The sequence below is a fragment of the Grimontia sp. NTOU-MAR1 genome (assembly GCF_035758505.1).
In the GTDB taxonomy this organism is placed as follows: domain Bacteria; phylum Pseudomonadota; class Gammaproteobacteria; order Enterobacterales; family Vibrionaceae; genus Enterovibrio; species Enterovibrio marinus.
In genome coordinates, this window is record NZ_CP142108.1 from 3223580 (window position 1) to 3454265 (window position 230686).

Sequence of the window (230686 nt, forward strand, 5' to 3'; positions counted from 1 at the left end):
TCTCCTGATAAAAAAGGTGTTTACATCACGCTGAATATCAATGAAGGCGAACCGTATACCGTTGCAGATGTTAGCTTCCGTGGGGGTAAAGAAACGGTAGGCTTTGCGGCTTTGGTTCCTTTCGAAGACGGTGAGACTTATAGCGGCCAGAAAGTGACTCGGTTGGAAGATGAAATTAAACGTAAGCTCGGTGAGCAAGGTTATGCCTATCCTCAGGTTTCCACCATTCCTGAATTTGATGATGAAGCCAAAACGGTTGCCCTAAACGTCAACGTTGATCCGGGTAAACGTATCTATGTTCGCAACATCAAATTCTCTGGTAACCAAATTACCAAAGACGAAGTGCTGCGCCGCGAAATGCGACAGATGGAAGGCTCTTGGCTGAATTCTAAATCGGTTGAGACCAGTAAAGATCGTTTGAACCGTCTGGGCTTTTTCGAAACCGTGGATGTTCGGACTTCCCGGGTACCGGGTACTGATGATCAGGTAGATGTCGAGTATGTCGTTAAAGAAACCAACTCTGGCAGTGTGAATTTTGGTATCGGTTTCGGTACCGAGTCAGGGATCAGTTTTCAGGCAGGTCTCCAGCAAGATAACTTTGCCGGTTCAGGTAACCGTTTTGGTGTCAATGCGATGATCAATGATTACCAAAAGAATCTGACGCTGGATTATCGTGACCCTTACTTTACTCTGGATGGCATTAGCCTTGGTGGGCGTATTTTCTTCAATGAGTTTGAAGCCTCTGATGCAAACATCGTTGACTACACGGATAAAAGCTACGGAACCAGCCTGACCTGGGGTTTCCCGTTTGACGAAATCAACTATTTTGATTTCTCTGTGGGCTACACCCACCGTCAGATTGAAAACTTGGGTGGCTATTACCAGATTCAAAAATTCCTCGACTCTATGGGCGACAGCGTGACAGATGATGGCAGTCTCGTCGTCGATGATTTTGACTGGTCGGTAAGTTGGACACGAAACAACTTGAATCGCGGCTTCTTCCCAACAGCGGGTAACTATCAGCGCGCATCATTCCGAATGACAGTGCCGGGTTCTGATACCCAGTATTTCAAAGCGCAGTATGATGTTCGCCAATACTTCCCTCTGGATGACGCACATAACTTTTCGTTCTTAATGCGCGGACGCTTAGGATACGGAAATGGTTATGGTAGCAATGACGAAAATGATTACCTGCTGCCATTTTATGAAAATTTCTATGCAGGTGGTTATTCAACGCTACGTGGTTTCCGTTCAAATACGGCGGGCCCCAAAGCGGTATATGACCAAGGTGCGGGGAACAACCCTGCACTGGTAGGTAGTAACGATTCTGTAGGTGGTAACGCGATTGCTTTAGCCAGCGCAGAGCTGATCTTCCCAATGCCATTTGTCTCAGAGGAGGCGAGAAGTGCTATCCGAACCAGTGTGTTTGTCGATGCTGCTTCAGTGTGGGATACCGAATATGACCTGAATGATGCGCGCGTCATCAGTGGTCAGGAATATATTTACGATTACAGCGATCCATCGAACTACCGTGCTTCTTACGGTGCAGCGATTCAGTGGAGATCCCCGATGGGACCACTGGTATTTTCGCTGGCAAAACCAATCAAGAAATACGAGGGTGATGATGAAGAATTCTTCACCTTTACGATCGGCCGTACGTTCTGATTTCAACGTTAGGAGAAAAGTTTGAAACCTATTATCAAAGCTGCAGGCCTGAGCCTCGCTATTATTACTGCATCTTTCTACACTACTGCTGCAGAAGCAGCTCAAAAAGTGGGCTATGTGGCGACTGGGCCTGTGCTGGCGCAAATGGCGAAAAAAAGTAATGTTAGCGAGAAACTTCGCAAAGAATTCAAAGACCGCATTGCAGAAGTCGATCGTTTGAGAAGTAAGCTGGAAAAAGGTGTTGAGAAGCTGCAGCGCAATGGTGAACTGATGAGCGACGCAGAGCGCACTAAGCTTCAGCGTGAGCTGCAGGCTTTGGACGCAGATTTTAAACTGAAAGCGAAAAACCTTCAGGAAGACCAGCGTAAACGTGGTGCAGAAGAAGAGCGTAAGCTTGTTCAGAAGCTACAGAAAACCATTGAAACAATTGCCAAGAAAGAAGGCTATGACATGGTTATCAATAGTCAGGCTGTGATGTACGCAAGCCCGAAAGACGACCTGTCAGAAAAAGTCCTCAAAGCAGTGAAATAAGTAAGGTAGAAAATGGCTTCTATTACGCTCGCTGAATTAGCGGAAAAACTGGGTGCAGAACTGCACGGTGATGGCAGTGTGCAAATCAGTGCCATCGCAGGTATGGATAAAGCTGGCGAAGGGCAGATTACATTTCTTTCGAGCAGCAAATACCGCAAACACCTTGCCGAAAGTCAGGCAAGTGCTGTGATGGTCAAGGAAGCCGACCTAACATACTGCACCGGAAATGCGTTAGTGTTGAAAGACCCGTATCTGGGATATGCATTAACTGCACAATTGCTTGATACCACACCTGCCTGTGCAGTTGATATCGCACCTAGTGCGTATGTTTCCCCAGCTGCGAAACTAGGTAATGGTGTGTCTGTTGGTCACAATGCAGTGATTGAAGACGGCGTAGAGCTCAGCGACAACGTGCAAGTCGGCGCCGGCTGCTTCGTAGGTAAAGATACCAAGTTAGGTGCCAATACCCGTCTTTGGGCAAACGTGACGGTTTACCACAATGTAGTGATAGGCGAGTCCTGTCTTGTGCAATCGGGTGCAGTCATTGGTTCTGATGGCTTCGGTTACGCGAATGACAAAGGTCGCTGGGTGAAAATCCCTCAGGTCGGTCGTGTGGTGATCGGTGATCGTGTTGAGATTGGTGCTTGTACCACCATCGACCGTGGTGCGATTGAGGACACGGTGATCGCAGATGGTGTGATTATCGACAACCAGTGTCAGATCGCTCATAATGTTTCGATCGGTGAAAATACAGCCATTGCAGGAGCAACCACAATGGCTGGTAGCCTTAAGATCGGCAAGCACTGCATTATTGGTGGTGCGACCGTCATTAATGGCCATATGGAAATTACAGATGGTGTCACGATCACTGGCATGGCGATGGTGATGCGACCTATCACTGAACCTGGTATGTATTCTTCAGGTATTCCACTCCAGACCAACAGAGAGTGGCGTAAAACTGCTGCTCGCGTTCTGAAAATTGAAGACATGCATAAACGATTGAAAGCCGTTGAAAAACAGCTAGAAGACAGCGAGTAATAGCCGCCCGCGATGGCCTACCCTGATGGTTTTTGTCGATAAATAATCGAATGAACCTGCAGTGTGGGCCATTTGTGTTATCAGCCAATTCAACGACAAATAATAAGTATTTCATACGGGAATAAAACTTTGAGTCGCGAAAATAAAATCCTGACAGTTAACGAAATTAAAGAACTGCTGCCACACCGCTATCCATTTCTGCTGATTGACCGTGTTACTGATTTCGAAGAAGGTAAATACCTTCACGCGATCAAGAATGTCTCTGTTAATGAGCCTCAGTTCACAGGCCATTTTCCACAATTGCCAGTATTTCCGGGTGTATTGATCCTGGAGGCTATGGCACAGGCAACGGGTCTTTTGGCTTTTAAGACCTTCGGCCAGCCAAAAGAAAACGAACTGTACTACTTTGCCAGTGTCGATAATGCAAAATTCCGTGCACCGGTAACACCGGGTGATCAGATGGTTCTGGAAGTGGAATTTATTAAAGAACGTCGTGGTATCGCAGCATTCACAGGCGTTGCTAAAGTTGATGGAAAGGTTGTTTGTTCAGCTGAGCTGAAGTGTGCCAGAAGAGAGTTCTAATCGTGATTCATGAAACCGCGCAAATCCACCCAACGGCTGTTGTGGAAGAAGGTGTAACCCTTGGCGCAAACGTCAAAATTGGTGCCTTTTCTTTCATTGGCACTGATGTTGAAATCGGTGAAGGTACCGAAGTCAAAACACATGTTGTGATCAAAGGGCCAACAAAAATTGGCTGTAACAACAAAATTTATCAATTCGCTTCTATTGGCGAAGAGTGTCAGGATCTGAAGTATGCGGGTGAACCCACTACGCTGATCATCGGTGATCGCAACACCATTCGTGAAAGCGTGACCATGCACCGTGGCACCATTCAGGATCAAGGTATTACTAAAGTAGGTAGTGACAACCTGTTCATGATCAATGCACACGTTGCACATGACTGCGTGATTGGCGATCGCTGTATCTTCGCGAACAATGCAACGCTGGCTGGCCACGTAACAGTGGGTGATTATGCGATTGTTGGCGGCATGACCGCGATTCACCAATTCTGCACTATCGGCAGTCATTGCATGCTGGGTGGTGGTTCGATTGTGGTTCAGGATGTTCCTCCTTATGTGATGGCTCAAGGTAACCACTGCGCACCATTCGGTATCAATGTGGAAGGCCTGAAGCGCCGTGGCTTTGAGAAGAGTGCGATTAAAGCCATCCGCGCTGTTTACAAAGAGCTTTACCGCTCAGGTAAAACATTGGAAGAAGCCAAGAAGCAGATCCTTGACATGTCCAATAACGAACAGGCTTTGCAGCTGTTCGTAGAGTTTTTCGAGAACTCAAGACGAGGCATTATTCGCTAATGGCTAAGCCACTTCGAATTGGAATTGTCGCCGGGGAAATCTCCGGCGATATTTTAGGTGCCGGTTTTATCAAGGCAATCAAAGCCAAACATCCTGACGCCGAATTTGTGGGCATCGGAGGCCCTCGCATGAAGGCATTGGGCTGCGAAACACTGTTTGACATGGAAGAGTTAGCCGTGATGGGCATTGTTGAAGTGCTCGGCCGACTGTCGCGATTACTCAAAGTGAAGCGCGAACTTGTTGACAATTTCACCGCCAATCCCCCTGATGTATTTGTCGGTATCGATGCGCCAGATTTCAATCTGCGGCTCGAAAAAGACCTCAAAGACAATGGAATCAAAACCGTTCAATACGTGAGCCCAAGTGTTTGGGCGTGGCGTCAGAAACGCATCTTTAAAATCGCCGCAGCCACCGATTTGGTGCTGGCACTCCTGCCTTTCGAAAAAGCTTTTTACGACAAGTTTGACGTTCCTTGTGCGTTTGTGGGTCATACCATGGCGGATGATATCCCGATGGTGAGTGACAAAACTGCGGCCAAAACCCTTTTGGGACTACAGCAGGATAAGCGCTATCTCGGTGTGTTGCCGGGAAGTCGTGGCGGTGAAATGAAGCTACTTGCGCCGACCTTTATTGAGACATGCAAGTTGCTTAAAGAGAAATATCCTGATCTTGGTTTTGTTGTAGCGCTGGTCAATGAAAAGCGCCGTGTGCAATTTGAAGAGGCGTGGCAGGAAACTGCTCCAGATTTGGATTTTGTCCTGGTGGACGATACGGCGCGCAATGCCATTACAGCTTCCGATACGGTGCTGCTGGCTTCTGGCACGGTCGCACTTGAGTGTATGCTGGTGAAGCGTCCCATGGTCGTCGGGTACGAAGTCAATGCGATCACCGCTTGGATAGCTAAGCGCATGGTTAAGACTGAGTTCGTTTCCCTGCCGAATATCCTTGCTGGTCGCGAACTGGTGCCGGAGCGACTTCAGGAAGCATGTATACCGGATACTTTGGCGGCTGACGTTTCACGCTTTCTCGACAGTAACAATGAAGCTTTGATGGCAGAATTCACCCACTTGCATGAAGTTATCCGCTGTAATGCTGATAAAACATCCGCTGATGCAGTACTGAACTTAATAGGACGGTAGTCGATGGACTTCGAACCCTTTGTGTATCCTGACGCTAAGCTAATCGCTGGCGTTGATGAAGTCGGCCGTGGCCCACTGGTGGGCGCTGTTGTGACGGCTGCTGTCATTCTCGATCCCAACAAGCCAATTGAAGGGTTGACCGACTCCAAAAAACTGACCGAAAAGAAACGTGCTGTGCTTTTTGAACAAATCAAAGAAAAAGCATTGGCGTGGTCATTGGGCCGAGCTGAGCCAGAAGAGATTGATGACATCAATATTCTCTCCGCCACCATGCTCGCTATGGAGCGCGCGGTAGCAGGCTTGAGCATCAAACCTGACTTTGTGTTGATTGATGGCAACAGAGTACCAAAGGGGCTCAATATCCCTGCAGAGGCGGTCGTGAAAGGTGATCTTCGTGTGGCTGAAATCAGCGCAGCTTCTATTCTGGCCAAGGTTGTTCGCGACCGGGAGATGGAAGAGTTAGACGCTCAGTACCCGCAATACGGCTTTGCCAAGCATAAAGGCTACCCAACCAAGACGCATTTTGAAGCGCTTGCTGAACATGGTGCTATCCCTGCGCATCGAAAGAGCTTTAAACCTGTTAAGAACGCGCTCGGCATTGCATAATGTTTCCAGGGAGGGTGCTAACTCTCCCTAAACCTACAAAATAAATCAGTAACGTAAGAGTACTATGTCAGACCCACGCTTTATTCACCTTCGTGTTCACAGTGACTTTTCCATGGTCGATGGCCTCGGCAAGGTACCGCCATTGGTCAAAAAAGTCGCCGAGTTAGGTATGCCTGCTATGGCATTAACTGACTTTACTAACCTTTGTGGCTTAGTGAAGTTCTACAACACGGCGCAAAGTACGGGTGTGAAGCCGATTATAGGCGCTGACTTTAAAATGCAGACAGACACTTTTGGTGATGAACTTTGCCAAATTACGGTGCTGGCTGCAAACAACGTCGGTTATAAAAACCTTACATTACTGATTTCAAAAGCCTATCTTCGTGGTCATATCCAGCACCAGCCGGTGATTGATTACCAATGGTTGGCTGAGCTGAAAGACGGTTTGATTATCCTCTCCGGTGGTAGGAACGGGGATGTGGGTAAGTCGTTGTTGAAGGGGAATATGGCAATGGCGGCAGAATGTGCCGCGTTTTATCAGGAGCACTTTCCTGATGCCTACTACATTGAGCTGATGCGAACGGGTCGCCCAGATGAAGAGGCTTACCTTCACTTCGCGCTCGACTTTGCAGCTGAACAAGATCTTCCTGTCGTCGCGACCAATGAAGTCTGCTTCCTGACTGCGGATCTGTTTGATGCCCATGAAATCCGAGTCGCGATCCATGATGGTTACACACTTGAAGATCCCCGCCGCCCGAAAAACTACAGCCCGCAGCAGCATCTCCGCTCAGAAGACGAGATGTGCGAGCTGTTCCATGATATTCCTGAAGCGCTAGCCAACACAGTAGAAATTGCTAAGCGCTGTAACGTCACCGTTCGCCTCAACGAGTACTTCCTGCCCGCCTTCCCAACCGAAGGTATGGAAGAAACCGAATTTTTGGTGATGAAGTCTCGGGAAGGTTTGGAAGAGCGTCTGGAATTCTTATTCCCGGATGAAGAAGAGCGTTTAAAGCGTCGACCTGAGTACGATGAGCGTCTTGAAGTCGAACTGGAAGTGATCAACAACATGGGGTTCCCTGGTTACTTCCTCATCGTTATGGAGTTCATCCAGTGGTCGAAAGACAACGCGATTCCTGTTGGTCCGGGCCGTGGTTCCGGTGCTGGCTCCCTGGTGGCCTATGCGCTTAAAATCACCGACCTTGACCCACTGGAATACGATCTGCTGTTCGAAAGATTCCTTAACCCTGAACGTGTTTCCATGCCTGACTTTGACGTTGACTTCTGTATGGATAAACGCGATCAGGTGATTGATCACGTCGCCGAAATGTATGGGCGTGATGCGGTATCCCAGATCATTACCTTTGGTACCATGGCTGCCAAAGCAGTAATCCGTGATGTGGGTCGTGTACTCGGTCACCCGTATGGTTTTGTCGACCGTATTTCTAAATTGGTACCGCCCGATCCGGGGATGACCTTGGAAAAAGCCTTTGTAGCTGAGCCGCAGCTGGGTGAAATCTACGAAGCGGATGAAGAAGTCCGCGAGCTTATCGACACCTGCCGTATTCTCGAAGGCTGTACACGAAACGCCGGTAAGCACGCAGGTGGTGTGGTTATCTCACCAACCACCATTACTGATTTCGCACCGATCTATGCCGATGCGGAAGGGTATTTTCCGGTTACCCAGTTTGATAAGAACGACGTAGAAACGGCGGGTCTCGTGAAGTTTGACTTCTTGGGCCTTCGTACCCTGACTATCATCGACTGGGCATTGGGACTGATCAACCCACGTTTGGAGCGCAGCGGACAAGAGCCTGTGCGCATCGAGTCGATTCCCCTTGATGATATGGCTTCATTCCGCGTATTGCAGAATTCAGAAACTACGGCAGTATTCCAGCTCGAATCACGGGGCATGAAAGAGCTGATCAAGCGCCTTCAACCTGACTGTTTCGAGGATATCATCGCACTGGTCGCCCTGTTCCGGCCTGGCCCACTTCAATCTGGTATGGTGGATAATTTTATCGACCGTAAGCACGGTCGCGAAGAGATCTCTTACCCTGATGCGACCTGGCAGCATGAGTCACTGAAAGAAATTCTGGATCCAACCTACGGCATCATTCTTTACCAAGAGCAGGTGATGCAGATTGCTCAGGTGCTGTCTGGCTATACCCTTGGTGGTGCAGACATGCTCCGCCGTGCAATGGGTAAGAAAAAGCCAGAAGAGATGGCGAAGCAGCGCGCAACGTTTGAGAGCGGTGCAATCGCTAATGGTGTAGACGGCGAGCTGTCGATGAAGATCTTCGACCTGGTGGAGAAGTTTGCGGGTTACGGCTTCAACAAATCGCACTCCGCAGCTTACGCGCTGGTTTCTTATCAAACGCTTTGGCTGAAAACACACTATCCGGCGGAATTCATGGCAGCGGTAATGACCGCGGATATGGATAACACTGACAAGATTGTTGGTCTGGTGGAAGAGTGTCGTCGCATGAAACTGACCATGTTGCCACCGGATGTGAACGCGGGTTTATATCGCTTTAACGTCAACGAAAAAGGCGAGATTGTTTACGGCATCGGTGCGATCAAAGGTGTGGGTGAAGCGCCAATTGAAAATATCATCAAAGCGCGTCAAGAAGGCGGTTACTTCCGCGACCTGTTCGACTTCTGCGCTCGCATCGACACCAAGAAGGTGAATAAGCGTGTCATTGAAAAACTGATTCAATCAGGCGCCATGGACCGACTAGGCCCTCACAGAGCGGCGATGACGGCTTCTTTGGATGATGCGCTGAAATCAGCAAGCCAACACCACCAGGCAGAAGCTTTTGGTCAAACTGATATGTTCGGTGTACTGACGGATGCACCGGAAGAAGTTGAGCACAAATACGCGAAAGTGCCACCTTGGCCAGATAAAGTTTGGCTGGAAGGTGAGCGCGAAACTTTGGGGCTTTACCTTACAGGGCACCCCATCAACAGCTATGTGAAAGAGCTTAAGCATTACATTACCTGGCGCCTTGAAGATGCCCATGCGACCAAACGAGATGTGATCTCGACGGTGGCGGGTCTTGTGATTGCAGCGCGTGTGATGACAACCAAACGTGGCACACGTATCGGTATCCTGACACTGGACGATAGATCGGGTCGCATGGAAGTGATGCTGTTCTCAGATGCGCTGGAAAAGTATCTGGATCTTATAGAAAAAGATAGAATTTTAGTGGTATCGGGACAGGTCAGCTTTGATGACTTCAACGGTGGCCTTAAAATGTCGGCACGAGAAGTGCTTGATATATCCCAAGCGCGTGAAAAGTACCTACGTGGTCTTGCTATCTCAGTGACCGACAGGCAAATTGATAACAAATTTTTTGAAAAATTCAGCGATATACTGGAACCACACCGGGCAGGAACGGTTCCGGTAAACCTTTACTACCAGCGTGACGATGCTCGCGCCAAGTTGGTCTTAGGTACGGAGTGGCGAATTACGCCAGATGACAAGCTGATCGATGATCTAAAAACGCTGCTCGGCGATAAACAGGTCGAGCTGGAATTTGATTGATACTTCGGCCCCGGCAGGAATGCGCGGGGCTATGTTATTACTTAACAGGATTTTTTCTCTATGAGTCTTAATTTCCTTGAATTTGAACAGCCAATTGCGGAATTGGAAGCAAAAATCGAAGCCCTGCGTGTAGTGTCCAAGCGTGGCGACGAAGCTGAGGCTGTCAACCTGGACAAAGAAATCGAGCAATTGGAGACCAAAAGCATCGAGTTGACGAAGAAAATCTTCAGCGATCTAGGTGCTTGGCAGGTTGCACAGCTGGCACGTCATCCACGCCGTCCATATACACTGGACTACGCGGATCTGATCTTCACTGAGTTTGAAGAGCTAGCAGGCGACCGCGCATACGCCGATGACAAAGCAATCGTTGGTGGCATGGCACGCATTGATGGCCGTCCAGTGATGATTATCGGCCACCAGAAAGGTCGTGAAACCCGTGAGAAAGTGATTCGTAACTTCGGTATGCCAAAACCAGAAGGCTACCGCAAAGCACTGCGTCTGATGAAGATGGCTGAGCGTTTCAATATGCCAATCGTCACTTTCATTGATACAGCAGGCGCATACCCTGGCGTAGGTGCAGAAGAGCGTGGCCAGTCTGAAGCGATTGCTCGTAACCTGAAAGAAATGGCAGGTCTGACTGTGCCAGTCATCGTTAACGTGGTTGGCGAAGGTGGCTCTGGTGGTGCGCTGGCGATTGGCGTGGGCGATTACGTGAACATGCTTCAGTACTCTACTTACTCAGTCATTTCGCCAGAAGGGTGTGCGTCTATCTTGTGGCGTGATTCAGACAAAGCACCACAAGCAGCAGAAGCGATGGGTATGACTGCGCCTCGTCTGAAAGAGCTGGGCCTTATTGATAACATCATCGAAGAGCCGATGGGCGGTGCACATCGGGATTTTGCGAAAACTGCAGAAAACATCAAAGCATTGCTGGTGGGCCAGTTGGAAGAACTCTCGCAACTTGACTCAGATAACCTCCGTGAGCGTCGTTACCAGCGTCTGCTGAGCTACGGTTATTGCTAAGCGCAAACTGTTTGATTAAAAAGGGCCGAATGGCCCTTTTTTCGTATCTGATGCTATGATTCGAAAAATTCGTCTTTTTCGAAGTGTCTATGTTGTTCTCTCTGTTTGAATCTGTCCTTGATAAACACACGCCTGAACCACGCCAGATAGTGCTGGCTTTCAGTGGTGGCATGGACTCACGTGTAATGCTTGATTTGCTCGCCACTTATCGGGATATCCACCCTCAGCATCACTATCTGGTTATTCATGTCCATCATGGTTTAAGTCCAAAGGCTGATACTTGGCTGGCTCAATGCGAGCGATGGGCTGGAGAGGCTGATTTTGCATTCAAGGGTATTCGAGTGTCACTATCCCTTCAGGGAGAGAGCCTCGAAAAAGCAGCGAGGGATGCGCGGTATCAGGCCATTTTGAACTCAGTAGATGATAATGCACTGGTATTGACCGGCCAGCATGCCGACGATCAGGCAGAAACTTTTTTACTAGCGCTTAAGCGTGGTAGTGGCCCAGCGGGGTTGGCTGCCATGCCTGAAATCCGTCCGATGGAACATGCTGTGTTATGTCGTCCTTTACTTGAGGCAAACAGAAAGACAATTGAGGAATATGCTGAATCTCAGGGGCTTAACTGGGTAGAAGATGAAAGCAATCTGGATAACCGTTTTGACCGTAACTTTATCAGGCAAGAATGGCTACCTAAGGCGACCCAGCGTTGGGTAGGGTTGGTGAAAGCGATTAATCGCTCTGCTACGCACTGTGCTGAACAAGAGCAGCTTCTAGATGAATTATTGGTTCCCTACGATGCTGATGTGATAAGTGAAGACGCCACACTGAGTATCAACAACATAAGCAATTACTCTGCGGCATTACAAACGGCTCTGGTTCGGCGTTGGTTAAAAAAAGTGGGTGGGGTTTCTCTGTCGAAAGTACAGTTAGATCAGGTTTTTTCGTCTGTCATAAACGCAGCACAGGATGCCAATCCAGCACTGAAGATCTCTCAAGGGGAAGTTCGTAGGTATCAGGGAAAGCTTTGGTTTGTTGCGCCTAACCATGATGTTTCTGATTGGTGGTCGATGGTGACTTTTGATCAAATGGTTCAATTGCCGGACAAACTAGGGAAGCTGCAACTGGTGTTGGGAAAAAACTGTGGTGTTGGGATTAAACTCCGTGCCCCAATGGCAGACGAGCCAGTAAGGGTCAGTTTTGATCCGGAAGGCTTATCAGCGCACCCGGAAGGGCGGCAAGGTAAAAGAAAGCTGAAAAAGCTGTTTCAGGAGTATGGTGTCCCGAGTTGGCTTCGCCGCAGAACACCGATTTTATTTTATGGTGACACGGTAGCAGCCGTTGGAGATTTGTTTGTTTGTAAAGATTATGTGGGGGATGAGTGTGAGCTTGTCTGGCACAAATTCCATGCATTGAATGCGTGAATACCTTTTACGTGCAACAATTTAACAAAACTGAAAAACAATAAAGCGAGGAAGCAATGAAACAACTCTTACCTATAGGTCTGGCTGCCATGATGATGGCTGCGCCCTCATTTGCTGCAGGAGATGCAGAAGCTGGTAAAGCAAAAGCGGCAATTTGTGCGGCTTGCCATGGTGCTAACGGCATTGCGATGATCCCAGGATATCCCAATCTTGCAGGTCAGAATGAGCAATATATTGTGTCCGCATTGAAAGCTTATAAAAACGGTGAGCGTACCGGCGCGCAGGCGATGGTCATGAAGCCTCAGGCAGATATGCTGAGTGATGCGGATATGGCAAATCTGGCTGCATACTTTGCAAAAATGAAATAGTCGCCAAAACGAATGAAAGTGAAAACCACGGTAGCAGCCGTGGTTTTTTTATATCTGTTCACTGGCTGAAATGTTAAAGAAGATAATTGATAACACCCTGATCGCAATATTTTATTTTGTCTGAGTGTTTTTTGCTCGATCAAACTTTCTGCTATTGCAGGTAAATCTAGGTTTTACTATTGTACTAGCTCACTGATACGCTGTGAGAGGTAAAACAATGGCAGTAGGACGCGAACATTTTAGTTCCAGACTCGGTTTCGTTCTGGCAGCAGCAGGTGCTGCGGTCGGTCTGGGTAATATCTGGGGATTCCCAACGCAAGCAGCAAGTAACGGTGGTGGTGCCTTTCTTATTGTCTACCTCTTGATGATCCTCATTGTTGCGTACCCAATGCTGGTAGTTGAAATGGCGATTGGCCGCCATGGTCAGGCCAACCCTATCGACAGTATGAGAAAATTGGGGCGGTCTCCGTTATCTAAAATACTCGGTGGAGGTGTAGGCCTTATCGGCCTGTTGGTGCCTTGTCTTGTTTTGGCTTTCTATAGCATCGTCGGTGGCTGGCTAATTTCTTACTTGCTTGCCGCAGGTGCAGAGCTTATGTGGCTTCATGACACTGCAATCTGGTTGAAGGGCTTCTCGGTTGAACGAAATCTTTTGGGCGCGGGTCTTTTCTATCTGCTAACTATCCTGATTGTTCAGGCTGGTGTGAAAGAAGGTATCGAGAAATGGTCAACACGCCTGATGCCAGCACTCTTTATTCTGTTCGCTGTGCTTTTCATTTACGTGATGACATTGCCTGGTGCCACCGATGGTTTGGCGCACTATCTCATCCCTGACTTTTCCAAAGTGATGGATAGCGATCTGATTCTAGCCGCAATGGGGCAGGGCTTCTTCTCTTTGACCATTGGTGGATGTTCTATGTTGATTTACGGCTCGTACCTCAGCCGGAAAGAGAATCTGCCCAAAATGGCGTTGAATGTCACATTGGTAGATACAGCAGTCGCTGTCATTGCAGGCTTGGTTATCCTACCTGCTATGTTTGCTGCCATGCATCAGGGCGTTGAGATTTATGACACAAACGGCGCGCTGCTGAGCTCATCAACACTGGTTTTTGATGTTCTGCCAATGCTATTTGAAGGGCTTGGCGTGGTTGGTACTTTCGTTGCTCTCGTCTTCTTCCTGTTGATGACGATTGCTGCACTGACATCATCGATTTCTATGCTCGAATGCCCTGTTGCGCTAATGAGTGAGCGCCTTGGCACAAAACGTTCCGTTGCAAGCTGGTTGTTGGGGGGGGTTATCGCTGCTTTCAGTGTGGTGATCGTGTTTAACTTTGGCGAGCTGTTTGGCTTAGTAGCGACGATCGCAACACAGTACTTCCAGCCAATTGCCGCACTTCTTTTCTGTCTATACGGTGGTTGGGTATGGAAACGCACCCAGAAACTGGAGGAACTTAGACAGGGCTATGACGATATTGAGCAAAGTTTGTTCTGGAAAGTCTGGCCTCTGTACGTGAAGTTTGCCTGTCCGGTTTTGGTCATTGCCGTGATTTGGATGTCATTGGTTTAAATCAACCCAAAGAAAACAAAAACGGAAGCCCAAGGCTTCCGTTTTTCATTGTTATTATTCTACGATTAACGGAATTGGTTTTGATCGGCCATGTATTCAAAACCTGCAGAGGCGAGTTTTGTTTTCAGTGCTTCGGCATCAACATCAAAATACTTCGCTAATTCTTCCAAGGAAGAGAAATCATCACGTAACTTCATGTTCACGATACTCATCAACATAATGGTGTCCATGGTTTCAAAGTTCTTCAGATCCATCATGCATCCTCATGGTCACTGATCAGAAGGTTAGCTGCTGCGAATGCCGCCTGTTCGCGGAGAGCTTCTGGCGCTTGCTCGTCAGAAGCGACTGCGTTCAATGCACGTACAGCACAAGCAATCGCTTTAGGAATAAAGCCTTGTTCTCCACTGCCAATTTCTGAATAACGTTGACGGATTAGGTCGCAACAATCGTAGACTTTCATAGCCACTCCTTGAATAAAACTGGAGCCAATATAACGCAAAAAGGCTCCAGAAAGGAGCCTTGAAAGCAGTAGTCTATAACTAAACAAACTGAACTTTGCATCTTCAGTTTGTTCGACCTGAAAGGGTTAGCGACGTTTATGCTTATTGCGGTACATGCCGCGGTCAGCCCGCTCAAACATCGACACGTTACTGTCACCCTGACGATATGCAGAGCAACCAACAGAGCTAGAGATATAGTGTGCCGTCAGCAGAGGATCTTTTGCGATGAGAGCTTTGAGTCGATCATTCACCAATTGCGCTGATTCGCGGGTTGCCGGGGTCAGAATGACCGCAAATTCATCACCGCCTAGACGGTAGCAACGGTCAGAGGCGCGGATGGCTTCTTTAAGTAGCAGTGAGAAGCGGCGCAGTACTTTATCACCATCGAGGTGGCCATAAGTGTCATTCACTTGCTTGAAGTTATCCATGTCGAAAATCATCAGGATCAAACCGTGGTCATTACGCTCAGTCATTGCTATAGACTGGCGGAGGTCTTGCTCAAAGCTGGTTCGGTTATTTAAACCGGTCAGGCTATCAAGCAGCGCGAGGTTGCGAACGCGGTTGTATTCGATCGCATTGCTTAAAGGGCCTGCAAGCAGCTTGTGATAGGTATGGATGAGCGCAATTTCGTCATCATCAAGTTTATATGGTGTGCTGTATTGCAGCATGCCGAGTGAGGTGTTGGCGAACTTGAGTGAGAAGGTTTGTCGATACTCTGAAGCACCACCACGGCGGACGATATGGGAGATCTCTTCGTGCTCCCAGATCAGTCGGGTGATGTCGATTTGCTTTTCTAACTCTCTGGTAAAAACTTCAAACAGAGGATCGATATCCAATCTTCCTTGAAGTTTCTGCAGCACCATAAGACGCTGATCCGCACCCAGAGGAACACGACGAGATTGAATCGCCGCTTTTTTTACTTGTTCCAGTTGCGTACTCATCGAAATTGCCTCAGAAGCCAAAAACTATCACTGTTTATGCTTTAATCAACAAAAGCAAAAAGCGTTCCAGTTCTACTGAGCTTATGTGCTTCATCCGGTGCGCAGGGGTTACTCGTCAGAGAGAAAGGCTGCTAAATCGGACCGACGATTCTGAGCGTCTTGATATCCCATGTCAATTAAGTGGTTGATATATTTCGGCTCAAATAGCAGATAGCTGGTTATCGCTGCATCTTCAATAGGGCTAATGCCCAGAATTCTCATCAGACCTCTTACTGCGATAGGCATATGACAGTAGTAGCGCTCAACCAATGACTCAAAGGGTTCAGAAGGGTAAAGGTGAAAGGCATCGACTTGCCGTAGCGCCAATTTTTCCGCTTTTGCCTTTGCCATGTTACCAACCAGCGTGTTCATCCTATCCAAATGCTCAAGGTCCGCAGAAAGTGTGTCTGCAAAGATAGCATCCATCAAATGACCACCAAGAGTTGCCAGCCCAGGAGCATGCGCAAGTCCATGATTTTTAGATGGCTGTTTAGGGTTCAAGTCGATAATTAACACCTGATCTGCCCCCATTTTCAAAGCTGGGCGAAGTGGGGCAATTTGGTGAACAGAGCCATCTCCATAATAGCTATGCCCGATCTGCGAAGCTGGAAAAACGATTGGAATGGCAGAAGATGCCAGGAGATGTTCTGTCGTGATCTGACAAGGAACCCCTATCGCACGGGATCGTGTCCAAGGCTCAATACAAGATTGCCCCTGATAGAAAGTGACGGACTTACTGGTTTGATAATTCGATGCTGTAATTGCCAGCCCTCGCAAATTCCCTGCGAGGATTTGATGTTCTATCTTACTGAAATTCAGCACGTTATTCAGTAAAGCACGCAGTGGCCGGTTATCGAGAAGGCCAAAGGGCGGTGCGCAGTGATACTGGGCTTGCATACGGGCAAAACCCTGACGACCGATATGATGGAACATGCCTGACAAAGAACTGCTAAACACATCTTTGGTTGTCAGGTTTGTCCAAAGCCAAGACAGTTTTTTGACGCCAAGTCGGAAACATGACGTATGGCAAGCAAGGGAGGTGGCATTCAGTGCACCTGCTGAAGTTCCACAGTAGATAGTAAATGGACTGTGGTGCACGCGGGGGTACCATTCCGCAATCGCTTTCAACACGCCAATTTGATAGGCCGCACGCGCACCACCACCTGTTAACAACAGGGCGATATTCTTTCGGGGAAAGCTTGAACGCGCGGAAGACGACATAGTCTATACCTATCTGATTTTGCTTATCTTAAGTATGAACCAGAAGCGATTCTTCTGAGAGGCTGATGCTTTTGAACTACTCAAAGTTGCTGGCTGACTGTGATCTACAGCTAAAAGAAACTGACGATTTTGTTATTGCCTCTTAGTAGGAGAACGTCGGATGGTATATTTCTATTCAATAGCACTCATAAAGAATATGAAATGGCATTTTCAGTACGCGCTTTGATCGCTGATGACGACAAAGCTTCTGCCAAATTGGTGGAAGTATTACTAAAAAAATGGGGAATCGAAGCGGTGGTCGCACATGATGGTTGGGAGGCACTGGAGTATATCATGCAATTTGATCCACCTTCATTACTGCTTCTCGATTGGGAAATGCCAGGTTATAACGGTATCGAGCTTTGTCAGAAAGTTCGCAAGATCGATATGAAAAATCCCCCATACATTATTATATGTACTGCACGGGACAGCGCAGAGCACATTGCAGAAGGTCTTAACCAAGGGGCGAATGACTTTGTTACTAAGCCATTTAATACTCAGGTATTAAAAGCAAGGGTAGAGGTAGGGTGCAGAACACTAAAGCTTCAGGCAAGACTGGTAGAAGCCATGACCAGACTGGATCGCCTTGCAAGCTTTGATGAACTGACAGGACTATTGAACCGCCGTGCTTTATTCGAAAGAGTTCATGAGGATCTCTCCCGTGCAATGAGAACGGAAAGCCGACTGTGTTTTGCTGTATGTGATATCGATTGGTTTAAACGTATTAATGATAAGTATGGTCATCCGGCAGGAGATGCGATTCTGCGTCAATTAGGAGCGCTGTTGAGCCAACAACTCAGGTTGTATGACAGGGTTGGGCGTATTGGTGGTGAGGAGTTTCTGTTGCTGTTCAGTGTGAAAGACGTAGTTCGTGCTAATAAGGTACTGGAACGCATTAGGCAGGAAATCGAAAAGTGCCGCTTTGAATTCGAAGGCAAGGTGATTCCGGTCACCATGAGCTTTGGTGCCACTTTTGTGACACCGGACGATAAAGTCGAGCGAGTTGAAGTTTACTTCAGCCATGCGGACAAGGCGCTATACAAGTCAAAAGAACGAGGACGGAACCTCGTTACATTCTTTGATGATTGCATATAAAAAACGCCTCCAAATGGAAGCGTTTTTCGATTCAGTCAGTGGAATTAGGCCAGTTTCGTTTTCACAAACTCAACCATGTTTTCCATCTCAACTGGCACTTTCTCGCCGTCACGGCGGTGCTTATATTCAAACACGCCATTATCCATACTGCGCTCACCGATAATGATAGTGTGTGGTACACCCATCAGTTCCATATCTGAGAACATGACACCAGGACGTTCTTTACGGTCATCGAACAGAACTTCAACGCCCGATGCAGTAAGGTCCGCGTACAGCTTTTCTGCTGCTTCTTTAACGCGCTCAGATTTATGCATGTTCATTGGGACAATAACAACGGTAAACGGTGCAATCGCGTCAGGCCAGATGATGCCGTTGTTGTCGTGGTTCTGCTCAATTGCAGCGGCGAGAACACGTGAAACGCCGATGCCGTAACAACCCATTTCAAGAATGGTATTCTTACCGTCAGCACCCAGCACGCCACAGTTCATCTTCTCAGAGTAGTTAGTACCTAACTGGAAAATGTGACCCACTTCGATGCCACGTTTCAGAAGGATAGTACCTTGACCACATGGGCTTGGGTCACCTTCAACCACGTTACGGATATCAGCCACTTCACCTAGCTCAACGTCACGACCCCAGTTAATGCCGAAGTAGTGTTTGTCATCGATATTTGCGCCCGCGCCGAAATCACTCATTGCTGCAACACTGCGGTCAACAATGAAAGGAACGGTCAGGTTAACTGGACCCAGTGAGCCAGGACCCGCATTCACAATCGCACGAATTTCTTCTTCTGTCGCGAATTGCAGCGGCATATCAACCTGTGGAAGCTTCTCGGCTTTGATTTCGTTTAATTCGTGGTCGCCACGAACCAACAGCGCAACCAGATCAGCTTCAATAGCGTCAGACGCTTTCACAAACAGTGTCTTAACGGTTTTCTCGATTGGTAGGTCAAACTGCTCAACCAGTTGTGCGATGGTTTTCGCATCTGGTGTATCTACCAGCGTCATTTCCTGAGTTGGTGCAACGCGCTCACCGGAAGGTGCAACGGCTTCTGCCATTTCAACGTTCGCGGCATAATCTGACTCTGTTGAGAATGCGATAGTATCTTCACCGCTGTTTGCCAGAACGTGGAATTCGTGTGATGCAGAACCACCAATCGCGCCTGTGTCAGCCAGCACTGGACGGTAATCCAGACCCATACGATCAAATGCCGCACAGTAAGCAACGTGCATTGCTTCGTATGACTGCTGCAAGCCTTCTTTGTCGATATCGAAGCTGTATGCATCCATCATTGAGAATTCACGCGCGCGCATCACGCCGAAACGTGGACGTACTTCATCACGGAACTTGGTCTGGATCTGATACAGATTCAAAGGCAGTTGCTTGTATGAGTTCACTTCATTACGAACAAGAGAGGTGATCACTTCTTCTGCCGTCGGGCTCAGAACAAACGGACGCTCGTGGCGATCAGTGAAGCGAAGTAATTCAGGCCCCATTTTTTCAGAGCGGCCTGTCTCTTCCCATAGCTCAAACGGCTGAACTACGGGCATCAGAGTTTCAATCGCACCTGCGTTGTTGATTTCCTGACGAACGATGTTTTCAACCTTTTGCAGTACGCGCAAACCGGTTGGCAGCCAGGTGTACAGACCTGAAGCCAGTTTGCGGATCATACCGGCACGCAGCATCAGCTGGTGGCTGATCACTTCTGCGTCGTTTGGCGTTTCCTTCAAAGTAGAAAGAAGGTATTTACTGGTACGCATCTAAGCTATCCGTTTATCTAATTACAGTATGGAGGGTATAAGGGCGTCATATTAACAGCGAGAACCCTATTCGCCAAAGGCTTCTATTGCTGTCACCTTGATTACAGGTTCAGCGACAGTAAACTTCACATTTAGGTCAAAGAGGTGAACTGCATACTCCTTGGTATCAGCTTTTCCCTTTTTATAGGCAGGGCGTGGATCTTGAGCGAGTACTTCACTAATCACCTGTTGCTTATTTTTGGCTTCTTTATCTTTGGCTAAGAAGGCCAAAGGTTGAGGGTCAAACTGGACATCGAGTGTTTGAGGCGCTTCTGCAGCATATCCACCCGCAGCATCTTCTATTGAATCCGAGTAAGGAATGTAAGGCTTGATATCGATGACTGGCGTGCCATCAACAAGATCGCAACTCCCAATATCAACGATTATCTTGCCGCCTTCTTTACGGACCCCTTTCAAAGGCACGACCGACATACCGATACCATTAGGTCTGAATGTAGCGCGGCTGGCAAACACGCCAATACGTTCATTGCCACCAAGGCGGGGTGGACGGACTGTTGGTGTCCAACCTTGCTCGAGGTTTTGGTCAAACAAGAAAAGAATCCAAAGGTGCGAGAATTGTTCAATACCACGCACTGTGTCTTCATTGCATGCTTCACCCTCTAAAACGACAGATGCCAAAGCACTTGGCGCAAGTCCTGGTTGACGAGGGACGGCGAATTTCTCTTTATAAGGAGATTCAATATGACCGACAGGCGTCAGGGAATATTTCATGCTGGTTTTACTCATTAGGCAATCAATGGAACTTTACCACACTCGTCAAGATGGCCTAACAATCGTGGATGCTTGCGTTGGCAATGCGTGTCATAATCGCAGCGTAATAATGTATAGAGGGTAGCGCTTTGGCTAGACCAGCGGTTTTTGTCGATAGAGATGGTGTGATCAACGTTGATCACGGTTATGTCAGTACAACAGATGACTTTGAATATATAGATGGCGTTTTCGATGCCTGCCGAGCATTGAAAGAAATGGGCTATCTCCTTGTGCTGGTGACTAATCAGTCTGGTATCGCCCGTGGCTACTATACGGAAGATGAATTTCTCAACCTGACTGAATGGATGGATTGGAACTTCGCTGATAAAGGCGTGGACTTTGACGGTATCTACTACTGCCCGCACCACCCTGAATATGGTGATGACAAATACAAGCAAGATTGTGATTGCCGTAAACCTAAACCCGGTATGTTTTTCTCTGCGCGAGACTTCCTCAAGATCGACATGGAAAGTTCTGTGATGATTGGGGACAAGGCGGACGACATGCGTGCAGCTGAAGCGGCAGGTATTTCAACCAAGATTCTGGTTCGTACTGGAAAGACGGTCTCAGAGGAAGGTGAAAAACTCGCAACTGCAGTACTGGATAGCATTACAGATGTGCCTGAATACCTGAAAAAGTGATATCTGAAATTAAAATCGGATTAAATGAAACAGAAAAAGCAGCCCAAATTGGCTGCTTTTTTGTCTCTTTGGTTGCCTTTTGAGCGCTTGAGCGTTTTTTTAGAAAAAAAGCTACTTTTTCCTAAGAAAGGTATTGCCAACAAAAAATCTCTCCCTATAATGCGCTCCTCGTTGGCACGGCAAAGTTCGCAGCTAACACGAGGAAAGCAAAAGTGCTTGACTCGAAAAAAGAGTTGAGTTTAAATCTCACTCCGCTCAGCAAGGCTGAGCGAGTTCTTTAACAATTTGACCTATGCAATCTGTGTGGGCACTCGTGATTGATAGACAAAAGATTTATCGATGTTTACTGAGTGACCAAACGAAAACTCTACGGAGTTATCGGCACAGTCAATTCGTTCTGCTCTTTCTTTACTTTGTAGAGAGGGGGTAGAACACAACAGTATTTCATCGAGCCAAAAACTTTAATTGAAGAGTTTGATCATGGCTCAGATTGAACGCTGGCGGCAGGCCTAACACATGCAAGTCGAGCGGCAGCGACAATAAAGATTCTTCGGATGATTTATTGGGCGGCGAGCGGCGGACGGGTGAGTAATGGCTGGGAACCTGCCTGGTAGAGGGGGATAACCACTGGAAACGGTGGCTAATACCGCATGATGTCTTTGGACCAAAGAGGGGGACCTTATGGCCTCTCGCTACCGGATGGGCCCAGTTGGGATTAGCTAGTTGGTGAGGTAAAGGCTCACCAAGGCGACGATCCCTAGCTGGTTTGAGAGGATGATCAGCCACACTGGAACTGAGACACGGTCCAGACTCCTACGGGAGGCAGCAGTGGGGAATATTGCACAATGGGCGCAAGCCTGATGCAGCCATGCCGCGTGTGTGAAGAAGGCCTTCGGGTTGTAAAGCACTTTCAGCCGTGAGGAAGGCATTGTACTTAATACGTGCAGTGTTTGACGTTAGCGGCAGAAGAAGCACCGGCTAACTCCGTGCCAGCAGCCGCGGTAATACGGAGGGTGCGAGCGTTAATCGGAATTACTGGGCGTAAAGCGCATGCAGGCGGTCTGTTAAGCAAGATGTGAAAGCCCCGGGCTTAACCTGGGAAAGTCATTTTGAACTGGCAGGCTAGAGTCTTGTAGAGGGGGGTAGAATTTCAGGTGTAGCGGTGAAATGCGTAGAGATCTGAAGGAATACCGGTGGCGAAGGCGGCCCCCTGGACAAAGACTGACGCTCAGATGCGAAAGCGTGGGGAGCAAACAGGATTAGATACCCTGGTAGTCCACGCCGTAAACGATGTCTACTTGGAGGCTGTAGTCTAGAACTGTGGCTTTCGGAGCTAACGCGTTAAGTAGACCGCCTGGGGAGTACGGTCGCAAGATTAAAACTCAAATGAATTGACGGGGGCCCGCACAAGCGGTGGAGCATGTGGTTTAATTCGATGCAACGCGAAGAACCTTACCTACTCTTGACATCCACAGAAGCCGGAAGAGATTCTGGTGTGCCTTCGGGAACTGTGAGACAGGTGCTGCATGGCTGTCGTCAGCTCGTGTTGTGAAATGTTGGGTTAAGTCCCGCAACGAGCGCAACCCTTATCCTTGTTTGCCAGCACTTCGGGTGGGAACTCCAGGGAGACTGCCGGTGATAAACCGGAGGAAGGTGGGGACGACGTCAAGTCATCATGGCCCTTACGAGTAGGGCTACACACGTGCTACAATGGCATATACAGAGGGCAGCGAGACAGCGATGTGAAGCGAATCCCAGAAAGTATGTCGTAGTCCGGATTGGAGTCTGCAACTCGACTCCATGAAGTCGGAATCGCTAGTAATCGTGGATCAGAATGCCACGGTGAATACGTTCCCGGGCCTTGTACACACCGCCCGTCACACCATGGGAGTGGGCTGCACCAGAAGTAGATAGCTTAACCTTCGGGAGGGCGTTTACCACGGTGTGGTTCATGACTGGGGTGAAGTCGTAACAAGGTAGCCCTAGGGGAACCTGGGGCTGGATCACCTCCTTAACGATACTATTAATGCCAGTGTCCACACAGATTGTATAGGTTGAAAAAGTAAAGAGTGGTCGAGGTTCCCAAACCTCGATATTGTGTTTTTCGGTATGATGTTGCTTCTCGCAAGCTCGTCACTCCACTAACACAACGTTAGCGAAACATGTTTCGCTGACAACCGTTGCGTCCCATTCGTCTAGAGGCCTAGGACACCGCCCTTTCACGGCGGTAACAGGGGTTCGACTCCCCTATGGGACGCCACTGGGTCGTTAGCTCAGTTGGTAGAGCAGTTGACTTTTAATCAATTGGTCGCAGGTTCGAATCCTGCACGACCCACCATCTTCTTCCACAGAGGATGTAAAACTCAGTTTGGGTTTTGCCTTTTCGAAGGTGAACGCAAACGTATGTGGGCGATTAGCTCAGTTGGGAGAGCACCTCCCTTACAAGGAGGGGGTCACTGGTTCGAGCCCGGTATCGCCCACCACTTTCGGGGCTATAGCTCAGCTGGGAGAGCGCTTGCATGGCATGCAAGAGGTCGACGGTTCGATCCCGTCTAGCTCCACCACTCTTTAAGTGTTCTTGTGAGAATATTTAAAAAGTGGTTTTAACATCACTTTGCTCTTTAAAAATCTGGAAAGCTGACTAAACAAACTGATTCAGTTTGTTTGTAAAAGTTCTCAAATGTTGATTCTTCGGAATTAACACCAAACACATTCAAGTGTTCTTGGTTTCATCACTTCTCCAGAGGTGATGAACAATATTTGAGTCCGGCGAAATCGTTCATCGCTTTATGTTTCCGCTTTTTAAGAAAAAGCAGAGGCAAAAAGGGTGAACATTGTTCTTAAGAACAACCTTGGTTGTTTAAACCTGCGAAACCTCTTGGGGTTGTATGGTTAAGTGACTAAGCGTACACGGTGGATGCCTTGGCAGTCAGAGGCGATGAAGGACGTAGTAACTTGCGATAAGCCCAGATAAGGCAGTAACAGCCATTTGAATCTGGGATGTCCGAATGGGGAAACCCACTGGCATAAGCCAGTATCCCACACTGAATACATAGGTGTGTGGAGGCGAACTCGGGGAACTGAAACATCTAAGTACCCGAAGGAAAAGAAATCAATTGAGATTCCGGCAGTAGTGGCGAGCGACCCCGGATTAGCCCTTAAGCGTTTTATGAGTTAGTGGAAGCCTCTGGAAAGTGGCGCGATACAGGGTGATAGCCCCGTACACGACGGCTTATTTAACGTGAAAACGAGTAGGACGGGACACGTGTTATCTTGTCTGAAGATGGGGGGACCATCCTCCAAGGCTAAATACTCCTGACTGACCGATAGTGAACCAGTACCGTGAGGGAAAGGCGAAAAGAACCCCTGTGAGGGGAGTGAAACAGAACCTGAAACCGTGTACGTACAAGCAGTGGGAGCCTACGTGTTAGGTGACTGCGTACCTTTTGTATAATGGGTCAGCGACTTACGTTATGTAGCAAGGTTAACCGCATAGGGGAGCCGTAGGGAAACCGAGTCTTAACTGGGCGATGAGTTGCATGACGTAGACCCGAAACCGAGTGATCTAGCCATGGGCAGGTTGAAGATTGAGTAACATCAATTGGAGGACCGAACCGACTAATGTTGAAAAATTAGCGGATGACTTGTGGCTAGGGGTGAAAGGCCAATCAAACTCGGAGATAGCTGGTTCTCCCCGAAAGCTATTTAGGTAGCGCCTCGGACGAATACTACTGGGGGTAGAGCACTGTTAAGGCTAGGGGGTCATCCCGACTTACCAACCCTTTGCAAACTCCGAATACCAGTAAGTACTATCCGGGAGACACACGGCGGGTGCTAACGTCCGTCGTGGAGAGGGAAACAACCCAGACCGCCAGCTAAGGTCCCCAAGTTATCGCTAAGTGGGAAACGATGTGGGAAGGCTCAGACAGCCAGGATGTTGGCTTAGAAGCAGCCATCATTTAAAGAAAGCGTAATAGCTCACTGGTCGAGTCGGCCTGCGCGGAAGATGTAACGGGGCTAAGCGATACACCGAAGCTGCGGCAGATATTTATATCTGGGTAGGGGAGCGTTCTGTAAGCCGTAGAAGGTGGTCTGTAAGGGCTGCTGGAGGTATCAGAAGTGCGAATGCTGACATGAGTAACGACAAAGGGGGTGAAAAACCTCCTCGCCGGAAGACCAAGGGTTCCTGTCCAACGTTAATCGGGGCAGGGTAAGTCGGCCCCTAAGGCGAGGCCGAAAGGCGTAGTCGATGGGAAACGGGTTAATATTCCCGTACTGCTGATAACTGCGATGGGGGGACGGAGAAGGCTAGGTGGGCCTCGCGACGGTTGTCGAGGTTCAAGTGCGTAGGTGGGTGTCTTAGGCAAATCCGGGACGCCATACACTGAGACACGATGTCGAGTCACTACGGTGATGAAGTCATTGATGCCATGCTTCCGGGAAAAGCCTCTAAGCTTCAGGTTATCAGGAACCGTACCCCAAACCGACACAGGTGGTCGGGTAGAGAATACCAAGGCGCTTGAGAGAACTCGGGTGAAGGAACTAGGCAAAATGGTACCGTAACTTCGGGAGAAGGTACGCTGCCCATGGTGAAGTCCCTTGCGGATGGAGCTGAGGGCAGTCGCAGATACCAGGTGGCTGCAACTGTTTATTAAAAACATAGCACTGTGCAAAATCGAAAGATGACGTATACGGTGTGACGCCTGCCCGGTGCCGGAAGGTTAATTGATGGGGTTAGACTTCGGTCGAAGCTCTTGATCGAAGCCCCGGTAAACGGCGGCCGTAACTATAACGGTCCTAAGGTAGCGAAATTCCTTGTCGGGTAAGTTCCGACCTGCACGAATGGCGTAATGATGGCCACGCTGTCTCCACCCGAGACTCAGTGAAATTGAAATCGCAGTGAAGATGCTGTGTACCCGCGGCTAGACGGAAAGACCCCGTGAACCTTTACTACAGCTTGGCACTGAACATTGAGCCTACATGTGTAGGATAGGTGGGAGGCTTTGAAACACAGACGCCAGTTTGTGTGGAGCCGACCTTGAAATACCACCCTTGTATGTTTGATGTTCTAACTTAGGTCCCTCATCGGGATTGAGGACAGTGCCTGGTGGGTAGTTTGACTGGGGCGGTCTCCTCCCAAAGCGTAACGGAGGAGCACGAAGGTGGGCTAATCACGGTCGGACATCGTGAGGTTAGTGCAATGGCATAAGCCCGCTTGACTGCGAGAATGACGGTTCGAGCAGGTGCGAAAGCAGGTCATAGTGATCCGGTGGTTCTGAATGGAAGGGCCATCGCTCAACGGATAAAAGGTACTCCGGGGATAACAGGCTGATACCGCCCAAGAGTTCATATCGACGGCGGTGTTTGGCACCTCGATGTCGGCTCATCACATCCTGGGGCTGAAGTCGGTCCCAAGGGTATGGCTGTTCGCCATTTAAAGTGGTACGCGAGCTGGGTTTAGAACGTCGTGAGACAGTTCGGTCCCTATCTGCCGTGGGCGTTGGATGATTGAGAGGGGCTGCTCCTAGTACGAGAGGACCGGAGTGGACGAACCTCTGGTGTTCGGGTTGTCACGCCAGTGGCATTGCCCGGTAGCTAAGTTCGGCATCGATAACCGCTGAAAGCATCTAAGCGGGAAGCGAGCCTCAAGATGAGTCATCCCTGATACTTTAAGTATCCTAAAGGGTTGTTGGAGACGACGACGTAGATAGGTCAGGTGTGTAAGCGCTGTGAGGCGTTGAGCTAACTGATACTAATTGCCCGTGAGGCTTAACCATACAACACCCAAGGGGTTTTGACGGACTCATATAGAACCTTGAATGTGTAGAGAATACAGAAACAGCTTTCCAGGATTTTGGTTTTTACCTTTTTTAAAGGTAAAGACTTAGCAGAATTTGCTTGGCGACCATAGCGTTATGGACCCACCTGACTCCATGCCGAACTCAGTAGTGAAACGTAACAGCGCCGATGGTAGTGTGGGGTCTCCCCATGTGAGAGTAGGACATCGCCAGGCTTCCAATTTAAGTGTGGAGCGGTAGTTCAGTTGGTTAGAATACCGGCCTGTCACGCCGGGGGTCGCGGGTTCGAGTCCCGTCCGCTCCGCCACTTCTTAAAGAGAAGCTAACTCTTAAAAACAGCAACAGGGGTGTAGCTCCAATTGGCAGAGCAGCGGATTCCAAATCCGCGTGTTGGGGGTTCGAATCCCTCCACCCCTGCCATATTCAAGCCTCAGCAGTAATGCTGAGGCTTTTTCATATATAGAATTTGGCTCTATGAGCCAATTGTTGGGGCTGGAGCGCCAATCCGTTTGATGGCAAGCCTCCGTCGAATTCCTCCACCCCTACCATCTTCAAGCCTCAGACTACGCGTCCCAGCAGCAATACTGGGGCTTTTCGCGCTTTGGGGTTTGGATTTGCTCTTTAATCCCTGTGCGGGAGTGGTGGTTTATGTGTATCCTTCAGGCTGGTTTAGTTCTTAAACGCTAATCGGCACTATGAATCAACTTCGAAGCCTTTGGGTTATTCTCTCTACCGCATTTCTTGTACTAGGCATTGCTCTCGTCTACTTTCTCGTTGATGTCCCTGACTCACCTCAGCTTGCTTCTGGTCAAGGTGCTGTGAAATGCCGCGAGTATAAAAATCCTTCGGAGATTGATGTCTCGAAGCCTTTGAACATTGCTGTATGGAATATCTATAAACAGCAGTTGGAAGGTTGGGATACTGAACTTAAGTCGCTGGCGGTGGATAACACCATCATTTTGCTTCAGGAAGCACAAACCAAACCACAAATGCTCAACTATTTGGAAGAGAGCGGTTGGCATAGTAATCAGGCCTATGCATTTGCGATTAATGGAGAGATCGCAGGTGTAATGACTTTGTCTGAAGCAGTACCAGAGACAGTGTGTGCCTACACCAAAGTTGAGCCTTATCTCCGATTACCAAAGAGTGCGTTGTACAGTGCTTTCTCGCTTTCCAATGGGGAGGTGTTGTCTGTGATTAACCTTCACAGTATCAATTTTACTTATGGTGTGACTGATTATTCTGAGCAATTGGATGTGTTGGTTGAAGCGGTAGAGCCACTTAATGGGCCTTTGATTATTGCAGGAGACTTAAACACCTGGAGTAATGAACGACTATCTGTCGTGAAAGATAAGTTAAGTGCGATTGGGCTAAAGGAAACGAATTTCCAGCCAGATGAAAGGCTACGGGTTTTCAGTCATCCGCTGGACCACGTATTTTACCGTGGGGTGGCGTTACAACACGCTAAATCTATTGATACTAACGCCTCTGACCATGCGAAGCTTGAAGCAAGTTTTGTGTTTGAAGACGCACAAGAAAAAGACAGCGACTAACGCTGCCTCTCTTCTTCAGATTGCCTGTGACATTTGGCCAACTGTTTCATTCGCATTGTAGAGTGGGCGCATCGCCTTCAATACATCCGAGCGGGAGATAACACCAACCAGACGATTATTTTCCAGTACTGGTAGGATATGAGGTTTACTCATTTTCGCTTCACGAACGCGGTCTTTAAGCGGTTTGCAGCTCAAGCTGGTTGCAATACCCATACCCGAAACAGGAAAGGCTTTTTCTTTGTCGACGACTAAAAACTCAGCGACATCAATCAGGCTTTCGTTGGCGCTAAGAGCCGTCACATCATCATTCATCAGGTCGCCTACGCATTGATCTGCATCTGGTAGGTAGTCCTCACACCATAGGTTGACCATCACATCGTGCACTGAGAAGAAACCGACCACGTGCAACTGATTGTTGCAAACCGGCGCACCAGTCAGTTGGTTAGAAAGCAGCACATCGATAGCATCTGCAGTGCGATCAGTGGCTTTAAAAACGATAGGGCTGGTATTCATCAGATCTTTAACTTTCATTTCGTTCATCATGGCAGAATCCTTACTGGCTTTATTGAGTGTCACTGGCGAGTTGACGGCCAGCATTTCAGGTTGTTGCATTTGCTTTGTATAAATACCCCAGTTGGCAAGGCCAACCAGTACAGCGCCACCGACAATGTTGCCAAGTGTCACTGGAATAAGGTTATTAACGACAAAATGGGAAACAGTTAAGTCAGCGTAACTTGATGCTGATACACCTAATTGAATCCAGAAAGCGTCCGGTGAAAAATGAGAAATGACGATACCCAGCGGAACCATAAACATATTGGCGATGCTGTGTTCGAAACCGCTGGACACGAACATGGCAACAGGCAACATCGTCATCACAGCTTTGACGACAGGATTTGCAGAGCAAAAGGTTAGCCAAATCGCTGTGCAGACAAGAATGTTACAGAGCACGCCGAGTGTGAAAGCTTCAAGCCAAGTGTGGTGGAGCTTATGCTGTGCGATATTGAGTGCATTCAACCCCCATTGACCGCCATCCAGTTGGTATAGCCCTGCTGCTGTTACCAACGCTAGCAAAATCATCGCCCCGATAAAGTTGCCGAGGTAGACCTTGCCCCAGGTGCTGAACAGCTTTCCGATGCCTACCTGATTGTTGGCCCAGGAGATACTCGAAAGCACTGTGCTGGTGAAGAGCTCCCCTTCAAAGATCACTATAAGTATCAGACCCATACTGAATGCGAGCCCGCCAATCAGCCTAGTCATTCCCCAACTTGCGCTGTCATTGCCTGTGGTGACTGTGATGTAGAAAAGAAACGCGAGGCTGATAAAGGCGCCAGCCAGCACTGCAAGACTGACGGTAGCTCCACTTCTTTTGCTGATTTTCTTCAGTGCATAGCGCTCTGCCTCGGACATCATTTCAGCCGCAGAGAAGCCTTTCACTGAGACGAAGTCGTGATCAGAATACGCAGTTGTCATTTCTTCCCCTCCTTTGTTGTTTCATATTGTTTTCCTTTTCCTTTTCCTTTTTCCTCGAGTCGGGCGGTGTACCTGACTTCCCTTTCAGACTAAGTGTGATTGAGTGGTCAAGTACAATTGATAATCCTTTGTTTTGTATTCAATTTTATTGATGAATTTTTTTAGGGTGTGTACAATAAATCCATAAAAATAAAGGGGTTTAACGTTCGCTGCTTTTCTGGGGGGGGAAGTCATGCGCTATTCACTTAAACAACTGGCAGTTTTCGATGCCGTTGCGGATTGCGGCAGCGTCAGTCAGGCGGCAGATATACTGGCTCTGACCCAGTCTGCGACCAGTATGTCGCTGTCACAGCTTGAGAAGATGTTAGGCAGACCGCTTTTTGAGCGAAAAGGGAAGCGCCTAATCCTGACGCATTGGGGAGCATGGCTTCGACCAAAGGCCAAGCGGTTGTTGAGAGACGCCAAGCAGATTGAAATGGGCTTCTATGACCAGCACCTGTTGAGCGGCGAAATCCGCCTTGGGGCAAGTCAAACTCCAGCAGAACACCTGGTTCCGGACCTTATCAGTATTATTGATTATGACTTTCCAGAAATTCGAATTTCCTTAGGCGTGCGAAGTACCAGCTCTATTATTCAGGGTGTATTGGATTACCGCTATGATCTGGGGATTATTGAAGGGCGGGTTGATGACAACCGGCTGCATCAGGAACCTTGGTGTACTGATCACCTAACGATCGTGGCAGCGGCCCACCACCCTTTTGCTAAAAGGGATCGGGTGAGTATGGCTCAGTTGGAGCAGGCTCAGTGGATTTTGCGCGAGCATGGTTCCGGGACAAGAATGGCATTTGAGAGTGCCATTTCTCGCCATATCGCTGACCTTGATGTTTGGCGCGAGTATGAACATATTCCAGTTATCCGAAGTCTTGTTGCCAATGGACTTTATGTCACCTGTTTACCTTACTTAGATGTTGAGCAGTATATAGAAGATGGAAAGTTGGTGGCGTTGAATGTACCGGAACTGGATATTTCACGCTCACTCTCTTTTGTTTGGCGAGCCGATATGGCGGAAAACCCGGTGGTGGATTGCTTTAAGCGGGAGGGTATCAGGATGATGAAGCGACACCCTATGGTGATGTAATCAATTTTGTTGATACAAAAAAGCCCGCAGCTAAAACGCTGCGCGCTTTTTTATTAACTAGAAGCTAAGCACTCACTTTGGTGACATCGATATATAGCTTTAGTTTTTGTCCTGGCTGAATATATGCGTTCTTTCTCAGTGAGTTCCATTTCACCAAATCTGACACTGACACCTTGTAGCGTGCGGCAATGCCGCTCAGTGAATCACCTTCACGGATTTGGTAGAAGATAGTGCGAATACGTGCGCCTTCATCGGCTTTTTTCCAGATCACCAAGTCCTGACCAATACGCAGCGGATCTTTCGGTGCCATGCCATTCCAGCGCGCCAGCGAAGTATGGGACACGCCGTGTTTGCGTGCGATTGTCCAGAAACTATCACCTTTTTTAACGGTATGAGTAAGTTTGATATCACCACGTTTCTTACTGGTTAGCTTGGCCAGGCGCTGTGGTGCACTTAGCGTGTACTGCCCCTCATCTTTTAGGGATACAGGAATCAGCAGGTGCTCGCCTACGCGGATATTGGTCCCTTTTAAGCTATTGGCACGTTGTATCACTTTTACTGTTGTATTGTGGCGCTTTGCAATCAGACCCAGAGAGTCACCGCTTTTCACTTTGTAGCGGGTGACTTTGATGCCCTGATTGTTGTTTTCTGTCAGGTTACTATTAAAGCGAGCCACATTTTCTTTTGGCAGCAGTAGGTGATTTGTACCGTCTGGCGCTGTCGCCCAGTGGTTATAAGCAGGGTTCAGGCTTTGAAGCTCAGACAGAGATAGACCAGCGTAGTTAGCTGCCAACGCCAAGTCCATCTGCATACCGGGCTCTACTTGTTCAACCACAGGTTTATTGGCAATCGCTGGCAGATCCAAACCATAACGTTCTTTGTTTTTTACCACATCTGCAACGGCGATCAGCTTAGGTACATAGCCGCTGGTCTCCTTTGGTAAAGACAGATGCCAGAAGTCAGTTGGTTGCCCCTTGGCCTTGTTCTTTTTGATTGCTCTGAACACGCGACCTTCACCGGTGTTATAAGCAGCCAGCGCATGCAGCCAGTCACCATCAAATTTCTTGTGTAGGTACTCCAACAAATCCAATGCAGCATCTGTTGATGCGACCACATCACGACGGCCGTCATACCACCAGTTTTGCTCAAGGCCAAAACGGCGGCCTGTGTCCGGCACAAACTGCCAAAGACCTGCTGCGCGACCATGTGAGTATGCAAATTGATCAAATGAGCTTTCTACAACAGGCAGAAGCGCGATTTCAAGAGGAATACCGCGCTCTTCTACTTTTTCAGTAATGAGGTAAAGGAAAGGTTCAGCGCGTTCAGCTACGGTTTTTAGATGCTGCGGATGTTTTAGGTACCAGTTGCGATAATAGTTAACACGCTTATTTTCCGGTACAGGCATCTCTAGCTGCATGGCAATCCGTTCCCAGACATCATCCTGCGTTTGTGGCGTGATGACAGGCTCGCGCTCCCCGACCTTTTCAGTTTCGACTGCCGTCTGAGCGACGTCAGTGTTTACGAGGGCTTCTTCCTGTTGCTCTGGCGTGTTAGTCGTGGTTCCAACATCACTCTGGCCGGTAATTTGGCATCCTGCGAGGAACATCGATCCAACTAGCACATAACGGAACTTCATTAATCTCTGACCTTTCAAAAAATGGCCGATGATGATACTCGGCCGGAACTCCTGCTTACAAGTGACTTGTGTCAAAATTCATCTTTCCAGCGTCGGAGCGCCGCAAAAGTTTCGGTATCCGTAGAGTCAGTCGCACCTTGACTCACGGCGGCTTTAACACTGTCTACATGGGCGCGGAGGAAGGGGTTAATACGCTTCTCTCGACCAATCGAACTGGGTAACGTCGGTATATTTTGGGCACGAACTGCCTGTGCTTCAACAACATACTCGTTAAGCGCAGTATTGTTCGGTTCTACCGCTTGAGCAAATTTCAGGTTCGAAAGCGTGTATTCATGCGCACAAAACACCAGTGTATTGTCGGGTAAAGATGCTAGGTGCGTCAGAGATTGGTGCATTTGTTTAGGTGTACCTTCGAACAATCTGCCACATCCACCTGAAAAGAGAGTGTCACCGCAGAACAGCATGCCTTCAGCGTAATAAGCAATGTGGTCCAACGTATGTCCCGGAACTTGGAAAGCTGTAAACTCAACATTGAACAGTGTAAAACTGTCACCATGTTTGAGCTTTTTATTGACCATGGGGAAGCGCTCGGTCGTTGGGCCATAAATTGTGAGATTTGGAAAGTGCTCCAGCAATGTACGGATACCACCGATGTGGTCATTGTGATGGTGGGTAACCAGTATCCCATCTAGCGCCAGCCCTTCGTTTTTCAGGGTTTCAAGCACGGGCGCAGCATCACCTGGATCGACGACAACGCAATGATTGTCATCATTTTTTAGCAGCCAGATGTAATTATCAGAGAATGCGGGTATGCTTGTTACAGATAGCATTGAATCTCTCCAGCTATAACTCAAAAACACTATGAAACCAGCACGCAGCCAACGTCCACTGGAATACCCATATACTTGGGATCAATTCGCACATGGTGAATGGGCTTGCACGCACGTACAAACGCGGCTGGACGAGTGGTTACCCAGACTGTTTGGTTATCACATGCTGAAGCTTGGTGGCCTGAGTTGCGAGATGGCGACAGGTCATTGTAACATTCAGCATCAGGTCTGTATTGATAAGCTCAATCCACTGAGAAACATGGAGGCTGAGAGCTACGACCTGCCTTTCCTCGATAAAGCCTTCGACGTTTGTATTCTGGCCAATCAGCTTGATTACACCGATGACCCTCACCGGCTGTTGCGCGAAATTGACCGTGTCATGATAGACGATGGTTACCTGATCCTCTCAGGAGTAAATCCCAGTAGTTTGATGGGGATCGGTCGATTAATTCCTTGGCGTAAGAATCAACTGCCTTGGAGTGGACGGATGTTTACACCATTAAGGGTGAGGGACTGGTTGGGAGTGCTGAATTACGAAATTGTGGAAATGTCATGTTTCGGACTGATTCCGGCGACGCGTCACCGTACATGTGGCGTATGGTTTGAGAATGCCTGCTCAGGACTGTTACCAGCAATTGGCTCGCTCTATTTTATTGTTGCCCGCAAGCGAACTTATCCCCTTAAGCCAATCAAACCGAAATGGAAGCTCAAAAAGTCGCTATCGCCGGTGAGTATGAATTACCGCACCGGCGGTTGAGATATTTACTCGGAAGGGATGTAACCTTCATCTGGCCCTGTCGGGTTTTCTGCCGCTGTTCTTGCTAATTCATCACAGCGTTCGTTTTCCGGGTGCCCCGCATGGCCTTTCACCCATTGCCAGTCTACAGTATGACGCTGGGTTTCAGTATCCAGACGTTGCCAAAGATCAGCATTTTTTACAGGTTTCTTGTCTGCTGTTTTCCAGCCGCGCTTCTTCCAGTTATGTATCCATTGAGTGATGCCTTGACGCACATATTGACTGTCTGTCGTCAGTGTCACGCTGCAGGATTCTTTCAGGCTTGCCAGACCAACAATGGCAGCCAGCAGTTCCATGCGGTTGTTGGTGGTGAGATTGAAGCCCTCGCTCATCTCTTTTTCATGCTGTTTATAGCGCATGACCACGCCATAACCACCTGGTCCCGGATTGCCGAGACAAGAACCGTCCGTGAAAATTTCTACCTGCTTGACCATATTTGTTAGTATCTGAGGAAATCAATCGCCAAGTCTGACACAAGTGCCGCTATGAAAGCCAGTTACGACAGAATTATCGTTCTCGATACCGAAACCACGGGTATGAACCGTGAAGGTGGTCCGCATTATGAAGGACACCGCATCATTGAAATTGGTGCAGTGGAAATCATCAACCGCAAGCTGACCGGTCGCCATTTCCATGTGTACATCAAACCTGATCGCGACATCGATCCGGAAGCGATCTCCGTACACGGTATTACTGATGAGTTTTTGCGTGATAAGCCGGAATACGGTGACATTCACGCTGAGTTTATCGAGTTCATTAAAGGCGCGGAGCTTGTTGCTCATAACGCGTCCTTCGATACCGGCTTCATGGACTATGAATTCCTGATGCTGGATCCATCGATCGGCAAAACCGACGACTTCTGCAAGGTGACTGATACGCTTGCCATGGCGAAGAAAATCTTTCCGGGCAAACGAAACAATCTTGATATTCTCTGTGAACGCTACGGCATAGATAACTCGCACCGCACCCTTCATGGCGCTTTGCTCGATGCCGAGATTTTGGCTGACGTTTACCTGTTAATGACAGGTGGCCAGACCACGTTGAAATTCAGTGGCAGTGAGTCAAACGATGATGGCGGCGGTGGTGAAGCCATCCGGCGTGTCGAAGCGGGTACGAAAAAGCTAAAGATTATCAGTGCCTCTGCCGATGAACTAAGTGAACATGAAAAGCAGTTGGATATCATCGAAAAGAATGGCAGCTGTTTGTGGAGGCAACAGGAGAGTGTATGAAAACAAGGTGGGCTGGATTGCTGCTCACTCTGCTGATGGCGTTCAATGTCGCAGCGGAGCAGACATCGGATCGTGATATACGGTTGCTTAATAACCGCTTTCGTATCGATTCCACCATCACTCAGGTTGCTTTTGTTATCTATCGCCAAAATCCAAGTCGTCCGGTTGTGCTTGTGCAGCCGGATGGTTCCAAGCTTTACGAGTTTCGCCATCCCGATAATGTCTCCTGGCACAAAGAGCCGGATATGGACATTATCTCGATTCAAAACCCGATGCCGGGTCCTTGGCAGGCCATTGGTAAGGTGACTCCCAAAAACAAAATCCGCATTCTTTCAGAGCTCAGTATGAAGGTGGATACCTTCCCTGATCGGCTATACCAAGGTGAAACCCTTAAGTTTACCGCCCGTTTGATGCAAGGCGATGTACCTTTGAACCTGAGGGATTTTCTTGATCGGGTTGAGCTGACCGTCACCTTCACTGAATTTCTGGTAAGTGTGGATGATATTCCCGTCGATCAACGACCACAGGCTATGTCGCTTGGACGCTTCAAAGATGATGGGGCAGGATTGGATGAATACGCAGGTGATGGTGTATTTACTGTTGAATTGCCTATCAACGTCCACCCTGGCAAGTATCGTGCGCGGGTCACCTCTGGTAACGGCGTTTTTTTCCGAACCTTAGAGCAGGAAGTGTTGGTGTATCCGACTCCTTTGATGGCAACCTTCAAACAAAGCCGCAAAAAAGCCTTACCGCACCACTTGCTGGTAGAGTCGGACACCGCAAGTATTGAACCTGGTTCAATCGCTGCGCATTCCGAATTTACTGACCCTAATGGTAAGCCATCTGTATATCAAGGTGTTGCTGAGGGAGACTATACGGTACTGACGGTAGATATTGATAACTTCGAAGAGCCGGGGCGCCACAAGTGGCATGCTTGGCTCTATGGAACGGACAAGCTCTCTGGTCGTCCACTGGTGTTCCAATTGCCTGAGCAGACTTTTGCGGTAGCGGATTACGAAGCTATCGAGCAAGCGAAACGTGAGCGTGAAGAACGAGAGGCTGAGCGCCAACGTATTGAAGATGAGCGCATTGCGGCCGAGAAGCGCGAAGCAGACAGAAAGACGGCGATGACTACGATCATCGGTGGCAATATTTTGTTGCTTATTCTGGCTGTTGGCGGCTGGTTTGTAGTACGCATCATCAAGCGTAAGAAGCTGGCAGCAGAGACGGAAGAAGAGTTGGAAGCGCCTCCATCGGAAGAGCCGGATAAAGCGGCTTAACGGGAATTTACGTAAAAAGAAAAGGAGAAGCCAGGCTTCTCCTTTTGTCGTTATTAAGCGGCGTGTACCACTTTATCAAGCATTTTGCTTGCTGCAGCTAACTCAGTAGGGTCAAAGTCATCAACATTGATGGTTTCGAGACGTCCTTCCTCCGCAATGCGCAGGGTTTCCGCTTCTTTTTCTGAGATGACACCTTCTCGAAGACCCATTTCGGCCACTTTATCTAGGAACATGAATGGCAGTTTCTGACCAGTCGAATCGCACACTTTCTGGTAGATAGGCTCTGCTGCAAGAATATCCAGTAAGGCTTTCTCAATCTTACCTACCGCATTGTGTTCAGACGCTTCCAAGAACTGGCCACGGCCAATGCGACTTCGGGTTTCCCCAGGTGTTTGCAAAATCGCAGCTACTTTGCCATCCAGTATATCACTTGGTTTGGTGCGGCGGGTGCCAAATGGGAACAGCAGAACACGCAGCGGAGTTGCTACCCAGCGGGCAGGGAAGTTTGCCAGGAAATCATCCAGCGCTTCCTCCGCCTGATATAAGGCGTCTTGCATTCCCCAGTGAACCAGAGGTAAATCGGCTTTCTGGTAACCTTCATCCGAGTAACGCTTCATGGTTGCCGAAGCGAGATACAGTTGGCTCAATACATCACCCAGACGCGCAGAAAGACGTTCTTTGCGTTTCAGGTTGCCGCCCAGCACTGCCATTGAAATATCAGACAACAAAGCCAGATTAGACGCGTAGCGGTTCATTTGTTGGTAGTAACGTGCCGTTTCGTCTTTGCGAGGTACACTGGAAGTGCGGCCATCAGTCAGGCCCAGCCAGACAGAGCGAACCAGATTGCTGATCACAAAGCCAACATGGCCAAACAATGCCTGGTCAAAACCAGCCAAAGCTTCACGCTCGTCTTCTTTGTAGGCAGCATTCATTTCTTCCAGAACGAATGGATGGCAGCGGATAGCGCCCTGACCGAAGATGATCATCGAACGGGTAAGAATGTTCGCACCTTCTACGGTGATGGCAATAGGGGCACTTTGATAGCCACGGGCCAAGAAGTTTTTCGAGCCCATACAGATACCCTTACCACCAACCACGTCCATAGCGTCAATCACACTACGCTGGCCTCGGTGGGTACAATGGTATTTTACAATGGCAGAGATCACCGACGGTTTCTCGCCCAAGTCGATACCAGCCACAGTCAGTGCACTTGCAGCATCCATGACATAAGCATTACCACCGATGCGCGCCAAAGGCTCTTCAATGCCTTCCATTTTACCAATAGGCAGTTTGAACTGACGGCGGATACGTGCATATGCACCAGTTGCCAGCGCAGCAGTTTTGACACCGCCCGTAGAGTTTGAAGGTAGCGTAATGCCGCGGCCAACCGACAGACATTCAACCAGCATACGCCAACCCTGACCTGCCATTTCCGGACCGCCAATGATGAAATCAAGTGGAACGAAGATGTCCTCTCCGCGGGTAGGGCCATTTTGGAACGGCAGGTTCAATGGGAAATGACGGCGACCAATGTCGACGCCTTCAATATCAGTAGGGATTAGCGCACAGGTGATACCCATATCTTCCTGATCGCCTAGCAGGCCTTCTGGATCTTTCAGTTTAAATGCAAGACCGAGCACTGTCGCCACCGGTGCCAGCGTGATATAGCGCTTGTTCCAGGTGATTGACATACCCAGTACTTCTTTGCCTTGCCAAATGCCTTTAGTGACCACACCTTCATCCGGGATAGAACCTGCATCAGAGCCTGCTTCAGGGCTAGTCAGTGCGAAACATGGAATTTCAAGACCGCTTGCCAGACGTGGCAGGTAGTAATCTTTTTGATCTGTGGTGCCATAGTGTTGCAACAGCTCGCCAGGCCCCAGGCTATTAGGCACACCGACTGTTGAAGAAAGCACGCCGGAAACACCGGTCAACTTTTGTAAAACCAGCGATTGCGCGTAAGCAGAAAACTCCAGACCACCGTATTCCTTTTTGATGATCATGGCAAAGAACTTGTTGTCCTTCAGGTATTGCCAGACTTCTGGTGGTAGATCCGCCAGTTCATGGGTGACTTGGTAGTCATTGACCATACGGCACACTTCATTGACTGGGCCGTCCAAGAATGCGCGCTCTTCTGCACTGAGGCGCGGCGCTGGGATATCATGTAATTTGTTCCAATCCGGTGCACCGCGGAATAGATCAGCTTCCCACCAGACCGTACCTGCGTCGATTGCTTCTTTTTCGGTCTGGGACATTTCCGGCATCACGCCTTTAAACATCTTCAGTGCAGGTTTACTCAGCCAAGATTCACGGAATGAGCGAACGTTCAAAGGAATGGCAATCGCAATGAACACCAGCCAGCTGATTTGGCCAACAATGCCCATCACTGAGCCAACAATTAACATTACCGCGGCAGCGGCGGTGAAGAGTTTCAAGCCGGCGCGGTGATACGCGAGTATTGCTAATAGGGCAAGAAACGTTATTAGGTACAGGGTTGTTGCCATTTTCGGTTCTCCTTATCCTTCAACCCAATCTTATAATGGTAAGAGGTCATACCACTTAATTGTAAGCAGGTTTTTAAGAGAATGTAAAACAGTGACTGGTAAAAATGTGCGCACAACTTAACAGAGAATTTTAATGAAACAGTGTTCATTTTTCAGTCGATTGTTTTTGCAGGGTAATCATAAGGTGAGGCGGATTATCGACAGCTTCATCTTTTTGCGGGTACACTGCTCCTATTATTTTTGGGCGCTTGCCCTGTTACTAAATCCTCCTGATCGTCATAAGTGGTGCGGTTGGGAATGGACGACTCAACAAAAAATAGAGAATTGCCCATGTACCAAGATCTTATTCGTTCAGAGCTCAATGAAGCGGCTCAGGTGCTCAACGCTTTTCTAAGTGACGAGAAAAACATTGCAGACATTGAAGCCGCAGCAAAACTGCTGGCAGACTCGTTTAAAGCCGGTGGTAAAGTGCTGTCTTGCGGCAATGGTGGTTCGCACTGTGATGCGATGCACTTTGCTGAAGAGCTGACCGGTCGTTACCGTGAAAACCGCCCAGGCTATCCCGCAATTGCAATTTCTGACCCAAGCCACCTTTCTTGTGTGTCGAACGACTTTGGCTACGAGTACGTTTTCTCTCGCTATGTTCAGGCGGTGGGCGCAAAAGGTGATGTGCTGTTTGGTCTATCGACCTCTGGCAATTCTGGTAACGTGTTGAAAGCAATCGATGCAGCAAAAGAGAAAGGCATGAAAAGCATCATGCTAACTGGTAAAGACGGTGGCAAGATGGCAGGTCTGGCGGACATCGAAATTCGTGTCCCACACTTTGGTTATGCGGATCGTATCCAGGAAGTGCATATCAAGATTATTCACATTCTGATCCAGCTTGTTGAAAAAGAAATGGAAAAATAAGGATAACGTAAAGGAATGTGTGAACTGCTTGGCATGAGTGCCAATGTACCAACGGACATTTGTTTTAGCTTTACTGGCTTAATCCAGCGCGGAGGCAATACTGGGCCTCACCGCGATGGCTGGGGTATCGTCTTTTATGAAGGTAAAGGGTTTAGAACTTTTAAAGACCCGAACCCAAGCTGCGACTCTAAAATTGCTGAGCTTGTTCAGAGCTATCCGATCAAAAGCTGCGCCGTGATCAGTCATATTCGTCAGGCTAATCGCGGTGAAGTGAGTCTTGTGAATACCCATCCGTTTACCCGTGAGAACTGGGGACGGTACTGGACCTATGCCCACAATGGGCAATTGTCAGACTATGAAAATTTACCGACAGGACACTTTAAACCTGTGGGTGAAACAGATAGTGAAAAAGCCTTCTGCTATTTGCTGCATGAGATTGAAAAACACTACCCTGATAAACCAGATGATATGACGGAAGTGTTCCGTTTTATCGCCAGTCGTTGTGACAAACTTCGTGAACTGGGCGTGTTTAACATGCTGTTCAGTGATGGTGACTATGTGATGGCGTATTGCACTAATAACCTTCACTGGATTACCCGTCGTGCACCATTTGGTAAGGCTAGCCTTATAGATGAAGAAGTGACGGTCGACTTTCAGGAGGAGACGACACCGAATGACGTGGTGACAGTGATTGCGACACAGCCTCTGACCAACAATGAAACCTGGCACAAGATGCAGCCGGGTGAGTATTGCGTGTTCCATTTAGGTGAAGTGATCACCTGCAATCGCGCTGATATTGCAGCGAAGTCAGTGGAGGAAGCAAACGAATCTGGCTCGTAACGCTGACTTTCAGACAATGAAAAAACGCGCCATGATGGCGCGTTTTTGTATCTGGTAAAAGGAATTAGTCGGCAGCGTAGCCAGACAGTCCCAGCACTTCACCATCCATGACGGCGTTCTCATCCGCCATGTTAAGTCTGCCCTGACAGAACCATTCCACCACTAATGGGTAGATACGATGCTCTTGCTCCTGAACACGGGCGAAGACACTGTCTGCGTCGTCATCTTCAAAAATCGGCACTCTGGCCTGAAGAATGACGGGGCCACCGTCGAGCTCTTCTGTCACAAAATGCACTGAAGTGCCGTGCTCGTCATCACCTGCGTCAATCGCACGTTGGTGGGTGTTGAGGCCAGTGTATTTCGGCAATAGGGAAGGGTGAATGTTCAGCATCTTGCCCTGATAGTGACGGACAAACTCTGGCGTCAGGATACGCATGAAACCCGCCAACACGATGAGGTCTGGCGAGTATTCATCGATAGTAGCCATGAGCTGACTGTCATATTGGCTTCGGTCTGAAATCCCTTGGCTGGCAATCACAACTGCCTCAATCCCGGCATCCCTCGCACGGGTAAGGCCGTATGCGTCTTCTTTGTTTGCAATGACAGCCGAAATTTCAATGCCGTTATTGCCATGGCAGCGATCAATGATCGCCTGAAGATTTGAGCCGTTTCCAGAAACCAGAACAACCAGCTTTTTCATGGTTACCCCTTGATCTCAACCTGTTCTTCGCCAGCCGCAGCGTTCTCGATGGTGCCCAGCAACCATGCGCTTTCGCCTTCCTGATTCAGGATGTCGATGGCTTTCTGAGCTTGTTCTGCAGGCAGCGCAATCACAAGGCCCACGCCACAGTTGAAGGTACGGTACATTTCGTGCTCGGTCACGTTACCGTTTTCTTGCAGCCAGTTAAAAATAACAGGCCATTCCCAGCTATTTCCGTCGATCACGGCTTTGGTGCCTTCAGGCAGCACACGTGGAATGTTTTCCCAGAAACCGCCACCTGTGATGTGTGAGATAGCGTGAACATCACAGCTTTCAAGCATCTTCAGGGCAGGTTTTACATAAATGCGGGTCGGTTCCAGCAGATGGTCAGCCAGTGTTTTTCCGTCAAGCTCCGCGTTAACGTCTGCGCCTGAAACTTCAATGATTTTACGTACAAGGCTGTAGCCGTTAGAGTGAGGGCCTGAAGAAGCCAAAGCGATGATCGCATCACCTTGAGCGACTTTAGTGCCGTCGATCACTTCTTCTTTCTCAACGACACCAACGCAGAAACCTGCCACGTCATAATCTTCACCGTGGTACATGCCTGGCATTTCAGCGGTTTCACCGCCGATAAGTGCACATCCAGCTTGTAAACAGCCTTCGCCAATACCGGTTACCACGTCAGCAGCTGTATCAACGTCCAGCTTACCTGTTGCATAGTAATCAAGAAAGAACAGTGGCTCAGCGCCCTGAACAATCAGGTCATTCACGCACATTGCCACCAGGTCGATACCAATAGTGTCGTGTTTTTTCAGATCCATCGCCAGGCGAAGTTTGGTACCTACACCGTCAGTACCTGAAACCAGGACTGGCTGTTTGTATTTTGTAGGCAGTTCACAAAGTGCACCGAAACCACCGATGCCACCCATGACTTCAGGACGGCGAGTGCGCTTAACAACGCCTTTAATTCTGTCGACCAGGGCGTTACCTGCATCGATATCTACACCTGCATCTTTGTAGCTTAGAGAAGACTTATTATCGCTCACTGGGGATCCTTACCGAGTTATGGACTAAAAAGCGGCGCCATTTTAACAGCGGTATTTCAAAAAGGAAAACGTTTGCGTCAGGTTCAATGCAGCGAATTTGGCTTAAAAAAGCGCAACCAGTTGTATGTAACTATTCCACCGAATTTTCTTGTGTATAATTCGTGGAATTTGTTTTTTGCAGGAGTCTGTCATGAAAGTCGTCGAAGTTAAGCACCCGCTGGTAAAACACAAAATCGGTCTTATGCGTGAGGGTGATATCAGCACCAAGCGTTTCCGTGAGTTGGCGACAGAAGTAGGCAGCCTGCTGACCTATGAAGCGACTTCAGATTTCGAAACTGAAAAAGTGACCATTGAAGGCTGGAATGGCCCGGTTGAAATCGACCGAATCAAGGGTAAGAAAGTGACTGTTGTGCCAATCCTGCGCGCAGGTCTGGGCATGATGGATGGCGTTTTGGAGCACATTCCAAGTGCGCGTATCAGTGTGGTCGGTATTTACCGTGATGAAGAAACGCTGGAGCCGGTTCCTTATTTCCACAAGCTTGCGAGCAATATCAACGAGCGTATGGCGCTGGTGGTTGACCCGATGCTGGCAACCGGTGGTTCTATGATCGCAACCATCGACCTGCTGAAAGAGCACGGTTGTGACAATATCAAAGTGCTGGTACTGGTAGCCGCACCTGAAGGTATTGATGCACTGGAAAAAGCGCACCCGGATGTAGAGCTTTACACTGCAGCAATCGACCAGAAACTGAACGACAAAGGCTACATCGTGCCAGGTCTGGGCGATGCAGGCGATAAGATTTTCGGCACCAAATAAATAGCAAGAAATCGAAATATGAAAGAGGCTTCCATTTGGAAGCCTCTTTTCGTTTGGTGCGGAGAATTAATCTTCCATCTGCGCGTTGTCGACAACGTGGGTTTCACCCATGTCGTGCGGCAGGATGAGGTTCAGCAAAATCGCAACGATACCGCAAAGGCTGATACCTTGCAGGCTGAACTCGCCAATACCAAAGGCCATACCGCCGATACCAAAGACAAGTGTCACTGCAACAATAGCCAGGTTACGCGCTTTGTGTAGGTCGACCTGATTTTTGATCAGGGTGTTGAGGCCAACGGTCGCGATAGAACCGAACAGCAAAATCATGATGCCGCCCATCACAGGAACGGGAATGGTCTGTAGAATCGCCCCCAACTTGCCAACGAAGGCCAGTACAATTGCCGTGATGGCACCCCAAGTCATGATGGCAGGGTTGAAAGCGCGGGTTAGCATTACAGCACCGGTGACTTCACTGTAAGTGGTGTTCGGTGGTGCACCAAACATCGAAGCGGCCATGGTCGCAACGCCATCACCTGCCATGGTGCGGTGAAGTCCTGGTTTTTTCAGGTAGTCTTTGTTGGTCACATTTGAAATCGCCAGCATGTCGCCAACATGTTCAACGGCAGGCGCAATGGCGACTGGGATCATAAACAGAATCGCGTTGATGTTGAATTCCGGTGCAGTGAAGTTTGGCATAGCCAGCCAAGCAGCGTTTTGAACCGGGGAAAAATCAACCACGCCAAAGAAAAGGGCAACCACATAGCCTGAGACGATACCAGCGAGAATCGGTACCAACTTAAAAAAGCCTTTGGCAAACACTGACACGGCGATGGTCGTGATGAGTGAAACTGCTGAAACCCAAAGCGCTACTGAGCCATCAACCAACTGAATGGCACCGTCGCCAGATTTACCCACCGCCATGTTAACGGCTGCAGGTGCCAGACCCAGACCAATCACCATGATCACTGGGCCAACCACCACAGGCGGCAGCAGTTTGTGGATGAAGCCAACACCACGCACTTTGATAAACCCGCCCATACAGACGTACACCAAGCCTGCAGCCATTAGACCACCCATGGTCGCTGGGATACCCCAAGTCTGAACACCGAACAAGATCGGCGCAATAAAGGCAAAAGATGAGGCGAGGAAAATGGGGACAGAACGTTTGGTGATGATTTGGAATAGAAGGGTACCAATACCGGCACCGAAAAGAGCAACGTTAGGGTCAAGTCCCGTAAGGAGTGGAACCAGCACCAACGCGCCAAAGGCAACAAATAGCATTTGTGCCCCTTGTAAAACTTGCATCATGACGCACCTTCCTGAAATTTAAAAAATCGCGAGATACTACCATGATTTATGTGGCATTTAAGTGAGCTATTACATACTGTCGAAATACTAAACAGCCAGAGACAAACTTTCTGTCAGAAAAATTGTCAATGAGTTAGCAGTAAGCGTGCCTATTGAATGGTACACGGTTGGTATAACACTCAATTTCGGTGTTTAGCCATTGCTGACAATAGGGCTTCACTTTATGATCAACGTTTAAAAATCGAGTTATCTGGCAAATATATGTTACGAATCTTCATTTTCGTTTTGGCACTCGTACTGGGACAAACCAGTGCAATGGCGACCTCACTGTTCAGTGCGGAAGTGGTATTGGATGACAGTGATGCAGCAACGGAACAGGCTGCAAAAAAGGCGGCATTTGTTGATGTGCTTATCCGAGCATCTGGCCAGTCTGAAGTGGGTAACAATCCGGTTATTCAGAAAACCCTGCCAACGGTGAATCAATACATCACCCAGCTTGGTTACGGTGATGTTGACGGTCAACGTTCACTGGTACTTGGTTTTGACGACCGCAAGATACGTACACTTCTTACCCAGGCCCAAGCGACTTATTGGGGTACTCCGCGCCCGGAAATCCTATTCTGGTTGGTGGAAGATAATGCTTCTCAGCGCAATGTGGTGTGGGAGCAATCTGTATCTCCACTCATCAATGAGCTGAAAGCGGAAGGTGAACGCCGTGGTTTACCTGTTTTGATGCCTGTGGGTGACTTTGACGACGTGGTTGCTGTGTCTATTCCCGATCTTTGGGGAGGATTCGCAGGACCTATCGCTCAGGCAAGTGCGAGATACAACCCCGCAGGTGTTGCCGTGGTGAAGGTGCGCAATAACGGTATCAGTTGGCAGTTGTTCCCCAATGCAGTAAATATCGGTAAAGATGCACCTGTAGAAGGTCGTGCGTCCGGAACGCCAGAACAAGCATTCGCTACCATGATTGATGAGATGGCTGACTTCTATTCTGCCCGCTTGGCAGTGAACCTTGGTGTGGCAGACAGTGATGCAAAAGTGCTGGAGGTATCGGGTCTTGATGATGCCGAAGATTTCTTTGTCATTGAACGTACATTGAAAGGCTTGAATTCAGTAGCGTCCTTGCGTCTTGAATCGATTATTGAGGGCACTGCAACGTTTCGGGTTAGCCTGTTGGCTTCTGAAGACATCTTCCACAATGAAATGATGGTAGACCGTCGCCTACGTCGCGTTGAAGCCCTGCCTGAACCCGTCATTGAAGAGACTAAATCCCCCTTGGTGACAGAAAGCGTTGATGGTGTGATTGTGCCGGTTGAACCGACACCTGTTGCAGAGCCAGTAGAAGCGGCGATTCAGTATGAGTGGATCGGCTAAGCAGCATCTAAGTATCATTTGCTGGAATCCAAAAAAGCAGGTTGATAAACCTGCTTTTTTATTGGTAACGATTTGATGCTTATTGCTCGAAACGTGCTTTTTCTTCTTTCTCAACTTGGGAAAGTTTCTTCAGTCCCAGCCCTTCTTCCTGTCCCTTGCGCTTGGCATAATACACGTTGCAGACAAAAGATAAGGAAGTCAGCACTAACTCAATTGAAGCCAGCCAACGCTCTCCTACATCGACCCATAGAATGGTCAACGCATGAAGGAAATAGAACATCAAAATGAAATTGGCCCAAGCGTGGGTATAGGCTTTACCCTTCAAAATACCAATAAGTGGCAAGAGCAGAGGAAGCATCCAAGCGATAGCTACACCGATAGGGTTAACATGTGGGTGCGGTGAAATCACACCATGCCACAAAGCGACCCAGCCAATGAGTGCTAAATATGCACTGAGAGCCAGAGGCCTCAGTGCTGAACTGGAAGAAAACAACGGGATAACTCCTTTTTATCAATCTTTGAGGCGTGCGGCTATCTCTGCCAGCCGCTTACCGCCAGCAATGGCGAGGCTTTTCTCTTCGGCATCTGGTTGGCGTCGACCTTCACCTGTGATGTGTGATGGGCCATAGGGTGATCCGCCACCTTGGGTGGTGTGAAGGGCGGGCTCTGAGTGAGGCAAACCAACAATCACCATGCCATGATGAAGTAGCGGCAGCATCATGGTGTTGAGGGTCGTTTCCTGACCACCGTGCAACATGGAGCCTGATGTAAATACCACCGCAGGCTTTCCAATCAGGGTGCCAGACAGCCAGTCCTTGGCTGTGCTGTCGATAAAATGTTTGAGCGGTGCTGCCATGTTGCCAAAGCGAACTGGGCTGCCAAGTGCTAAACCATGGCACGCTTTCAAATCCTCAATCGACACATATGGGTCTTCCGGAACCTCTGTTGATGGTGTTTCTCCAACAAAGGAAACGTCAGGCACGGTGCGCAATCTTGCCAGTGCGCCTGATGCTTCAATACCACGGGCAATCATGCGGGCAATATTTCTTGTCCCACCATGTCGACTGTAATAGAGAACCAGAATCTCAGTCATTACAAAATGGCCAGTACGTTTTCTGGCGGGCGACCCATTGCAGCCTTACCATTCGCGACAACGATCGGGCGTTCAATCAGCTTTGGATTTTCAACCATGGCATGAATGAGTTGCTCATCCGTCGCATCGGCAAGTTGTAGCTCTTTGTAGAGCGCTTCTTTAGTGCGCATCATTTGGCGTGGTGAGTCGAAGCCCAATTGCTCCAGTAGGGTTTTTATAGTGTCTGCAGATGGCGGTGTTTCCAGATAGGCTACGACGTCTGGCTGAATGCCTTTTTCTTCCAAAAGTGCCAGTGTTTGACGGCTCTTTGAGCAACGAGAGTTGTGATAGATAGTGACTGACATGACAGTTCCTTTTTTGTTTTAGTTTGTCGCTCAGCGCTGCAATTCCGCAAAGCGCGCTTCTTGCACCCTAAGCTGATCGATACGTGCATCGTAGCGAGCCTGATCAAGGCTGCCAAGTTCCACAAGCTGGCTGGCTTGTGTGTAATTGTTAATGGCCTTGTGCCAGCGCCCCTGAAGGGCATATAGCTCTGCTTGCGCTGCAAGTGCGCCGTGGCGGATCCCCTTGCTGTCGTAAGCCTCCTGAAGTAACGACCAACCGTTAGTTTTGGTTGGAAAGCGGTGTGTTACTTTTACTAGACCTTTAATCGCATCTTCATAACGTCCTGCTTTTACCAAAACGTAATCACGGTTTAACAGCAATACGGCATTGTTCGGTTGACTTGCGAGCGCTTTATCAAGGCGTTTCAGAGCTGCATCATACTGTTTTTGAGCAACGTCTAGATCTGTCATCGCATCAAGATAGAAGCGGTTATTTGGCTGGGCCTTGTAAAGTGGTGTGAGCAACTCCCCGGCTTTATCGAATTGTCTGCTGTCGATATACACCAGCGCTTTTCCGTAATTCAGTGATTGGGCGCGAGCAGGCGAAGCTTTATTAAGTTGTCGGTTAAACCAGTCTAAGGCGGCAGCACTGTCGATGCCGGTAAAACGAGCAACCACACGGGCACGGGCAAGATGGTACTCCGGTGACAAAGGAACAGTGTGTTGCGGATATTGCTGCGCGCGGGAGCGTGAATCGGTGATACGCGAGTCTGGCAATGGGTGAGTCAACAAGAACTGTGGCGGTTTCGATGCAAAGCGGTATTGGTCTGCCATGCGCGTGAAGAACACGGGCATCGCATTTACGTCAAACCCAGAGCGTGAAAGGGTTTCCAGCCCAATGCGGTCGGCTTCTTTCTCGTTACTTCGTGTGTAGTTGATTTGGCTTTGGATAGAAGCCGCCGTCGTTGCCTGCGCGGCGGCAATTCCTGCCTGGGGAGCTGCAATTGCCAGCATCAGGGAACCAACTAATGCAGCCATAGTCAGCGGCGTTTTACGTGCCTGATCTTCCATTGCTCTGGCTAGGTGGCGTTGCGTTAAGTGTGCAATTTCGTGGGCGACCACAGAAGCGAGCTCACTTTCACTCTGTGCATGGAGAAACAGACCTGTGTGTAAGGCAACGTGACCACCAAAGAAAGCAAAGGCATTAATGTCACGATTCCGTATCAGAAAAAACTCAAAAGGTGTTTTAACATCATTGGCGTTGGCAACCAGAGATGCACCCAGAGAGGAAATATACTCCGACAATACTGGGTCATTCACAATAGGCTGGCTGCCACGAAGCATGCGCATGTAAGCGTCGCCATATTCGATTTCTTTCTCTACAGTCAGCGTGCCTGCTGCGGCTGTACCGATTTCAGGGAGATCGCTGTACGATGTAGCCATCACTGGCGATGTGAGGACAAGAGAAGCAATTAGAAGGCTTGTTGTGGCTTTTTTTAAAAGCAGCATGACTGACGTTGGTGCCTCCAGCACGCGGAATCATTGGGGTATCGTTATAGGTAGACAACATGACTGGCGAGAGGTTCTTGCTTTCGCGGCGAGGTTGTCAGAACACCCAAACTACTTATCCGCGTTGTTTGAGTATACAATGCCGACGATAATAGCGGTCAGCGAGAAAGAATGGAAATTCAATCCCTTGATTTGCGTGAGCAGCGTTGTCCTATGGCGTTGCTCTTGGCGAAAAGAGCCTGCGCAGCATTAAAGCAAGGACAGCAAATAGCGCTATATATTACGGACAGTGGCGCCTTGAAGGACATTCCCCGTTACTTGGATAAGAACGGATTTGAATTTGAGAGTCAGCTTGTTCAGGGAGCGACGGTGATAAACGTCACCAAACTATAAACAGGAAACTACATGCTAGAAATGCTTAACCGTTGGTACAAACGACGGTTCTCAGATCCGCACGCGGTCAGTTTGATTGCGCTGCTCGTCATGGGTTTTGTGGTCATCTACTTTTTTGGCAACTTGCTCGCCCCCCTCCTTGTAGCCATCGTGCTGGCCTATCTTTTAGAGTGGCCTGTCGCAAAAATGGTTAAACTTGGATTGAACCGAACATTATCCGTTATTCTGGTTCTCTTACTCTTCGTGGGCTTCATGATCCTCGCTTTTTTTGGTTTGATGCCGACTATCTGGAATCAGGTCATCAATTTGATTGCAGATATTCCTAAAATGTTCAACGACTTCCAAAGTTACTTATCTCATTTACCTGATGAGTATCCCGAGCTCATCCAGCCACATATGGTGAACGCATTTATCGATACATTGCAAAGCAGAGTGTTGGGAATGGGCGAAACCGTGGTGAAAAGTTCCCTGTCGTCGCTGGTGAGTCTTGCTGCGTTGGCGGTTTATCTGATTCTGGTACCGCTACTGGTCTTTTTCCTCCTAAAAGACAAAGAAGAGATGATGCGTTCGTTCACTTCCTTGTTGCCACGTAACCGTAAACTGACCAACAAGGTTGGGATTGAGATGAATGAACAAATCTCCAACTATATTCGCGGCAAGGTGACTGAAATTATTATTGTGGGTGTCACCAGCTACATTACCTTTGCTGTTTTAGACCTCCGTTATGCAGCGCTGCTGAGTGTGGCAACGGGGTTGTCGGTGCTGATCCCTTACATCGGAGCGGCAGCAGTGACTTTGCCAATATTTATGGTTGCGCTGTTCCAATGGGGCATCAGCCCAGAACTAGGTTATCTGATGTTGGCATACGGCATTATTCAAGCGCTTGACGGAAATGTATTAGTGCCAGTTCTTTTCTCCGAAGCCGTAAATTTGCACCCTGTGGCGATTATCGTAGCGGTACTGGTATTTGGTGGGCTTTGGGGATTTTGGGGAGTATTTTTTGCAATTCCTCTTGCGACTCTGGTGAAAGCTGTCTGGAACGCTCTGCCATCAAATGACCCTGAAGAAGAAGCAGCAGTGGAAACTAACAGCTAAATTGATCGTCAACGTGTTAAAGTAAGTAGTAACGAGTAGGGACCTGTTTTGGGTCTCTCTTTTTTTGAGCCCTATTGGGTTTCGTGTTGCAGTTATCCAGCGATTAGAATGAAAAGTACGATCGAGTTGAGTGAAAAAGGTGGTGCATTGGCATCAAACAAAGTGTTTAAGGTTGGCATCATCGGTGGTGGTGTTGCAGGCTCGACAGTTGCTCTTAAGCTTTCTGGTTTGGGCATTGAGACCATGTTGTTTGAAGCGAATGAAAGCCTCGTTAGCGGGCCGCCAATCTGCCATTTGCACGCTGGTGGGAATTTATACCGAGATATATCGGAACAGCAATGTATTACTTTGCTGGAGCAATCTATCGAGACTGTTCGGGCCTATCCGCACTCCGTTAACCGACGCCCAACCGTGATTGCTATCCCTACATCTGACTCAGGTGAGCCGAGCGCTATTTTGAGCCGTCTCGACGTGCTGACAGCCCATTATCAGTCGTTGGTGGCTCAAGACCCAGATAATGCAGTTTTGGGTGCGCCAGAAGATTATTACACCCTAGTTTCCCGAAAGGACATGGAGGCATTAGCGCAGCTTCCGTTGCCCGAATCGCCTAAGACGCCGCAAGAGTGGGTGATTCCCGTTGCTCACTATATGCCGCACGAAAAATTTAAATATCCGATCGTTGTGGTGCAGGAGTATGGGCTCAGTGTTTTTCGTTTGGCTGCCACTGCTGCTTTGGGACTCGAAAACTCGCCACATTGCGAGCTGAAACTCGGTCACAAGGTCACTGACTTGGTGGCAGAGAATCAAGGCTGGACCATCCAGGCACAAAACGTGGGAGGAGAAGTGGCTTCTCAGCGTGTCGATTACCTGATCAATGCTGCTGGCTTCCGCACGGGTATTTTTGATGACATAGTCGCCGCACCAAGGAAGCGTTGGGTGGAGTACAAAGCGGCCTATGTCGCCCACTGGCCATCAAAGGCTGGTCAATGGCCAGAAGTCATCGTTCACGGTGAGCGTGGCACTCCACAGGGCATGGCGCAGTTGACCCCCTATCCGCAGGGCTTTATTCAGCTTCATGGGATGACGCAGGAGATCACCTTGTTTGAAGGTGGTTTGGTGAAAAGTGACTCAGAAACCGCTTATCCGCCATTGCCTGAAAGCATGGTGGTGAAAGCTGATGGTGGCTGGGAATGGTCTGAAATCCGTGAGCGTACTTCCCGTGCAATTTCCCACTTCGCCAATTGGCTACCTGCATTCGAGCAAGCCGAAGTGGGTGGAAAGCCGCTTTGTGGCGCTCAGCAAATTCCGGGAGATGACCCGAGTTTGCGTGCGGCTGATGCGTCCTTTGAAGGTGAGCGCTACGCACGTGTCGAACTTGTGAAAGCCTCATCGGCACTGCAAGCAGCTAACCGCATCCTTGAGCAGTTAGAAGCGCTTCACGGTGTGAAATTGCCAGCTGGTTGGAATACTCCAACACTGTCGCTGACTGAGTCATTGAGCGAAGCACAGGTAGTGGAGAAAGCGAAATCGTTGACGGCGCTGAGAGGTTACCCGGAAGCGCTGGCAATCCCATTTCCGGTAAAGTAATTTATCTATACCCAAACGCCCTGAATACGGGCATCTTCAGGATGTTTTGGTATATCAGAACGGGACATAGAAATAACAAAGGCCGTCATTGACGGCCTTTTTCGGTCCTGTTGCGATTACTCGCCCTTCAGGTAATTGATCACCACATCATGGTGGTCTTTGGTTTTGAACTTATTGAACACATGTTCGATAACACCGTTCTCATCCACCAAGAAGCTCAGACGGTGAATGCCGTCGTACTCTTTACCCATGAATTTTTTAGGACCCCAGACGCCGAATGCATCGGCAACAGCGTGGTCTTCATCACTCAGTAGAGTGAAGTTCAGCTCTTTCTTTTCTTCAAAGCCTTTCAGCTTTTTCACTGGATCTGGGCTTAGGCCCAAAACGATGGTGTTCAGTGCATCCAGTTCTGCCTTGCTGTCACGTAGTGAGCAGGCTTGAGTTGTGCACCCTGGTGTCATTGCCTTCGGATAGAAGTAAACCAGCACCTTGTTTTTGCCTTTGAACTGACCCAAAGAGACAGTGTTTCCGTTTTGGTCTTGCAGAGAGAATTCTGGCGCTGCTGCACCGGCTTCGAGGGTTTGCATGTTTCTTCCTTCTTAATTTTCATGTCGCAACGAGTGAGCACACGTCTCGTTAAAATACGCGGATAAATCATTGTCGCGAGTGGCAATACGTCCAAGCGCACAATATCGTTCATTTTCACGGTGATCAACCGCGCAAACAAAGGGTATAAGGCACCTCTGTGTGCTTGTTTTTGCATGTCGCCAAAAGTACCATGGGTCAAAACGCGTTTTTGGAGATGGAAATGTTTTCAGGAAGTATCGTGGCACTTGTCACGCCTATGGATAGCTCTGGTGAAGTTGATTACGCCAGTTTGAAAAATCTCGTTGATTTTCATGTTGATGCAGGCACTGACGCCATCGTCTCTGTCGGGACGACAGGTGAATCTGCCACTGTCACCGTAGAAGAGCATATCAAGATTGTTCTGAAGACACTCGAATTCGCCGCTGGACGCATTCCTGTCATCGCAGGAACTGGCGCAAATGCAACCCATGAAGCGATTACTTTCAGCAAAATGTTTGCGGGCTCTGGTATTGCAGGCTGCCTGAGCGTCGTGCCTTACTACAACAAACCTTCTCAGGAAGGTTTGTATCAGCATTTTAAAGCCATTTCTGAGTCGAGCGAACTTCCACAGATTCTGTACAACGTACCAGGTCGTACTGTCGCTGACATGTTGCCTGAGACGGTCGCGCGTCTTTCTGAGTTTGAAAACATTGTTGGCATCAAAGATGCGACCGCTGATTTGGACCGTGTTCGACTTCACCGTGAACTTTGTGGCGAAGATTTTATCTTACTGAGTGGTGATGATCTCACTGGCCTGGATTTTGTTGCCGCTGGCGGCCATGGCGTGATTTCAGTGACCAATAACATTGCTGCAGCGCAAATGGCAAAAATGATCAAACTGGCGCTGGCAGGAGAAATGGACGAAGCCCGTTCAATCAATGAGAAGATAATGCCTCTGCACAATGATCTTTTCGTTGAAGCGAACCCAATTCCAGTGAAGTGGGCATTGCATGAAATGGGCTTGATTGCGGACGGAACACTGCGTCTGCCGCTGACCACTTTGGATGTGAAACTGCAGCCTAAAGTGAAGCAGGCTCTTGTAGATGCCGGCGTGCTGTAACGCTTCTTTGGAGTTTTAATGAAACCTGTTTTTAAGTTCGGCTTGAGTGCTGTGATGGTCGCCATGCTGGCGGCCTGCTCGAGCGCTGATTCGCGCCGTCAGGCGTCGGATGATTTTAAATACCTTGAAACACCACCGCTGTCAGATTGGAAAAACCTTCCTGACCAGCAGCCTGAGTTTTCCGGTGCTTACCGCATTCCTGCTAATGATTTCCAAGGCCCGGTAGGTCGTGATATCGATATACGTCCACCTCAGCAAATACTTGAGTTGATCCCGGGTGCACGCTACGAGCAGAACAGACAGGGTGTCACTGTCTGGATGCCACGTGAAGAACAAGCACAGCGCCTATGGGAAACCATTGAGGACATGACGGCAAAATCTCAGATCCCGGTTCGCACTTCATCGCCAAAAGGTATTGAAACGGATTGGCTGGTCTGGACGATTGACGAAGATGAAGAAGTCATTGAAAGCCGCTATGTGGTGAAACCAGTAGAGGAACGTAATCGTTATGGTTTCCACATCGAAATGGTGGAATGGAAGCGTAACGGCTCTGCAGATAACCTGACCCAGGCATCACGTGACCGTTATAACGCGCAAATGACTAATATGATCACTGCCCGTTATGATGCAGATCTGCGTGAAGAAGCACGTTTGCGCGCGCTGGAGTTGGTGAAGAACATTCCAATTAGCCTAGGCAAAGACCGGGGTGGATCGCCAGTCATTATCGCTCGTGCACCGTATGAAGTGTTCTGGGAACGCTTCCCGAATATCTTGAGTGAGCTTGGATTCACCATCGAAGATCGCAACCGCTCGCAAGGTACTTTAACTGTCGAATTCAAGTCCCCGGTTGATGAGTTCTGGGAAGAGATTGGTGTATTGCCACTTCAGCTTAGCCAGAAAAACTACAACATTCTGTTGGGTGACTTGGGTAACCGTACGTCAATCAACGTGACGGACAGTTCTGGCAAGCCTGTAAGTGAAGATGTGTTGGCCGGTATCGCGCCAGCATTCACTGCAGCCGTAGAGCGTTTGAACAACCAATAAGTCTATACAGAACGAAAAAGAGGACGCCAAGGCGTCATCTTTTTTTGTCTCTCATTCTTCACGAATCAGTCGATCAAACCGTACTCTTCCTTCAGGATATCAATGATTTCCTGTTTCGGGTTGTCACTCAGATGAATCGGTGCGCCAGTGATTTTCTCTGCAATGCCAATGTAGGTGCGCGAAATGTCCATCAGTGCATCTACAGGCAGGTTGTTGTCGCGTGCTAAAGCTTCACGCTCTGGCATACGTTCTTTGTTGAGCAGAATATCTGGATCAGGGAAATAGTTCAGCAGGAACTGGCGGAAGCCTTCTTTGGAATTTTCCACGATATTGCCAGCCACGTATTCCTTGGTGTCCCAAATACGTGAAGAGTCCGGTGTACCCACTTCATCCATGTAGATGAGCTTTTCTTTACCAGCTGCATCAGTAACATAACCAAACTCAAACTTAGTATCGACGAAGGTTTGGTCAATCATTTCCAGTGCATTGCTGATCACGCCAAAACCTTCTTTGAGCAAGGTTTCGTATCGCGCAATGTCATCAGCAGATGAGAAATTAAACGCTGCGAAGTTGTCTTCGATGTTCTTGCGGGTGATGTTCACGTCATCCGCTTCAGGCACACCTGGAATGCCTTTTAGAATACCTTTGGTCGATGGTGTGATCAGAAGCTCTGGCAGCGCTTTGTCTTTTTCCAGTCCTTCAGGCAATTCAATGCCACAGAATTCGCGCTCGCCTTTTGCGTAGGCACGCCACATTGAACCCGTGATGTATTTACGGCAAATAGCTTCAATCATGACGGGTTTGGCTTTTTGAACAATCCAAACGAATGGGTGGGGAATATCAAGAATATGGCTGTCTGCCAGTCCATTTTCCTTGAACAGGCGGAACCAATGGTTGGAAATGGCATTCAGTGCAGCGCCTTTACCCGGTACGCCTTTCAGGCCACCTTCGGCATGCCAGATACAGTCGAATGCGGAGATACGGTCACTGATCACCATAATGGCAAGTGGCGCATCAGGGGCGACATCATAGCCTTTTTCTTGAATAAGTCGTTTGCTGTCTTCTTCTGTCAGCCAGTAGACAGAGCGGACTTTACCGCTATGAACAGGTTGGTGGGTACGAATGGGAAGATCGTCGTTAACGGCGAGAACTTGATCCGCAAGGCTCATTGAGACATTCCTATCTAAAAGTGGCAGGACGAGGCTTCGTCACTGGCAAGACAACATTCTATGTGGTGAGAGCGGCGACTTCCTGACTCTCACCCTCCAAACGCTTTGCATGATACCAGAACTGAACAGGGGCTGTTACTGAAAACGCAAACGTTTGCGCAAAAAATTTCAGACAGAAAAAAGGCGACCCTATGGTCGCCGCTATCGATCACCAGAAAGACGATTTGTCGTTGTCATCCTCATCATCGTAAGGTTTTCGCTCTTTCTTTTGCTCATGGCTTTGGTCTTCATCTTTTGGCTTGGGCTTTTGCTTCATACCGAATTTGCCATTGGCCGTGTATTTCAGTGCCATGATGTTGCTGACCACAACGGCGACCACAATGAAAATGATCACGTAGGGGTTGGTGAGTATATCCATGCTCAGACCTCACAAACGTTCGAGACGTATTGAGAATATATCCAATCCAGCTGGTTTAGAACAGTTTCCCGTCCAGCGATGTTAGAAGATGCGATCGCGGTGCGGAGTGCATCAGGCGTGAGGATATCCAGCGCCCCTTGCGTGGTTGGGATGTGGCTGATATGCCAGGGCTCAAATGCCACACCGCCTCTATCTTCACGATAAGGCAGGTAAAAGCCGTGCGTTTTCATGTTGGCCAAAAGCCAATCAAAGAAAGGCTTTTGGTGCCCGGTAAGGTATTCCCAAGGTTCAAGCTGGATGGAGATACCTTCAGGCAGGAGGTTTCTGGCATAGATGTCGATATCGGTGCCCCAGTGATGACGGCTTGCCCCCGGCAAGGCCGACCAGCGCAAAATGGCGCGCACTTTATCGTCATCGTTGAGTTGGCTGGTATCCAAAGGATTTCCGTTGCCATCAAGCATGGGGCGTAGGCCATTGAACTTGTTGTCCCATATCATCTGCTGACGGTTGAAATCACGAAAGCTGCTGGCAATAGTGAGTTCAAAGCCGGCTTTTTCTGCCGAACTTTGCAGGGCCAAGAAATCCGCCTGAACCTCTTTATGCAGCATCAGACCATCCGTGAGAGTGCACAGATGGTCTTGTGATTGTCCTGTCAGTGATGAAAGGGTCCAACTCATTTGGCCAGCACTTTCTCCAGTACCTTCTGGTACATGTCAGTCAGTTTCTCGAGATCATCAATCTTTACACACTCATTCACTTTGTGGATGGTAGCGTTGACTGGACCCAGTTCAATCACCTGACCACCCATTTGCGCGATAAAGCGACCGTCGGAAGTTCCGCCCGTAGTAAGAAGTTGAGGCTTCTCGCTGTTCACTTCGTCCACGGCTTCAACGACAGCATCAAGTAAAGAACCTGCATCTGTCAGGAACGGCAAGCCGTTGTAGGTCCATTTGATATCGTAGTCCAGGCCATGCGCATCGAAGATGGCGTGAGTGCGGGTTTCTATGTCCTGCGCGGTTAATTCGGTGCTGTAGCGCAAGTTGAACTGGACATGGAACTCACCTGGAACCACATTGCTTGCGCCTGTACCTGCGGCGACGTTTGGAATTTGCAGGCTGGTTGGCGGGAAGTAGGCGTTACCTTCATCCCACTGAACGCTGGTCAGTTCTGCGAGTGCTGGCAGCGCCAGATGAACCGGGTTTTTCGCGAGGTGAGGGTAGGCAACGTGGCCCTGAATACCTTTGAAGGTGACATCACCAGTCAGTGAGCCGCGACGACCGTTCTTGACCACATCACCCACCGCGTTGGTGCTGCTTGGCTCGCCCACAATGCACATGTCGATGATTTCATCACGTGCCATCAGGGTGTCGACAACACGGGTCGTTCCATTAATAAATGGGCCTTCTTCATCTGAGGTGATAAGGAATGCCAGTGAACCACTGTGATCCGGGTTTTGTGCGATAAAGCGTTCAGTTGCGACAACCATCGCGGCCAATGAGCCTTTCATGTCTGCCGCACCACGGCCATGCAGGTAACCGTCTATGATTGTCGGCTCAAAAGGAGGCGTTTTCCACTGCTCTAAAGGGCCTGCTGGTACCACATCAGTGTGACCTGCAAAGGCAAACAGCGGGCCTTCGGTACCGCGACGAGCCCAAAGGTTGGTGGTGTCTTCAAACACCATACGTTCAATTTTGAATCCCAGCGCTTCGAGGCGCTCGATCATTAGTTCCTGACATCCTTCATCTTCTGGAGTCACGGATGGACGGCCTATTAATTCCTTGGCCAGAGACAATACCGCACTGTCTGTCATGGGGTTGTGTGTCCTTGTTCTTAAATCGGTGTTATTTGCTAAAAATGGTTTCGTACTCTGCAGCTTTGAAGCCGAGGTGATACGTGTCGTTGTGAATCAAAAGAGGGCGCTTAATCATGGCAGGGTGAACCAGCATCAAAGAAACGGCGTTGGATTCATCCAGGTTGTTCTTTTGTTCTTCGGAAAGTCCTCGGAAAGTGGTACCGCGCTTGTTGACCAGTGCTTCCCAGCCCAGCTTTTCCACAAATTGCTTTAACATTTCCTGATCGATACCGTCTTTACGGTAATCATGAAACGTGTACGGTTTGCCTTCCGCATCAAGCCACTTCAGCGCTTTCTTGATGGTGTCGCAATTCTTAATCCCGTAAACCATTGTGGTCATTCACTGTTTCCTCATAGTGCTACGTTGAGGGTGCTAGATTGACATTGCGAAGTGTTGAAAGCAAGGCGTGAGGCGACTTCCCCTTTCATTGAATTAACTTCTATTCGAATAGCTTCATAAATCAATTTCATTCAAAACTTCTATATTAGCGATTTCTGATGTAAATTGATTAGAGAGAGCTAATTTATTGAGTGTCAGCTAGCCATGGGTAAAGAACTACAACAACAAGCCACAGATGCTGCAAAAGTACTGAGAATTCTCGCGCACCCAGAACGGTTAATCGTGCTCTGTCAGTTGCGGGAAGGGGAGAAAAATGTCTCTCGCCTTCTTGAGAACAGTGCCTTGAGCCAGTCTGCTTTCTCTCAACATCTCACCGTACTGCGACAAGCGGGATTAGTCGAGACACGCAAGGAGTCGCAGTCAGTGTTTTACCGCATTGCAGATGGCAAAGTGGAAAACCTGATCAATGCAATTCAAGGCGCATGGTGTGGCGAGCGCTAACGACCAAACGACATGCTGATGAATAGGCGTTCAATTTGATCAAGCGCAATACCTCCTTTGCAATTCATTGAATAATGGAAAGCAGTCATATTAGGAGGTCTCAATGGAACTGAATCCGGTTTTTGCAAGAAGACTGTATCTCGCTTTTTTGGTTGAAGAAATGGAACGTCCGAACGTTCCGCGTTTAATTGAAGCCACGGGCTGGCCACGTCGCACGATTCAGGACGTGATCAAATCACTGGCAGGCCTTGGTATTGAGTTGTCGTTCATTCAGGATGGACGTCGCCACAATGATGGATATTACCGCCTGACTGACTGGGGTCCGTTCAAGCGTGAGTGGGTTGAAAAGCGTAAGCAGGACATCATGGGAACGCTTACGGTATAAAACAAAAAACGCAGCTAACGAGCCTGCGTTTTTGGTTTTCAGGCTTCGGCGTGAGCAGGCCTTAGCGATTTCTGAACGTATTTAGGCAGTTTATCTACCACCAAGTGCCAAGAACGGGAAATGATATTTTCGATTTCCGCCGTTGGCATTGGGCAGTTTTTGCCAAATTCTATCCATCCCACTCTTGCCAGATGCGGTGCCGGACGGCAATCCGGGATCTCCGCCATCATAACGAACAAATCCTCCGGCACCTTGCAGGCCATCTTTTCTCCATCATAGAAAATGCAAACCATCTTGGTCTGGTGCACGCTGTAAACATCAACGCCACCCCATTTCACATCATGGCGGATGCCGACCAGCGATTCGCAGTGTGCCTTGAGTGCAGGGATGTCCATTTACTTGATGAGTCCTTTTTCCTGAAGCGCTGTTCTTAAGGCTTCGACGCGTTTTCGATTTACGCCAAAGTCAGAGTATCCAACGCGCGATTCAGAGCGGACTATCAGCTGGTCGCCATCGATACGGAGTTCCAGGTCATCCACGAAACGCATGATTTTACTGACGCTCTCAACACGCACATAGCCAGGCTCCTGAACGCCAATACGGGTGCCTGGCATGCTGAGCGCGACTTCCAGAATGGGTGCTATCGAAGCACCTTCTGCCAACTCGAATGGCGCAACGTTGAAATCTTCACGTGGGTCCTGTGTAGAAACACAATTTGGCTTGTCGCCACATGGGCTGAGAGATTTATCTGTCACGGCGTCTTCTCCTTGTGCACATCCAAGCGCAAATATCATGGCTACGCCGGCAGTGGCGAGTGAGAGCGTTTTTTTCATGATGTATTCCCTGTTATTAGTTGCTCATTATATAGGCTGCAAACCCTGCCCAACTGGCTATCAGCAGTCCCCAAGGCAGAAGGTTGCTAGACGTAGACACTGACTGTTCAGTTTCAGTCACATCCTGCAGTTGGGTTGTATCAACCTGTTTTTGTTTAAGCTGCTTTTTTCGCTCTTTATCGCGATCCCGCGCTTTGGCTTTCTGTTGTTTCTTGTATAGCGCAATGCCTTTCTCTATACCTTGCGCAATGAGTTTGGTCTGTTCTTTGGTTTGCCCCGGCTTTTGCGTCGCTTTGGCAATTTTCATGGCTTCTTGCTGGGTTTCAGGCGAGGGCGTGGCGTTGCTCATCTTATTTTCATCTTTAACGGTCTAATCTAGTGAGCGATTATAACGATGATAACTGAATGTCACGAAACCAAATTCTGAGAATCGTGTCAGACCTCTTATGACAATAAAAGGGAGAAAGGACAAATGATCTTAACCACTACCCCAACAGTACAGGGACGCGAAATTAGACACTATCATGGCGTAGTCGTTGGTGAAGCAATCCTGGGTGCGAATATTTTTAAAGATATTTTTGCGAGCATTCGCGACATAGTCGGCGGTCGCTCGGCGGCTTACGAGCAAGAACTTGCTAAGGCGCGTGAAATTGCATTCGAAGAACTCAGAGAGCGGGCACGTGCCGCAGGAGGAAACGCTGTGGTGGGGATTGACCTTGATTATGAAGTGGTCGGTCCCAATGGTGGAATGTTGATGGTGAGTGTTAGCGGGACGGCAGTGACCATTTGATAAATGTGAGCGAGCTAAAAGCTTGGGCTGAAAGATACTGCGCTACACCGCAAAATAATGAGCCTGAGCTTTGTGCTCCCCATTACTACTGACAAAGTGCCAAGGAGGGTTATGAACAATGTTTTTTTGTATGCTTCCCTTTTCTGGTGACTGCGCATAACCCTGAAGAAACAAGATAGATGAATACGCTTTTGTACCAATCCCCTGACTATTACGACAAACATGGCAACGCAAAGCCAAACCTGATGTTCTGGCTGACAGGCCTCTTTCTGGCGCGTTCCTGGATAGTGTTTGTGATTGCAGGCGTCAGCCGGGAGCAAGGTAAAGATTTGCTCTCGCTGTTTTACCCAAGTCATGATGCGCTTTATGTCGGACTTGCGTTGGGATTTCCTGCAGTGGCTTTGATGCTGATGGCTGGAAGTCTTCATCGTTTCCCTGCATTTTTTCAGCGTACTTGGCGGTTGGGTAAGTACATCCTCCTAACTGCGTTGAGTGGTGATTTGATACTGCAAGTCAAACACCTGATGGTTCAGCGTTGGGAGTTCCACTGGAGTGGGGCGTTAATGTTACTGATGGCGATTTGGCTAGCGTTATACCTATTAAGAAGCCGCCGTATTCAGTTTTTATTTGAAGCCCCCATTACAAGAGAAGAAAAAAATGAATGAGTGGAAGAAAGGGCTTGTCCTGTTCAGCGCAATGTTAAGTCCCTTGGCCATGGCTGACTGGCAGGTTGATGTTAATTTCGAAATGGATCGTGCCGGTAAGCAACACCGCGCACAAACCTCAGTATCCCTTGTGCCTGGAGAAGAAACCGTCCTGTTTGATAATGGCGAAGCGACAGGCGCACTCATCGGCAAGGCTGAGCTTTTGGAAGTGACGGCTGATGAGGTAAAAATCTCTCTTCTGGTTCAAGAGCAGTGCGACGATGGCGGTTGGCGAACTATTATGTCACCCGTTGTCAGTGCCGGTCTTAATACTCCGGCTTCTGTTAAGCTGAGCAACGAACAACTGGATGAATTTGCATCCTTAAAAGTGGAAATTACGTCGGTATAAGTGCCCAAAATCCCACTTTACAGATCTGAGACAAAGCCTCGGCGCTTCACAGGTAATATGCTAGCTTTCTTAAAACACTAAAAAATTAAAGACCTAATCGACCTCAAAATACTGGGTACCTTCCGTATTTTGAGGTCGTTTGGGTTATCTAGCTGTATTATCTGGAGGTTCTACATGGCGGTCTCTCAACCGGCAATCGTTGCAGATGCAGGTCTTTTCGCACTTTACACAGTCCTGAAAGTCAAAGGCTCTTCTTCTGAAGTTCTTGCGCAGTGTTGCGTACTTCACTCCCTTGTTGATGACATTAATGCCCAGCAGCCTGGTACTAATCTGAAAGCAGCTGTATCTTTTTCACCAGCTTTCTGTGCGGAAAATAGCATTGCAACACCTGCTGATTTTATGGCTTTTCGTCCTATAGGGGAAGGTGATGCCCATGCGCCTGCAACGGAGTGTGATATTTTCCTTCACGCTCACTCAACCCGTCATGATCTGAACTTCTTTCTGCTACGCAAGTTCTTGTCACCTATTGCTTCAGAGGTTGAAGTCATTGATGAAACCTACGGTTATCGTTACCTCGATTCCCGTGACATGACAGGGTTTATCGACGGCACTGAAAACCCGGAAGGCGAAGAAGCGCGTCGTGATGTGGCGATTATCGCTGATGGTGAATGTGCTGGTGGCAGTATCGTTATGATGCAGCGTTACGTACACAAACTGGCAGCATGGGAACCACTGACCATCAAGCAGCAAGAGAAAGTGATTGGCCGTACCAAGCCTGACTCGATTGAGCTTGACGACGTGCCACCAACTTCTCATGTTGGTCGAGTAGATATTAAAGAAGATGGTAAAGGGCTAAAAATGGTTCGCCACAGCCTGCCATATGGCTCTGTGTCAGGTGATCACGGCCTGTTGTTCTTGGCTTATTGCCATACCCAACATGTTCACAAAACCATGTTGGAAAGCATGTTCGGTGAGCGCGATGGTGAAACTGACATGTTGCTTCGTTTTACCACACCTGTCACAGGCGCGTATTTCTATGCGCCTTCAATAGAGGTACTTGAAAGTATTTGATTTATCAATACTTTGAATTTTACTGATAACATTAAAAGCACCTTTAGTCGGTGCTTTTTTTATGTCAATTTGTGAGCGCGGCTAAAAGGGCTTTTCCGGTTTTTTGAGCCAGATTTTGGAAATGACAATTGGCGGGCAAATGCATCCTTATTCTACTCGACGGCTTTTCATATCTGTGGTGTTCTCAGCCCAGTTTTTATGTTTTGAGAGTCGTTGAATGGGCGTGGCAACAAGGACGCTTTGCAGTATCAAGGAATTAGCGGTTCGCGGCATCTCTTACTATCCGGAGAAATTGCGTGACCCAATTAATACTCGACGGTGAATGGACACTGACATCACTAATTGATGACAGCATTGTCGCACCGATCCAAATCCCTGGTGATGTTCACAGTGCCTTGTTGGCCGCTGATAAAATCCCTGACCCTTACTACGGTTGCAATGAAACTGACGTTCAATGGGTCAGTGAGCATGATTGGCTCCTGACGAAATTGTTCGAGGCGGATTCATCAACGCTGGAAGCACCTCGTGTTGACCTAATGCTGAGCATGGTCGATACCGTCGCATCTATAGCGGTGAATGGCGAGGTTGTCTTGCTGTGCGCCAATATGTTCCGAGAATATCGCGTTGATGTGCGTCCTTACCTCAAGCAAGGTGAGAACATTCTGACTGTCACCTTGAAGCGTGCCGATATTGAGGCGAAAGCACGTGCTGAACGTTTGCCATTTCCTGTGCCTTGGGCGGTGGGTAATAATCAAATTCCTCACATGAATACCCTTCGTAAAACCCAATGCCACGCTGGCTAGGACTGGGGTATTTGCCTGCTTGCCAGCGGTATTTATGACAGCGTGAAGTTACAGCCAATCCACAATTTGGCGCTCAAAAGTGTTCGCACTGCCCAGCAATGGCAAAGTAATGGCCAATGCGACCTTATCCTTTCTATCGATGCAGAAATCGTCGGTACTGATTCTGCGGCGATTGAATGCGTGCTGACATCTCCTTCTGGTGAGCCACAAAGCACTACCATTGCAGCGGGTGCTGAGCCTTTGACTTGTGGCTTCACGATAACTCACCCAGAGCGCTGGTGGCCAGCAGGGTACGGTAGTCAACCGCTTTACTCACTGACTGTATCGGTGGATGGTCAACGGGTCACCAAACGTATTGGTTTGCGAGAGCTCCATCTGGATACCACGCCAGACGAAGCTGGGTCGGTAATGACTTTTGTGATGAATGGTAAAGCTATCATGTCTAAAGGGGCTAATTGGATTCCATTGGATGCCATGCCGGGATTGCAAACATCAGAACGCTATCGTCAGCTTTTAGACGATGCGAAAGCTGCGAACATGAATATGATTCGTGTCTGGGGCGGTGGCATGTATGAGCGTGACTGCTTCTACGAATTGTGCGATGAGCTAGGTCTGATGGTGTGGCAAGATCTCATGTTTGCCTGCGCGCTTTACCCTTCAACGCCAGAATTTCTGAAAGATGTAGAGCTGGAAGTGTCATATCAGGTTCGTCGTCTAAGTGATCATCCCTCTATAGCCCTGTGGTGTGGCGATAACGAAGTCATTGGTGCGATCGGCTGGTATCCAGAGTCGCGTACCAACCGCGAAAAGTATGTGGTGAATTATGACCGTCTTAACCGGGTGCTGCAGGAGGTGGTTGAACGTGAAGATCCACACCGCAGATTCTGGGCGAGTTCGCCTTGTAATGGCGAGTTAGACTTTGGCGATGCCTGGCATGATGACAACAAGGGTGATATGCACTTCTGGGATGTGTGGCACTCAGGAAAGTCCTTTGATGCCTACCACACAGTGAAACCACGTTTTTGTAGTGAGTTCGGTTATCAGTCCTGGCCGTCTCTGCCGACAGTGAAAACTTTCGCATCGGAACATGACTGGAACGTCACATCACCGACCTTTGAGCAACACCAGAAGAATGGGCGTGGCAATAGCATCATGACGGAGATGTTCACCCGTTACTTCCGCTTCCCGAAAGATTTCCCACAGATGTTATATCTGAGCCAGGTTCAGCAGGCATTGGCAATTAAAACGGCGAGTGAATACTGGCGTGCCAACAAACCACTGTGCCGAGGGATTCTTTACTGGCAACTTAACGATTGTTGGCCAGTGAGCTCGTGGTCAAGTATTGAATACACAGGGCGCTGGAAGCAACTCCACTATCATGCCAAGCGCTTCTTTGACATTCAGGCCGCGGTATTTGTGGAAGAGCAAGACGCATTGGCACTCCGTCTGATCAATGATGAACACCGGAGTCTGGATGCTAAAGGGCAGGTGACTTGGTATGACTGGCAAGGCGAGGTGATCGACACCTGGCCGTTTGAAACTAAGTTGGGCGAAGATGACAACCAAACAGTCTGGCAATGCGACAGACAAGTGATTGATGAGCGTAAGCATCAAGGCTTCTTCCATGTAGTCATGGAATGTGAGGGCAAGGAGATCACCAATACCTGGTTCGATGATGTTTATAAACGCCTACCACTACCTAAGACTTCAGTGGATGTTGAAATCATAGAAGGGACGGATGGCTTGCAGTTGGTATTGACATCAGATCTGCCAGCATTCTTTGTTCATCTTGAGTTTGAAGGCGAGGGACGCTTCAGTGACAGCAGTTTCACGCTGATGCCTTGCTCTCCGGTCACAGTAAACTTCGAAGGCTTTGCTGATGTAGAGGCAATGAAAGCAGGGCTTCGTGTTTACCAACTGTCAGAGACGTTTTAAACAAAAAGGGAGGCGATTGCCTCCCTTTCACTTTTTAACGGACACAAAAAAGCGCAGCTTCGGCTGTAATGCCGATCAGTTAAGCAATAAATGATCGGTTGAACGATCCTTATAGGCTGTCAAAATCCGAGTGTTTCTCTGCACTCGGATTTCTTTATGTTCTTAAGGCAAGCGCTCGACCGAATACACCAATTCTCTGCTGACCAACTCAATGGGCTATCAGATCTCCTTTGCCCCACACTGATTAATCAATGTCTTGAAGACACGGGCGTCGCCACGATTCGTAAGCGTCGACTCCCCATGGAACTGATGGTGTGGAGCGTGGTGGGAATGTCTCTTTATCGGCATCTATCGATGAGCAAGGTGGTCTCTCAGCTTGATATATTACTTCCGGGTAAGAAGCCTTTTGTTGCGCCGAGCGCGGTGATTCATGCCCGTAAGAAACTAGGACATGAACCCGTAGAAGCGGTGTTCAACCAAACTCAGCAATTGTGGCATGAGAAAACCCCGCATCCCGATTGGTACGGGCTCACTTTGCATGCCGTCGATGGCGTGGTTTGGCGAACACCTGATACGACTGACAATGATAAGGCGTTTAGTCGAACAGGTAATAAAACAACGACGTCAGACTATCCCCAAGTTCGCATGGTCTGCCACATGGAATTGACGAGCCATCTGCTCAACAGTGCCGCCTTTGACTCCGTCTCGGTCAGTGAGATTGACCTCACCGCTCAGCTTATCGACAAAGCCCAAGACAATAGCCTTACCCTGTTTGACAAAGGCTTCTACGCATTGGGACTTCTCCATCGTTGGCAAAGCCAAGGAGAGGAAAGACACTGGCTAATTCCCCTTCGTAAAGGGGCGCAATATAAGACGTTAAGAAAACTGGGACGCGGTCAGGAGCTGGTTGAGCTCTCCCTGACTGCCCAAGCGAAAAAGAAGTGGGTAGATGCGCCGGATACACTGGAAGCCAGACTCATTACCACCAAGATAAAAGGGAAAGAAGTCAAACTGCTGACTTCCATGACCGACCCTAAGCGTTATATAGGTGCAGATATCGCAGAGCTCTACAGTCATCGCTGGGAAATCGAATTAGGCTACCGAGAGATGAAACAGTCCATGCTTCAAAATAGCCTGACGCTAAGAAGTAAAACGCCGGCGTTAGTGAAACAGGAGCTTTGGGGAATGCTGCTCGCCTATAACCTGTTGCGTTTTATGATGTGCCAGATGGCGTATTCCTTGAATACGGTGATGCCATACCAAATAGGCTTTAAGCAGGCATCGATATTTTTGGTGAGTCAGTTGCAGATGCTTCCGGCTGTCGCGCCGGGCAGATACCCAGAAGTACTCAGATATATCCTCGATATGGCAGAGAGCTTTGTGCTTCCAGAGAGGCGGGAGAGGACATATCCCAGAGCAGTAAAGAAAAGGCCCAGTCGCTATGCGACTAGGCCTTCTAGAAAGCGTCATTCAGCTTAATTCACATGCATTACAGCTTCGAAGCTGCGCTTTTTCTTGCGATTCAAGAATTACTTCTTGATACGCAGTACTGGCGTTTCGCCAACAGAAACGGCACCAGAAAGCTTGTTCAGCTCTTTGATTTCGTCCATGTTAGAGATAACAACAGGAGTCAGGGTAGACTTCGCTTTCTCTTCCAGCATAGCCAGATCGAATTCGATGATTGGGTCGCCAACTTTAACAGTCTGACCTTCTTCAGCGATGCGCTTGAAGCCTTCACCTTTCAGTTCAACGGTATCAATACCGAAGTGAACGAACAGCTCGATGCCGTCTTCAGATTCGATAGAGAACGCGTGGTTAGTTTCGAAAATCTTACCAATGGTACCGTTTACTGGTGCAACCATTTTGTCGCCAGCTGGTTTGATCGCGATGCCGTCGCCTACGATTTTCTCAGCGAAAACAACGTCTGGCACGTCTTCGATATTTACGATTTCACCAGACAGTGGTGCGATGATTTCGATCGCGCCTGCGTCGTTGCTGTCGTCAGAAACCAGCTTCTTCAGTTTGTCAAACAGACCCATAGTGTTTGCTCCTAAGCGTTATCAATACTTTGCTGCCGTATCTTAGCAGACAGTTTTCTCTGCAATGAATTTTTCTACGTGCGCAGTAATTTCTGCAGCAGTAGGCATTGCCAGTGCTTCTTCCGCCATTGCCTTAACATCAGCAAAGTTAGCATTACGGATGATCTTCTTGATTCGTGGAATAGAGATACCACTCATGCTGAACTCATCAAGACCCATACCCATCAGAAGCAGTGTTGCACGCTCATCGCCTGCCAACTCACCGCACATGCCAGTCCACTTACCTTCTTTGTGAGAAGCGTCGATGACTTGCTTAATAACGGTCAGTACTGCTGGAGACAGTGGGTTGTATAGGTGAGAGATCAGCTCGTTACCACGGTCAACCGCAAGAGTATACTGGGTTAAGTCGTTTGTACCAATGCTAAAGAACTCAACTTCTTTTGCAAGGTGGTGAGCAATTGCAGCTGCAGCAGGCGTTTCAACCATGACACCGATTTCGATGTTCTCGTCAAAAGCCAGACCTTCAGCACGCAATTCCGCTTTGTATTCTTCAATCGCTTTTTTCAGCTCACGGATTTCTTCAACAGAGATGATCATTGGGAACATCACGCGAAGTTTACCGTGTGCAGAAGCACGCAGGATAGCACGCAGCTGGTCGCGAAGGATTTCACGACGGTCCAGGCTGATGCGAACTGCACGCCAACCCAGGAACGGGTTCATTTCTTTTGGCAGATCCATGTATGGCAGATCTTTGTCACCACCGATATCCATAGTACGGATGATCACTGGGTGGCCATGCATCGCTTCTGCAACTTCTTTGTATGCTTTGTACTGAATTTCTTCAGTTGGCAGCGCATCGCGGTCCATGAATAGGAATTCGGTGCGGTACAGGCCTACACCTTCGCCACCGTTGCGGTTAACGCCATCACAGTCTTTCACTGTACCGATGTTGCCGCAAACTTCTACTTGGTGGCCATCCAGAGTGACAGCTGGTAGGTCTTTCAGTTTTGCCAGCTCTTCTTTCTCTGCGATGAACTCATCACGGATCGCTTTGAATTTGGTTAGTTCTTCTTCGCTTGGGTTGATAACAATCATATTGTTGATTGCATCAAGAACCAGCATATCGCCGTTGTTCACACGCTTGGTGATGTCGTTGGTACCAACGATCGCAGGCAATTCCAGAGAACGCGCCATGATAGAGGTGTGAGACGTACGGCCACCGATGTCGGTGATGAAACCCAGCACGTAGTCCAGGTTGATTTGCGCAGTTTCAGAAGGAGTCAGGTCGTTAGCTACCAGAATCACTTCTTCATTGATTGCGCTAAGGGATACGATGTTGATACCCAGTGCGTTCTTAACAAAACGTGAGCCGATGTCGCGAATGTCAGTTGCACGCTCTTTCAGGTACTCGTCATCCAGAGATTCGAGGGTGACTGCTTGCTCTTCGATAACGCTGTAAATCGCGTATTCAGCTGAAGCATTGTTGTCCTTAATGAAAGCTATGATTTCTTCTTCTAGCTCTTCATCTTCAAGCAGCATGATGTGACCTTCAAAGATCGCTTCTTTCTCTTCACCGAAAGTTACGCGAGCCTTGTCTTTAATCACTTCAAGTTGCTGTTTAGATTTTTCGCGTGCGTCGTAAAGACGAGCGATTTCTGCGTCTAGCTGGTCAGCTGGAACTGGATTTTTGTTGATGACGATGTCGTCTTCTTGGAGTAGCAGCGCTTTACCAAAAGCAATACCAGGAGATGCCAGGATACCTGAAATCATAGCTTTACCCTACATTGATCAAATTGAAATACTAATGGACAGAAAAAGAGCTGGATTATTCCAGCTCGTCCATCAGCTTAACCAGGTGATCAACTGCTTCTTGAGCTTGTGCACCGTCAGCTTTGATAGTTACAACAGTGCCCTTGGTCAGACCCAGAGTTTGCAGCTTGAACAGGCTAGTTGCGCTTGCTTCTTTACCGCCAGATTCTACAGTAATTTTTGCATCGAAGCCTTTCGCTTCTTTTACGAACTGAGCCGCTGGACGAGTGTGCAGACCATTTTCAGCAGTGATTTCTACTTGCTTTTGATACATGTTTTACCCCGATACATTATTTATTTAGGTTTATGTATTAAATCTTCGGTTAGCTTAAACTGATTGACCAGTTTTGGCTATCGATGCACGGTAAACTAACCAAGATTTGAGTGCCTCAGCTTAATCCAAGTCAAACTTTTGTGACATTTTCGCTCAAAACAACACCTGACTCACAGTCGAGGCGCTGATTAATTTCGAAGTGAAAAATAAATGGCGGGGAATTTTTACTAGAGCAGACTGAAAAAATCAAACAAAAAAGCCCCGTAGGGGCTTTTTTGTTGCCAATCATGCGATTGGATTTGGAAGCTCAATGCCTGTTATTGCTGGTTTTCAAGCTCTGTGAAGATACCAGCGAACAGTGCAGAACTCAGGTAACGCTCACCAGAACTTGGCAGAATCGTTACGATGTTTTTGCCTGCGAACTCAGGCAATTCTGCAATTTTGTTGGCAGCAACAACAGCAGCACCTGAAGAAATACCCGCTAGGATGCCTTCTTCTTCCATCAGACGGCGTGCCATGCCAATCGCTTCGTCAGAGGTAACCAGTACAGTTTTGTCGACGAGAGACAAATCCAGGTTGCCAGGTACGAAGCCTGCACCGATACCTTGGATTTTGTGAGGTGCTGGTTGTACGTCGTCACCATTCACAGTTTGAGTGATAACTGGAGACTCTGCAGGTTCTACTGCAACAGTGGTGATTGCTTTACCTTTGGTGTTTTTGATGTAACGGCTAACACCAGTCAGCGTACCACCCGTACCTACACCAGATACGAATACGTCGATTTCGCCTTCAGTATCTTCCCAAATCTCAGGACCAGTAGTCTTCTCGTGGATCTCTGGGTTAGCAGGGTTATTGAACTGTTGCAGCATCAGGAATTTCGCTGGGTCAGCAGCAACAATTTCTTCTGCTTTAGCAATCGCACCTTTCATGCCTTTCGCTGCTTCAGTCAGAACCAGGTTTGCACCCAGTGCTTTCAGCAGCTTACGACGCTCAAGGCTCATTGACTCAGGCATGGTCAGAGTCAATTTGTAACCACGGGCTGCAGCAACGTAAGCCAGCGCGATACCTGTATTACCACTGGTTGGTTCAACCAGCTCAACACCTGGTTTCAGTTTGCCGCTTTTCTCTGCATCCCAAATCATGTTTGCACCGATACGGCATTTAACGCTAAAGCTAGGGTTGCGAGCTTCAATTTTTACCAGCACTTTGCCGTTTGATACACGGTTTAGACGTACAAGCGGCGTGTTGCCGATAGTGGTTGAATTATCTTCGTAAATTTTACCCATCTTCTTCGTTCCTTCGGTTTGCAGGGGATATACGAGTTTTAGAATATCCTGATTTGGCTGAAAGCAAAGTAATCGTTAGTTATATCTTATTGTTATCAGAATTGTTTCAGATGCGGGTAACGGTAAATAGTGTATTTGGAAGCAGAAAACACCTTTGTTCTGCAGAGCAAAGGTATTTTTCCAAAACATTAAAGTGAGGTTAATAGCGGGCAAGATTGCCGCGATATTTATCAACCCACATCGCCGTTGCCCCGCAGACAGCGGCTGGCATGACGAAAAGGTTGAGAATAGGGGTCATGGTGAAAAACATCACCAAAGCGCCAAAACTCATGGTAGAGCCTTTGTTATCTCGAAGCGTTGCTTTCATATTGGGGAAAGAGACTCGGTGGTTATCAAACGGGTAGTCACAGTATTGAATCCCCATCATCCAGGCACTGAACAAGAACCACAGTACAGGGCCGAGTGTTTGGCCAATGGCAGGAATCCACATCAGCAATAACAGACCCAGTGCTTTCGGCAAGTAGTATGCAAGCTTTTGCCATTCTCGTTTAAACACGCGTGGTAAATCTTTAATGATGCCAGTGAAGCCGTCGTCGGGTGGGCGCTTACCTGTCAGCTTGGCTTCCAGATGTTCAGCTAGAAGACCGTTAAAAGGGGCAGCAATCCAGTTTGCGACAGTGCTAAAAAAATAGGAACAGATAACCAATGCCGCGATAGCCAGCAATGGCCACAACACATATAAAAGCCAATTCAGCATTTCAGGTAAGTAGGATAGCCAGCCATTGATCCAATCACTGAGCTGAGAAAGCACAACACCAATTAGAGTACCCATCAAAAGCAGGTTTACGACCAAAGGAATAATCACAAAGCGACGGATCCCGGGCGTAAACATGAGGGAAAATCCGCGAAGAAAATAGCTCGCACCAGATACCGGCTGCTTAGCCATTTGAGTTGGGTTCATAGAATCTCCTTTCCGTGCCTATACCCAAGGCGAAAAATTGGTAATTTTCATTGCAAAAGCAGGAACTACGCCAACTTTGATTTCAGTTCTGTTGTTGATGACGAATCGATGTTAAGCCCACTACTTACGGGGCTATCAACGCAATTTTAATGTTCCGTCTGATCACGGTTGCACTTTCATTAGTGCTGCAACAGTGAGGGAATGTTAACGTCTAAGACCATATAATGGCAATTTACGCCACTGGTGAATTATTGAACCATGTCATTGTCAAACAGCCTAGTGGTACATGTTACTATGCGCGTTGCTTGTGTTTTCACTGTCAGAACAGTGACTTTTTCAGTGTTCTCGCGGTATGGACGTTAACTTTCATACGCTTTTTGGTACAGTAGTCAGCAATTTGTATGTGCGACATTGCCAAAGGTTGTACCAAGGTGTTTAGATAGGTCACAACCGCTTGCGGACTCTCGTCGTTAATTGGATAAATGCTGAGATTAAATGATGCAGGAATTGCGCCTTGTTTTAATCATTTTGGGTGCGGTGGCTATCGCCGCTTTGTTGCTCCATGGCTTGTGGACAAGCCGCAAGGAAAAGCCCGCGAAGTTTGGCGAAAAGCCAATTGGTAAATTAAGGGAAAAAGATGATACTGGTTTTGATCAGGACGGCATTGGTTCAGTCCGAGTGATTAAATCAGGAGGCAGTGAAAAGCCAAAAACAGAGCGCAAAGAGCCGGGTCTGAATTTTGGAGAAAAGCCTGAAGTCGATCCTTTGTTTGCAGGTCAGGCTGAAGAAATGCCGACAAAAGAAAAAGAAGACGACTTACCCTTGCCAATCTTTTCAGCTGCAGATGTAGATGATACTGAAAAACCCCTTGATAGATCTGTACAGCCCTTTCAAACCCCTCAGGAAGACAACACGGTTGCTGAATCTGTCGCAGAGCCAATGACGGAAACTTCAGAAGTGACTTCTGTGGCAGAAGAGAAAGACGTTACTGAAGCTGTGATAGAAGAAGCAGAGGTGGAAGAGGAAGCAGTGAAAGAGCCAGAGCAACAAGTTCTGATAATGAATGTACAGGCTGCCAACAACACTGAGTTTGATGGCGAAGAGCTGATTAACTGCCTTGAACAACACGGTATGATTTTCGGTGAGATGGAAATCTTCCATCGTCATGCTGACTTGGCTGGCACAGGTAAAGTTTTGTTCAGTGCAGCAAACATGTTTAACCCTGGTAGCTTCCCGCTGGCAACGATTCATCAGTTCACCACACCGGGCATTACCCTGTTTATGACGCTGCCTTGTTACGGTGAAGCCGAGCAGAACTTTAAGCTCATGCTTCAAACTGCCCAACAAGTTGCTGATCAGCTTGGTGGTTTAGTGACAGACGATAACCGCAATATGATGACACCTCAGCGTCTTGATGGTTATCGCGACAAGATAAAACAGTTCCACGCACACGCCTGATTAGATTGGAACAGATATAAAAACGCCCCATTCAAGGGGCGTTTTTATATATGGCACTTGGAGTTAGGCTTATTTCACTTCCGCCCAAGGCCCGCCATTCGTTGGTAGATCGCCTTTGGTCCACCACTTCGCTTTGTAGGTTTTCGTCTCATAAACCACAGTATCGCCGCCGCTGTAGGCAATATCTTTACTCCAGGCTTGGTCGCCAGCACCTTTGTCCGCTACCCATACGGAAGACGTTCCCGGCTCCTCACCTTTGTTCCACCACTGCGCCGTATAAGTTACGCCAAAGTGTGTCACTTTATCGCCAGCCAGATAGGTCGCATTCGCATCCCAGTTTGTTTCACCGCCAGTGCTACCGCTACCTTTCACGTTTATGCTGATCACAGCCTGAGCACTCGCAGTGCCGTCAGTGACTGTCACAGTCATCGTGTCGTTAAGGTCAGTGGTGGTTGCTGGCGCAGTGTAACTGATGGTTGCATCATTGCCAGTGACGGTCACGGTGCCTTGGCTAGCACTGAATGTCAGTACATCGTTGTCAGCATCCGTGGCTGAAACAGCAATTTGAGTAGATTGACCGCTTTCTACACTCACTGCCAGCGGGGCGTTGAGAACCGGTACGTTGTTCACGACTTCCCGTTTGATATCGAGCTGGAAGGTAGCGCTTTGGTCTTTCACGTAAACCAGATTGCCGTAAAGATCGGTGCTGTCCCAAGACACCAAACTGTCTTGTGAGAGTTTACCGAGGCGAACACCGGTCGAACCATTGTTGATGATATCTGCTAACTGAGAAGCCCAAACCGATTCGTCTTGGTTTGTCACGTCAATAGCGAGATTTTCGAACACGGTTTCTGTTCCACTTCCATCGAAAACACGGAACCAGACGGTATCTCCACTATTGGCGTCGTCAGTTGCTTTGACTGCTGCACCTAGGCTTTGCCATGTTGGAACAACGATGTCGCCACCAAAGCTGATGTCTGAACAGTTGTAGAAGCCTTCGCCTGCTGGGTCATCGCGCTGCCAGCGTGAATAAAGCACTGCGTTGCCGGTGCGGTCTGTTGGCAGGGTGATAGTCATTTGGTAGTACTTTTTCTCGTTGATGATCACAACGGGTACATTGCCAAATTCCGCAATCAAATCCAGATCTGACCATTTCAATGCATCAGTCGCCGAATTGTAGGCGGCGTTTGAGAGATAGAACTTCCAGAAGCTCGGATTGTGAGGCGTTGATGCACGGTATAGAAGGGTCAGCTTCCCGTTCAAGCTTGGGTCAATCGGTGTGGCTTGCCATTCAGAAGAAGGAATGTCGATACCAGCTTTTTTCGGGTCACCTGCCGAACACAGCGCGCCATCTGGTACGCTCGCTTCAACAGCAACTTGATTGGTGAAATCAGAAACGAGCTTGGCAAACTCCGGCTTTTGCACGAACGGATACCAGCCAGACTCTTTAAAAGCAGCGCGACAAGCGGTGTTCGGGATGGTTGAGCCATCCGTTGATTCCCAGTAGCCACCGTCGCTATCACAAATTTCCTGACGTGAGGGAGGGTAGTCCATATAGCCGTGTGCAAAGGCGAGTTGAGGTATTGTCGCCGATACCACTGCCACCAAAGGGAGTAGTCGAGTGCGTAACATGTTGTTTCCTCTCAGTGTTGGTTGTTTTTGTTGCTTTTTTGTTATTACACACTGATTTGGTTGAAAATTAGGCGGCGGGGTTTTGTCGGTTTCTACAAATTAAAGGTGGCTCGAAAAAGGTTTTCTGATTTTTCATAGATATGAAAAATGCCCGGCATGATTAGGAATTCATGTCACTAATCAATGGCCGGGTATTTTGTTTGAAAAGTACCTGTGAAAGCGATGGGTCAAGCCAACCAAAGGCGAGCCAATAAACCAGGTGGTGTGGTGATACCGGTGGTGATAGATGCGATTTTGCCGTCTTTAACAATCACAATGGTTGGTGTCGCGCGCACGCCCCACATATCTGACAAAGATCCTCGCTCATCATTGATGGTGGCGAATTTCAGATCGTGATGTTGAAGGTAGGCAGTGACACGATCATTTGAGCCTGAAGTGATCGCAACAGAGATGACCTCATGATCTTGCGCTAACCAGTCCACGGTTGGCGTCACGAATTTACAGGCACCACACCACGTTGCCCAAAAGTACAACACCACGGGCTTGTCTTCACTTAGTGCGACTAAATCTATGGTTTCGCCTGACAGATCCTGTGTGACAACATTCGGCAACTGCTCGTTCGGCATGTCCTGACTGCGCCATAAGTCCACTGCGAATGAAGCAATGGAAAACAGGAGCACCAGTGTCAGGGTTTCCTTTATCCAGAATCCGGGCTGTTTCCATTTACTCTTGGCTTTCGGAGTGTTCATGGTATTAGCCTCCTTTAGCATGATTGATGGCACGAATGACATCTTCACTCGACAGCATGACAGGAAGAGGGATGCCTCCTGGCGCTGCTGGGCCATAAACAATATTAAAAGGCACGCCATAGCGGCCGTATTTACGCAGATAGTCGGTCACATAACCGTTGGGAGAAGTCCAATCACCCTGGAATGTCACCATATCTTCGGCTTTAAGTCTGGAGTAGGCGGGCTCTTGCAGTAAAACACCGATTTTGTTCGCTTTACAGGTGATACACCAATCTGCAGTGACATCCACAAACACGGTGTTTCCTGCATTCACTTCTTGCGCTATCCGCGATTCATCGAGCTTTTGCCATGCCAAATCAGGTGGCATAGGCGTCACCCATTTAGAGGCTGTAAGGCTTGCAGTTACCAGCGTCACAGCTGTCAGCAAAATGCCCACGCCACTGACGATTACTGCTGTTTTCTTACCGTGAACTTTGTGGGTTCTGATGATGAAAAAGGCAATGACGATGAAGCTCAGGATGATAAGCCAAAGCAGCGATAAATGATTGGCCAGCAATGTCAGTAGCCAGACGCTGGTTGCGAGCATCATAAAGCCAAATAACCACTTCACTCGGTTCATCCAGGCGCCTGGCTTTGGTAATTTCGTTGCTAGGGAAGGCATTGCCGCAACGAGTAACCACGGCAGTGCCATTCCAACAGCTAGCGCGGAGAAAATGGCAAACAGTGTTGGAGTGGATGCGGTGAAAGCGAACGCAACCGCGGTGCCAAGAAACGGTGCAGAGCACGGGGTAGCAAGTAAAGTGGCAAACATGCCTTGGATAAAGTGCCCCACATAGGAGTTATCGCCTCGTGTTGCCAACCAGGTATTCGCCGAGGAGGGCAGCCTGATCTCGAATAATCCCAACATGTTGGCAGCAAACAGCGCAGTGATTGCCATCATCACGCCGATAAACAGCGGGCTTTGGAACTGAATGCCCCAGCCGATCGCATTACCAGTGAGTTTCAGGATGAGCAGAAAGGCCGCGAGCAGCCAAAACGAAAACAAGATTCCCGCCGCTGAGGCAAGAAACTGTTTACGTATTTCAACTTTCGCCAAACCCTGCGCGGTGACCACGCTGCTGAGCTTGAGACCAAGCACCGGCAACACACAAGGCATGATATTAAGAATAAGCCCACCCAGCAGCGCAAAGGCAATGGCAGATGCAAAGGAAAAATCCGGTACGGCCTCAACAATGGTTTCCGCCTTTGCCGAGACTTCCTGTTCAGCCAGAAAATCCCTATCGATAAAGGTGAGCTTTATCGCCTCATCAGCCAGCGCAGGTTTTCCCATCCAACTGCTGGCGGAGTAAGTGGCGGTGACGGTCTCACCATTCACCGAGATTGTCGGCACAGAAAAAGCCACATCGGTCAGTGCGTCCGAACTGCCATCAACAATGATGTCGGGTGATTGCCAATTGACGGCTTTACTTGCGGAAACTTGCAGTTGCTGTTTTGTATCATCCCATACTGCGCTGATATTTTTCAGTTGAGGTGAAGCTTTAGGGACTTGGCTAGCGGCCTGCGCATGCGTGTGCAGCAACTCAGCGTTGGGTTTTAGATTGTCTGGGATAAATGCCAGTTCAAACTCGTAGTCGGTGAGCACACACACTGTGGTACAGGAAGAGACCGTCAGGGTACCTGCAAAGTTTGCGGGTTTGTTGATGTCCTCAACGTATAGCGTGATGGGAAAAATGATATCGCCTGTGTAGCCCAGCGTATCAATACCTAACAAATCGAAGCGTTGTGGAGCAGGCCATTGCCAGTCTACATCTTTGATGTTGTCTGATGCTTGCCAATTTAGAGTCGGCGCAACGCCGCCTTCTCCGGGGGAGCGCCAGTAGGTTTTCCAGTCACCGGAGAGGTTGATTTCCAGAAAGCCTTCAACGGCGTTGGTTGATTCATTGGCATTGCCAGTCAGCGCAACGCGGGCTTTGACCGGTGGATGAGCCGGGTTTGTTAGCCATCCGGTATCCGGTGTCTGGGCGTGTGCGGGAACTATTGCCCACACCACAAGCAACAAAATGCCAATCAGCCATTGTGCTTGTTTAAAAAATCTTGAAATGTTTTTCATTACTATTCCTAAAATAATTCAATCGAAACTGGGTGACAGTCGATTGGCTTATTCTCGGAATACGCAGAGTTTTAGATGTAATCGGTAGGGGGAGTGTATTGGCTCCGTTTGAGCGTCGGTTTTTAAACGTATTAACGGCAAAAAGCCAACGAACAGCAAGACCCAAACAAACAGTGACAGCGTGATATCTTCCCAGCCAATTTTGGATGAGGACAAAAGTCGTTCTGTTAACTCGCAATCACCGGCAGCGGCACTGTCTTTTATTTGTGTACTTTCTTGTGAAAGCTCTGAAGCATTGAGATTTTTCTGTGGGCATACGTTAAACAACCCGGCATTTTGCGACAGGCACACGAACACGACCCACCATACAAAGGTGAGCGCCCACTGCGCGCGAAGTTTTGCCGATTTTGTCTGCATTGCCTAAAATATGTCTTCTGGTTTCTGAAAGCATTCTGTTGAGCTTCAAGCTCGATTGCAAGTTGTGCTGCCATTCTTTGAGTGAGCAAACCAAGTCAGAGTTCACTGGATTTTCCTAAAAAGACCTAAATCTAGCGGCTGAAAATAAAAAGCCCGCAGAAGCGGGCTTGGAATTTAAGGCTTTATGGTGCGCCAGACAACGGTGTTGGCATGTAATGTTCGGGACGCAAGTTTGTCATTTCCGGAATAATGGTCGCGACCGTCATGGTTGACCAGGTACCGGCGACAATACCGATAAACATGGTGATGGAGAAACCATATAGCGGCTCCCCTCCCAACAGCCACAGTGATCCTACAGAAATCAGTGTGGTTCCTGATGTGATGAGAGTGCGGGACATAGTAGAAGCAATCGCGCGGTTGTTGAGCTCTGCGATTGGCAAGGTCACGTTCGCTTTCAGCAGTTCCCTGATCCGGTCAGAGATAATGATGGAGTCATTCAGCGAGTAACCCAGCACGGCCAATAGTGCTGCCAACACGGTCAGGTTGAACTCCATTCCTGTGATAGAGAAAAAGCCCAGCAGGAGAACGACATCATGTACCAGTGCCAAGAGTGCGCCGGATGCCAGTCGCCACTCGAAGCGGAAACTCAGGTAACCCAGAATCACCAGCAAAGTAATAAGCACAGCCAATCCGCCTTGCTCTGCCAGTTCCTGACCGACTTGTGGGCCAACCAGACTGACGTTAATCATCTCGACAGTTTGAGAGAAAGACTCAAGGATAGGCTTGAGCTCAGGCTGCTCACTCAATTTCTCTGGCGCGGCGTAACGAAGTACCCAATCACCAGCATCTCCGGCTGACACCACGGTCACAGGTTGTTTGAGGGCAGCTTCCAGTTTGTCTTGAATTTGGTTGGCAGTTAGCGTTGAGTCCAATTGAACTTCACTGATCATACCGCCGGTAAAGTCGAGACCGAAATTGAGGCCCTTGGTGCTCAAGGTAAAGATAGAAAGCACCATGAGTACACAGGAAATCAGGCTGCCAATACGGCGAAGTTTTGTTGCGTTTTTCATCGTAATCATCGTTATACCCTCACACCGCGACGTGAATCTCTACCCCAAACCAGATTGATCACTGCGCGAGACGCGAAGATTCCGGTAAACATACTAGTCAACAAGCCTAAGCCCAATGTCAGAGCAAAACCTTGGATTGGGCCATTACCAATGGCATACAAGGTTACAGCTGAGATAAGTGTGGTGATGTTAGAGTCGAGGATAGTGGCGAACGCACTGCTGAAACCCAAATCAATCGACTGAGCCAGGCTTCTTCCTTCACGGACTTTTTCTTTTATACGTTCGAAGATCAGAACATTGGTATCCACCGCCATACCGACGGTAAGCACCAGACCTGCGATACCTGGGAGCGTAAGTACCGCGCCAGGAAGCAGGGCAATCAGACCCAGTAACATCACCATATTGACGACAAGGGCGAGGTTTGCCACCCAGCCAAGCTTGCGGTACCACACCGCCATAAACAGCAGGGTTAAACCCATCCCCATTGCCAGCGCCGCAAAGCCGTTTTGAATGTTTTCAGCACCTAAAGAAGGACCAATGGTGCGTTCTTCAACGATGGTTACTGGTGCAGTGAGAGAGCCAGCACGCAGCAGCAGCGCCAAATCCTGCGCTTCAGGCAGGGTGCCGACGCCAGTAATACGGAAACGGTTACCAAGTTGGGACTGAATGGTCGCCACGCTGATGATGGATGTTTCTTGCTCAGTTTTACCTTCTGCATTGCGGCTGTATTCGCTGTAAGCCGTCGCCATAGGTTTGCCGATATGCTGTGCTGAGAAGTCAGATATTTTCTTACCGCCGGTCGAATCCAGCGAAATGTTCACTTCCGGCATGCCCATTTCACCCATGCTGGCGCGCGCATCGACAATGTGCTCACCTGACAGAACCGGTTTGCGGTTAACGTGCACCGGGCGACCGTTTTGCTCTGGGATCACCATAGAGCCAGGTTTGTAATCACTTACCACTTCATAGAACGCAAGACTTGCAGTTGCGCCAATCACGTTTTTGGCGGCGGCTGGGTCTTGAACGCCTGGCAGTTCGATGCGGATGCGGTGTTCGCCCTGACGTTGAACAGCCGCTTCTGTGATGCCGAGCTCCTCAATACGAGAGCGCATGGTTTGCAGGTTCTGTTGCACAGTCAGGTTAGTGAGCGTTTGCTTTTCCGCTTCTTTCAAACTCATGGTCAGGGTGTAGTCACCACTGCCTTTTACTTCCCATTGCGGATATTGCTCGCGAAGGAATTGGCGCAGTTCGCCTTCAGAGGCGCTGGATGGCGCTACGACTTTTAAGTCACCTTCACCATTAACCTGAACGCGCACACCGCGGACGCGAAGCTCGCGCGCGTGCTCGCGTACCGCATCAGCGGCTTGTGTTGCATGAGCTTGGAAAACTTGCTGCATGTCGACATCCAGCAGGAATTGCACGCCGCCGCGAAGGTCAAGACCAAGCTTGATTGGCTTGAAACCCATCTCCAGTAGCCAAGCTGGTGCTGCTGGCACCATGGCCAGTGTCACGGTGTCATCTTCCGGCATACGTTTTGCCAAAATCTGCTTAGCCGCATTTTGTTGGGATGCATTGCCCAGCACCACGGTGGTTTTGTTGCCTTGTTGGTCAATACGCGTCACGTCGACATCTTTGTTATCCAAGATGCTTTTGATCGCGACAGCCGATGGCGTATTCTCTTTGTGGGAAATCATGATAGCCGGGCTTTCGCCAAACCAAGACGGCAAGGCGCTGAACAACATAATGATGATGGTGGTGATAAGCACCACGTACTTCCATGCAGGATAGTGATTTAACAGAGTCGTTCGACCTGTTCTTTTTGGCTTAGTATTTTGAGTGTTTTTTTGCATAGCTCTCGCTCGTCACCGCAAAACATTTACGGCAAATACGTCAAATCTTTAGTCCACCGAGTGGACGTGCTTAGTTCGCCGATGGAAATCAGCTGGGATTTGAAGTTCAGGCTTGAGCTTGAGAAATGAATCGGTATTGCAGATTGGAATCTTTCCAGCCAGCGATACGGTGCCTGGTCGCTGGGGGAGAGCGAGTCCAGTCGTGCCAGTGGCTGAAAGTGTCATCGTAATGATAGTAATCAAGCAAAGTGGCAACGTTTGCCAGCTCGATAACCAGTTCATATTCAGGTTCAGTGTTGGCGAGCCTTTCTGGCAGCCAGGAGCCGTTTCTGAGTAAGGTGGATAGGCTTGGTGTTAGCGATTTGGCTGGCGCCCGGTGCTCAGCATTTAACGAGGTGAGTGCATCTTGTGCTGATGTATGGGCTTCATGCTGAGTGACCACCAGACAGTTTGAGTGAGCGCTGTTAGCGATAGAGTCTGCCGCAAATGATGGCAGCGAAAAAAAGACAAGCAGCAACGCGAGCAAAGTGCCCAAACTGCCATTGTGTCTTAATGCGTTACCCTTCATGGTGTCACTCAATGATAAATCTGACAGCATCATAATCGCATGGATGCATTATCAACAAGCGGTATTTTCGCGCCTTGTGGGAGTTCGGGTATACTGGCTCACATTCTCAATATCCAAGCCACTAAAAAGTGGTGAAGCAAACTAGGCAGCATTGATGACCACGGAAATTCAACAAAAACTGCAGTCGCTGAAAACGCAGCTTAACTATCACGGCCACCTTTACTACGTCGAAGACAAACCCGAACTTCCGGATGCGGAATATGACCGCATGATGCAAGAACTGCTGGCGATAGAAGCCGAGTATCCAGAGTTGATGACGGCAGATTCGCCAAGCCAGCGCGTAGGCGGTGCACCTCTGGGCGCCTTTGAACAGGTTCGTCACGAAATTCCAATGCTGTCTCTCGACAATGCCTTCGGTGATGAAGAGCTTGAAGCGTTTGAAAAGCGCATGAAGGACAGGCTGAACATCTCAGGTGATTTCATCTTTAGCTGTGAGCCTAAGCTGGATGGTCTGGCAGTGAGCTTGATGTATGAGAATGGTGTTCTGGTACAAGCCGCCACCCGTGGTGACGGTGCGACAGGTGAGAACATCACTCACAATGTCCGTACCATCCGCAATGTTCCCTTGCAGCTTCAAGGGGAAGGCTGGCCTCAGCGTTTGGAAGTGCGTGGCGAAGTCTTCATGCCTAAGGAAGGCTTTGAAAAACTTAACGAAAAAAACATCAAAAAAGGTGAAAAAGCATTTGCGAACCCGCGCAATGCTGCGGCAGGAAGCCTTCGTCAGCTAGATCCAAAAATTACCGCAACCCGTCCCCTTCGTTTCTATGCCTACTCAGTGGGTGTGATGTCCGAAGCGTTTGGTGATTCCCATATCGGTCGTTTAGAACAACTGAAAATCTGGGGCATTCCACTCAGTCCGGAAGTCAAAAAAGTCGAAGGCATCGAAAACGTCAAAGCTTACTATCAGGATATCGGCGCGCGTCGCAATGACTTGCCGTATGAAATTGACGGTGTGGTGATCAAAGTTGACGCCATTGATACTCAAGAGCGTTTAGGTTTCGTCGCCCGATCGCCGCGCTGGGCTATTGCCTATAAGTTCCCTGCTCAGGAAGAAATAACGGTATTACAAGATGTCGAGTTTCAGGTTGGTCGCACCGGTGCTATTACGCCGGTTGCTAAACTGGAGCCTGTGTTTGTCGGCGGGGTAACCGTTTCCAACGCCACACTTCATAACGCGGATGAGATTGCGCGCCTTGGCGTAAAGATTGGCGATACCGTCATTATTCGCCGAGCAGGCGATGTGATCCCGCAAATCGTTAGCGTCGTGGATAGCCGTCGTCCTGAAGATGCAAAAGATGTTGTTTTCCCTGATGCTTGTCCGGTTTGCCAATCTCACGTTGAGCGCGTTGAAGGAGAAGCAGTCGCTCGTTGTACCGGCGGTTTGATTTGCCGCGCACAACGCAAAGAGGCCATTAAACATTTCTCTTCGCGTAAAGCCCTGGATATCGATGGGCTTGGCGACAAGATTGTTGAGCAGTTAATTGAGAAAGAACTGATCACCACACCGGCGGATTTGTTCAAGCTCACAGCGGGCCAAGTGACCATGCTCGACCGTATGGGACCAAAATCTGCACAAAACCTCGTGGATGCACTGGCTAAAGCTAAAGAAACCACACTGCCTCGCTTTATTTACTCTCTGGGCATCAGGGAAGTGGGAGAGGCAACAGCAGCAAACCTGGCTAATCACTTCTTCACGTTCGAGGTGATTAGAGAAGCTACAGAAGAACAGTTAGTCGAAGTGCAGGATGTGGGCGTCATTGTGGCTAAACATGTGGTGAATTTCTTTAATGAAGAGCACAACAAAGAAGTGATTGATGCATTGATGGAAAGTGGCATTACTTGGCCTGCTATTGAACAGCGTGACGAAAATGAACCTCAACCATTGGCGGGTAAAATCGTTGTATTGACCGGAACCCTCTCACAAATGTCCCGTAATGATGCAAAAGCGGCGCTTCAAGCGTTAGGTGCGAAAGTGACAGGAAGCGTTTCTGCAAAAACCGATCTTTTGATTGCGGGTGAAGCAGCCGGTTCTAAGTTGGCTAAAGCACAGCAACTTGGCATTGAAATTTTAGATGAAGACGGAATGGTGAGATTGCTGTCACGTTAATTCCATTAAATACAAAACTTCCACAAACGCCAGCATCATGCTGGCGTTTTTTATGCCCCATCCCAAGCGATTTTGCGATCCATTTCAGATATTTTACGAGGTGAAATTTGACCGTTAAAAAGACTGAAAACTTATTTTAACGTCTCAATAATGAATATGTGATAACGATCTCAATACAGCACACGTATTACTCTCTTGATAGTCGATTTTTAATTAACTATCTGTATTTAATTGTTTTTTTATATTTCTTCTCAACTTCTTTGTTATTTGGAGATCTTGATCACGAACACTAATGGAACTTTGCAGCGAGTCATATTTTTTTAATCACAAATAAAGTTATCGTTGATGTTTGAATCAAGCAAAGTAGTCTGTGGAGTATCGATTGAGGGAGAGTTCAATTGATAGTAAAAATCCTAGAGTAGCAAGAGGTTACTTTAGATATTTGAATAATCAGTTCATTGCCATCGGCGGCCAACCTACACGGTGATGATCTGGAGTTCTGAAAATCCCTTTTAGGAGTTATTTTCCATGGAAAAAATGTTCAAACGTTCAGTACTGGGTGCGGCAGTTGCTCTGGCTGCAGTTTCTGGAAGCGCTAATGCGGCAATTGAATTGGCTGGTGAAGCTGTGCAACTTTATGGTCAAGCTGCTGGCTTTATGCAGTGGAACAACAATACTGCGAGTGACAAATCAGTTTCTACTACCATTGAATCTCGCATTGGCTTCCGAGGCGTTGTTGAATTTGAAGACTTTGGTCCAGATCTTCTGTGGCAAATTGAAGGCGGCAACGCAAACCACGGAGGCTTCGATCCAGATAAGCCTTGGACTCACAATGACAATGGTCAATTGGGCGCACGTGACACATACTTAGGGTTGAACTTTGATGGCGTAGGTTCTTTCAAATACGGCCGTCAGCTTGTTGCAGCATACAATTACGTAGATTGGCCTCACTCAAACCCGGGTCTGGGTAATGTGTTCGACTGGAACAATGACATTGGGAACATCGATGTAAACAGTGGCGATTTATCTGCTTCAGTCGGCGGCACTTCCTTCGAAGATCGCGCAGATAATGTATTACGCTTTGATTCAGCAACTTGGAATGGTTTTAACTTCCAAGCAACTTTGAGTGGTATGGCAGCTAACACAGACCAAATGATCACAAGTGTCGCAGCATCATATTCTCAAGATATGTTTAGTGTACATGGTGGTTACTACACTCAGAAAGGTTTTGGTGAGGGAGAAGAGAAAGGCGGCGATCAATCATACTACATCGTTGGTGGTTCATTCTTTATCGACAGCTTTACACTGACCGCCTCTATGAAGCACATGGAAAATGATGCAGCAAAAGGCAAAATTGATGGCGCGTTCATTGATAACGTTGATGCAGAGCAGACTGCTTATTCAGCAACTGCGCAATATGTACTTGATGGTAAGTGGGTGTTCAAAGCTGGCTACGCTGCTACCTCCAAAGCAAAATTCGCAGGCGTAGAAGTTGATGGTACTCAAGACAAAGCAGTAAACGCGCGTCTTGGCTACTTGCTGCCAAGCACTTACCTATTCCTAGACTCTCGTAACTACAAGATGAACAATAGCGACGACTGGGACAACAATGTTCTGGCTGGCGTAGAATACTACTTCTAATCTGAAAGCTAGATTATTAATTGTGGTATCATAAGCGGGCGTATTACACGCTCGCTTTTTATTTAAGGACGCCCTAATGAACTCTTTCTTCCCAATATTAGCCTTTGTGGTGGCTTTACTTCCCTTAAATTCTCTGGCATCTGTCAATGTTGAATTGGACCGAAATGTTGCACAACTTGTCGTTAATGGAGAGCAAACTGGCATTTTTCTCAACAAGCAAAGTAAGTTGGAACTCGAAAACGGTGTTAACCAATTAGTTATACGTGTAGAGAAGTTGGTTCAATCGAGTAACGGCGAGAGAGAAAAGTTCAATTCTAAACCGGTGGTACTGACTTTTAATGCTGCAAATTCTTCGCTTGAGTTGACTGTGGACGAGAAAATAGACACCACTAATCAAGCTAGAGAGTTTGACAGAGCTCCAAAATTTATTGTTAGAGAAAAAAATACTGGGCGAGTTATTTCAAACGAGCAGGCACTTCTTCCAAGTGGTGGCGGTATCACTAGAGACTATGAAAGGGAGGTAGAGAGATATAATAAAAAAAATAATATCATCCTTGAAGAAAGTGCCGTCTTCTTAGACGAAATGTCTGAGGAAGGTATGAAGCTCAATCAAACAAAGACAATAAATTCGAATTATTCATCTAATGATAATCGAATGATTATCATGCAAGCTGATTTCTTAAGAATGTCAGCAGAAGAGCAGAAGAAATTCCTGAAGTGGGCGGTTGAAAACACTCGTACCTAATTTCAAAAGATCAAGCCCTCCTAAGAGAGGGCTTGGTCTTTACTTAATCATTAGACTTTTTACACATCACCAAAGGACCCGTCTGTGTAGCCCATGAGCTTGCGTTTGCGGAAACGCTTGAAGTTGATGTCAGCTCAACCACCTACTACAACTGGAAAGCTAGCGACTGCGATTATGCTCAATAGCTTTTTCATAGTACTCTCCTAACTAATTGTTATGTGCTTCATGTTTATGCTGGGATAATTTGCATTTTTCTATGTGAAATGAAATGCAAATCTCGGCATATCTTGTTTTTTCTTCGTCGTATTTAACAATAAAAAAATAATTTCCCCTAGGTTTCCTTCGTTGTCAGTGATTGTCCCCACTAGCAAGTGCGCTTACAATAAGCGCCAATCGGAAACCATCATTTCTTTTTTACAACGCCGCACGTTATAGGATTAACATGACTGTTAAAACTCGTTTTGCGCCAAGCCCAACAGGCTTCTTGCATGTAGGTGGTGCGCGTACCGCACTGTACTCTTGGCTCTGTGCCAAACACGCTGGTGGTGAGTTTGTACTTCGAATTGAAGACACTGACCTAGAACGCTCAACCCAAGAAGCTATCGATGCCATCATTGAAGGCATGGAGTGGCTGGGACTTGATTGGGATGAAGGTCCTTACTATCAAACTAAACGCTTCGACCGATATAACGAAGTCGTAGATCAGCTGCTTGCAGAAGACAAAGCTTACAAATGTTATGCGCCAAAAGAACTGCTGGATGAAATCCGCGAAGAGCAAATGGCAGCAGGCGTAAAACCACGCTACGACGCAAATCACCCAAAAGTGCTTGCTGCAAATCAAGCTGCAACGGAAGAATCTCCATTTTGTATTCGTTTCCGCAATCCGAAAGAGGGCTCTGTGGTTTTTGATGACAAAATCCGTGGCCGCATCGAAATCGCAAACAGTCAGTTAGATGATCTAATTATTCGCCGAACCGATGGTAGCCCGACATACAATTTCTGTGTGGTCATTGATGACTGGGACATGGGTATTACTCAGGTTGTTCGCGGTGAAGATCACATCAACAATACTCCTCGCCAAATTAACATTTACAAAGCCATTGGTGCGGCAGTACCAGAGTTCGCACATTGCTCAATGATTCTGGGTGATGATGGTGCAAAACTCTCAAAACGCCATGGCGCAGTGAGTGTGATGCAGTACCGAGATGACGGTTACCTCCCACAGGCACTGCTGAATTACCTTGTTCGTTTGGGATGGTCTCACGGTGATCAGGAAATCTTCTCTCTAGATCAAATGATTCAGTTGTTTAATCTTGAGTCGGTTAGTAAGTCGGCTTCTGCTTTCAACACGGATAAACTGCTTTGGTTGAACAACCATTACATAAAGACGTCTGAACCAGAGTATGTAGCGAAATACCTGCAGTGGCATCTTGATGCGAAAGAGATTGATGTTAGTTGCGGCCCGGCTATCACTGATGTGATAAAGCTTGTTGGTGAGCGCTGCAACACTCTGATCGAATTGGCTGAACAATGTCATTATTTTTATCAAGATTTCGAAGAGTTTGAAGCGGGTGCTGCGAAGAAGCATCTTCGTCCTGTGGCAAAAGAAGCTTTAGAGTTGGCACTAAGTAAGGCAGAGTCTACTGAAGAGTGGAACACTGAAAACCTCCATCAACTTATCACTGACGTCTGCAGTGAGCTCGGGTTAGGTATGGGTAAAGTGGGTATGCCACTTCGTGTTGCTGTAACCGGTCAAGGTCAATCGCCATCAGTTGATGCAGTGATGAATCTGATTGGCAAAGAGCGTGTTCTTTCTCGTATCAAGTTGGCTTTGGAGTTCATCGCCAAACGTGAAGTGCAATAACTCTTTGGCACTTCAATCTAAAGCTAAAAGCCTTTGCTTTCTGCCAAAGGCTTTTTTCAATGCATTAAAGCTAGCTGGATTAAATGAAGGAATGAACCAAGTTAGTTTCATATTTGGAGATTAAAAGGATAGAGGAGGTGAAACATCAATGGCGCTCCCACAGGGACTCGAACCCCGATCGATCGCTTAGGAGGCGACTGCTCTATCCTGTTGAGCTATGGGAGCGATGGCGCTGATGTGCGGATTATCAACGCCGGATGGTTAGTATACCCAATTGTGCCGTAACGTTAAGGCTTTAAAGGAATTATTGTGTGTATTTGGTTACCAAGTCGCCGATCTGAATGCTTTTACCTAGCTCCACAGGTGAGACTGCTACTTCCGCTGAACTCTCGTAAACACGCGTTACCAAGAGCCCGATCTCACTCTTTTTCATCTGAGTACGGTGAATGCCGTATTGATCGGTGAAGGAAGCGTTGTGCCATAGCGCTAGCTCGTCACCGTGCTTCACGCCATGAATACGACCGGCATTAATTTGCCCAGTTTGACCATTAATCGAAACAATCTCCGGCGTCGTGGCTCTGCACGCTAAGTTGCTTTCTAGGTCCAACAGAATATTGCGACTCATTCGCTGCGCCATTTCGCCATACGGAGAGGCCCAAAAACGTGCAGTCTTAGTGTCTATTTTACTGTGGCGCTCAAATGGCCAGGCTGCAATGTCGCGGTAGATATTCTGGTATATTACTTCCCCCGATTTCCCATCTATCACATCGATAGACAATGCCAGTTGTCGATTTGTCTGATCTTTTCTGAGTACTTTTTGGTCAATCGTTGCCGTCATATCTGTAATAGTGCCGACTAATAAATACTGTGCGCCAGTATCTTCTGCCACCATAGTTGCAACATCCGGTTGTGCGGGAGATATGGAGTAGGGCGTGATCCCCTGAATGACGAAGCTTTGCGCTTGGGTTTCAAACTGGCGCTGCAACAGTACCGTGAAATCATCCCCAAACTGGAAGATACCACCCAAGGCAGCATGTTGAGGGGAGACGATATCAAAGCGTCCCATTACCAAGCCTTTTTTGTATTGGTTCTTGTGGCAAGCATTTGCCGTCGGATAGATGTCGATGCGCGCTGTCAATTTCATGACACCGCTTTTTTCCTTCGTTTCCAGTACCTGAATATGGCGGATCTCATCGCCACTGAACAAATAATCATCTTTCGCTTCTTTTAGGTAAGGACGAATGCTTGTCAGACCGGCAATATCAGCCCCAGAGAATTTTAGCGCCTGATAAATGGCATCTTCCAAGGCTCTCTCTCTTGCTTGCTCTTTGCTTTCCAAAACAGTGCTAAGCCCAGTGACTTCGTACCATGCAGCGTTGATAGAGGTCGATACCAGCGCGATGCAAGCGGCGAGAGGCTTAAGAATTCTTTTGCGCATAACCTTGGTTTCCAATAGTGGGTATAAAAATTGCTAGACCAGATGACATCGCTGAAAAAGCGGCAAGGTGGTTAGCAAATAAAGCGAGAATATAGCCACCCAATGCAAATAATGTTCCCAAAATAGGGATGATTAGTGGGCGGGGCTTTTGCCCTTATACCTAACAGGTCATTCTGAAATCGTGTCCGGAGCCAGACGACAATGAAAAACTGGATAGTGATATTACTCAGTCTAGCAACCGTATCTTGCGCCTATAGCCCGATCTACAACGGTAAAGAACCGTACTCGGGGAGCCAGTTCCTGTTGCAGCAAACCCCAAGGCACACGCTGGACTACTTTATGGACGGTTTGGCGGAAGAGTTGCTGGAAACCAACAATTACCTGACTGCCAGAACGCCCATGGCTATTGTGTCATTTGTTGATGTGGAAGAGATGGATGAAACCAACTGGCTTGGGAACTCTGTTACTGAAGGCATGATTTATCAAATGCAGCGTCGTGGCTTTACTGTCATCGATTTTAAAAACACCGGAACTATTCGTGTGACGAAGGACGGTGATTTCTCGTTAAGCCGAGATTGGAAAGAATTGCACCCTGAACAGCAAATCGATTATGTACTGACTGGCACTATGTTGCGCCAAGGAGGCGGTGTGTTAGTGAATGCACGCATTGTAGGTATGCGTTCTCGTGTCGTAGTCGCATCCGCACAAGGCTTCTTGCCGGCGGACAGAATTGGCCGCGACATCGATACCTTGCGTAAGGTTCGCATCCAGGACGGAGTCATCATTCGTGGTGACCAACGTAAACATCCATCTGACACTATCATTTTGAAACCGTAATACTGGAGCGAATATGAAGACTTGGCTATTTCTGGCAATGTTATTGATGTTGACCGCTTGCCAACCCATCACCACGATTCGCTCTGATGAATTGCTCACTGCAGTAGGGACGGCATCTATCAGTGCTCAGCGTGGTGAAACGGAAGAAGAAAAACAGTTCCGTGCAATGAGGGCTTCCAAGCTGGAAGCATATAAAGAACTCTCAGAGCAGGTATACGGTATTCGTGTCAGTGGCTTAACGCAGGTGGATGACCAGCAACTGGGACAGGACAGAACCCATGGTGCTTCAGATGGCATTATCCGTGCTGCCGAGGTGATTGCCAGCTACAAAGTGGGTGACAGTTATGTGACTGAGCTACAGCTGAACCTGCGAAAGATGAAAAAGATGTCAGAATATGGTGAATCTCACCACGTACCAAGAGATGATGCGATCATTTTCTAATCATCGAATAAACGTCAAAGCCGCTCTGAAGAAGAGCGGCTTTTTTGTATTTATAATATTGGGCTGGGCTATGCTTTCACATTCGTGCCTAACGTTCGGCTACCGGAAGCCTGTCCTTCACTGTCATAAGTCATTTCACTTTTGCCCGCAGCCTCCTGAAAAAGGTTACGAAGTTTGTGCATACTGAGGTGTGCACGTTGTAATGCAACGCCATTGGCGTCATTTAATTGGTGACATTTCTCAAGTGAAGTTTTGATGTGCGAGATGGTCGTCAGGTGTTCTTCGGAAGGTGATTGGAGCTCGGGACATTTTGCGAGTTGAGCATCTCGTAACTGAATATTTTGTATCAAAGTGAGTTTTTGCTTCGCGCATACATCAATATCGGCAGCCTTTCTGGAGGAAATTGCCGATGTTTCGTTTTCCATGACTTCAAGCAGCGCGTTAACATTTTCAGCCTGTGCCTGAAGAAGTTGCTCAAAAGAGAGTGCTTCAGACATGCAAAGTTACTTCATACCACGAAGGTCGTCTTCGTGCTTCATAATGTTCGCAGCCAGTCGGTCCGCATCTACTTTGTAAGAGCCGTTTGCTATAGCTGCTTTAATAGCCGCGACTTTTGCGCTATCAAAATGTGTTTCACTAGCCATTTGCTGGTTTAGGGTGCCAATTGCGCGGCTTTCGTCACTCATAGAGAACGCATCTCCGCGATGATTACGCACTTCACCAGCAGTGCTGCTTTCGGCGGCGGTGCTTTGTGTCTTGCTTTGGTTGCTTCTGTTCGTGCTCAATGGCTGACCAGAACGCAGATGATCGATACTTGCCATAATAAAGCCTTATATCTGTCCGAACCTTCTGTTGCTCACAGTATCGGCCGCATTAATATGAACTTTAGCACTGATTTGCATTAAATTAGAATTTTACTACTACTTGACCGACTGCGGTAATTGTACCATCGACTATCCGATTGGATTTGCTGTTACGGACTTTAATTTGCTCACCGAGAGCACCGTCACTTAATGCTGTCCCTTTTGCAATAATATTCAGTCCACCATCGGAAGCGGTAATAATAACTTCATCATTCCGACAGACCATGCAGATGTCGTTTCCGCTAATTGGCTCACCAATTCCCACTACTCGCTTGATACGAGAACCGACAATTGTGGCGCTGTTCGTGTAGGTTTGGCCCCTTTGAAATCGCGAGTCAACCAGTTGGACGATGAGGTCATCTGCATCGATCGTCATCCCTCTATCAAGTGGGCGCCTAGCCACAACTACAGGAGTTAACAGTTTAATCTGCACGGGCACATAGACTTGCCAACCATCTTCTTTGCAGCTCACCATGACTGTGACGCTTTTATTGAGTGATTGTCTGCCTGGAACGATAGCTTCCAGAGCAGAAGGACAGTGAGATAGCTGAAGACGACTGTCGAGATGGCCTGCCTGAACTTCAAGCTTGCCGAATTCTGGGGGAGTGATCAGAGTTTCTACATGTCCTTCGGCAGCTTCTTTTATCGCATCGAGTTGACTTGCCGGTGCAGCGGCTATAATTGAGCTAAAGCTATACAGAAACGTGCCGATAAAGAGCCAGACTAATCTTTGATAACACATATGTCACATATTGGTTAGTATGGTGAATTTAGATGCAGTAATTCCTTCAATTCGCATGCCAAGATGCGGGTGAGAATGAAGTTATTTGCTGCAATACGATAACAAAAACAGGGCAATATGGAGTTTATCTTATGTCGGGGATTCTTGATACGGTCAATCAGCGTACGCAACTGGTCGGACAAAACCGCTTAGAGCTGCTGACCTTTCGTTTGATGCGTAAGCAGCGTTACGGCATCAACGTTTTTAAAGTAAAGGAAGTTCTCCAGTGCCCGAAACTGACTTCCATGCCGAATTTGCATCCGCTGGTTAAAGGGGTTGCACATATCCGAGGGCAAACCATTTCAGTGATTGATATGAGTCTTGCAACGGGTGGTTTGCCAATCACTGACCCGGAAAATCGATTTATCATCATTTCAGAATTTAACCGCTCTACTCAAGGTTTCTTGGTGGGCTCGGTTGAGCGTATTGTTAACATGCATTGGGAAGCTATTCTGCCTCCGCCAGAAGGTACCGGTAGCTCGAACTATCTCACCGCCGTGACTGAAATTGAAGGCGAGCTGGTAGAAATTCTCGACGTAGAGAAAATTCTGAATAAGATTTCACCGGTGAACGAAGACATCAGTGAAGAGGTCTTAGCCAATAAACCTGTGTTTGAGGAAGGTAGCTCTGACCCAACAACTGTGTTGGTGGCTGATGATTCTAGCGTTGCCCGCCGTCAGGTGAAACGAGCGGTAGAGTCTATTGGTTACAATGTTGTATTGGCGCACGATGGCCGGGATGCACTGGGTAAACTCCAAGGTATGGCGGCGGAAGATACCATTGGGGATTTAGCACTTGTCATCTCAGATATCGAGATGCCAGAGATGGATGGTTATACCTTAACCACTGAAATCAAAAAAGATCCTAACCTCAAAGATATTCATGTAGTATTGCACTCCTCTCTCAGCGGGGTATTCAATGAAGCGATGGTACAGCGAGTTGGGGCTGATGCATTTATACCGAAGTTCGACCCCGATGAACTCGGAGAAGCCGTAATGAACGCGGTAAAAGGGAAGAAAGGTCAAGAAAACTAATCCATGACGAATATAGCGTTCACAGAACAAGAGTATCGTGATTTCTGTAAATATCTTGAAAGCAAATGTGGCATCGTTCTTGGCGACAGTAAGCAATATCTCGTAAGAAGCCGACTCAGTCCGCTTCTTACGCGTCATAAACTCGCTTCAATGTCCGAGCTGCTTCAGCTTGTTCTCACAAATCGTAACCGCGATCTAGCCGTGTCTGCTGTTGATGCAATGACCACAAACGAAACCTTGTGGTTTAGAGACACCTACCCCTTTGAAGTGCTTGCCAACCGCCTGCTGCCTGAGGTGGGAGAGAGTAAAAGACCGATCAAAATTTGGTCGGCAGCCAGTTCATCCGGTCAGGAACCTTATTCTATTGCCATGACCGTACAAGAGGTTCAGCAAAGAAAACCTGGCATGCTGGGGAATTTGGCTATCACAGCGACAGATATTTCCTCCACGATGCTGGAAAATTGCCGCACTGGTGTTTATGACAATCTTGCTCTGAGCCGTGGTCTGTCACCAGAGCGAAAACGCCAGTTCTTTGAAGATGCTGGTGATGGTCGCATGAAAGTGAAGGATACACTTAAACGCATGGTGACCTTCAAGCCGCAAAACTTGATGGAAAGCTATGGTATGCTCGGCAAGTTCGACATTATTTTCTGTCGTAACGTGTTGATATATTTTTCACCTGATATGAAATCTAAGGTGTTAAACCAAATGGCGGGCAGCTTGAACCCAGGTGGTTATTTGCTGTTGGGAGCGTCAGAGTCCCTGACTGGTTTGACCGATAGATTTGAGATGATCCGCTGTAATCCCGGCATCATTTATAAATTGAAGTAGACTTTATTCCCCTTACTAGAAAAGCGGCACAGAAGTTGCCGCTTTTTTTGTATCTGCAGAAAGTTGTTAGCCGATTGGAAATCATGGTATCTCGATAACTTATTGATTCAAAGCAATTCATTCTGCGAATTGAGAGAGAGTAAAAGTTGGCATCTTATTTGCTATATATCCGGTATAAGATTTTTGGAGGTGCCGTATGGCGATATCATTCGACAAAGTGCTGGGCGTTCATCAACACACAGTTGGTGTGCGTGCTCAAAGGGCGGAAACGCTGTCGAGCAACCTGGCAAATGCCAACACACCGGGCTACAAAGCTCAGGATGTTGATTTCGAACGAGCGCTGCAAGCGGCTACCTCTGGGGCAAACTTTGGCCTGAGTCGTACCAATGAGCGGCATATCCCTGCCACCTCTCAGGTGAACGGCCAGAAAATGTACCGCATTCCAAACCAGCCTGATACCGGCGACGGCAACACTGTTGATGCACAGGTAGAACGTAACCTGTTCATGCAAAACGCCCTTGAGTATCAAGCGTCATTGGATTTCCTTGGCTCCAAGTTCAAAAACATGTCCAAGGCACTGAAAGGGGAATAATGGATGAGTCTTTTTAATGTGTTCAACGTAACAGGTTCTGCCATGAGCGCAGAGTCAGTTCGACTCAACACCACATCCAGTAACCTGGCGAATGCAAATTCCGTCAGCAGCTCAGCGGCAGAAACGTACAAAGCGCGTCACCCTGTGTTCTCGGCAGAGTTAAATAAATACCAACAAGGCGACAGTGTTCCGGTTCGCGTTGCGGGTATTGTAGAAAGCCAGAAGCCGCTCCGCGCGGAGTACAACCCTGAGCATCCAATGGCAAATGCGGAAGGCTATATTTACAAGCCCAATGTTAATGTGATGGAAGAGATGGCCAACATGATTTCGGCATCCCGTTCTTATCAAACCAATGTAGAAGTGGCAGAAGCGAGCAAGCAAATGCTGATGCGTACGCTACAAATGGGCAAATAAGGTAGGAGTACAGCACCATGAATCCTATTGACGGCGCAGGTGGACCAGGAAGCGGTAGCTATATTGACCAGCTTAAAGCGCTGCAAGAAAAGCAACGTGCTGAGCGTGGTGATACCGGCGAAAAAGTCACTGGCCAGGCTGACCTTAAACAAGAAGATTTTCTCGCACTGCTCACCAAGCAGCTGGCAAACCAAGATCCGTTCAAGCCTGTCGATAATGAGCAAATGATTGCACAGATGGCATCATTTGCAACTGTCGACGGCATCGGAAAAATGAACGAGCAATTCGGTTCACTTAATGCTGCTATGACATCCAGTCAGGCACTGCAAGCTTCATCTTTAGTGGGTCAGGATGTACTGGTTCCGGGTAATGAAGGTTTTAAAGCCGCTGAAGGTGGAATCGCCGGTATGGTGAAACTGCCCCAAGCGTTGAATGATGTGATTGTGCGTATCCAGAATGAGCGTGGCGAATTGCTGAGAACATTTAGCATGGGGGCTAAGTCTCCGGGTGACCACCGCGTTGAATGGGACGGCAAAGACGATGCCGGCAATCCACTGCCGGAAGGCAATTACAAAGTCAACGTAAGCGGCAACATTGATGGAAAGCCTCAGGATTTTGAGCTTTCCACTTATGCCAACGTAAACAGTGTTCTATTGGGGAATAGCGACGGTAACGTGATGCTGAACATCGCGGGTTACGCATCTCCGGTCAAACTCACTGAAGTGCTTGAAGTAGGTAAATCATCAAGCCTTAGCAACGTGAGCAAGAGCTAAAAGGACAGAGGAGTTCCAGCAATGGCTTTAAATATCGCACTGAGTGGCCTGGCGGCAGCTCAAAAAGACATGAACACCACCAGTAACAACATTGCGAACGCCAACACTTTTGGTTTTAAAGAGTCGCGTGCAGAGTTCGGTGATGTATATTCTGCGTCGATCTTCTCGAACGCAAAAACTACGACAGGTAGTGGTGTGCAGACGTCTACAGTTGCACAGCAGTTTCATGAAGGCTCCAGTATTTACACTAACAACCCCCTTGACCTGCGTGTGAGTGGTAACGGCTATTTTTCGGTCGCCAATGATAAACTGGCTACCAACGTCAATTTTTTAACGAGGAATGGAGCATTCCACCTCGACAAAAACAACAATATTGTTAACTCAGAAGGCCAGTATCTTCTGGGCTATGATGTGGATAACGAAACGCTGCAAGTCGGTTCATTTGAGCCCAAAGCGTTAAACGTCCCCGATCAGTTTGGACAGCCACGGGCATCTGAAAATGTGGATATTGGCCTCAATCTTCCTGCAGGTGGTGCGTCAAAAGATCCAACATTGTTTAACCCGGAAGATCCAGATACATATAACAAGTCGACATCTGCCACAGTATTTGACTCTTTGGGGCAGCCATACAAGTTGACGACTTATTATGTGAAAGACAACGTAACACCAAACAAATGGGCTACCTACTATACCGTGACAGATCCAACGGGTGAAAAGCCCCTTAGCTTAACCGCGGGCGATTTTACGTCTGCTACGGGTCATGTCGGCCACTCGATTCAGTTCAACCCTGATGGTTCAATAGATACGATAAATGCTGGCAACCCACTACAGACGGTGGAGTTTGGCGCTAACGGAGCAAACCTTGAATTGAATGGTGCAGACGGAAGCCAAGCGTTGACTATCAACTTCGAAGAACCAACGCAGTATGCTTCACCTTTCGAAATGCGAAAGTTCACTGAAGACGGTGCTACTACCGGTTATCTGGCCAAAGTAGACATCGATCCAAAGGGCACCATCATGGCGACTTATAGTAACGGTGAAAACGTGGCATTGGGGCGCGTTGCTCTGGTTCGTATATCCAACCAGCAAGGATTATCACAAGCAGGTAATACCCAGTGGAAAATCACACAGAACTCAGGTGATGCCGTCTGGGGGGAAGCGATGCAAGGGGCTTTTGGTCAAGTGAAAAGTGGCACCATTGAACAATCGAACATTGATATGACTCAAGAGCTGGTCGATTTGATTACTGCTCAGCGAAACTTCCAAGCAAACTCACGTGCATTGGAAGTTGGCAATCAGATGCAACAAACAATTCTCCAGATTCGTTAAACGTGACTTAATATTATTTGCCGCCCGATCACCGGGCGGCAATTCCTTTCCCAAAACCATTCTCAACGCTCTCCTTAATTAGCTCAGTTTAGTTAATAACTTGTTGTAAATAATTGATATTACAATTTGGCACTCTTTTTGCTTTATTTGCTGCATAAGCGACAGGAGAACGTCTTAATGGATCGCGCACTATTTCTCGCCATGAGTGGCGCCAAACAAGATATGCAGGCTTTACAACTGCGTGCCAACAATCTGGCAAATGTCAGCACTACAGGCTTTCGCGCTGACCTTGAGCAGGCTCGTGCCATGCAGGCATACGGTGAAGGCTTGCCCACCCGCGTATTCAACATGACAGAGCGCCCAGGCCACAGCTTTGCACAGGGTTCAACTATCACAACAGGTCGTGAACTTGACGTTGCGATTAAAGGTGACGGTTGGCTGGCGGTTTTGGATGGTACAGGTCAGGAAGGGTATACCCGTGTGGGTAACTTGAAAGTTGACCAAACCGGCATGCTGCAAAATGGTCATGGCCATTTGATCCTTGGCGAACGCGGTGCACCTATTTTCCTGCCTCTGCCAGTCTCGAAAATTGAAATCGGCACGGATGGTACGGTGTCAGTGTTACCACAAGGTGCGCCACCGGAAGCGATGGAAGAAATCGACCGTATCAAACTTGTGCGACCAAATAACGAAGAACTTTTCAAAGACAAAAACGGTGTATTCAAGCCGATTAACCCCGGCACAGTATATGAAGCCGATGCGGGGGTATCACTTCTGACGGGTGCGCTGGAAGGCAGTAATGTCAATCCGATCAGCGAGATGACGGGCTTGATTGATCTTCAGCGTCACTTTGAAATGCAAGTCAAACTAATGAAGACCGCAGAGGAAATGGATCAAGCATCTAACTCTCTGCTGCGCTTGGGTTAATTGAGAGGAATTTAGTATGCATCCAGCACTGTGGGTGAGTAAAACTGGCCTAGACGCACAACAGACCAATATTTCGACCATTTCGAATAACCTGGCAAACGCCTCGACGGTAGGCTTTAAGAAGTCTCGTGCAGTTTTTGAAGATCTGTTTTACCAGAACATAAATCAGCCTGGCGGTCAGTCTTCGCAAAATACCGAACTGCCAAGCGGACTGATGTTAGGTGCCGGTTCGAAAGTGGTAGCGACACAGCGCGTTCACACCAATGGTAACGCCCAGACCACCAACAACGCCCTCGACTTGATGATAGAAGGTGATGGTTTCTTCCAGATCCTGCTGCCGGACGGCAACATCGGTTATCAGCGTAACGGTCAGTTCACCCTGAATGATGAAGGTGTGATTGTAACTTCAGGTGCTGGGTATCCGTTGGAGCCAGAAATTGTCGTACCGCCTGATGCGATTCAGGTGACCATCGGTACTGATGGTGAAGTCTCTGCAAGATTGCGCGGGCAACAGGCAAATGCCGTTATCGGCCAGATCACCACGGTTGACTTCATCAATCCGGGTGGCCTTGAGCCAATAGGGCAAAACCTCTATCTGCCAACTGGTGCGAGCGGTGACCCACAAGAGGGTGTACCGGGCCTTGATGGTCTCGGCAGCGTTCGACAGTCAATGCTGGAAACCTCCAACGTCAACGTGACCGAAGAGTTGGTAAACATGATTGAAGCACAGCGAGTTTATGAAATGAACTCCAAAGTGATTTCGTCAGTCGATCAGATGTTGAGTTACGTCAACCAGCAGCTATAAGGGAGTAAGCCGCGGATGAAAAAGTTATTGATCACAGGTTTTATGCTGGCGACGGTATCTGGTTGTGAACTAATGAATCCAGAAGCTTTTCTGGCAGAGAATCAGAGCGAAGTGGTGCAGGGAACTACTGAGACCGATGCGGTAGAAGGAACGACTGACCCGGGCAATGAAGGCCTGATTGGCCTGCTTCGTGAACGTGAAGACCCGGTCGCGGGTGATCCTAACTGGACGCCTCTTCATCCTACTCGCCAACCTGAACATTACGCAACGGCAACGGGCTCTCTCTTTAGTGCAGTGAGAGCGCAAGATCTTTACGACGATACTAAGCCACGCGGTATTGGTGACATCGTGACCGTCATGTTGGAAGAAAAAACACAAGCCAAAAAGAGTGCCAGCAGTGATGCGGCAAAATCCAGTGACCTGAGTATGGATCCTCTGTCACTAGGGGGGCAGGAAGTAACGATTGGTGAGCGTAATCTTTCTTATGCTGCCGCCCATGATAATTCCACCAGTGGCTCAACCAGTGCCGATCAGAGCAATAGCATTTCCGGTTCGATTTCCGTCGAAGTCATTGACGTGATGTCGAATGGTAACCTGATGATCCGTGGTGAGAAATGGCTGACATTAAACACTGGAGACGAATATATCCGTCTGAGCGGCACGATTCGCCCTGACGACATTACCTCGGAAAACACCATCGCCTCAACGCGTATTTCCAATGCGCGAATCCAATACTCTGGCACTGGTGATCGCCAGGATACGCAAGATCAGGGATTCTTGGCACGATTCTTTAATGTGGTTCTATAACGCGTAAAAGAGTCGCCGGAGAATTGACGTGAAGAGTTGGCTAAAGCTGTTTTTGATTGCCGTATTGATTGCCCCAGCGGTGCAGGCTGCCCGCATTAAAGATGTGTCGGAAGTTGCCGGCGTGCGAAGTAACCAGCTGGTGGGATACGGATTGGTAGTAGGTCTTGCCGGTACGGGGGAGAGCACACCATTTACCGATCAGAGCTTTAATGCCATGTTGAAAAACTTCGGCATTCAATTACCACCAGGTACTAAACCGAAAACTAAGAACGTGGCTGCCGTTGCAGTGAGTGCTGAGCTTCCAGCGTTTTCCAAACAAGGTCAGAAAATTGACATCACGGTATCGTCTATCGGCTCTGCCAAGAGCTTGCGCGGTGGTACTCTGGTGCAAACTTTCATGAAAGGCTTAGACGGTAAAGTCTACGCCGTTGCACAGGGAAACCTGATTGTCGGTGGCTTCAGTGCGGAAGGAGCTGATGGTTCATCTATCGTGGGCAATACGCCAACCGTTGGTCGTATTACCAATGGTGCTACGGTCGAACAGGAGGTTCCTTCACCTTTTGGCCGCGGCGACCACATCACGTTCAACCTGTTTGAATCCGATTTCACCACAGCACAGCGCATGGCGGACTCCATCAACAGTTTTCTTGGGCCAAATACCGCGTCCGCGATGGATGCGACCTCAGTACGTGTCCGTGCACCGCGTGATTTGTCTCAGCGTGTTGCCTTCCTGTCTACAGTGGAAAACCTCGAGTTTGTTCCGGCAGACGCTGCCGCTAAAATTATCGTTAACAGCCGCACAGGTACTATTGTGGTGGGACAAAACGTTCGTCTTCGCCCTGCAGCCATCACACACGGAGGCATGACGGTCACCATCAACGAAAACCTGCAGGTAAGCCAACCGGGCGCATTCTCTGGTGGCGAAACTGTGGTTGTTCCAGACTCAGGTGTAGAAGTGTCTGAAGAAGATGGTCGCATGTTCCACTTCAAGCCCGGTGTCACGTTGGATGATTTGGTCCGCGCAGTGAACGGTGTTGGCGCAGCGCCATCAGATTTAATGGCAATATTGCAGGCACTCAAGCAAGCGGGTGCCATCGACGGTCAACTGATAGTGATTTAAACCATGAAAGCACCATTAGATACCGGATTTATTCACGATCTTAGCCGACTGGACATGCTTCGCCAGAAGGCATCGAATGGCGAGCAGTCAGACGATGCCCTGCATGCGGCCGCAGAGCAGTTCGAAGCGCTGTTTACCCAGATGCTGTTCAAATCGATGCGAAGTGCCAACGAAGCCTTTGAATCTGATTTGATTGATAACCGCACCTCCAAGTTCTATGAACAGATGGCGGACGAGCAACTTTCCAGTGCGCTCTCCCGTGAAGGTTCACTGGGGCTGGCAGATTTGATTGTTCAACAGTTCAAAGGGTCTCAAAACAGTGAGCCAATGGATGTGGGTGATAACAGTGCGAGTGATCGCATTCGCCTTCAGCCGACCATACCACTTGCACCGAACGTGACAGAAGACGAAGCTGCAGCGCAAGCACTGTCGCCGCTACTCGACGACACTGTTATCCCAAATCCACATATGTTGGCACAGCCAAATACAGCACCAAAAGTAGAAGCCGGCAAACCATTTGAAACACCGGATGAGTTTGTTAGCCGTCTGGCACCTTATGCGAAAAAGGCAGCGCGAACCTTAGGGACAGATCCTGCTATTTTGATTGCACAAGCTGCACTAGAGACCGGTTGGGGGAAGAAGGTGATCGCCAATGCACGTGGTTCCAGCCACAACCTTTTCAACATCAAAGCGGATCCGCGTTGGGATGGCAATAAAGTGGCCACCCAAACCCTTGAGTTCCATGATGATATCCCGGTGCAGGAAATGGCGTCATTTCGTGCCTATTCTTCATATGAAGACAGTTTTAATGACTATGTGAGTTTCTTGAACCGGAATCCTCGCTACTCAACGGCACTTCAACAAACAGCAGAGCCGGAGCAATTTATCCGAGGTCTGCATCAAGCAGGTTACGCGACAGATCCTCAATACTCTGACAAAGTGATCAGCGTATTTAACCGTGTAAAAGGAATGATGGAGCAATAATTCGCGCTAGCGGTATATTGTCGTCTGCTCTCTCACAGCGAAAGGTAGAAAACCATGGCAGAGCAACAACCATCTCTTGAACAGACAGCCACGGGTCCACAAAGTTTGTCGGAGTACGCTAAGGGTTCTATCCACCGTGATCCTTTCATCCGTGCTTTTCTCGATAAAACGCCAAAAGATATTGCGGACACTTTTACTGATGCGCAATTACTCCAGCTAAAGCTAATGTTCGGTACCCGCGCCAAGGCGCAGCATGCCATTGATTTTCGACCTGTCATTGGTGGTTTTGGTTGGCACTACTATTTGGTTTTTCTTTGTGGGCGAAACCGTCGTGAACTCACTCGCGCAGAACAGAGAGCCGCGAATGCAGGGCGGGTTATCGCTTTGCTGCTGGGCAGTTTTATCCTGTTCTCCGTTCTTATTACCTCCCTGTATTTACTGAAGTCATTTCTTGGTATCGACCTCTTACCTAATTTCTCCCTGGGCCTTTGGAGTTGGCTTAACGGCTGATACCGCCTGGCGGCAATCCCTTGCCCTTTGTGGTTTGGGACGATGCCAAAGTGTCGAGAAAATATTCTATATTGTTGATTTAAAAAATTAAATTACTATGGCACGATTCTTGAATCACTTTGGGCAATAGATAATTTTGTAAGTTATGCGTTTCCGCATACGGGGGCAGAATGGGGTTCGATCTGCTGACGCTCGGTTCTCAGGGCGTTCTGACAGCACAGCGGCAACTGAACACAACGGGTCACAACATCTCGAACGTGAACACTGAAGGCTATAGCCGTCAGTCCGTTGAGCAGCGCGCCAATGACTCTGCCTATTGGTCGGCAAACCAATGGGGCCACGGCGTGCATGCGGCCGCTGTTCGCCGCAACTATGACAAGTTTGCCGTCAACGAGTACAACATCACTACGTCTGCATTGGCACATGCCCAAACCCGCAATAGCCAACTCACGATGTTGGATGACATGATGTCCCACTCCGCAAAGAAAATTCCAGAGAACATGAACGAGTTCTATGGGGCGGTGAAGGGCCTGGCAGATAGCCCAAGTGACATGGGTGCCCGTAAAGTGGTACTGGAAAAGTCGCGCATGGTTGCTGCAGGTCTAAACGACATCAACAACGTTCTGCAAAATCAGGAAGCGGATACCACGGTCGAAATCGACGCTACTTTGAAGCGTATGAATGACATTGGCGCGGAAATTGTTGATATCCACAAAGCGATTTTGAAAACACAAACTGTGGATAATGATCTGCTTGATCGTCACCAAAGGCTCATCAATGAATTATCTGAGTTTACTCAAGTAAGCGTGAACCAGCGTGATGACGGTCTTTACAACGTGATTATAGGCAGTGGACATACACTGGTTTCTGGCTTGCATTCGAGCGAACTGCAAACCGTACCTGGTACACCAGATTACCAAAAGCGCCGTCTGGCGCTGGTGGAAGGTAAAGCGCTAAAGCCCATCGACAATGCAGATATTCGTGGCAAGCTCGGTGCAATGTTCGAATATCGCGACAACACACTGGCACAGGCTCGTGATGAGTTAGGTCGTTTGGCAGCAGGTTTTGCCATGTCGATTAATGAGCTTCAATCGCAGGGATTTGATCTAAGCGGTCAGGTTGGTGAAAACATTTTTGTGGATTTTAACAGTGATGATTTCGCTCGCAACCGTGCACTGATAGCGTCGGACTCCACAGCAGAACTGAAAGTGTATATCGATGATTTGTCGCAACTGAAAATTGGTGATTACCAACTGAAGTTTGATGGCAGTCAGTACACCTTGGTCGATCCGGAAAAGAACATGGTGGCAGTCACACCATCCGGTTCACCGCCGTCAATTGATTATGATGGCTTGCGTATTCAGGTTGATGTTGGTCTGGCAGCAGGAGAGCGTGTGATTATCCGGCCAGTTCGCCAAGGTGCTGGTCAGATTGCGGTTACCATGGAAGATCCGGCAAAAATTGCCGCTCAAAGTTATGTCAGCTCCAAATCGGTCATTACAGGTCAAGGCAGCCTCAAAGTGCTTCAGCAGGGGGCGCAGCAAGAGTTTCAGGTGGCTATCTCGCCGGATGCTTCCCAATTTGCGGTGTTGGACATGAAAGGCAATATCCTGCTGGCGCCGCAAGCTTACCCGCCATCATCACCTGTGACAGTAAATGGCACCACATTTGAACTGACACCGGGTGCTGCGGCAGAAGACATCTTCGCCGTGAGTTTGCTTCCTGCCGATGGTGAGAACGGTAACCTTATCCGCATGCAGCAACTGCAAACCCGAAAATTGATGGACGGTGGCCGTTCAAGTCTGATTGATGTTTATGAAGGCTTGAATACGGACTTAGGTGTGCAGAAAGCCTCCTTCGCCCGCCTTGAGGATGTCAGCCGCGTTGAACATGACGCAGCGGCAGGACGTGTGGCGGAAATCTCCGGGGTTAACCTCGATGAAGAGGCGGCAAACATGATGAAATTCCAGCAAGCCTATATGGCGTCTTCCCGAATCATGACAGCCGCAAACGAAACGTTTGAAACCCTGCTGAATGCAACCCGATAAGGATCTGAGTGATGATTAGCCGTATTGCCAGTTTTCACAATTACCAGTCAGTGTCGAATGACATGATGCGTCAGCAGGTGAAGTTGCAGGACAACCAAGACCAGCTGGCGACAGGTAAGCGTGTGCTGACGTCAGGGGACGACCCAGTCTCCTCAATTTATATCCAGAACTTCCGCCAGCAGGACAAACAGCTCGATCAGTATATTGACTCGATTACCCTTGCCCGAAACCGTCAAACCCGTGCGGAGATCGCGGTTGATGACGCGGAGCAACTGGTCGACAGCGCGAAGCGAAAGACGATGGAAATGATCAACGGTTCCCTGTCTGACGATGACCGAACTGCACACCGTCAGGACTTGAAGGGTCTTTACGATAACTTTATGAATCTGGTGAATGCAAAAGACGAGTCAGGGAATTTTCTTTTCTCTGGCACCCAGTCGAGCAAACAGCCTTTTTACCGCGACAGTGCGCTGAATGTGCGCTATGCCGGAGATAGTTATCACCGAACCTCACAAGTGGCACCAGCGGTAGAAGTACAAACCAGCGATCCTGGTGATCAGGTGTTTATGGAAATAAAAAACCCGTTTGGTGATTACCAGCCAGAGTACTCGCTCGAAAGTGGCTCAGTGCTTTTGCTTGCGCAGGCAACAAACACAAACAATGCTGATAACTCCGACTATGCCGTGAGTTTCAGTGTGGATGGGGCAGGGCAAACGACGTACGAACTGACGCAAAATGGTAGTGTGGTGAGCAGCGGCGTTTATGATCCTCAAAACGGCGTACAGTGGGGAACGTTGAGCCTGAGCTTTGAAGGTGAAATGATGGATGGGGATACAATTGCGCTGGAGCGCCAGGATACGTTCAACGTGTTTGATGCCTTTAAAAAAGGGATTGAGCTTTCACACGAAAGTATCTTCAACGCATCGGCAACCGCTGAATTACATCAGGTGACCGAGCAGTTCTCTGCCGCCTTTAAGCATCTTAACAAAGCACGCTCTGAAGTCGGCACCCGACTGACAACGCTGGACAGACAGGAAAGCATGCACAAAGATTTCAAACTGGTGCTAAACCGTTCTCTCGGGACCATGGAAGATCTTGATTACTCAACTGCTGTCATTGATATGAACGAGAACATGTTAGCGTTGCAGGCTTCACAACAAGCTTTTGCCAAGACGAAAGATCTCTCGCTCTTCAATTACATTTAACACCGCAAATTAATTGCATTTAAATTGCTTAAAGGTGCTGTGAATCGAGAATGTTAAGCCTCGTTGGCAGCACCTAGATACCTTCTCTCTCAAATCTCAAATCTCAAATCTGAACGCTACCCAAACAACTTTCTGAAGTCGGTCGGCGTCATGCCTTTGGTTGTTTTGAACTGTCGGTTGAAGTTCGACAGGTTAGAAAACCCCACCCGCTCCGCAACAACTGAAACTGGGATGTTTGAGCGCACGAGCATCTCACAGGCTTTACCAAGGCGATAATTTTTAAGGTGATCTGAGAAACTGTCTGCAAAGTGCTTTTCGAACATCCGATAGACCGAGCTTTCGCTCATGTGGAGGTGTCTGCATATATCTTGAACAGATATTTGCGCATCGTAATTGTCAGCGATAAACTGCTGCGCTTTTTCCAGTTTGTCGAGGATAGGCGTATCTTTCGCCACATAAAAACAGAAAGGGCGAGATGTCAGTGTTTGCGCTGATTTGTCTTCACAAAGCAGCATAAGGATTTCCACCACCCGCACAAACTGTGCGGCGGGTTTTAGCTGCGACGCGCCATTCATCAAAGGGTACAAAGCATCAAACGTCGCTTTGGATAACATCAGCCCTTTGTTTGCGCGTACCAACATGTCACTAACGGCAGATAACGCTGGCACCGTGACTACCAATGATTGAATCCAAGACTGATCAAACCAAAGCACATGCGAGCTACTGGGGCGCTCCGGTGTGGCTGTCGAAGCCACTCGGGTCAACATGTGCGGCAAACCGGGGCCGGTGAGATAAGCATAGCCATGTGCCGCCTCACCGACGTAATCATCAATGATGATTTTTCCGGGCGCCACATAATGAGGGTCGTGATACAGCACCAACTCGATTTCATCGTGATAGTGCCAATCACACTGCATCCCCAGCTTGGAAGTGGTGCATTGATAATCGACAAAATGCCAACTTGGACTGACATCTTTTTGAACACGTTCAATGGTTGGCCTCATGGAGGTATCTCACTGGGTGATAAATGAGTTCTGACATTAGTTTTACCCAGATTGTCAGTAGGTTGAAAGAAATTGAATGAATAGTATTGGTAGTTGCTCGATGGCTATCACATGAGGTGCATATTTATCCCTAAACTGCAGTGAAATAACGAATACATGGTCAAGTCGACTGGCTGCTCAAATCAACGCGTCTAGGCGCTTTTTGTGGGAATTAATGAATGAGAAACTATGTGAGCTTCTTAACTGATAGAGCCTCGCTTTGCTATCTGCTGGTCAGCTTGTTTGCTGGTCTGGGCTATGGATTTTTCTATCCACTTTTAGGGATTTTTGTTGTCGACGGACTTGATGCAACGCCACTCGAGATGGGCGTATTCCTCGCTATTTCTATATTTAGTGGCGTGATTGTTTCACAGCGTATTGCCAAACTCTCTGATGTAGGTTGGCATCGCCGCCAAATTATCTTGTTAGCGCAAGTGGCGTTTATTCTCGTCACGGCGTTTTTTATGGTAATTCGTGATTTTTATCTGGCGTTGGCCGTGATGGTCTTCATCTCGAGTTTCTCAGCAGCGGCCCTACCGCAAATTTTTGCTATTGGCCGTGAATATGCCGATAAGCATCTCGGCGACAATAGCACGCTGTTTGTTTCACTGATGCGCGCCATGATGTCCATGTCTTGGGTGATTGGTCCGCCACTGGCATTCATCCTGTACGATGCATTTGGATTTAACGGCGCATTCCTGTTTGCCACTGCCACCACGGTTATTTCGGTGTTGATTGTTTGGCGTATGTTCCCGTCAACCAAAGCAAAAGATACTGATAACATGAGGGAAGTGGAAGTGCGTCAATCATGGCGCAAGATTCAGGGAGCACCGTTATATTTGGGGGCAGTATTCATGTTGTTTTTGGCCAACAACATGTATGTCATGTCGATCCCTTTGTATGTGACAAAGGAGCTTGATATGGCAGGGTCAGTGGCAGGCCAGTTGCTCGGCTTGGCAGCGTTTGTGGAAATTCCGGTCATGGTTTTGGCAGGTCTGTGGGCGGCTAAAGTTGCACCACAACGCCTAATGATCTTGAGTGCGGTATCGGCTTGTCTGTTCTATATCCTGTTGTTCAATGCTGATTCACTATGGCAAATGTATGCCTTGCAATTACTGAACGGTTTAGCCGTTGGTATCAGTGCGAGTCTGGGTATGGTCGTTATTCAGAACAAGATGCCGAACCAGATGGGGGTCGCAACGACACTGTTTAACAATGCCATTATGATGGCAAGTCTAGCATCCGGTGTGACGGTTGGGTTTGTGGCAGAGCTGCATAGCTATCATAGTGTGATATTGGCGATGCTTGTGGCGGCGGCAGTAGCATTCTGTCTGCTACTCATCTCGGCAAGAGAGACCCGACGTCCGCCGTGCTCTGCTGAACTGTTAACGGAAGTGTAAGAATCGCGAGATTGAAAAGGTCAGCAGGTGCTGTAATGCATGTGAATTAAGCTGAATGACGCTTTCTAGAAGGCCTAGTCGCATAGCGACTGGGCCTTTTCTTTACTGCTCTGGGATATGTCCTCTCCCGCCTCTCTGGAAGCACAAAGCTCTCTGCCATATCGAGGATATATCTGAGTACTTCTGGGTATCTGCCCGGCGCGACAGCCGGAAGCATCTGCAACTGACTCACCAAAAATATCGATGCCTGCTTAAAGCCTATTTGGTATGGCATCACCGTATTCAAGGAATACGCCATCTGGCACATCATAAAACGCAACAGGTTATAGGCGAGCAGCATTCCCCAAAGCTCCTGTTTCACTAACGCCGGCGTTTTACTTCTTAGCGTCAGGCTATTTTGAAGCATGGACTGTTTCATCTCTCGGTAGCCTAATTCGATTTCCCAGCGATGACTGTAGAGCTCTGCGATATCTGCACCTATATAACGCTTAGGGTCGGTCATGGAAGTCAGCAGTTTGACTTCTTTCCCTTTTATCTTGGTGGTAATGAGTCTGGCTTCCAGTGTATCCGGCGCATCTACCCACTTCTTTTTCGCTTGGGCAGTCAGGGAGAGCTCAACCAGCTCCTGACCGCGTCCCAGTTTTCTTAACGTCTTATATTGCGCCCCTTTACGAAGGGGAATTAGCCAGTGTCTTTCCTCTCCTTGGCTTTGCCAACGATGGAGAAGTCCCAATGCGTAGAAGCCTTTGTCAAACAGGGTAAGGCTATTGTCTTGGGCTTTGTCGATAAGCTGAGCGGTGAGGTCAATCTCACTGACCGAGACGGAGTCAAAGGCGGCACTGTTGAGCAGATGGCTCGTCAATTCCATGTGGCAGACCATGCGAACTTGGGGATAGTCTGACGTCGTTGTTTTATTACCTGTTCGACTAAACGCCTTATCATTGTCAGTCGTATCAGGTGTTCGCCAAACCACGCCATCGACGGCATGCAAAGTGAGCCCGTACCAATCGGGATGCGGGGTTTTCTCATGCCACAATTGCTGAGTTTGGTTGAACACCGCTTCTACGGGTTCATGTCCTAGTTTCTTACGGGCATGAATCACCGCGCTCGGCGCAACAAAAGGCTTCTTACCCGGAAGTAATATATCAAGCTGAGAGACCACCTTGCTCATCGATAGATGCCGATAAAGAGACATTCCCACCACGCTCCACACCATCAGTTCCATGGGGAGTCGACGCTTACGAATCGTGGCGACGCCCGTGTCTTCAAGACATTGATTAATCAGTGTGGGGCAAAGGAGATCTGATAGCCCATTGAGTTGGTCAGCAGAGAATTGGTGTATTCGGTCGAGCGCTTGCCTTAAGAACATAAAGAAATCCGAGTGCAGAGAAACACTCGGATTTTGACAGCCTATAAGGATCGTTCAACCGATCATTTATTGCTTAACTGATCGGCATTACAGCAGGTGCTGACCTTTTTTATGCACTCGATATACCCAAATAACCTGAAGATGCAGGATTCAGCGAGTTTGACTGGCGTTGTGATCGCGGCGTTCCTTTGTAGGTGCAGTCACCTCCATCAAAAAGGAGTATATACCACCAACTTTCGACAACGTCTTTCAAGTCAAGAGACGGGAGGGGATAGGTGTTTTCCTAGATATGTCGCGCAATGGATTCCAGCATAGGGTATTTGTTTTCCAGCATTGGCGGGTAGAAATATCCAAACTCGCTGTCGCAATACAAAGGTTCAGGCTGGTTGAAATCAGACTCTTCTGTACCGGCGAAAAATACGTGGCAAGGAGTACCAACTGCAGTGGTCAGGCGGTGGACCGCCGTACCTGCTGTGATCACCGCATCCAATTGTTTAATGGCGGCTGCGGTACCCTCAAAATCATCACGCAGATCCAATCCTTCAAGCTGCAACACTCTGATTCCAGATAGCTTTTCAATTTTTTTAAGTTCTTTGCTGCAATCACCGTATTGGAGGTTGATAAACACGGCATCCGGGACCTGTTTCACCAAATGCGCAACTTCTTCGGCAATCAGGTAGTGTATGTTACGCGTTGCCGCAGCCAGACCACTTCGCCAGCAAATGCCAATCAACTTCTTTCCAGCACACAGGTTACGGATGTCATCCAGCTTAGATTGCCAATGCGCTTTCTTGTCTTCCGGCAAATTCACGTAACCAGATTGGTAAACGTGACGGCCATGTTTTTCAAAGCAGATCCCGGCAAGGCTACCACCTGCCACCCAGGAAGTGATGTCATTCATCACGTTTTCTGGGATATGGATGTCTTCGCCTTCGATGCGTCTAACCGGGACCATAATTGCCTCGGGGTAAGCGCGGTTAAGTACTGATTCCAAGCGAGGGTCACAGGCTACATAAACCCTCTTAGTATTTTCCAGCACCATAGCAAGATTATGGAAATAAAGGATTTCATCACCCACACCTTGTTCTGGCATTACCAGTACGACGTCATCTTTCGGACGCGCAAGGCTCCACTGTGGCAAGCTACCACTGTAGCGCAGTCGACGATGGCAAGTGAGACCCAGCTCATTGGCGCGGTAATAGTTTTCCCATTCGCCGAGTGTGCGGTAGACAAAGCTGACGTTAAAACCAGCTTCCACATCTTCCGGATACTTGGCAATGTAATCTTCAAGCAAAGCTTTCGAGGCTCTGGCTTCACCTTTATACCAAAGTACTTCAGCGAGATATGTTGATAGACGCAGCTTGTTTTCTTGGTTTGCCAAGTTGGCTGCCTGTTGAATGTGTTGCTGACATTCCATAATTGCGTCTGGTGTGAAGTTATGGCGCTTGCGCAATAACTGGAAGCTTGCTGTTGCCAGGCGGTTCAGCAAATCCACGTCGGTCGGGTATTGTTTAATAAAAGTTTTGGCTTGTCGGAAGGCTTCCAGCCAGTTTTCTTCTTTTTCATGGCTGAGCACTATCAAGCGGCAAAAAAGTGGCTCGTCAGGCCAAACGTTCAGGCCAAATCGCGCATGTTCTCTGGCCGCTTTGTAGTCTTCAATTTTGATCGCACTGTGGCTAAGCAGCACTAGGATTTCTTGTTCTGACGTGTCTTCATTAAATGCTCGCAGTAGGTATTGTCGCGCAAGACCGAAGTTTTCCTCACCCACGTATATCTTTGCCAAACCAAGAAGCGCTATTGGGTTATCACCAGCCACACTGATCACTGCGTTAAAAAGTTGTTTGGCTTGATCTAAATTGCCGCTTTCCACCATCTGGTTAGCGAGGGTAAGGGTTTCCTGTACTTCGGCATCTATCGCGGCATTTTTTTGTGCTGAGACATGGTTAATCTGTTTTGCCGTGCGGCGGCTCTCTCCCAGCTTGCCGATCGCTGCGGTAAGTTGTTGCCGCATGGCGAGAAGCTCCTGATGATCTGGTGCCACACCAAGCAGTGCGTCGACGATCTCCAGCGCGTCTTTATTCATGCCATTTTGTGCTAGCAAGGTTGCTTTGTCGAAAAGGATAGAGGCATCGCCGGGCTCGACAGTCAAGGCATGGTCGAGTTTTATCAGTGCTTCCTTCCAAGCGCCTTCTTCGCTGTCCATTACCGCCAGTACCTGTAGCACTGGCAAGGCATCCGGGGCGAGGGAAAGAATATGTTCGAACACCTCTCGGGCTTCGCGTTTTTTCTGATGTTGGTAGAGCGAAACGCCATGCTCAAACGCTTGTTCCAGTGTCATAGCACTTTCATTGGTTTGGGAGGGATTGTTCATAAAGGATCCATATAGTTATTCGAGCGAAAAACCTAAGTTTTTAAACTTAATAAAAGACAGCAAATACCATGCCGGAAGACGCGTGTTTTATGGATAAACTCGCATATGTTTTATGGATAAATTCCTTTGTCTCTGTTTTGAGAACAAAAAATTATTTGAACAAAATGTGATTCAACCCTCTTGTATGTAAGATCTGGTGCTATGTTTATGAGGAGGCAATGACCGGAGGCGGCAAGTTGCCGATTTTCTTGAGAAGAAAGTCAAATTATTTGCCGTTTTGTTAATCAGCTCCGCTCTTGTTGCTTTTAAGTTTTTGATAATAAAGACTTTCCAAAAATTGGCATGCTATTTGAATAACATTCGGCATGAGGTATCAGTTGTATTGATACCGTTCCTGATAACGAACTGAAGGCTGGTCCCGCTTCTACATTCGGACAAATTTGTCGCGGGTAGGCTGTTTCGCAAAATACGCGAAAGTCAAAGGAGAGCAAAATGGGTGTAACAGTTAACACCAACGTGTCTGCGATGACTGCGCAGCGTTACCTGAACAAGTCGACAAACGATTTAAATACGTCGATGGAACGCTTGTCGTCTGGTAGTCGGATCAACAGTGCGAAAGATGATGCCGCTGGTCTGCAGATTTCAAATCGACTCATTGCACAAACACGTGGCTTGGACGTTGCAATGCGCAACGCTAACGACGGTATTTCAATTGCCCAAACAGCAGAAGGTGCTATGCAGGAATCGACCAATATCCTGCAACGTATGCGTGACCTGTCTCTGCAATCGGCGAATGGTGCGAATGGTAAGTCTGAACGTATTGCGATTCAGGAAGAAGTGTCAGCTCTTCAGGATGAACTTAACCGTATTGCAGAAACCACTGCATTTGGTGGTCGCCGACTACTGAATGGCTCATTTGGTGAAGCGGCATTCCAAATTGGTGCTGACTCTGGTGAGGCCATTATCATGGGGTTGAGCAGTATCCGTGCTGACGATTTCCGTATGGGCGGTACTGAGTTTATTGCTTCTTCCGGTAAATCGGCTGGTTGGCAAGTGGCAAGTACGGCAGCGACACTGACTATGGCGTTTACGACCAAAGACGGTAACTCCATTAACCTGAATATCGACGCTAAAGTGGGTGACGATATTGAGGAAGTGGCGACCTATATTAATGGTCAGTCTGATGAGATGGTGACAGCCTCTGTAGACGAAGCAGGTCAACTGCAGATCTTCATCGCTGAAGAGAAGCTATCTGGCAATGTCACCTTTGGCGGTGGCCTCTCAGCCTCTCTAGGCTTAGTGACTGGTGCAGGTACATCAGCGACCACGCAAGATATTGACGTCAGCGATGCGGGTGGCGCACAGATGGCGGTGGGTATTATTGACTCAGCGATGCAGTACATCGACAGTCAGCGAGCTGATTTGGGTGCAAAGCAAAACCGCTTGAGCCATACCATCAGTAACCTCTCTAACATCCAGGAAAACGTTTCTGCGTCGAACAGCCGCATCCGCGACACTGATTTTGCGAAAGAAACGACGGAGCTCACCAAAGGCCAAATTCTGCAGCAGGCAAGTACCTCTATTCTTGCTCAGGCGAAGCAGTTGCCACAAGCGGCGCTCAACCTCCTCCAGTAATCTGGAATATAGGTCCCGAAAAGCGGCAAGCCATTGCCGCTTTTTTTGTATTTTTTTCAACCAATAGCCTGATCTCTTTCTGAGTTCCCTCTTTTCACAAGCCTTGTTATTACTAGGGGCTGTTGACCTTTGGTGGTTAAATTTTGTTCTCGCTATAAGCGTTTTAGGCGCGGCGAGGTGTGTGCCGCCTAGTCATTCTAAGCAAATACACCTCAACAAAGCATAAAACGCTTAGAGTACGGGACGCGCAGTCGAACCCTTCGGGCAGCGTGTGTGGGGAGTTTCTGCTGCGTTATCGGCTTCTCATGTAGGCTAGCTACACATCGACGCCTTGCCTTGCACAAAATCCCCACAAACTGCTGCAAAAATCATCACCAAAGGTCAACAGCCCCTAGGCTCTTTGCCTTTCGATGCGCTTTTGGCGACAAATTTTTCAAATCAGCACTAAAGTTTTTCCCCGCTAAGGCGAAACCTTCATAGCACCATGACTTTACGGCTTTTCACCCTTTGAGGTGGCTTGTAAAAAAAAGTAGGAAAAAAGGTGTAAAGGTTTTTCCAAACGTGCCGTTACATGGGTTGTGAGAGATTTAGAACTGGTTTTCCCTGGGTTGCTGGGCGGAAGCCGGACTTAGTACCAAAGGAGAATAGTTATGGCTATTACAGTAAACACTAACGTGCCTGCAATGACCGCTCAGCGCTACTTGAACAGCTCAACCGATGCGTTGAACAATTCGATGGAGCGTCTGTCGTCAGGTTTTCGAATCAACAGTGCAAAGGATGATGCAGCAGGTCTGCAAATCTCTAACCGCCTGATTTCACAGAGCCGTGGCTTGGACGTCGCAGTACGTAACGCAAACGACGGTATCTCAATGTCACAAACTGCTGAAGGTGCGATGGAAGAATCCACCAACATCCTACAGCGTATGCGTGACCTGTCACTACAATCTGCTAACGGTGCCAACGGTGACCAAGAGCGTATGGCCATCCAGGAAGAAATTGTTGCCCTACAAGACGAACTGAACCGTATCGCGGAAACCACTTCTTTCGGTGGTGCTAAACTGCTGAACGGTACTTACGGTACCAAAGCATTCCAAATCGGTGCTGACGCGGGTGAAGCAGTCTTCATGGAGTTCAAGAACATCCGTGCTGACGAAGCAATGATGGGTGGTGCGACCTATAAAGCGACTGTGGCGGCATCTGCAGACATGGCTGCTTGGACTGCAACTGGTGGCTCTACTCTGTCTATGGCGATCACTAATGCGGACGGTACCACTGCGACCATCAACGTTTCTTCAAAAGCAGGCGATGATGTTGAAGAAGTAGCAACGTACATTAATGGTCAGGCAGATGGCAAAGTGTCAGCGTCTGTGACCGAAAACGGCGAACTGCAAATCGTATCTGCTTCAGGTGCTGATGTTGCATTCACTGGTGCACTGGCGACCTCTCTGGGCATTGCAGGCGCAACGAAAGTTGACCAAACAGTGCAAGATGTTGACGTCAGCACTGTTGGTGGTGCTCAGCGCGCAGTTGGTCTTGTGGACAACGCGATGCAATACATCGATTCACACCGTGCTGAATTGGGTGCGAAACAGAACCGCTTAAGCCACGCGATTGCGAACCTGGATAACGTCAACGAGAACGTTAGCGCATCTAACAGCCGCATCCGTGACGTTGATTTTGCGAAAGAAACGACTCAGTTCACTAAATCTCAGATCCTACAGCAGTCAGGTACGTCTATACTTGCACAAGCGAAGCAAGCACCGTCAGCTGCACTGAGCCTGTTAGGCTAATAGCAAGACGGAAAATGACGGTGAGCTTGCCCCTCACCGTCAATAGCTAACAGGAGGTGAACTACGATGGACCTATCATCCGTTTCGACGTCATCCCTGTCTCATGTGACTCCACAGTCAGGCACGAAAGTTGCTAGCAGTAAACAATCTGTGGAGGGGACTCAACCCAACATCACGAACCAGCGGCAGATGGCAGAGAATGTTGAAAAGCTGTCTCAGCGCCGTGTAGAACAAGTCCAAAAGCTTGAAGATACGCGTCGTATGCAGCAAGAACAGCTCGAAATGCTGGTTGAGCGACTGGATGAGTTTGTGTCTACCTTTAACAAAGGCTTGTCATTTCGACTCGATGAGGATTCAGGAAGAAGTGTGGTTACTGTCTACGAAATGAGTAGTGGTGACATCATTCGACAGATTCCCGAGAAAGAAATGCTAGAGCTAGCTCAGCAACTGTCTCTTCATGCGAGGGGGCTCGTTGCAGAAAAGGTATAACTGAGGTAAGTAACAATGGGTTTAAGCGCAACAGGCCTTGGCAGTGGCATGGACATCAACTCCATGGTCAGCAAGATTGTTGAAGCCGAGAAAGCGCCTAAACAAGAGCGTATCGTGAGAGGCTTGAACGATGTTGAAACTAACATCAGTGCTTACGGTAGGCTTAAAACTTCCCTCGATACGATGAAAGACATGATGTATGACTTTCGCCGTAATAATACCTTCGCGGCGCGGAGCACAGTTTCAAACAATCCAGAAGCTGTCTCCGCCTCCGCCGACCACCAAGCCGTTACCGGTGTTTACTCCATCGATGTACAGCAACTCGCGCAGTCTCACAAACTAGTTTCTGACGGTTTAGATTCCAAGGCCGATTTTGGCGTAGGACAAATCACACTGAGTTTGGGCGGCCGAACTACCACGATTGATATCGACGCGAACAGCAGTTCGCTTCTCGATATCGTTAGAACCATCAATAACAGTGCAAGTAATCCTGGTATCAAAGCCTCTGTCATTAATGATGATAGCGGGGCGAGGTTGATCCTCGGTGGAGACAAAACGGGCGCAGACAACCAAATTTCGGTCAGTGTGAATGCGCCGATGACATCACCGTTGCAGGCACTGGCATATAACCCTGACAGTGCAACAAATTCGATGAATGAAATGCAAGCCGCTTTAGATGCCCGCATTCTGATCGATGGACTGGCTTCGGTTTCCAGCGATACCAACACCTTTGCTGACGCTATCCGAGGCGTGGAAATAGAAGTGTCTCAATTGACTGCACCCTCAGATGGCCCTGTGGTCATCACGGTGGATGAAGACAGAGATACTGTAAAAGCATCACTCGAAGAGTTTGTCGATGCTTACAATGCCTTCTATCAGGTAACAAAGGCGTTATCTAAATACGACCCGGAAACCCAACAGGGTGGTCCTTTGGTGGGTGACAGCGTTATTCGATCTGCGGTTAACCAAATGCGCTCGTTGTTTTCTACGCCAATTGAAGGCGCACCGGATTCCCTGAAAACGCTCAGTGAGCTTGGTATCTCCACCACTATGGATGGACGTTTAGAAATCAACTACAACCTGCTGGACAAACAGTTGACGCGTAACTTTGGTGCGTTAGAAGGCTTCTTCGGTGGTAATCAGGGTTTCGCCCGTAAAGTGGAAGACACTGTAAAGAACTTTACCGGGGTGGGTGGCGCAATCCGTAATCGTGAATCCAGTCTGGGTGATCAGCGTATCCGACTGCAAGATGAGCAGGACAAACTGGATCGCCGAATGGAAGACTTGGAAAACCGTACTTTAAAACAGTTTTCTGCTATGGATAACGCGATGGCAGAGATGCAATCTCAATTGTCCGCCATGATGAATATCATGCCGGCAATGTAAGAGAGATGACGATGCAAGCTTTGCTATCCCAACTGTCAGAGATTGATGAACAGCTTCTGGCAATACTGAATTCAGACTCTGTCGACTCTAGTGAGATGGCACGGTTATTGAATAATAGGAAACAATGTCTGGCAGAAATCACGGTGTTGCCGGAAAAGCCGGAACAAGCTGCATGGTCAAAGGCTATCGCCAGAACAGAGCAGTTATTTAGTCTTATAAAAGTACAGCGTGATAGCGCTGCTGCCCATGCCAGTCGTTTTAAGAAAGGGCGCCAGTCAGTGCAAGTTTACAAAAAGTTCGAGTAGGTGAGGAATGTTATGAGAGGGTCACTTCAGGCCTACAAAAAAGTTTCAGTAGACAGCCAGCTGAGTGCTGCATCACCACACAAGGTGATTCAAATGCTAATGGCGGGCGCTATCGAACGTTTGGTTCAGGGCAAAGCGGCAATGTTGCAAGGTGACGTTGCGGTGAAAGGTGAACGTCTGGGTAAGGCGCTGGATATTATCATTAGCCTGCGTACGTGTTTGTCAATGGATGATGGCGGTGAAATTGCAACTAACTTGGATGCACTTTACGATTTTATGATCCGTCAAATTTCTGAGGCAAACCGAGACAACTTGGAAACACCTATCGACGATGTGATCGATATTTTGCGCGAAATTAAATCAGCGTGGGATCAAATACCGGCTGAGTATCACAATATCACCTCTGCAGACGCATAAAATCGCGTCGGATTCACTACAATCTATTCTGTCATGGCACTGGAGTCACAGCTTTATTGTGTCTCTGGTTGCCTTATACCAAGCAATAATTACAATAGCCGGATTATTTTGTTATTGGTGACATTCGTGTAGCCGATGACTTACAAAGTTTTAGGGCAGATATATCTCACACATGCAAGGTTTAACGAAGATTCTTGTTATCGAGGATGATGAAAAATTTCGTCACGATTTAGGCGTTGTCTTGGAGTTTATTGGTGAGCAATACCTGCTATGTTCGACCACTGAGCTAAATGATTCGCATTGGAAAGAGGCCGAGGGCGCTTGCTTTCTGGGTAACATTCACTCACCTCAGCGCTTTTCACAGGTGCTGGACAGTTTAGCAATTAACAATCATATTCCTGTTATAGCGCTTGCGAAACATAAAACGGAATTGTCTGGACTGCCGAATTTTGTCGGTGAGCTTGAGCTGCCACTAAATTACCCCCAACTTGCTGATGCACTCCGACACTGTAAGGAGTTTTCTGGCAAGCTAGCATTTAACATTCCTCAACTTAGCCGAAAAAATACGCTTTTTAGAAGCATGGTTGGTCGTAGTGAAGCTATCGCTGATGTTCGTCATCTTATCGAGCAAGTTGCTGGAACCGACGCCAGCGTACTGATTCTAGGTGAATCTGGTACTGGTAAAGAAGTTGTCGCACGCAACATCCACTACCATTCGCAGCGCGGTAAAGGGCCTTTCGTGCCCGTGAACTGCGGTGCGATTCCACCGGAACTGCTAGAGAGTGAACTGTTCGGTCACGAAAAAGGGGCATTTACTGGCGCAATTTCTGCGCGTAAAGGCCGCTTTGAACTGGCAGAGGGCGGCACTCTATTCTTGGACGAAATTGGCGACATGCCGCAGCCGATGCAGGTCAAACTGCTTCGTGTGCTTCAGGAGCGTTGCTTTGAGCGTGTCGGCGGCAACAAGACTATTCAGGTGAATGTGCGTGTTGTGGCGGCGACACACCGCAATCTCGACACTATGATCGAAGAAGGCTCATTCCGTGAGGATCTATTTTATCGCCTGAACGTATTCCCTATCGAAATGCCGGCATTGCGTGAACGTATTGAAGATACACCATTGCTGATTCAGGAACTGATGGCGCGTTTGGAGGCAGAAGGCGGGAATCAGGTGCACCTGACGCCTCGTGCTATCAGCTCACTGATGGAACACGACTGGCCAGGTAACGTTCGTGAACTCGCGAACCTGATTGAGCGTATGGTTATTTTGTATCCGGGCCAAATGGTGGATGTGAACAGACTGCCGAAGAAATATCGTTACAGCGACATTCCCGAATTCCAGCCCGAGACGCTGGGTGGTTTTGAAGCTGAGGAAGATCTGGAACGCGATGCTCTTCATGCCGTGTTTGCAATGGATGAACCGGAAGAAGAGATGCCAGGCTTTGCCAATCCTTCGACTGCTGGGCTTCCACCCGAAGGTGTTGACCTTAAGGCGATGCTGGCAGACCTGGAAGTAGACATGATTCGTCAGGCTCTGGAGGCGCAAATGGGCATCGTGGCACGCGCAGCAGATATGTTGGGTATGCGACGTACAACACTGGTTGAGAAAATGCGTAAATACGGCCTGAACAAAGAAGGTATTGCCTGATCGCAAACATTCCTTCGTGATACGGAATTGATTCATATGAAAGCGGAGTCATTTTTTTGACTTCGCTTTTTTGTGTCTTTTTGTCTAATTATCTGAATTTCATCAAATTAATAATTGGCACATTATCTGCTTAGAGCTATCTAGCGTCAGAAAAAAGAGAGCTAAATAGTCGAGCATTATGGAAGCCAATCATTCTCCTTTGGGAACCGTCGATCAGCAGGTGCTGAGATACAAACAGGTATTAGATGTCATGCCAGCAGGCGTGATACTGCTCGATTCGTTCGGCCGGGTGGCAGAAGCCAACCCAGAAGCATTTCGTCTGCTTGGCACTCCGCTGACGCAAGAGCGTTGGGTTGATGTGATCAACCGAGCGTTTTCGCCCCGTGAAGATGACGGTCATGAAGTTTCACTGCGTGACGGACGCAAAGTGAAACTCGGTATTTCCGCTTCTGATTCCGGTCAGCTCATTCTTATTACCGACATGACGGAAACCCGTCTTTTGCAATCGCGTGTCAGCGATCTCCAGCGCCTGTCCTCGTTGGGTAAGATGGTTGCTTCACTGGCGCATCAGGTGCGTACGCCACTTTCCAGTGCCTTACTTTATGCGGCAAACCTCGGTGCGCCAAACCTCAGTGAGCCAACCCGTAAACGCTTCCAGATGAAGCTGGTGGACAGGCTTCATGATCTTGAAAAGCAGGTCAATGACATGTTGCTGTTTGCTAAAGGCGGCGACAACAAAGTCATAAACATCTTTACGCTTGAGCACCTGCTTAATGAATTTGAGCCCATGGTCGAAGCACTCGTCAGCAGCCAACAGGTCGATTTTGAAATTAACTGCGATGATGAATCCCATCAGTTGTTGGGCAACATGAATGCGCTGGCAAGTGCACTGTCGAATCTGGTCATTAATGCCATTCAGGTTGCTGGTAAAGGCAGCAAAGTCGTCGTCGATGCCCGTGCGATTCATGGACAACTCTTCCTGTCAGTGGCTGACAATGGTCCAGGTATCGCCCCAGAACTTCAAAGCAAGATTCTTGAACCCTTTTTCACAACGAGGCAACAAGGCACAGGCCTTGGTCTCGCTGTTGTTCAAATGGTCTGCCATGCCCACAAAGGCCGGCTGACACTTCAATCTCAACCGGGCCAGGGTGCCTGTTTTACGCTCTGCCTACCACTGGCAGACAACTGCGATACCACGCAGGAAGAGGTATCAGGAGAAGCACAATGAATCAGAGCAAAGTACTTATCGTTGAAGATGATGAAGGTTTGCGTGAAGCCTTGGTGGATACCCTCGCGCTTGCAGGTTACCAGTGGCTTGAAGCAGACAGTGCCGAGCAGGCTTTGTTACTGCTGAAAAATGAAACGGTCGATATCGTGGTCTCTGATGTACAGATGGCGGGCATGGATGGTCTGGGGCTGTTGAGAAACCTCAAACTGAATTATCCCAACCTACCCGTGCTTCTGATGACAGCCTACGCGAACATTCAGGATGCAGTAGCTGCCATGAAAGAGGGCGCTATCGACTACATGGCAAAGCCGTTTGCGCCGGAAGTGCTCCTAAACATGGTGAGCCGCTATGCGCCAGTGAAAGCGGATAACAGTGACGCAGTCGTTGCTGACCCGAAAAGCCAGGCGTTGATTGCATTGGCGGATCGTGTTGCCAAAACTGATGCTAACGTGATGATTCTTGGTCCGAGTGGTTCAGGTAAAGAAGTGATGGCACGTCATATTCACCGCCATTCACTGCGTATGGAAGGTCCTTTCATTGCTATTAACTGTGCGGCGATTCCAGAAAACATGCTGGAAGCGACCCTGTTTGGCTATGAAAAAGGTGCCTTTACCGGTGCGGTACAGGCGTGTCCTGGTAAATTTGAACAGGCACAGGGCGGTACCATTTTGCTTGATGAAATCAGTGAGATGGACTTAGCGCTTCAAGCTAAATTACTGCGTGTGCTTCAGGAACGTGAAGTTGAGCGCCTGGGGAGTCGGAAGAGCATCAAGCTTGATGTACGTGTGCTGGCAACCAGTAACCGCGATCTGCGCCAATATGTAGAAGAAGGTAACTTCCGTGAAGACCTTTACTACCGACTGAATGTTTTTCCAATTTCCTGGCTGCCTTTGTGTGAACGTGTTGGAGACATTATCCCGCTGGCAGAACACCTTCTTAAACGCCATTGCTGCAAGCTGGGTCAAGCGGTGCCGCAACTGACCCAGGAGGCTGCCGAAAAACTGACACAGTATCGCTGGCCGGGGAATGTGCGTGAACTAGACAACGTGATGCAGCGTGGGCTGATCCTTTGCCATCAGGGTGTTATTGAAGCTGGCGATATCTTACTTGAAGGAGTGGACTGGAAAGATGCGGGCAGCCTACAAAATCTGGTGTCCTCCAACGAAATCATTACGCCGATTATCCAGCCACAGGCTATACCGAGTCGTACTGAGTCCATCGTGGCTTCGGCGGACAGCCTTGGCAGTGAGCTTCGCGATCAGGAGTTTGCCATCATCTTGGAAACAATACGCGCCTGTGAGGGCCGTCGTAAGGATGTAGCTGAACGCTTGGGTATCAGCCCACGAACCCTTCGTTATAAGCTCGCCAAAATGCGTGATGCGGGCATCGATATTCCTCAATGAAGCGATGCTTTTTGTTGAGTAAGTGTGCTATTGGGATTGGCTTGATAATTGCATGAAAGCTAATCAGAACGCCCCTAAAGCCCGAAAAGACGGGAATTGCCAAAGTTTTGACAGTGAGGAAGACCTATGAAAATTAACCCGATGCAACATGAGATGCAGACCATGGCATTGGAAGCGCAGAACACGTCTCGTGCTGCGACTGGTCAACAGGTCTCCCAGGATTTTGGCGAACTTTTATCTGGTGCTATCAATACAGTGAATGGCATCCAAAAGACCTCCAATGAAATGGCGACACGCTTTGACCAAGGCGACCGCAGCGTGAGCCTGTCTGATGTAATGATTGCGCGTAACAAATCCAGCGTGGCATTCGAAGCGACGGTTCAGACCCGCAATAAGCTGGTCGAAGCATACAAAGAACTAATGAACATGCCTGTTTAATTTAGGATCTAACCTGTGGCGGAAGATAACAACACACAACTTGCCCTCAACGATGGTGCTGCGGCATTGCCCGCCACCACAGATGGCGGATCATCGTTTGCTGATCCGGATATGATGGAGCGTGATGTCACCCCAACCGGTCCTTTGGGTGGGGGCGATATCGCGCGCCAATTGATCCTTGTTGCTGCCGTCGCGATTTGTATTTCTCTTGTTGTGTTGCTGTTTTTGTGGGTTCAGGAACCTGAAATGCGCCCGCTGGGGACTTACGAAACCGAAGAACTGATACCGGTTCTCGACCACCTCGACCAACAGAAAATTGATTATAAGCTGGAAGGCAACACGATTCGTGTGCCAGCCAAGGACTATTCCACGATTAAATTAAACTTGAGCCGTGCCGGCCTGAATTCAGCATCTGAAGAAGGTGATGACATTCTGATGCAGGACATGGGCTTTGGTGTGTCCCAGCAACTGGAGCGAGAACGTCTCAAACTGAGCCGCGAACGTCAGCTTGCTGCAGCGATTGAAAAAATCCGCGCTGTCAGCAAAGCCCGCGTACTGCTGGCAATGCCAAAACAAAGTGTATTTGTTCGCCACAATCAGGAGGCCTCGGCCACCGTGTTCCTGACCGTTCGTGGTAACACGCAACTGGGTCAGGAAGAAGTCGATTCTATCGTCGACATGGTGGCCTCTGCTGTGCCAAGCCTTAAACCTTCCCGTGTGACCGTGACAGACCAACATGGCCGTCTGCTGAGCTCGGGCAGTCAGGATCCAATGGCTTCGCAGCGCCGCAAAGAATATGAACTTGAGCGTAAGCAAGAACAGGCTCTGCGCGAGAAAATTGATGCGATTTTGATCCCTGTACTGGGTCTGGGTAACTATACGTCTCAGGTCGATGTCACCATGGACTTCAGTTCGATTGAGGAAACCCGTAAGCGTTTCGACCCTGCGACTTCCTCTACGCGAAGTGAATATACCCGTGAGAATTACAACAACACCGATTACGTAGCCGGTGTTCCGGGCGCACTCAGCAATCAACCACCGGTTGACTCTGCCATCCCTCAGGATGTGCAGGACCTAAAAAATGGCGGTGCTGGAGACAAAGGTTCATTAAGCCGCGAAGCGACCCGAAACTTTGAATTGGATACCACCATCAGCCATCGCCGCGGTCAGACTGGCACCATTGCCCGTCAAACCGTCTCTGTTGCTGTTGATTATATTTCTTCAACGAACCCGGAAAGCGGTGAAATTACCCGCACACCAGTGGGTGATGCAGAGCTTGAGAAAATTCGCCGACTTCTTGTTGGTGGTGTGGGTTACGCTGAAAACCGTGGGGATATTCTGGAAGTCATTTCTGTTCCGTTTGTCACGCCCGAAGAAGTGGCGCTGGGTGAGGTGCCTATCTGGGAACACCAGAACTTCAACGATTGGGTGCGCTGGCTGGCCGCTTCACTGGTTATCATCGTGGTGGTACTGGTCTTGATTCGCCCAGCAATGTCCAAACTTATTAATCCAGCGAAAGACGACGACGGTACACTGGGACCGAATGGCGAGATGCTTGGTCCCGATGGCCTGCCTCTCAGCCCGGATGATGATATCGGCCTGATCGGCGCAGATCTGGACGGTTCGAGTAGCTTTGGTATGAGCTCATCGAACCTCAACCTGCCTGATCTCCATAAAGATGAAGACCTGCTCAAAGCAGTCAGGGCTCTTGTTGCAAATGAACCTGATCTTGCTGCTCAGGTAGTGAAAAGTTGGTTAAGTAACGATGGCTAAAGAAGATAAAGATGGCGTTGCGAGTAACTTTGATGTCTCTCAGCTATCAGGCATAGAAAAGGCCTCTATTCTGCTGCTTAGTTTAACTGAGCAGGATGCGGCGAGCATCATCCGTCACTTAGAGCCGAAGCAGGTTCAGAAAGTGGGTGGTGCCATGACCCAGTTGACAGACCTAAATCCAGACAAAGTGAACGCGGTACACCGAGCATTCTTAGAGGAAATCCAAGGCTATACAGCCATTGGTTTGGGTAGTGAAGACTTCGTACGTAATGCGCTGATTGCAGCTTTGGGTGAAGACAAGGCTAACAATCTGGTTGACCAGATTGTACTGGGCAGCGGCTCTAAAGGTCTGGATTCACTAAAATGGATGGATCCCCGTCAGGTGGCCTCTATCATTATCAACGAACACCCGCAGATACAAACTATCGTACTTTCATATCTGGAACCGGAACAATCAGCTGTTATTCTGGCTCAGTTTGCAGAACGTGATGCCCTTGACCTAGTGATGCGTATTGCCAACCTGGAAGAAGTTCAGCCAGCTGCACTGCATGAGCTGAATGAAATCATGGAGAAACAATTCGCAGGCCAAGCCGGCGCGCAAGCAGCCAAGATCGGCGGCTTGAAAGCGGCTGCAGATATCATGAACTATATGGATAACTCGCTTGAGTCGGCACTGATGGAACAAATCGGTCAAACCGACGAAGAGATGGCATCACAAATTCAGGATCTCATGTTCGTCTTCGACAATTTGGCAGATGTGGACGATCGTGGTATTCAAGCCATTCTCAAAGACGTACCTCAGGAAGCGCTGCTCAAAGCGCTTAAAGGTGCGGAAGAGGGGCTTCGTGACAAGATCCTTGGCAACATGTCGAAACGTGCGGCAGAAATGCTGCAGGACGACCTTGAAGCCATGGGTCCAATTCGTGTGGCAGATGTCGAAGCTGCTCAGAAAGAAATTCTTTCTGTTGCCCGCAAGTTGGCTGATTCTGGCGAAATTATGCTGAGCAGCGGTGGTGCTGACGAATTCCTGTAATTCTGCACCTTTTTCAATATTAACAACGCTTTAATAAAGAGTTTTATAAGGTAACAACATGAGCTTAGAACGTCGTCGCGGATATATTCGTGCAAACGAGCAGCCAGAGGGCGTTCTGGAGCGTTGGGATATTCCAAATTACGACCCGTCCAACGCGCCTCCGCGTGATACGGCGATGAACTACGATCCAGGTTGGGAACCTGCGGAACTGGCTGAAGAAGATCAGGAGCCTGAACTTGACCTTTCCATGCTGACCGCAGACTCGTTGGAGCAAATCCGCCAGTCTGCTGTTGAAGAGGGCATGGCTGAAGGCCGCGAAGCGGGTTTCACTGAAGGTAAAGAAGCGGGCTTCGAAGAAGGCAAAACAGAAGGTTTCGAAGCCGGCAAAGAAGAAGGCTACCAGCAGGCAATGGACGACGGTCAGCAGTTGATTGAAAATCGCTGCCACCACCTTGACGCGATTCTCTCTAAGCTTGCCTTCCCGTTAGAGCAGGTTGATCACCAGGTTCAACACCAAGTCGTTGAATTGGTGTTGCACCTGTCTAAAGCGGTTATTCAGACCGAAGTTCAGACTAACCCTCAGGTGATTTTAAATACCCTGCGTGAAGCCGTGAACGCACTACCAATGAATGGTCGTCAAATTACCATTTATCTCCATCCCGAAGATTTAGATGTGGTGACAACCGCCCATAGCGTGGAATCGCTGCGTGATCGCGAGTGGCGTTTGATTGCTGAGCCAGCCATCAATCGAGGCGATATCCAGGTCGCTTGCGGTGACTCTGTGGTGGATTACCGGATGGAAGATCGCATTCGTGAAATGCTGACCCGTTTTACCGGGCAGAATATGACCAAAGAGCCTGAGCCATCTGCTGATGGACTAGGGGCGGATGTGCTTCAGGGCGCAGACAAGTTGGTGACGGGCGATATTCCCGAGCAAGGAGAAGATGTCACTGTCGCTCAACAAGAGCAAGATTTACATCCTGCTGATTCCAGCGACGAACCAGTGCTTGATACGGAACCTACTTCTGAAGCAATCCATGATGCAGAGGTTCTGACAGGAGATGACGATGGTCAGCCTGTCTGAACGACTTGCGGCACTTAAAACCGACAGTTTATCCACGCGTCCGGTTGCCTCTGGCAAACTGGTGCGTGTGGTTGGTTTAACGTTAGAAGCTATCGGTTGCCGCGCACCTATTGGTAGCCTCTGCAAAGTCGAAACCCTCAATGGTACCATCGAAGCCGAAGTGGTCGGTTTTGCCGGCGAAACCCTTTATTTAATGCCAAGCGAGCAAATTTCAGGTGTGCTCCCGGGGGCGCGCGTGACACCAATGGTTGGCGAACAGGGCATTCCTGTGGGTCATGAATTGCTTGGCCGCGTAATTGATGGTGTCGGTAATCCGCTGGATGGATTAGGTGATATCTTTACCGGACAAACCGCTCCTTTCACCCCTACAGCTATCAACCCGTTGGCAAGAAAACCTATTGATACGCCACTGGATGTGGGTATTAAAGCCATCAATGGTTTGCTGACAGTCGGTAAAGGTCAGCGTATTGGTCTTTTTGCTGGCTCTGGTGTGGGAAAATCCGTGACGCTGGGTATGATGACCCGAGGCACGACAGCACAGGTTGTTGTTGTGGGGCTGATTGGTGAACGTGGCCGTGAAGTCAAAGAGTTCATTGACGAGATCCTTGGCAAAGAAGGACGCGAGCGCTCAGTTGTCATAGCAGCTCCTGCAGATGCGTCACCTCTGATGCGTTTGAAAGGCTGTCAAACCGCACTGACTATCGCAGAATTCTTCCGCGATCAGGGGTTAGATGTGTTGCTTTTGATGGACTCCCTGACCCGTTTTGCTCAGGCGCAGCGTGAAATTGCCTTGTCGGTCGGTGAGCCTCCAGCGACCAAAGGCTATCCGCCTTCGGTGTTTGCTAAATTACCAGCACTCGTAGAACGTGCGGGTAACGGTAATGAAGGTCAGGGCTCTATCACGGCATTCTTTACCGTGTTAACCGAAGGTGATGATCTGCAAGATCCCATTGCGGATGCTGCTCGTGCGATCCTTGATGGTCACATCGTGCTTTCCCGAGAAATGGCGGATGCAGGGCATTACCCAGCCATTGATGTAGAACGCTCGGTAAGCCGTGTGATGCCAAATATTGTGAATGATGAACATATGTTGATGGCGCGCGCCGTGCGGCAAGTGCTGTCAGTCTGTCGTAAAAATCAGGATTTGGTCTCTATCGGTGCGTATAAGCCAGGCACCGATCAGGCTATCGATCAGGCCTTCACCCTTAAGCCACGTTTGGATATGTACCTACAGCAGGGCATGAAAGATGTGGTGCCGTATGACATGTGCGTCAACATGCTACGGTCTACACTTCAATAGGTAATCCATGTCAGAAGCGGCAATGAACCTTCTTATCGACCAAGCCAAAGAGCAGGAGCATTATGCTCATTTGGCGCTGGTGGCTGCCCAGCAAGAGCTGCAAAGCTACTATGTTCAGGTCGAGCAGATTGAGCGCTACCGTCTGGATTATTTTCGTCAAATGTCTGAACGTGGGCAGGCAGGCCTGAGTGCGAGCAGCTATGGTCACCTTAACCGCTTTATCGTCCAACTGGATGAAACACTGGCAAAACAGCGCCAGGCGGCAATGGATTTTGAAGACAATGTTGAGCAGTGCCGTGAGCATTGGCAGCAATGCCGTCAAAAAACCAAGTCGCTGGAATGGCTGGTGGAAAAGCGCCAGAAGGAAGTCAAAATGCGGGCTGAACGTCTGGAACAAAAACAGATGGATGAGTTCGCCACACTCATATACACCCGTCAGAAATCCTCGTTCTAATATTTTGGCCTGATAATTGCTTTTACCTTTCTAACACGTTGCCGGACAAGGTTTCCGGCGCCAAACGATAAAGAATCTGAAGCGGGATAATTATGAGCCAAACCAGTTTCTTACTTTCCGGTTTATCAAGCAGCAAAGCGCCGATGGCCGAAGGCAAAGCTGTCACGTCTCCAGAAGTGTCTGAAAGCGAAGGAGAAGGTTTCTTTGCCCAACTGGCCCAGCTGGTTTCTGGCGGAGCTGAAGCTGTATCAGATGAAAAAGCGGTCGTTGCTGAAGGTGACGCTGCCAGTGAAGAAACAATCAATGCCGCGCTGGCAAAATCATTGGCGGATGTTGAAGGTGAAGATGCCGAAAAGTTGGCGGCGGATAAAGAAATTTTTAATGCCAACGGCGAACACGTCGCCGCCAAGCTCGCCATTGACGGCGAGGCTGATGCTCATGTCGCGAAAACCACAAAAGCGATTGAGAATGGCGATGAAAGCATCTTGAACCTCCAACAGGTCGCCAAACAGGATGGTGAAGTTCTGTTACAACGTCTGAATGAATCTAATCAAGTTCTTCAGACCAAACCAGATGAAGCTTCACCGGAGTTTAAAGCGGCTCAATTAGAAACGAGCAAAGCTGATGGCAAAAGCTTGCCGCAACAAGCCAATAACAGTGAAGCGCTGCCTGAAGAAGTAAAAGTCGCGGTTCGTCAACCTGACGGAAAGACACCTGCTGATACCAAAACGCCCAATTTGGATCAGGCGGCGCAAGTTGAAGTGGATGCTTTGCTTTCCAAGCCTATCAGTATGCTCACTGATGATGAAAAGATGGTTATTGAGCAACTGGTTGCCAAAGTGGAAACTGGCTTATTGAATGTGCCACGAGAAAGTGGTGCTGCCCAAGTCAAAACAAAGGCTTTGAGCGATTCAGAACTCATCGCCGCGGTTGATGCTTTGCGCGCGTCGATCGCACAGGAAACAACAAACCCTGATGCTCCTGTTATCGCCGCACCTATAATGGGTCAGGCTACTGTAGCCACTACCAATGGTGACGGTGAAGTCATGCCGGAGATGATGGCCAAAGCCAGCCAGTCCCCTGAGTGGGCGGGAACAAAAGCTCAGCAAGAAATGATGATGCGGGCTCAGATGGTTGCTGCGACTTCAACCATGAACGGCGAACCAGAAAAGGCATTGGTTGACCTGCAGGCTAAAGGTTTAACTCCAGCGGCACAGGCTAATATGAGTCAGGCTGCGTCTGCTGTGCATGCGGCGGTGAACCCACAAACCCTGCCATCGACACCGATGTCCGCATTCTCCGCTATACCGTGGACACCAGGGGTAATGCAACGTGGTTCGAATCAGCCACAACCTGCAGCAAGTCAGGCTGTGCTAGAAGCCACCGCTGCCCAGCAACTGACAGAAACCGCACGTCCAGGTACTGAAGCAAAAGCCGATCATTTGGCACAGCAACTGGCATCGAGCTTTGGTCATCAGGCGGGTACAACCGCAGCGAAACTTGATGCCTCGGCTGTACAGACACCATTGCAAATGAGTCAGAACCAGACAGAAGCGGCAAATGCTTTGTCTGAACGTGTGAACATGATGATGTCGAAAAACCTGAAGCATGTTGATATTCGTTTAGACCCGCCAGAGCTTGGCAGACTACAAATTAAACTCTCGGTAAACAACGATCAGGCATCAGTACAGTTTACCGTGGCAAATCAGACTGCAAGGGACCTGGTGGAGCAATCCATGCCGCGACTGCGTGAAATGATGCAGCAACAGGGTTTGCAACTTGCACAGTCTTCCGTTCAGCATCAGGATGCAGGGGGAAGACAGTCTTTTGCAGGTAACCAAGCCCAACAGGGTGAAAGCCAAAGTGGACAAAATGGGCAAGGCAATTCTTCCCAGTTTGGACGGGGCGATGAACAAGATACAGATCACTCTGTGGCAAGCCAAGACTACTATGTCAACACGCCAAAAGATCGTGTTGACTATTATGCTTGATGTAGCATTCTTGCTGCGCTTATTTTGGAACTGGAAAAAGAATTAACCCCTAACTGAGGTAAACCATGGCAGATGAAGATATTGAAGCTGGCGACGGTGGTGGCGGTGGTGGTAAAAAGAAACTGATCATTATCATCTTAGCGGCAGTGTTGTTACTCGGTGGTGGTGCAGGTGCATTCTTTTTCCTGATGGGAGGCGAAAGCGCGCCACAGGAAGAAGATATTGTGATTGAAGAACCTGAACCTGTGAACCTTCAAGCAATTTATGTGTCGTTACCACAACCGTTTGTGTTTAACGTCACCGGTGACATGCAGCAGCGGCTAGTGCAGGTAAATGTGCAGTTGATGGTGCGTGGTGACCAGAACGAGATAATGGCGAAGCAGAACTTACCTCTGGTTGAACATAGCCTCCTAACAACATTCGGGGCTGCAACTGTGGAGCAACTGCGTACGCCGCAAGGACAGGTGGAAGTCCGTAAGCAGGCTGTAGATACCGTGCAGGCTGCAATGGAAAAAGTCACCGGCAAAACAGTCGTTGAGCGGGTGTTATTTACTGGCTTTGTAATGCAATAGGTGCAATGTGACCGATCTCCTCAGTCAAGACGAAATTGATGCGCTTCTTCACGGTGTAGACGACGTTGAAGAGGATGAGCAGGATTCTGGCGGTGACGGTGGCGGCGATATCGCTTCCGCGTCGAATTTTGATTTCTCCTCACAAGACCGTATCGTCCGTGGGCGAATGCCCACCCTGGAGCTGATAAACGAGCGATTTGCGCGTCACATGCGTATCAGCTTGTTTAATATGATGCGCAAAACGGCTGAAGTATCGATTAACGGCGTACAGATGGTGAAGTTTGGTGAGTACCAAAACACACTATTCGTACCGACCAGTTTAAACATGGTTCGCTTCCGTCCGTTGAAAGGTACTGCACTGGTTACTATGGAAGCTCGCCTTGTGTTTATCTTGGTTGAGAACTTCTTTGGTGGTGATGGCAGATTCCATGCGCGTATCGAAGGCCGTGAATTCACTCCAACCGAGCGTCGTGTTATTCAAATGCTGCTCAAGCTGATATTTGAAGACTACAAAGATGCTTGGGCACCGGTCATGAAAGTTGAGTTCGAATACCTCGACTCAGAAGTGAACCCCGCAATGGCAAATATTGTGAGCCCGACAGAAGTGATTGTCGTGAGCTCATTCCACATCGAACTTGATGGTGGTGGCGGTGACTTCCACGTTGTCATGCCCTATTCCATGGTCGAGCCCATCCGTGAATTGCTTGATGCTGGTATCCAGAGTGACAAGATGGATACCGACAAGCGCTGGTCAAAAGCGCTTCAGGATGAGGTGATGGATGTGGAAGTCGCATTGACAGCGAAGTTGCTTGAAACCTCCCTGTCGCTGCGCGATTTGATGGAGCTGGAAGCGGGCGACGTGATCCCCGTAAAAATGCCAGATGCATGTACAGTCTTTATCGAAGATTTGCCAACATTCCGCGGCAAGATGGGACAGTCAAATGACAATCTCGCGATAAAGATTACTGACAAGCTCAAGCGTCCAGAAGTGATGAAGAGTGATGTCAACCTGTTGGAAGACGAACCGATTGAGCTGCTCGAAGATTTGAGTGACAAAGAATCGGATGAATAACTAATACGTTGGTAGATAATCATGAGTGATGTGGAAGACGATTGGGCTGCAGCGCTTGCCGAACAGGCTGAAGTAGAAGGCGGTGATGATGTACAGACTGCCCCGCTGGATGAGCTGGTGGATGAAACGCCGCCAATCAACGCGGATGAAGCCCGGAAGCTGGATGCGATTCTTGATATTCCGGTAACGATTTCCATGGAAGTGGGCCGTACCAATATCAACATTCGTAACCTGCTTCAATTGAACCAGGGCTCGGTCGTTGAGCTGGACCGTCTGGCCGGTGAGTCGCTGGATGTACTGGTTAACGGCACCTTGATTGCTCATGGCGAAGTGGTTGTGGTGAACGATAAGTTCGGTATCCGACTGACCGACGTTATCAGCCAAACAGAACGAATTAAAAAGTTGCGTTAACGACGAACTCTTTGCTTGCTGTATTGAAGACGCCTGCCGCTTTGCGGTGGGCGTTTTTTTAGGCCTGGATTTTGCTTAATGGGTGTATTAACCGAAAAACACAGGCTGAGAAAGAGAGTTCATGGTATTCCTGCGACGAGCTGCAATTGGATTGATGTTTGCCCCAAGTGCCTATGCGGCAGCACCAGATGGCCAAGACCTAGCGACCACTTTGGGTGCGTTAGTGCTGGTGATTGGTGTGATATTTGGTTTGGCCTGGGCACTGAAACGTATGCAGGTACCATCGCTGATGGGCGCGAAATCTGGGCTTAAAGTAGTTAGCCAGCTTCCGCTAGGCCAGAAAGAGCGTGTTGTTGTGCTTGATGTGAATGGCGAGCAAGTGCTGGTGGGTGTTACGGCCCAGCAAATCACACTGATCAAGTCGTTAGACAATCCAATCACTGATTCGGAATCTCCGAAATCTTTCTCTTCCCAATTCAACCAAATTCTGAAGAAAAATGATGCGTCTTAAATCCGTCACTGCCATTTTTCTGGCGCTTTGCTGCTTTTTTGTCACCCCGTTTGCGCTGGCTGAAGAAGAGCCAGCTCCAGCGTCAGAAACCATTACCGAAACCCTGATTAACGATGCCGGCGAGGCCTCGATGATCCAGGCTCGAAATGGTGGTGGCATTCCAGCTCTGACCATGACCGTCAACCCAGATGGCAGTGAGGACTACTCGGTCACTTTGCAGATCTTGGCGTTGATGACAGCGCTCGGCTTCCTGCCAGCGATTGTGATTCTGATGACGTCTTTCACCCGTATTGTGGTCGTGATGGCAATCCTGCGTCAGGCCATGGGTCTTCAGCAGACACCATCAAATCAGGTGATCATTGGTATCGCTATGTTCCTGACTTTCTTCATCATGTCGCCTGTGATTGACCGAATGAACGTCGCGGCGGTTCAGCCGTATCTCAATGAGGAAATTACTGCCCGAGAAGCGTTTGACCGCGTTCAGGTGCCATTACGTGAGTTCATGCTGCAACAAACACGCGTGAAAGATCTTGAAACCTTCGTGAACATGTCCGGCTCACAGGTAACAGAAGCGGAAGAAGTACCAATGACAGTGCTTATCCCAGCGTTTATCACCTCAGAGCTGAAAACCGCCTTCCAGATAGGCTTTATGTTGTTCCTGCCGTTTTTGATTATCGACCTCGTGGTGGCCTCGGTACTGATGGCGATGGGTATGATGATGCTCTCGCCGATGATCGTGTCTTTGCCATTTAAGCTGATGTTATTTGTGCTGGTGGACGGTTGGAACCTTATCCTGTCGACCCTTGCAGGCAGTTTCGGGTAGGAGTAAGTCATGGGACCAGAAGCTTTTGTCGAACTGTTCCAGGATGCGCTTTATCTCATCCTGGTCATGGTTTGCGCCATTATCATCCCCGGTCTAATTGTTGGTTTGCTGGTGGCGATTTTTCAGGCCGCGACCTCGATTAACGAACAGACCTTGAGTTTCCTGCCGCGTTTGATTGCTACGCTGGTGGCGCTGATGTTCTTCGGCCATTGGATGACGCGCATGCTGATGGAGTATTTCTTCCGCTTGGTTGAAGAAATACCTCTGTTGCTTTACTGACTGAGTTTCAGGTATGGAATACCCGGCAGATATCATTCTTAATTGGCTGGCACAGTACTTCTGGCCGTTTACGCGCATCTCATCAATGATGATGACGATGACGTTTTTTGGTGCCCGTTTTGTACCGGTGAGAATCCGTTTGTATCTGTCTCTGGCCATCACGTTTGCTGTGATGCCAGCGTTACCGCGTGTACCTGAAACCATTGAGCTGGTTTCCTTTGGCGGATTGGTCGTTTTGGCGCAGCAAATCCTGATTGGTATTGCGATGGGCACGGTGACCCAGTTTGTTATCCAGACCTTTGTGCTACTCGGTCAAATTATCGGTATGCAATCGAGCTTGGGTTTTGCTTCTATGGTCGACCCGGCCAACGGGCAGAACACGCCTTTACTGGGTCAGTTCTATCTTTTCGTCGCCACCATGATTTTCCTCTCCACCGATGGACATCTTCAGATGCTTAACCTGGTGGTCATGAGCTTTAAAACCCTACCAGTGGGTGAAATGCTCGGTGTGGCGGATTACCGCGCGCTGGCAAGTTGGTTTGGCATCATGTTCAGTGTGGCGCTCGGGATGGCACTTGCGGGCATTATCGCCTTGCTGACGGTGAACCTTTCATTTGGTGTCATGACCCGTGCTGCGCCGCAGTTAAACATTTTCTCACTGGGCTTCTCGTTTGCGTTGCTGGTGGGTTTGATGATCTGTATGTATCTGCTCAACGGAATTTTGCCGCATTACCTGAATCACTGGGACACAGGGCTGAATACTATCTGTGACCTTATCCGTCTCGACTGCACATTAGGTGGAGGTACCTGATGGCAGAGAACGACGGTCAGGAACGCACTGAAGACGCCACGCCCCGAAGGCGACAGCAGGCGCGGGAGAAAGGTCAGGTACCGCGCTCAAGAGAACTGGCGTCAGTCGCCGTGCTCGTAGTGGGCGCAGTTGCATTGATGTGGTTTGGCGAAAGTCTTGGCAAAGCTTTGATGGAGATGATGCGAAAACTTTTTACGCTCACGCGTGAGGAGATATTTGATGTCACCACGCTGGGGCTGATTTCTTATGGGGCGATATTTCATATTGTCTGGCCGATCACCTTTGTATTGTTGATGCTGTTTATTGCAGGTTTGATTGGTGCTTCCGCATTGGGTGGTGTCTCCTTTTCCTGGGAAGCAGCAAGGCCTAAATTGTCCAAAATGAGTCCGTTGCAAGGCATCAAAAGGATGTTCGGCAAGCAAAGCTGGGTTGAGCTTCTCAAGTCAATTCTAAAAGTGGTGCTGGTATCCGGTGTGGCTTTCTATCTCATGTGGGCGAGTCTCGATGATTTCTATCAGCTCAATATCGAAACTTTTCCGACCAATCTCTATCATGCCCTAGATATTCTGCTGAATTTCGTATTGTTGATTTGTTGCTCCCTGCTTGTGGTCGTCGCGATAGATGTGCCGTTCCAAATCTGGCAGCACAATGAACAGCTCAAGATGACTAAGCAGGAAATTAAAGACGAATACAAAGAAACTGAGGGTAAGCCTGAAGTTAAGGGGCGGATCCGAATGCTCCAGCGCGAAATGGCCCAGCGTCGTATGATGGCAGAAGTCCCGTCTGCAGACGTGGTGATCACTAACCCGGAACACTATTCGGTTGCGCTTCGTTACGACAGTAAAATCGACAAAGCGCCAGTAGTAGTCGCCAAAGGTTCAGACTTCCTCGCACTTAAAATCCGTGAAATTGCCGCTGAGCATGACATCACGATTGTGCCTGCGCCGCCGCTTGCCCGTGCGGTTTACTACAGCACCGAGTTGGAACAACAGATCCCTGATGGTCTATTCACGGCGATTGCCCAGTTGCTTGCTTACGTATTTCAGCTTAAGCAATACAAAAAAGGGCGTGGACGTAAACCTAATCCGCTGGCAGATCAGCAATTGCCAATACCGCCGGAATTACGTCGCTGATGTGATACTTAGCGATATTATATTAATAACTTATTGATTTTAAGATATATGAAAATTGGTTCGTTTTTTGCTTCTTGGGTCTCAGTGATTAAGCCCAGAAGAACATAAACGACACATGAAGCTTTCTTTGCCGTTCTACGACAAGGTACAGGATAAAATTCCATTCAAGCGAGGAACTGCATTCCCAGCGATTGGTGCACCGCTCCTCGTACTCTCAACCCTTGCGATGGTCGTGCTACCTATGCCGCCATTGCTGCTCGACCTGATGTTCTCATTTAACATTGCCCTTTCTCTGGTCGTGCTTCTGGTTACTGTTTACACCCGTAGACCACTTGATTTCGCCGCGTTTCCTACTGTACTGCTGATCGCGACGCTGATGCGTCTGGCACTGAATGTCGCTTCAACCCGTGTGGTTCTGCTTCATGGTCATGAAGGTCCAGGTGCAGCCGGACAGGTGATCGATGCCTTTGGCTCAGTAGTGATCGGAGGTAACTACGCTGTTGGCCTGGTGGTGTTCCTTATCCTGATGATCATCAACTTCATGGTTGTCACCAAAGGTGCGGGTCGTATATCCGAAGTCAGCGCGCGTTTCACCCTGGATGCATTACCGGGTAAGCAAATGGCAATTGATGCGGATTTGAATGCCGGCCTGATTAATCAGGAACAGGCGCGTACCCGCCGTCAAGAAGTGACCAAAGAAGCCGACTTCTACGGTTCGATGGACGGTGCGTCAAAATTCGTCAAAGGTGATGCCATCGCCGGTATTTTAATTCTGGCGATCAATATCATCGGTGGTTTATCCATCGGTATGATCCAACATGATGTCAGCTTCTCAAACGCCATCGAAATTTACACTCTGTTGACTATCGGTGATGGTCTCGTTGCACAGATCCCGTCGCTCTTGCTGTCGATTGGCGCAGCGATCATGGTAACCCGTCAGAACACTGACGAAGACATGGGGCAGCAAGTAGTCTTCCAACTGGTAGATAATCCCCGCGCTCTTATTATCGCGACCGGTATTTTGACGGTGATGGGTATTGTTCCTGGCATGCCACACATTCCATTTTTGACGCTGGCGCTGGTTTGTGGTGGTTTCGCCTACTGGAAAACCAAAGAACAGACTAAAGCTAGGAAAGAAGCGGAAGAAGCACCTGCAAAAGAAGTGGTGGCCCCAAAACCGAAAGAGCTCTCCTGGGACGATGTACAGCCAGTTGACGTGATTGGTCTAGAAGTTGGTTACCGTCTGATCCCAATGGTTGACCGCGATCAGGGGGGCGAGCTGCTTGACCGCGTAAAAGGCGTGCGCAAGAAGCTGTCGCAAGACTTTGGTTTCCTTATTCCACCAGTACATATTCGTGACAATTTGGAACTACCACCGAACAGCTACCGGATTACTTTAATGGGTGTTGCTGTTGGCGAGGCGGATATCCGCCCTGACAAGGAACTGGCGATTAATCCAGGTCAGGTGTTTGGTCCTGTTGACGGCGAAGGTACCGTTGACCCTGCGTTTGGACTGGAAGCAGTGTGGATTGAGAAATCTCAGCGCGAACATGCCCAGGCACTTGGCTATACGGTCGTGGACTCAGCCACTGTACTGGCAACCCATTTGAGCCAGATGCTGACCAACAATGCTGAACGTCTCTTAGGTCACGAAGAAGCGCAGAACCTTATTGATATGCTGGCTAAGCAGTCGCCTCGACTGGTGGAAGGTCTTATTCCTGACCTCATTTCGCTGGGCTCTGTGGTGAAAGTGATGCAGAACCTTCTCAATGAAGCGATTCCTATTCGTGATGTGCGGACTATTATACAAACACTCTCTGAGTATGCGCCGAAGAGTCAAGATCCCGACATTCTCACTGCTGCTGTACGAATTTCGCTCAGACGCCTGATTGTTCAGGAAATCAATGGTGTAGAGCCGGAATTACCTGTTATTACTTTGGTTCCCGAGCTGGAACAGATATTGCATAAAACTATGCAGGCGTCAGGTGGTGAATCGACCGGTATCGAACCGGGTCTGGCAGAAAGGCTACAACAGAGCCTGTCAGAAGCTACCCAGCATCAGGAACTGCAGGGTGAACCGGCAGTCTTGCTGACTTCAGGGGTACTTCGTTCAACACTGGCCAAGTTTGTTAAAAATACCATTCCGTCACTAAGAGTCCTGTCTTATCAGGAAGTGCCGGATGAAAAACAAATAAGAATTGTGAGAGCGGTTGGCAACTGATGTTGCGACATCAGTAATTCAGGACAGCGATTTTGAAGATTAAACGATTTTTTGCCAAAGACATGCGAACAGCGCTGGCCGAAGTGAAAGAAGCACTCGGCGCAGATGCTGTCATTATGTCCAACAAAAAAGTAACTGGCGGTGTCGAAATCGTGGCGGCAGTAGATACTGACGCACCAACCCGTGATGTGCGCAAGGAAGCGGCGAGAACGCAGATGGCGCAAAACATGGACCGTGCTCAACAAACACGCCGACTGGCTGATGACACTGTGCACCTACGTCGTGACATCAGCAAAGAGGCAGCCAGAAAACCACTGGGTGGTGCATTGGGCAGCAAGTTCTCCAATTTGCTTGACCGTTACCAATCTCAGTTGCCGGAAAGCAATACTTCCGATGAGCCTCAGCAGGAAGCCGATTCGCTGAGCGCATTGTTAGCGCGTCAAAATGACGCCCGTACCCGTCAAAGTGAAAACACTTACAGTGCTGCGCCAGCCCGTCGTTCTAATGGTCATAACGGCCAGAACGGTCAGAGCAATGGTAGTCGCAATGGCGCCAACAACGGTTTCTCCCGCTCGCAGCAACAAGCTAAAGGTCAGGAGCTTGACCGCCTGTATCGTCAAAAACGTGACGAGCAAGACCGCCGTGCACCGGGTCGCGATGATCGCTTTGAATTGCGCAGCGAATCACGCCGCCAACCAGCGCGTCAAGGCAACGAAGAAATCGAAGCGATGCGCAAGGAAATGGCGACGATTCGCAGCCTGCTTGAGCATCAACTTTCCGGTTTGATGTGGCAGGAAGTAGAGCGTAAAGAGCCTCTTCGTGCCATGCTAATCAAACGTCTTGAAAAAATGGGTATCTCCCCAGTACTGGCCGACCAACTGGCTGGCTATATTCCTGAAGATACGCCACCAAATGAAGCGTGGTCGGAGTTACTGGAGTTAGTGGCAGATCAAGTCATTACGACCAGTGAAAACATGTTGGAGTTGGGCGGTGTGATTGCATTGCTTGGCCCTACCGGCGTGGGCAAAACGACGACCATCGCAAAGTTAGCAGCCAGGGCGGCAATGGATTTCGGCCCTGAAGAAATTGCTCTGGTGACGACAGATACCTTCCGTATCGGCGCACATGAGCAGTTAGCGACCTATGGCAGAATTTTAGGTTGCCCCGTAAAAGTTGCTAAAGATGCGGATGAACTGGCCGATATACTGTATCAGTTACGTCACCGTCGACTGATCCTGTTGGATACCGCAGGCATGGGCCAGCGAGATCTGAGGCTATCAGAACAACTTGATACTCTTATCCAAAACAGTGGTTCACATATCCGAAGCCTCCTTGTATTGTCCGCGACTTCACAACGTCGCGTACTGCAGGAGACTATTGATCACTTCCGGCGCATTCCCCTATCTGGATGCGTGCTCACGAAGTTGGACGAATCCCTCAGTCTGGGGGAATTATTGAGTGTGACCATAGAAAACGCCCTTCCGGTTACCTATCTGGCTGATGGCCAGCGTGTACCCGAGGACATTCGCCAGGCAAGTGGGAGATACCTGGTTAACAAGGCGAGTGAACTGATGGATCAAGATTCAGAGCAGCGAAACCATTTCTGGAGTCATGATGTACCAGAGTCGAATGCGGCGGACTTTTATGATTGAGACAACCATGCATGATCAAGCAAGCGGCCTCCGCCGCCTGACAAACCCGACTCGTACCAAAGTCATCACCGTCACTGGTGGTAAAGGTGGTGTCGGTAAAACCAACATCACCTTGGGTATGGCAGCTGCCATGGCCAAGCAAGGCAAAAAGGTCATGGTGTTGGATGCTGACTTAGGGCTGGCAAATGTCGATGTATTACTGGGTTTGCGTGTAGGTAAGAACCTCAGCCACGTTATGCAGGGCGTGTGCGACCTCAAAGATATCATTATCGAAGGTCCTCACGGCATGAGGATTATTCCAGCTTCGTCGGGTATGCGAGGAATGACCGAGCTCAGTACAGCTCAGCACGCCGGTCTTATTAGGGCATTTGGTACTCTAGAAGAGGACGTTGACGTGCTGCTGGTGGATACCGCAGCAGGTATCTCTGACATGGTCTTGAGCTTCTCACGCGCGGCGCAGGATGTGTTGATTGTGGTGTGTGATGAGCCGACTTCCATCACAGATGCCTATGCATTGATTAAGCTGCTGAGCCGTGAACACGGCGTTACCAGGTTCAAGGTCGTTGCCAATATGGTGCGCAGTTACCGCGAAGGTCGCGATTTATTCACAAAATTAACTCGGGTAACAGAAAGATTTTTAAATGCTAATCTAGAATTAGTAGCATGTGTTCCATTAGATGAGCATGTGCGTCAGTCTGTGAAGAAGCAACGCGTCGTGATTGATGCATTTCCAAAGTCTCCGGCCGCGCTTGCTCTAAATGCGTTGGCAAACAAGGCCCTGACCTGGCCTGTACCACGTAATCCGGGCGGACACTTGGAGTTTTTCGTTGAGCGACTGCTGGTTCGAGACGAGGCTGCGGGGGATTACCTCAGTGAATAGGGCGCTGACCTATGGCAGGACAGGAGCATCAACGGAGACTGTGTTTGAGCAGTACGCCACATTAGTGAAACGGATTGCGCACCACCTGATAGCCCGTTTGCCCCCAAATGTGCAGGTTGAAGATCTCATTCAGGCGGGCATGGTTGGTTTGCTTGAAGCGCAGCAGAACTACGATTCCACAAAAGGAGCGAGTTTTGAAACCTACGCTGGTATCCGTATTCGTGGCGCCATGCTGGATGACATCCGGAAAGGCGACTGGGTGCCGAGGTCGGTTCACAAGAATAACCGCCAAATCAGCGAAGTGATTTCACAGCTTGAAGGTGAATTGGGGCGAGACCCCAGCGACAAAGAAATTGCGAAACGCCTGGGCATGAGTTTGGATCAGTATTACCAAGCTCAAAACGACATCAACGCAGGGCGACTGATTGGTATCGATGACTTGGGCGTTTCAGAAGATGCTTTCGTGACAGAAAGTCATCGTGATGAAAATCTTCCCTTTGAGGAAGCGGCCGGGGATAGCTTTAAATCGCACTTAGCGAATGCCATCCGCGGACTTCCTGAAAGAGAAGCTTTGGTACTCTCTCTCTATTACGACGAGGAACTCAACCTCAAGGAGATTGGGGCCATTATCGGGGTTAGTGAATCCCGGGTTTGCCAGATACAAAATCAGGCAATGCAGCGGTTACGGACCAAGCTATCCGCTTGGTCAAAGTAAGTTTCTACAATAATAAGGAACCTCACTGGAGGCCACTTTGAACACAAATATGAAAATCCTCGTTGTTGATGACTTTTCAACAATGCGCCGTATCGTTAAAAACCTCCTTCGAGATCTGGGTTTCAACAACACCGTTGAAGCAGATGACGGCCTGACAGCACTGCCAATTCTTAAGAAAGGCGGTATTGACTTCGTCGTTACTGATTGGAACATGCCGGGCATGCAAGGCATCGATCTGCTAAAAAACATCCGCGCTGATGATGAGCTCAAGCATCTTCCAGTTCTGATGATCACCGCAGAAGCCAAGCGTGAGCAAATCGTTGAGGCCGCTCAGGCTGGTGTGAATGGTTATATCGTTAAGCCGTTTACTGCCGCGACGCTCAAAGAAAAGCTGGATAAGATTTTCGAGCGTATGTGATTTTTTTCTTCGCGCAGTGATGGATTATTTAAACGATGATAACACTCGACCAAGCTAAAGAATTGGTCAGTCTGCTCGAAGAAGGGAATCAGGACGGCGCGAACGAATTACTGGCCAATCTTGTCAGTGACGTGCGCAATCCGCTCTTCAATGAGGTAGGAAAACTGACCCGGCAACTACATGATTCGTTGTCAAATTTCCGTTTAGATCCACGCGTCAACGATTTGGCTACCAGCGAGATCCCAGATGCGAAAGATCGCCTGAACTTTGTGATGGAAAAAACGGAACTGGCTGCGAACCGCACCATGGATGCAGTGGAAGCGACCCTTCCAATCGCGGACAACCTGCAAGAATGTCTTGCCTTGGTTCGTCCGCAATGGAACAACCTCATGGGTGGGCGGATTGACATAACAAGTTTCAAAGACTTGTGCCATCAAATCGACGGTTTGTTGACACAGGTTGAAGGGGATACCACTAAGCTCCACGGTCAATTGACTGAAATCCTTATGGCGCAAGACTTTCAGGATCTAACCGGACAGGTTATCCGTCGTGTCATTGAGTTGGTGCAAGAGGTAGAAAAACAACTGGTTGAAATCCTCACTGCCTTTGGTCTGGATGACGATCAGAAAGAACCAGAAACAGAAGCAGAAGCTGAACAACAGCAATCTGGCATTGTGGCTGAAGGTCCAGTCGTCTCCGAGAAAGAGCGTCAAGAGAAGCAAGTGATGCAAAGTCAGGATGACGTCGATGATCTGCTTTCCAGCCTGGGCTTTTAGGGGTGCGTTATGAGTTTTGAAATGGATGAAGAAATCCTCCAGGACTTCTTAATCGAAGCCGGTGAGATTTTGGAATTGCTATCCGAGCAATTGGTCGACCTGGAAAAATCACCAGAAGACAGAGACCTACTCAATGCAATATTCCGTGGTTTCCATACCGTAAAAGGTGGTGCAGGTTTCCTTTCACTCACCGAACTGGTTGAAACATGCCACGGTGCAGAAAACATCTTTGATAACCTGCGTAATGGCGGACGTGAATTGACGCCGGAAGTGATGGATACCATCCTCCAGTCATTGGATACCGTTAACGAGCAGTTCGCTTGCGTGCAGGAGCGCGAACCGGTACCTGCGGCTGATCCAGCACTCATTGAAGCACTCCACAGATATAGTCGCCCTGCTTCAGAAGATGAAGCAGCAGAAGCGGCTGCACCAGAGCCGGAACCAGAGCCGGAGCCGGAGCCAGAACCAGAAGCGGTAGCAGAAGAACCGGCCGAAGGTAGCGAAGCGATTGCTGGTGATTCTGTTGATGAAATCACAGACGACGAATTTGACCGTCTTCTGGACGAACTGCACGGCGCAGGCAAAGGTCCACAAGCAGGTGACAGCGCGTCAGCCCCACAAGCTGCAACAGGTGGCGGTGATGACATTACAGACGACGAATTTGAAAAACTGTTGGACGACCTGCACGGTGCAGGCAAAGGTCCACAGGTTGGTGGTGCGCCAGAAGCCGCGACACCACCACCACAAAACGCGTCGGTAGAAAGCCCGTCCAGTGACGAAATCACTGACGATGAATTTGAAAAACTATTGGATGACTTGCACGGCAAGGGTAAAAGTCCGATTGACAGTGGTGCAGCTACCGCAGCTTCAGCGCCACCTCCGCCGCCGAAAGCAGAGCCAAAACCTGCGCCAGCGCCGGTGCCAAAAGCCGAGCCTGCGGCAGCAAAACCACCTGCACCAGCTGCCAAGCCACCAGCAAAGGCTGACGACAAAAAGCCGCCTGCACCTCAGGTTGAGCAGACTGTACGTGTGAACACCTCCACGTTGGACACCATCATGAACATGGTGGGTGAGCTGGTCTTGGTGCGTAACCGTCTGGTGAGTTTGGGTGCAAGTAGCGATGATGAAAACATGGCGAAAGCAGTGACCAACCTTGACGTGGTCACTGCTGACCTTCAAGGCGCTGTGATGCAAACACGTATGCAGCCAATTAAGAAGGTATTTGGCCGTTTCCCACGCGTTGTACGTGACCTTGCACGAAGCCTGAAAAAAGACATCGTGCTGGAAATGCGCGGCGAAGAAACCGACTTGGACAAAAACCTGGTAGAGGCACTTGCGGACCCGATGGTTCACTTGGTGCGTAACTCGGTTGACCACGGCATTGAAATGCCGGATGCCCGTGAGGAAAAAGGCAAACCACGCACAGGCACCATTACCCTTGCGGCTTCGCAGGAAGGTGATCACATTCTGCTGACCATCGAAGATGATGGTGGCGGTATGGATGCAGAGAAATTGCGTTCTATCGCAGTAGAGCGTGGTGTGATGGATGCAGACGCCGCGGCACGTTTGAGCGATACTGAGGCCTATAATCTGATCTTTGCTGCAGGTTTCTCAACCAAGACTGAGATTTCAGATATCTCTGGTCGTGGTGTAGGTATGGACGTGGTGAAAACGGCGATTACCCAACTGAACGGTACAATTTCTATTGATTCAGAACTGGGCCGCGGCACTATTATCTCAATCAAAGTGCCTCTGACACTGGCAATCTTGCCGACTCTGATGGTCGGTATCGGTAACAATCCGTTTGCGTTCCCGCTGTCGAACGTTAATGAAATCATCAGCCTTGATCTTTCTAGAACTAACACAGTTGACGGACAACTTACGTTGATAGTGCGTGAAAAAGCAATTCCTCTCTTTTATTTGCAAGATTGGCTTTGCCCGAGGCATCACTCTCAAAACCGAGAGACTGGACATGTTGTGATCGTCCAGATTGGCCATCAGCCTGTAGCATTTGTTGTGGATTCTCTCATAGGTCAGGAAGAAGTTGTGATCAAGCCTCTGGATGAACTGCTGCAAGGCACGCCGGGTATGGCAGGAGCAACAATTACCAGTGACGGGAACATAGCTTTGATCCTTGATGTACCGAATTTGCTTAAGCGATATGCTGGCGGATAAACCAAAAGGAACGACATGGTGTTGAAAGTTTTGGTGGTGGACGATTCAAGTTTTTTCCGCCGCCGTGTTAGCGAAATTATTAACGGGGATCCTCGCCTTCAGGTTATCGACTGTGCAGTTAATGGAAAAGATGCAGTTGAAAAGGCAGCAAAGCTAAAACCAGATGTCATTACTATGGACATCGAAATGCCTGTGATGGATGGGATTACTGCAGTTCGTGAGATCATGCAGAGCAATCCAACGCCTATTCTGATGTTTTCTTCGTTAACGCATGACGGGGCAAAAGCCACCTTAGACGCGTTGGATGCGGGCGCGCTCGACTTTCTGCCAAAGAAATTCGAAGACATCGCACGTAACCGCGACGAAGCGGTCGCCTTGCTCCAACAGCGCGTGAACGAGATTGCTCGTAAGCGCGCCTTTATGCGAAGACCTGCACCTGCGGCACGCCCAACTACCAATGCGCCAACACCAACGGCTTCGCGTGCGCCAGTCCGCCCGATGACAAGTAGTGCGCCCAGCGCACCTACTGCACCTGCGGCAAGACCTGCTTCATCTTTGGCACGTTTTAAAGCTAGCGGTAAACGCTACCAATTAGTGGCGATTGGCACCTCTACAGGTGGGCCGGTAGCACTACAAAAGGTGCTGAGTGGGTTGCCTGCGAATTTCCCAATGCCTATCGTCCTTATCCAGCACATGCCTTCAACCTTTACTGCAGCGTTTGCACAGCGTCTGAATGGCCTTTGCAAAATCACAGTGAAAGAAGCGCAGGATGGCGATCAATTACAACCAGGCACCGCTTATTTGGCGCCGGGTGGAATGCAGATGATGATTGATGGACGCCCAGGGGCAGCTCGTGTGAAAATTATCGACGGCGGCGATCGTATGAATTACAAGCCATGCGTGGATGTTACCTTCGGGTCTGCAGCCAAAGTCTACAACGACAAAGTATTATCGATGGTATTGACGGGAATGGGTGCAGATGGCCGGGACGGTGCAAGATTACTGAAACAACAAGGTTCAACGGTGTGGGCACAAGATGAGGAAAGCTGCGTGGTCTACGGTATGCCGCAAGCTGTCGCTAAAGCGAGCATTTCAACCGAAGACTTACCGTTGGATCGCATCACCGAGCGTATTTTCGTTGAGCTCAACCTCGTTTAAGGAGCGGCTGTGATAGTCTGGAGCATTGCAAACCAGAAAGGAGGCGTGGGGAAAACCACCACCACGATTACCCTAGCTGGGCTTCTCAGTGAAAAGAATAAGCGTGTGTTGCTGATAGATACCGATCCGCATGCATCGCTGACAACCTATCTGAATTACGATTCGGAGCAGTTGCCCCGTACTTTGTTCGACCTTTTTCAATTACAGGCTATCAATCGCGATACGGTTAAGCCGTTGATCCTCAAGACTGAATATAAAAATCTCGATCTTTTGCCATCGCATATGTCACTGGCGACACTCGATCGCGCCATGGGCAACCGCGGGGGTATGGGGTTGATGCTGAAGAAAACGTTGGCGTGCCTTGAAGAAGAGTACGATTACGCTTTGATTGATTGCCCGCCAATTCTGGGTGTCATGATGGTTAATGCGTTGGCGGCGAGTAACCGTATTCTGATCCCGGTACAAACTGAATTTCTGGCGATGAAAGGTCTTGAGCGCATGGTGCGTACATTGCAGATCATGCAAAAGTCCCGTGCATCAGCTTTCAAAGTGTGTATTGTCCCAACCATGTATGACAAACGTACCCGTGCTTCTCTTGAAACGCTTCAAGAGCTTAAGGTGCGATACCCTGATCAGGTTTGGACGTCAGCAGTGCCGATTGATACTAAATTTCGCGATGCAAGTTTAAAGCACATGCCGCCATCGTATTACGCAAAAAATTGTCGCGGCGTGTTTGCCTATAAAACGCTGCTCTCTTATCTGGAGCGACTTGAACAGGATGAAAGATAGCCGTGCCTTATCCAGTGTTCAGGCGCTGGATGACTATTTTGATGCACTGTTGGAAGAAGATTACTTTTCTCAGCAGCATGACACGGATGTGACGTCACAGGCCGAAGAGGAGAGCGTTGAGCCCAAACCTCAGCCTGTTGTTATGGAACCGGTTGAAAAATTCAACGGTGCTACGCTGACCAAAGACAAGCGCGATTTGTCTTCGGTAGAAAAGTTGCTTAGTCAGCTTAAGCTGGATGAAGACATGGAAGTAGAAGTCGAGGAATTGACGGAAACTGAAATGATCATTGACAGCGAACAGGCTGTTGAGAGCTACACCGAAGCGCTGACTGAGACAGAAACGGATATCGAGGTTGAAGTAGCAACGGAAACCTTGACTGATACCTTCATAGAAGCGGAGGTTGAAGTTGAAACCGATGTAGAGACTAGCGTTGAGGTAGAAGCCTTCGTCGAGCCGGTCGTTGAAACCACTGTCGAAACCGATGTTGAAGAATTGGTGGAAGAAGCGGTTGAAGCGGAAGTTATTTCCGAGCCCGAAGTTGAAGTCGCAATTGAGGAAACTGTCACTGAAGAAGTGGCTGATTCTGTCGATACAGAGATTGAAACCGCTAGTGACCAGGAAACTCATGCTGAAGAAGATATAGCGCCACCTTGGCAAAACATTGCTTCTGAGTATGCGTTTCAGGTGTTGTTCTTTGAGTCGTTTGGTGTGACATACGCCGTTCCTCTGGCTGAGTTAGGGGGGATCCACAAACTCGAAGATTGCAATCACCTGATTGGAAGACCGGACTGGTATCTGGGTCTTCAGACTGAACGGGACCAACAGTTGGATGTGGTAGATACCGCCAAATGGGTGATGCCAGAAAAAATAGCGGATAACAGCCATCGCGATGACTATAGTTATATAGTGATCTTGGGTGACAGTAAATGGGGCTTGGCTTGTAACGCCCTACTGGGGACTGAGTCACTCCATGGTGAACAAGTGCGATGGCGCGAACAAGCTGGCAAACGGCCTTGGTTGGCCGGACTGGTTAAAGAAAAAATGTGCGCCTTGATCCACGTAGAAGCGCTGATTGCCATGCTGAATCAGGGTATTGATGCCAATGCGTTGGCGTAAGTGACGCAGCACAGCACGAAAAGAGGAAAATAAATGTCTCAGGTAGCTGAAGTTCAAAAAGAAAATGTGAATGACGAAGTCCTGCAGTGGGTGACTTTCCAGCTGGAAGACGAAACCTACGGCATTAACGTAATGCAGGTTCGGGAAGTATTGCGCTACACCGAAATCGCGCCGGTACCGGGTGCACCAGACTATGTTCTTGGCATCATCAACCTACGCGGTAATGTAGTGACAGTCATCGACACCCGTTCACGTTTCGGCCTTTCCCAAGGTGAAGTGTCAGACAACACCCGAGTGATCGTGATTGAAGCGGAATCTCAGGTCATAGGTATCATGGTCGATAGTGTGGCTGAGGTGGTTTACCTCAAGACCTCTGAAATCGATACTACGCCAAGTGTAGGTACCGATGAAAGCGCCAAGTTTATTCAAGGTGTAAGCAATCGTAGCGGTCATCTGCTGATCCTGGTTGATCTGAATAAACTACTCTCTGATGAAGAGTGGTCAGAGATGGCAATGCTGTAATGCTCGACCTTGTGTTGCAATGGTTACCGCTGGGCGTTTCTTTGAGTGTTGCGGTGGTTGCCTTGTTGATGCTAAGACGGGAAAAGAAAGCGCGCTTGGGTCTGGAAGCGAAATTCCAGGCGATGGAGCTACTTTACAAAAATGCCCGTCAGCAGCAAGAGAGCTTGTCTAAGCAGTTTAATGAATTGCGGGCGGGCTCTATTGGCATGAGTCAAAAGCTTGCTGAACTATCACAGCGCTTTGATGAGTTGCTCGACAAACAGAATGAGATGGAAATGCAGGACCCAGACGGTCGTCTATACAGCCGCGCCAGTAAGATGGTAGAACTTGGGGCAGATCTTCGGGAGTTGATGGAAGAGTGTGACCTGCCTAAAGCAGAAGCAGAGCTTCTCATGAATATCCGAAAGCAGCGTATGACGCGCTAATCAGATACTTAAATCCATCAGACCGTTTTGTTGAGCATTGACCCCTCCCAGCCGGGCGGGGTTTTTCCATCTAAGTACCAGGCAAAAGCGATCAATTCAGCGATCACCAGATATAACTGTTCAGGGATTTCACCACCTACTTCCAGCGCCGATAGCCAATTCATCAGAGCTTCATCGCTATGGATGAGTCCACCGTTCTTTTCCATCTCTTCAATGAGCTTTTCAGCCAATGCATCGTAACCCTTGGCTGACACCTTTGGCGCATTGACACCGTCGTATTTAAGCGCCACTGCGCTTTTGGGCTTCTTCATACCTGAATGTTCACTCCTGACGAAATAGTTTCTGTCTGTACACTTTCTATGGTGCTGATATCACATTGCTCCAGTGCGATATGGTGCTGGGCAAGTTTTTCCTCGAGTTTGGGCATTGCAGTCTCTATCTGGTTTTTTAAGCCATCAGCATCGGTGGAAAAACTGAGAGAAAGGGAATTGTCCTCAAGTTCTGCTGTCGCAGTGAGGTGACGGTTTTTGTCTAGAGTCAGGTTGAGCGTGACGCACCAGCGCAACTTTTTCTTTTTCCTCCCGGTCTTTTTCTCGACGTTGATGCGCACCGGAGAAAGATTGTTGTCCCTGAAAGGGAACAGCCAATGGTAGTCACCGGGCTTGGTTTGCTCGTTGATGCGCTGCTCTGCCATCAACATAAGTAAAGACTTAAGTTTTCCAGCGCCGTCTTGTTCGCTGGTAGCAGTTGTTGCGTGACGCAATGCTTCCAGCAATCCTTTGTCGGCCTGTTTCTCTGCGAGCCATTTGGCAGCCTGTTTACTATCGCTGGGCATGGTGAGTCGCTTTAGAAGATCAATGACAACAGGGGCGAGTGTTTTTGCATCTGACTTGGTTGTTTGCAACAGGGAATAAAGCGGCATTAGGGCGAGCAACTGGGAAAGCTGTGAACGCTGGCCGTCACTCAGACTGCCTGTGTTGCCGGATGATTGGAGTGGCTTGCCTGCTTCGAGCAAGCTTTTTACCGGAACATTTTTCAATGTCTCCTGCGTTAATGTATTGATGTGATTGATATTGTCGATTTTCATATTTACTCACAATTATTAACGCTTAGCGCATATACCCAGACCTCATCAATCAGTAGGATTTGATTGCTTGAGTGACATTAGCGAGACCCTGCGGCTAACGACTTTAAACGCCTCTATGGTATTATCGGGCAAATTTTTCATAACTTTATCGGGAAAGCCAATTTCTCATGTTGGAAGTGCGCGAGCTCAGCTGTGTCCGTGATGAAAGGGTGCTGTTTGAAGATCTCAGTTTTACGTTGTCATCCGGTGATCTTGTCCAAATTGAAGGTCCAAACGGCGCAGGTAAAACCACACTCTTACGGATCATCGCTGGTCTGGGATTGGCAGAGTCTGGGGATGTACTCTGGGACGGAGAATTGGTCAGTAAAGCCCGTGAAGAGTTCTATGGCAACTTGCTGTTTCTAGGCCATAGTACGGGCGTAAAGCGTGAAATGACCGCGTTTGAAAACCTTGCTTTTTACCAGCGTATGCATGGTGAAGCAGATGAAGATAGTCTTTGGGAAGCTCTTGCCCGCGTGGGTCTAGCAGGACGAGAGGATGTACCAGCTGCACAGTTGTCAGCGGGTCAAAATCGACGAGTAGCGTTGGCGAGGCTGTGGATCAGCCAATCCAAACTTTGGATTCTGGATGAACCTTTGACGGCCATCGACAAGCAAGGTGTAAAAGTACTCGAGAACCTTTTCCAACATCATGTGAGCAATGGAGGCATGGTGTTGTTTACAACTCATCAGGATATGTTCGAAGGTGACTCAAAGTTGCGTCGGATCAGGTTGGGGGCCTAATGGGAACTGTTATGTTTCACATGGTTCGCCGCGAACTCCTCGTCGCATTTCGCCGTCAATCTGACATGCTGAACCCACTGTGGTTTTTCATCATTGTCATCACGCTGTTTCCTTTAGGTGTGGGTCCGGGACCTAACCTACTGGCTGAAATCGCACCAGGCATCATCTGGGTGGCGGCCCTGCTTGCGGCGGTGTTGTCATTAGACAGGCTGTTCCGTGATGACTTTATGGATGGTTCATTAGAACAGATGTTACTGATGCCAGAACCTTTATCTGTTCTGGTCTTTGCGAAAATTATTGCGCATTGGTTGCTGACAGGCGTACCACTATTGATCATAAGTCCGCTTTTAGCGGTATTACTGTCTTTAGACTGGGAAGCTTATAAGGCTGTTGTGCTCACGCTATTGATAGGTACACCGACGCTGAGTTTTCTCGGTTCGATTGGTGTAGCGCTGACGGTTGGTCTTCGAAAAGGTGGCGCGCTGCTAAGCCTTTTGGTCCTGCCGTTGTTTATTCCGGTTCTTATCTTCGCGACATCGGCGATTGATATGGCTGCCGCAGGATTTCCAATAAACGGTCAGCTTGCCATTATGGGGGCAATGCTGGTCGGTTCGGCCACGCTTTCTCCGTTTGCAGTGTCTGCTGCCCTGCGGGTGAGTGTCCAATAATACCTAATTATTAATAGGGTCAGCAGACCCTGCATATTAACTGAGAGCGATATTTGCAATGTGGAAATGGCTTCATCCATATGCCAAGCCCGAGGCAACTTACCAACTGTGTAACACCTTGTTACCTTGGTTTGCGGTATTGGCAGTAATGTCTCTGATAACCGGTACCATTTGGGGATTGGCATTCGCGCCGTCTGACTATCAACAAGGTGACAGTTTCCGAATTATCTACATTCATGTTCCTGCAGCAATTTGGTCAATGGGTGCATACATGTCGATGGCCATTGCTGCGTTTATCGGTTTAGTGTGGCAGATCAAAACCTCTGACTGGGCAGCAGCTGCTATGGCACCAGTTGGTGCAGTATTCACCTTTATCGCTCTGGTGACTGGTGCAATTTGGGGTAAACCTATGTGGGGCGCCTGGTGGGTGTGGGATGCGCGACTAACTTCTGAACTTATCCTTTTATTCCTCTATCTCGGTGTTATAGCGCTCTATAACGCTTTTGATGATGACCGCACAGCGGGGCGTGCCGCAGGCATTTTGGCGCTTGTTGGTGTGATTAACCTACCTATTATCCATTTCTCTGTCGAGTGGTGGAATACGCTGCACCAAGGTGCATCCATCACTAAGTTTGCCAAACCTTCCATCGCATCGGATATGCTGTGGCCACTGCTTCTGAATATCTTTGGCTTTGCATTGTTCTTTGGTGCAGTGTCATTGATGGGACTGAAAAATAAAATTCTACAACGTGAAGCGCACCGTCCATGGGTACGCGAGCTGGTTGAGAGGGGATAGTCATGCATTTCAATTCTTTCTATGAATTCCTAGCAATGGGTGGCTATGCCGGTTACGTCTGGGGCGCATTTGCCATCACATTCATAGCTTTGGCTTGGGTGGCACTGGCGGCCCATTTCACCCGCCGCAAACTTTTCAAAGAAATTAAGAACAAAGTTGCCCGAGAGCAACGTATTAAGAATGCCCAAAAAATGGAGAACACACTATGAACCCGAGACGCAAGAAACGACTAGGGCTGGCTCTTGCCCTGGTGTTTGGTGTAGGCGCGACGATTGGGTTGGTGCTTTACGCACTGAACCAAAACATGGACCTATTCTACACGCCAACTGAACTGGTTAATGGTAAGCCGGATGGCACCAAACCAGAGTTGGGGCAGCGTCTGCGTATCGGTGGCATGGTAGTAACTGACTCGGTTGAGCGTGATCCGGAATCTCTAAAAGTGAGTTTCCGTGTGGCGGATATCGGCCCTGAAGTTACCGTGGAGTTTGAAGGTATTCTGCCTGACCTGTTCCGAGAAGGTCAGGGTATTGTTGCACAGGGTGTGCTGGTTGATGAACGCACCGTGTTTGCGAATGAAGTCCTCGCAAAACACGATGAAGAATATATGCCACCTGAAATTGCAGAAGCGATGAGCAAAGGGCATAGACCGCTTGAATACACCGAGCAGCAAAAACAGGGTAGCTACTAATGATTGCTGAATTAGGGCATTTCGCCCTTATTATCTCCCTTGGTTTTTCCGTCCTGTTGAGTATTTACCCACTTTGGGGGGCTCACGTCGGAAACCAGGCCATGATGCGTTCTGCGCGTCCACTGGCTATCGGCATGTTCCTGATGCTATTGATGTCTTTCATTGCATTGAGCTGGGCATTCTACGTTAACGACTTTACGGTCACTTATGTCGCGAGTAACTCAAACAGTGCCTTGCCTTGGTACTATCGTCTAACGGCAGTCTGGGGGGCGCACGAAGGCTCGTTGCTTCTTTGGGTGCTTATCCAGGCTGGTTGGACACTGGCCGTTGCCATTTTCAGCCGTGGCATGCCGCTGGAGTCTGTTTCCCGCGTATTGGCAGTAATGGGCATGATTGGTGTCGGCTTCCTGCTGTTCATCATTCTGACCTCTAACCCTTTTGAACGTACACTCCCTTACTTCCCGGTTGATGGCCGTGATCTCAACCCGCTTCTTCAGGATCCAGGCCTGATTGTTCACCCACCGATGCTTTACATGGGTTATGTGGGTTTCTCTGTGGCATTTGCTTTTGCAATCGCCTCTTTGATGGCGGGTCGTCTTGATACGGCGTGGGCACGTTGGTCCCGCCCTTGGACAACCGCGGCTTGGGTATTCCTTACGCTGGGTATCGCACTGGGCTCTTGGTGGGCTTACTACGAACTTGGCTGGGGCGGCTGGTGGTTCTGGGATCCAGTAGAAAATGCATCATTTATGCCTTGGCTCGCCGGTACAGCATTAATGCACTCGTTGGCAGTAACGGAAAAACGCGGCACGTTCAAAGCGTGGACAGTGCTTCTGGCGTTGTCTGCATTCTCTCTGAGCCTGCTTGGTACCTTCTTGGTGCGTTCCGGCGTATTAGTGTCGGTGCATGCGTTTGCCTCTGACCCTACCCGTGGTTTGTTCATCCTTGCCTTCTTGGTTGTAGTGATCGGTGGCTCGCTGTTGCTTTACGCATTGCGTGCGTCAGAAGTCCGTGTGCGTGGTAACTTTGAACTGGTTTCCCGCGAGAACGTTCTGTTGGCGAACAACATTCTGTTGGTTGCAGCTTTGGTGGTTGTCCTGCTTGGCACACTGTTACCGCTGGTTCACAAACAGCTTGGCTTGGGTTCAGTTTCGATCGGTGAACCGTTCTTTAATCTACTGTTTACTTGGCTTTCTGTGCCATTTGTCTTTTTTCTTGGTATTGGCCCACTTATCCGCTGGAAACGCGACAATCTGAAGAACGTGAAAAAAGAGCTGCTGTTTAGTGGTGTACTTTCCGTCGTGCTTGGTGTTGCCTTGGTTTGGATTTTCGCTGATGTCTTTATGCCGCTGGCGGCGTTGGGTGCCGTGATGGGTCTTTGGGTCATCATTCTGTCTTGCATTGAAGTTTATCAGCGGGCGACTCACCGTCATGATTTGGTCACCGGTCTGGGTAAATTGGGTCGTAGCCATTGGGCGATGGTGCTTGGTCATATCGGTCTGGCGATCACCGTGCTTGGTATTGCGATGGTTCAGAATTATGACATTGAGCGCGATGTAAAAATGGCACCGGGTGATCGCATTGAACTGCAAGGGTATGATTTCCATTTTGCAGGCCTTCGCGATAAAGATGGCCCGAATTACGATGGTTACATCGCGGACTTCGATATTTACCGTGGCGATAAGCGCGTAAACACACTGCATGCTGAGAAACGCTTTTACACAGTACAGCGCTCGATGATGACTGAAGCAGCGATTGACCGCGGTTTCACCCGTGATCTTTATGTTGCGATGGGTGAACGTTTAAATGATGGTTCCTGGGCTGTGCGCATCTACTACAAACCTTTCGTCCGTTGGATTTGGTTGGGTGCATTGGTGATGTCACTGGGTGGTTTGATGGCAATCTCTGACAAACGTTACCGTTTTCGTAAGAAGGTTCAGTCAGAAGTCTCTGCTGAGCTAGTGAAGGAGGCTTAAAGGTGAACAAACCTTTACTCTTTATTCCGTTCGCGCTTTTTATGGTGCTGGTTGGTGTTTTCTTTGTGCAATTAGGCAAAAACGCTGACGGCGATGACCCGACCAAGCTTGAATCTGTGTTGGTGGGTAAGCCAGTGCCAGAGTTTCGTCTCGAAGATCTGACTCAAGCTGGCAAGCTGTATGATCAGGACATCTTCAAAGGTGAACCCTTACTCCTGAATGTTTGGGCGACATGGTGCCCAACCTGCTACGCCGAGCATACTTACCTGAATGAGTTAGCTGCAAATGGTGTAAAAATAATTGGACTTAACTACAAAGACGATCGCGTAAAAGCGATCGGCTGGCTGAACCAGTTGGGTAACCCGTACTTGATCAGCCTGTTTGATGGTAACGGTATGTTGGGCCTGGATCTTGGTGTATATGGCGCGCCAGAGACTTTCCTTATCGACGCCAATGGAGTGATTCGCTACCGTCATGTCGGTGATGTGAACGACAGAAACTGGAACGACACTTTGGGCCCAATGTATGAGCAAATGCTGGCGGAGGCAAAAGGCTGATGAAACGTTTTCTATTAGCAATCATGCTGGCTGCGAGTGCAGCGTTTTCTGTGTCGGCGGCCATTGAAGTGTATGAGTTCGATACACCTGAGCAGGAAGAAGCCTTTAAAAAATTGGGCAAAGAGTTGCGCTGTCCTAAGTGTCAGAACAACAACATCGCAGACTCGAATGCTGGTCTGGCTCAGGACCTTCGTTTGAAGGTTTATGAAATGCTAAAGCAAGGTAAGAACGAAGACGAGATTGTCGATTATATGGTTGACCGTTACGGCAATTTCGTCACTTATAACCCGCCAGTGACAGCCTCAACCTTCATTCTTTGGGCTGGTCCGGCATTGTTTGTGGTGGGGGGCTTTACCGTTTTAGTGATGCGTAGTCGCAAGCCAAAAGTGAAAACAGCAAAAGCAGAACTTGACAGCGAAGAGCAAGCGCGTCTAGATGCGTTGCTCAACGAAGAGTCTGCAGATAATAAAAATAAGGATAACAACGGATGACTGAAATGTGGTTCTGGTTGATCACAGCCTTAATGATTGTGGTCTCTGTTGGCTTATTTGTTCTGCCGATTTACCGCGGTAAAGAACAGGACGAAGCGGCAAGCCGCGATGAACTCAACAAAGCCTTCTTCCGTGATCGTATGGAAGAGCTTAATGAAGAAGCCGATGAAGGTTTGGTAGAAAACCAGAACGAATTGGCGGTAGAACTCAAACAGTCTCTGTTGGATGACATTCCAGCCAGTGAAAAGTCAGCGACACAAAGCAAAGTTCCGTTTGTGGTGTTGGTGCCAGGCATCTTGATCATGATTGCCATGAGTTATGGTCTTTACAACACGATGGGCAACTATCGTGAAGTCGTTTCGTGGCAGGAAACAGCATCACGTTTGCCAGAATTGTCCCGTCGTCTGATGTCAGACTCCAATGAGCCGATGACAGATGAGGAAATGGCGGATCTGACCTTGTCTCTTCGCACTAAGTTACAACAAACGCCTGATGATGCGATGGGGTGGTTGCTGCTGGGGCGTATTGGCTTGGCGAACCGCGATGTGCAAACGGCTGAAGGTGCAATGGCAAAAGCCTATAACCTGATGCCAGGCGATAGTGATGTGAAACTGGGCTATGCACAGTCCCTGATGCTGTCAGGTGATGAGCAAAACAGCAATACTGCACGTAACCTGTTGCGCGAAGTCATCAAAGCGGATCATGGTAATTTGCAAGCATTCTCGCTACTGGCGTTTGATGCCTTTGAGCGTGGTGCATATGAAGAAGCGGTTGCTGCTTGGTCGACAATGAAGCAATTACTGCCAGCTGATGATCCGCGTATTACCATGCTTGAGCGCAGTATTCAGCGTGCTGAGGCGCAAATAGGCGCGGGAGAGGGGCAATCTGTTTCTGTGACAATTTCACTGGATGATCAAGTCCAACTGCCGAGCGAAGGTGTATTGATTGTTTCAGTTCATTCTGCTGATGGTGCGCCAATGCCAGTGGCTGCGAAGCGTATACCGCTGAGCCAGTTCCCGGTAGAAGTTGAGCTGACCGACGCAGACAGTATGATTCCTGAGCGTTTGCTTTCTTCACTGCCAGAGGTAATGGTGAAAGCCCGTATCGACAATGACGGTAACGTGATGACTCGAGACGGAGATTGGTTTGGGGAAACCGTTCCGTTCGAATTAGGTGGCAGTTCACAGTTAGTGATTAACCAAAAACAGTAAGTGCTTTATACTGCCAAAATAATGACAAAAGGCTGGTATTTAACCGGCCTCTTTTTTACCCAAAGGACAAATTATAACAATGTGGAAACAACTTGTTCTGGCAGTTGGTGTGCTGGTGTTACTGAGTGGTTGTGCCCAATCCCCGGAAGACTCACAGGCTGACGCTGAAACCAATGCTGAATTCGACATTTCTCATCCCAATGATCCTTTTGAAGGCTTCAACCGAGCGATGTGGACTGTTAACTACGACTACCTCGACCCTTATGTAGCGAAACCTGTGTCGTTGGCTTACGTCAACTATGTACCGAGCTGGACGCGAACGGGTATATCTAACTTCCTCAGTAACCTTGAAGAGCCCGCAAGCATGGTTAACAGCATTGTGATGCTTGATGGCGAAGCCGCTCTCACTCACTTTAACCGGTTTTGGCTAAATACCGTGTTTGGTCTTGGTGGTTTAATTGATATCGCTTCGGCAGCCAATCTTCCAAAAATTTCTGACCGCCAATTTGGCGATGCGATGGGTTATTACGACGTTGGGCAAGGCCCCTACTTTATGTTCCCCGTCTATGGTCCTATCACTTTAAGGGAAGGGGCAGGGGATGTTGTCGATGGCTTATATCCGCCACTGTCATTGCTAACGCTCCCACAATCTATTCTTAAATGGCTGTTTGAAGGGATGGAAGACAGGGCTGCGCTGGTTCAACAGGAAAGTTTGTTGATTAATTCGCCTGACCCTTATGCTTTCGCACGAGATGCCTACCTTCAGAACAAAGAGTTTAAGGCTCGCGGTGGAAAAGCAGCAGACTTGGCAGAGCCTGATGACAGTTATCTGGATGACGATTTGCTCGACGAAATCGACGATTACTAAGAAATTAACAAAGAAATGCCACTCGATTGAGTGGCATTTTTGTATCTAATATCTACTCAGCAATTAGAAGCGGTAAGTCGCCTGAACACCAGCCAGCCATACGTTACCAGAGGTTTGGCCTTCGAAGGTGCCACCGAAAGGTACGGAGGTTAGGTCAGAACTGATGCCTTCTCGTGGCTCTTTTACATCCGCGTCTTTTGCAAAGATGTACGTGAAACCTGCATCCAGTGTTAGGTTGTCTGAGTAGTGGTAACCCGTGCCCAAGCTGAACCACAGACGATCAGTTTCTGGAATTGTAATGGTGCGGTTAGCGTCATCGACCGCTGCTGTATCATAAGCAACGCCAGAACGAAGCTGGGTTTTCGTATTCAGCTGATAAGTGGCACCAACAGCAAAGCGATAGTTATCTTTCCAGTTCTCTTGCTTAACCAGTTGGTTTGGCTGAGAAAGGGAAGGGATATTTGCTTCCAGCTTTTCGAAGGTACTCCAGTCAGTCCAGTTGATGCTGGCGTGTACTGCAACTGTGTCGGTCAGTTGGTGGAAGCTTGCGATCTCTGCAGTTGCTGGCAGAGTCAATTCCATACTGCCAGGTAATTGTGCAGTAGTTGTACCAAATGCCAAGCCGGTCGCATGGCCTTCCAGGTCCAGATTTACTTCAGAGCGATAGTTAAAGCCTAAACGGTTGTCTTCATTGATCTGCCAAGCTGCGCCAGCTTGCCAACCCCAAGCAGTATCATCACCTTCCATGTATTTTAGCGTAGTACCAGTAGGTACGATGACATTGCCATTAAGTGGGTTTTTGATATCTGCAGAGCTTTTTGCTCCGATGCTTCCTTCGCCCATCACATAGCGAACACCCGCACCTACAGAGAACTGGTCGTTAATCTTGTATGCAATGTTTGGATTGATTTCCATGGTCATGACTGACGCTTCATTACCAAACTGGGTGCCTTTAAAAGTGTCATCCAGCTTAGTATGCATGCCGAAGTTCGAGCTCAGTGCCAGACCCAGATAAACCTTCCCGTTCAATTGATGAGAGAAATAGAAGTTTGGAATAAACGCTGAATCGGCAAAGTCTTTTGAAGACGTGGTTGTTTTGTTGCTGGTGAGGCTAGTGTTAGTCCCTTCGACATCAACATTTGGGTCAACGTAGATCAGGCCGGTAGAAACTTGGGTACCTTCCAGATAAGTCATCATTGCTGGGTTGCGGAACTGTGTAGAGGCGTTGTCTGCCATTGCTGCTTCACCCGCATAGGCGCGACCAAGACCTGTCGCGGAATACTCTGCCAGTTGGAAGCCAGCCGCCATAGCAGACGTGGAAGAAAGAGAGCCGAGTGCTGCAGCAATCGCCAGCGGAAGGTATTTGTTCTTGTTCATTAGAGTATTTACTTGATTATTGTGGTCGGTACAGGTTACTGACCAAAATCCAATATGCAATTTGGACAATGATTACGAAGAGTTTTTAGATATATATTTTGCAAACACATACTTTGGTAGGGATAGATGCTTGAATTTGAATGCATTGGAACAAGTGTACGCTGAGTTTCGGCGAACACGTGTTAATCATTAATGCTAGTTAAGCGTACTCTTGTACGCTGAAAAGCCAGGGTTTTACTATAGTTGCTCGCTTTAGGCTTTATTTGAGCGAACAAAAAGGGGAGCGACTGCTCCCCCTTTAGTCACTGTGTTCTCATTCAATTAGAAGCTGCGGCTGTACTGCAGACCCATCAGAATCGCATTTGCTTGGGTTGTTGCGGTGATAGAAGACACCGTGATGCCATTAAATTCTGTACTTTCAGATACAGACACTTCTTCACCCATCAGGTAAGTAAAGCCGAAGTCGATGGTTGAGCTTTGGTCAAGGTTATATGTCAAACCTGCCGAGAACCACTGACGGTCAGAGTCTGGTACTGAAATCGATGTAATATCGTCCTGTGCACTGATGTCATACATGTAACCGGCACGCAATGTCCAATCATTGTTCAGGTAGTAGGTACCGCCGATGCTGTAGTGCCAGCCATCCTGCCAACCGTAAGGTTTGTTGTAGTCACCACTAAGAACACTTCCCTGAAGGTTAGAGAATTTGATCTCGTCAAATGAACCCCAGCCAATGTATTGTACGCTGTAGTGAACAGCGAATTTGGTGTCTTCAATTTTATGGAAGCCAGAGAATTCAGCGATATCAGGCAGTGGAAGCGTAATCTTCTGGCCTTTATCATCTTCGGCTTCAAATTCAGGGCTATAACGGTAAGCAAAACCAAAGCGGTTGTTTGCATCCAGCTCGTATACAGTACCCACGTTAAAGCCAACCGCGAAACCATCTGCACCATCTACGTCTAGTAGAGGCAAGCCAGCAGCTTGTGGAACCTGTGATGTAATAACAGCACCAAGCTGAGCACTTGGTTCTCTTTTCATTGTGCCTTGGCCGTAAATGATATCGAGACCTGCACCAAAGCTCCAGTGGTCGTTCACACGGTATGAACCAGCAAGACCTAGGTTAAAGCTTTTCACGTCGGTCAAACCGCCGTATTCAGTCGCCGCATAGTCATTTGAGAATTCAGTTTTAGTACCGAAGTTCGAGTAGGCATTGATACCAACAGCAAACTTTTCGCTGAGAGGCATAATGAAGTGTATGTTTGGTGCAACGGAAGTGCCGCCTACATCATCAGTGTCAGGGAGCGGTTGAGGTTGATAACCAGTTGCAGCATTGCTGTAGGTTGCATCGCTGACTGTGATATCAGTAGTGATGGTCTCAAAACCGATAGAGAATGCTTTCTCATCGAACAGAGCCATAGCTGCAGGGTTACGAGCCATAACTGCCGCGTTATCAGCAATAACTGCATCACCGGCAAAAGCGCGGCCAATACCGGTTGCTGATTGAGCATTTAGCTGGAAGCCAGCAGCCAGTGCTGACGTAGAACTCGCTGCAACAGCCATTGCCACTGCTGAGCGGATAAACAGACGCTTCTTATTCATGGTTTGAATTAATCCGATTAAGTTTATAATTCTTCTGGTGTTTTATGCTTATTTTTAAGCAGCGCGGATTCTATTGTGAAGGTAGCGAATTGGAAATCTGACCAGTTATCACACATTGTTTGGTAACCGTGTCATAAGTTACTAGGTGTCTGTTATTTTTTAGAAAAAAAGGGAGCATAAGCTCCCTGAATAAATGTAATTGTTTGTATCACGCTTTTTGGTTGAGATGCAGCTTGAGCTGTTCAGCAACAGGCATAATGTCAGAGCCCTCTTTGCCAACAACAATCACACTACTGTTATTCGCTGCAGGTAAAGAGACCGCTTCCATATTGCCATCGCTGTAGCTTTCCATCGCTGGAGATTGCTGAGGTACGACAAACACAGTAAAGTCTTCACCATCTTTACCTTGAATGACCATATGCACAGCGTGCTTATCATCAAAGCTACAGTGATTGATGTAAGACACTTCACCAGGCAGTTGACCATTATAAGCTTTACCCAACGGTGCCAGTTTGGCATTCACCTGAGTTAGAGTAGCGCCCTCAAATACATCACTGGTGAAGTCTTTTTCATGGTAATAGTGCTCGAGGGCAATTTGTCCCAGGCTCGCTTGTCCGGGTAATACAGGGAGTGCTTGCCAGTTAAACTGACCGAGCATAATGCCAAATGCAAAAGCGACAGACGCAGCAATAGCTAAATGGAAGCGAGGCTTTCTCGCTTCTCTTGCTGCGTCGCTGCTTTGCTTAAATAGCACTTTATCAACCAAATCATCCGGCACTTCCACGCGCAGGGTTTGATCCAACAATGCATCTAGTTGGTCCAATTCTGACGCCAGTTTTTGGTTGGCTGGCGATTCAGATTTAGCGGCCAGAATCTCAGGATCTTTGTCCTGAGGGTCTGCAAGAAGGCGTCGACGGAATTCGAGTTCATCCATTTAGCGCACCTCGCTGGCCTGAAGTTTGGTTGTCCATGAACTCTTTCAATTGGTTTCTCGCTCTGAACAAACGCGTCATCACGGTATTTTTGTTTAGGTCCAAGATCTCTGCAATCTCTTCGCCACTAAATCCGGCGACAACCTGCAACACCAAGGGCTCTCTATATTCTGGTGACAGACGCATGATCTGCTTGTGAAGCCATTGCTGTTCTACCGAGGCTTCTTCACTTGGGCGCGCATCGTCTGCGACCTGATGGTCATCAATATCTACCAATTCTAGCTGTTTACGCTCGAATCGACGTGCATTTTCCCGCCTAAGAATGGTGATCAGCCAAGCTTTGGCAGCATTATCATCCTGAAGGCTATCAAGTGAGCGCCATGCACGTAGGCAGGTTTCCTGCACCAGATCTTCCGCTACATGCTGGTCTTTCGTCAACCAGTAGGCATAACGGTATAGGTCTCTATGCCAGGCTCTCACGAGCGCTTCGTATCGTCTCTGTTTTTCCATATCACTAGAGACCTGGGATTCTGACTTTTTATTTCCAAAAACTTTTAAAACCATTCTATCATCCTGATTACTTTGGATTTTAGATTCAAATTGACTTGGGCAATGATCTGACTTTAAGAAGGTTGGCTGTTCAGGTCTTATAGTAGTGCTGATTTGACCAAGAGTTAACCATGTTAAGAACTAAGGTACACCTTTGTAGAAGATAAATTGTTTTGGATTTAAGCGATTAGAGGAAGAGTGTAGTGTTTTTGACACTTTTCCAATAAGTGGAAATATTCAATAAGGTGCATTTTTAATGAATGTGGCTCGCAGACTTTCACGACTTACGGTGCTCTTTGACACCATCGATGACTAATCAAACAAAAAATTGATCTGCTTCAAAATCGCTTCCTATGGCGTGGGTATAGTAGGCACTGTCATCTGGTGACGTGTTACAGACTTCGTTGGTTTACCGAATCTGTTGCATGAAACTGTGTTGAGCAAGATGACAAACTTCCTTTTTGAAGGCTGACTTTACTTTCTCCTCAGGTCTATGACCTGATTTGCAATTGGCTTTACGTTAATTGATTTAATACGTGATTGCTTTCCACATACGTTGCCACACCTAATGGGTGTGGTTTTTTTTTGCTTTTCGTTTCTAGGGGCTGTTGACCTTTGGTGGTTAAATTTTGTTCTCGCTATAAGCGTTTTAGGCGCGGCGAGGTGTGTGCCGCCTAGTGATTCTAGGCAAACACACCTCAACAAAGCATAAAACGCTTAGAGTACGGGACGCGCAGTCGAACCCTTCGGGCAGCGCTTGTGGGGAATTTCTGCTGCGTTATCAGCTTCTCATGTAGGCCAGCTACACATCGAAGCCTTTGCCTTGCACAAAATCCCCACAAACTGCTGCAAAAATCATCACCAAAGGTCAACAGCCCCTATTCACTCTCCAGCTTTGCTTCTCGCTCAGTTTTTATTTTCAAAAATGTCGTAACGGTCTATGTTTGCTTGGCATATTTAATTAAAACGCACGTTTTAATCTGATAACAAATTAGTTACACTCTTCTGGTCTGACCTCTAATAATTTCAAGGAGCGGCAATGAACTCTCCCCAGAATCTGACCACGCGTCAGGGTGAACGTATCGCAGTCGTCGCGGGGTTGCGTACCCCGTTTGCACGACAATCCACCGCTTATGCGGATGTGCCTGCTGTTGATCTAGGCAAGATGGTTGTTAGCGAAATGCTAAGCCGTGCCGATATCGACCCTAAGCTTATCGACCAACTGGTTTTTGGACAGGTTGTTCAAATGCCGGAAGCGCCGAACATCGCACGTGAAATAGTGCTTGGCACGGGTATGAATGTTCACACTGATGCTTACAGTGTCAGCCGCGCTTGCGCGACCAGTTTCCAATCTGTGGTTAATGTCACCGAAAGTATCATGGCTGGTGCTGTCGATATCGGTATTGCTGGTGGTGCAGATTCCTCTTCCGTGTTGCCAATTGGTGTCTCTAAGCACATGGCAGCGACTCTGCTGGCGCTGAGCAAAGCCAAGACGATGAGCAAACGCTTAAAACTCCTGAGCACACTTTCCCTGAAAGACTTGGCACCAGTTCCACCTGCTGTAGCAGAGTATTCGACGGGCCTCAGCATGGGACAAACCGCTGAGCAAATGGCAAAGAGCCACGGCATCACCCGTGAGGAACAAGATGCGTTGGCGCATCGCTCGCATTCTCTCGCAGCTAAAGCGTGGGCGGATGGATTGGTCCGCGACGAAGTGATGACTGCTTTCCCGGAACCTTATCGTCAGTGGATTGATAAAGACAACAATGTCCGAGAAGACTCTACGGTAGAAGGCTACGCCAAGCTACGTCCTGCCTTTGATCGCAAGCACGGCTCTGTGACTGCAGCGAACAGTACACCTCTGACCGACGGCGCAGCGGCAGTAATGCTTGTGCGTGAAGGCCGCGCCAAAGAACTTGGCCTAACGCCACTGGGTTACATTCGCTCTTACGCGTTTTCGGCGATCCAGGTTGAGCAAGATATGTTGATGGGGCCGTCCTACTCCACACCAATCGCATTGGATCGCGCTGGCATTACGTTGTCTGATCTCACTCTGATTGATATGCATGAAGCGTTTGCCGCGCAGACGTTGGCTAACGTAAAAATGTTTGCGTCCAAAAGCTTTGCTGAACAGAAGCTGGGTCGTAGCCAGGCTATTGGCGAAATCGATATGGATAAGTTCAATGTACTGGGAGGCTCGATTGCTTACGGCCATCCATTTGCCGCAACCGGTGCGCGCATGATCACCCAAACTCTGAATGAACTTCGCCGCCGTGGCGGTGGTTTGGCATTGAATACTGCTTGTGCAGCAGGTGGTCTGGGTGCAGCGATGATCTTGGAGGCAGAATAATGACGGAACAAACAACCCCTACAAATAGTGCCTTTTCGCTTCACTATGGCGAAAATGGTATCGCTTGGCTGAGTATTGATGTCCCGGGCGAAAGCATGAATACCCTACAAGCAACCTCTGTTGATGAAATCAGTGCGATTCTGAGCGAGCTCGAAAGCAAAAGTGATATCAAAGGTCTGGTGCTGCATTCTGCTAAGCCAGATAACTTTGTCGCCGGTGCTGACGTTCGCATGTTGGATGCCTGCAAGACCGCAGAAGATGCGCAGATGATTGCAGAGCATGGCCAGAAGCTCTTCTCCCGCGTTGAGAAACTGCCATTCCATGTTGTTGCTGCAATCCATGGCCCTGCATTGGGTGGTGGTTTGGAACTTGCTCTCGCTTGTCATAGCCGTGTGGCGAGCGATGATGACAAAACCCGCTTAGGTTTGCCGGAGGTTCAGCTTGGCCTGTTGCCGGGCTCCGGTGGTACACAGCGTCTACCTAGGCTTATCGGTGTGCCGGGGGCTCTTGATATGATGCTGACTGGCAAGCAACTCCGCGCGAAGAAAGCGAAGAAAATGGGTGTGGTCGATGATGTGGTTCCCCAGTCTGTTCTGCTCCGTGTTGCTGAAGAATTGGCGCTGAAGAGTAAACCAAAGCGCAAAGGTAACTGGCAGGATTGGGCGATGGGCGGAAATGTGCTCGGTCGTTCTGTTGTGTTCGATCAGGCAGCAAAGAAAACCCGAGAGAAAACACGTGGGAATTATCCTGCTACTGAAGCTATTTTGGAAGTTATCAAACACGGCTTGGACAAAGGCGTCGAGAAAGGTCTGGCAATGGAAGCAAAACGCTTTGGTGAGCTAGTGATGTCGTCAGAATCTGCCGCACTACGCAGTATTTTCTTTGCCACCACTGCAATGAAAAAAGAAACTGGCGCAGACGCTGAGCCTCGCACAGTGAAAGGGGTGACCGTATTGGGTGGTGGCTTGATGGGCGCAGGTATAGCCAACGTTTCTGCCACAAAAGCGAATACGCCTGTTCGAGTCAAAGATGTCAGTAATGATGGCATCCTTAATGCCATGGCTTACAGCTACAAACTGCTGGATAAAAAGCGCAAGCGCCGGATTATCTCCAAAGCAGAAATGCAAAAGCAGATGGATTGCATTAGCGGTACGACTGACTATTCAGGTATGAATCGCAACAATGTGGTTGTCGAAGCGGTCTTTGAAGATCTCACGCTAAAACATCGAATGGTTGCCGAGGTGGAAGAGAATCTGAGTGAAGATACTGTCTTCGCCACCAACACTTCTTCACTGCCAATCCATCAAATCGCAGAGGGTGCAAAGCGTCCTGAAAATATTGTGGGTCTGCACTACTTCTCGCCGGTCGATAAAATGCCACTGGTAGAAGTCATCCCACATGCTGGAACGTCTGAAGTTTCAGTCGCGACAGTGGTGAAGCTCGCCAAGAAACAAGGTAAAACGCCGATTGTGGTGGCAGACAAAGCGGGATTCTATGTAAACCGTATTCTCGCGCCTTACATGAATGAAGCAGCGAGGACTTTGTTGTCCGGTGAGTCAGTTGAGCACATTGACAATGCGCTGTTGGATTTCGGTTTCCCTGTTGGCCCAGTGACACTGCTGGATGAAGTGGGTATCGACATTGGCGCGAAGATCAGCCCAATCCTGTTGAACGAATTGGGTGAGCGATTCCGTGCACCGGATGTGTTCGATGTGATGCTAAACGATGGACGTAAAGGTCGTAAGAGTGGTAAAGGCTTCTTCGTTTACAAAGGCAAGAAGAAAGAAGTCGACAAGCGTGTATACACCCTGCTGGGCGTCGAGCTCAAAAGTCAGCTTTCATCACATGAACTGGCCATCCGTTGCGTGCTGATGATGTTGAATGAAGCGGCACAATGTCTGGATGAAGGCGTGGTGAAATCAGCGCGTGATGGCGATATTGGTGCCGTGTTCGGTATTGGATTCCCGCCATTCCTTGGCGGTCCATTCCGCTATATGGACCATATTGGTATTAAACGCCTAGTGGAAATGCTGGAACAGCATGAAGCCAAATACGGAGAGCGATTTGCACCGTGTGAACGGCTTAAAGCCATGGCGGCGGAAGGGAAGACATTCCACTAATAAAGCCTTAAACAAAAAATCCCCGGCTTGTCCGGGGAGTTTTTATATTTGAAGCATGGAAAATCCATCCACAAAGTTCAACAGACCTTAGTTAATCCGCTCTGTGCGATTGCGACGAAACGCTGTGACAGAGTCGATTTCCTTTGTGCCTTCAAGGCTGCATTCATCAGGGTGAGCACTGCCGCAACTGTGCATGATTAGACGATCTGACGTACGTGGTTTCAATTTCTCAACCACAAACTTCACCATATCTGCTCGATCCATATCACAGATGGAGGCAGCAACACTCTGGCGCTGGGTAAATTCAGCATCTTTGTTTCCAATACTGATCCACAGACGCTGTCCACGGGCACGCAGGTTGGCATCCGGTTCTTCTATCTGTCCAAGTAACCCCTGTTTACTGGCTTGCCATTGCGCTTCGCTGAGCTCAAGCAACACCATAAAGAAGGCGTTAAGGAAGTCATCTATTGCTTCCATCAACTTCGCAGGGCCAGCTAGCGGCGACTGCACGTAGAAAATCAAACCTGGGTGCCGGTTCATTGGCATATTGCCAGAGCCCACCATATAGCCAAGTTGTTGCTTGGTACGTAGCTCGTTGAAAAATATTGCAGACATCAAATGCTGAGCAAAAGTATACAAGGCTACATCCTGAGGTTCAGTGCCTTGGCTTTGGTAGTAGACCAACACGGCCGAATCTTGACTGTCACACTCCAGATGATATGAAGCACTGCCAGCACCGTTCAAAAGAACCAGCGGTCGGGTGGATTCCTGATAACGTTGGTTGTGTACGCGAAGGGCATTTTTTACAGGTTCAGCTAAATCCAGTGTTTGCTGCTTCTGCCAATTACCGTAAACAAACATCTCAACGTGCAGTTCCGACATCACGCGATGCACAAATTCCGGTAGCTCTGTCACCTGCAGTGGTTCCAACGCTTCGATGAGCTCTTCATACGTTGGATTGTTCGGTTGCAAAATGCCAGTCATGGTATTGTACAAGCGGTTAATGGCTTTGTTTTGAGTCGCGTTTTTCCAACTGCGTAGCAACTGGGTTTTGATGATTTCAAAGCGCTCCGGTTTGAAATCGCGCTTGGCAAATCTATCCAACACCAAATCCATCAGCAGCGGCAGTTTTTCATTGAAGCCGCTGAGCTTCAAAGTCACGCCACCTTGGTGGGCGTAGAGGTTGTAATTCAGTCCAGCGACTTCGGCGGGGTAGGCTGTCTCATTAATCGACTCCATCAGCATCTCAACACTGACGCGGGTCTTGACGATATTCCCAACCGATTGTACCGAATGAGGGCTGTCTATCGCGACGTAAACCACGCCTTTTGGCACGCGGAAATCAGTATCTTGCAAGTGCCATAAACGAAAGCCCGGTAACTCCTGAATCATCTCAGGCAGCTTTTGTTCTGGTGCTTCAAGTTCTGCAGGGTCGAGTTCATAGCTGATAAAGGGGTTTGACTCTGGCAAAGCCAGTGCAGGGGATATGTGTGCTGCACACCACTTTTCGAGTTGTGCTTCACTAAAAGGTTTAATGCTGTAAGGTGTGTCGTACCAATTTGCCGTGCGATCATAATTGCCGTCTTTGGCAATCAGCGTCAGGCGAAGATGATCGGGCGTCAGGTAGCCAAGCATCTGGCGTATCAATGCTTCGTCATATTCCTGCATAATGTAGTCACCATACAGCACATCATCATCTTGATAGTGCTGCATGTTGAGCACCATATGACTCACGGTGTCGATAGGGCGCGCTGGCTCCTGATAGCGAAATGCCATTTCTTGCACCGCACGTTTTTCTTTATAACGCCATTCATCGAGACCCTGCTCGCGGATAAGACCAATGGCCTGAAAAATGTAAGTCACGATATCGTCAATCTTAGTCAGACCCGCCTCAGTTAGACTGACACTGACTGAAAACTCGCGGAAATTTGAACCGCTGATGCCGCCACCTGCGGACAGATTATTGATGAGCCCCTTGGCCTTGAGCAAAGACATCACACTACCAGCGCCTTCATAACCGAGAAGATGGGCAATGTAGGAGAGTGGCTTGATTTTGTAATGTTCATCGGTAGCTGGCATCGAAAATGCCAGAGTCAGCTTACGAACATCTTTGAGCGGCTCGATACTGACAAACTGCTGCAACTGAGCTTTATCTACAAACGGGACGTCTGGTACAAATGGTGTCAGGTCAAGGTTTGGAATATCACTGAATGTTTGGTTTGCCAGCGTTTCCAAATCGTCCAGCCTGAATGGACCAGTAATGGAGGCTGCCATCAGGTTGGCACTGTAATGGGTCTTGTAAAAGGTAATCAGCTCATCACGCACTGAGCTTCCTTCACGATCGGCAAGGGTATCGAGGCTGCCGACAGAGAACTTTGAAAAAGGGTGGGCTGGATTAATGGTCTCTTTCTGTACCTGATAAATCCGGCGAACATCGTCCTGCAGCTTTAGGCGATATTCAGAGTCAACCGCATTGCGTTCTTTGTCGACGGCGTCAGCATTGAATAATGGGGCAGAGAAAAACTGGCCAAAGCGATCCAGCGCTTCTTCGAAATAGTCGTGGCGGATATCGAAGAAAAAGGTGGTATTCTCGGTTCCTGTCCAGGCGTTGTTATTGCCGCCATGACGGCTGATAAAGGACTGGAACTCACCGACATCAGGATATTTTTCTGTACCGAGAAACAGCATGTGCTCAAGAAAGTGTGCTAAACCCTCTCGGTCAGCAGGATCGCAAAAGTGTCCTACATTCACGGTTAATGCAGCAGCACTACGCGGAGCTTGCTCATCTTCTACCAGAAGCACCCTCAGATTGTTGACTAGGGTGATAAGGCGGTAGCTACGATGATCGTTGGGACTGATTTGCACAGAGCACCTTTATGGGTAGTGGCAGGTAGTAGCAAGGTCTTAATTATGACCACGTAAGTACATTGAGGCAAACATCTGTGCGATCAGTCGTTCCAGATTAAAGAATTGACTGGTAGCATATTGAAGAATACTCAAAATCAGCTGTTGTGATATGCGAATTTATATTATGCGCCACGGTGAAGCACACACCTTTGCCGCCAGTGATGAAGAACGACCTCTGACCGAGCGTGGTGAGCAGCAATCGGTTGAAATGGCACGTTGGCTGGCACAAGAGCTGCCAGAGGGAAAACTGGATCTGGTGTTGGTGAGTCCTTATTTGCGTGCACAACAGACCTGGTCTGCATGTGCTGCTGTTCTGCCTGAGGCGAAGAACGTCCTGACAGAAGATGGTATCACGCCGTATGGAGACAGTGAGCATGTCGCCTCTTACCTACGCGCTTTGGTATCGGTTGATAATCCGGCGTCGATTTTTTTGGTTTCTCATCTACCGCTGGTGGGTTATCTCACGGCAGAGTTTGAGGCTGATATACAGCCGCCGATGTTCCCGACATCTTCGATATCCTGTATTGAATACAATCCGGAAACAGAACAGAGTGAAGTGCTGTGGATGAAAAGTCCTTCGCAAGTGATGGGTTACGCATCCTGACGGCCAGGTCGAAAACAGCTTTAAGCAGACATAAAAAAACGCCCAACAAAGGGCGTTTTTTTCATCTGTACTTCAGGCTATTTCTCTGGGATTTCAATCAGCACCAGTAAAGCGCCATCACCACCAAATTCGAGTGGCGCCTGATGGAATGCCAATACGTCAGGGTGCTGCGCCAACCAAAGTGGCGTCTTCTGTTTCAGTATGTGTTTGCCAATACCGTGCATGACGCAGGCACAACTGATCCCTTCTTTTATACATGCTGCAATCAGTGCGCCTAACTCTCGCTTAGCTTCCAGTTGCGTCATGCCGTGTAGGTCCAGGAACATATCCGGCACGTAAACACCGCGGCGAAGTCTTTTTACTTCGTATTTGGAGACACCTGTGCGCGCATATTGAGTTGGCCCATCTTCTTTCAGCAGCGGTTCAAACTCGTCTGAGAAATAAAAGGTGTGGTCGCGCGCAGCGGACTCTGTCTGCTTCTTGCGTGCTTGCTCAGTTGTCTGGCGTCTTGGCGGGTTTATGGTATCCTGCTGCAGTTTTTTAACGCCTTTCACCGCATCGCGGAACAATGACATGTCGTCATCTTCTGGGATCGGGGATTTCTTACTCATAAGTCATTTCCAAATTCTGTTAGCTGCATTTTACTTAAAATAAGAACAATGTCTGCTTTCCTGTTGGAATCGCCCTGACGGTGATGTGTTGAGGCTACTGGAGGCCATTTTGGATAGAATTATTGTTGATGAAGTCGTCAACGAGCTGCGTACGCTGCAAGACATGCTACGTTGGACGGTAAGTTGCTTTAATGCAGCAGGAATTTATTACGGTCACGGAACGGACAATGCATGGGACGAAGCGGTACAACTGGTACTGCCGACACTTTATCTGCCAATCGATGTGCCTGCAGAAACGCAAACTGCGCGTCTGACCACCAGTGAACGTCACCGTATTGTTGAACGTGTGGTCCGTCGTATCAACGAGCGCACGCCAGTGGCTTACCTGACAAACAAAGCGTACTTCTGCGATTTGGAATTCTACGTGGATGAGCGTGTGCTGGTACCACGTTCACCAATCGGTGAGCTGATCCAGAATCAGTTCAGCCCAATGCTGGAAGTCGAGCCAAACCGTATCATGGATCTGTGCACCGGCAGTGGCTGCATTGGTATTGCGTGTGCCTACGCGTTCCCTGACGCTGAAGTAGATCTGGTGGACATTTCTACCGATGCGTTGGAAGTGGCAGAGATGAACATTCAGGAACATGGCCTGGAGCAGCAGGTTTTCCCTATCCGCTCAGATTTGTTCCGCGATCTGCCAAAAGATAAATATGACCTGATTGTCTCCAACCCACCATACGTGGATGAGGAAGACATGAACTCGCTGCCGGATGAATTCCGTCACGAGCCAGAGTTGGGTCTGGCTGCAGGGACCGATGGCCTGAAACTGATGCGCCGCATCATTGCTAATGCACCGGATTACCTGACTGAGCAAGGCATTCTGATCTGTGAAGTAGGTAACTCCATGGTTCACGTTCAGGAACAGTATCCGCACCTGCCACTGACTTGGCTGGAGTTTGAAAATGGCGGCCACGGTGTCTTCCTGATGACCTATCAGGATCTGGTCAGTGTTGCCGACGAATTTTCTATCTATAAAGACTAATTGTTGTCTTTGCCCCTAAGAAAAAGGCCGAAATTATAGATTTCGGCCTTTTTTATATCTCTCTTTCCGGTTTTGCCTCATTTCTTGAAACCAGCCCAGTATTACAGGGAGTTTCCACCTGTACATAAAAAAAGCTTTTGCTTCTCAATCGCGGTTATGTTTCATTAGGTGCATGCTAATGCGGTTGTGATACGTCGACCGGAGAGAAACAGAGGAAGTAATGGCAGGCAATTCAATAGGTCAGGTTTTTCGGGTCACCACTTTTGGTGAAAGTCATGGATTGGCGTTGGGCTGCATTGTTGACGGTTGCCCACCGGGACTTGAAATTTCAGAAGCAGATTTACAGGTCGATCTGGACCGTCGTCGTCCGGGTACCTCAAAATACACGACTCAACGTCGCGAACCGGATGAAGTGAAGTTCCTTTCTGGCGTTTTCGAAGGTAAAACGACAGGGACTTCGATTGGCCTGGTTATCGAAAATACCGACCAGCGCTCACAGGATTACTCTAAAATTGCTGACCGCTTCCGTCCGGGCCATGCCGACTACACCTACCATCAAAAATATGGACACCGCGATTACCGTGGTGGTGGCCGCTCTTCAGCACGTGAAACGGCGATGCGTGTTGCTGCGGGTGCGATTGCGAAGAAATACCTCAAGCAAGAGTTTGGTATTGAAGTCCGTTGTTACCTTTCTCAAATGGGTGATGTGACCATCGACAAGGTCGACTGGGAGCAAGTTGAGCAAAACCCATTCTTCTGCCCGGATGAATCAAAACTTGAAGCCTTGGATGAACTGATCCGTGCGCTGAAAAAAGAAGGCGATTCTATCGGTGCCAAACTGACTGTGGTCGCGAATAACGTGCCTGTTGGTCTGGGCGAGCCAGTTTTCGATCGTTTAGACGCAGACGTTGCTTACGCCCTGATGGGGATCAATGCTGTGAAAGGTGTGGAAGTGGGCGATGGGTTTGATGTCGTCAACCAGCGCGGCAGTGAGCACCGTGATGAACTGACGCCGGAAGGTTTTAAATCCAACCACGCTGGTGGCATCCTTGGTGGTATTTCATCAGGTCAGGATATCGTTGCGCACCTTGCGCTGAAGCCAACTTCAAGCATCACGGTACCGGGTGAAACCATCAACGTAGATGGTGAAACCGTCGATGTGATTACCAAAGGTCGTCATGACCCATGTGTTGGCATCCGCGCAGTGCCAATTGCAGAGGCCATGGTGGCGATTGTATTGATGGACCACCTGCTGCGTCACCGCGCACAGAATGCAGGAGTGCATACCAATACGCCGAAGATTTAAATGAAAGATCCTAGGGGCTGGGAAAGAAGGTTCTTGTAAAATCAAAGATTTGAAAAAGGGCTGATGGTTTAGCACCATCAGCCCTTTTTGTTATCTTTCTTATGCAATCTTTTCCCTAGGACCTATGCTCTAAAGCTTCTTCCGATTCAAAACTAAACACCGGCAGGCTCCAGCCAAACTTCACCGCTGACATACGGAAGACAAAGCCTGTCACCAGCGTAGAAATGGTCGCGATGTTCTCATCAATGCCAAACTGGTTTCCGTATGTCATCAGTGCCCAATACATAGCGCCGGCTAAGAAAGCGACAGAGGCATAAAGCTCTTTATGCAGCACCATTGGCTGACGGCGACACAGCAAGTCACGCAACAGGCCACCAAAGATGCCAGTGACCAGCGCGGACACCACACAAATCAGTGGCGACAGCCCCATATCCATGCCCACGCGACAACCGATAATGCTGAAAGCAATCAGACCGAGTGAGTCCAGCCAGACGAAAAGCTTGTGATTGCGAGCCACCCAAGATGCCATCCAGGTCGTCACGATACCGGCAACGCAAACAATCACCAGATAATGCGGGTTAGCGACCCAACTAAGCGGGTAGTGACCGAGCAAAATATCACGCACGGTACCGCCGCCAATGGCTGTGCAGGCAGCGACCAGCATGACGCCAAACCAGTCCATATTCCTGCGGCCAGCCGCCAGTGCGCCTGTCATGGCTTCAGCGGTAATTCCAACGATGTATAACGTGGACAACAACATGATATTCAGTAACTTGCATTTGAGTGGGATAATTTCGCGTAATCATAGTTGTGATCCATCTCTCAATCCAATGAAAGGTTGTGAGGTCAACCATGAATTGAATTCATGCTTTTGCTGGTGGAATTGGCCTAAAACGGCGCTTTTTGCTGCGACAATAGGGGCTTTGGCAGGTAAAATGCCCGCTTAACTGAATTTGCTGTAACTTCATTATTACAATTCGCGCCATGCAACACGATTACAACGACCTTATTTCTGTCTTTAATCAGACTTTTATTGATTCTTTCAACACAGAATTGCTGCTGGGCGGCGATGAGCCGATTTATCTGCCTGCGGATGATGACAACCCACACCACAGAATCATCTTCGCCCGTGGTTTTTATGCCTCTGCGCTTCATGAAGTGTCGCACTGGTGCATTGCCGGGCCTGAACGCCGTTTGTTGGAAGACTTTGGCTACTGGTATCTACCGGATGGACGCGATGAGCAGACGCAAGCCGAGTTTGAAAAGGTAGAAATCAAACCTCAGGCGGTAGAGTGGATTCTGTCGGCCAGTTGTGGCTTTCGCTTTCAGGTAAGTTGCGACAATCTAAACGGTTCTTTTGAACCTGACCGCCCGGTATTTACCGCAAAAGTGCGTGAACAAGTGATGAAATATCTGAAAAACGGCATGCCTACGCGCGCCAAAACCTATTCAGACGCCCTTCGAACGTTTTATAATCGTCCTCCTTTAACGCCAGCAGACTTTTCCTGAGAGCTAAAAATGATCCAAGAATACGAAGAGAAAATCCTCGACCTGATTGATGCCATGGTAGACACCGCCTCTGATGATGAGTTGTTTGCCAGCGGTTATCTGCGTGGTCATGTCTCGCTGGCGGCCGCAGATTGTGAGCAGGACGGTATCGAAGAGGTATCTGCGCTGAAGGTACGTGTTGACGAAAGCCTGAAAGAGAACTCAAACGAGCTGAACCCTTCCGATCAAGTGCTGGTGGGTAACCTTTGGGCATCGCTGCAACAGCAGGCAGGTTAAATACGCAACCAGATAAGAAGAAGGCGCCAATCGGCGCCTTCTTTGTTTGAATTATCTTTCTCTACTAAAGAGCTTTACCCTTGAGCAGTTTTCTTACCCACATTCGTCCCGGATGCAAGGCATTAAGCACATCAACCGGCATGGGGAGTGGGTCGCCACAAAGCTGTGAAGCCAGAAGTTCACCGAGGATGGGGGCAGAGGTTAAACCGCGCGAACCGAGTGCCAACAGGCTGTAAAGGTTTGGGTAAACCGGCACATCTTCGGTATTGTCTTTCTTATCACGTAAATCACTGTATACGGTTTTCAAAGCTTCAAAGTCGCAGACATCACCGACATACGGCAAATGATCGCGGCTGGCACAGCGAATACCTACACGACCACCACCATGGTCAGTATCAATCTCTTTTGGCCATTCAGCAGGAATGCAATCGACCAGGCGCTGCTTGTTGTCAGCCTGATCGTCCATGCGGAAGTCCATGGAAGTATCATTCCGGCTGTAGCTGGCGCCGATGCAGTGAGTGTCATTTTTTGGGTTGGCCGGCGTCAGGTAGCCGTCATAACACAACACGGTTTTAAGCTGCTTCAACGCGGGCGTGGTATTAATGTGGGAGACCTGACCACGAACCGCATAGGCCGGAATGGGGGCGGTTTGCTCAAACTGGGTGAACTTATGGCCGTTAGCGACAACCACGGTATCGTGAGTCCGTTCGCTTTGGTTTGCAGTCAGTATCCACGCCCCGTTCTGATGACTGGCTTTCGTCACTTCGGTACTGTAATGACAGGTCAACAGGCCAGTTTCCTCAGCGTTGGCTATCAAGCCCTGAGTTAACTGCTGAGGACACAACCAACCGCCGAGAGGATAGGTGACACCGCCGTGCCCGGTTTCAATGCCAGTCAGTGACTCGGCGTCTTCTCTAGTGATGCCGTGGATAAGAGATTCCGGAAAACCACCTGTCAGCATCTTCGCCAATTTGTCCGTGCTTTTTTCATCCCACCCTAATTGGGTAACGCCACACAAATCGTGATTAAACGAAACCGTTTCTGCTGCCTGTTCAATAAACTGACGGGAGAACAAAAATGCCGGCGCAAAGAAGCGAGAAAGGGCATCGTCACTGCCATTTAGAAGTGGATACACCGCGCCTTGTCGGTTGCCAGATGCGGCAAGTCCAGGCTTGTCATGTTCGCAATAAAGGGTGACTGATTTTCCACGACGTACCAGTGACAGTGCCAAGGTGGCGCTCGCCACACCGCCACCAATAATCGCAATGTCATTGCTATTTTGTGGTGCAGTACGTTTATACCAAGGAGCCTGTTGGCGTTGCTGGTTACGTTCGACCATGGTGCCGACAATCATGTCGCGTTTGGTGCCATAGCCCTTGGCTTTTTTCATTTCAAAGCCTGCGTCAATTAAGCCGCGACGCACAAAGCCAGCTGCAGTGAAAGTGGCGACGGTACAGTCTTGTTTGGCCAGTCTTGCCATGCCGTCAAATAGCGTCTGACTCCACATTTCAGGGTTCTTGCTGGGTGCAAAGCCGTCCAAAAACCAGCAATCCACAATACCGTCATCAGACGTCCACACTTGTGGCATACAGTCTTTGATGTCGCCGAACCACAAGTCCAGCGTGATCATGCCATCTGCCAGTAGCAAACGGTGGCAGCCAGAAACCGCTGCTGGGTAGTGTTTGCGCAGTGCTTCGGCGAAATCCGCCAACTCTGGCCAGGCTGCGTGGGCTTTTTCTAAATCAGTGACGGAGACCGGGAACTTCTCAAAGCTGATGAAATGAAGCTGGTTGACTTGAGCCTCAGGGTTTTCCTTTCGGAATTGGGCAAACCACTGCCACACAGCCAGGAAGTTAAGGCCTGTACCAAACCCGGTTTCCGCAATCACGAATCGGTCATGTGAAAAGGTATCCCAGCGGTTTGGTAGCTGGTTTTGCTGCAGGAACACGTAGCGCGTTTCTTCCAGACCATTGGCATTGGAAAAGTAAACATCGTCAAAGTTGTCAGAGACCGGTGTTCCGGCGTCATTCCAATGGATTTGGGCGTGTTCAATACGGGTTTGGGTCACAAGCCTTACCTTAATAAAAACGGGATTTGCACGTCGAGCGCGGATTCTATCGCCAATTCGACGGAATATACAGAACCGACAACGGGTCTGTGTCAGTATGTGAAAAATTTCAGCTTACACCTGTACTCTAGGAAAGCTGACCACTTAGGCGTATCAAAACCGCTATCATCGGTGCGAACTCGAATTGTAGGAACAAAAGATGAAACGAGCCGTAATTACAGGTATGGGAATTGTTTCCAGCATCGGTAACAACGTTAAAGAAGTGCTGGAGTCATTAAAGACGGGTAAATCAGGGATTAGCTTTTCCCAACAGTTCGCAGACATGAAGCTTCGCAGTAATGTCTGGGGTGATTTAAAGCTCAATCCTGCTGATCACATTGATCGCAAAAAGTTTCGTTTTATGGGCGATGCTGCGGGCTTCGCTTATCTGTCAATGGAGCAGGCTATCGAAGATGCCGGTTTGACAGAAGATATGGTGTCTAACGACCGCACCGGTCTGGTTGCCGGTTCTGGTGGCGCATCATCGATTAACCAGGTTGCAGCCACAGACACATTACGTGAAAAAGGCGTAAAACGTGTTGGTCCTTACATGGTGCCACGTACCATGTCTTCAACGGTTTCAGCTTGTCTGGCAACACCATTCAAAATCCGTGGTGTGAACTACACCATGAGCTCAGCATGTGCGACGTCCGCGCACTGTATTGGCCACGCTGTCGAATTGATTCAACTGGGTAAGCAAGACTTAGTTTTTGCGGGTGGTGGTGAAGAACTGGATTGGTCACTGACCATGATGTTTGATGCCATGGGTGCACTGTCGACCAAATACAACGACAACCCAGAAAAAGCATCACGTACCTACGACGCTGATCGCGATGGTTTCGTTATCTCTGGTGGTGGCGGCATGATGGTTATCGAAGAGCTTGAGCATGCGCTGGCGCGTGGTGCGAAAATCTACGGTGAAATCGTGGGCTACGGTGCAACATCAGATGGCTACGATATGGTAGCGCCATCGGGCGAAGGCGCAGTTCGCTGTATGAAGATGGCGATGCAGGACGTCGATCAAATTGACTACATCAACACTCACGGTACCTCTACGCCAGTGGGCGATGTGAAAGAGCTGGGGGCGATTCAGGAAGTGTTCGGCAACAACAGCCCTGCAATTTCTGCAACCAAAGCCATGACCGGTCACGCACTGGGTGCGGCAGGTGTTCACGAAGCGATTTACTCCACCATCATGTTGGAAAATAACTTCGTTGCACCAAGCATCAACATCGAAAACCTGGATCCAGCCGCTGAAGGCTTGGATATCGTGTCGGAAGCCCGTGAAGTTGAGTTGAAGACTGTGATGTCTAACAGCTTCGGCTTCGGTGGCACCAACGCCACGCTGGTTATCAAAAAATACGAGGGATAAGCGTCTCACTTGTCCCCAGGGTCTGCTGGCTGTCAAAGGTAGACAGGCCCCTTAGTTTTCCGGGACGTAGGCTTTATGCCCACAACAGACGCAGGTTTAGATCGTTGAGAGCCGATCTCTACCTTTCAGATCCTGGATTTTGCCCGGCCAATTGGCCGGGTTTTTTCGTTTTATCTGGCGCAGAAAACCGTCACAATAGCGCCAATAGAATAAATGTAAGAGTAAACACACTTGAACATTCTGATTGATGAAAACATGCCGTATGCCGCTGAGCTGTTCAGCAAGCTGGGTACGGTTACCGCAAAAGCAGGACGTACCCTGAAGGCAGATGATCTGATTGACGTTGACGCGCTGATGATTCGCTCCGTCACCAAAGTTGACGAAGTACTGCTGGAAAAAGCCAATAAACTGAAATTTGTTGGTACGGCAACCGCAGGGACAGACCATGTTGATGCGGATTTGCTTGCCAGCAAAGGCATCTTCTTTACTGCCGCGCCGGGCTGTAACAAAGTGGGTGTGGCCGAATACGTGATAAGCGCGCTGCTGGTATTGAGCCAGCAACAGGGCTTTTCTATTGCTGACCGTAAAGTTGGCATTGTGGGCGCAGGTCAGGTGGGAAGCTACCTGTCTAAATGTCTGTCAGCGCTCAGCATTCCGCACCTGTTATGCGATCCTATCAAACAAGCGGAAGGCGACACACGCGAGTTTCATCCTCTACAAACGCTGATTGCAGAGTGTGATGCCCTGACCTTCCACACGCCGCTAACCAAGACCGGTGAATACCCAACGCATCATCTGATGGGTGAAGCGGAGATCGCTGCATTGAAGCCTGGTTCAATCCTTATCAACGCGGCTCGCGGTCCAGTGGTCAGTAATGACGCACTGAAAGCTGCACTGAAAACACAGCATTTAACTGCCGTGCTAGATGTGTTCGAGTTTGAACCGGAAGTGGACATGGAACTTCTTCCCATGCTGGCTTTCGCCACCCCGCACGTTGCGGGTTACGGACTGGAAGGTAAAGCACGCGGCACCACCATGATTTACAACAGTTACTGCGAGTTTCTGGGTAACCAGGAAGAAAAAGTCGAAGCGGCGTCTTTGCTGCCGGTCGCTCCCATTCCAAAGGTATCTCTGAGCAAGCCTTGGGATGAAACCGATCTGATGGCACTGTGCCAGCTAATTTATGACATTCGTCGTGATGACGCCGAGTTTCGCCGTGCGATGGCTGACGTTGAACAGCAACGCGCAAGCTTTGACCGCTTGCGAAAGAATTACTGGGACAGACGCGAGTACAGTGCAATTACACTAGCGGGCGAGGCAGCGTTTGGGTTAGAGTCGCTCGCTAATTTAGGTTTTACCGTAGAGGAATAATCATGACACAAGAATTCGATGTGGCTTATGACGTCGCTGTTTTAGGTGCTACAGGCGCAGTAGGACGCACCATTATCGAGGTGTTGGAAGAGCGTAAATTCCCTGTGCGCAATCTTCACTTGCTGGCAAGTGAGCGCAGCGCCGGTGAAACCATCCGCTTTAACGGTAAAAGTGTCCGCGTGAAAAACGTGGAAGACTTTGACTGGAGCCAGGTTCAAATCGCGCTGTTCTCAGCGGGTGCAGAATCATCTGATCGTTGGGCACCGATTGCTGCTGATGAAGGCGTAGTGGTTATCGATAACACCTCACGTTTCCGCTACGAATACGATGTCCCACTGGTCGTGCCAGAAGTGAACCCGGAAGCGATTGCGGATTTCCGTAACCGTAACATCATCGCAAACCCTAACTGTTCGACCATCCAAATGCTGGTGGCACTGAAGCCAATTTACGATGCCGCAGGTATCGAGCGCATCAACGTCTCGACATATCAGTCAGTATCGGGTTCAGGCAAGAAAGGGGTTGATGAACTGGCAGGCCAGACAGTGAAACTGTTGAACAGTCAGGAAGCAGAACCAGGCACCTACAAAAAACAGATCGCGTTTAACTGTCTGCCACACATCGATGAGTTCATGGACAACGGCTACACCAAAGAAGAAATGAAAATGGTGTGGGAAACCCAGAAAATTCTGGGCGACGATTCCGTGGCGGTAAACCCGACCTGTGTGCGCGTGCCTGTGTTCTATGGCCACGCTGAAGCCGTACACATTGAATGTCAGCAGCCGTTGGATGCCACCGAAGCGATGGACTTGTTATCCCGTGCTGAAGGTGTTGAAGTTTACTATGGCGAAGACTACCCAACGCAGGTAAAAGAAGCGACAGGTAAAGACCATGTCATGGTCGGTCGTGTGCGTAATGATATCAGTCACCCGAACGGCCTGAACATGTGGGTTGTTGCTGACAACGTCCGCAAAGGCGCAGCGACAAACTCAGTGCAAATTGCTGAATTTTTGATCCGCGATTACCTGTAATCATCCCTGACTTGTTCAACCTAACAGCCGGCAGCGGTGATCTGGTGCCGGTTGTTTGATCACAAAACACAGTTTTATCTCTTCACACTACAGTTTTCAGCTGGGCTTCCGATATAGTTATGGAAATAACCAGTAATATCAATCGCAGCAGGTGTTTAACGCCTTGCCTCCCAGCGACTTCAGTACGGGAAACGCACCGCGATTGTGAAAAGCCTTTTATTCTGCCATAGGGGAATGCGGGCAGTGTCTGACCCAGATTTTTATAACGCGATGAAGCGAACTCTTTTTTCATACTTATCACGTGGTCGTCTCGGCAAAACGCTTGTCGTCTCGTCTCTATTGCTGAGCCTCGGTATTCCGTTCTCTGCGCAGTCTGCTATTCGCATTCTTGGCCCGGTAGAAGAGTCTCCTCCGTCCAGTGCCACTGAGCCTCTGACTCAACAAAATCAAGCGCCGCTTTCCTCTGTGAACCGACGCCAGACTGTTGGGCCAACCCGTGACTCTGACACACTTTGGTCTATCGCGTCGCGCTATCAGCCGAACAACTCAGTGACTGTCTATCAGACCATTGGTGCAATTTTTCGCCTGAATCCAGGTTCGTTTGAAGATGCCAATATCCACGGTTTGATTCCTGGCAGTACCTTGTTGATGCCAACACTCACTGAGATTCGTCGTGAGAGTACTGGTGATGTTGCGAGCCGCCTGCAAATTGATGAGGCGCGTAAAGACGCAAAACGCGTGGCTAATCAGCCATTAAGTCAGCAAGTCACTACGCCGGCAGTGACCACACCAAAAACAACACCTAAGCCTGAGCCAAAACCTGAACCTGCAATGGTCGAAAAAACGAAGCCAGAAATGGAAGCCGGTGAACCGGAAGCCATGGCTGAGAACGCGCCTATGAAAGAGAAGGAGGTAATGGAACCTAAGGGTGACATGTCAGGCGCGCCGACCAAACCAAACATGTCTGCGGTTCAGAACCAAATCAACGAATCTGACCTGCAAATGGGCAAACTAGTTGAAAGTAACCACATTCTGAAAATCCGTCTGGCCGAAGTACAAAATGAGCTGGCTGCCATGAAAGACCAGATGTCAGCTGATGAAGAACTAACAGAAGAAATTCGTGAGTTCCTCGAAGTTCAGCGTATGCGCCAGGCTAAGGTGGAAATGAAAGAACCGTCGTTCTTTGAATCCGTGATGGCAAGCCCATTGATGCTGGCGACTATGGCAATTATTCCAGCGTTGCTAGTAATTGGTGCCGCAGCCTTCTTCATCATGCGTCGCCGCAAAGACGAAGATGTTGACGTTGAAGAGCCGGAAGGTCTGGATGGTGCAGCCCCAGATATGCCAGCGGCGATGGTCGATGTTGATGACGGTACTGACGAACTTGTTCTGGAAGATGAAGAACTTGAAGTTACCGATGATATTGATACCGACGAACTCTTTGGCGACGACATGGGTGATGATCTTGATGATATCAACCTGTCCGATACTCTTGAGCTTTCAGAAGAACCTGAAGAAGGCGACCTGGACATCGATGCCGATACTGATCTGACATCGAACTTGGATGTTGGTTTGGATGATGACTTTGATACCAGTACCGATGTCGAAGCGAATACCGATGACGCGATCGGTTTGGAAGATATGGAACGTGCGCTCGATGAGATGTCCTCACAGCCTGAAGAAGCAGAACTCAGCCCTGATGAAGCGCTCGCCGCAATGTGGGAGCAATCGCTCAGCGGCGGTGATGAAGAAGTCGATGATATTGATGCTTTACTGGCCGCAGAACAGTCAAGTGAAGGCGACGAAGTAGCCACTACAGAAGCCGAACCAGCGCCTGAAGCGTCAGCAGAGGAAGACGCTTCAGAAGAAGCCCTTGAAACCAATGAAGCCTTGTTCGATAACGTGCTGGATGATGAGCCTGAAGTTGACTTGTCTCAGGATATCGACCTGTCTGATGATGACATCGATGACCTTATTGGCTCAGCTGCTGAGCCAGAGTCAAGCGCTGAAGACAATACGGCAATGCTGGATGAGCCACTCGGCGAAGACGATGACCTAGATCTTATCAGTAATGATGTCGTGGAAGAGGACGATATCGCAGACCCTGATGCACTGCTTGATGAAATGCTTGGCGATGATCTCATTGATGAAGATGGCAATACTGTCGCATCAGAAGAAAAAGACGATACCGATGATTTGTCGCTCGAGCCAGAACTCGACGCGGATCTGTCTGAAACAGACGCCTTGCTGGACGAGCTTGTCAGCGAAGATGACGAAGACCCGCTTGATGAAACGGCATTACTTGACGAAGCCATTGATGACGATGATTTGCTGGGCGATGTTCTTGGTGAAACAGAAGATCAGGAAGAAGTCGACCTCGGAGAAACCGATGTTTTGCTCGATGAGCTGATTGACGACGGTGATGCACTCGAAGATGAAAGTGCATTACTGGATGAAGTCCCGGATGACGATCTGCTTGGTGATGATCTTGGTGTTGATAGCGAGCTTGATATCGATAAAGACCCTGATCTCGACGTCGACATTGATAATGAATTGGACATCGATAGTGTGCTGGATATTGATGCCGAGACAACACCGGAGATCACTGGTGAGGTATTGGGTGACGATTCAGATGATGCGCCGGAAGAAGTCTCTGATGAGTTGGAGATTCCTGAGCCAGAAGTGGCAGAGACTGAAGAGCACACAGAGGCTGAAGAGTCGGGTGTTGAGAATCTTACTGAGCTTGATGACGCACTGAGCAACGGCAGTTCAGAGACTGAGCTGGATGAGCTGGTGGACGATACGCCTGTTGAGGCTGAACCTGAACCTGAAGCCTCTGAATCAGAGCTGGAACTACTGGATGATGTGCTTGAGCAGGACGAGCAGACTGAAGAAGATATTGAGAGCGATACGGAAGAAACCGCACTGGATGAAGCGCCGATTGAAGAGCCTGAGGCGACAGCCGAAGACTTGGATCTTCTCGATAGTCTGCTAGATGAAGATGCGTCTTCAACTGAGTCTGAAGAGCTTGATTCAGAGCAAGCTGACTCTGTCCAAACTGAGCTAGAGCAACCAGACATTGAGCCAGAAGCGTCAGAAGAGACAGCCGAGACACAGGATGAGCTGGTAGCCTTTGATGAGACGCCAGATACAGCCGAAGCTATCACTGAAGAGCTTACTGTTGATGAACTGGCTCCAGAAGAGCGAGATATTGAAGATAGTGACGTTGAATCCTCAACCTCAGAAAGCCCGGAAGCAGAAAACGAAGTTGAAGAGCCTCAAGCGTTAGAATCGGAATCAGAAGAACCATTAGATGTCTCCGTCGAGCAAGAAGCCGAAGACGCGTTCGAGGCGGAAGATGAAGCGCCGCTCGATCTGTCTTCTTTGCCTGAGTATGACGAAGAGGCAGCATTAGCAGACAGTGAAGGTGAATCAGAAGCAATCAGTGAAGTCTTGCCTGATGACGATGATACCGCGCCACTGGATTTGGAAAATCTCCCCGAATATACCGAAGAAGATGCAGCGCAGGAATATGAAGTCGAACTTCCTACCTCCCAGGAAGACGCAGCTGAGTCCGTTGAAAGTGACGTCGCCGAAGAGGAAGCGCTTCAAGAAGAATCGCTGAATACACCTCAGCCGGAACAAGAAACCGAGGAAGAGGTTCATGCCTTCACGGCGACGGAGCCTAATACACTGGCTTTCCCGAAAGTTGACCCTATCGGACTTGATGAACTGGGTGAGTTTGACGAAGACGATGCACTGTCTGCCGCGTTAGATGAACAACGAGAGCTGGAAGAATTCCTACCACAATCCAAAGAAGAGGGCTTCACGCAACCTTCCGCGCCGGTTTCGCAAGCGCCTTATCGAGCCGCTGAATTGGATGAGCTAGCGCAACTCGATGACGATGAGCATCAGGTTGCAGGCTTGAACATGGAAGCACTGCTTTCAGAAGAACTGGAAGAAGAACACTCAGGGCTGGGGGACTTTGAAACCGAAGAGCTCGACATCCCTGAGGATGAAAGTGACGTTTGGAGCGCGGAGCAAGCGCCGGAGCCGGAGCTTGAAAGCGAAGATTGGTCTGAGCAACCAGAGGTTCTGGGTGATGAGATCAAGTCCATGGACCTTGAAGGTGACTTGGATGGATTGCTGGATGATGTTGAAAGCGAGCTGGTTGAAGAGACCGCGCCGAGTGAAGACTACATCAGTATTGATGAGCTGATGAAAGATGACGGTGTGCCCCAGGAAGACCCTGACTCGTTGAAAATAGATCTGGATGTTGGGCTAGAAGATTTTCCAGACGTGCTGAGCGACATTCAACCTGCTGATGTTGATAGCAGTGGTGAAGCCGCGACCAATATGGATTTGGCGAAAGCTTATCTTGAGATGAATGATGTTGACGGTGCCATTCAACTTCTTGAAAAGGTAATGCAAAGCGGCGATACGAACCTCAAGGATGAAGCCAGATTGATGATTGAGAAGCTTAATTAACCAACAGATCCCAAAAAGGCGGGGTATCCCGCCTTTTTTATGTTGTTAAAAGGTAGCTAACTCAACTTAGAGGAATTATTGGCTGATTGGCTTATGAAGAAAGCAGGTTATATAATGCGCCGCCTTAGATAACCTGTAAGACAGAGAAAACACGATGAGAATTGCCCTGGGTGTAGAATACGACGGTGCGAAATTTTATGGCTGGCAACGCCAGCGTGAAGTGCCAAGCGTTCAGGAACATCTTGAAAAAGCCCTGTCCAAAATCGCCAATCATCCTATTGAAGTGCAGTGCGCCGGTCGCACAGATGCTGGCGTTCATGGCACAGGTCAGGTAGTTCATTTCGATGTTGAAGGCTCAAGGCCACTGCGAGCATGGACCATGGGCGTCAACACACACCTACCTGACACAATCGCAGTGCGTTGGGCGAAAGAGGTGCCGGATGAGTTCCATGCCCGCTTTACCGCAACGGCACGTCGTTATCGATACATTATCTACAATAACGCTTTGCGTCCGGGTATTCTCCGTCACGGTGTGAGCCACTATCATGGTGAATTGGACGAAAAGCTGATGCATGAAGCGGCCCAATGCTTATTGGGTGAGAATGATTTCACGTCTTTTCGCGCAGCTCAGTGTCAGTCAAACAGCCCATGGCGAAATGTTCACCATATAAATGTGACTCGTCAGGGACGTTTCGTGATCATTGATATCAAGGCCAATGCATTTGTTCACCACATGGTGAGAAACATCACTGGCAGCTTGATTACTGTCGGCCGCAAAGAGCAAAAGCCAGAGTGGCTGAAGTGGTTGCTGGAAATTAAAGACCGCAACCTGGCAGCAGCGACAGCAAAGGCAGAAGGATTGTATCTGGTTGAAGTGGATTATCCGACGGAATATGAATTGCCATCCTCGCCGATAGGCCCTTTGTTTCTGCCAGACGAACAGCTTTAATCATGAAAGAGGTACCTAAAATCGCCTCTTTGTCACAAAACAAAGTAGAGATAAGTGGGACTAACAATAGGTAGTACCAGTTTTTTGTCCAAAGTCTTAACAAGTTGTGTTTTAATTCTCTGTTGAATTCGTAGATATCAAGGCCACTTGCCCATCTCTGCACAGACCGCGTTCATGGTGACCGAAACAGTGCATGGTAATGATGTAAGCGGCGAGTGCTCCAATATAAAAGGTCGTTCATGAGCTGGCTTGAAAAAATTCTGACAAAAAGCAATATCGGTTCTTCACGTAAGGCTTCTATCCCAGAAGGCGTCTGGACCAAATGTTCGTCTTGCGAACAGGTGCTGTACCACGCAGAACTTGAGCGTAACCTGCACGTGTGTCCGAAATGTGACCATCACATGCGTATGAGCGCGCGCAAGCGCCTGGAAACCTTCCTTGATGAAGGTAACCGTGTAGAAATCGGTGATGAGTTGGAGCCGAAAGATCTGCTCAAGTTCCGTGACTCGAAAAAGTACAAAGATCGTATCTCTGCAGCGCAGAAGTCGAGTGGCGAGAAAGATGCACTTATCGTCATGAAAGGTGAACTACTGGGTATGCCAGTAGTTGCGGCCTCTTTTGAATTTGCTTTTATGGGCGGCTCAATGGGTGCGGTTGTTGGTGCGCGCTTCGTGAAAGCGGTAGACGCAGCCATCGAAAATAACTGTGGTTTGGTTTGTTTCTCTGCAAGTGGCGGTGCACGTATGCAAGAAGCGCTGATGTCGCTCATGCAAATGGCGAAAACCAGTGCAGCGCTGGAGCGCCTGTCAGCAAAAGGCTTGCCTTTTGTTTCTGTGTTGACTGACCCAACCTTCGGTGGTGTCACCGCAAGCTTTGCGATGCTGGGTGACGTAAACATCGGTGAGCCAAAAGCTTTGATCGGTTTTGCTGGCCAACGTGTTATTGAACAAACCGTGCGAGAGAAACTGCCAGAAGGTTTTCAGCGCAGCGAGTTTCTGTTGGAGCACGGTGCGATTGACATGATTGTTGATCGCCGCGAAATGCGTCAGCGCATCGGTGGTATGCTGGCGAAAATGACCAACCAAGAATCTCCATTGGTTGTGTCCGTCGACAAACCGCTGGAAGGTGAAGTAATTGAAGCTGAGCCAGTGGAAGAAGATAAAGAGTAACTTCGCCTAGCAAATCTCACATCGAAAGAGCGCCTTATGGCGCTCTTTGTCTTTTAGCTGATATGATTAAAGCATCGGAAATTTGAATAGATAACAAATGTCAGAACTCATTAAGCCCGGTGCTCATTCACCGCTATCTGCATGGTTGCAGTATCTGGAATCTCTTCACACCAGCGCAATTGATTTAGGTTTGGACCGCGCTTCACTGGTTGCCAGTAACGGCAACCTAACCAAGCTAGCGCCGACAGTCATCACGGTAGCCGGTACCAATGGCAAAGGCTCCACCTGTGCCATTATCGAAACCATTCTTCTCAACGCTGGCTACAAAGTTGGCGTATACAGCTCCCCACATCTGGTGCGTTATAACGAGCGTGTTCGAATCAATGGCTTGGAGTTGGATGATGAAAGGCATTCAGAAGCGTTTGCCGCGATCGAAGCACTGCGTGGCGATACCAGCCTGAGTTTCTTTGAATTCGGCACGTTGGCAGCACTTTGGTTGTTTCTTGATAACCAAGTTGATGTGGTGGTACTGGAAGTCGGCTTAGGTGGTCGCTTGGATGCCACCAATGTCGTTGATCATGATGTATCGGTGATCACTAGCTTGGCTATCGATCATGTCGATTGGCTCGGTGATGACATTGAAGTGATTGGCTTCGAGAAAGCCGGTATTTTCAGAGCCGGAAAACCTGCGGTTTGCGGTCAACCTGAACCGCCAGCCAGTGTTGCTGCCCATGCTGATGATATTGGCGCGAACCTGCATCAAGTAGGGTATCAATTTGACTATGAAAAAGAAGGTGATGTCTGGCATTGGCAATGCGGCGCGTTTGATTTGCGTGATTTGCCGATTCCCAACTTACCACTTCCGAATGCAGCAACGGCACTCATGGCATTAGGGCTTTCTGAGCTTGAAGTCACTGACGAGCACATCGTTGATGGTCTGAAGTCAGTAAAACTGGCTGGACGCATGGAGCGCGTTTCTGATTCACCTTTGATTTTGATGGATGTTGCCCACAACCCACATTCAGCTGCGTATCTGGCGAAACAAATTCGGGAATTGAAAGAGGCATCCAACGCCTGTGTGCATGCTGTCGTTGCTATGCTCCATGATAAGGATATTGCCGCCACCATCGAAGAAATGAAGTCCGTCATTGACCATTGGTACCCAGCTTCACTTACTGGTCCCCGCGCTGCGAGCTGGGAACAGGTCGCTGAATACTTACCAGAGGGTGTCCAAGGCTTCGCAACACCAGCACTGGCTTTTGACAAAGCGAGAGCTGCTCTCGACTGGCAAGGGGATATCCTTATCGTATTCGGTTCTTTCCATACAGTCGGTGAGATCGCCGACCACCTCCAAAAACAGGAGTAATTGTGGCAACCCAGTTTCAAAACCGATTGGTCGGGACGCTCATCCTTGTCTCTCTAGGCGTTATTTTCCTCCCCGATGTGTTTGACGGTGAAAAGGCACATTATGAAGAAAGCTATCAAGCCATCCCTTTGCGCGAGGAAGTGGATGAATCCTTGCTGACCGAGCCTGTCATGGCACCCGAAGAAGTTGAAAGCTTTATGCCGCCAGAAGAGCCTGTCGTCGTCACCATAGACGCGCCGGCGGCACCGAATGTCGCTTCAGCGCCCAAAGAAAACTATACCGACTCGGCATGGATTATTCGTCTAGGTACGTTTCGTAACATTGAAAATGCGCATAACCTAGTAGCAACACTTCGGAGTAAAGGGTATGCAGCGCAACTTATGCCACGTGATATCAAAGAAGGTGAATTAGCGCGTGTTGAAGTAGGCCCTGATGTCTCGAAAGAAAAGTTAGAGTCGATGACTGCGGATTTAGAGTCTTTGACGGGCTTGAAAGGTCAACTGCTTAGATTTAACCCACTCAACCCATAAGAAAACGTTTGCGTCGTCATTTTTTCTGTTAAAATGCGCGCGAATCGCTCAGATGATTAAAAGATGAATTGGATAGATTACATCATTATTGGCGTGATCAGCTTTTCTGCTCTGATTAGCTTGGTCCGCGGTTTTGTTAAAGAAGCCTTGTCGCTGGTGATTTGGTTTGGTGCCTTCTTTGTCGCAAGTGATTTTTACCCGCAACTGGCAGCTTACTTTACAAATATTCATGACGAAATGATTCGAAACGGCGCAGCAATAGCGGCGCTGTTTATTGCCACTCTGATTGTTGGTGCGGTTGTTAACTACGTGATTGGACAGTTAGTACAAAAAACTGGCCTTTCAGGTACAGATCGCGTGTTAGGGATTGTTTTTGGGGGTATTCGTGGCGTGCTGATTGTCGCTGCACTACTGTTTTTCCTCGATGCATTCACCAGCTTTGCCAGTTCTCCAGAGTGGAAACAATCGCAGTTAATCCCTAAATTTGGGGTAGTGATTGAATGGTTTTTCGATTATTTGGAGCAAAGCTCCAGCTTTCTGCCTAAGGTGATCTAAGGTTTTCCCGCGGCAAGGTTCGCGGGCAAATCCACAAGTTCCCTGGGCTCAATTTCGCGTTACAAGGAACAGCATACATGTGTGGGATTGTTGGGATCGTGGGCGAGACCCCGGTTAATCAGTCAATTTACGATGCGTTGACAGTACTTCAGCACCGAGGTCAGGATGCGGCAGGGATTGTCACCATTGACGATAACCGCTTCCGCCTGAGAAAAGCGAACGGCTTGGTCAAAGATGTTTTCCAACTTAAGCACATGCAAAGACTGCAGGGAACCGTGGGTATTGGCCACGCCCGTTACCCAACTGCGGGTAGCTCCAGCGCTTCCGAAGCGCAGCCATTTTATGTGAACTCACCTTACGGCATCACATTGGCTCACAACGGTAACCTAACCAATGCCAATCAGCTTCGTGAATCACTTTTTGCTCAAGACCGACGCCACCTCAACACCACCTCTGACTCAGAAGTCCTTCTTAATGTCCTTGCCCACCAAATCGACAAAGTGGCGTCTCAAGAACTGACAGAAGAAGATGTGTTCAAGGCAGTTCGTGAGCTTCACTCGCAAGTGACCGGTGGCTACGCCGTAGTTGCAATGATTATTGGCCATGGTCTGGTTGCCTTCCGTGACCCACACGGTATTCGCCCGCTTTGTATGGGCAAGCGCACAGTCAATGGTCGTGAAGAGTATATGGTGGCTTCAGAGTCTGTGGCGCTGGATGCAGTTGGTTTTGACTTTGTGCGTGATATAGCGCCGGGCGAAGCCATCTATATTACCTTCGACGGTCGTCTGTTTACCCGCCAATGTGCTGACAACCCTGCATTGTCTCCTTGTATCTTTGAGTTCGTTTACTTTGCGCGTCCGGATTCATTCATCGACAAGATTTCAGTCTACGGCGCACGCATCAACATGGGGCAAAAGCTCGGTGCTAAAATCCGTCGTGAATGGGAAGACTTGGATATTGACGTGGTTATCCCGATTCCTGAAACCTCCTGTGATATTGCATTGGAAATCGCTCAGGTACTTGAGAAGCCATATCGCCAGGGATTCGTGAAAAACCGTTATGTTGGCCGTACCTTTATCATGCCGGGTCAACAGCAACGTCGTAAGTCAGTACGTCGTAAACTCAATGCTATTCGCTCAGAGTTTAAAGACAAATCGGTACTGCTGGTGGATGACTCGATTGTTCGCGGCACCACATCTGAACAAATCATCGAAATGGCAAGAGAAGCCGGCGCGAAGCGTGTATACATGGCGTCAGCTGCACCAGAGATCCGCTTCCCGAATGTTTACGGTATCGACATGCCGAGCGCGAACGAACTGATTGCACACGGTCGCGAAGTCGATGAAATCTGCCAAATTATTGGTGCTGATGGCCTGATTTTCCAAGACCTGAGCGATTTGGAAGAAGCGGTGCGCGACGGTAACCCTGATGTGAAACGCTTTGAAAGCTCGGTGTTCAGTGGCGAGTATGTCACTAGCGATATCAATCAGGAATATCTGGATTATCTGGAAAGTCTCCGTAACGACGACTCTAAAGCGGTCCGTGAACAGCAGCAAGAATTGGCTAACCTCGAAATCTACAACGAGAGCTAAGTTTTGGCTCCTTTGATGGTTAGCTATTCCAACAATAAACGCGGCTATCAAGCCGCGTTTATTAGTTTTAGTCTTAAATTACTGCACAAATTTAATCATTGGACAAACATAGGACCGAAGCCGACATTCCACATGATGACTGTGCTGGCAAGGATCGCAACCAAAAGCACCAAACCGCACGTTACCACTGAACTTGCATAGATAAATCCCCGCTCTTCTGGGATATGCATAATTATCGGCACCCCTGTGTAAAGCAAATACACTGAGTAGGCGATACCAGCCAGACCTACTAACATGACAAACCAAACTATGGGGTAGAGAGCAGCCAGACCTACCATAAATATCGGTGTTGCCGTATAAGCCGCAAGCTCCAGGGCTTGAGTATATGTTGGAGTGGAACCAAACGTTCGACTCATCCAGAGGGTGAGATAGGCAAGAGCCATCACGCCCGTGATGAGTGCAAAATACATCGCGCAGGCGATAATGATCGCACTTTGTTGAGTGAGGAAAATCGGATCACCGACGCCGATTTGCCAGCCAATATGCACACTGGAATAATATGCGCAGATAGGTGGGATGAGCGCCATAATGGCGGCGTGTCCCATACTGTTTGCCGTCCCTTCGTGGAGATCATCAATATTTTTCCATTCTTCTTTCGGATGGGTATAAAGGCCGAGCAAATGTCCCAAAATCATAGGTCGCTCCTTCCTGTAGCGGTAACCAGCAATGTTTTATACGCAACAGCGATACGTGATCGATCGCTTTGTTACATACTAATAACATTAGGTGCTGAGGGACGTCATTCGCAAGTTTTAACCACCAAAAGTATGGTGGTTTTTTAATCACTTATCGAATCTGGGACACTTGGTGATCAGCTTCACTCTTCAATGTTTTCTGAGTGAAAATATGAGAGAGAAAAGTCGATGAATGCACGCAGCTTTGCCGGGTGGTGTGTTTTGTCATGGTACATCAGGAAGATATCACGAGGTTCAGTGGTCCAGCCTGGCAAAATCTGGACGAGTTCACCTTCTTGAATGTCTCTTTGCACCAAAACATCGGGGATCAGTGCGATACCCAACCCATCTTTTGCCGCAGCCCTTACTACACTGAGCTCTGTTGCCTCAAATCGCCCTTGCTGAGAGACACAGATATATTGGCCCTTATCGTTGGAAAGCCGCCATCTCATGAGCGGCCAACCTTTCAAAAGATGATGTTTCTCCAGATCGCAGGCTTCCGTCAGCGGTGCATTTGTTGAAAGGTAACTGGAGCTTGCAACAAGAATATCTCTGACCGTGTGAAGCTTTCTGGCGATCATCGAAGAGTCGCGTTGCGGCCCTATTTTGATAAAAGCATGTTTATCATCCAAGAGGGAAGGTGAGGCATCATTATAGAGTGACAGATCAATCCTAATGTCTGGGTAAGCGACGAGAAAGGCGCTGAACATGGGCTGCAGTAGCTTCATCGCAATATTAGAAGGAGCAGCAAGCCGGATCGTACCGGAAGTGCCCTGGCAATATTCAGACAGGTTTTCAGTCGCTTCCACCAATTGCTCCAATAAAGGCGAGCACCGGTCATAAAAACTTTGTCCGGCTTCCGTCAGTGACAGTTTTCTGGCATCACGATGCAAGAGTTTGATCTTCAGATCTTCTTCTAGCGCCTGAATTCTTCGGGTTAGGGTAGCAATAGGGATTCCCGTCTTTTTTGATGCCGATGTGTAGCTTCCATTCTCGACGATCAGTCGGAAAAGATTTAAATCATCTAATTTCATAGGATTTCACTGTCTTGCGATGGTCTTCAACAAAAAAGTACTGTTTTAGCTATTTCAAATTAACATGGGTCATTTTTCGTTGTCTCATGTCAATATGTGGGACTCTAAAGGTGGTGTGACGGTACTGAAAGATAGAAAATATCCAAATTATTTTCTTTTCAGGATACAGAAAGTTAACCACTTTCGAGTCGTCTAATACAGGCTAGTGATAACCTCGTGCTGATTTTCAAACTATCCTAGTAATAGCAAAGCGCCCGTATTAGACACCAGCAAGGCAAGAGAAAACAGGAGAACATATTGTGTTGGAAGGAAAAGAAGTTCTCATTGTTGAAGATGATCCCGTGTTCAGCCGCATCATTGGTAGTTTTCTTCGTAAGGAAGGGTGCGTAGTAAGAGAAGCCGGGAATGGACTAGATGGATTAAAAGCACTGAGAGAAGGTATTCCTGACTTGTTACTTAGCGACCTCTCTATGCCGGTGATGACCGGACTAGAGTTCGTCGAAGAAGTCAGTATGGAATACCCAATGCTTCCAGTGATTGTTATTTCAGGTACTGGTGGTATGTCAGATGTTGCTCAGGCACTGAGATTTGGTGTGAAAGACTTTTTAATCAAGCCTATCGAAGACATTATGATCGTGAAATCTGCCATTATCTCTGTACTCGAAGATGCAGATGGAGGTGTGAACAGCGATGCGGATTTTTCGCAGCAATGGTTTAAGGTCTCACAAAATGGCGATCAACCGCTGACTGAAGAACTGAAATGGCATCTGGAAGATCTATTGGATAACCCTGGTAATGCTAGAGACCTATTAATAGGCTTGATGCCGGAACAGGATTCCCAGCAAGGCGATTGGCGACTGTCCTATCATTCGTTGCAATCTGCTGACACCAACCCGGTTGTGCTTGATTACACCTGGATGATGGACGGACAGATGGCGTTCTATATGGTTGACAGTGCCTCTGCGGGAGAAAATGGTACGGCGACAACGCTGATGATCCGTGCTTTTTTCAATGAGTATCTCCGTTCGCAAGATGCCGACGAGCGTGGTTTTGTTCACCTTGTCCACCAAATTGAACATGCCATAAAGCGCTCCACCTATGCTAGCCCAATCCGGGCCATGTTTGGCATTTTAAACGCTGCAGACGACCAACTGGACGTTCTGTCAGCGGGCCTAAACGCCGTTGTTGATGGTTCTGGTAAGGCATTGATTGTAAAGAACGATAACTTGTTAGGCATTGACGCATCGAGTACGCGTTTTCAAACCATCGACCTTTCCGGAGGGAGTGTACGGGTATCGCTTAGCGAGATTGGTCTCACCAGCTTCAGTTTAGACATCCAGAGACTGAGCGCTTAATTCGACCGAAACCATCATCTGAAGAACCGCCGGGATAGGCGGTTTTTTTTCGTGATGAAAAATCAACCTCTGCGTTCCAAACTATGAAGCAGTGCAGACTATTTGAGCAGTTAAAGGCTGTCTGCTTGCTGCACAAAGCCCAGCCTAATATACTCAAGCGTTGCGTCGCAAAGATGATGCAAAATTGGCTAGCAATAAATCGGTAAATCGGCGAGAACGACTAGAAATGAATCCATGGTATCTGCTCTATTGTAAACGCAGCGAGCAACAACGCGCTGAGCAGCACCTCAAAAGACAAGGCGTCGATTGTTACTACCCACAGGTAACTGTAGAAAAAATCCGCAGAGGCAAGCGTTCCAGCGAGTTGGAGCCGCTCTTTCCCAACTACGTTTTTGCTTCCTTTGACGCTGAAAAAATCTCTTACACAACAGTACGTTCGACTCGTGGGGTTGTCGACTTTGTTCGACAAGGCGCGATACCAACTGTCGTGCCTATAGAGCTCATCACGGATCTAATGTCTCACGAAGACAGCGATGAACAGCGTGAAGCAATGTGTGAAGTGTTTAAACCCGGTGACGAAGTAGAAGTGCTTTCGGGTCAGTTTGAAGGGACAGAGGCAATATATAAAGAGGCTGACGGGGAATTGCGTTCGATTTTGTTGATCAACCTGATTAGCTTTCAGGTTGAAGTGTCAACGGAAAACAAAGCGCTTCGTAAGAAGTAATCACAATAAACATAGATACCATCGCGTGTTTTGGGGCCGACACCCAAGGGCGGTAGCGTATAGAAAAACAAATATTGGAATCAGCAATGAAGATTTTAGTGACAGGTGGTGCGGGTTTCATTGGCTCCGCAGTCGTTAGGCATATTATTGAAAATACGAAGGATAGCGTTGTTAACTTAGATAAGCTTACCTATGCTGGCAACCTAGAGTCGCTATCCTCGGTTTCTGATAATGCGCGCCATGCATTTGAGCAAGTTGATATCTGTGATCGTACTGAGTTAGACCGCGTATTTTCACAACATCAACCTGACGCAGTAATGCACCTAGCAGCAGAGTCTCATGTTGACCGCTCGATTGATGGTCCAGCAACATTCATCGAAACTAATATTATTGGCTCCTATAATATGCTAGAAGCTGCGCGTCAGTACTGGCATACCTTAGACAGCGATAAGAAAGAAGGTTTTCGCTTTCATCATATATCTACCGACGAAGTTTATGGTGACCTTCAAGCCACCACAGATTTGTTCACTGAAGAAACGTCGTACGAACCATCAAGTCCCTATTCTGCTTCAAAAGCCTCAAGTGACCATTTGGTTCGAGCTTGGTTACGTACTTACGGTTTGCCGACTATCGTGACCAACTGCTCAAACAACTACGGTCCTTACCACTTCCCAGAAAAGCTTATCCCTCTGATGATTCTGAATGCCTTGGATGGCAAAGCCTTACCTGTTTATGGTGATGGTATGCAAATTCGAGATTGGCTATTTGTTGAAGATCATGCCAAAGCTCTTTTTAAAGTGATCACCGAGGGTAAAATAGGTGAAACATACAACATTGGCGGTCATAGCGAAAAAGCGAATATTGATGTGGTTCGGACCATTTGTTCACTTCTTGAAGAGTTGAAACCATCTAAGCCAGAAGGTGTAGCGCGCTATGAGGATTTAATTACCTATGTCGCTGATCGACCTGGGCATGACCTGCGTTACGCGATTGACGCATCAAAAATTGAAAAAGAACTTGGATGGGTGCCTGAGGAAACATTCGAGTCCGGATTAAAGAAAACGGTCATTTGGTATTTAGAGAACAAAGAGTGGTGGACGCGAGTTCTGGATCGCTCATACAGCCTAGAACGTTTAGGCAGTAGCCAGAACCACTAAGAAGAGCTCTTATCAAGCTCTTAAACTCCGCAACTAGGATTAAAAATTTCCATGAAAGGCATCATATTAGCTGGTGGTTCAGGCACTCGGCTGTATCCCATCACACGCGGTATTTCCAAGCAGCTTCTCCCTGTTTACGATAAGCCAATGATCTATTATCCGCTCTCAGTTCTAATGCTTGCGGGGATCAGGGACATTCTCGTAATCACTACTCCGGAAGATAAAGAGAGTTTTACGCGCTTGCTTAGAGACGGTACTCAATTTGGTGTGAACATAGAGTATGCCGTTCAGCCCTCGCCTGACGGCTTGGCCCAGGCTTTCATCATTGCCGAAGATTTCGTCGGAAATGACTCCGTATGTCTCGTGCTCGGAGACAACATATTTTGGGGACAAGGCTTTTCTCCCAAACTCATCAACGCAGCAAATCTGACACATGGCGCAAAGGTTTTTGGCTATAAAGTCAAAGACCCTGAACGATTTGGTGTCGTGGAGTTTGATGAAAACTATAACGCGATCTCCATTGAAGAAAAACCGAGTCAGCCGAAGTCAGAGTTCGCAGTCACTGGCTTATATTTTTACGACAACAAGGTCGTTGATATTGCCAAAACTATCAAGCCTTCGTCGCGCGGTGAACTGGAAATTACTTCAGTCAATCAAGCCTATCTAGAACGCGGAGAGTTGTCTGTTGATTTGTTAGGGCGTGGATTTGCATGGCTAGATACTGGCACCCACGATAGTCTATTGGAAGCTTCAACCTTCGTAGAAACGATTGAAAAGAGGCAAGGTTTTAAAATCGCTTGTCTTGAAGAAATCGCCTTGAGAAATGGTTGGCTGAGCAAAGAAGAAGTAAGACAGATAGCCAACGAACTCAGTAAAAACGGATACGGTCAGTATCTACATTCGTTACTCTGAAGTATTTGGTGAGTGATATGGCCTATTACACAGAAGAAGAACTGAACTCCCTTGGCTTCAAGTCTCTTGGCATCAACGTCAAAGTCAGTAAACTTGCGTCAATATATAACCATGACAGCATCGAACTGGGCGATCACAGTAGAATCGATGACTTCTGTGTTATTTCTGGAAAGGTGAGCATAGGGAAATATTGTCACATAACCCCGATGTGCCTTATCGCAGGAGGCACTCCCGGTGTGTTTCTCGATGATTTTGTGACTTTGGCATATGGCGTAAAGATATTTTCCCAGTCTGATGACTACAGCGGGAAAACGATGACAAACTCACTTGTCCCCCGTGAATTTAAAGACGAAATATTTGAACCAGTGACGCTCGAAAAATACGTCATCGTTGGTGCAAATGCCACAATCTTGCCCGGTACAGTGGTCGCAGAAGGCGGGTCGATTGGTTCGATGACTCTGGTGAACAAAAATACCCAGCCTTGGTCCATGTATGTAGGTGTTCCTGCACGTTACCTAAAAGAACGCAAGCGTGACCTTCTAAAGTTGGTCCCTAAATTTTTGAGTAAAATAGAAAATGATTGAATTTTTCCGACCAACCTACACAGGCAATGAAGAGTCTTATGTTCTTGATTCGATGCGGAATCGCAAAATGGCGGGAGATGGCCATTATTCTAAATTGTGTCAGGAATGGTTTGAGCAACACCTAGGTTGTAGCAAAGCACTTTTAACACCTTCTTGCACTCACGCGTTGGAAATGGCGGCACTACTTATTGATGTGCAGCCAGGTGATGAGATCATCATGCCAAGCTACACCTTTGTGAGTACCGCGAATGCGTTTGTGCTGCGCGGGGCTAAAATTGTGTTCGTCGATGTCAAAAAAGACACCATGAACATTGACGAAGATCTGATTGAACCAGCAATCACAGAGAAAACGAAAGCGATCGTTCCCGTTCACTATGCAGGTACATCCTGTGATATGGACAAAGTGATGGCTATTGCTGAGAAACACGGACTCTACGTTATTGAGGACGCAGCTCAATGTGTAATGTCTCGTTATAAAGGAAAGCCTTTAGGTGCCATTGGCCATATCGGTGCATTTAGTTTCCATGAAACCAAAAACTATACCAGTGGCGGTGAAGGTGGGCTGTTAATCATTAATGATGAACAGTTTGCAGAGCGTGCAGAGATAATCCGTGAAAAAGGGACGAATAGAAAGCTTTTTTTCCGCGGAATGGTCGACAAATATAGCTGGGTAGACCTAGGCAGCAGTTTTCTAATGTCTGATCTTCAAGCCGCATATCTGTGGGGGCAATTAGAACAAATTGAGCGTATCAATGATGAAAGATTAAGCCGCTGGCACTACTACAATGAAAAGCTTTCTGTGTTGGCCAAAGAAGGCAACCTCACGCTTCAAGTTGTCAGTCCTGATTGTGAGCAGAATGCACATATGTTCTTTATTAAGACCAATGATTTTGACGAAAGAACACAACTAATCCGTCATTTGAAAGACAATGACATTAACGCAGTCTTCCACTACATCCCTTTGCATTCATCCAGTGCTGGTGTCAACTTTGGTCACTTCAATGGGGAAGACCGTTTCACCACCAGTGAAAGTGAAAAGCTGATACGCCTACCTTTGTATCATGGGTTAACAAGCCAAGATCAGGATAAAGTCATCGATGCGATTATCGGTTTCTACGCGCAGTAGCACGTATCGAAGGTAAATAAGGATTAAAGAATGAAAAAGGTACTTACCGTATTTGGTACACGGCCAGAAGCCATCAAAATGGCTCCTCTTGTCCACTTATTGAACAAAGATACCGAGCTAGAGGCGAAAGTCTGCGTAACCGCTCAACACCGAGAGATGTTGGATCAAGTGCTTGAACTGTTCGAAATCAAACCGGACTACGATCTTAACATCATGAAGCCTGGGCAGAGCCTGAATGAAGTAACGTCGAACATTTTGCTTAAAATGAAAGACGTTTTCGAAGATTTTAAGCCTGATATTGTATTAGTACATGGAGACACGGCGACGACGCTTGCTGTTTCTTTGGCTGCATACTACGAAAAAATTTGTGTTGGTCATGTTGAAGCGGGTTTAAGGACAGGGAACATTTACTCGCCTTGGCCAGAAGAAGCGAACCGTAAATTAACGGGTGCACTGGCATCTGTGCACTTCGCACCAACAAAGTCATCTAGCGATAACCTTATCAAAGAAAATATCTCCGCTTCAGATATATCAATTACCGGTAATACGGTAATTGATGCCTTGCTATGGGTGAATGAAAAAATTAATAACGACAGTGACATGTCGGCAGCGTTGAGTTCTGCATTCCCTTATTTAGACAGCGATAAAAAGCTCGTCCTTGTGACTGGTCACAGAAGGGAAAACTTTGGCGAAGGTTTTGAAAATATCTGTAAAGCACTCGCTGAAATAGCGAGCCAGCACCCTGACGTACAGATTGTTTACCCAGTCCATTTGAATCCGAATGTGAGTGAGCCAGTAAATCGTATTCTGGCGAACATCAACAACATTCATTTGATTGAGCCACAACAATATCTTCCTTTTGTGTACTTGATGAACCGTTCCCACGTCATTCTGACTGATTCAGGCGGCATTCAAGAAGAGGCCCCTTCGCTAGGTAAGCCGGTGCTTGTTATGAGAGACACAACGGAGCGCCCTGAGGCAGTAGAAGCAGGGACGGTCAAACTGGTTGGAACCAGTGTCGAAAAAATAGTCACTGAAATGTCACTGCTGCTGACGAGCGACGGAGCATATGAGCGCATGAGCAAATCGCATAACCCTTATGGTGATGGCAAGGCATGCGAGAAAATAGTTGCCCGACTAAAGCTATAAACAAAATAAGCAAAAGAGAACTTTGATGAGTGGTATAAACCTCTGCATTTCAGGTGACGTTTTTGATAAAGACAAAGAAGGTCTGAGTCAATTTTGGAAAGGATTTATCGCAATTCAGCGTGTTTTACCACCTTCTCTTCCAATTCACGTTTATGCACATAGCTCCGCAGTCACAAGCGAAGAGCTGATAAAAAAAGTGTATGGAAAGGATCTGAAGCGTCTTCATCTTTCCGACTGTCAGGCCGATTCGTCACTGGATGAGCTGCTAAAAAGTGAAAAGTTCAGTGCTGAAAACCAGAATCAACTCTTTGAGAACTATAACGCTTTATCTTCAAGGGCAAGAGTTATCAATGACCTAGCCAGTGATGCGTCAGGTGATGAGCTGGTATTCATGACTAACTGGAAGGCAGAGTTTGATAAACCTGTTTTGATAGATGCTTCATTGCCGAAAGAGTATATCTATTTTCAGTATGCTGACCTTGTAGATTATGGGTACAGTGAAAATTGGGTGCTGACATCCTGCTCAAAACTATCAGCATTAGCACAACTCCCAGCATTCTATCTGACATCCATAGCGAACTATATAGAAACATCACCAGAAAAAGTGGAAGATACTTTTCCACTTTTCATTAAGAAAACGCGGTTAGGTGATAGCGTCAATACAGCTCGCATTGGTATCTTGAAGCAGGTAGACGGTATCGTTACGAGGCTAACCTCGCTATGTACCGGTACAATCTTTTACAACAAAGTCTTTGGCCTGGGCCTTAGAGTCAAGAATGCCATTAAACGACCTAACACTACCGGTGAGAACACCTTTAACGTGCCAACGTCGTTTAATTTCAAACCAACGCTATCACAATTGAGTCACAGAGGCGCCGTTTTAAAAGGGTACGCTATATCTAAAGGCTTGCGTGAAAATGTTCGATTTATAGATGACGGCGACTTTCTCTCGGATCACAAAGGAAGTGCGATAAACCCAGTAAGTTACTGCTTTGTTATTGTGACTCATTCTGACAAGAAGCAATACTGGCAAATGCTGGTAAGCAGCGCTGAAAAAGCGTTGGGTGATGAATGCCAGAACATTGTCGTTTACGCGGAAGAAGGTGCAGATACCGCAACCACTTTCGAATCGTTGGTCAAGAGCGACAAGGTTTCATTGTTGACTTACTCTGGCGCCCTGAAGCAGCAAACTGCACTGGATGTGTTATTGAAGAGCGGCAGTCTACCGGATGACTACGTTTATACCAGCTTTGACAACCAACCTTTGGTTGGCCGTATTGACACTGTATTGCTCAATAGCTTGCTTCATCACCTATCCGTGAACAATAACGTCAAAATAGATCTTGTAGATTCCTATGATAGCAATCTCAGTCAAACGTCAGACTTTCCAGAACTAAACGTATCAAACGAGCCATCCAAGCGTTGCCTTAACCCGGCCATCTACAATCTAGCAAGATATAGAAATGCGAGGACAGATACCACGAACTCAGGCACCACTCAAACAAACGTAGATAATACGTTTTATTTGATTGGGGACCGGAAAGTAAATAACACATATTCGGTTAACATGGGGTTTCCGCATCTTTTGATAGATGAGATGGGCGAAAGCGCCAACAAAAATTGGCTCAAAGAGCTCTCTGCACTGGAAGAAGAGTTTGAACTGAAAATAGCACCGGAGACAGCAATTGAATAGTGCTATCGTGCCTGATGCAACTCAACAATTGGATGAAGTGATTTCTAAGCTTAGAAATAAAACGCCCTTTTATTTTGTGCGTTTTAGTGATGGCGAAACGGAAATTATTAGAAATCGATTTCTAGAAATTAATCAGGGTAAGACAGTATTCAGAGGTCGGGTGTTTGATAACAAATTCCCGGATTTTGATAAGAAGAAATTTGATCCTAGGTCTGATCAAAAGGTGCGACAAGACTTGCTCGAGTCAGCAGCATTTCGAAAGAGCGGCTTCATGAAAGGTGTGCCCTCTAGCCACAATGACGCGGTAATTGACCGAGAGCTATTCGTTCGTCTAAATGGTGGAATCACCCCTGAAATCAGTTTTGCAGACCTCTTTCTGAATTCAAACTACGCGAGATATAAATCTGAAGTGGTCCCCTTGTTGGGCAACTATGAAAAGATCTATGTTATCGCAAATTACAGAGCCCAACTCATTGGAGAGCTCGCTAGTGGCACCGTCATCAGCATACCTGACAACTTCTTTGCAACGTATGCTGATGTCAAAGAGCTGGTCCTAAATGCGCTCAAAGACATTGAGCCAGGTTCACTCGTTCTGTCTTCGGCGTCTTCTCTCAGCAATATTGTTGGCTGTGAGCTAGCAAAAACTCGTGAAGATATAACCTTCATCGATATCGGAACATCGATTAATAACTTACTTTCGCTTGATAGCAATACGCGTTGTTATCACGATGGAAATCAATCCATTGTGAAGAGAATCAAGAACAAAATGTTCAAGGGGTATAATATAAAATGGTAAATGTGGCTCAGCCAAAGATTGCGGTTGTACTGAATGCCTACAAAAGAACGAAGTACTTAGAACTGCAATTAGATGCAATTGATTCTCAAACAGTAAAGGCTGAAAATATCTATCTGTGGCAAAACAAAGGTGAAATTATACCCGATCACCTGAAGTCTCGTTTTATTCATGCAGAGTGCTCTGAAAATCTAGGAGTATGGGCTAGATTCGCCTACGCATTGAATATTGATGCAGAATATATCTGCGTCTTTGATGATGACACCATCCCTGGGCCGAAATGGTTTGAGAATTGTTTGAAAACGATGGAAACCCATGAAGGTTTGCTAGGCACAAGAGGCTTAAGATTCTTAAGCACTAAACGTTATCATCCCTTTGAAGCGTTCGGGTGGGGTGATACAAACGAAGGCGTAGAGCAAGTTGATATTGTTGGCCACGCATGGTTTTTCAAACGAGAGTGGTTGGCTGCATTTTGGAGTGAACTACCACCAACTGATGCAAGCAAGATCGCTGGAGAGGACATTCACTTCTCCTACATGATCCAGAAAAAACTTGGCCTTGCGACTTACGTACCTCCACACCCAGCGGATGATGAAAGTTGCTGGGGTAGCCTCCCTAAGTACGGCAAAAAACTGGGCATGGACAGCGCAGCGATTTCTTCTAGCCAAACCGCACTTAACCGTTTTGACATTGCACTTCAGTACTATACAAAAAATGGATTTAAGCTTTGTAAAGATATGGATGTGAAAATGCAAAAGGGAGTAGTGATAGGTGCTGGCGTTCGTAAGATCGGCATCGTTCGAAAAATCACTAATCGTTATCCGAAACTCCATGCACTAGGCGGAAAGATTCTAAACCTACTAGCGAAAGCAGGCATTCACATCTAACAAGTTTAAAGAAGATTTTAGTGATGAAAGAAACTAATCCATTGCTCTTCATATCATATTTCTATGGTGTGATGGGCTGTTGTCCGGCAGAGTGGGCCGACGACAAAATTGAAGCATTGAAACAACTCGACCGCAAAGTGATCCTTGTCTCTTCACTGATGTCTAAGAAGTGTGAAACGCCAGGCGTTAAACACTTTAGAGTGCCATCGCTATCTTGGTACGACGTCAAAATTGAAGTGAACCACCTTAAGAATGAGGGAATGCCGATTCCCTACTTAAAACTGATCCTCACGTTCCCTTTCATTATCACTATCGGGGTTGCGTTGGATCTTTTGCAAAAAGTTCTTACATCTGGTCTTGGTGGCGGAAAGTGGTCTTGGGCAGTGAGTTCATTTGCATGTTCTTTCTCTCTCAAATTAGCATACAGATGCAAAGAAGTATTCACTACAGGTGGTCCGGCATGCGCGCATTTTACTGGATTCTTGCTTAAATTTCTTACTGGTGGTCGCCTGATATGTGAACTGCAGGATCCGCTGACAGGGAAAGACATCGGGCGAAATAAGAACTCCCGTAGCCTTTTGGGTAAAATTGAGCATTTGCTTGCTAAATATGCTGACAAATTAGTGTTTGTTACCAAGAGTGCCGCGAAAGAAGCAAAAGAAAACAACCCTACGTTTGCACACAAAATTAGCGCAATCTATCCGGGGTCTCGTCGTTTCGAAGCTAAAGAGCAGGCTGAGCGTGACAGTGAAACAGCTTTGGAAATCATTCATCTGGGTACACTGTACACAACTCGAAATCTATACACGCTGATTGATGCCATTGACCAACTGATTGAAGAAGGCAAAATTGGTGAGAATGCTGTTAAGATCGTAAACCTAGGTGACATCTACGGCGAGATGCGCGAGCACCACCTGAAACGTGAATACGTATCGCAATTGCCAATAAAACCACGACAAGAAGCAATCAAGTTTGCGTCTTCTAAGAAGATTTCATTGCTTGTTCAGCATGCTGATGATCGCAGCCAAACAACGATTCCATATAAAACCTACGATTATATGAATATTGGTAACCCGATACTGGGTTTGACTAACAGCGATGAACTCTCTGAGCTGCTCACATCGAACGGTCATTTATCAGTAGATATTCGAAATGTAGAGGCAATCAAGGAGCAAATCTGTGCGCTCGTTGAGGACTACCAAGAGTTCTCAGCAAAAGCGAAAGAAATCTCAATCGACATCAATAAACAGACAGCTGAAATGCTGAATTAATTCAAGCAATCTGATTAATTGATAGGGTGTGAGATTGAAGAAATTTCTAAGCATGGCACTCTTGTTGCCAAAAACCGATCGGTATAAGTTTTTACTACTGATACCTCTGGTTGGCTTTGTCGGGTTATTAGAGGTGGCTTCAATTGCCTCTCTAATTCCACTGATGCAAGTTGCACTGGAACCAGCAGAAGTAAATCAGTGGGCTACGGTATTTGGTATCAAGGACCTGTCATATGAGCGAGCCTTGCTCGCTTTAATGTTCCTTGTTATTGGCATTTTTGTGACCAAAAATGCGCTGGGTCTTTACGTATACAAGAAAACCTATCAATTTGTTTCTTATGCAAAATCTGCGTACCAGAAGCTATTGTTTAGTTCTTACTTGAACAAGCCATATCGATACCATGTTCAAAATAACACCTCTGACTACCTAAGAAACCTGACAACAGAGATCAATGCCGTTGAGGCAAGATTTATCATGCCAGTGCTTGTATTGCTCTCTGAATTGATACCCATCTTGTTTCTCTTTTGCTTCCTCCTGTACCTGAACCCTTTTGGTTTATTGGTATCGGCAATGATGTTTTTCTTCTCGGGCTTAGCACTAGCAAAATTCAATTCGCCGAGGCTCAAAACACAAGCGAAGTACCAGATTGCTGCAGATGGTTCGATAGTGAAAACCACACAGCAAGTGTTTTCCAGTATCAGAGAAGTACTGATCTATGGTCGCCGAAAAGAAATTAACGATGCCTTTTCGAGTCACAGTAGTGAAAGTGCACGATCAATTTCTACGGCTCTATTTTACAACTCGTTACCTAAGTTCTTCCTTGAAGTTGTCTCCATACTTTGTGTATTTCTGATTGCGTTCTTTTCATATTCATCAGGGAACAGCATTCAACAAACCCTTATCGAACTAGGTATATTCTTGGCAACGTTAATCAAAGTGTTGCCTTCGGCGAGTAAGGTTGTTGCACACGTTCAAGCAATATCTTACGCAAAGCCATCCGTAGAAAACTACCTCGAAGCTCTGGGTGACAATGAGACTGATGCGCAAGCGCAAACTCAGCCGGTGACGGACAAATTCACTGATATCCAAGAAATCACATTTCACAACGTATGTTACGGATATGACGATATTAGGAGTGTGTTTGACAACCTTAATATCACCATAAGGAAAGGGGATGTGGTTGGTGTCGTTGGTGAAACTGGGGCTGGAAAGAGTACGCTAATTAATCTTCTTCTAGGCTTAATAGAGCCGAAAGAGGGGGAAATATTGGTCAATGGCGAACCACTACAGTTTTCAAAGAAAAGCTACTGGGAACATATAGGCTATGTGCCCCAGGAAACCTATCTTATCGACGGAACAATCAAAGATAACATTGAATTTTATCGTCAATCTAACAAAGAAGTCAGCATCGATGAACTGTTACAGAAAGTTTCACTGACGGCTACGGTAGATGCGTTAGAAAAAGGTATCGAAACGAACGTAGGTGAAGGTGGTGGTAAGCTATCTGGTGGTCAACGTCAAAGAGTTGGGATAGCGCGTTCGCTGTTTAATAACCCTGATGTGTTGATTTTAGATGAAGCCACAAGTGCTCTAGATAAACAAACGGAAGAAAATGTAATAAAGTCATTGTCAACCTATAAAGGTGATAAGACGTTAATAATGATAGCGCATAGAGAATCAACTTTGTCGATTTGTGATTACATTATACGAGTAACAAAGGGTGATACTGAAGTAATGCCAATAAACATATATAGAGAGAAGTATTGCTGAATCAATAGGGTTTAAAATGGACTTTAAAATTCCAAACCTGAAATGGAAATGCGTTCTAAGAAGTACCGCTATATTTTCAATTTTATTTGCTTTAATTTTCGCTTTCTGTCTTTATATTGGAGATCGCACATATGGGGATATCTACTTCTTTTTCCATCATGAGGCAGATAACAATGATAAGACATCTAACATTTTCGCAATGGTCGATATTGATGAAGCACTGATTGAAAATAGCAATTTGAAAGAAAAGCTATTTAGATCTTACGATTATTATCATCACAAAAAAATTGACTTTGATATATATCGGGCACCAGATGGTGACCGTTTATCTTACATGTTGCGAATAAAAGATATTGAAGAGGAAAAATTCGAACGGATCAGAGATGAACTTATAACCATTTTTTACTCATACCTATATGACTATAGGTGGATGTGTAAAAACAGAAAGATTGAATTTGGTTGTGCCAAAAAATATTCTGCCGTGAATAATATGGCACTCTACATGGATGTAACAAGCTATAAATACCATAGTGTTGATTTTAAGACTATGGTCAAAATCATACTCTTCTCGATATTTACAACGTTATGTTGTCTGAGTCTACTTCATAAGAAGGAGACGAAATGATATTAACATATGTATTTATAAGCTTTCTGCTCACATTACTGTTGGCGATTGACATTGCCAGACCCAATATTAGAAAGCGATATGTATATATCGGAGTGATATCGATACTATTCGTATTCCTTTTTTATTTTAGGGATTTCAATACTGACTTTGAAGCTTATGTTGAGTTTTTCACTAATTTAGAAAGCTATAATCAATCAGGTGTTGGTGAAGCTAAAAATAAGTACTCATTCGAAGCTGGATTTATCATCTACTCTTACATTGGCACACTGATTACAGATAGTGGTAAGCTTTTCTATACGTTAACTGCAATTTTGATCAGTAGTGTATATTGGTATATCTTTGCTAAAGATGAAGATCGCTACCTTCAGTACTTAATGGTATACTTTTCAACATTCTTTATTTTTAATGAGCTAATCCAAATTAGACAAGGTACTGCAACCTGCCTAATAGTATTAGCGTGCTATTTGTATTCTCGATCTTCAAAAAGTGCTTTTCTTTTTTTTACTCCTGCTCTATTCCACTCATCTACTATCCTTTCTATATTAATACTCCCGCTGAAGTTCATAAATAGACGTTGGTTTTTCATTGTCTTTCTACTTTTCTCGATCGTCTATGGATATACAATTGGTGTTGATTTTATATTCCAAGTTGAATTTATTAAATCGTATATTCCAGAAAAATTGATGTCTTACTATTTGAGTGTTTATAGTTTAGATATTACAATTGATACTGCTAGAAATATCAAATATCTAGTTTTGTGCTATTTGATATTTCACTTTTGGGATGATTTTTCAAAGAATCAGTTTTACTCTCTGATAGCTAAAGTGTATGTGTTTGGTATCGCGCTATCGTTCGCTCTATCTAGTTTCTATATACTTTCCATCAGGATTGGGCAACTATTTATGGTCTTTGAGGTTATCTTAATTCCATTTTTAATCTCACTTATATTTAGCAACCCAAAAGTTAGAGCCGTCGCTACGTACTTGGTGAGTACGGGATTACTTTATAAGTCCACAATATCAATGTTGTAACATAAGAGTAATAGGTATCTAAATGGAGTTAACAAGATTTATTACAGGATGTATATTTATCTTTGTTTTGCCACAATTGTTATTTACAATGCTTAGGAGGCAAGATGAGATATCAATAAATGTGAGTGGTGCATTTTCATTTTCTTTAGTATATATATGGCTAGTGTTTCTTTTTGATTACTCATTAGAATTACAAGGAATGAATAACACTGTCTTTTTGCTATCCGGTCTCATATTTTTAATAATATTAGTCTTTATTTTCTATTTTATTCTACGGCATTTAAATAGACAGACTATAGTACAGTATTCTCAAAAAAATTATAGCTATATACCCATAATATTGTTGAGTTTACTTACCCTGTTACCGCTTAAACATAATATTGGTTTGATCTTCATAGAGTGGGATGCCATCGTCTCTTGGAACCAGTGGGCGCTTGATATGTTCAGAGGGGACTGGCAACCAGCAGGGACGGCATATCCAGTTGCAGCTCCCGCGATGTGGAGTCTTTTCTATCAAATACAAGGTACATCAGAGATATGGTGGACGGCAAAGCTACTAATGTTCATTTTTCCTGGTTTCCTTCTGTTTTTATTGTTTACACTTTATTTGGAAAAGCGAGATAGCACGTATCTGCTAGCTATATTCTTCTCACTACCATTAATTTGGTGGGATAAAAGTATCAGCGGATATATGGATGTTCCCGTTGCCATTTTAGGTATAGTTACTTTAACCTTGATATATGCATCTATTGATTCGAACAAAGGCCGTCAGTACCTAATTCTTGCAGTGGTTTTTTCTGGTATTAGTTCTATATTTAAGCAGGCTGGATTGGCTTTTTGTTTCTTTACTTCATTGTATATATTTACAATCTCTAAAGGCATTTTTTCCAATAAAGAAAAAATCATTTTAACTATTATATGTTTTTCCTTCTTTCTTTCTTTTTTAGTGGTTTTTTTCGGTCACAATACAAATCCATTAGCTAATTTATCGTATTTATATTCACTATCTTCTCAGGACGGTGTCGAAACGGTTAGCCAACCATGGTCGGTGATAGCTTTAGAGAATGCAAAGCTAATTGAGTCAAAGTTCATTTATATACAAGATGGACATCGATACATAGTTGATTATGTTCAAGCAGGATATATAACGATAGTTATGCTTCTGTCATCGCTATTGGTGTTTGTGATGAAGCTGCCAAAGGAAAAGAAAAAGTTATCATACTTGCTATTTCTATTTTCTATGATTGGGATATGCGTATGGACTGTTAGCTTTTCATATGACTACAGAAATGGACTTTGGGTTAAATCCTTTTTTATACTTCTAGCTTCGCTACTATTAGGTCAGAAGCTTAATAAGCTCATGGCTTACTTGTATGATAAAAGTCCTCTTAGGAAGATGAATTGTGCCACATACGAGAGTCTGAATGTAAACCTTCCTCGTTTTTTCAATGTAAAAGTGTTGGCTAATAGCTTTTTAATCACAGTGATAATCTCTGTAGTTGGCATTACCCTATATCTCGATTCAAAAAATGTAGCAATGAGAAAACAAGTTGAACAGCAAATAAGAATCGATAATGTAGATATAGCGACTAAGCTGGATGACCTGTTAGAAAATACTGAAGAGTGTGTGCTAGTTTATACAAATAGGCTCATGCTCCCATACAACTTTAAGCTCAATAAACACCGCGACCGTATTATTGAAAGAGCTTGGTTCGCTCAGCGATTCGAGTCACATTTTCATCATACCTGTAAGGGTGGTCGCTACTTTGTATTCGGTCCATGGACGAAAGACACGCCGAATGCAGGGTGGGAAATAGTACAATCAGGTGAAAAAAGTGGTCTCCTCAAGGTTGTAGGTCGAGAAGACTGGTTAATTTATTTTGCACAACCCAATGAGTCTTAAATGGAAGATACAAACTATGCGTTCGTAATTCCTGCATTTAATCCTTGTAGTAACCTGCTGTCATTGGTGAAGGAAATCAGGACTAAAACAAAAGCCCCAGTGATTATCGTCAATGATGGGAGCTCGGAGCAGTCTTCTGCAGTATTCGATAGCATCCATGATTTAGCATCAGATGACGTAGTAATACTCGAGCATGCAATCAACTTTGGCAAGGGAGCTGCGTTGAAAACGGCATTCAACCATGTGCTGACAAAGTTACCTTTAGTAAAGTCGGTAGTAACGTTAGATGCTGATGGTCAGCATACGATCAACGATTGTATGCGTCTGGTAGAAAAAATGGGCGAGAATCCAGAGTCATTTGTTCTGGGCTATCGCAGCTTTAGCAAAGACATACCGTTAAAAAGCTATATTGGTAACAATATATCCAGAGTCGTATATTCCTTCGCATTAGGCTACAAATACAAGGATACACAGACTGGGCTGAGGGGAGTAACAAGAGAGTTTATGAGAGAGTGTTTGTCTATCAAGTCAAATCGATTTGAATTTGAGACAGAACAACTCGCACTAGCTTGCAGGAAATATGCTCCTGGTGACATATGTGAAATTCCGATAAGTACCATTTATATAGAGAACAATGCAGCCACTTCATTTCGACCTTTAGTCGATTCCTTTAGAATATACTTTGTACTAATTAGATACACATTCTCATCAATACTCACAGCATTGACTGACTTTTTTGTATTCCTGATTGCTATAAACCTCGGTTTGTCAGTGACACCGTCAAACTTTGCTGCGAGAACGGCATCAATTGGCGTACAATTCTTTCTATTAAACAAAGTGGTGTTCAAGACAAAGGCGAGTTACAAGAAGTTAACGGCATTCGTTCTATATGTTTATGGTATGGGCTTAGTATCTTCTTGGTTACAAATCGGACTTACATCACAGTTTGGTGGTAGTGAAGTTGTTGCTAAGGTATTAGTTGAGTCAGTTTTGTTCTTTGTGAATTTTGCTTTTGTTAGAGCCTATATATTTACGAATCGCAGAGCAGAACTTGAGCCAACTGGCACGTCTAGAGTTAAGTAGTAAATGTCCAATAGAAAAGTAATTTTTTTTGCACCGAATGTTCATACTGGTGGTGGCTTAACACTACTCAAAAGTTTGATTGTTGACGTACTCCCAGAGCTAGATGTCGAATTTATCCTCGACGAAAGAGCACGCAACCAAGTAACCGACATTCTGAGTGATCATAAATGTCATTTTTTCAGCAGTTCGATGAGTGGTCGCTGGAAGGCTGAGAGGAAGTTGCAAGCGGTCTCTGGCGACGACACAGTTACGCTTTGTTTTCATAATTTGCCTCCGATTCTGAATGTCAAAGGAACAGTAAAAGTTTTCCTACAGAACAGACTCCTTGTTGATAGGGAGCATATTGGTTCGCACCCAATCTTCGTAAAGTGTCGGTTGGGTATTGAATCAATAATACTGCGCAAATTTGCTTGGAAAGTGAGTGAATTCTTGGTTCAAACCCAGTCAATGGCGCGCCATCTTGATCTATTTCTGGGTAATCGAAGCACAACTCGTGTCAAGATTAGTCCCTTCTTCAAGTTTGAAAATGTAGCTGTAAAACCTAGCCTTGAGGCAGACGACTTCTATTTTTATATTTCTAGCGGTGATACGCATAAGAATCATGAGAATCTTCTGATTGCATGGCAATTGCTCCAGACTAAGTTTGGCAGAACACCCAAGTTGCTGTTGACGGTCGCAGACGGGCATGCAGTTGTAGTCAATAGAATCAAGCAGCTTCAGAGTGAAGGCATCGATATTGATAACTTGGGAAGTTGTGAGTATCAACAGACAATGGCTACCCTCGAAAGATGTAAAGCTCTGATATTTCCGTCATTTACTGAATCTTTTGGACTTCCTCTGATTGAAGCAAGCCGGATGGATAAAGCCATACTTGCATCAGAGTTAGATTACGTCCGGGATGTATGCGAACCAGTAGAAACATTTGATCCCACTTCCCCATTATCGATTGCGCGAGCCGTCGCTAGGTTTGAAGGAAAGGGCTCGATGATAGATGAAGTTGAAAGTCCGACTAAATTTTGGCGCGACGTGGTGATGTAACGCATTTTTGTTAGGTGTTTGAACGGTTAGTGCTCTCCTAACGTTATCTTGTTCTATAAGAGTTACTGAACAAAGTAACCCTGCTTCGGATTATCTAAGGTGTCTTTCGAATATTCGCGAAGAACCGTTAGCAGAATTTTTATGAGTATTGTCGGTATGTTGCTGAGCATGAGCACTGATATTTGGCGAGGAATTATCAAATAATGTTTGTATTGATGTCAATTTCGATTGTCGTATTGTCTCTACTTTATGCGTTGTTGAAAAGTGGGCAGTCGAAAAGTTTAGGACTGATTGTTTTATTTTCATTTTCACTATATGCAGTGGACCTCACGTCGATTTACATGCTTGGACATCCATCAAATAGTGCACTTATATATAATGCCCTATATTTTGATGAGGTTAATGGCATCGATATTATTGTAGAGTCAGCAATTTTCTATCTCACTTTCTTGATTTTAGTGTCATTGTTTATATTTGTACTGAGGAAAGTGATATCTAATTTCGGTGTTAATCGATCAGCAAGCAAAAGATATTTTTTAATTTTATTTTTAGCAACATTATCACTATCTCCTTTTGTTTGGGAAACCTATTCTTTTTTCAATGTATCAACAAATCAGATAACGCTAAGTAAAGAGCTATCCAATAAGGCATCTAATGCGAAGGGACACCCACAGGGAGAAAGTAAAAATGTCATTTTCATCTTTGCCGAGAGTCTCGAAGGCACGTACTTAGACGACCCTCGATATGTCGACTATTTTCGTGAACTTAAGTCCTGGGAAGATAATAGCGTAAGCTTCGACAATGTGAGGCAAATAGAAGGCGGTAGCTGGACGATTGCTGGTATGGTCTCGTCTTTATGCGGCATTCCTCTTACTCATCCATCTGGTGGCAACACACTAGGAAGCGTTGAAGAGTTTTACCCAGGTGCGAACTGTCTAGGTGATATTCTATCTGACTATGGCTATGACCTGACATTTTTACAGAACTCAAGCTTAGACTTTTCTGGCATTCGTGCATTCTACAGCCAGCACGGTTTCAAGAATTTGCTGGGTAGCAAGTATCTGAAGGACAAGTACCCGGAAGCTGCGTCTCACTATTGGGGGGTTTACGACGACACACTTTTAAATGATGCGTTAACCAATATACGGGAAATCAATCCTGACAGTAAATTTGGGTACTTTATTGCTACAATCGATTCGCATTTTCCAGATGGTTACGTGTCATCAACCTGCTCTACTAATGAATATTCAGTAGATGTTCCACCGATAGTCAAAGCAGCATCATGCTCTAGTTCACTCATTGCTAACTTTATTAGCGAGATTCGCAGTGAAGCACGTTTTGACGACACAATCATTGTTGTTGCTTCTGATCATTTCGGCATGGGGACGGCGGCAAAAGCGTTGTGGGAAACGGAACAACGTAGACAGCTGTTTTTCATCAATTATCCTCAAGGCACTGAGGTATCAAATAACGAAAATTCTGGTTCACAGTTAGACATAGCGTCAACCGTCATGTCAACGTTAGGATTTAATGAAAAGATCGGCTTAGGTGTTGATCTTCAAAAAGACGTGCCATCATTAGCACAGGATAAAAACATAGAAGTAGTGCTGCAAAACAACAAGGCATTATTCATGTCACTTTGGGATTTTCCTAATATCTCAAAAGGAGAAAGCGTTAATTTTGATAATGGAATTGTTGAGATAGGGAGTAAGGTCTTTAAGGCGCCAGTGCTTCTATCTATCTCGGAAAACTTCGAAATAATTCCATATTATAAAGATGATGAAAGCAGCCTGCTAAGAGCAGTTACGGAATTCCGTGATGAAGATGCATTCGTCATTTATGATCATTGTGACGTTTTGAATAATACATTTGATGATGAAGTAAGAACAGAGGGCTTTTGTTTTGCTTTCGGAAAGCTAAGTAATGAAGTCAATGTTTTCAAAGAGGAAGATAAGAATTCTCTTACATTCAGCCAGGTAGAGCAGTCGCTGTTGGGAGCAGCTGATGCTAAAAAGTTAGCTTCAATTAAAGAGGAGCTAGGTGTTGAGGGATTGCTTTCTAGTCAGCAGCGCTGGATGTTGAGTAACGTTCCTGCCCATTCTCTGGTTTACTTAGAGGATGAAATATATTTACCTTTCCATAATAAAGAAGAAGTAAAAGAACAAATAGAGCGCTTTTATAATATAGAAGTGATCAAGATACCAACATCAAGCCAGAGTCACTATTCTTTGAGCACGACTGTTCACAAAAATGATATTGATAATGATTTGTTTCTAACACGTGATGTAGCAAAGAAGAATAAGTTTGATCATGATAGGAAGTGGTATGATCCTATAAGATCTTATTTCAAAGACCTAAGAGAAAAAGTAGATTCTGGATACAGAAATAGCGACAAGGTCTCTGTTGTCTTCTTCGAACTTGTTGATCCAACCGCAAATATTAAGGCGCCAAGCTATCTTGAAAAAATACCGGAGATGGAGAGGTATATAGCGCATGCCGGTGGTGGCATTGACGGACACCACTATACAAACTCTATGGAAGCGCTCAATGAGTCGTATCGACAGGGCTTAAGGTATTTTGAAATCGATCTATTGGAGACGAGCGACCATAGGCTAGTAGCTGCCCATGAGTGGAAAGAGTGGGCTAAGAAAGTTGATTATAGCGGAGACATTCCTCCACGCTATGACGACTTTATGTCTAAGAAAATGCACGGAAAATATACGCCCCTATCTTTAGAAGACTTGAACACTTGGTTTGAATCTCATCCAGATGCGTTTCTGGTTACCGACAAAGTAAACTCTCCGAAAAAGGTACTTGAAGTCTTTGAGTTTAAGGACCGACTAGTCATGGAGTTGTTCACAGTTGAAGCGTTAGAGGAAGCAACAGAGTTGGGTATTTTTTCACCTATGCCTTCATGGGTTACATACCTACATTTAAATAAAGACGTAGAGCGTTTAAAAAGCCTTGGCGTGAAGCATTTAGCCCTAAGTACCACTGATATAAAATCAAACATCAACGAGATGCTCGAGTTGAAGGAAAATGGCATTAAAACGTTTCTTTTCAACATCAATGTTAACAATGCTGATGGCGAGATAGGCATAGCCTGCAATCATCTAAACTTTGCCTACGGCATGTATGTAGATTCAGTCGACTTTGTCCAAGAAGCTTGTCTGTAGTGCGCAAGCCTTAACCATTGAAAAGCGACTGAAAGCTATAGAGAGCTTGGCTGCTGTGAATCAGTTCCGAGCTCTTACCGTTTTTTCCTAGTCGTTTGGATACAAACGCCGTAATACAGTCTCGTGAGAGAATGCCGTCTGACAGTGCGCACTCCCGCTCAGTGGAAGAAAGGCTATTTTCCTTTCCTTCTGGTTACCGAGGTATTTATCAGTAAGTGATAATAAACGTTAAGATCGTTTCACTGTCGTTCTTCATCCTAGTTCGAGAAAGGCTTACATCGTGGTATACTGACGCTCCCTCGGACTTATTTCAAAAAAGCATAAAAAGTAGGCTTCGCTTTATCAGGCTCATAGTATAAATGTTGGGTAGTACCCCTGAGATGGTTGCTTGCACAAACTGGTCGAAAAGAGAACTATGTTCAAAGATAAAATTTTACTAATTACGGGTGGTACAGGCTCTTTCGGAAATGCAGTGCTGAAGAGATTTTTAGACACCGATATCAAAGAGATCCGCATTTTTTCTCGAGATGAGAAGAAGCAAGACGATATGCGCAAGAAGTTCAACTCAGAAAAGTTGAAGTTTTACTTGGGCGACGTTCGAGATTACCAAAGCGTAGCGAACTCTATGCGCGGCGTAGACTACGTTTATCATGCTGCTGCGCTCAAGCAAGTTCCTTCTTGTGAGTTTTATCCATTAGAAGCAGTCAAAACGAATGTTCTGGGGACAGAAAACGTTCTAGAGGCAGCGATCAACTTTAATGTTGAACGCGTTGTATGCCTGAGTACAGACAAAGCCGTTTATCCAATCAATGCTATGGGAATTTCCAAAGCGATGATGGAAAAGGTAATAGTCGCCAAGAGCAGACAGCTAGACACAACAAATACAACGATTTGCTGTACCCGCTATGGCAACGTTATGGCATCCCGTGGTTCAGTTATTCCGCTATTTATCCGACAAATCGTACAGGGTGATGCGATCACTATCACCGACCCATCGATGACCCGTTTCATGATGACGTTGGACGACGCTGTAGACTTGGTGCTTCATGCATTTACCAATGGTGTTAATGGCGACATTTTCGTACAAAAAGCACCTGCAGCAACCATCCATACGCTCGTGACAGCACTGCTTGAAATCATGGGTAAGCCAGATCATCCGGTCAATGTGATTGGTACGCGTCACGGCGAGAAGCAATACGAAGCACTCTGTAGCCGCGAAGAAATGTTTGTTGCCCAAGAGCAGGGCGAGTTTTTCAGAGTGCCGGCAGATAACCGCGACTTGAACTACTCAAAATACTTCGAGGAAGGCGAGAAAGATCTGTCATTGGTTGAAGACTACAACTCAAACAATACTGAGCGACTTGATGTTGAAGGTATGAAAGTATTGCTGCGTAAGCTCGACTTTATCCGAGAGATAGAGTCAGGAAATGTTTTCATCCCTGAAGGTGTGTAGTGATGAAAGTTTTGATTATCGGAGCATCTGGCATGCTCGGCTACAGCTTGTTTTCGAACCTCTCGGAATATGAACATCTGGACGTTTTCGGCACCGTTCGTTCAATAGAAGGTAAAGAAGCATTTTTTACTGAGCTGAGCGGCAAGTTGTTCAATGACGTTGATATAGAGAATCTGTCTCGTCTTGAGCAAGTCATGCATGAAACGAAACCAGATGTGGTGATCAACTGCATCGGGCTGATCAAGCAGTATGACATTGCTAAGGGCCACGTGGCGTCTGTTCAGGTTAACGCACTATTACCTCACCAACTTGCTGCCATATGTGAGAGCCATAATGCCAAGCTTATCCACTTTTCGACTGATTGTGTCTTCAGTGGTCAAAAGGGGTTGTATGTTGAAGACGACCTGCCAGATGCCGTTGATCTATACGGAAGTTCAAAGCGGCTGGGAGAAGTCTCCTATGGTAAACACCTGACGTTGAGAACCTCGATCATTGGTCATGAACTCAACTCATCAGTGAGTCTGATTGACTGGTTTTTAAGTCAAGAGCAAGGCGTGTCCGGATTTTCCAAGGCAGTCTTCTCTGGGTTGCCTACCTGTTACGTCGCGAAGCTACTAGCGGAAAAAATCCTGCCTAACAAAGAGCTGGCGGGTATGTACCACTTGTCTGTTGAACCGATTGATAAATTCTCTCTGCTAAAGCAAGTCAACGAGGTATATGGCAAAGGAACTGAAATCACTGAGAATGCGTCTTTTGTCATTGATCGTTCACTCAATTCAGATGAGCTGAGAAAGCAAATCGACTTTACGCCACCAACTTGGCCTGAGCTGATCAACTTTATGCATTCTGACTTTAAGAAAAGGTATGTGCGATGAAAAAACTAAAAGTAATAACCATTGTTGGCACACGCCCGGAAATTATTCGACTATCACGTGTCATCGAAAAGCTGGACGCACATTGTGATCATACGTTGGTGCATACCGGACAAAATTACGACTATGAGCTGAATCAGATTTTCTTTGAAGATCTTGGTATTCGTGCTCCGGATCATTTTCTTGAGTGTGCTGGCAGTACGGCAGCAGAAACAATCGCGCAGGTCATTGCAAAATCAGATGAATTGTTCGCAGAGCTCGAGCCAGAAGCGCTTCTCATTCTGGGTGATACCAATAGCGCGCTTTCTGCAATTTCGGCGAAAAGAAGAAAGATTCCTATTTTCCACATGGAAGCAGGCAATCGCTGCTTTGACCTTCGCGTACCAGAAGAGATCAACAGGAAAATTGTCGACCATATCTCTGATGTCAACATGCCATACAGTGATATCGCAAGAGAGTACCTGCTGAAAGAAGGTCTCCGCCCGGACTTTATCGTTAAAACGGGGAGTCCGATGGATGAAGTGTTGGCGCACTACGCTGAAAAAATCGCGCACTCCGATGTATTGGAAAGATTGTCTCTTACCAGTCAGAAGTTCTTTGTAGTAAGTGTTCACCGTGAAGAGAATGTTGATTCTGACAAGAATATTCGCGACTACGTGAATGTACTCAATACACTGGCGGAGAAATACGATTACCCAATCATTGTTTCTACTCACCCACGAACTCGCAAGAAAATCGAATTGCTTAACCTTGAATTCGATGAGCGAGTGAAGTTGATGAAGCCGCTAGGCTTTACCGACTATGTGAAGCTGCAAACAGAAGCAAAAGTGGTACTGAGTGATAGCGGAACTATCACAGAAGAATCTTCAATCATGAACTTCCCTGCCATTAATATCCGTGAGGCACAAGAAAGGCCGGAAGGCTTTGAAGAGGGCGCAGTCATGTTCACGGGTATGAGTCTGGAAAGAATTCTTCAAGCTATTGATATCCTCGAGGTCCAACCGAGAGGTGAACAGCGTTTGATCCGTAAAGTTGCCGACTACATTGCCCCAAATGTCTCTGATAAGGTTATTCGCACCATCATTAGCTACATAGACTATGTAAATAATGTGACTTGGAAGAAGCCGTGAAACGCTTAGCCCTAATCATTGATGATTACTTGCCTAGCAGCACTCGTGTTGCAGCCAAAATGTTCCATGAGTTGGCATGCCAATATGTTGCGATGGGACATGAGGTCACTGTCATCACGCCTGCAGCAGGGCAGTCAGAGAAGCTGGTCAAAGAAACGCTGGACGGTGTTAACGTCTGGCGATTTTCCAGTGGGCAAATGAAAGATGCTGGAAAAGTAAAAAGAGCAATCAATGAAACCTTGATGTCCTACCGAGCATGGTCGGCGATCAAAGGCGAGCTCAACAGCGATACCTTTGATGGCGTTGTTTACTACTCGCCATCTATCTTCTTTGGCACCTTAGTCAAGAATATCAAGAAAAGGTGTGGATGCTCAGCGTACTTGGTTCTTCGTGACTTATTTCCACAATGGGCGATAGATCAAAAGCTGATCAAAGCTGGCTCTCCGATCGCCAAGTACTTTCGATTCTTCGAACTGCTTTCTTACCGTCAGGCTGATTCAATTGGTTTGATGTCAGAGCGAAATGAAGACGTGTTCATGCGTTTGAATGGTGAAGCCTATCCTACCCAGATATTGAGAAACTGGGCAAGTTTGCAGCCTTGGCGTCGAAATACGGAAGATGAGTCAATAAGAGAGAAGCTGAACCTCAACGACAAAGTTATCTACTTTTATGGTGGGAACATTGGTCATGCGCAAGATATGGCTAATCTTATGCGCTTGGCAAAGAACATGAGTGAACACCCGAAAGCTCACTTTCTGTTTATCGGTCAAGGTGATGAGGTAGAACTTATCCAAGGTTTAGCGAAAGAGTGGCATCTTTCCAACTTCACGTATTTACCCGCGGTTGACCAAGATACGTTTAAGCGAATCTTATCGGAAGTCGATGTTGGTTTATTCTCGTTAGCGAAAAATCATACAGCGCATAACTTCCCAGGAAAGCTTCTTGGTTATATGGTTCAGTCGCTTCCCATTCTGGGGAGTGTCAATCCCGGAAATGACTTGATGGATATTGTTAACGCGAACAACGCGGGAATGATTACCGTTAACGGAGAAGATGAGGCGTTGTTAAATCACGCGCTTGAATTGCTGTCCTCTGAAGCCGTTCGCAGCAACGTTGGGCAGTCGGGGTACGAGCTATTGTGCAAAGAGTTTTCAGTTGAAACCATTGCACAGAGCATCATCACCGAGCTTGAAAGGGATTATCGTCAGCTTTCAGTCCAACAAGTTTGAGGAAAGCTCAACGTTGCGCGACGGGTTAGCGCGCAACGAATTTTGACGTTTTGCTGCTGCACAAAGTAAATACAAGATTCGAAAAGGAAACGTTGACAAATGATCATCGTAAAAATAATTGGTGGACTCGGAAACCAAATGTTTCAGTACGCGCTTGCGCGCTCAATCGAGCTTCAGACGAACACAGAGGTTAAGCTAGACCTGCAAGGGTTTGAGACCTACCAGCTTCACAACGGCTACAGATTGAACTGCTTTAATATTGCCGAAAAAGTAGCCACAAAAAGTGAAATTGAGAAATACATCGGCTCAGACAGCTATTTCTACAAGGCAATTAGACGCTTTTGCCCATCTTTGTTGAGAAAGTTTCAGACAGAAAAAAATCATACACAGTACGACAGTTCGTTATTTGAGTTGAAAAACGCGTATCTAGACGGTTACTGGCACAATGGAAACTACTTCGAACCCGTTCGTGAGCAAATATTGAAAGAGTTCACGGTCAAAGGAGAGCTTTCAAAAGGTGCAACAGAACTTCGAGAGCGCATAGCGAGTTCACAAAGTGTGAGTATTCACGTTCGCCGGGGTGATTTTCTTAAGCATCCGGACGTTGGTGTCCTTGAAATCGACTACTATAAAAGAGCAGTCGAGCACATAATGAGTCACGTTGAATCTCCTGAGTTTTATGTGTTTTCTGATGATATTGAATGGTGTACAGAGCACCTCAACTTTATCGAAAACTGTCACTTTGTGAATTCAACAGTAGATGAATTAGACGATCTCACAATAATGAGTAGCTGTAAGCACAATATCATTGCTAACAGTACATTCAGTTGGTGGGGGGCTTGGCTAAATAATAACCCCGAAAGAATTGTGGTCGCGCCGAAAGTATGGATGAAGGTTAACCCCCAGAACTTTAGATGGGCGCTTGATGAATGGACTGAGTTATAAAGCCTTTGGGCGTTCGTTTGATGTTGCAGCCATCTGGTTTACTGAAAAACAGAAAAATGCGCATATAAACTTCGTGAATAAGATTTAACTGTCGATTATTTTAGGCTGAACTCTGAGCAATGCATAAAAATGCCAGTTTCTGTTTCCTATGCAACATAAGCAAAAAGACATAGGATCGCTTTAAGCGAGTCAGCCGCACAACATACAGAAAGGTAGTATGGTGCTTTTTCAATTTATCGATCTGGCATTTTTGTTTTTTTTCTCGCTTGCTACATTGTTTTTAATGCGGAAAGTTGCCCAAGCTATTGGGCTTGTTGACAAGCCAAATGCCAGAAAATGCCATAATGGTGCAGTTCCGCTCGTTGGTGGCATCTCAATATGCATATCTCTCCTTTATTTTTTGTTTAATAATCGAGACATTATCCCTCACTCCGAACTGTACGGCGTCTGTGTCGCTTTGCTTGTTATCGTGGGGACCTTGGATGACAAATTTGACCTGAGCTTCAAACTGCGTTTTGTCGTACAAGCAGCACTGTCAGTCGCGATGATGTTGCTGGGGGGGATCGAGCTCAACACGCTGGGTAACATGTTCGGCTTTGGTGACGTGGTACTGGGATGGTTTGGATACGTCGTCACGATATTGGCTGTTGTTGGTGCTATCAACGCGTTCAATATGGTTGATGGCATTGACGGACTGCTTGGCGGGCTTTCCATCGTAACATTTGGTGGACTGGCGTTATTGCTATTACATGATGGCCAAGATTCACTGGCGTATCTATGTGTGGTGCTTATCGCCGTATTGTTGCCTTATATCCTGCTGAACCTCGGTGCGTTTGGTCGTAAATATAAAGTCTTTATGGGCGATGCTGGAAGCATGTTAATTGGCTTCACGGTCATTTGGTTTTTGTTGCTATCCAGTCAGAATGGCACTAATCCGCCGTTAAGACCCGTCACAGCACTTTGGTTGATTGCCTTACCACTTATGGACATGGCCGCCATTATGATTCGCCGTATCCGTCGTGGAGACTCGCCATTCAAGCCTGATCGAGAGCACCTCCATCATATTTTTCAGCGCTTAGGGCTTACGTCACAACAAACCCTGATCGTAATTTGCTTGGTCGCGACGGGCTTGGCAAGTTTTGGGATTTACGGTGAAGTATCGGGTATTCCGGAAGCAACGATGTTTTTTGGCTTTATCGCGATGTTTTTTGTCTATGCACTGCTGTTGGCATACGTATGGCGAATCACCAGCTTCGTGAGAGCAAAGCTCTCTCAACACCGAAAAATAGCAAGCAAACAGCCTGAGGGCTAATCCCACCTTGCTTGCGACCCCCGTTATATCGCGCTTGAATGGGGGAAACCTAAAGAGGAACTCCCTCACGTTTTGCGCATTCGAGGCTCTTCGGATGCGCATTAATACGTTTTATTGATAGAGCGGCGGCTGACTGAAGCGCTGTCGTTTGAAATGAGCGCAAACAGACTACAAAACGCGTCCATAAATCATGATAATGTCGCGGTAAACAAATTCAGGAACTAGAAAATGACTATGAAGGCACTGATTACAGGTATTACCGGACAGGACGGTTCATACCTTGCTGAATTTCTCCTAGAGAAAGGATATGAGGTTCACGGTATTATCCGTCGAGCGTCATCTTTCAATACAGAGCGAATAGACGCACTTGTAAACTCAGGAAGCAACATTCACCTTCATTACGGCGATCTGACGGACACCTCTAATCTGATCCGATTGGTAAAAGAAATCCAGCCAGATGAAGTCTACAACCTTGGCGCGATGTCTCATGTGGCGGTGTCCTTCGAGTCCCCTGAATATGCAGCAGATGTTGATGCTCTAGGTACGATTCGTCTGCTCGAAGCGATTCGTATTAATGGTCTGGAAAAGAAAACCCGTTTCTACCAGGCATCAACGTCAGAACTATATGGCGAAGTAAAAGAGATCCCTCAGCGAGAAACCACACCGTTTCACCCACGTTCGCCTTATGCTGTAGCGAAGATGTACGCGTACTGGATAACAGTCAACTATCGCGAGTCGTACGGTATGTATGCGTGTAACGGCATTCTGTTTAACCATGAGTCTCCACGTCGTGGTGAAACCTTCGTTACGCGTAAAATCACGCGCACTATTGCTAACATTTCACAAGGTCTGGAAGATTGTCTGTACCTTGGCAACATGGATGCGCTGCGCGACTGGGGTCATGCTAAAGACTACGTTCGCATGCAATGGATGATGCTCCAGCAAGAGCAGGCGGATGATTTTGTTATCGCAACGGGCAAACAAATCTCTGTGCGTGAGTTTGTCAGCATGTCTGCGAAAGAAGCCGGTATTGAGCTGACTTTCTCAGGTGAAGGCATCAATGAGATCGCAACGGTAACAGCGGTTGATTCAAACAAAGCGCCGTCAGTCGCAGTTGGGGACATTGTTGTTCGCGTCAATCCGAAATACTTCCGCCCAGCAGAAGTAGAAACTTTGCTGGGTGACCCAACCAAAGCAAAAGAAAAGCTGGGTTGGGTACCAGAAATCACAGTAGAAGAAATGTGTGCAGAAATGGTTGCATCTGACATTGATAAAGCGAAACAACACGCGTTACTGAAAGCGCATGGTTTCGATGTCGCCATTTCTAAAGAGAGCTAATGATGAAGATTTTTCTCACCGGTGGGGCTGGCATGGTGGGGCGCAATATTATCGCGCTCGCCAAGCAAAAAGGCTTCGAAGTAGATGCACCGGGTCGCCAAGCGCTAGATTTGTCAAATCTGGCAGCCGTTACTGACTATATTTCTCAATCTAAGCCTGACCTTGTTATCCATTGTGCAGGCTTGGTGGGCGGTATTCAGGCAAATGTTGCAGAGCCATATGACTTTTGTTTCCAAAATCTCCAAATCGGAATGAACGTGATTCAAGGGTCTTATGATGCGGGCGTGAAAAAGCTTATCAATCTTGGTAGCTCTTGCATGTACCCGCGAGCCGCTGAAAACCCGTTGAAAGAAGAAAGCGTCTTAACCGGCGAGCTTGAGCCTACAAACGAGGGCTATGCCGTTGCCAAAGTGGCAGTAGCGAGACTGGCGAGCTATCTTTCCCAGCAATATGGTGTCGAATACAAGACTTACATCCCATGTAACCTCTACGGTTACTGGGATAAATTTGACCCAGAAAAGTCCCATATGATCCCTGCCGTAATCCGTAAAATTGACAGCGCAAAGCAATCGGGTACAGATACCGTTGATATTTGGGGTGATGGACTGGCGCGCAGAGAGTTCATGTTTGCTGAAGACCTTGCCGACTTTATTCTGTTCTCGTTAGACAAATTTGAAGAGGTTCCATCCAGCGTAAACGTTGGTTTGGGAACCGATCACTCAATTAACGAATTCTATCAGGCGATTGCAAAAGTCATTGGCTACGAAGGAACATTCTACAATGACCTTTCCAAACCAGCTGGCATGAAGCAGAAGTTAGTTGATATATCAAAACAGACACAACTAGGTTGGTCCCCTAAAACATCGCTGATAGAGGGAATTGAGAAAACCTATGAATTTTACTTACGTGAGGTGAGATAATGCTTCCATTGGCGACCACGACTTGGGATGAAAAAGAATACCAAGCACTGCAAACCGTAATTGATAGTGGCATGTTCAGCATGGGCAAATACGTTGCTCAATTTGAGCAAGAGTTTGCAGAGTTTGTGGGCAGCAAATACTGTGTGATGGTGAACTCCGGCTCATCAGCGAACCTCCTTGCTGTGGCTGCAATGTTCTACAAGCAAGAATCTCCTCTGAAACCAGGAGATGAAGTCATTGTGCCTGCGGTGTCTTGGTCAACAACGTATTATCCGCTTGACCAGTACGGCTTGAAACTCAAGTTCGTTGATGTAGACAAAGAAACGCTAAACCTCGATCTGTTACAAGTTGAGGCGGCAATTTCTGAGAAAACGCGTGCGATCTTTGCAGTGAACCTGCTGGGTAACCCGATTGACTACGATGCGCTGAATACCCTTATCCAAGGTAAAGACATCACAGTCCTTGAAGATAACTGCGAGTCAATGGGGGCAACCATCAACGGCAAGCAAGCGGGTACATTTGGCTTGATTGGTACATACAGTTCTTTCTTCAGCCACCACATTTCCACAATGGAAGGCGGTATGGCAGTAACTGATGATGAAGAGCTATACCACATCATGCTGTCTGTTCGTGCGCACGGCTGGACACGTAACCTGCCTAAAGAAAACAAGGTTTGCACCAAGTCAGATAACGCATTTGAAGAATCTTTCCGCTTTGTACTGCCTGGCTATAACCTTCGCCCGCTAGACATGTCGGGAGCGCTGGGTATTGAGCAGCTAAGAAAGTTGCCAGAGATTGTTTCTGGCCGTAGAAGTAACGCGAAAGTATTCCAAGAAGTCTTCTCCCAAATTGATGGTCTGAGCATTCAAAAAGAAACCGGTGACAGCAGCTGGTTTGGTTTTGCGCTGATCGTTGAAAAAGGTAAAGAGAAGCGCGACGAGCTTATTAAGGTGCTGGCTGAAAATGGCGTCGATTGTCGCCCAATCGTTGCGGGTAACTTTGTTCGCAATGAAGTGGTGAAGTACTTCGATTATGAAGTGCATGGTGAGCTGGTCAATGCAGATCTGCTTTCTGATTGTGGCTTGTTTATCGGCAACCACCACTATGGAATCGAAAAAGAGCTGAGTGAAATAGCACAATTAATCCAAACAACGCTCGCTAACTAATTAAAACAAGGTGCACGAAAGTGCACCTCTTATTTTTATGTATTTAGATAACGAAACATTCAACACAGTTATTCAGCATACTCCTCTTGTTTCCATCGATTTAGTCATCAAAGATCCGAAGCAAAAAGTCCTGTTGGGAAAACGAACCAATAGGCCCGCCAAAGATCATTGGTTTGTACCGGGTGGAAGAGTGAGGAAAGATGAATCGTTATCCGATGCTTTTTCAAGAATCGCCAATAACGAGTTAAGCCTGGACCTTTCGATGCACGATGCGAAACGGTTAGGGTTCTTTGAACATTTTTACCAAGACAGCATGTTCAGTGAGAACAGTTCAACACACTACGTTGTGTTAGCGTTTGAAGTGACTCTGACCGAGCAGCCTAATGCACTCCCGAAAGAGCAGCACTCTGACTATCGCTGGTTTACGCTTGGAGAGTTGATGGCTTCCGAGCGAGTACACAACCATACAAAGCAATATTTTTTACAAGGGACACAACTGAAATGATTTTGCCAGTCATCATGGCGGGAGGCTCTGGAAGTCGCTTGTGGCCACTCTCAAGAAAACTGTACCCGAAACAATTTCTGTCGCTGACCGAATCTGGAACCATGCTCCAGTCAACGGTGAAGCGTCTTGGTACCATTGAGCACATGGCACCGATGTTTATTTGCAATGAAGATCATCGTTTCATTGTCGCTGAACAGTTAAGACAGCAAGCCGTTGAACACAGCGGCATTATCTTAGAGCCGATAGGCCGAAATACTGCACCTGCAATTGCACTTGCGGCTCTACAAGCGGTTAAAGATGGAGAAGATCCAACACTACTCGTACTTGCTGCTGATCACGTTATTCAAAATGAAATTGCCTTTATCAACGCCGTTAAACAGGCCATAGACCCTGCCGAATCGGGGAGCTTAGTCACCTTTGGTATCGTACCTACCTCTCCGGAAACGGGTTACGGTTACATAAAGCAAGGGGACGCCGCGGGTCAGGGTGTTTTTGAAGTGCTGGAATTTGTGGAAAAACCAGACAGTGTGACAGCACAAGAGTACCTTAACTCAGGCAAGTATCTTTGGAATAGCGGCATGTTCATGTTCAAAGCATCGCGCTACCTAGAAGAAATCGCTGCGCATTGTCCCGAGATCCTCGACAATTGTCGCGCTGCCATTGAGCATGCGCAGAAAGACCTTGAGTTTACACGTGTATCCAAAGAGTACTTTGAACATTGCCCAGACGATTCCATTGATTATGCGGTAATGGAAAAAACATCCAAAGCGCTGGTGGTGCCGATGGATGCAGACTGGAGCGATGTTGGCTCTTGGTCGGCGCTTTGGGATGTGAGCAACAAAGATGCAAAAGGCAATGCCATCCGAGGTGATGTGTTGCTGGATGGGACAGAAGACAGCTTTGTTTACTCGCAAAACAAACTGATTGCAGCGGTCGGCGTTGAGCGTCTGGTCATTGTAGAAACCAAAGATGCCGTATTGGTTGCCTGTAAAGATCAGGTTCAGAACGTGAAAAATATCGTTGATCAACTCAAGAAAGCGAAGCGCACCGAACACCTTCAACACCGCGAAGTGTATCGCCCGTGGGGGAGTCATGACGCGATTGCGGAAGGCGAGCGCTTTCATGTTAAACGCGTGACAGTGAAGCCGGGCGAAAAAACGGCAACACAAATTCACTACAACCGTGCCGAGCACTGGATCGTGGTATCAGGCACCGCACGGGTTAAAAACGGCGATAAAGAGTACTTGTTGGCAGAAAACGAGTCGACGTATATACCTATTGGTGCCGCTCACTCACTGCAAAACCCAGGCAAAGTAGCGCTGGAACTCATTGAAGTGCGTTCAGGTACCTACCTGGATGATGATGATGTCGTGCGCGTAGAAGATTACGGTCAGGGTTACTGAAAAATGGCGAAAATGAATTGTTTCACCGCGTACGATGTGCGCGGAAAACTTGGTGAAGAACTTAACCAAGACGTTGCCTATCGCATTGGCCGCGCATACGGTGAGCATTTTAAACCAAAGCAAGTGGTTGTGGGCGGCGACGTCAGACTGACATCCGAAGAGCTCAAGCAGGCATTGGCCGAGGGCTTGATGGATGCAGGCGCAGATGTCATCGACCTGGGAATGACAGGCACAGAAGAAATCTATTTTGCGACCACGTACCTGGGTGTTGATGGTGGCGTAGAAGTGACAGCAAGCCACAACCCGATCAATTACAACGGCATGAAGTTTGTCAAAGAAAACTCAAAGCCGATCAGCAAAGATTCTGGATTGTCAGAGATAAAGTCGCTGGCAGAAGAAAACAGTTTTCCAGACGTTAGCCAGCGCGGCACCTTGACCAAACGATCTCTGCTCACTGAATACGTTGATCACCTTCTAACCTATATCGACTGTACATTGCTCAAGCCAATGCGCTTGGTAGTGAACGCGGGTAACGGTGCTGCAGGCCATGTTATTGATGAGCTTGAAGCGCGCTTCAAGGCACTGGATGTTCCGATTGAGTTCATCAAAGTGAACCACGAACCTGATGGCAGCTTTCCAAATGGTATTCCCAATCCATTGCTACCTGATTGCCGTGCGGACACGCGCGACGCGGTTATTGAATCAGGTGCAGATCTTGGTATCGCTTGGGATGGTGACTTTGACCGCTGTTTTTTCTTTGATGAAAATGGCGAGTTTATTGAAGGTTATTACATCGTCGGATTACTTGCTGAAGCGTTCTTGAAGAAACACCCAAGTGAGACCATTATTTACGACCCTCGTCTGTATTGGAACACCATCGATATTGTTGAGCAAGCTGGTGGAAAGCCGGTAATGTCGAAAACGGGTCATGCATTTATTAAAGAGAAAATGCGAGAGCAGGATGCCGTCTATGGCGGGGAAATGAGCGCTCACCACTACTTTAGAGATTTCTGTTATTGTGACTCAGGCATGATCCCTTGGATACTTGTGATTGAGTTGCTTTCGCGGAAGAGAGCTCGACTTTCCGAAGTGGTCTCTGCACGTATGAGCAAATACGTGTCTTCAGGCGAGATCAATTGTAAGGTAAAAGATGCCGATTTAGTGATAGGAAATGTTCTAAGTGTATACGGTGACCAAGCTCTGAGTATTGACTATACAGATGGCATAGGTTTGGACATGGGGGCGTGGCGATTCAACTTGAGAAAGTCCAATACTGAACCTCTTCTGCGTTTGAACATAGAAACTCGTAATGACTCTGTGCTAAAAGATGAAAAATTAGAAGAACTGCTGAGGTTTGTTGGTTCAGACTAGATCTTACTGCGAAGAAGAAATTGATAAATCTGGTCTGTGACCTTCTTGCGCAGACGTCTTAGTGAATAAGGCATAAAGAAGCGACTTCAACTGACCATAGCGTCGCAGTGAAACCCAAATCATCAAGACATACACAGGTGATTATCGAAGACATCGTGAGATACAAGAGCAGGGTAACAGGGAACGAAAAACACAAGCTCCGATGACGAAATTTGGTAGAGGCGATGATCGGTCACGCGACGGCAGTACTACTACTCAATGATATGGCCCTTCATGAACTTCAATCGCTACTGACGTTGAGTATCCTCATAGTTGGCCTGAGACCTC

207 protein-coding genes, 7 tRNA genes, 3 rRNA genes and 1 pseudogene (1 of these 218 only partly in view) are annotated in these 230686 nt (G+C 47.8%); 160 read left to right on the plus strand and 58 right to left on the minus strand.

Translation table 11 applies throughout. The annotated features are described in order from the left end of the window. From bamA to VP504_RS15030, 12 genes are all read left to right on the plus strand, one after another. Window positions 1-1665, plus strand: partial view of an outer membrane protein assembly factor BamA gene (gene bamA / locus VP504_RS14975; protein WP_325894058.1) — the 3' portion only. The gene continues 735 nt to the left of window position 1, outside the view; 1665 of the gene's 2400 nt are visible here — the last part of the coding sequence; its start codon lies off the left edge, out of view; it ends in the stop codon at window positions 1663-1665. 21 nt (window positions 1666-1686) lie between these two features. Beyond that, entirely contained in the window at window positions 1687-2196 is a 510-nt protein-coding gene (locus VP504_RS14980; RefSeq protein WP_325891872.1) for an OmpH family outer membrane protein, read from the plus strand. Between the two features lie 12 nt (window positions 2197-2208). Then, window positions 2209-3234 carry a UDP-3-O-(3-hydroxymyristoyl)glucosamine N-acyltransferase gene (gene lpxD / locus VP504_RS14985; protein WP_325891873.1) on the plus strand — a complete coding sequence of 342 codons (1026 nt, stop codon included), beginning with the start codon at window positions 2209-2211 and terminating at the stop codon, window positions 3232-3234. Between the two features lie 129 nt (window positions 3235-3363). Then, the gene (gene fabZ / locus VP504_RS14990) at window positions 3364-3816 is read left to right on the plus strand and encodes a 3-hydroxyacyl-ACP dehydratase FabZ (protein ID WP_325891875.1); all 453 of its coding nucleotides are present in this window, start codon (window positions 3364-3366) and stop codon (window positions 3814-3816) included. A gap of 2 nt (window positions 3817-3818) precedes the next feature. Continuing rightward, complete coding sequence (gene lpxA / locus VP504_RS14995; protein ID WP_325891876.1) at window positions 3819-4607, plus strand: acyl-ACP--UDP-N-acetylglucosamine O-acyltransferase; 789 nt, start codon at window positions 3819-3821, stop codon at window positions 4605-4607. Beyond that, entirely contained in the window at window positions 4607-5746 is a 1140-nt protein-coding gene (lpxB, locus tag VP504_RS15000) for a lipid-A-disaccharide synthase (RefSeq protein ID WP_325891877.1), read from the plus strand. Before lpxA ends, lpxB begins: the two co-directional genes overlap by 1 nt. A gap of 3 nt (window positions 5747-5749) precedes the next feature. Further along, complete coding sequence (rnhB, locus tag VP504_RS15005) at window positions 5750-6352, plus strand: ribonuclease HII (RefSeq protein WP_325891878.1); 603 nt, start codon at window positions 5750-5752, stop codon at window positions 6350-6352. Between the two features lie 64 nt (window positions 6353-6416). Then, window positions 6417-9896, plus strand: coding sequence for a DNA polymerase III subunit alpha (dnaE, locus tag VP504_RS15010; protein ID WP_325891880.1), 3480 nt, complete (start codon window positions 6417-6419; stop codon window positions 9894-9896). A gap of 60 nt (window positions 9897-9956) precedes the next feature. After that, the gene (gene accA, locus VP504_RS15015; protein WP_325891882.1) at window positions 9957-10919 is read left to right on the plus strand and encodes an acetyl-CoA carboxylase carboxyl transferase subunit alpha; all 963 of its coding nucleotides are present in this window, start codon (window positions 9957-9959) and stop codon (window positions 10917-10919) included. 89 nt (window positions 10920-11008) lie between these two features. Then, complete coding sequence (gene tilS, locus VP504_RS15020) at window positions 11009-12340, plus strand: tRNA lysidine(34) synthetase TilS (protein WP_325891883.1); 1332 nt, start codon at window positions 11009-11011, stop codon at window positions 12338-12340. A 56-nt stretch (window positions 12341-12396) separates the two neighbouring features. Continuing rightward, window positions 12397-12708, plus strand: coding sequence for a c-type cytochrome (locus tag VP504_RS15025; RefSeq protein WP_325891884.1), 312 nt, complete (start codon window positions 12397-12399; stop codon window positions 12706-12708). A 217-nt stretch (window positions 12709-12925) separates the two neighbouring features. Then, window positions 12926-14275, plus strand: a complete 1350-nt coding sequence (locus tag VP504_RS15030) for a sodium-dependent transporter (RefSeq protein WP_325891885.1) — start codon at window positions 12926-12928, stop codon at window positions 14273-14275. A 65-nt stretch (window positions 14276-14340) separates the two neighbouring features. Here the strand turns inward: VP504_RS15030 and VP504_RS15035 are convergent, their stop codons facing one another. The 4 genes from VP504_RS15035 to VP504_RS15050 all read right to left on the minus strand — a co-directional run bounded on the left by VP504_RS15035 (window position 14341) and on the right by VP504_RS15050 (window position 16976). After that, window positions 14341-14529, minus strand: coding sequence for a DUF4250 domain-containing protein (locus tag VP504_RS15035; protein ID WP_062706155.1), 189 nt, complete (start codon window positions 14527-14529; stop codon window positions 14341-14343). Further along, the gene (locus VP504_RS15040) at window positions 14529-14735 is read right to left on the minus strand and encodes a YaeP family protein (RefSeq protein WP_325891886.1); all 207 of its coding nucleotides are present in this window, start codon (window positions 14733-14735) and stop codon (window positions 14529-14531) included. The genes VP504_RS15035 and VP504_RS15040 overlap by 1 nt, the downstream gene beginning before the upstream one ends. Window positions 14736-14861: 126 nt before the next feature. Beyond that, complete coding sequence (locus VP504_RS15045; RefSeq protein ID WP_325891887.1) at window positions 14862-15716, minus strand: GGDEF domain-containing protein; 855 nt, start codon at window positions 15714-15716, stop codon at window positions 14862-14864. 108 nt (window positions 15717-15824) lie between these two features. Continuing rightward, on the minus strand, window positions 15825-16976 hold the full coding sequence (locus VP504_RS15050; RefSeq protein WP_325891888.1) for a patatin-like phospholipase family protein: 1152 nt from the start codon (window positions 16974-16976) through the stop codon (window positions 15825-15827). Between the two features lie 201 nt (window positions 16977-17177). Here VP504_RS15050 and VP504_RS15055 point away from each other — a divergent pair, with 201 nt between their 5' ends. Next, entirely contained in the window at window positions 17178-18110 is a 933-nt protein-coding gene (locus VP504_RS15055) for a GGDEF domain-containing response regulator (protein WP_325891890.1), read from the plus strand. Window positions 18111-18154: 44 nt separating this feature from the next. Here the strand turns inward: VP504_RS15055 and VP504_RS15060 are convergent, their stop codons facing one another. Beyond that, the gene (locus tag VP504_RS15060; protein WP_325891891.1) at window positions 18155-19870 is read right to left on the minus strand and encodes a proline--tRNA ligase; all 1716 of its coding nucleotides are present in this window, start codon (window positions 19868-19870) and stop codon (window positions 18155-18157) included. Window positions 19871-19936: 66 nt separating this feature from the next. After that, window positions 19937-20641 carry a tRNA (N6-threonylcarbamoyladenosine(37)-N6)-methyltransferase TrmO gene (gene tsaA, locus VP504_RS15065; RefSeq protein ID WP_325891892.1) on the minus strand — a complete coding sequence of 235 codons (705 nt, stop codon included), beginning with the start codon at window positions 20639-20641 and terminating at the stop codon, window positions 19937-19939. 128 nt (window positions 20642-20769) lie between these two features. Between tsaA and gmhB the strand changes: the two genes are divergently transcribed. From gmhB to VP504_RS15120, 11 genes are all read left to right on the plus strand, one after another. Then, window positions 20770-21321, plus strand: coding sequence for a D-glycero-beta-D-manno-heptose 1,7-bisphosphate 7-phosphatase (gene gmhB, locus VP504_RS15070; protein ID WP_325891893.1), 552 nt, complete (start codon window positions 20770-20772; stop codon window positions 21319-21321). A gap of 462 nt (window positions 21322-21783) precedes the next feature. Then, window positions 21784-23335, plus strand: a 16S ribosomal RNA gene (locus VP504_RS15075). Window positions 23336-23505: 170 nt separating this feature from the next. Beyond that, window positions 23506-23581, plus strand: a tRNA-Glu gene (locus VP504_RS15080). A gap of 2 nt (window positions 23582-23583) precedes the next feature. After that, a tRNA-Lys gene (locus VP504_RS15085) sits at window positions 23584-23659 on the plus strand. Between the two features lie 69 nt (window positions 23660-23728). Beyond that, window positions 23729-23804: transfer RNA gene (locus VP504_RS15090), tRNA-Val, on the plus strand. A gap of 5 nt (window positions 23805-23809) precedes the next feature. After that, window positions 23810-23885, plus strand: a tRNA-Ala gene (locus tag VP504_RS15095). A gap of 326 nt (window positions 23886-24211) precedes the next feature. After that, window positions 24212-27098: ribosomal RNA gene (locus tag VP504_RS15100) — 23S ribosomal RNA — on the plus strand. Window positions 27099-27218: 120 nt separating this feature from the next. Continuing rightward, window positions 27219-27334, plus strand: a 5S ribosomal RNA gene (gene rrf, locus VP504_RS15105). Together the 16S, 23S and 5S rRNA genes with 6 tRNA genes alongside form the textbook arrangement of a ribosomal RNA operon. Before the next feature lie 15 nt (window positions 27335-27349). Then, window positions 27350-27426: transfer RNA gene (locus VP504_RS15110), tRNA-Asp, on the plus strand. Window positions 27427-27462: 36 nt separating this feature from the next. Further along, a tRNA-Trp gene (locus VP504_RS15115) sits at window positions 27463-27539 on the plus strand. A gap of 275 nt (window positions 27540-27814) precedes the next feature. After that, entirely contained in the window at window positions 27815-28672 is an 858-nt protein-coding gene (locus VP504_RS15120; RefSeq protein WP_325891894.1) for an endonuclease/exonuclease/phosphatase family protein, read from the plus strand. 15 nt (window positions 28673-28687) lie between these two features. Here VP504_RS15120 and focA read toward each other — a convergent pair whose 3' ends face one another. Then, on the minus strand, window positions 28688-30145 hold the full coding sequence (gene focA / locus VP504_RS15125; RefSeq protein ID WP_325891895.1) for a formate transporter FocA: 1458 nt from the start codon (window positions 30143-30145) through the stop codon (window positions 28688-28690). A gap of 232 nt (window positions 30146-30377) precedes the next feature. On the opposite strand from focA, the gene VP504_RS15130 reads away from it, so the two are divergent. Next, window positions 30378-31283 (plus strand): LysR substrate-binding domain-containing protein, encoded by a 906-nt coding sequence (locus VP504_RS15130; protein WP_325891897.1) that lies wholly within the window; start codon window positions 30378-30380, stop codon window positions 31281-31283. Window positions 31284-31347: 64 nt separating this feature from the next. Here the strand turns inward: VP504_RS15130 and VP504_RS15135 are convergent, their stop codons facing one another. Beyond that, complete coding sequence (locus VP504_RS15135) at window positions 31348-32919, minus strand: lytic transglycosylase (RefSeq protein WP_325891899.1); 1572 nt, start codon at window positions 32917-32919, stop codon at window positions 31348-31350. Window positions 32920-32990: 71 nt separating this feature from the next. After that, window positions 32991-33749: a hydroxyacylglutathione hydrolase gene (gloB, locus tag VP504_RS15140; protein ID WP_325891900.1), complete on the minus strand. Its 759-nt coding sequence runs from the start codon at window positions 33747-33749 to the stop codon at window positions 32991-32993. Window positions 33750-33780: 31 nt separating this feature from the next. Between gloB and VP504_RS15145 the strand changes: the two genes are divergently transcribed. Then, window positions 33781-34506: a methyltransferase domain-containing protein gene (locus VP504_RS15145; protein ID WP_325891901.1), complete on the plus strand. Its 726-nt coding sequence runs from the start codon at window positions 33781-33783 to the stop codon at window positions 34504-34506. 5 nt (window positions 34507-34511) lie between these two features. Here VP504_RS15145 and rnhA read toward each other — a convergent pair whose 3' ends face one another. Further along, window positions 34512-34979 carry a ribonuclease HI gene (gene rnhA / locus VP504_RS15150; protein WP_325891902.1) on the minus strand — a complete coding sequence of 156 codons (468 nt, stop codon included), beginning with the start codon at window positions 34977-34979 and terminating at the stop codon, window positions 34512-34514. 51 nt (window positions 34980-35030) lie between these two features. Between rnhA and dnaQ the strand changes: the two genes are divergently transcribed. Both dnaQ and VP504_RS15160 read left to right on the plus strand, forming a co-directional pair. Beyond that, window positions 35031-35774 (plus strand): DNA polymerase III subunit epsilon, encoded by a 744-nt coding sequence (dnaQ, locus tag VP504_RS15155; RefSeq protein ID WP_325891903.1) that lies wholly within the window; start codon window positions 35031-35033, stop codon window positions 35772-35774. After that, on the plus strand, window positions 35771-37054 hold the full coding sequence (locus VP504_RS15160) for a TIGR03503 family protein (protein ID WP_325891904.1): 1284 nt from the start codon (window positions 35771-35773) through the stop codon (window positions 37052-37054). Before dnaQ ends, VP504_RS15160 begins: the two co-directional genes overlap by 4 nt. 53 nt (window positions 37055-37107) lie before the next feature. On the opposite strand, the gene fadE is transcribed toward VP504_RS15160, so the two are convergent. Continuing rightward, on the minus strand, window positions 37108-39558 hold the full coding sequence (gene fadE / locus VP504_RS15165) for an acyl-CoA dehydrogenase FadE (protein WP_325891905.1): 2451 nt from the start codon (window positions 39556-39558) through the stop codon (window positions 37108-37110). Window positions 39559-39888: 330 nt separating this feature from the next. Between fadE and lpcA the strand changes: the two genes are divergently transcribed. Both lpcA and VP504_RS15175 read left to right on the plus strand, forming a co-directional pair. Continuing rightward, window positions 39889-40467 carry a D-sedoheptulose 7-phosphate isomerase gene (gene lpcA / locus VP504_RS15170; protein ID WP_325891906.1) on the plus strand — a complete coding sequence of 193 codons (579 nt, stop codon included), beginning with the start codon at window positions 39889-39891 and terminating at the stop codon, window positions 40465-40467. Window positions 40468-40482: 15 nt separating this feature from the next. Beyond that, entirely contained in the window at window positions 40483-41307 is an 825-nt protein-coding gene (locus tag VP504_RS15175) for a class II glutamine amidotransferase (protein ID WP_325891907.1), read from the plus strand. A 64-nt stretch (window positions 41308-41371) separates the two neighbouring features. On the opposite strand, the gene purN is transcribed toward VP504_RS15175, so the two are convergent. Together purN and purM are read right to left on the minus strand one after the other, a co-directional pair. Further along, window positions 41372-42007: a phosphoribosylglycinamide formyltransferase gene (gene purN / locus VP504_RS15180; RefSeq protein WP_325891908.1), complete on the minus strand. Its 636-nt coding sequence runs from the start codon at window positions 42005-42007 to the stop codon at window positions 41372-41374. 2 nt (window positions 42008-42009) lie between these two features. Then, window positions 42010-43053, minus strand: a complete 1044-nt coding sequence (gene purM / locus VP504_RS15185) for a phosphoribosylformylglycinamidine cyclo-ligase (protein WP_325891909.1) — start codon at window positions 43051-43053, stop codon at window positions 42010-42012. Window positions 43054-43243: 190 nt separating this feature from the next. Between purM and upp the strand changes: the two genes are divergently transcribed. Beyond that, window positions 43244-43870, plus strand: a complete 627-nt coding sequence (upp, locus tag VP504_RS15190) for a uracil phosphoribosyltransferase (RefSeq protein WP_062709968.1) — start codon at window positions 43244-43246, stop codon at window positions 43868-43870. 66 nt (window positions 43871-43936) lie between these two features. Here upp and VP504_RS15195 read toward each other — a convergent pair whose 3' ends face one another. Continuing rightward, window positions 43937-45178 (minus strand): uracil-xanthine permease family protein, encoded by a 1242-nt coding sequence (locus VP504_RS15195; protein WP_062709971.1) that lies wholly within the window; start codon window positions 45176-45178, stop codon window positions 43937-43939. 261 nt (window positions 45179-45439) lie between these two features. Here VP504_RS15195 and VP504_RS15200 point away from each other — a divergent pair, with 261 nt between their 5' ends. After that, on the plus strand, window positions 45440-46555 hold the full coding sequence (locus VP504_RS15200; RefSeq protein ID WP_325891910.1) for a DUF2066 domain-containing protein: 1116 nt from the start codon (window positions 45440-45442) through the stop codon (window positions 46553-46555). A gap of 79 nt (window positions 46556-46634) precedes the next feature. Here the strand turns inward: VP504_RS15200 and VP504_RS15205 are convergent, their stop codons facing one another. The 4 genes from VP504_RS15205 to VP504_RS15220 are packed head-to-tail and all read right to left on the minus strand — an operon-like array spanning window position 46635 to window position 49480. Then, window positions 46635-47048, minus strand: a complete 414-nt coding sequence (locus VP504_RS15205; RefSeq protein ID WP_325891911.1) for a DUF2069 domain-containing protein — start codon at window positions 47046-47048, stop codon at window positions 46635-46637. Between the two features lie 18 nt (window positions 47049-47066). Continuing rightward, the gene (gene wrbA / locus VP504_RS15210; RefSeq protein ID WP_325891912.1) at window positions 47067-47648 is read right to left on the minus strand and encodes an NAD(P)H:quinone oxidoreductase; all 582 of its coding nucleotides are present in this window, start codon (window positions 47646-47648) and stop codon (window positions 47067-47069) included. Next, window positions 47648-47992 (minus strand): arsenate reductase (glutaredoxin), encoded by a 345-nt coding sequence (gene arsC / locus VP504_RS15215; protein ID WP_325891913.1) that lies wholly within the window; start codon window positions 47990-47992, stop codon window positions 47648-47650. The genes wrbA and arsC overlap by 1 nt, the downstream gene beginning before the upstream one ends. 30 nt (window positions 47993-48022) lie before the next feature. Then, window positions 48023-49480 (minus strand): beta-barrel assembly-enhancing protease, encoded by a 1458-nt coding sequence (locus VP504_RS15220; RefSeq protein ID WP_325894059.1) that lies wholly within the window; start codon window positions 49478-49480, stop codon window positions 48023-48025. A 171-nt stretch (window positions 49481-49651) separates the two neighbouring features. Between VP504_RS15220 and VP504_RS15225 the strand changes: the two genes are divergently transcribed. From VP504_RS15225 to VP504_RS15235, 3 genes are all read left to right on the plus strand, one after another. Next, on the plus strand, window positions 49652-49873 hold the full coding sequence (locus VP504_RS15225) for a sulfurtransferase TusA family protein (RefSeq protein WP_325891914.1): 222 nt from the start codon (window positions 49652-49654) through the stop codon (window positions 49871-49873). A gap of 12 nt (window positions 49874-49885) precedes the next feature. Next, window positions 49886-50968, plus strand: coding sequence for an AI-2E family transporter (locus VP504_RS15230; RefSeq protein ID WP_325891915.1), 1083 nt, complete (start codon window positions 49886-49888; stop codon window positions 50966-50968). Window positions 50969-51076: 108 nt separating this feature from the next. Continuing rightward, a complete protein-coding gene (locus tag VP504_RS15235) occupies window positions 51077-52555 on the plus strand; it encodes an FAD-dependent oxidoreductase (protein WP_325891916.1) in 1479 nt (492 codons plus the stop codon). A 116-nt stretch (window positions 52556-52671) separates the two neighbouring features. Here the strand turns inward: VP504_RS15235 and bcp are convergent, their stop codons facing one another. Beyond that, window positions 52672-53142, minus strand: coding sequence for a thioredoxin-dependent thiol peroxidase (bcp, locus tag VP504_RS15240; RefSeq protein WP_325891917.1), 471 nt, complete (start codon window positions 53140-53142; stop codon window positions 52672-52674). 221 nt (window positions 53143-53363) lie between these two features. Between bcp and dapA the strand changes: the two genes are divergently transcribed. Further along, complete coding sequence (dapA, locus tag VP504_RS15245) at window positions 53364-54242, plus strand: 4-hydroxy-tetrahydrodipicolinate synthase (protein WP_325891918.1); 879 nt, start codon at window positions 53364-53366, stop codon at window positions 54240-54242. Window positions 54243-54260: 18 nt separating this feature from the next. Then, on the plus strand, window positions 54261-55286 hold the full coding sequence (gene bamC, locus VP504_RS15250) for an outer membrane protein assembly factor BamC (RefSeq protein WP_325891919.1): 1026 nt from the start codon (window positions 54261-54263) through the stop codon (window positions 55284-55286). Between the two features lie 65 nt (window positions 55287-55351). Here bamC and VP504_RS15255 read toward each other — a convergent pair whose 3' ends face one another. The 5 genes from VP504_RS15255 to VP504_RS15275 form a co-directional block, all read right to left on the minus strand. Further along, window positions 55352-56455 carry a phosphoribosylaminoimidazolesuccinocarboxamide synthase gene (locus VP504_RS15255; protein ID WP_325891920.1) on the minus strand — a complete coding sequence of 368 codons (1104 nt, stop codon included), beginning with the start codon at window positions 56453-56455 and terminating at the stop codon, window positions 55352-55354. A 208-nt stretch (window positions 56456-56663) separates the two neighbouring features. Beyond that, window positions 56664-56873, minus strand: coding sequence for a DUF2897 family protein (locus VP504_RS15260; RefSeq protein WP_325891921.1), 210 nt, complete (start codon window positions 56871-56873; stop codon window positions 56664-56666). Between the two features lie 2 nt (window positions 56874-56875). Next, on the minus strand, window positions 56876-57550 hold the full coding sequence (locus VP504_RS15265; protein ID WP_325891922.1) for a M15 family metallopeptidase: 675 nt from the start codon (window positions 57548-57550) through the stop codon (window positions 56876-56878). Next, window positions 57547-58683: a succinyl-diaminopimelate desuccinylase gene (gene dapE, locus VP504_RS15270; protein ID WP_325891923.1), complete on the minus strand. Its 1137-nt coding sequence runs from the start codon at window positions 58681-58683 to the stop codon at window positions 57547-57549. Before dapE ends, VP504_RS15265 begins: the two co-directional genes overlap by 4 nt. 31 nt (window positions 58684-58714) lie before the next feature. Further along, window positions 58715-59065, minus strand: coding sequence for an ArsC family reductase (locus VP504_RS15275; RefSeq protein WP_046302874.1), 351 nt, complete (start codon window positions 59063-59065; stop codon window positions 58715-58717). Between the two features lie 204 nt (window positions 59066-59269). Here VP504_RS15275 and VP504_RS15280 point away from each other — a divergent pair, with 204 nt between their 5' ends. Then, the gene (locus VP504_RS15280; RefSeq protein WP_325891924.1) at window positions 59270-59566 is read left to right on the plus strand and encodes an ArsR/SmtB family transcription factor; all 297 of its coding nucleotides are present in this window, start codon (window positions 59270-59272) and stop codon (window positions 59564-59566) included. 103 nt (window positions 59567-59669) lie between these two features. Further along, the gene (locus VP504_RS15285) at window positions 59670-59951 is read left to right on the plus strand and encodes a winged helix-turn-helix domain-containing protein (RefSeq protein WP_325891925.1); all 282 of its coding nucleotides are present in this window, start codon (window positions 59670-59672) and stop codon (window positions 59949-59951) included. Between the two features lie 38 nt (window positions 59952-59989). Here the strand turns inward: VP504_RS15285 and VP504_RS15290 are convergent, their stop codons facing one another. Genes VP504_RS15290 through VP504_RS15300 form a run of 3 tightly spaced genes read right to left on the minus strand, consistent with a single transcriptional unit; the run spans window position 59990 to window position 61133 of the window. Then, complete coding sequence (locus VP504_RS15290) at window positions 59990-60346, minus strand: MmcQ/YjbR family DNA-binding protein (RefSeq protein ID WP_325891926.1); 357 nt, start codon at window positions 60344-60346, stop codon at window positions 59990-59992. After that, window positions 60347-60784, minus strand: coding sequence for a DUF1499 domain-containing protein (locus VP504_RS15295; RefSeq protein WP_325891927.1), 438 nt, complete (start codon window positions 60782-60784; stop codon window positions 60347-60349). A gap of 16 nt (window positions 60785-60800) precedes the next feature. Further along, window positions 60801-61133 carry a DUF2956 domain-containing protein gene (locus tag VP504_RS15300; RefSeq protein ID WP_325891928.1) on the minus strand — a complete coding sequence of 111 codons (333 nt, stop codon included), beginning with the start codon at window positions 61131-61133 and terminating at the stop codon, window positions 60801-60803. Between the two features lie 123 nt (window positions 61134-61256). Between VP504_RS15300 and VP504_RS15305 the strand changes: the two genes are divergently transcribed. The 6 genes and pseudogenes from VP504_RS15305 to VP504_RS15330 all read left to right on the plus strand — a co-directional run bounded on the left by VP504_RS15305 (window position 61257) and on the right by VP504_RS15330 (window position 67915). Next, window positions 61257-61574: a heavy metal-binding domain-containing protein gene (locus VP504_RS15305; protein ID WP_062663041.1), complete on the plus strand. Its 318-nt coding sequence runs from the start codon at window positions 61257-61259 to the stop codon at window positions 61572-61574. A gap of 179 nt (window positions 61575-61753) precedes the next feature. Continuing rightward, complete coding sequence (locus tag VP504_RS15310; protein ID WP_325891929.1) at window positions 61754-62239, plus strand: DUF2919 domain-containing protein; 486 nt, start codon at window positions 61754-61756, stop codon at window positions 62237-62239. Continuing rightward, window positions 62232-62627, plus strand: a complete 396-nt coding sequence (locus VP504_RS15315; protein ID WP_325891930.1) for a hypothetical protein — start codon at window positions 62232-62234, stop codon at window positions 62625-62627. The genes VP504_RS15310 and VP504_RS15315 overlap by 8 nt, the downstream gene beginning before the upstream one ends. A 174-nt stretch (window positions 62628-62801) precedes the next feature. Beyond that, a complete protein-coding gene (locus tag VP504_RS15320; protein ID WP_325891931.1) occupies window positions 62802-63698 on the plus strand; it encodes a Dyp-type peroxidase in 897 nt (298 codons plus the stop codon). Between the two features lie 296 nt (window positions 63699-63994). After that, window positions 63995-66436, plus strand: a pseudogene (locus VP504_RS15325) (glycosyl hydrolase 2 galactose-binding domain-containing protein). Window positions 66437-66592: 156 nt separating this feature from the next. Further along, the gene (locus tag VP504_RS15330) at window positions 66593-67915 is read left to right on the plus strand and encodes an IS4 family transposase (RefSeq protein WP_325891603.1); all 1323 of its coding nucleotides are present in this window, start codon (window positions 66593-66595) and stop codon (window positions 67913-67915) included. Between the two features lie 50 nt (window positions 67916-67965). Here VP504_RS15330 and crr read toward each other — a convergent pair whose 3' ends face one another. The 5 genes from crr to cysZ all read right to left on the minus strand — a co-directional run bounded on the left by crr (window position 67966) and on the right by cysZ (window position 72805). Continuing rightward, window positions 67966-68475, minus strand: a complete 510-nt coding sequence (gene crr / locus VP504_RS15335; protein WP_002537936.1) for a PTS glucose transporter subunit IIA — start codon at window positions 68473-68475, stop codon at window positions 67966-67968. Between the two features lie 42 nt (window positions 68476-68517). Continuing rightward, window positions 68518-70245 (minus strand): phosphoenolpyruvate-protein phosphotransferase PtsI, encoded by a 1728-nt coding sequence (gene ptsI / locus VP504_RS15340; RefSeq protein WP_325891932.1) that lies wholly within the window; start codon window positions 70243-70245, stop codon window positions 68518-68520. Between the two features lie 55 nt (window positions 70246-70300). After that, the gene (locus VP504_RS15345; RefSeq protein ID WP_002537934.1) at window positions 70301-70558 is read right to left on the minus strand and encodes an HPr family phosphocarrier protein; all 258 of its coding nucleotides are present in this window, start codon (window positions 70556-70558) and stop codon (window positions 70301-70303) included. 317 nt (window positions 70559-70875) lie between these two features. Then, the gene (gene cysK / locus VP504_RS15350) at window positions 70876-71844 is read right to left on the minus strand and encodes a cysteine synthase A (RefSeq protein ID WP_251877889.1); all 969 of its coding nucleotides are present in this window, start codon (window positions 71842-71844) and stop codon (window positions 70876-70878) included. Window positions 71845-72043: 199 nt separating this feature from the next. Continuing rightward, window positions 72044-72805, minus strand: a complete 762-nt coding sequence (gene cysZ / locus VP504_RS15355) for a sulfate transporter CysZ (RefSeq protein ID WP_325891933.1) — start codon at window positions 72803-72805, stop codon at window positions 72044-72046. A gap of 495 nt (window positions 72806-73300) precedes the next feature. Between cysZ and zipA the strand changes: the two genes are divergently transcribed. Beyond that, window positions 73301-74263 carry a cell division protein ZipA gene (zipA, locus tag VP504_RS15360; RefSeq protein WP_325891934.1) on the plus strand — a complete coding sequence of 321 codons (963 nt, stop codon included), beginning with the start codon at window positions 73301-73303 and terminating at the stop codon, window positions 74261-74263. Window positions 74264-74332: 69 nt separating this feature from the next. Here the strand turns inward: zipA and VP504_RS15365 are convergent, their stop codons facing one another. From VP504_RS15365 to VP504_RS15390, 6 genes are all read right to left on the minus strand, one after another. After that, complete coding sequence (locus VP504_RS15365) at window positions 74333-75895, minus strand: lytic polysaccharide monooxygenase (protein ID WP_325891935.1); 1563 nt, start codon at window positions 75893-75895, stop codon at window positions 74333-74335. Between the two features lie 227 nt (window positions 75896-76122). Continuing rightward, a complete protein-coding gene (locus VP504_RS15370; RefSeq protein ID WP_325891936.1) occupies window positions 76123-76644 on the minus strand; it encodes a protein disulfide oxidoreductase in 522 nt (173 codons plus the stop codon). A gap of 4 nt (window positions 76645-76648) precedes the next feature. After that, window positions 76649-78754, minus strand: coding sequence for a protein-disulfide reductase DsbD family protein (locus tag VP504_RS15375; RefSeq protein WP_325891937.1), 2106 nt, complete (start codon window positions 78752-78754; stop codon window positions 76649-76651). Between the two features lie 599 nt (window positions 78755-79353). Further along, window positions 79354-80250 carry a protein translocase subunit SecF gene (gene secF, locus VP504_RS15380; RefSeq protein WP_325891938.1) on the minus strand — a complete coding sequence of 299 codons (897 nt, stop codon included), beginning with the start codon at window positions 80248-80250 and terminating at the stop codon, window positions 79354-79356. Window positions 80251-80252: 2 nt separating this feature from the next. Further along, window positions 80253-82091: a protein translocase subunit SecD gene (gene secD, locus VP504_RS15385; RefSeq protein WP_325891939.1), complete on the minus strand. Its 1839-nt coding sequence runs from the start codon at window positions 82089-82091 to the stop codon at window positions 80253-80255. Window positions 82092-82197: 106 nt separating this feature from the next. Next, window positions 82198-82659 (minus strand): hypothetical protein, encoded by a 462-nt coding sequence (locus VP504_RS15390; protein ID WP_325891940.1) that lies wholly within the window; start codon window positions 82657-82659, stop codon window positions 82198-82200. Window positions 82660-82813: 154 nt separating this feature from the next. Here VP504_RS15390 and ligA point away from each other — a divergent pair, with 154 nt between their 5' ends. From ligA to gltX, 4 genes are all read left to right on the plus strand, one after another. Continuing rightward, window positions 82814-84826 carry an NAD-dependent DNA ligase LigA gene (ligA, locus tag VP504_RS15395; protein WP_325891941.1) on the plus strand — a complete coding sequence of 671 codons (2013 nt, stop codon included), beginning with the start codon at window positions 82814-82816 and terminating at the stop codon, window positions 84824-84826. Window positions 84827-85354: 528 nt separating this feature from the next. Then, window positions 85355-86467 carry a porin gene (locus VP504_RS15400; protein ID WP_325891942.1) on the plus strand — a complete coding sequence of 371 codons (1113 nt, stop codon included), beginning with the start codon at window positions 85355-85357 and terminating at the stop codon, window positions 86465-86467. A 76-nt stretch (window positions 86468-86543) separates the two neighbouring features. Further along, window positions 86544-87212, plus strand: a complete 669-nt coding sequence (locus tag VP504_RS15405) for a YccT family protein (RefSeq protein WP_325891943.1) — start codon at window positions 86544-86546, stop codon at window positions 87210-87212. Window positions 87213-87654: 442 nt separating this feature from the next. Further along, a complete protein-coding gene (gltX, locus tag VP504_RS15410) occupies window positions 87655-89076 on the plus strand; it encodes a glutamate--tRNA ligase (protein WP_325891944.1) in 1422 nt (473 codons plus the stop codon). Window positions 89077-89225: 149 nt separating this feature from the next. Here the strand turns inward: gltX and VP504_RS15415 are convergent. Beyond that, window positions 89226-89301: transfer RNA gene (locus tag VP504_RS15415), tRNA-Arg, on the minus strand. A gap of 79 nt (window positions 89302-89380) precedes the next feature. Further along, entirely contained in the window at window positions 89381-90514 is a 1134-nt protein-coding gene (locus VP504_RS15420) for a flagella assembly protein FlgT (protein ID WP_325891945.1), read from the minus strand. Between the two features lie 201 nt (window positions 90515-90715). Here VP504_RS15420 and VP504_RS15425 point away from each other — a divergent pair, with 201 nt between their 5' ends. Together VP504_RS15425 and VP504_RS15430 are read left to right on the plus strand one after the other, a co-directional pair. Beyond that, on the plus strand, window positions 90716-91351 hold the full coding sequence (locus VP504_RS15425) for a FlgO family outer membrane protein (RefSeq protein ID WP_325891946.1): 636 nt from the start codon (window positions 90716-90718) through the stop codon (window positions 91349-91351). Between the two features lie 13 nt (window positions 91352-91364). Then, entirely contained in the window at window positions 91365-91793 is a 429-nt protein-coding gene (locus tag VP504_RS15430) for an LPP20 family lipoprotein (RefSeq protein WP_325891947.1), read from the plus strand. 68 nt (window positions 91794-91861) lie between these two features. Here VP504_RS15430 and VP504_RS15435 read toward each other — a convergent pair whose 3' ends face one another. From VP504_RS15435 to flgA, 3 genes are all read right to left on the minus strand, one after another. Then, window positions 91862-92290 (minus strand): flagella synthesis protein FlgN, encoded by a 429-nt coding sequence (locus VP504_RS15435; protein ID WP_325891948.1) that lies wholly within the window; start codon window positions 92288-92290, stop codon window positions 91862-91864. A gap of 6 nt (window positions 92291-92296) precedes the next feature. After that, complete coding sequence (gene flgM / locus VP504_RS15440; RefSeq protein ID WP_325891949.1) at window positions 92297-92614, minus strand: flagellar biosynthesis anti-sigma factor FlgM; 318 nt, start codon at window positions 92612-92614, stop codon at window positions 92297-92299. Between the two features lie 85 nt (window positions 92615-92699). After that, window positions 92700-93398 (minus strand): flagellar basal body P-ring formation chaperone FlgA, encoded by a 699-nt coding sequence (gene flgA / locus VP504_RS15445; RefSeq protein ID WP_325891950.1) that lies wholly within the window; start codon window positions 93396-93398, stop codon window positions 92700-92702. A 131-nt stretch (window positions 93399-93529) separates the two neighbouring features. Between flgA and VP504_RS15450 the strand changes: the two genes are divergently transcribed. The 14 genes from VP504_RS15450 (at window position 93530) to flgL (ending at window position 106816) form a co-directional block, all read left to right on the plus strand. Then, on the plus strand, window positions 93530-94471 hold the full coding sequence (locus VP504_RS15450) for a chemotaxis protein CheV (RefSeq protein WP_325891951.1): 942 nt from the start codon (window positions 93530-93532) through the stop codon (window positions 94469-94471). A gap of 3 nt (window positions 94472-94474) precedes the next feature. Then, complete coding sequence (locus VP504_RS15455; protein ID WP_062704536.1) at window positions 94475-95302, plus strand: CheR family methyltransferase; 828 nt, start codon at window positions 94475-94477, stop codon at window positions 95300-95302. A gap of 196 nt (window positions 95303-95498) precedes the next feature. Next, entirely contained in the window at window positions 95499-95894 is a 396-nt protein-coding gene (gene flgB, locus VP504_RS15460) for a flagellar basal body rod protein FlgB (RefSeq protein ID WP_325891952.1), read from the plus strand. 3 nt (window positions 95895-95897) lie between these two features. Beyond that, window positions 95898-96308, plus strand: coding sequence for a flagellar basal body rod protein FlgC (gene flgC, locus VP504_RS15465; RefSeq protein ID WP_062704538.1), 411 nt, complete (start codon window positions 95898-95900; stop codon window positions 96306-96308). Window positions 96309-96325: 17 nt separating this feature from the next. After that, window positions 96326-97081: a flagellar hook assembly protein FlgD gene (flgD, locus tag VP504_RS15470; RefSeq protein ID WP_062704540.1), complete on the plus strand. Its 756-nt coding sequence runs from the start codon at window positions 96326-96328 to the stop codon at window positions 97079-97081. A gap of 21 nt (window positions 97082-97102) precedes the next feature. Further along, entirely contained in the window at window positions 97103-98410 is a 1308-nt protein-coding gene (gene flgE, locus VP504_RS15475) for a flagellar hook protein FlgE (RefSeq protein WP_325891953.1), read from the plus strand. Between the two features lie 177 nt (window positions 98411-98587). After that, window positions 98588-99337: a flagellar basal body rod protein FlgF gene (locus VP504_RS15480; protein ID WP_062704544.1), complete on the plus strand. Its 750-nt coding sequence runs from the start codon at window positions 98588-98590 to the stop codon at window positions 99335-99337. Window positions 99338-99353: 16 nt separating this feature from the next. Then, window positions 99354-100142: a flagellar basal-body rod protein FlgG gene (gene flgG, locus VP504_RS15485; protein ID WP_002537902.1), complete on the plus strand. Its 789-nt coding sequence runs from the start codon at window positions 99354-99356 to the stop codon at window positions 100140-100142. A gap of 15 nt (window positions 100143-100157) precedes the next feature. After that, window positions 100158-100949 carry a flagellar basal body L-ring protein FlgH gene (gene flgH, locus VP504_RS15490; RefSeq protein ID WP_325891954.1) on the plus strand — a complete coding sequence of 264 codons (792 nt, stop codon included), beginning with the start codon at window positions 100158-100160 and terminating at the stop codon, window positions 100947-100949. 28 nt (window positions 100950-100977) lie between these two features. Next, entirely contained in the window at window positions 100978-102069 is a 1092-nt protein-coding gene (locus VP504_RS15495) for a flagellar basal body P-ring protein FlgI (protein WP_062704548.1), read from the plus strand. Window positions 102070-102072: 3 nt separating this feature from the next. Continuing rightward, complete coding sequence (gene flgJ / locus VP504_RS15500; protein WP_325891955.1) at window positions 102073-103053, plus strand: flagellar assembly peptidoglycan hydrolase FlgJ; 981 nt, start codon at window positions 102073-102075, stop codon at window positions 103051-103053. 54 nt (window positions 103054-103107) lie between these two features. After that, the gene (locus VP504_RS15505) at window positions 103108-103563 is read left to right on the plus strand and encodes a hypothetical protein (RefSeq protein WP_325891956.1); all 456 of its coding nucleotides are present in this window, start codon (window positions 103108-103110) and stop codon (window positions 103561-103563) included. A 170-nt stretch (window positions 103564-103733) separates the two neighbouring features. Then, window positions 103734-105611 (plus strand): flagellar hook-associated protein FlgK, encoded by a 1878-nt coding sequence (flgK, locus tag VP504_RS15510; RefSeq protein WP_325891958.1) that lies wholly within the window; start codon window positions 103734-103736, stop codon window positions 105609-105611. Window positions 105612-105622: 11 nt separating this feature from the next. Next, window positions 105623-106816 carry a flagellar hook-associated protein FlgL gene (flgL, locus tag VP504_RS15515; RefSeq protein WP_062704555.1) on the plus strand — a complete coding sequence of 398 codons (1194 nt, stop codon included), beginning with the start codon at window positions 105623-105625 and terminating at the stop codon, window positions 106814-106816. 116 nt (window positions 106817-106932) lie between these two features. Here flgL and VP504_RS15520 read toward each other — a convergent pair whose 3' ends face one another. Beyond that, window positions 106933-107820, minus strand: a complete 888-nt coding sequence (locus VP504_RS15520; RefSeq protein ID WP_325891959.1) for an AraC family transcriptional regulator — start codon at window positions 107818-107820, stop codon at window positions 106933-106935. Between the two features lie 218 nt (window positions 107821-108038). Between VP504_RS15520 and VP504_RS15525 the strand changes: the two genes are divergently transcribed. Next, window positions 108039-109259, plus strand: coding sequence for a sugar efflux transporter (locus VP504_RS15525; RefSeq protein ID WP_325891960.1), 1221 nt, complete (start codon window positions 108039-108041; stop codon window positions 109257-109259). A 46-nt stretch (window positions 109260-109305) separates the two neighbouring features. On the opposite strand, the gene VP504_RS15530 is transcribed toward VP504_RS15525, so the two are convergent. Both VP504_RS15530 and VP504_RS15535 read right to left on the minus strand, forming a co-directional pair. Then, window positions 109306-110628, minus strand: a complete 1323-nt coding sequence (locus tag VP504_RS15530) for an IS4 family transposase (protein WP_325891603.1) — start codon at window positions 110626-110628, stop codon at window positions 109306-109308. Between the two features lie 283 nt (window positions 110629-110911). Continuing rightward, a complete protein-coding gene (locus tag VP504_RS15535; protein WP_325891961.1) occupies window positions 110912-112999 on the minus strand; it encodes a tetratricopeptide repeat protein in 2088 nt (695 codons plus the stop codon). A gap of 492 nt (window positions 113000-113491) precedes the next feature. On the opposite strand from VP504_RS15535, the gene VP504_RS15540 reads away from it, so the two are divergent. The 36 genes from VP504_RS15540 to VP504_RS15715 all read left to right on the plus strand — a co-directional run bounded on the left by VP504_RS15540 (window position 113492) and on the right by VP504_RS15715 (window position 149833). Then, entirely contained in the window at window positions 113492-114634 is a 1143-nt protein-coding gene (locus VP504_RS15540; RefSeq protein WP_325891962.1) for a flagellin, read from the plus strand. A gap of 650 nt (window positions 114635-115284) precedes the next feature. Further along, the gene (locus VP504_RS15545) at window positions 115285-116424 is read left to right on the plus strand and encodes a flagellin (RefSeq protein ID WP_325891963.1); all 1140 of its coding nucleotides are present in this window, start codon (window positions 115285-115287) and stop codon (window positions 116422-116424) included. 66 nt (window positions 116425-116490) lie between these two features. Beyond that, a complete protein-coding gene (locus tag VP504_RS15550) occupies window positions 116491-116913 on the plus strand; it encodes a flagellar protein FlaG (protein WP_062704565.1) in 423 nt (140 codons plus the stop codon). 15 nt (window positions 116914-116928) lie between these two features. Then, the gene (gene fliD / locus VP504_RS15555) at window positions 116929-118299 is read left to right on the plus strand and encodes a flagellar filament capping protein FliD (RefSeq protein ID WP_325891964.1); all 1371 of its coding nucleotides are present in this window, start codon (window positions 116929-116931) and stop codon (window positions 118297-118299) included. A gap of 11 nt (window positions 118300-118310) precedes the next feature. Then, on the plus strand, window positions 118311-118604 hold the full coding sequence (locus tag VP504_RS15560; protein ID WP_325891965.1) for a hypothetical protein: 294 nt from the start codon (window positions 118311-118313) through the stop codon (window positions 118602-118604). 12 nt (window positions 118605-118616) lie between these two features. Next, window positions 118617-119021: a flagellar export chaperone FliS gene (gene fliS / locus VP504_RS15565; protein WP_062704572.1), complete on the plus strand. Its 405-nt coding sequence runs from the start codon at window positions 118617-118619 to the stop codon at window positions 119019-119021. A 172-nt stretch (window positions 119022-119193) separates the two neighbouring features. Beyond that, window positions 119194-120669, plus strand: coding sequence for a sigma-54 dependent transcriptional regulator (locus tag VP504_RS15570; RefSeq protein WP_325891966.1), 1476 nt, complete (start codon window positions 119194-119196; stop codon window positions 120667-120669). 178 nt (window positions 120670-120847) lie between these two features. Beyond that, window positions 120848-121897, plus strand: a complete 1050-nt coding sequence (locus VP504_RS15575; protein WP_325891967.1) for a sensor histidine kinase — start codon at window positions 120848-120850, stop codon at window positions 121895-121897. Beyond that, window positions 121894-123300, plus strand: a complete 1407-nt coding sequence (locus VP504_RS15580) for a sigma-54 dependent transcriptional regulator (protein ID WP_325891968.1) — start codon at window positions 121894-121896, stop codon at window positions 123298-123300. The genes VP504_RS15575 and VP504_RS15580 overlap by 4 nt, the downstream gene beginning before the upstream one ends. Before the next feature lie 126 nt (window positions 123301-123426). After that, the gene (gene fliE, locus VP504_RS15585) at window positions 123427-123738 is read left to right on the plus strand and encodes a flagellar hook-basal body complex protein FliE (protein ID WP_062704581.1); all 312 of its coding nucleotides are present in this window, start codon (window positions 123427-123429) and stop codon (window positions 123736-123738) included. Between the two features lie 15 nt (window positions 123739-123753). After that, window positions 123754-125511, plus strand: a complete 1758-nt coding sequence (gene fliF, locus VP504_RS15590; protein WP_325891969.1) for a flagellar basal-body MS-ring/collar protein FliF — start codon at window positions 123754-123756, stop codon at window positions 125509-125511. Then, window positions 125504-126544 (plus strand): flagellar motor switch protein FliG, encoded by a 1041-nt coding sequence (fliG, locus tag VP504_RS15595; RefSeq protein WP_325891970.1) that lies wholly within the window; start codon window positions 125504-125506, stop codon window positions 126542-126544. Before fliF ends, fliG begins: the two co-directional genes overlap by 8 nt. Before the next feature lie 58 nt (window positions 126545-126602). Then, window positions 126603-127628: a flagellar assembly protein FliH gene (fliH, locus tag VP504_RS15600; RefSeq protein WP_325891971.1), complete on the plus strand. Its 1026-nt coding sequence runs from the start codon at window positions 126603-126605 to the stop codon at window positions 127626-127628. Continuing rightward, window positions 127612-128928, plus strand: a complete 1317-nt coding sequence (gene fliI, locus VP504_RS15605) for a flagellar protein export ATPase FliI (protein ID WP_325891972.1) — start codon at window positions 127612-127614, stop codon at window positions 128926-128928. The genes fliH and fliI overlap by 17 nt, the downstream gene beginning before the upstream one ends. A gap of 7 nt (window positions 128929-128935) precedes the next feature. Beyond that, on the plus strand, window positions 128936-129382 hold the full coding sequence (fliJ, locus tag VP504_RS15610; protein ID WP_325891973.1) for a flagellar export protein FliJ: 447 nt from the start codon (window positions 128936-128938) through the stop codon (window positions 129380-129382). A 92-nt stretch (window positions 129383-129474) separates the two neighbouring features. Continuing rightward, complete coding sequence (locus VP504_RS15615) at window positions 129475-131373, plus strand: flagellar hook-length control protein FliK (RefSeq protein ID WP_325891974.1); 1899 nt, start codon at window positions 129475-129477, stop codon at window positions 131371-131373. Between the two features lie 65 nt (window positions 131374-131438). Further along, on the plus strand, window positions 131439-131945 hold the full coding sequence (fliL, locus tag VP504_RS15620) for a flagellar basal body-associated protein FliL (protein ID WP_325891975.1): 507 nt from the start codon (window positions 131439-131441) through the stop codon (window positions 131943-131945). Between the two features lie 7 nt (window positions 131946-131952). After that, window positions 131953-133017, plus strand: a complete 1065-nt coding sequence (fliM, locus tag VP504_RS15625) for a flagellar motor switch protein FliM (protein ID WP_325891977.1) — start codon at window positions 131953-131955, stop codon at window positions 133015-133017. Window positions 133018-133038: 21 nt separating this feature from the next. Beyond that, the gene (gene fliN / locus VP504_RS15630; RefSeq protein ID WP_005506661.1) at window positions 133039-133428 is read left to right on the plus strand and encodes a flagellar motor switch protein FliN; all 390 of its coding nucleotides are present in this window, start codon (window positions 133039-133041) and stop codon (window positions 133426-133428) included. A 121-nt stretch (window positions 133429-133549) separates the two neighbouring features. Further along, a complete protein-coding gene (fliO, locus tag VP504_RS15635) occupies window positions 133550-133939 on the plus strand; it encodes a flagellar biosynthetic protein FliO (protein WP_062704601.1) in 390 nt (129 codons plus the stop codon). Next, a complete protein-coding gene (fliP, locus tag VP504_RS15640; protein WP_062662984.1) occupies window positions 133929-134762 on the plus strand; it encodes a flagellar type III secretion system pore protein FliP in 834 nt (277 codons plus the stop codon). Before fliO ends, fliP begins: the two co-directional genes overlap by 11 nt. 9 nt (window positions 134763-134771) lie before the next feature. Beyond that, entirely contained in the window at window positions 134772-135041 is a 270-nt protein-coding gene (gene fliQ, locus VP504_RS15645; RefSeq protein ID WP_325891978.1) for a flagellar biosynthesis protein FliQ, read from the plus strand. Window positions 135042-135054: 13 nt separating this feature from the next. Continuing rightward, on the plus strand, window positions 135055-135852 hold the full coding sequence (fliR, locus tag VP504_RS15650) for a flagellar biosynthetic protein FliR (RefSeq protein WP_325891979.1): 798 nt from the start codon (window positions 135055-135057) through the stop codon (window positions 135850-135852). Continuing rightward, window positions 135852-136985: a flagellar biosynthesis protein FlhB gene (gene flhB, locus VP504_RS15655; RefSeq protein WP_325891980.1), complete on the plus strand. Its 1134-nt coding sequence runs from the start codon at window positions 135852-135854 to the stop codon at window positions 136983-136985. The genes fliR and flhB overlap by 1 nt, the downstream gene beginning before the upstream one ends. A gap of 115 nt (window positions 136986-137100) precedes the next feature. Further along, window positions 137101-139206, plus strand: coding sequence for a flagellar biosynthesis protein FlhA (gene flhA, locus VP504_RS15660; RefSeq protein ID WP_325891981.1), 2106 nt, complete (start codon window positions 137101-137103; stop codon window positions 139204-139206). Window positions 139207-139238: 32 nt separating this feature from the next. Continuing rightward, window positions 139239-140858, plus strand: coding sequence for a flagellar biosynthesis protein FlhF (gene flhF, locus VP504_RS15665; RefSeq protein ID WP_325891982.1), 1620 nt, complete (start codon window positions 139239-139241; stop codon window positions 140856-140858). Continuing rightward, complete coding sequence (locus VP504_RS15670; protein ID WP_062704611.1) at window positions 140851-141738, plus strand: MinD/ParA family protein; 888 nt, start codon at window positions 140851-140853, stop codon at window positions 141736-141738. Before flhF ends, VP504_RS15670 begins: the two co-directional genes overlap by 8 nt. After that, entirely contained in the window at window positions 141731-142453 is a 723-nt protein-coding gene (locus tag VP504_RS15675; protein WP_325891984.1) for an RNA polymerase sigma factor FliA, read from the plus strand. Before VP504_RS15670 ends, VP504_RS15675 begins: the two co-directional genes overlap by 8 nt. 49 nt (window positions 142454-142502) lie before the next feature. Next, window positions 142503-142871, plus strand: a complete 369-nt coding sequence (cheY, locus tag VP504_RS15680) for a chemotaxis response regulator CheY (RefSeq protein ID WP_002537850.1) — start codon at window positions 142503-142505, stop codon at window positions 142869-142871. Window positions 142872-142906: 35 nt separating this feature from the next. After that, window positions 142907-143647: a protein phosphatase CheZ gene (locus VP504_RS15685; RefSeq protein WP_062704614.1), complete on the plus strand. Its 741-nt coding sequence runs from the start codon at window positions 142907-142909 to the stop codon at window positions 143645-143647. 9 nt (window positions 143648-143656) lie between these two features. After that, complete coding sequence (locus tag VP504_RS15690; RefSeq protein ID WP_325891985.1) at window positions 143657-145822, plus strand: chemotaxis protein CheA; 2166 nt, start codon at window positions 143657-143659, stop codon at window positions 145820-145822. Window positions 145823-145837: 15 nt separating this feature from the next. Then, entirely contained in the window at window positions 145838-146980 is a 1143-nt protein-coding gene (locus tag VP504_RS15695) for a protein-glutamate methylesterase/protein-glutamine glutaminase (RefSeq protein WP_325891986.1), read from the plus strand. A 9-nt stretch (window positions 146981-146989) separates the two neighbouring features. Further along, the gene (locus tag VP504_RS15700) at window positions 146990-147769 is read left to right on the plus strand and encodes a ParA family protein (RefSeq protein WP_062704620.1); all 780 of its coding nucleotides are present in this window, start codon (window positions 146990-146992) and stop codon (window positions 147767-147769) included. Continuing rightward, window positions 147759-148886 (plus strand): chemotaxis protein CheW, encoded by a 1128-nt coding sequence (locus VP504_RS15705; RefSeq protein WP_325894060.1) that lies wholly within the window; start codon window positions 147759-147761, stop codon window positions 148884-148886. Before VP504_RS15700 ends, VP504_RS15705 begins: the two co-directional genes overlap by 11 nt. A 33-nt stretch (window positions 148887-148919) precedes the next feature. Continuing rightward, a complete protein-coding gene (locus tag VP504_RS15710; protein WP_062704624.1) occupies window positions 148920-149408 on the plus strand; it encodes a chemotaxis protein CheW in 489 nt (162 codons plus the stop codon). Beyond that, complete coding sequence (locus tag VP504_RS15715; protein WP_062704626.1) at window positions 149408-149833, plus strand: DUF2802 domain-containing protein; 426 nt, start codon at window positions 149408-149410, stop codon at window positions 149831-149833. The genes VP504_RS15710 and VP504_RS15715 overlap by 1 nt, the downstream gene beginning before the upstream one ends. 17 nt (window positions 149834-149850) lie before the next feature. Here VP504_RS15715 and VP504_RS15720 read toward each other — a convergent pair whose 3' ends face one another. Both VP504_RS15720 and fliK read right to left on the minus strand, forming a co-directional pair. Continuing rightward, window positions 149851-150144 (minus strand): EscU/YscU/HrcU family type III secretion system export apparatus switch protein, encoded by a 294-nt coding sequence (locus VP504_RS15720; RefSeq protein ID WP_325891988.1) that lies wholly within the window; start codon window positions 150142-150144, stop codon window positions 149851-149853. Then, window positions 150141-150920, minus strand: a complete 780-nt coding sequence (fliK, locus tag VP504_RS15725) for a flagellar hook-length control protein FliK (RefSeq protein ID WP_325891989.1) — start codon at window positions 150918-150920, stop codon at window positions 150141-150143. The genes VP504_RS15720 and fliK overlap by 4 nt, the downstream gene beginning before the upstream one ends. A 167-nt stretch (window positions 150921-151087) precedes the next feature. On the opposite strand from fliK, the gene ccmA reads away from it, so the two are divergent. The 10 genes from ccmA (at window position 151088) to VP504_RS15775 (ending at window position 158957) form a co-directional block, all read left to right on the plus strand. After that, window positions 151088-151702: a cytochrome c biogenesis heme-transporting ATPase CcmA gene (gene ccmA, locus VP504_RS15730; RefSeq protein ID WP_325891991.1), complete on the plus strand. Its 615-nt coding sequence runs from the start codon at window positions 151088-151090 to the stop codon at window positions 151700-151702. Window positions 151703-151713: 11 nt separating this feature from the next. Beyond that, the gene (ccmB, locus tag VP504_RS15735; RefSeq protein ID WP_442788881.1) at window positions 151714-152370 is read left to right on the plus strand and encodes a heme exporter protein CcmB; all 657 of its coding nucleotides are present in this window, start codon (window positions 151714-151716) and stop codon (window positions 152368-152370) included. Between the two features lie 58 nt (window positions 152371-152428). Continuing rightward, window positions 152429-153166: a heme ABC transporter permease gene (locus VP504_RS15740; protein ID WP_325891993.1), complete on the plus strand. Its 738-nt coding sequence runs from the start codon at window positions 152429-152431 to the stop codon at window positions 153164-153166. A gap of 2 nt (window positions 153167-153168) precedes the next feature. Beyond that, window positions 153169-153375: a heme exporter protein CcmD gene (gene ccmD, locus VP504_RS15745; protein WP_325891994.1), complete on the plus strand. Its 207-nt coding sequence runs from the start codon at window positions 153169-153171 to the stop codon at window positions 153373-153375. After that, window positions 153372-153854: a cytochrome c maturation protein CcmE gene (gene ccmE / locus VP504_RS15750; protein ID WP_325891995.1), complete on the plus strand. Its 483-nt coding sequence runs from the start codon at window positions 153372-153374 to the stop codon at window positions 153852-153854. Before ccmD ends, ccmE begins: the two co-directional genes overlap by 4 nt. Then, window positions 153854-155830: a heme lyase CcmF/NrfE family subunit gene (locus VP504_RS15755; protein WP_325891996.1), complete on the plus strand. Its 1977-nt coding sequence runs from the start codon at window positions 153854-153856 to the stop codon at window positions 155828-155830. Before ccmE ends, VP504_RS15755 begins: the two co-directional genes overlap by 1 nt. A gap of 2 nt (window positions 155831-155832) precedes the next feature. Next, window positions 155833-156387, plus strand: a complete 555-nt coding sequence (locus VP504_RS15760; RefSeq protein ID WP_325891998.1) for a DsbE family thiol:disulfide interchange protein — start codon at window positions 155833-155835, stop codon at window positions 156385-156387. Continuing rightward, window positions 156387-156878, plus strand: coding sequence for a cytochrome c-type biogenesis protein (locus VP504_RS15765; RefSeq protein WP_062704649.1), 492 nt, complete (start codon window positions 156387-156389; stop codon window positions 156876-156878). The genes VP504_RS15760 and VP504_RS15765 overlap by 1 nt, the downstream gene beginning before the upstream one ends. Continuing rightward, on the plus strand, window positions 156875-158089 hold the full coding sequence (gene ccmI / locus VP504_RS15770; protein WP_325891999.1) for a c-type cytochrome biogenesis protein CcmI: 1215 nt from the start codon (window positions 156875-156877) through the stop codon (window positions 158087-158089). Before VP504_RS15765 ends, ccmI begins: the two co-directional genes overlap by 4 nt. Window positions 158090-158168: 79 nt before the next feature. Next, window positions 158169-158957 (plus strand): MlaA family lipoprotein, encoded by a 789-nt coding sequence (locus VP504_RS15775; RefSeq protein WP_325892000.1) that lies wholly within the window; start codon window positions 158169-158171, stop codon window positions 158955-158957. A 63-nt stretch (window positions 158958-159020) separates the two neighbouring features. Here VP504_RS15775 and VP504_RS15780 read toward each other — a convergent pair whose 3' ends face one another. The 4 genes from VP504_RS15780 to VP504_RS15795 form a co-directional block, all read right to left on the minus strand. After that, window positions 159021-160334 (minus strand): outer membrane protein transport protein, encoded by a 1314-nt coding sequence (locus tag VP504_RS15780; RefSeq protein ID WP_325892001.1) that lies wholly within the window; start codon window positions 160332-160334, stop codon window positions 159021-159023. Window positions 160335-160655: 321 nt separating this feature from the next. Next, window positions 160656-161933 (minus strand): outer membrane protein transport protein, encoded by a 1278-nt coding sequence (locus tag VP504_RS15785; protein WP_325892002.1) that lies wholly within the window; start codon window positions 161931-161933, stop codon window positions 160656-160658. Window positions 161934-162141: 208 nt separating this feature from the next. Beyond that, window positions 162142-162867: a DUF3379 family protein gene (locus tag VP504_RS15790; RefSeq protein ID WP_325892003.1), complete on the minus strand. Its 726-nt coding sequence runs from the start codon at window positions 162865-162867 to the stop codon at window positions 162142-162144. Then, complete coding sequence (locus tag VP504_RS15795; protein WP_325892004.1) at window positions 162860-163429, minus strand: sigma-70 family RNA polymerase sigma factor; 570 nt, start codon at window positions 163427-163429, stop codon at window positions 162860-162862. The genes VP504_RS15790 and VP504_RS15795 overlap by 8 nt, the downstream gene beginning before the upstream one ends. Window positions 163430-164453: 1024 nt before the next feature. Between VP504_RS15795 and fadI the strand changes: the two genes are divergently transcribed. Next, window positions 164454-165764, plus strand: a complete 1311-nt coding sequence (gene fadI / locus VP504_RS15800) for an acetyl-CoA C-acyltransferase FadI (RefSeq protein WP_325892005.1) — start codon at window positions 164454-164456, stop codon at window positions 165762-165764. After that, complete coding sequence (gene fadJ, locus VP504_RS15805; protein ID WP_325892007.1) at window positions 165764-167884, plus strand: fatty acid oxidation complex subunit alpha FadJ; 2121 nt, start codon at window positions 165764-165766, stop codon at window positions 167882-167884. The genes fadI and fadJ overlap by 1 nt, the downstream gene beginning before the upstream one ends. Window positions 167885-167971: 87 nt before the next feature. Here fadJ and VP504_RS15810 read toward each other — a convergent pair whose 3' ends face one another. Then, window positions 167972-170749 carry an insulinase family protein gene (locus tag VP504_RS15810; protein ID WP_325892008.1) on the minus strand — a complete coding sequence of 926 codons (2778 nt, stop codon included), beginning with the start codon at window positions 170747-170749 and terminating at the stop codon, window positions 167972-167974. A 151-nt stretch (window positions 170750-170900) separates the two neighbouring features. Here VP504_RS15810 and sixA point away from each other — a divergent pair, with 151 nt between their 5' ends. Continuing rightward, window positions 170901-171395 (plus strand): phosphohistidine phosphatase SixA, encoded by a 495-nt coding sequence (gene sixA / locus VP504_RS15815; protein ID WP_325892009.1) that lies wholly within the window; start codon window positions 170901-170903, stop codon window positions 171393-171395. A 77-nt stretch (window positions 171396-171472) separates the two neighbouring features. Here the strand turns inward: sixA and smrB are convergent, their stop codons facing one another. Continuing rightward, window positions 171473-172006, minus strand: a complete 534-nt coding sequence (gene smrB / locus VP504_RS15820) for an endonuclease SmrB (RefSeq protein ID WP_002537807.1) — start codon at window positions 172004-172006, stop codon at window positions 171473-171475. Between the two features lie 109 nt (window positions 172007-172115). Between smrB and prmB the strand changes: the two genes are divergently transcribed. After that, complete coding sequence (gene prmB, locus VP504_RS15825) at window positions 172116-173048, plus strand: 50S ribosomal protein L3 N(5)-glutamine methyltransferase (protein ID WP_325892010.1); 933 nt, start codon at window positions 172116-172118, stop codon at window positions 173046-173048. 220 nt (window positions 173049-173268) lie between these two features. Continuing rightward, window positions 173269-174354, plus strand: coding sequence for a chorismate synthase (aroC, locus tag VP504_RS15830; protein ID WP_062704673.1), 1086 nt, complete (start codon window positions 173269-173271; stop codon window positions 174352-174354). 115 nt (window positions 174355-174469) lie between these two features. Here the strand turns inward: aroC and VP504_RS15835 are convergent, their stop codons facing one another. Further along, on the minus strand, window positions 174470-175114 hold the full coding sequence (locus VP504_RS15835; RefSeq protein WP_325892011.1) for a trimeric intracellular cation channel family protein: 645 nt from the start codon (window positions 175112-175114) through the stop codon (window positions 174470-174472). A 224-nt stretch (window positions 175115-175338) separates the two neighbouring features. Here VP504_RS15835 and VP504_RS15840 point away from each other — a divergent pair, with 224 nt between their 5' ends. Then, window positions 175339-175863: an elongation factor P hydroxylase gene (locus VP504_RS15840; protein ID WP_062704677.1), complete on the plus strand. Its 525-nt coding sequence runs from the start codon at window positions 175339-175341 to the stop codon at window positions 175861-175863. 9 nt (window positions 175864-175872) lie between these two features. Next, window positions 175873-176139: a YfcL family protein gene (locus tag VP504_RS15845; RefSeq protein WP_062704679.1), complete on the plus strand. Its 267-nt coding sequence runs from the start codon at window positions 175873-175875 to the stop codon at window positions 176137-176139. Between the two features lie 64 nt (window positions 176140-176203). Here VP504_RS15845 and mnmC read toward each other — a convergent pair whose 3' ends face one another. Continuing rightward, the gene (gene mnmC / locus VP504_RS15850; RefSeq protein ID WP_325892012.1) at window positions 176204-178207 is read right to left on the minus strand and encodes a bifunctional tRNA (5-methylaminomethyl-2-thiouridine)(34)-methyltransferase MnmD/FAD-dependent 5-carboxymethylaminomethyl-2-thiouridine(34) oxidoreductase MnmC; all 2004 of its coding nucleotides are present in this window, start codon (window positions 178205-178207) and stop codon (window positions 176204-176206) included. 199 nt (window positions 178208-178406) lie between these two features. On the opposite strand from mnmC, the gene fabB reads away from it, so the two are divergent. From fabB to purF, 10 genes are all read left to right on the plus strand, one after another. Next, window positions 178407-179618 carry a beta-ketoacyl-ACP synthase I gene (gene fabB / locus VP504_RS15855; protein ID WP_062704682.1) on the plus strand — a complete coding sequence of 404 codons (1212 nt, stop codon included), beginning with the start codon at window positions 178407-178409 and terminating at the stop codon, window positions 179616-179618. 231 nt (window positions 179619-179849) lie between these two features. Further along, window positions 179850-180989: a 4-phosphoerythronate dehydrogenase gene (locus VP504_RS15860; protein ID WP_325892013.1), complete on the plus strand. Its 1140-nt coding sequence runs from the start codon at window positions 179850-179852 to the stop codon at window positions 180987-180989. A 2-nt stretch (window positions 180990-180991) separates the two neighbouring features. Next, window positions 180992-182017, plus strand: a complete 1026-nt coding sequence (locus VP504_RS15865; protein WP_062704686.1) for an aspartate-semialdehyde dehydrogenase — start codon at window positions 180992-180994, stop codon at window positions 182015-182017. 234 nt (window positions 182018-182251) lie between these two features. Beyond that, window positions 182252-186505 carry a FimV/HubP family polar landmark protein gene (locus VP504_RS15870; protein WP_325894062.1) on the plus strand — a complete coding sequence of 1418 codons (4254 nt, stop codon included), beginning with the start codon at window positions 182252-182254 and terminating at the stop codon, window positions 186503-186505. A 154-nt stretch (window positions 186506-186659) separates the two neighbouring features. Beyond that, window positions 186660-187454, plus strand: a complete 795-nt coding sequence (truA, locus tag VP504_RS15875) for a tRNA pseudouridine(38-40) synthase TruA (protein ID WP_325892014.1) — start codon at window positions 186660-186662, stop codon at window positions 187452-187454. A 239-nt stretch (window positions 187455-187693) separates the two neighbouring features. Next, window positions 187694-188623, plus strand: a complete 930-nt coding sequence (gene accD, locus VP504_RS15880) for an acetyl-CoA carboxylase, carboxyltransferase subunit beta (RefSeq protein ID WP_062704692.1) — start codon at window positions 187694-187696, stop codon at window positions 188621-188623. Between the two features lie 97 nt (window positions 188624-188720). Then, entirely contained in the window at window positions 188721-189989 is a 1269-nt protein-coding gene (folC, locus tag VP504_RS15885; protein ID WP_325892015.1) for a bifunctional tetrahydrofolate synthase/dihydrofolate synthase, read from the plus strand. Window positions 189990-189991: 2 nt separating this feature from the next. Then, on the plus strand, window positions 189992-190519 hold the full coding sequence (locus VP504_RS15890; protein ID WP_062704696.1) for an SPOR domain-containing protein: 528 nt from the start codon (window positions 189992-189994) through the stop codon (window positions 190517-190519). Between the two features lie 63 nt (window positions 190520-190582). Beyond that, window positions 190583-191074: a colicin V production protein gene (gene cvpA / locus VP504_RS15895; RefSeq protein ID WP_325892016.1), complete on the plus strand. Its 492-nt coding sequence runs from the start codon at window positions 190583-190585 to the stop codon at window positions 191072-191074. A 77-nt stretch (window positions 191075-191151) separates the two neighbouring features. Beyond that, entirely contained in the window at window positions 191152-192666 is a 1515-nt protein-coding gene (purF, locus tag VP504_RS15900; protein ID WP_062704700.1) for an amidophosphoribosyltransferase, read from the plus strand. A 95-nt stretch (window positions 192667-192761) separates the two neighbouring features. On the opposite strand, the gene VP504_RS15905 is transcribed toward purF, so the two are convergent. Together VP504_RS15905 and VP504_RS15910 are read right to left on the minus strand one after the other, a co-directional pair. Then, window positions 192762-193361, minus strand: coding sequence for a Yip1 family protein (locus VP504_RS15905; RefSeq protein WP_062704702.1), 600 nt, complete (start codon window positions 193359-193361; stop codon window positions 192762-192764). A 182-nt stretch (window positions 193362-193543) separates the two neighbouring features. Beyond that, window positions 193544-194434, minus strand: a complete 891-nt coding sequence (locus VP504_RS15910) for a LysR family transcriptional regulator (protein ID WP_325892017.1) — start codon at window positions 194432-194434, stop codon at window positions 193544-193546. Between the two features lie 299 nt (window positions 194435-194733). Here VP504_RS15910 and VP504_RS15915 point away from each other — a divergent pair, with 299 nt between their 5' ends. The 30 genes from VP504_RS15915 to VP504_RS16060 all read left to right on the plus strand — a co-directional run bounded on the left by VP504_RS15915 (window position 194734) and on the right by VP504_RS16060 (window position 230359). Further along, entirely contained in the window at window positions 194734-195789 is a 1056-nt protein-coding gene (locus VP504_RS15915; protein WP_062704706.1) for a response regulator, read from the plus strand. Between the two features lie 226 nt (window positions 195790-196015). Further along, on the plus strand, window positions 196016-196513 hold the full coding sequence (rfaH, locus tag VP504_RS15920) for a transcription/translation regulatory transformer protein RfaH (RefSeq protein WP_325892018.1): 498 nt from the start codon (window positions 196016-196018) through the stop codon (window positions 196511-196513). An 86-nt stretch (window positions 196514-196599) separates the two neighbouring features. Further along, window positions 196600-197670, plus strand: a complete 1071-nt coding sequence (gene rfbB / locus VP504_RS15925) for a dTDP-glucose 4,6-dehydratase (protein ID WP_325892019.1) — start codon at window positions 196600-196602, stop codon at window positions 197668-197670. Window positions 197671-197721: 51 nt separating this feature from the next. Next, window positions 197722-198582: a glucose-1-phosphate thymidylyltransferase RfbA gene (rfbA, locus tag VP504_RS15930; RefSeq protein WP_325892020.1), complete on the plus strand. Its 861-nt coding sequence runs from the start codon at window positions 197722-197724 to the stop codon at window positions 198580-198582. A 17-nt stretch (window positions 198583-198599) separates the two neighbouring features. Next, entirely contained in the window at window positions 198600-199166 is a 567-nt protein-coding gene (locus VP504_RS15935; RefSeq protein ID WP_325894063.1) for an acyltransferase, read from the plus strand. Next, a complete protein-coding gene (gene rffA, locus VP504_RS15940) occupies window positions 199159-200292 on the plus strand; it encodes a dTDP-4-amino-4,6-dideoxygalactose transaminase (RefSeq protein ID WP_325892021.1) in 1134 nt (377 codons plus the stop codon). The genes VP504_RS15935 and rffA overlap by 8 nt, the downstream gene beginning before the upstream one ends. A 30-nt stretch (window positions 200293-200322) precedes the next feature. Continuing rightward, the gene (gene wecB, locus VP504_RS15945; protein WP_325892022.1) at window positions 200323-201441 is read left to right on the plus strand and encodes a non-hydrolyzing UDP-N-acetylglucosamine 2-epimerase; all 1119 of its coding nucleotides are present in this window, start codon (window positions 200323-200325) and stop codon (window positions 201439-201441) included. A gap of 25 nt (window positions 201442-201466) precedes the next feature. Next, window positions 201467-203134: a hypothetical protein gene (locus tag VP504_RS15950; protein WP_325892023.1), complete on the plus strand. Its 1668-nt coding sequence runs from the start codon at window positions 201467-201469 to the stop codon at window positions 203132-203134. After that, window positions 203127-203930: a hypothetical protein gene (locus VP504_RS15955; protein ID WP_325892024.1), complete on the plus strand. Its 804-nt coding sequence runs from the start codon at window positions 203127-203129 to the stop codon at window positions 203928-203930. The genes VP504_RS15950 and VP504_RS15955 overlap by 8 nt, the downstream gene beginning before the upstream one ends. Further along, window positions 203924-204814 (plus strand): glycosyltransferase family 2 protein, encoded by an 891-nt coding sequence (locus VP504_RS15960; protein ID WP_325892025.1) that lies wholly within the window; start codon window positions 203924-203926, stop codon window positions 204812-204814. Before VP504_RS15955 ends, VP504_RS15960 begins: the two co-directional genes overlap by 7 nt. A gap of 20 nt (window positions 204815-204834) precedes the next feature. Beyond that, window positions 204835-206085: a hypothetical protein gene (locus tag VP504_RS15965; RefSeq protein ID WP_325892026.1), complete on the plus strand. Its 1251-nt coding sequence runs from the start codon at window positions 204835-204837 to the stop codon at window positions 206083-206085. A 34-nt stretch (window positions 206086-206119) separates the two neighbouring features. Beyond that, window positions 206120-207856, plus strand: coding sequence for an ABC transporter ATP-binding protein (locus VP504_RS15970; RefSeq protein WP_325892027.1), 1737 nt, complete (start codon window positions 206120-206122; stop codon window positions 207854-207856). Window positions 207857-207872: 16 nt separating this feature from the next. Next, on the plus strand, window positions 207873-208481 hold the full coding sequence (locus VP504_RS15975) for a hypothetical protein (RefSeq protein WP_325892028.1): 609 nt from the start codon (window positions 207873-207875) through the stop codon (window positions 208479-208481). After that, complete coding sequence (locus VP504_RS25630; RefSeq protein ID WP_442788882.1) at window positions 208478-209515, plus strand: EpsG family protein; 1038 nt, start codon at window positions 208478-208480, stop codon at window positions 209513-209515. The genes VP504_RS15975 and VP504_RS25630 overlap by 4 nt, the downstream gene beginning before the upstream one ends. 22 nt (window positions 209516-209537) lie before the next feature. Then, window positions 209538-211418 (plus strand): hypothetical protein, encoded by a 1881-nt coding sequence (locus tag VP504_RS15985; protein WP_325892030.1) that lies wholly within the window; start codon window positions 209538-209540, stop codon window positions 211416-211418. Next, window positions 211419-212501 (plus strand): bifunctional glycosyltransferase family 2/GtrA family protein, encoded by a 1083-nt coding sequence (locus tag VP504_RS15990; protein ID WP_325892031.1) that lies wholly within the window; start codon window positions 211419-211421, stop codon window positions 212499-212501. 3 nt (window positions 212502-212504) lie between these two features. Further along, the gene (locus VP504_RS15995; RefSeq protein WP_325892032.1) at window positions 212505-213539 is read left to right on the plus strand and encodes a glycosyltransferase; all 1035 of its coding nucleotides are present in this window, start codon (window positions 212505-212507) and stop codon (window positions 213537-213539) included. A 203-nt stretch (window positions 213540-213742) separates the two neighbouring features. Beyond that, complete coding sequence (locus VP504_RS16000; RefSeq protein WP_325892033.1) at window positions 213743-216715, plus strand: sulfatase-like hydrolase/transferase; 2973 nt, start codon at window positions 213743-213745, stop codon at window positions 216713-216715. A gap of 415 nt (window positions 216716-217130) precedes the next feature. After that, window positions 217131-218168, plus strand: coding sequence for a polysaccharide biosynthesis protein (locus VP504_RS16005; RefSeq protein WP_325892034.1), 1038 nt, complete (start codon window positions 217131-217133; stop codon window positions 218166-218168). A gap of 2 nt (window positions 218169-218170) precedes the next feature. After that, window positions 218171-219043: a dTDP-4-dehydrorhamnose reductase family protein gene (locus VP504_RS16010; protein ID WP_325892035.1), complete on the plus strand. Its 873-nt coding sequence runs from the start codon at window positions 218171-218173 to the stop codon at window positions 219041-219043. Then, on the plus strand, window positions 219040-220170 hold the full coding sequence (gene wecB, locus VP504_RS16015; protein ID WP_325892036.1) for a non-hydrolyzing UDP-N-acetylglucosamine 2-epimerase: 1131 nt from the start codon (window positions 219040-219042) through the stop codon (window positions 220168-220170). The genes VP504_RS16010 and wecB (VP504_RS16015) overlap by 4 nt, the downstream gene beginning before the upstream one ends. After that, the gene (locus VP504_RS16020; protein ID WP_325892037.1) at window positions 220167-221399 is read left to right on the plus strand and encodes a glycosyltransferase family 4 protein; all 1233 of its coding nucleotides are present in this window, start codon (window positions 220167-220169) and stop codon (window positions 221397-221399) included. Before wecB (VP504_RS16015) ends, VP504_RS16020 begins: the two co-directional genes overlap by 4 nt. A gap of 99 nt (window positions 221400-221498) precedes the next feature. Beyond that, on the plus strand, window positions 221499-222344 hold the full coding sequence (locus VP504_RS16025; protein ID WP_325892038.1) for an alpha-1,2-fucosyltransferase: 846 nt from the start codon (window positions 221499-221501) through the stop codon (window positions 222342-222344). Between the two features lie 220 nt (window positions 222345-222564). Next, window positions 222565-223656, plus strand: a complete 1092-nt coding sequence (wecA, locus tag VP504_RS16030) for a UDP-N-acetylglucosamine--undecaprenyl-phosphate N-acetylglucosaminephosphotransferase (RefSeq protein WP_325894064.1) — start codon at window positions 222565-222567, stop codon at window positions 223654-223656. A 228-nt stretch (window positions 223657-223884) separates the two neighbouring features. After that, window positions 223885-224994 (plus strand): GDP-mannose 4,6-dehydratase, encoded by a 1110-nt coding sequence (gmd, locus tag VP504_RS16035; protein WP_442788883.1) that lies wholly within the window; start codon window positions 223885-223887, stop codon window positions 224992-224994. Further along, window positions 224994-225914 carry a GDP-L-fucose synthase family protein gene (locus VP504_RS16040; protein ID WP_325892039.1) on the plus strand — a complete coding sequence of 307 codons (921 nt, stop codon included), beginning with the start codon at window positions 224994-224996 and terminating at the stop codon, window positions 225912-225914. Before gmd ends, VP504_RS16040 begins: the two co-directional genes overlap by 1 nt. After that, entirely contained in the window at window positions 225914-227080 is a 1167-nt protein-coding gene (locus VP504_RS16045) for a DegT/DnrJ/EryC1/StrS family aminotransferase (protein ID WP_325892040.1), read from the plus strand. Before VP504_RS16040 ends, VP504_RS16045 begins: the two co-directional genes overlap by 1 nt. A 10-nt stretch (window positions 227081-227090) precedes the next feature. Next, entirely contained in the window at window positions 227091-227585 is a 495-nt protein-coding gene (locus VP504_RS16050; protein ID WP_325892041.1) for a GDP-mannose mannosyl hydrolase, read from the plus strand. Then, window positions 227582-228988, plus strand: coding sequence for a mannose-1-phosphate guanylyltransferase/mannose-6-phosphate isomerase (locus VP504_RS16055; RefSeq protein ID WP_325892042.1), 1407 nt, complete (start codon window positions 227582-227584; stop codon window positions 228986-228988). Before VP504_RS16050 ends, VP504_RS16055 begins: the two co-directional genes overlap by 4 nt. A gap of 3 nt (window positions 228989-228991) precedes the next feature. Then, entirely contained in the window at window positions 228992-230359 is a 1368-nt protein-coding gene (locus VP504_RS16060) for a phosphomannomutase CpsG (protein WP_325892043.1), read from the plus strand. Window positions 230360-230686 lie beyond the last annotated feature (327 nt).

Excerpts from the sequence above, each read along its gene's own strand:
- lpxD (WP_325891873.1), top strand. The coding sequence starts at position 2,209 with ATGGCTTCTATTACGCTCGCTGAATTAGCGGAAAAACTGGGTGCAGAA.
- lpxB (WP_325891877.1), top strand. The coding sequence starts at position 4,607 with ATGGCTAAGCCACTTCGAATTGGAATTGTCGCCGGGGAAATCTCCGGC.
- rnhB (WP_325891878.1), top strand. The coding sequence starts at position 5,750 with ATGGACTTCGAACCCTTTGTGTATCCTGACGCTAAGCTAATCGCTGGC.
- dnaE (WP_325891880.1), top strand. The coding sequence starts at position 6,417 with ATGTCAGACCCACGCTTTATTCACCTTCGTGTTCACAGTGACTTTTCC.
- accA (WP_325891882.1), top strand. The coding sequence starts at position 9,957 with ATGAGTCTTAATTTCCTTGAATTTGAACAGCCAATTGCGGAATTGGAA.
- tilS (WP_325891883.1), top strand. The coding sequence starts at position 11,009 with ATGTTGTTCTCTCTGTTTGAATCTGTCCTTGATAAACACACGCCTGAA.
- VP504_RS15025 (WP_325891884.1), top strand. The coding sequence starts at position 12,397 with ATGAAACAACTCTTACCTATAGGTCTGGCTGCCATGATGATGGCTGCG.
- VP504_RS15030 (WP_325891885.1), top strand. The coding sequence starts at position 12,926 with ATGGCAGTAGGACGCGAACATTTTAGTTCCAGACTCGGTTTCGTTCTG.
- VP504_RS15035 (WP_062706155.1), bottom strand. The coding sequence starts at position 14,529 with ATGGATCTGAAGAACTTTGAAACCATGGACACCATTATGTTGATGAGT.
- VP504_RS15040 (WP_325891886.1), bottom strand. The coding sequence starts at position 14,735 with ATGAAAGTCTACGATTGTTGCGACCTAATCCGTCAACGTTATTCAGAA.
- VP504_RS15045 (WP_325891887.1), bottom strand. The coding sequence starts at position 15,716 with ATGAGTACGCAACTGGAACAAGTAAAAAAAGCGGCGATTCAATCTCGT.
- VP504_RS15050 (WP_325891888.1), bottom strand. The coding sequence starts at position 16,976 with ATGTCGTCTTCCGCGCGTTCAAGCTTTCCCCGAAAGAATATCGCCCTG.
- VP504_RS15055 (WP_325891890.1), top strand. The coding sequence starts at position 17,178 with ATGGCATTTTCAGTACGCGCTTTGATCGCTGATGACGACAAAGCTTCT.
- VP504_RS15060 (WP_325891891.1), bottom strand. The coding sequence starts at position 19,870 with ATGCGTACCAGTAAATACCTTCTTTCTACTTTGAAGGAAACGCCAAAC.
- tsaA (WP_325891892.1), bottom strand. The coding sequence starts at position 20,641 with ATGAAATATTCCCTGACGCCTGTCGGTCATATTGAATCTCCTTATAAA.
- VP504_RS15120 (WP_325891894.1), top strand. The coding sequence starts at position 27,815 with ATGAATCAACTTCGAAGCCTTTGGGTTATTCTCTCTACCGCATTTCTT.
- focA (WP_325891895.1), bottom strand. The coding sequence starts at position 30,145 with ATGACAACTGCGTATTCTGATCACGACTTCGTCTCAGTGAAAGGCTTC.
- VP504_RS15130 (WP_325891897.1), top strand. The coding sequence starts at position 30,378 with ATGCGCTATTCACTTAAACAACTGGCAGTTTTCGATGCCGTTGCGGAT.
- VP504_RS15135 (WP_325891899.1), bottom strand. The coding sequence starts at position 32,919 with ATGAAGTTCCGTTATGTGCTAGTTGGATCGATGTTCCTCGCAGGATGC.
- gloB (WP_325891900.1), bottom strand. The coding sequence starts at position 33,749 with ATGCTATCTGTAACAAGCATACCCGCATTCTCTGATAATTACATCTGG.
- VP504_RS15145 (WP_325891901.1), top strand. The coding sequence starts at position 33,781 with ATGAAACCAGCACGCAGCCAACGTCCACTGGAATACCCATATACTTGG.
- rnhA (WP_325891902.1), bottom strand. The coding sequence starts at position 34,979 with ATGGTCAAGCAGGTAGAAATTTTCACGGACGGTTCTTGTCTCGGCAAT.
- dnaQ (WP_325891903.1), top strand. The coding sequence starts at position 35,031 with ATGAAAGCCAGTTACGACAGAATTATCGTTCTCGATACCGAAACCACG.
- VP504_RS15160 (WP_325891904.1), top strand. The coding sequence starts at position 35,771 with ATGAAAACAAGGTGGGCTGGATTGCTGCTCACTCTGCTGATGGCGTTC.
- fadE (WP_325891905.1), bottom strand. The coding sequence starts at position 39,558 with ATGGCAACAACCCTGTACCTAATAACGTTTCTTGCCCTATTAGCAATA.
- lpcA (WP_325891906.1), top strand. The coding sequence starts at position 39,889 with ATGTACCAAGATCTTATTCGTTCAGAGCTCAATGAAGCGGCTCAGGTG.
- VP504_RS15175 (WP_325891907.1), top strand. The coding sequence starts at position 40,483 with ATGTGTGAACTGCTTGGCATGAGTGCCAATGTACCAACGGACATTTGT.
- purN (WP_325891908.1), bottom strand. The coding sequence starts at position 42,007 with ATGAAAAAGCTGGTTGTTCTGGTTTCTGGAAACGGCTCAAATCTTCAG.
- upp (WP_062709968.1), top strand. The coding sequence starts at position 43,244 with ATGAAAGTCGTCGAAGTTAAGCACCCGCTGGTAAAACACAAAATCGGT.
- VP504_RS15195 (WP_062709971.1), bottom strand. The coding sequence starts at position 45,178 with ATGATGCAAGTTTTACAAGGGGCACAAATGCTATTTGTTGCCTTTGGC.
- VP504_RS15200 (WP_325891910.1), top strand. The coding sequence starts at position 45,440 with ATGTTACGAATCTTCATTTTCGTTTTGGCACTCGTACTGGGACAAACC.
- wrbA (WP_325891912.1), bottom strand. The coding sequence starts at position 47,648 with ATGACTGAGATTCTGGTTCTCTATTACAGTCGACATGGTGGGACAAGA.
- arsC (WP_325891913.1), bottom strand. The coding sequence starts at position 47,992 with ATGTCAGTCACTATCTATCACAACTCTCGTTGCTCAAAGAGCCGTCAA.
- VP504_RS15220 (WP_325894059.1), bottom strand. The coding sequence starts at position 49,480 with ATGCTGCTTTTAAAAAAAGCCACAACAAGCCTTCTAATTGCTTCTCTT.
- VP504_RS15225 (WP_325891914.1), top strand. The coding sequence starts at position 49,652 with ATGGAAATTCAATCCCTTGATTTGCGTGAGCAGCGTTGTCCTATGGCG.
- VP504_RS15230 (WP_325891915.1), top strand. The coding sequence starts at position 49,886 with ATGCTAGAAATGCTTAACCGTTGGTACAAACGACGGTTCTCAGATCCG.
- VP504_RS15235 (WP_325891916.1), top strand. The coding sequence starts at position 51,077 with ATGAAAAGTACGATCGAGTTGAGTGAAAAAGGTGGTGCATTGGCATCA.
- bcp (WP_325891917.1), bottom strand. The coding sequence starts at position 53,142 with ATGCAAACCCTCGAAGCCGGTGCAGCAGCGCCAGAATTCTCTCTGCAA.
- dapA (WP_325891918.1), top strand. The coding sequence starts at position 53,364 with ATGTTTTCAGGAAGTATCGTGGCACTTGTCACGCCTATGGATAGCTCT.
- bamC (WP_325891919.1), top strand. The coding sequence starts at position 54,261 with ATGAAACCTGTTTTTAAGTTCGGCTTGAGTGCTGTGATGGTCGCCATG.
- VP504_RS15255 (WP_325891920.1), bottom strand. The coding sequence starts at position 56,455 with ATGAGCCTTGCGGATCAAGTTCTCGCCGTTAACGACGATCTTCCCATT.
- VP504_RS15260 (WP_325891921.1), bottom strand. The coding sequence starts at position 56,873 with ATGGATATACTCACCAACCCCTACGTGATCATTTTCATTGTGGTCGCC.
- VP504_RS15265 (WP_325891922.1), bottom strand. The coding sequence starts at position 57,550 with ATGAGTTGGACCCTTTCATCACTGACAGGACAATCACAAGACCATCTG.
- dapE (WP_325891923.1), bottom strand. The coding sequence starts at position 58,683 with ATGACAGACAGTGCGGTATTGTCTCTGGCCAAGGAATTAATAGGCCGT.
- VP504_RS15275 (WP_046302874.1), bottom strand. The coding sequence starts at position 59,065 with ATGACCACAATGGTTTACGGGATTAAGAATTGCGACACCATCAAGAAA.
- VP504_RS15280 (WP_325891924.1), top strand. The coding sequence starts at position 59,270 with ATGGGTAAAGAACTACAACAACAAGCCACAGATGCTGCAAAAGTACTG.
- VP504_RS15285 (WP_325891925.1), top strand. The coding sequence starts at position 59,670 with ATGGAACTGAATCCGGTTTTTGCAAGAAGACTGTATCTCGCTTTTTTG.
- VP504_RS15290 (WP_325891926.1), bottom strand. The coding sequence starts at position 60,346 with ATGGACATCCCTGCACTCAAGGCACACTGCGAATCGCTGGTCGGCATC.
- VP504_RS15295 (WP_325891927.1), bottom strand. The coding sequence starts at position 60,784 with ATGAAAAAAACGCTCTCACTCGCCACTGCCGGCGTAGCCATGATATTT.
- VP504_RS15300 (WP_325891928.1), bottom strand. The coding sequence starts at position 61,133 with ATGAGCAACGCCACGCCCTCGCCTGAAACCCAGCAAGAAGCCATGAAA.
- VP504_RS15305 (WP_062663041.1), top strand. The coding sequence starts at position 61,257 with ATGATCTTAACCACTACCCCAACAGTACAGGGACGCGAAATTAGACAC.
- VP504_RS15310 (WP_325891929.1), top strand. The coding sequence starts at position 61,754 with ATGAATACGCTTTTGTACCAATCCCCTGACTATTACGACAAACATGGC.
- VP504_RS15315 (WP_325891930.1), top strand. The coding sequence starts at position 62,232 with ATGAATGAGTGGAAGAAAGGGCTTGTCCTGTTCAGCGCAATGTTAAGT.
- VP504_RS15320 (WP_325891931.1), top strand. The coding sequence starts at position 62,802 with ATGGCGGTCTCTCAACCGGCAATCGTTGCAGATGCAGGTCTTTTCGCA.
- VP504_RS15330 (WP_325891603.1), top strand. The coding sequence starts at position 66,593 with ATGTTCTTAAGGCAAGCGCTCGACCGAATACACCAATTCTCTGCTGAC.
- crr (WP_002537936.1), bottom strand. The coding sequence starts at position 68,475 with ATGGGTCTGTTTGACAAACTGAAGAAGCTGGTTTCTGACGACAGCAAC.
- ptsI (WP_325891932.1), bottom strand. The coding sequence starts at position 70,245 with ATGATTTCAGGTATCCTGGCATCTCCTGGTATTGCTTTTGGTAAAGCG.
- VP504_RS15345 (WP_002537934.1), bottom strand. The coding sequence starts at position 70,558 with ATGTATCAAAAGCAAGTAGAAATCACTGCTGAAAATGGTCTGCACACT.
- cysK (WP_251877889.1), bottom strand. The coding sequence starts at position 71,844 with ATGGGTAAAATTTACGAAGATAATTCAACCACTATCGGCAACACGCCG.
- cysZ (WP_325891933.1), bottom strand. The coding sequence starts at position 72,805 with ATGAACCCAACTCAAATGGCTAAGCAGCCGGTATCTGGTGCGAGCTAT.
- zipA (WP_325891934.1), top strand. The coding sequence starts at position 73,301 with ATGATGCAGGAATTGCGCCTTGTTTTAATCATTTTGGGTGCGGTGGCT.
- VP504_RS15365 (WP_325891935.1), bottom strand. The coding sequence starts at position 75,895 with ATGTTACGCACTCGACTACTCCCTTTGGTGGCAGTGGTATCGGCGACA.
- VP504_RS15370 (WP_325891936.1), bottom strand. The coding sequence starts at position 76,644 with ATGAACACTCCGAAAGCCAAGAGTAAATGGAAACAGCCCGGATTCTGG.
- VP504_RS15375 (WP_325891937.1), bottom strand. The coding sequence starts at position 78,754 with ATGAAAAACATTTCAAGATTTTTTAAACAAGCACAATGGCTGATTGGC.
- secF (WP_325891938.1), bottom strand. The coding sequence starts at position 80,250 with ATGATTACGATGAAAAACGCAACAAAACTTCGCCGTATTGGCAGCCTG.
- secD (WP_325891939.1), bottom strand. The coding sequence starts at position 82,091 with ATGCAAAAAAACACTCAAAATACTAAGCCAAAAAGAACAGGTCGAACG.
- VP504_RS15390 (WP_325891940.1), bottom strand. The coding sequence starts at position 82,659 with ATGAAGGGTAACGCATTAAGACACAATGGCAGTTTGGGCACTTTGCTC.
- ligA (WP_325891941.1), top strand. The coding sequence starts at position 82,814 with ATGACCACGGAAATTCAACAAAAACTGCAGTCGCTGAAAACGCAGCTT.
- VP504_RS15400 (WP_325891942.1), top strand. The coding sequence starts at position 85,355 with ATGGAAAAAATGTTCAAACGTTCAGTACTGGGTGCGGCAGTTGCTCTG.
- VP504_RS15405 (WP_325891943.1), top strand. The coding sequence starts at position 86,544 with ATGAACTCTTTCTTCCCAATATTAGCCTTTGTGGTGGCTTTACTTCCC.
- gltX (WP_325891944.1), top strand. The coding sequence starts at position 87,655 with ATGACTGTTAAAACTCGTTTTGCGCCAAGCCCAACAGGCTTCTTGCAT.
- VP504_RS15420 (WP_325891945.1), bottom strand. The coding sequence starts at position 90,514 with ATGCGCAAAAGAATTCTTAAGCCTCTCGCCGCTTGCATCGCGCTGGTA.
- VP504_RS15425 (WP_325891946.1), top strand. The coding sequence starts at position 90,716 with ATGAAAAACTGGATAGTGATATTACTCAGTCTAGCAACCGTATCTTGC.
- VP504_RS15430 (WP_325891947.1), top strand. The coding sequence starts at position 91,365 with ATGAAGACTTGGCTATTTCTGGCAATGTTATTGATGTTGACCGCTTGC.
- VP504_RS15435 (WP_325891948.1), bottom strand. The coding sequence starts at position 92,290 with ATGTCTGAAGCACTCTCTTTTGAGCAACTTCTTCAGGCACAGGCTGAA.
- flgM (WP_325891949.1), bottom strand. The coding sequence starts at position 92,614 with ATGGCAAGTATCGATCATCTGCGTTCTGGTCAGCCATTGAGCACGAAC.
- flgA (WP_325891950.1), bottom strand. The coding sequence starts at position 93,398 with ATGTGTTATCAAAGATTAGTCTGGCTCTTTATCGGCACGTTTCTGTAT.
- VP504_RS15450 (WP_325891951.1), top strand. The coding sequence starts at position 93,530 with ATGTCGGGGATTCTTGATACGGTCAATCAGCGTACGCAACTGGTCGGA.
- VP504_RS15455 (WP_062704536.1), top strand. The coding sequence starts at position 94,475 with ATGACGAATATAGCGTTCACAGAACAAGAGTATCGTGATTTCTGTAAA.
- flgB (WP_325891952.1), top strand. The coding sequence starts at position 95,499 with ATGGCGATATCATTCGACAAAGTGCTGGGCGTTCATCAACACACAGTT.
- flgC (WP_062704538.1), top strand. The coding sequence starts at position 95,898 with ATGAGTCTTTTTAATGTGTTCAACGTAACAGGTTCTGCCATGAGCGCA.
- flgD (WP_062704540.1), top strand. The coding sequence starts at position 96,326 with ATGAATCCTATTGACGGCGCAGGTGGACCAGGAAGCGGTAGCTATATT.
- flgE (WP_325891953.1), top strand. The coding sequence starts at position 97,103 with ATGGCTTTAAATATCGCACTGAGTGGCCTGGCGGCAGCTCAAAAAGAC.
- VP504_RS15480 (WP_062704544.1), top strand. The coding sequence starts at position 98,588 with ATGGATCGCGCACTATTTCTCGCCATGAGTGGCGCCAAACAAGATATG.
- flgG (WP_002537902.1), top strand. The coding sequence starts at position 99,354 with ATGCATCCAGCACTGTGGGTGAGTAAAACTGGCCTAGACGCACAACAG.
- flgH (WP_325891954.1), top strand. The coding sequence starts at position 100,158 with ATGAAAAAGTTATTGATCACAGGTTTTATGCTGGCGACGGTATCTGGT.
- flgJ (WP_325891955.1), top strand. The coding sequence starts at position 102,073 with ATGAAAGCACCATTAGATACCGGATTTATTCACGATCTTAGCCGACTG.
- VP504_RS15505 (WP_325891956.1), top strand. The coding sequence starts at position 103,108 with ATGGCAGAGCAACAACCATCTCTTGAACAGACAGCCACGGGTCCACAA.
- flgK (WP_325891958.1), top strand. The coding sequence starts at position 103,734 with ATGGGGTTCGATCTGCTGACGCTCGGTTCTCAGGGCGTTCTGACAGCA.
- flgL (WP_062704555.1), top strand. The coding sequence starts at position 105,623 with ATGATTAGCCGTATTGCCAGTTTTCACAATTACCAGTCAGTGTCGAAT.
- VP504_RS15520 (WP_325891959.1), bottom strand. The coding sequence starts at position 107,820 with ATGAGGCCAACCATTGAACGTGTTCAAAAAGATGTCAGTCCAAGTTGG.
- VP504_RS15525 (WP_325891960.1), top strand. The coding sequence starts at position 108,039 with ATGAGAAACTATGTGAGCTTCTTAACTGATAGAGCCTCGCTTTGCTAT.
- VP504_RS15530 (WP_325891603.1), bottom strand. The coding sequence starts at position 110,628 with ATGTTCTTAAGGCAAGCGCTCGACCGAATACACCAATTCTCTGCTGAC.
- VP504_RS15535 (WP_325891961.1), bottom strand. The coding sequence starts at position 112,999 with ATGAACAATCCCTCCCAAACCAATGAAAGTGCTATGACACTGGAACAA.
- VP504_RS15540 (WP_325891962.1), top strand. The coding sequence starts at position 113,492 with ATGGGTGTAACAGTTAACACCAACGTGTCTGCGATGACTGCGCAGCGT.
- VP504_RS15545 (WP_325891963.1), top strand. The coding sequence starts at position 115,285 with ATGGCTATTACAGTAAACACTAACGTGCCTGCAATGACCGCTCAGCGC.
- VP504_RS15550 (WP_062704565.1), top strand. The coding sequence starts at position 116,491 with ATGGACCTATCATCCGTTTCGACGTCATCCCTGTCTCATGTGACTCCA.
- fliD (WP_325891964.1), top strand. The coding sequence starts at position 116,929 with ATGGGTTTAAGCGCAACAGGCCTTGGCAGTGGCATGGACATCAACTCC.
- VP504_RS15560 (WP_325891965.1), top strand. The coding sequence starts at position 118,311 with ATGCAAGCTTTGCTATCCCAACTGTCAGAGATTGATGAACAGCTTCTG.
- fliS (WP_062704572.1), top strand. The coding sequence starts at position 118,617 with ATGAGAGGGTCACTTCAGGCCTACAAAAAAGTTTCAGTAGACAGCCAG.
- VP504_RS15570 (WP_325891966.1), top strand. The coding sequence starts at position 119,194 with ATGCAAGGTTTAACGAAGATTCTTGTTATCGAGGATGATGAAAAATTT.
- VP504_RS15575 (WP_325891967.1), top strand. The coding sequence starts at position 120,848 with ATGGAAGCCAATCATTCTCCTTTGGGAACCGTCGATCAGCAGGTGCTG.
- VP504_RS15580 (WP_325891968.1), top strand. The coding sequence starts at position 121,894 with ATGAATCAGAGCAAAGTACTTATCGTTGAAGATGATGAAGGTTTGCGT.
- fliE (WP_062704581.1), top strand. The coding sequence starts at position 123,427 with ATGAAAATTAACCCGATGCAACATGAGATGCAGACCATGGCATTGGAA.
- fliG (WP_325891970.1), top strand. The coding sequence starts at position 125,504 with ATGGCTAAAGAAGATAAAGATGGCGTTGCGAGTAACTTTGATGTCTCT.
- fliH (WP_325891971.1), top strand. The coding sequence starts at position 126,603 with ATGAGCTTAGAACGTCGTCGCGGATATATTCGTGCAAACGAGCAGCCA.
- fliI (WP_325891972.1), top strand. The coding sequence starts at position 127,612 with ATGGTCAGCCTGTCTGAACGACTTGCGGCACTTAAAACCGACAGTTTA.
- fliJ (WP_325891973.1), top strand. The coding sequence starts at position 128,936 with ATGTCAGAAGCGGCAATGAACCTTCTTATCGACCAAGCCAAAGAGCAG.
- VP504_RS15615 (WP_325891974.1), top strand. The coding sequence starts at position 129,475 with ATGAGCCAAACCAGTTTCTTACTTTCCGGTTTATCAAGCAGCAAAGCG.
- fliL (WP_325891975.1), top strand. The coding sequence starts at position 131,439 with ATGGCAGATGAAGATATTGAAGCTGGCGACGGTGGTGGCGGTGGTGGT.
- fliN (WP_005506661.1), top strand. The coding sequence starts at position 133,039 with ATGAGTGATGTGGAAGACGATTGGGCTGCAGCGCTTGCCGAACAGGCT.
- fliO (WP_062704601.1), top strand. The coding sequence starts at position 133,550 with ATGGTATTCCTGCGACGAGCTGCAATTGGATTGATGTTTGCCCCAAGT.
- fliP (WP_062662984.1), top strand. The coding sequence starts at position 133,929 with ATGCGTCTTAAATCCGTCACTGCCATTTTTCTGGCGCTTTGCTGCTTT.
- fliQ (WP_325891978.1), top strand. The coding sequence starts at position 134,772 with ATGGGACCAGAAGCTTTTGTCGAACTGTTCCAGGATGCGCTTTATCTC.
- fliR (WP_325891979.1), top strand. The coding sequence starts at position 135,055 with ATGGAATACCCGGCAGATATCATTCTTAATTGGCTGGCACAGTACTTC.
- flhB (WP_325891980.1), top strand. The coding sequence starts at position 135,852 with ATGGCAGAGAACGACGGTCAGGAACGCACTGAAGACGCCACGCCCCGA.
- flhA (WP_325891981.1), top strand. The coding sequence starts at position 137,101 with ATGAAGCTTTCTTTGCCGTTCTACGACAAGGTACAGGATAAAATTCCA.
- VP504_RS15670 (WP_062704611.1), top strand. The coding sequence starts at position 140,851 with ATGATTGAGACAACCATGCATGATCAAGCAAGCGGCCTCCGCCGCCTG.
- cheY (WP_002537850.1), top strand. The coding sequence starts at position 142,503 with ATGAAAATCCTCGTTGTTGATGACTTTTCAACAATGCGCCGTATCGTT.
- VP504_RS15685 (WP_062704614.1), top strand. The coding sequence starts at position 142,907 with ATGATAACACTCGACCAAGCTAAAGAATTGGTCAGTCTGCTCGAAGAA.
- VP504_RS15690 (WP_325891985.1), top strand. The coding sequence starts at position 143,657 with ATGAGTTTTGAAATGGATGAAGAAATCCTCCAGGACTTCTTAATCGAA.
- VP504_RS15695 (WP_325891986.1), top strand. The coding sequence starts at position 145,838 with ATGGTGTTGAAAGTTTTGGTGGTGGACGATTCAAGTTTTTTCCGCCGC.
- VP504_RS15705 (WP_325894060.1), top strand. The coding sequence starts at position 147,759 with ATGAAAGATAGCCGTGCCTTATCCAGTGTTCAGGCGCTGGATGACTAT.
- VP504_RS15710 (WP_062704624.1), top strand. The coding sequence starts at position 148,920 with ATGTCTCAGGTAGCTGAAGTTCAAAAAGAAAATGTGAATGACGAAGTC.
- VP504_RS15715 (WP_062704626.1), top strand. The coding sequence starts at position 149,408 with ATGCTCGACCTTGTGTTGCAATGGTTACCGCTGGGCGTTTCTTTGAGT.
- VP504_RS15720 (WP_325891988.1), bottom strand. The coding sequence starts at position 150,144 with ATGAAGAAGCCCAAAAGCGCAGTGGCGCTTAAATACGACGGTGTCAAT.
- fliK (WP_325891989.1), bottom strand. The coding sequence starts at position 150,920 with ATGAAAATCGACAATATCAATCACATCAATACATTAACGCAGGAGACA.
- ccmA (WP_325891991.1), top strand. The coding sequence starts at position 151,088 with ATGTTGGAAGTGCGCGAGCTCAGCTGTGTCCGTGATGAAAGGGTGCTG.
- ccmB (WP_442788881.1), top strand. The coding sequence starts at position 151,714 with ATGTTTCACATGGTTCGCCGCGAACTCCTCGTCGCATTTCGCCGTCAA.
- VP504_RS15740 (WP_325891993.1), top strand. The coding sequence starts at position 152,429 with ATGTGGAAATGGCTTCATCCATATGCCAAGCCCGAGGCAACTTACCAA.
- ccmD (WP_325891994.1), top strand. The coding sequence starts at position 153,169 with ATGCATTTCAATTCTTTCTATGAATTCCTAGCAATGGGTGGCTATGCC.
- ccmE (WP_325891995.1), top strand. The coding sequence starts at position 153,372 with ATGAACCCGAGACGCAAGAAACGACTAGGGCTGGCTCTTGCCCTGGTG.
- VP504_RS15755 (WP_325891996.1), top strand. The coding sequence starts at position 153,854 with ATGATTGCTGAATTAGGGCATTTCGCCCTTATTATCTCCCTTGGTTTT.
- VP504_RS15765 (WP_062704649.1), top strand. The coding sequence starts at position 156,387 with ATGAAACGTTTTCTATTAGCAATCATGCTGGCTGCGAGTGCAGCGTTT.
- ccmI (WP_325891999.1), top strand. The coding sequence starts at position 156,875 with ATGACTGAAATGTGGTTCTGGTTGATCACAGCCTTAATGATTGTGGTC.
- VP504_RS15775 (WP_325892000.1), top strand. The coding sequence starts at position 158,169 with ATGTGGAAACAACTTGTTCTGGCAGTTGGTGTGCTGGTGTTACTGAGT.
- VP504_RS15780 (WP_325892001.1), bottom strand. The coding sequence starts at position 160,334 with ATGAACAAGAACAAATACCTTCCGCTGGCGATTGCTGCAGCACTCGGC.
- VP504_RS15785 (WP_325892002.1), bottom strand. The coding sequence starts at position 161,933 with ATGAATAAGAAGCGTCTGTTTATCCGCTCAGCAGTGGCAATGGCTGTT.
- VP504_RS15790 (WP_325892003.1), bottom strand. The coding sequence starts at position 162,867 with ATGGATGAACTCGAATTCCGTCGACGCCTTCTTGCAGACCCTCAGGAC.
- VP504_RS15795 (WP_325892004.1), bottom strand. The coding sequence starts at position 163,429 with ATGGTTTTAAAAGTTTTTGGAAATAAAAAGTCAGAATCCCAGGTCTCT.
- fadI (WP_325892005.1), top strand. The coding sequence starts at position 164,454 with ATGAACTCTCCCCAGAATCTGACCACGCGTCAGGGTGAACGTATCGCA.
- fadJ (WP_325892007.1), top strand. The coding sequence starts at position 165,764 with ATGACGGAACAAACAACCCCTACAAATAGTGCCTTTTCGCTTCACTAT.
- sixA (WP_325892009.1), top strand. The coding sequence starts at position 170,901 with ATGCGAATTTATATTATGCGCCACGGTGAAGCACACACCTTTGCCGCC.
- smrB (WP_002537807.1), bottom strand. The coding sequence starts at position 172,006 with ATGAGTAAGAAATCCCCGATCCCAGAAGATGACGACATGTCATTGTTC.
- aroC (WP_062704673.1), top strand. The coding sequence starts at position 173,269 with ATGGCAGGCAATTCAATAGGTCAGGTTTTTCGGGTCACCACTTTTGGT.
- VP504_RS15835 (WP_325892011.1), bottom strand. The coding sequence starts at position 175,114 with ATGTTGTTGTCCACGTTATACATCGTTGGAATTACCGCTGAAGCCATG.
- VP504_RS15840 (WP_062704677.1), top strand. The coding sequence starts at position 175,339 with ATGCAACACGATTACAACGACCTTATTTCTGTCTTTAATCAGACTTTT.
- VP504_RS15845 (WP_062704679.1), top strand. The coding sequence starts at position 175,873 with ATGATCCAAGAATACGAAGAGAAAATCCTCGACCTGATTGATGCCATG.
- fabB (WP_062704682.1), top strand. The coding sequence starts at position 178,407 with ATGAAACGAGCCGTAATTACAGGTATGGGAATTGTTTCCAGCATCGGT.
- VP504_RS15865 (WP_062704686.1), top strand. The coding sequence starts at position 180,992 with ATGACACAAGAATTCGATGTGGCTTATGACGTCGCTGTTTTAGGTGCT.
- VP504_RS15870 (WP_325894062.1), top strand. The coding sequence starts at position 182,252 with ATGCGGGCAGTGTCTGACCCAGATTTTTATAACGCGATGAAGCGAACT.
- truA (WP_325892014.1), top strand. The coding sequence starts at position 186,660 with ATGAGAATTGCCCTGGGTGTAGAATACGACGGTGCGAAATTTTATGGC.
- accD (WP_062704692.1), top strand. The coding sequence starts at position 187,694 with ATGAGCTGGCTTGAAAAAATTCTGACAAAAAGCAATATCGGTTCTTCA.
- folC (WP_325892015.1), top strand. The coding sequence starts at position 188,721 with ATGTCAGAACTCATTAAGCCCGGTGCTCATTCACCGCTATCTGCATGG.
- cvpA (WP_325892016.1), top strand. The coding sequence starts at position 190,583 with ATGAATTGGATAGATTACATCATTATTGGCGTGATCAGCTTTTCTGCT.
- purF (WP_062704700.1), top strand. The coding sequence starts at position 191,152 with ATGTGTGGGATTGTTGGGATCGTGGGCGAGACCCCGGTTAATCAGTCA.
- VP504_RS15905 (WP_062704702.1), bottom strand. The coding sequence starts at position 193,361 with ATGATTTTGGGACATTTGCTCGGCCTTTATACCCATCCGAAAGAAGAA.
- VP504_RS15910 (WP_325892017.1), bottom strand. The coding sequence starts at position 194,434 with ATGAAATTAGATGATTTAAATCTTTTCCGACTGATCGTCGAGAATGGA.
- rfaH (WP_325892018.1), top strand. The coding sequence starts at position 196,016 with ATGAATCCATGGTATCTGCTCTATTGTAAACGCAGCGAGCAACAACGC.
- rfbB (WP_325892019.1), top strand. The coding sequence starts at position 196,600 with ATGAAGATTTTAGTGACAGGTGGTGCGGGTTTCATTGGCTCCGCAGTC.
- rfbA (WP_325892020.1), top strand. The coding sequence starts at position 197,722 with ATGAAAGGCATCATATTAGCTGGTGGTTCAGGCACTCGGCTGTATCCC.
- VP504_RS15935 (WP_325894063.1), top strand. The coding sequence starts at position 198,600 with ATGGCCTATTACACAGAAGAAGAACTGAACTCCCTTGGCTTCAAGTCT.
- rffA (WP_325892021.1), top strand. The coding sequence starts at position 199,159 with ATGATTGAATTTTTCCGACCAACCTACACAGGCAATGAAGAGTCTTAT.
- wecB (WP_325892022.1), top strand. The coding sequence starts at position 200,323 with ATGAAAAAGGTACTTACCGTATTTGGTACACGGCCAGAAGCCATCAAA.
- VP504_RS15950 (WP_325892023.1), top strand. The coding sequence starts at position 201,467 with ATGAGTGGTATAAACCTCTGCATTTCAGGTGACGTTTTTGATAAAGAC.
- VP504_RS15960 (WP_325892025.1), top strand. The coding sequence starts at position 203,924 with ATGGTAAATGTGGCTCAGCCAAAGATTGCGGTTGTACTGAATGCCTAC.
- VP504_RS15975 (WP_325892028.1), top strand. The coding sequence starts at position 207,873 with ATGGACTTTAAAATTCCAAACCTGAAATGGAAATGCGTTCTAAGAAGT.
- VP504_RS25630 (WP_442788882.1), top strand. The coding sequence starts at position 208,478 with ATGATATTAACATATGTATTTATAAGCTTTCTGCTCACATTACTGTTG.
- VP504_RS15985 (WP_325892030.1), top strand. The coding sequence starts at position 209,538 with ATGGAGTTAACAAGATTTATTACAGGATGTATATTTATCTTTGTTTTG.
- VP504_RS15990 (WP_325892031.1), top strand. The coding sequence starts at position 211,419 with ATGGAAGATACAAACTATGCGTTCGTAATTCCTGCATTTAATCCTTGT.
- VP504_RS15995 (WP_325892032.1), top strand. The coding sequence starts at position 212,505 with ATGTCCAATAGAAAAGTAATTTTTTTTGCACCGAATGTTCATACTGGT.
- VP504_RS16000 (WP_325892033.1), top strand. The coding sequence starts at position 213,743 with ATGTTTGTATTGATGTCAATTTCGATTGTCGTATTGTCTCTACTTTAT.
- VP504_RS16005 (WP_325892034.1), top strand. The coding sequence starts at position 217,131 with ATGTTCAAAGATAAAATTTTACTAATTACGGGTGGTACAGGCTCTTTC.
- VP504_RS16010 (WP_325892035.1), top strand. The coding sequence starts at position 218,171 with ATGAAAGTTTTGATTATCGGAGCATCTGGCATGCTCGGCTACAGCTTG.
- wecB (WP_325892036.1), top strand. The coding sequence starts at position 219,040 with ATGAAAAAACTAAAAGTAATAACCATTGTTGGCACACGCCCGGAAATT.
- VP504_RS16025 (WP_325892038.1), top strand. The coding sequence starts at position 221,499 with ATGATCATCGTAAAAATAATTGGTGGACTCGGAAACCAAATGTTTCAG.
- gmd (WP_442788883.1), top strand. The coding sequence starts at position 223,885 with ATGACTATGAAGGCACTGATTACAGGTATTACCGGACAGGACGGTTCA.
- VP504_RS16040 (WP_325892039.1), top strand. The coding sequence starts at position 224,994 with ATGATGAAGATTTTTCTCACCGGTGGGGCTGGCATGGTGGGGCGCAAT.
- VP504_RS16045 (WP_325892040.1), top strand. The coding sequence starts at position 225,914 with ATGCTTCCATTGGCGACCACGACTTGGGATGAAAAAGAATACCAAGCA.
- VP504_RS16055 (WP_325892042.1), top strand. The coding sequence starts at position 227,582 with ATGATTTTGCCAGTCATCATGGCGGGAGGCTCTGGAAGTCGCTTGTGG.
- VP504_RS16060 (WP_325892043.1), top strand. The coding sequence starts at position 228,992 with ATGGCGAAAATGAATTGTTTCACCGCGTACGATGTGCGCGGAAAACTT.